176 protein-coding genes and 22 pseudogenes are annotated in these 181,430 nt (G+C 50.1%); 35 read left to right on the forward strand and 163 right to left on the reverse strand.

Going from position 1 to position 181,430, the window contains the following annotated elements; all coding sequences use genetic code 11:
- The 3 genes and pseudogenes from OGY09_RS07260 to OGY09_RS25400 form a co-directional block, all read right to left on the reverse strand.
- A pseudogene (locus OGY09_RS07260) lies at positions 1 to 244 on the reverse strand (N-acetyltransferase); the annotation flags it as partial.
- Positions 245 to 247: 3 nt separating this feature from the next.
- Positions 248 to 517, reverse strand: coding sequence for a type II toxin-antitoxin system TacA family antitoxin (locus OGY09_RS07265; RefSeq protein ID WP_286590154.1), 270 nt, complete (start codon positions 515 to 517; stop codon positions 248 to 250).
- A gap of 801 nt (positions 518 to 1,318) precedes the next feature.
- Positions 1,319 to 1,627, reverse strand: a complete 309-nt coding sequence (locus OGY09_RS25400; protein WP_502873202.1) for a hypothetical protein — start codon at positions 1,625 to 1,627, stop codon at positions 1,319 to 1,321.
- Here OGY09_RS25400 and OGY09_RS07270 point away from each other — a divergent pair.
- Positions 1,611 to 2,360 (forward strand): RepB family plasmid replication initiator protein, encoded by a 750-nt coding sequence (locus OGY09_RS07270; RefSeq protein ID WP_502873203.1) that lies wholly within the window; start codon positions 1,611 to 1,613, stop codon positions 2,358 to 2,360. The genes OGY09_RS25400 and OGY09_RS07270 overlap by 17 nt on opposite strands.
- Positions 2,361 to 2,681: 321 nt before the next feature.
- Here the strand turns inward: OGY09_RS07270 and OGY09_RS07275 are convergent, their stop codons facing one another.
- Positions 2,682 to 3,422: a tyrosine-type recombinase/integrase gene (locus OGY09_RS07275; RefSeq protein WP_286590157.1), complete on the reverse strand. Its 741-nt coding sequence runs from the start codon at positions 3,420 to 3,422 to the stop codon at positions 2,682 to 2,684.
- Between the two features lie 927 nt (positions 3,423 to 4,349).
- On the opposite strand from OGY09_RS07275, the gene OGY09_RS07280 reads away from it, so the two are divergent.
- Positions 4,350 to 5,201 carry a helix-turn-helix domain-containing protein gene (locus OGY09_RS07280; protein ID WP_286590159.1) on the forward strand — a complete coding sequence of 284 codons (852 nt, stop codon included), beginning with the start codon at positions 4,350 to 4,352 and terminating at the stop codon, positions 5,199 to 5,201.
- Between the two features lie 1,165 nt (positions 5,202 to 6,366).
- Positions 6,367 to 6,633 carry a hypothetical protein gene (locus OGY09_RS07285; RefSeq protein WP_286590161.1) on the forward strand — a complete coding sequence of 89 codons (267 nt, stop codon included), beginning with the start codon at positions 6,367 to 6,369 and terminating at the stop codon, positions 6,631 to 6,633.
- Between the two features lie 216 nt (positions 6,634 to 6,849).
- Here OGY09_RS07285 and OGY09_RS07290 read toward each other — a convergent pair whose 3' ends face one another.
- The 4 genes and pseudogenes from OGY09_RS07290 to OGY09_RS07305 form a co-directional block, all read right to left on the reverse strand.
- The gene (locus OGY09_RS07290) at positions 6,850 to 7,119 is read right to left on the reverse strand and encodes a PapB/FocB family fimbrial expression transcriptional regulator (RefSeq protein ID WP_502873204.1); all 270 of its coding nucleotides are present in this window, start codon (positions 7,117 to 7,119) and stop codon (positions 6,850 to 6,852) included.
- A 225-nt stretch (positions 7,120 to 7,344) separates the two neighbouring features.
- Positions 7,345 to 7,940: pseudogene (locus OGY09_RS07295) on the reverse strand (ISNCY family transposase); the annotation flags it as partial.
- A gap of 174 nt (positions 7,941 to 8,114) precedes the next feature.
- Positions 8,115 to 8,414 carry a hypothetical protein gene (locus OGY09_RS07300; RefSeq protein ID WP_286590163.1) on the reverse strand — a complete coding sequence of 100 codons (300 nt, stop codon included), beginning with the start codon at positions 8,412 to 8,414 and terminating at the stop codon, positions 8,115 to 8,117.
- A 95-nt stretch (positions 8,415 to 8,509) separates the two neighbouring features.
- Positions 8,510 to 8,742 (reverse strand): annotated as a pseudogene (locus OGY09_RS07305) (TolC family protein); the annotation flags it as partial.
- A gap of 896 nt (positions 8,743 to 9,638) precedes the next feature.
- Here OGY09_RS07305 and OGY09_RS25255 point away from each other — a divergent pair.
- Complete coding sequence (locus tag OGY09_RS25255; protein WP_353622466.1) at positions 9,639 to 9,848, forward strand: LuxR C-terminal-related transcriptional regulator; 210 nt, start codon at positions 9,639 to 9,641, stop codon at positions 9,846 to 9,848.
- A 331-nt stretch (positions 9,849 to 10,179) separates the two neighbouring features.
- Here the strand turns inward: OGY09_RS25255 and OGY09_RS07310 are convergent, their stop codons facing one another.
- From OGY09_RS07310 to OGY09_RS07395, 18 genes and pseudogenes are all read right to left on the reverse strand, one after another.
- Positions 10,180 to 11,067, reverse strand: coding sequence for a hypothetical protein (locus OGY09_RS07310; RefSeq protein WP_286590164.1), 888 nt, complete (start codon positions 11,065 to 11,067; stop codon positions 10,180 to 10,182).
- A gap of 210 nt (positions 11,068 to 11,277) precedes the next feature.
- The gene (locus OGY09_RS07315; RefSeq protein WP_286590165.1) at positions 11,278 to 11,673 is read right to left on the reverse strand and encodes a YuaE family lipoprotein; all 396 of its coding nucleotides are present in this window, start codon (positions 11,671 to 11,673) and stop codon (positions 11,278 to 11,280) included.
- Positions 11,674 to 11,717: 44 nt separating this feature from the next.
- On the reverse strand, positions 11,718 to 12,269 hold the full coding sequence (locus OGY09_RS07320; protein ID WP_286590166.1) for a fimbrial protein: 552 nt from the start codon (positions 12,267 to 12,269) through the stop codon (positions 11,718 to 11,720).
- Positions 12,270 to 12,303: 34 nt separating this feature from the next.
- Positions 12,304 to 13,533, reverse strand: a complete 1,230-nt coding sequence (locus OGY09_RS07325; protein WP_286590167.1) for an FKBP-type peptidyl-prolyl cis-trans isomerase — start codon at positions 13,531 to 13,533, stop codon at positions 12,304 to 12,306.
- Positions 13,526 to 14,080, reverse strand: a complete 555-nt coding sequence (locus OGY09_RS07330; RefSeq protein ID WP_286590168.1) for a fimbrial protein — start codon at positions 14,078 to 14,080, stop codon at positions 13,526 to 13,528. The genes OGY09_RS07325 and OGY09_RS07330 overlap by 8 nt, the downstream gene beginning before the upstream one ends.
- Positions 14,081 to 14,106: 26 nt before the next feature.
- Positions 14,107 to 14,661, reverse strand: a complete 555-nt coding sequence (locus OGY09_RS07335; RefSeq protein ID WP_187260295.1) for a pilus-assembly fibrillin subunit — start codon at positions 14,659 to 14,661, stop codon at positions 14,107 to 14,109.
- Positions 14,662 to 14,689: 28 nt separating this feature from the next.
- Positions 14,690 to 15,421: a fimbrial biogenesis chaperone gene (locus tag OGY09_RS07340; protein ID WP_286590169.1), complete on the reverse strand. Its 732-nt coding sequence runs from the start codon at positions 15,419 to 15,421 to the stop codon at positions 14,690 to 14,692.
- A 102-nt stretch (positions 15,422 to 15,523) separates the two neighbouring features.
- Positions 15,524 to 18,043: a fimbria/pilus outer membrane usher protein gene (locus OGY09_RS07345; protein ID WP_502873205.1), complete on the reverse strand. Its 2,520-nt coding sequence runs from the start codon at positions 18,041 to 18,043 to the stop codon at positions 15,524 to 15,526.
- Between the two features lie 173 nt (positions 18,044 to 18,216).
- Positions 18,217 to 18,807, reverse strand: coding sequence for a fimbrial protein (locus tag OGY09_RS07350; protein ID WP_286590170.1), 591 nt, complete (start codon positions 18,805 to 18,807; stop codon positions 18,217 to 18,219).
- A 104-nt stretch (positions 18,808 to 18,911) separates the two neighbouring features.
- A complete protein-coding gene (locus OGY09_RS07355; protein ID WP_286590171.1) occupies positions 18,912 to 19,430 on the reverse strand; it encodes a fimbrial protein in 519 nt (172 codons plus the stop codon).
- Positions 19,431 to 20,385: 955 nt separating this feature from the next.
- Entirely contained in the window at positions 20,386 to 21,402 is a 1,017-nt protein-coding gene (locus OGY09_RS07360; protein WP_286590172.1) for a fimbrial protein, read from the reverse strand.
- A 206-nt stretch (positions 21,403 to 21,608) separates the two neighbouring features.
- The gene (locus tag OGY09_RS07365) at positions 21,609 to 24,146 is read right to left on the reverse strand and encodes a fimbria/pilus outer membrane usher protein (RefSeq protein ID WP_286590173.1); all 2,538 of its coding nucleotides are present in this window, start codon (positions 24,144 to 24,146) and stop codon (positions 21,609 to 21,611) included.
- Positions 24,146 to 24,853, reverse strand: coding sequence for a fimbrial biogenesis chaperone (locus tag OGY09_RS07370; protein WP_286590174.1), 708 nt, complete (start codon positions 24,851 to 24,853; stop codon positions 24,146 to 24,148). Before OGY09_RS07370 ends, OGY09_RS07365 begins: the two co-directional genes overlap by 1 nt.
- Before the next feature lie 64 nt (positions 24,854 to 24,917).
- On the reverse strand, positions 24,918 to 25,439 hold the full coding sequence (locus tag OGY09_RS07375; RefSeq protein WP_286590175.1) for a fimbrial protein: 522 nt from the start codon (positions 25,437 to 25,439) through the stop codon (positions 24,918 to 24,920).
- Between the two features lie 174 nt (positions 25,440 to 25,613).
- A complete protein-coding gene (locus OGY09_RS07380) occupies positions 25,614 to 25,919 on the reverse strand; it encodes a PapB/FocB family fimbrial expression transcriptional regulator (protein ID WP_286590176.1) in 306 nt (101 codons plus the stop codon).
- Complete coding sequence (locus OGY09_RS07385; protein ID WP_286590177.1) at positions 25,879 to 26,637, reverse strand: helix-turn-helix domain-containing protein; 759 nt, start codon at positions 26,635 to 26,637, stop codon at positions 25,879 to 25,881. Before OGY09_RS07385 ends, OGY09_RS07380 begins: the two co-directional genes overlap by 41 nt.
- Before the next feature lie 775 nt (positions 26,638 to 27,412).
- Complete coding sequence (locus tag OGY09_RS07390; RefSeq protein ID WP_353622463.1) at positions 27,413 to 27,661, reverse strand: group II intron maturase-specific domain-containing protein; 249 nt, start codon at positions 27,659 to 27,661, stop codon at positions 27,413 to 27,415.
- A 41-nt stretch (positions 27,662 to 27,702) separates the two neighbouring features.
- A pseudogene (locus OGY09_RS07395) lies at positions 27,703 to 28,197 on the reverse strand (Tn3 family transposase); the annotation flags it as partial.
- Here OGY09_RS07395 and OGY09_RS07400 point away from each other — a divergent pair.
- Positions 28,167 to 30,252: pseudogene (locus OGY09_RS07400) on the forward strand (peptidase domain-containing ABC transporter). The pseudogenes OGY09_RS07395 and OGY09_RS07400 sit on opposite strands and share 31 nt — an antisense overlap.
- A 79-nt stretch (positions 30,253 to 30,331) precedes the next feature.
- On the opposite strand, the gene OGY09_RS07405 reads toward OGY09_RS07400, so the two are convergent.
- The 6 genes and pseudogenes from OGY09_RS07405 to OGY09_RS07425 form a co-directional block, all read right to left on the reverse strand.
- Entirely contained in the window at positions 30,332 to 30,628 is a 297-nt protein-coding gene (locus tag OGY09_RS07405) for a PapB/FocB family fimbrial expression transcriptional regulator (RefSeq protein ID WP_187260306.1), read from the reverse strand.
- A 1,256-nt stretch (positions 30,629 to 31,884) separates the two neighbouring features.
- Positions 31,885 to 32,106, reverse strand: a complete 222-nt coding sequence (locus OGY09_RS25405; RefSeq protein WP_502873206.1) for a replication-associated protein RepA4 — start codon at positions 32,104 to 32,106, stop codon at positions 31,885 to 31,887.
- 549 nt (positions 32,107 to 32,655) lie between these two features.
- Positions 32,656 to 33,678, reverse strand: a complete 1,023-nt coding sequence (gene repA, locus OGY09_RS07410; protein ID WP_286590178.1) for a plasmid replication initiator RepA — start codon at positions 33,676 to 33,678, stop codon at positions 32,656 to 32,658.
- A gap of 43 nt (positions 33,679 to 33,721) precedes the next feature.
- Positions 33,722 to 34,228 (reverse strand): annotated as a pseudogene (repA, locus tag OGY09_RS07415) (plasmid replication initiator RepA); the annotation flags it as partial.
- Entirely contained in the window at positions 34,221 to 34,298 is a 78-nt protein-coding gene (tap, locus tag OGY09_RS07420; protein WP_072001180.1) for a RepA leader peptide Tap, read from the reverse strand. The gene tap (OGY09_RS07420) and the pseudogene repA (OGY09_RS07415), both read right to left, overlap by 8 nt.
- Before the next feature lie 395 nt (positions 34,299 to 34,693).
- Positions 34,694 to 35,257: a phospholipase D family nuclease gene (locus tag OGY09_RS07425; RefSeq protein ID WP_286590179.1), complete on the reverse strand. Its 564-nt coding sequence runs from the start codon at positions 35,255 to 35,257 to the stop codon at positions 34,694 to 34,696.
- 183 nt (positions 35,258 to 35,440) lie between these two features.
- Here OGY09_RS07425 and vapB (OGY09_RS07430) point away from each other — a divergent pair, with 183 nt between their 5' ends.
- Both vapB (OGY09_RS07430) and vapC (OGY09_RS07435) read left to right on the forward strand, forming a co-directional pair.
- Entirely contained in the window at positions 35,441 to 35,668 is a 228-nt protein-coding gene (vapB, locus tag OGY09_RS07430) for a toxin-antitoxin system antitoxin VapB (RefSeq protein WP_079964753.1), read from the forward strand.
- Positions 35,668 to 36,066, forward strand: a complete 399-nt coding sequence (vapC, locus tag OGY09_RS07435) for a type II toxin-antitoxin system tRNA(fMet)-specific endonuclease VapC (RefSeq protein WP_094883119.1) — start codon at positions 35,668 to 35,670, stop codon at positions 36,064 to 36,066. The genes vapB (OGY09_RS07430) and vapC (OGY09_RS07435) overlap by 1 nt, the downstream gene beginning before the upstream one ends.
- Before the next feature lie 83 nt (positions 36,067 to 36,149).
- Here vapC (OGY09_RS07435) and traX (OGY09_RS07440) read toward each other — a convergent pair whose 3' ends face one another.
- From traX (OGY09_RS07440) to traD (OGY09_RS07455), 4 genes are read right to left on the reverse strand one after another with little or no spacing between them, the layout of a single operon-like run.
- Positions 36,150 to 36,881 carry a type-F conjugative transfer system pilin acetylase TraX gene (gene traX / locus OGY09_RS07440; RefSeq protein WP_286590186.1) on the reverse strand — a complete coding sequence of 244 codons (732 nt, stop codon included), beginning with the start codon at positions 36,879 to 36,881 and terminating at the stop codon, positions 36,150 to 36,152.
- Positions 36,878 to 37,444, reverse strand: coding sequence for a DUF2726 domain-containing protein (locus OGY09_RS07445; RefSeq protein ID WP_286590188.1), 567 nt, complete (start codon positions 37,442 to 37,444; stop codon positions 36,878 to 36,880). The genes traX (OGY09_RS07440) and OGY09_RS07445 overlap by 4 nt, the downstream gene beginning before the upstream one ends.
- Before the next feature lie 18 nt (positions 37,445 to 37,462).
- Positions 37,463 to 42,769 carry a conjugative transfer relaxase/helicase TraI gene (traI, locus tag OGY09_RS07450; RefSeq protein ID WP_286590190.1) on the reverse strand — a complete coding sequence of 1,769 codons (5,307 nt, stop codon included), beginning with the start codon at positions 42,767 to 42,769 and terminating at the stop codon, positions 37,463 to 37,465.
- Positions 42,769 to 44,949: a type IV conjugative transfer system coupling protein TraD gene (traD, locus tag OGY09_RS07455; protein ID WP_286590193.1), complete on the reverse strand. Its 2,181-nt coding sequence runs from the start codon at positions 44,947 to 44,949 to the stop codon at positions 42,769 to 42,771. Before traD (OGY09_RS07455) ends, traI (OGY09_RS07450) begins: the two co-directional genes overlap by 1 nt.
- 164 nt (positions 44,950 to 45,113) lie before the next feature.
- Here traD (OGY09_RS07455) and OGY09_RS07460 point away from each other — a divergent pair, with 164 nt between their 5' ends.
- Both OGY09_RS07460 and OGY09_RS07465 read left to right on the forward strand, forming a co-directional pair.
- Positions 45,114 to 45,392 carry a type II toxin-antitoxin system TacA family antitoxin gene (locus OGY09_RS07460; protein WP_286590195.1) on the forward strand — a complete coding sequence of 93 codons (279 nt, stop codon included), beginning with the start codon at positions 45,114 to 45,116 and terminating at the stop codon, positions 45,390 to 45,392.
- Entirely contained in the window at positions 45,383 to 45,865 is a 483-nt protein-coding gene (locus tag OGY09_RS07465; protein WP_286590198.1) for a GNAT family N-acetyltransferase, read from the forward strand. The genes OGY09_RS07460 and OGY09_RS07465 overlap by 10 nt, the downstream gene beginning before the upstream one ends.
- Before the next feature lie 64 nt (positions 45,866 to 45,929).
- Here the strand turns inward: OGY09_RS07465 and traT (OGY09_RS07470) are convergent, their stop codons facing one another.
- The 22 genes from traT (OGY09_RS07470) to traM (OGY09_RS07575) form a co-directional block, all read right to left on the reverse strand.
- Positions 45,930 to 46,667: a conjugal transfer complement resistance protein TraT gene (gene traT / locus OGY09_RS07470; RefSeq protein ID WP_286590201.1), complete on the reverse strand. Its 738-nt coding sequence runs from the start codon at positions 46,665 to 46,667 to the stop codon at positions 45,930 to 45,932.
- Between the two features lie 174 nt (positions 46,668 to 46,841).
- Positions 46,842 to 47,417 carry a protein traS gene (locus OGY09_RS07475; protein WP_286590202.1) on the reverse strand — a complete coding sequence of 192 codons (576 nt, stop codon included), beginning with the start codon at positions 47,415 to 47,417 and terminating at the stop codon, positions 46,842 to 46,844.
- A gap of 11 nt (positions 47,418 to 47,428) precedes the next feature.
- The gene (gene traG / locus OGY09_RS07480) at positions 47,429 to 50,323 is read right to left on the reverse strand and encodes a conjugal transfer mating-pair stabilization protein TraG (RefSeq protein ID WP_286590203.1); all 2,895 of its coding nucleotides are present in this window, start codon (positions 50,321 to 50,323) and stop codon (positions 47,429 to 47,431) included.
- Between the two features lies 1 nt (position 50,324).
- Positions 50,325 to 51,686, reverse strand: a complete 1,362-nt coding sequence (gene traH / locus OGY09_RS07485) for a conjugal transfer pilus assembly protein TraH (RefSeq protein ID WP_286590204.1) — start codon at positions 51,684 to 51,686, stop codon at positions 50,325 to 50,327.
- Entirely contained in the window at positions 51,686 to 52,297 is a 612-nt protein-coding gene (gene trbB, locus OGY09_RS07490; RefSeq protein ID WP_286590205.1) for a type-F conjugative transfer system pilin assembly thiol-disulfide isomerase TrbB, read from the reverse strand. Before trbB (OGY09_RS07490) ends, traH (OGY09_RS07485) begins: the two co-directional genes overlap by 1 nt.
- A gap of 25 nt (positions 52,298 to 52,322) precedes the next feature.
- A complete protein-coding gene (gene traF / locus OGY09_RS07495; RefSeq protein ID WP_286590206.1) occupies positions 52,323 to 53,102 on the reverse strand; it encodes a type-F conjugative transfer system pilin assembly protein TraF in 780 nt (259 codons plus the stop codon).
- Entirely contained in the window at positions 53,099 to 54,952 is a 1,854-nt protein-coding gene (gene traN, locus OGY09_RS07500; RefSeq protein WP_286590207.1) for a type-F conjugative transfer system mating-pair stabilization protein TraN, read from the reverse strand. The genes traF (OGY09_RS07495) and traN (OGY09_RS07500) overlap by 4 nt, the downstream gene beginning before the upstream one ends.
- A complete protein-coding gene (gene trbC, locus OGY09_RS07505; RefSeq protein WP_286590209.1) occupies positions 54,949 to 55,563 on the reverse strand; it encodes a type-F conjugative transfer system pilin assembly protein TrbC in 615 nt (204 codons plus the stop codon). The genes traN (OGY09_RS07500) and trbC (OGY09_RS07505) overlap by 4 nt, the downstream gene beginning before the upstream one ends.
- 18 nt (positions 55,564 to 55,581) lie before the next feature.
- The gene (gene traU, locus OGY09_RS07510) at positions 55,582 to 56,577 is read right to left on the reverse strand and encodes a conjugal transfer pilus assembly protein TraU (RefSeq protein ID WP_286590211.1); all 996 of its coding nucleotides are present in this window, start codon (positions 56,575 to 56,577) and stop codon (positions 55,582 to 55,584) included.
- Positions 56,574 to 57,209 carry a type-F conjugative transfer system protein TraW gene (gene traW / locus OGY09_RS07515; protein WP_286590213.1) on the reverse strand — a complete coding sequence of 212 codons (636 nt, stop codon included), beginning with the start codon at positions 57,207 to 57,209 and terminating at the stop codon, positions 56,574 to 56,576. Before traW (OGY09_RS07515) ends, traU (OGY09_RS07510) begins: the two co-directional genes overlap by 4 nt.
- Positions 57,209 to 57,673 carry a type-F conjugative transfer system protein TrbI gene (gene trbI / locus OGY09_RS07520; protein ID WP_286590215.1) on the reverse strand — a complete coding sequence of 155 codons (465 nt, stop codon included), beginning with the start codon at positions 57,671 to 57,673 and terminating at the stop codon, positions 57,209 to 57,211. Before trbI (OGY09_RS07520) ends, traW (OGY09_RS07515) begins: the two co-directional genes overlap by 1 nt.
- The gene (gene traC / locus OGY09_RS07525) at positions 57,670 to 60,261 is read right to left on the reverse strand and encodes a type IV secretion system protein TraC (protein ID WP_286590217.1); all 2,592 of its coding nucleotides are present in this window, start codon (positions 60,259 to 60,261) and stop codon (positions 57,670 to 57,672) included. Before traC (OGY09_RS07525) ends, trbI (OGY09_RS07520) begins: the two co-directional genes overlap by 4 nt.
- Before the next feature lie 10 nt (positions 60,262 to 60,271).
- A complete protein-coding gene (gene traV, locus OGY09_RS07530; protein WP_286590218.1) occupies positions 60,272 to 60,886 on the reverse strand; it encodes a type IV conjugative transfer system lipoprotein TraV in 615 nt (204 codons plus the stop codon).
- 110 nt (positions 60,887 to 60,996) lie between these two features.
- Positions 60,997 to 61,221, reverse strand: coding sequence for a TraR/DksA C4-type zinc finger protein (locus OGY09_RS07535; RefSeq protein WP_020842483.1), 225 nt, complete (start codon positions 61,219 to 61,221; stop codon positions 60,997 to 60,999).
- Between the two features lie 110 nt (positions 61,222 to 61,331).
- Positions 61,332 to 62,693: an F-type conjugal transfer pilus assembly protein TraB gene (gene traB, locus OGY09_RS07540; protein WP_286590219.1), complete on the reverse strand. Its 1,362-nt coding sequence runs from the start codon at positions 62,691 to 62,693 to the stop codon at positions 61,332 to 61,334.
- The gene (gene traK / locus OGY09_RS07545) at positions 62,680 to 63,420 is read right to left on the reverse strand and encodes a type-F conjugative transfer system secretin TraK (RefSeq protein ID WP_286590222.1); all 741 of its coding nucleotides are present in this window, start codon (positions 63,418 to 63,420) and stop codon (positions 62,680 to 62,682) included. The genes traB (OGY09_RS07540) and traK (OGY09_RS07545) overlap by 14 nt, the downstream gene beginning before the upstream one ends.
- Positions 63,410 to 63,973: a type IV conjugative transfer system protein TraE gene (traE, locus tag OGY09_RS07550; protein ID WP_001535119.1), complete on the reverse strand. Its 564-nt coding sequence runs from the start codon at positions 63,971 to 63,973 to the stop codon at positions 63,410 to 63,412. Before traE (OGY09_RS07550) ends, traK (OGY09_RS07545) begins: the two co-directional genes overlap by 11 nt.
- Positions 63,974 to 63,992: 19 nt before the next feature.
- Positions 63,993 to 64,298 carry a type IV conjugative transfer system protein TraL gene (traL, locus tag OGY09_RS07555; RefSeq protein ID WP_000398849.1) on the reverse strand — a complete coding sequence of 102 codons (306 nt, stop codon included), beginning with the start codon at positions 64,296 to 64,298 and terminating at the stop codon, positions 63,993 to 63,995.
- A 1-nt stretch (position 64,299) separates the two neighbouring features.
- A complete protein-coding gene (gene traA / locus OGY09_RS07560; RefSeq protein WP_286590228.1) occupies positions 64,300 to 64,659 on the reverse strand; it encodes a type IV conjugative transfer system pilin TraA in 360 nt (119 codons plus the stop codon).
- A gap of 116 nt (positions 64,660 to 64,775) precedes the next feature.
- A complete protein-coding gene (locus OGY09_RS07565) occupies positions 64,776 to 65,009 on the reverse strand; it encodes a TraY domain-containing protein (protein WP_001535116.1) in 234 nt (77 codons plus the stop codon).
- 206 nt (positions 65,010 to 65,215) lie between these two features.
- Positions 65,216 to 65,665: a helix-turn-helix transcriptional regulator gene (locus OGY09_RS07570; protein ID WP_286590229.1), complete on the reverse strand. Its 450-nt coding sequence runs from the start codon at positions 65,663 to 65,665 to the stop codon at positions 65,216 to 65,218.
- Between the two features lie 296 nt (positions 65,666 to 65,961).
- Positions 65,962 to 66,345: a conjugal transfer relaxosome DNA-binding protein TraM gene (gene traM / locus OGY09_RS07575; protein ID WP_015062650.1), complete on the reverse strand. Its 384-nt coding sequence runs from the start codon at positions 66,343 to 66,345 to the stop codon at positions 65,962 to 65,964.
- Between the two features lie 467 nt (positions 66,346 to 66,812).
- On the opposite strand from traM (OGY09_RS07575), the gene OGY09_RS07580 reads away from it, so the two are divergent.
- Positions 66,813 to 67,268: a transglycosylase SLT domain-containing protein gene (locus OGY09_RS07580; RefSeq protein ID WP_286590231.1), complete on the forward strand. Its 456-nt coding sequence runs from the start codon at positions 66,813 to 66,815 to the stop codon at positions 67,266 to 67,268.
- Positions 67,269 to 67,278: 10 nt separating this feature from the next.
- Here OGY09_RS07580 and OGY09_RS07585 read toward each other — a convergent pair.
- The 15 genes and pseudogenes from OGY09_RS07585 to ssb (OGY09_RS07655) form a co-directional block, all read right to left on the reverse strand.
- Positions 67,279 to 67,865: pseudogene (locus OGY09_RS07585) on the reverse strand (antirestriction protein).
- A gap of 586 nt (positions 67,866 to 68,451) precedes the next feature.
- Positions 68,452 to 69,285, reverse strand: a complete 834-nt coding sequence (locus OGY09_RS07590; protein WP_286590235.1) for an N-6 DNA methylase — start codon at positions 69,283 to 69,285, stop codon at positions 68,452 to 68,454.
- Positions 69,286 to 69,335: 50 nt separating this feature from the next.
- Complete coding sequence (locus OGY09_RS07595; protein ID WP_101701187.1) at positions 69,336 to 69,482, reverse strand: succinate dehydrogenase flavoprotein subunit; 147 nt, start codon at positions 69,480 to 69,482, stop codon at positions 69,336 to 69,338.
- A 94-nt stretch (positions 69,483 to 69,576) separates the two neighbouring features.
- Positions 69,577 to 69,924 carry a hypothetical protein gene (locus OGY09_RS07600; RefSeq protein WP_286590236.1) on the reverse strand — a complete coding sequence of 116 codons (348 nt, stop codon included), beginning with the start codon at positions 69,922 to 69,924 and terminating at the stop codon, positions 69,577 to 69,579.
- A 54-nt stretch (positions 69,925 to 69,978) separates the two neighbouring features.
- Complete coding sequence (locus OGY09_RS07605) at positions 69,979 to 70,302, reverse strand: hypothetical protein (protein WP_286590238.1); 324 nt, start codon at positions 70,300 to 70,302, stop codon at positions 69,979 to 69,981.
- Between the two features lie 20 nt (positions 70,303 to 70,322).
- Positions 70,323 to 70,481: a hypothetical protein gene (locus tag OGY09_RS07610; RefSeq protein ID WP_227021765.1), complete on the reverse strand. Its 159-nt coding sequence runs from the start codon at positions 70,479 to 70,481 to the stop codon at positions 70,323 to 70,325.
- Positions 70,482 to 70,758: 277 nt separating this feature from the next.
- On the reverse strand, positions 70,759 to 71,202 hold the full coding sequence (locus tag OGY09_RS07615; protein ID WP_286590240.1) for a hypothetical protein: 444 nt from the start codon (positions 71,200 to 71,202) through the stop codon (positions 70,759 to 70,761).
- Between the two features lie 129 nt (positions 71,203 to 71,331).
- A complete protein-coding gene (locus OGY09_RS07620; RefSeq protein WP_223156217.1) occupies positions 71,332 to 71,451 on the reverse strand; it encodes a type I toxin-antitoxin system Hok family toxin in 120 nt (39 codons plus the stop codon).
- Positions 71,399 to 71,548, reverse strand: a pseudogene (locus OGY09_RS07625) (DUF5431 family protein); the annotation flags it as partial. The pseudogene OGY09_RS07625 and the gene OGY09_RS07620, both read right to left, overlap by 53 nt.
- 158 nt (positions 71,549 to 71,706) lie before the next feature.
- Positions 71,707 to 72,034, reverse strand: a pseudogene (locus tag OGY09_RS07630) (theronine dehydrogenase).
- Positions 72,031 to 72,759, reverse strand: coding sequence for a plasmid SOS inhibition protein A (locus OGY09_RS07635; RefSeq protein ID WP_286590242.1), 729 nt, complete (start codon positions 72,757 to 72,759; stop codon positions 72,031 to 72,033). Before OGY09_RS07635 ends, OGY09_RS07630 begins: the two are co-directional and overlap by 4 nt.
- The gene (psiB, locus tag OGY09_RS07640) at positions 72,756 to 73,187 is read right to left on the reverse strand and encodes a conjugation system SOS inhibitor PsiB (RefSeq protein ID WP_286590244.1); all 432 of its coding nucleotides are present in this window, start codon (positions 73,185 to 73,187) and stop codon (positions 72,756 to 72,758) included. The genes OGY09_RS07635 and psiB (OGY09_RS07640) overlap by 4 nt, the downstream gene beginning before the upstream one ends.
- A gap of 42 nt (positions 73,188 to 73,229) precedes the next feature.
- Positions 73,230 to 75,263, reverse strand: coding sequence for a ParB/RepB/Spo0J family partition protein (locus OGY09_RS07645; protein WP_286590247.1), 2,034 nt, complete (start codon positions 75,261 to 75,263; stop codon positions 73,230 to 73,232).
- Between the two features lie 74 nt (positions 75,264 to 75,337).
- Positions 75,338 to 75,580: a DUF905 domain-containing protein gene (locus tag OGY09_RS07650; protein WP_286590250.1), complete on the reverse strand. Its 243-nt coding sequence runs from the start codon at positions 75,578 to 75,580 to the stop codon at positions 75,338 to 75,340.
- A 52-nt stretch (positions 75,581 to 75,632) separates the two neighbouring features.
- Positions 75,633 to 76,190, reverse strand: coding sequence for a single-stranded DNA-binding protein (ssb, locus tag OGY09_RS07655; protein ID WP_286590252.1), 558 nt, complete (start codon positions 76,188 to 76,190; stop codon positions 75,633 to 75,635).
- Between the two features lie 330 nt (positions 76,191 to 76,520).
- On the opposite strand from ssb (OGY09_RS07655), the gene OGY09_RS25410 reads away from it, so the two are divergent.
- Positions 76,521 to 76,742 (forward strand): hypothetical protein, encoded by a 222-nt coding sequence (locus tag OGY09_RS25410; RefSeq protein ID WP_286590254.1) that lies wholly within the window; start codon positions 76,521 to 76,523, stop codon positions 76,740 to 76,742.
- A 144-nt stretch (positions 76,743 to 76,886) separates the two neighbouring features.
- On the opposite strand, the pseudogene OGY09_RS07665 reads toward OGY09_RS25410, so the two are convergent.
- The 7 genes and pseudogenes from OGY09_RS07665 to OGY09_RS07695 form a co-directional block, all read right to left on the reverse strand.
- Positions 76,887 to 77,093, reverse strand: a pseudogene (locus tag OGY09_RS07665) (hypothetical protein); the annotation flags it as partial.
- Between the two features lie 31 nt (positions 77,094 to 77,124).
- Entirely contained in the window at positions 77,125 to 77,379 is a 255-nt protein-coding gene (locus tag OGY09_RS07670) for a DNA polymerase III subunit theta (RefSeq protein WP_286590257.1), read from the reverse strand.
- Positions 77,380 to 77,571: 192 nt separating this feature from the next.
- Positions 77,572 to 77,763: a hypothetical protein gene (locus OGY09_RS07675; protein WP_015059779.1), complete on the reverse strand. Its 192-nt coding sequence runs from the start codon at positions 77,761 to 77,763 to the stop codon at positions 77,572 to 77,574.
- A 42-nt stretch (positions 77,764 to 77,805) separates the two neighbouring features.
- Positions 77,806 to 78,312 (reverse strand): antirestriction protein ArdA, encoded by a 507-nt coding sequence (locus OGY09_RS07680; protein ID WP_274660134.1) that lies wholly within the window; start codon positions 78,310 to 78,312, stop codon positions 77,806 to 77,808.
- 1,233 nt (positions 78,313 to 79,545) lie between these two features.
- Positions 79,546 to 80,511, reverse strand: a complete 966-nt coding sequence (locus OGY09_RS07685; protein ID WP_286590262.1) for a ParB/RepB/Spo0J family plasmid partition protein — start codon at positions 80,509 to 80,511, stop codon at positions 79,546 to 79,548.
- Positions 80,511 to 81,677, reverse strand: coding sequence for a plasmid-partitioning protein SopA (gene sopA / locus OGY09_RS07690; RefSeq protein WP_286590264.1), 1,167 nt, complete (start codon positions 81,675 to 81,677; stop codon positions 80,511 to 80,513). Before sopA ends, OGY09_RS07685 begins: the two co-directional genes overlap by 1 nt.
- Before the next feature lie 130 nt (positions 81,678 to 81,807).
- Entirely contained in the window at positions 81,808 to 81,969 is a 162-nt protein-coding gene (locus OGY09_RS07695) for a zinc ribbon domain-containing protein (RefSeq protein ID WP_286590266.1), read from the reverse strand.
- Between the two features lie 774 nt (positions 81,970 to 82,743).
- Between OGY09_RS07695 and OGY09_RS07700 the strand changes: the two genes are divergently transcribed.
- Genes OGY09_RS07700 through OGY09_RS07720 form a run of 5 tightly spaced genes read left to right on the forward strand, consistent with a single transcriptional unit; the run spans position 82,744 to position 88,111 of the window.
- Positions 82,744 to 83,976 (forward strand): aminotransferase class I/II-fold pyridoxal phosphate-dependent enzyme, encoded by a 1,233-nt coding sequence (locus tag OGY09_RS07700; protein ID WP_286590268.1) that lies wholly within the window; start codon positions 82,744 to 82,746, stop codon positions 83,974 to 83,976.
- Complete coding sequence (locus OGY09_RS07705) at positions 83,970 to 84,932, forward strand: methyltransferase (protein ID WP_286590269.1); 963 nt, start codon at positions 83,970 to 83,972, stop codon at positions 84,930 to 84,932. The genes OGY09_RS07700 and OGY09_RS07705 overlap by 7 nt, the downstream gene beginning before the upstream one ends.
- Positions 84,929 to 85,894 carry an ATP-grasp domain-containing protein gene (locus OGY09_RS07710; RefSeq protein WP_286590270.1) on the forward strand — a complete coding sequence of 322 codons (966 nt, stop codon included), beginning with the start codon at positions 84,929 to 84,931 and terminating at the stop codon, positions 85,892 to 85,894. The genes OGY09_RS07705 and OGY09_RS07710 overlap by 4 nt, the downstream gene beginning before the upstream one ends.
- Positions 85,881 to 87,050, forward strand: a complete 1,170-nt coding sequence (locus OGY09_RS07715; RefSeq protein ID WP_286590271.1) for an MFS transporter — start codon at positions 85,881 to 85,883, stop codon at positions 87,048 to 87,050. The genes OGY09_RS07710 and OGY09_RS07715 overlap by 14 nt, the downstream gene beginning before the upstream one ends.
- A complete protein-coding gene (locus OGY09_RS07720; protein WP_286590272.1) occupies positions 87,038 to 88,111 on the forward strand; it encodes a phenylacetate--CoA ligase family protein in 1,074 nt (357 codons plus the stop codon). Before OGY09_RS07715 ends, OGY09_RS07720 begins: the two co-directional genes overlap by 13 nt.
- A gap of 57 nt (positions 88,112 to 88,168) precedes the next feature.
- Here OGY09_RS07720 and OGY09_RS07725 read toward each other — a convergent pair.
- Positions 88,169 to 89,284, reverse strand: a pseudogene (locus OGY09_RS07725) (RNA-guided endonuclease InsQ/TnpB family protein); the annotation flags it as partial.
- A gap of 393 nt (positions 89,285 to 89,677) precedes the next feature.
- On the opposite strand from OGY09_RS07725, the gene vapB (OGY09_RS07730) reads away from it, so the two are divergent.
- The 4 genes from vapB (OGY09_RS07730) to OGY09_RS07745 all read left to right on the forward strand — a co-directional run bounded on the left by vapB (OGY09_RS07730) (position 89,678) and on the right by OGY09_RS07745 (position 91,092).
- Positions 89,678 to 89,908, forward strand: a complete 231-nt coding sequence (vapB, locus tag OGY09_RS07730) for a type II toxin-antitoxin system VapB family antitoxin (RefSeq protein ID WP_286590303.1) — start codon at positions 89,678 to 89,680, stop codon at positions 89,906 to 89,908.
- Positions 89,905 to 90,321 (forward strand): type II toxin-antitoxin system VapC family toxin, encoded by a 417-nt coding sequence (locus OGY09_RS07735; protein ID WP_286590273.1) that lies wholly within the window; start codon positions 89,905 to 89,907, stop codon positions 90,319 to 90,321. The genes vapB (OGY09_RS07730) and OGY09_RS07735 overlap by 4 nt, the downstream gene beginning before the upstream one ends.
- A gap of 137 nt (positions 90,322 to 90,458) precedes the next feature.
- Complete coding sequence (locus tag OGY09_RS07740) at positions 90,459 to 90,668, forward strand: hypothetical protein (protein WP_286590274.1); 210 nt, start codon at positions 90,459 to 90,461, stop codon at positions 90,666 to 90,668.
- 124 nt (positions 90,669 to 90,792) lie between these two features.
- Positions 90,793 to 91,092, forward strand: a complete 300-nt coding sequence (locus tag OGY09_RS07745; RefSeq protein ID WP_286590275.1) for a DUF3892 domain-containing protein — start codon at positions 90,793 to 90,795, stop codon at positions 91,090 to 91,092.
- A gap of 425 nt (positions 91,093 to 91,517) precedes the next feature.
- On the opposite strand, the pseudogene OGY09_RS07750 reads toward OGY09_RS07745, so the two are convergent.
- From OGY09_RS07750 to OGY09_RS07760, 3 genes and pseudogenes are all read right to left on the reverse strand, one after another.
- Positions 91,518 to 91,910, reverse strand: a pseudogene (locus OGY09_RS07750) (GNAT family N-acetyltransferase); the annotation flags it as partial.
- A 658-nt stretch (positions 91,911 to 92,568) separates the two neighbouring features.
- Entirely contained in the window at positions 92,569 to 92,736 is a 168-nt protein-coding gene (locus OGY09_RS07755) for a hypothetical protein (protein WP_286590277.1), read from the reverse strand.
- Positions 92,737 to 92,811: 75 nt separating this feature from the next.
- Positions 92,812 to 93,087: a hypothetical protein gene (locus OGY09_RS07760; RefSeq protein ID WP_286590279.1), complete on the reverse strand. Its 276-nt coding sequence runs from the start codon at positions 93,085 to 93,087 to the stop codon at positions 92,812 to 92,814.
- Between the two features lie 547 nt (positions 93,088 to 93,634).
- Here OGY09_RS07760 and pifC point away from each other — a divergent pair.
- The gene (gene pifC, locus OGY09_RS07765) at positions 93,635 to 94,723 is read left to right on the forward strand and encodes a transcriptional repressor PifC (RefSeq protein WP_286590305.1); all 1,089 of its coding nucleotides are present in this window, start codon (positions 93,635 to 93,637) and stop codon (positions 94,721 to 94,723) included.
- A 1-nt stretch (position 94,724) separates the two neighbouring features.
- The gene (locus OGY09_RS07770) at positions 94,725 to 96,992 is read left to right on the forward strand and encodes a KAP family P-loop NTPase fold protein (protein ID WP_286590282.1); all 2,268 of its coding nucleotides are present in this window, start codon (positions 94,725 to 94,727) and stop codon (positions 96,990 to 96,992) included.
- A 128-nt stretch (positions 96,993 to 97,120) separates the two neighbouring features.
- On the opposite strand, the gene ppl is transcribed toward OGY09_RS07770, so the two are convergent.
- Complete coding sequence (gene ppl, locus OGY09_RS07775) at positions 97,121 to 99,802, reverse strand: anti-phage protein Ppl (protein WP_353622465.1); 2,682 nt, start codon at positions 99,800 to 99,802, stop codon at positions 97,121 to 97,123.
- Between the two features lie 255 nt (positions 99,803 to 100,057).
- Here ppl and vapB (OGY09_RS07780) point away from each other — a divergent pair, with 255 nt between their 5' ends.
- Entirely contained in the window at positions 100,058 to 100,288 is a 231-nt protein-coding gene (gene vapB, locus OGY09_RS07780) for a type II toxin-antitoxin system VapB family antitoxin (protein WP_286590286.1), read from the forward strand.
- A complete protein-coding gene (locus OGY09_RS07785; protein ID WP_286590287.1) occupies positions 100,285 to 100,701 on the forward strand; it encodes a type II toxin-antitoxin system VapC family toxin in 417 nt (138 codons plus the stop codon). The genes vapB (OGY09_RS07780) and OGY09_RS07785 overlap by 4 nt, the downstream gene beginning before the upstream one ends.
- A gap of 169 nt (positions 100,702 to 100,870) precedes the next feature.
- Here OGY09_RS07785 and OGY09_RS07790 read toward each other — a convergent pair.
- The 4 genes and pseudogenes from OGY09_RS07790 to OGY09_RS25415 form a co-directional block, all read right to left on the reverse strand.
- Positions 100,871 to 101,239, reverse strand: a pseudogene (locus OGY09_RS07790) (hypothetical protein); the annotation flags it as partial.
- A gap of 613 nt (positions 101,240 to 101,852) precedes the next feature.
- Complete coding sequence (locus OGY09_RS07795) at positions 101,853 to 102,383, reverse strand: GNAT family N-acetyltransferase (protein ID WP_286590291.1); 531 nt, start codon at positions 102,381 to 102,383, stop codon at positions 101,853 to 101,855.
- Positions 102,384 to 102,386: 3 nt separating this feature from the next.
- The gene (locus OGY09_RS07800; protein ID WP_286590154.1) at positions 102,387 to 102,656 is read right to left on the reverse strand and encodes a type II toxin-antitoxin system TacA family antitoxin; all 270 of its coding nucleotides are present in this window, start codon (positions 102,654 to 102,656) and stop codon (positions 102,387 to 102,389) included.
- A gap of 801 nt (positions 102,657 to 103,457) precedes the next feature.
- Positions 103,458 to 103,766, reverse strand: a complete 309-nt coding sequence (locus OGY09_RS25415) for a hypothetical protein (protein WP_502873202.1) — start codon at positions 103,764 to 103,766, stop codon at positions 103,458 to 103,460.
- Here OGY09_RS25415 and OGY09_RS07805 point away from each other — a divergent pair.
- Positions 103,750 to 104,499 (forward strand): RepB family plasmid replication initiator protein, encoded by a 750-nt coding sequence (locus OGY09_RS07805; RefSeq protein ID WP_502873203.1) that lies wholly within the window; start codon positions 103,750 to 103,752, stop codon positions 104,497 to 104,499. The two genes, OGY09_RS25415 and OGY09_RS07805, sit on opposite strands and share 17 nt — an antisense overlap.
- Before the next feature lie 321 nt (positions 104,500 to 104,820).
- Here OGY09_RS07805 and OGY09_RS07810 read toward each other — a convergent pair whose 3' ends face one another.
- Positions 104,821 to 105,561 (reverse strand): tyrosine-type recombinase/integrase, encoded by a 741-nt coding sequence (locus OGY09_RS07810; protein ID WP_286590157.1) that lies wholly within the window; start codon positions 105,559 to 105,561, stop codon positions 104,821 to 104,823.
- 927 nt (positions 105,562 to 106,488) lie between these two features.
- On the opposite strand from OGY09_RS07810, the gene OGY09_RS07815 reads away from it, so the two are divergent.
- Both OGY09_RS07815 and OGY09_RS07820 read left to right on the forward strand, forming a co-directional pair.
- Positions 106,489 to 107,340 (forward strand): helix-turn-helix domain-containing protein, encoded by an 852-nt coding sequence (locus OGY09_RS07815; RefSeq protein ID WP_286590159.1) that lies wholly within the window; start codon positions 106,489 to 106,491, stop codon positions 107,338 to 107,340.
- Positions 107,341 to 108,505: 1,165 nt separating this feature from the next.
- Complete coding sequence (locus OGY09_RS07820) at positions 108,506 to 108,772, forward strand: hypothetical protein (protein ID WP_286590161.1); 267 nt, start codon at positions 108,506 to 108,508, stop codon at positions 108,770 to 108,772.
- A 216-nt stretch (positions 108,773 to 108,988) separates the two neighbouring features.
- Here the strand turns inward: OGY09_RS07820 and OGY09_RS07825 are convergent, their stop codons facing one another.
- From OGY09_RS07825 to OGY09_RS07840, 4 genes and pseudogenes are all read right to left on the reverse strand, one after another.
- Positions 108,989 to 109,258, reverse strand: a complete 270-nt coding sequence (locus OGY09_RS07825) for a PapB/FocB family fimbrial expression transcriptional regulator (RefSeq protein ID WP_502873204.1) — start codon at positions 109,256 to 109,258, stop codon at positions 108,989 to 108,991.
- 225 nt (positions 109,259 to 109,483) lie between these two features.
- A pseudogene (locus OGY09_RS07830) lies at positions 109,484 to 110,079 on the reverse strand (ISNCY family transposase); the annotation flags it as partial.
- Positions 110,080 to 110,253: 174 nt separating this feature from the next.
- Complete coding sequence (locus tag OGY09_RS07835) at positions 110,254 to 110,553, reverse strand: hypothetical protein (RefSeq protein WP_286590163.1); 300 nt, start codon at positions 110,551 to 110,553, stop codon at positions 110,254 to 110,256.
- Positions 110,554 to 110,648: 95 nt separating this feature from the next.
- Positions 110,649 to 110,881: pseudogene (locus OGY09_RS07840) on the reverse strand (TolC family protein); the annotation flags it as partial.
- An 896-nt stretch (positions 110,882 to 111,777) separates the two neighbouring features.
- On the opposite strand from OGY09_RS07840, the gene OGY09_RS25270 reads away from it, so the two are divergent.
- Complete coding sequence (locus OGY09_RS25270) at positions 111,778 to 111,987, forward strand: LuxR C-terminal-related transcriptional regulator (protein ID WP_353622466.1); 210 nt, start codon at positions 111,778 to 111,780, stop codon at positions 111,985 to 111,987.
- A gap of 331 nt (positions 111,988 to 112,318) precedes the next feature.
- Here OGY09_RS25270 and OGY09_RS07845 read toward each other — a convergent pair whose 3' ends face one another.
- From OGY09_RS07845 to OGY09_RS07930, 18 genes and pseudogenes are all read right to left on the reverse strand, one after another.
- A complete protein-coding gene (locus OGY09_RS07845; protein WP_286590164.1) occupies positions 112,319 to 113,206 on the reverse strand; it encodes a hypothetical protein in 888 nt (295 codons plus the stop codon).
- A gap of 210 nt (positions 113,207 to 113,416) precedes the next feature.
- A complete protein-coding gene (locus OGY09_RS07850; RefSeq protein WP_286590165.1) occupies positions 113,417 to 113,812 on the reverse strand; it encodes a YuaE family lipoprotein in 396 nt (131 codons plus the stop codon).
- Positions 113,813 to 113,856: 44 nt separating this feature from the next.
- On the reverse strand, positions 113,857 to 114,408 hold the full coding sequence (locus tag OGY09_RS07855) for a fimbrial protein (RefSeq protein ID WP_286590166.1): 552 nt from the start codon (positions 114,406 to 114,408) through the stop codon (positions 113,857 to 113,859).
- Between the two features lie 34 nt (positions 114,409 to 114,442).
- Positions 114,443 to 115,672, reverse strand: coding sequence for an FKBP-type peptidyl-prolyl cis-trans isomerase (locus tag OGY09_RS07860; protein WP_286590167.1), 1,230 nt, complete (start codon positions 115,670 to 115,672; stop codon positions 114,443 to 114,445).
- Positions 115,665 to 116,219, reverse strand: coding sequence for a fimbrial protein (locus OGY09_RS07865; RefSeq protein WP_286590168.1), 555 nt, complete (start codon positions 116,217 to 116,219; stop codon positions 115,665 to 115,667). The genes OGY09_RS07860 and OGY09_RS07865 overlap by 8 nt, the downstream gene beginning before the upstream one ends.
- A 26-nt stretch (positions 116,220 to 116,245) precedes the next feature.
- On the reverse strand, positions 116,246 to 116,800 hold the full coding sequence (locus tag OGY09_RS07870) for a pilus-assembly fibrillin subunit (protein ID WP_187260295.1): 555 nt from the start codon (positions 116,798 to 116,800) through the stop codon (positions 116,246 to 116,248).
- A gap of 28 nt (positions 116,801 to 116,828) precedes the next feature.
- The gene (locus OGY09_RS07875) at positions 116,829 to 117,560 is read right to left on the reverse strand and encodes a fimbrial biogenesis chaperone (RefSeq protein WP_286590169.1); all 732 of its coding nucleotides are present in this window, start codon (positions 117,558 to 117,560) and stop codon (positions 116,829 to 116,831) included.
- 102 nt (positions 117,561 to 117,662) lie between these two features.
- Complete coding sequence (locus tag OGY09_RS07880; protein ID WP_502873205.1) at positions 117,663 to 120,182, reverse strand: fimbria/pilus outer membrane usher protein; 2,520 nt, start codon at positions 120,180 to 120,182, stop codon at positions 117,663 to 117,665.
- Between the two features lie 173 nt (positions 120,183 to 120,355).
- Positions 120,356 to 120,946: a fimbrial protein gene (locus OGY09_RS07885; RefSeq protein ID WP_286590170.1), complete on the reverse strand. Its 591-nt coding sequence runs from the start codon at positions 120,944 to 120,946 to the stop codon at positions 120,356 to 120,358.
- Between the two features lie 104 nt (positions 120,947 to 121,050).
- A complete protein-coding gene (locus OGY09_RS07890; protein WP_286590171.1) occupies positions 121,051 to 121,569 on the reverse strand; it encodes a fimbrial protein in 519 nt (172 codons plus the stop codon).
- A gap of 955 nt (positions 121,570 to 122,524) precedes the next feature.
- Positions 122,525 to 123,541 carry a fimbrial protein gene (locus tag OGY09_RS07895; RefSeq protein WP_286590172.1) on the reverse strand — a complete coding sequence of 339 codons (1,017 nt, stop codon included), beginning with the start codon at positions 123,539 to 123,541 and terminating at the stop codon, positions 122,525 to 122,527.
- A 206-nt stretch (positions 123,542 to 123,747) separates the two neighbouring features.
- Positions 123,748 to 126,285: a fimbria/pilus outer membrane usher protein gene (locus tag OGY09_RS07900; protein ID WP_286590173.1), complete on the reverse strand. Its 2,538-nt coding sequence runs from the start codon at positions 126,283 to 126,285 to the stop codon at positions 123,748 to 123,750.
- On the reverse strand, positions 126,285 to 126,992 hold the full coding sequence (locus tag OGY09_RS07905) for a fimbrial biogenesis chaperone (protein WP_286590174.1): 708 nt from the start codon (positions 126,990 to 126,992) through the stop codon (positions 126,285 to 126,287). Before OGY09_RS07905 ends, OGY09_RS07900 begins: the two co-directional genes overlap by 1 nt.
- Positions 126,993 to 127,056: 64 nt before the next feature.
- Entirely contained in the window at positions 127,057 to 127,578 is a 522-nt protein-coding gene (locus tag OGY09_RS07910) for a fimbrial protein (RefSeq protein ID WP_286590175.1), read from the reverse strand.
- Between the two features lie 174 nt (positions 127,579 to 127,752).
- Entirely contained in the window at positions 127,753 to 128,058 is a 306-nt protein-coding gene (locus OGY09_RS07915) for a PapB/FocB family fimbrial expression transcriptional regulator (protein WP_286590176.1), read from the reverse strand.
- Positions 128,018 to 128,776: a helix-turn-helix domain-containing protein gene (locus OGY09_RS07920; protein WP_286590177.1), complete on the reverse strand. Its 759-nt coding sequence runs from the start codon at positions 128,774 to 128,776 to the stop codon at positions 128,018 to 128,020. The genes OGY09_RS07915 and OGY09_RS07920 overlap by 41 nt, the downstream gene beginning before the upstream one ends.
- 775 nt (positions 128,777 to 129,551) lie before the next feature.
- The gene (locus OGY09_RS07925; protein ID WP_353622463.1) at positions 129,552 to 129,800 is read right to left on the reverse strand and encodes a group II intron maturase-specific domain-containing protein; all 249 of its coding nucleotides are present in this window, start codon (positions 129,798 to 129,800) and stop codon (positions 129,552 to 129,554) included.
- Positions 129,801 to 129,841: 41 nt separating this feature from the next.
- Positions 129,842 to 130,336 (reverse strand): annotated as a pseudogene (locus tag OGY09_RS07930) (Tn3 family transposase); the annotation flags it as partial.
- Here OGY09_RS07930 and OGY09_RS07935 point away from each other — a divergent pair.
- Positions 130,306 to 132,391 (forward strand): annotated as a pseudogene (locus tag OGY09_RS07935) (peptidase domain-containing ABC transporter). The pseudogenes OGY09_RS07930 and OGY09_RS07935 sit on opposite strands and share 31 nt — an antisense overlap.
- Positions 132,392 to 132,470: 79 nt before the next feature.
- Here OGY09_RS07935 and OGY09_RS07940 read toward each other — a convergent pair.
- From OGY09_RS07940 to OGY09_RS07960, 6 genes and pseudogenes are all read right to left on the reverse strand, one after another.
- Positions 132,471 to 132,767: a PapB/FocB family fimbrial expression transcriptional regulator gene (locus tag OGY09_RS07940; RefSeq protein WP_187260306.1), complete on the reverse strand. Its 297-nt coding sequence runs from the start codon at positions 132,765 to 132,767 to the stop codon at positions 132,471 to 132,473.
- 1,256 nt (positions 132,768 to 134,023) lie between these two features.
- Positions 134,024 to 134,245, reverse strand: coding sequence for a replication-associated protein RepA4 (locus tag OGY09_RS25420; protein WP_502873206.1), 222 nt, complete (start codon positions 134,243 to 134,245; stop codon positions 134,024 to 134,026).
- 549 nt (positions 134,246 to 134,794) lie between these two features.
- Positions 134,795 to 135,817 (reverse strand): plasmid replication initiator RepA, encoded by a 1,023-nt coding sequence (gene repA, locus OGY09_RS07945; RefSeq protein WP_286590178.1) that lies wholly within the window; start codon positions 135,815 to 135,817, stop codon positions 134,795 to 134,797.
- Positions 135,818 to 135,860: 43 nt separating this feature from the next.
- Positions 135,861 to 136,367, reverse strand: a pseudogene (gene repA / locus OGY09_RS07950) (plasmid replication initiator RepA); the annotation flags it as partial.
- Positions 136,360 to 136,437 (reverse strand): RepA leader peptide Tap, encoded by a 78-nt coding sequence (gene tap / locus OGY09_RS07955; RefSeq protein ID WP_072001180.1) that lies wholly within the window; start codon positions 136,435 to 136,437, stop codon positions 136,360 to 136,362. The gene tap (OGY09_RS07955) and the pseudogene repA (OGY09_RS07950), both read right to left, overlap by 8 nt.
- Positions 136,438 to 136,832: 395 nt before the next feature.
- Positions 136,833 to 137,396 (reverse strand): phospholipase D family nuclease, encoded by a 564-nt coding sequence (locus OGY09_RS07960; protein WP_286590179.1) that lies wholly within the window; start codon positions 137,394 to 137,396, stop codon positions 136,833 to 136,835.
- Positions 137,397 to 137,579: 183 nt separating this feature from the next.
- On the opposite strand from OGY09_RS07960, the gene vapB (OGY09_RS07965) reads away from it, so the two are divergent.
- Positions 137,580 to 137,807, forward strand: coding sequence for a toxin-antitoxin system antitoxin VapB (gene vapB / locus OGY09_RS07965; protein WP_079964753.1), 228 nt, complete (start codon positions 137,580 to 137,582; stop codon positions 137,805 to 137,807).
- Positions 137,807 to 138,205 (forward strand): type II toxin-antitoxin system tRNA(fMet)-specific endonuclease VapC, encoded by a 399-nt coding sequence (gene vapC / locus OGY09_RS07970; RefSeq protein WP_094883119.1) that lies wholly within the window; start codon positions 137,807 to 137,809, stop codon positions 138,203 to 138,205. Before vapB (OGY09_RS07965) ends, vapC (OGY09_RS07970) begins: the two co-directional genes overlap by 1 nt.
- Positions 138,206 to 138,288: 83 nt before the next feature.
- Here the strand turns inward: vapC (OGY09_RS07970) and traX (OGY09_RS07975) are convergent, their stop codons facing one another.
- The 4 genes from traX (OGY09_RS07975) to traD (OGY09_RS07990) are packed head-to-tail and all read right to left on the reverse strand — an operon-like array spanning position 138,289 to position 147,088.
- A complete protein-coding gene (gene traX, locus OGY09_RS07975) occupies positions 138,289 to 139,020 on the reverse strand; it encodes a type-F conjugative transfer system pilin acetylase TraX (protein WP_286590186.1) in 732 nt (243 codons plus the stop codon).
- Positions 139,017 to 139,583 carry a DUF2726 domain-containing protein gene (locus tag OGY09_RS07980; protein ID WP_286590188.1) on the reverse strand — a complete coding sequence of 189 codons (567 nt, stop codon included), beginning with the start codon at positions 139,581 to 139,583 and terminating at the stop codon, positions 139,017 to 139,019. Before OGY09_RS07980 ends, traX (OGY09_RS07975) begins: the two co-directional genes overlap by 4 nt.
- 18 nt (positions 139,584 to 139,601) lie before the next feature.
- On the reverse strand, positions 139,602 to 144,908 hold the full coding sequence (traI, locus tag OGY09_RS07985) for a conjugative transfer relaxase/helicase TraI (protein WP_286590190.1): 5,307 nt from the start codon (positions 144,906 to 144,908) through the stop codon (positions 139,602 to 139,604).
- Entirely contained in the window at positions 144,908 to 147,088 is a 2,181-nt protein-coding gene (gene traD / locus OGY09_RS07990) for a type IV conjugative transfer system coupling protein TraD (RefSeq protein WP_286590193.1), read from the reverse strand. Before traD (OGY09_RS07990) ends, traI (OGY09_RS07985) begins: the two co-directional genes overlap by 1 nt.
- A 164-nt stretch (positions 147,089 to 147,252) precedes the next feature.
- Here traD (OGY09_RS07990) and OGY09_RS07995 point away from each other — a divergent pair, with 164 nt between their 5' ends.
- Positions 147,253 to 147,531: a type II toxin-antitoxin system TacA family antitoxin gene (locus tag OGY09_RS07995; protein ID WP_286590195.1), complete on the forward strand. Its 279-nt coding sequence runs from the start codon at positions 147,253 to 147,255 to the stop codon at positions 147,529 to 147,531.
- Positions 147,522 to 148,004: a GNAT family N-acetyltransferase gene (locus tag OGY09_RS08000; RefSeq protein WP_286590198.1), complete on the forward strand. Its 483-nt coding sequence runs from the start codon at positions 147,522 to 147,524 to the stop codon at positions 148,002 to 148,004. Before OGY09_RS07995 ends, OGY09_RS08000 begins: the two co-directional genes overlap by 10 nt.
- 64 nt (positions 148,005 to 148,068) lie before the next feature.
- Here the strand turns inward: OGY09_RS08000 and traT (OGY09_RS08005) are convergent, their stop codons facing one another.
- The 22 genes from traT (OGY09_RS08005) to traM (OGY09_RS08110) form a co-directional block, all read right to left on the reverse strand.
- Entirely contained in the window at positions 148,069 to 148,806 is a 738-nt protein-coding gene (gene traT / locus OGY09_RS08005; protein WP_286590201.1) for a conjugal transfer complement resistance protein TraT, read from the reverse strand.
- Between the two features lie 174 nt (positions 148,807 to 148,980).
- Positions 148,981 to 149,556: a protein traS gene (locus tag OGY09_RS08010; protein WP_286590202.1), complete on the reverse strand. Its 576-nt coding sequence runs from the start codon at positions 149,554 to 149,556 to the stop codon at positions 148,981 to 148,983.
- A gap of 11 nt (positions 149,557 to 149,567) precedes the next feature.
- Positions 149,568 to 152,462, reverse strand: coding sequence for a conjugal transfer mating-pair stabilization protein TraG (gene traG, locus OGY09_RS08015; protein WP_286590203.1), 2,895 nt, complete (start codon positions 152,460 to 152,462; stop codon positions 149,568 to 149,570).
- Position 152,463: 1 nt separating this feature from the next.
- A complete protein-coding gene (gene traH, locus OGY09_RS08020) occupies positions 152,464 to 153,825 on the reverse strand; it encodes a conjugal transfer pilus assembly protein TraH (RefSeq protein ID WP_286590204.1) in 1,362 nt (453 codons plus the stop codon).
- Entirely contained in the window at positions 153,825 to 154,436 is a 612-nt protein-coding gene (gene trbB, locus OGY09_RS08025; protein ID WP_286590205.1) for a type-F conjugative transfer system pilin assembly thiol-disulfide isomerase TrbB, read from the reverse strand. Before trbB (OGY09_RS08025) ends, traH (OGY09_RS08020) begins: the two co-directional genes overlap by 1 nt.
- A gap of 25 nt (positions 154,437 to 154,461) precedes the next feature.
- On the reverse strand, positions 154,462 to 155,241 hold the full coding sequence (gene traF, locus OGY09_RS08030) for a type-F conjugative transfer system pilin assembly protein TraF (RefSeq protein WP_286590206.1): 780 nt from the start codon (positions 155,239 to 155,241) through the stop codon (positions 154,462 to 154,464).
- Positions 155,238 to 157,091, reverse strand: a complete 1,854-nt coding sequence (gene traN, locus OGY09_RS08035; RefSeq protein WP_286590207.1) for a type-F conjugative transfer system mating-pair stabilization protein TraN — start codon at positions 157,089 to 157,091, stop codon at positions 155,238 to 155,240. The genes traF (OGY09_RS08030) and traN (OGY09_RS08035) overlap by 4 nt, the downstream gene beginning before the upstream one ends.
- Positions 157,088 to 157,702: a type-F conjugative transfer system pilin assembly protein TrbC gene (trbC, locus tag OGY09_RS08040; RefSeq protein WP_286590209.1), complete on the reverse strand. Its 615-nt coding sequence runs from the start codon at positions 157,700 to 157,702 to the stop codon at positions 157,088 to 157,090. Before trbC (OGY09_RS08040) ends, traN (OGY09_RS08035) begins: the two co-directional genes overlap by 4 nt.
- An 18-nt stretch (positions 157,703 to 157,720) precedes the next feature.
- Positions 157,721 to 158,716 carry a conjugal transfer pilus assembly protein TraU gene (gene traU / locus OGY09_RS08045; RefSeq protein ID WP_286590211.1) on the reverse strand — a complete coding sequence of 332 codons (996 nt, stop codon included), beginning with the start codon at positions 158,714 to 158,716 and terminating at the stop codon, positions 157,721 to 157,723.
- Entirely contained in the window at positions 158,713 to 159,348 is a 636-nt protein-coding gene (gene traW / locus OGY09_RS08050) for a type-F conjugative transfer system protein TraW (RefSeq protein ID WP_286590213.1), read from the reverse strand. The genes traU (OGY09_RS08045) and traW (OGY09_RS08050) overlap by 4 nt, the downstream gene beginning before the upstream one ends.
- Positions 159,348 to 159,812, reverse strand: coding sequence for a type-F conjugative transfer system protein TrbI (gene trbI / locus OGY09_RS08055; protein ID WP_286590215.1), 465 nt, complete (start codon positions 159,810 to 159,812; stop codon positions 159,348 to 159,350). The genes traW (OGY09_RS08050) and trbI (OGY09_RS08055) overlap by 1 nt, the downstream gene beginning before the upstream one ends.
- A complete protein-coding gene (gene traC, locus OGY09_RS08060) occupies positions 159,809 to 162,400 on the reverse strand; it encodes a type IV secretion system protein TraC (protein WP_286590217.1) in 2,592 nt (863 codons plus the stop codon). The genes trbI (OGY09_RS08055) and traC (OGY09_RS08060) overlap by 4 nt, the downstream gene beginning before the upstream one ends.
- Positions 162,401 to 162,410: 10 nt before the next feature.
- Complete coding sequence (gene traV, locus OGY09_RS08065) at positions 162,411 to 163,025, reverse strand: type IV conjugative transfer system lipoprotein TraV (RefSeq protein ID WP_286590218.1); 615 nt, start codon at positions 163,023 to 163,025, stop codon at positions 162,411 to 162,413.
- A gap of 110 nt (positions 163,026 to 163,135) precedes the next feature.
- Positions 163,136 to 163,360, reverse strand: a complete 225-nt coding sequence (locus OGY09_RS08070) for a TraR/DksA C4-type zinc finger protein (RefSeq protein ID WP_020842483.1) — start codon at positions 163,358 to 163,360, stop codon at positions 163,136 to 163,138.
- A 110-nt stretch (positions 163,361 to 163,470) separates the two neighbouring features.
- A complete protein-coding gene (gene traB, locus OGY09_RS08075) occupies positions 163,471 to 164,832 on the reverse strand; it encodes an F-type conjugal transfer pilus assembly protein TraB (protein WP_286590219.1) in 1,362 nt (453 codons plus the stop codon).
- Positions 164,819 to 165,559, reverse strand: a complete 741-nt coding sequence (traK, locus tag OGY09_RS08080; protein ID WP_286590222.1) for a type-F conjugative transfer system secretin TraK — start codon at positions 165,557 to 165,559, stop codon at positions 164,819 to 164,821. The genes traB (OGY09_RS08075) and traK (OGY09_RS08080) overlap by 14 nt, the downstream gene beginning before the upstream one ends.
- Entirely contained in the window at positions 165,549 to 166,112 is a 564-nt protein-coding gene (traE, locus tag OGY09_RS08085; RefSeq protein ID WP_001535119.1) for a type IV conjugative transfer system protein TraE, read from the reverse strand. The genes traK (OGY09_RS08080) and traE (OGY09_RS08085) overlap by 11 nt, the downstream gene beginning before the upstream one ends.
- A gap of 19 nt (positions 166,113 to 166,131) precedes the next feature.
- The gene (gene traL, locus OGY09_RS08090; protein ID WP_000398849.1) at positions 166,132 to 166,437 is read right to left on the reverse strand and encodes a type IV conjugative transfer system protein TraL; all 306 of its coding nucleotides are present in this window, start codon (positions 166,435 to 166,437) and stop codon (positions 166,132 to 166,134) included.
- A gap of 1 nt (position 166,438) precedes the next feature.
- A complete protein-coding gene (traA, locus tag OGY09_RS08095; RefSeq protein ID WP_286590228.1) occupies positions 166,439 to 166,798 on the reverse strand; it encodes a type IV conjugative transfer system pilin TraA in 360 nt (119 codons plus the stop codon).
- A gap of 116 nt (positions 166,799 to 166,914) precedes the next feature.
- Positions 166,915 to 167,148, reverse strand: coding sequence for a TraY domain-containing protein (locus tag OGY09_RS08100; protein ID WP_001535116.1), 234 nt, complete (start codon positions 167,146 to 167,148; stop codon positions 166,915 to 166,917).
- Positions 167,149 to 167,354: 206 nt separating this feature from the next.
- Positions 167,355 to 167,804, reverse strand: a complete 450-nt coding sequence (locus tag OGY09_RS08105; protein WP_286590229.1) for a helix-turn-helix transcriptional regulator — start codon at positions 167,802 to 167,804, stop codon at positions 167,355 to 167,357.
- A gap of 296 nt (positions 167,805 to 168,100) precedes the next feature.
- Positions 168,101 to 168,484: a conjugal transfer relaxosome DNA-binding protein TraM gene (gene traM / locus OGY09_RS08110; protein ID WP_015062650.1), complete on the reverse strand. Its 384-nt coding sequence runs from the start codon at positions 168,482 to 168,484 to the stop codon at positions 168,101 to 168,103.
- A 467-nt stretch (positions 168,485 to 168,951) separates the two neighbouring features.
- Between traM (OGY09_RS08110) and OGY09_RS08115 the strand changes: the two genes are divergently transcribed.
- Complete coding sequence (locus OGY09_RS08115) at positions 168,952 to 169,407, forward strand: transglycosylase SLT domain-containing protein (RefSeq protein WP_286590231.1); 456 nt, start codon at positions 168,952 to 168,954, stop codon at positions 169,405 to 169,407.
- A 10-nt stretch (positions 169,408 to 169,417) separates the two neighbouring features.
- On the opposite strand, the pseudogene OGY09_RS08120 reads toward OGY09_RS08115, so the two are convergent.
- The 15 genes and pseudogenes from OGY09_RS08120 to ssb (OGY09_RS08190) form a co-directional block, all read right to left on the reverse strand.
- Positions 169,418 to 170,004 (reverse strand): annotated as a pseudogene (locus tag OGY09_RS08120) (antirestriction protein).
- 586 nt (positions 170,005 to 170,590) lie between these two features.
- A complete protein-coding gene (locus OGY09_RS08125) occupies positions 170,591 to 171,424 on the reverse strand; it encodes an N-6 DNA methylase (RefSeq protein ID WP_286590235.1) in 834 nt (277 codons plus the stop codon).
- Between the two features lie 50 nt (positions 171,425 to 171,474).
- Entirely contained in the window at positions 171,475 to 171,621 is a 147-nt protein-coding gene (locus OGY09_RS08130) for a succinate dehydrogenase flavoprotein subunit (protein ID WP_101701187.1), read from the reverse strand.
- Between the two features lie 94 nt (positions 171,622 to 171,715).
- The gene (locus OGY09_RS08135; protein WP_286590236.1) at positions 171,716 to 172,063 is read right to left on the reverse strand and encodes a hypothetical protein; all 348 of its coding nucleotides are present in this window, start codon (positions 172,061 to 172,063) and stop codon (positions 171,716 to 171,718) included.
- Between the two features lie 54 nt (positions 172,064 to 172,117).
- Positions 172,118 to 172,441: a hypothetical protein gene (locus OGY09_RS08140; protein WP_286590238.1), complete on the reverse strand. Its 324-nt coding sequence runs from the start codon at positions 172,439 to 172,441 to the stop codon at positions 172,118 to 172,120.
- A 20-nt stretch (positions 172,442 to 172,461) separates the two neighbouring features.
- A complete protein-coding gene (locus OGY09_RS08145) occupies positions 172,462 to 172,620 on the reverse strand; it encodes a hypothetical protein (RefSeq protein WP_227021765.1) in 159 nt (52 codons plus the stop codon).
- 277 nt (positions 172,621 to 172,897) lie between these two features.
- A complete protein-coding gene (locus OGY09_RS08150) occupies positions 172,898 to 173,341 on the reverse strand; it encodes a hypothetical protein (RefSeq protein ID WP_286590240.1) in 444 nt (147 codons plus the stop codon).
- 129 nt (positions 173,342 to 173,470) lie between these two features.
- Positions 173,471 to 173,590: a type I toxin-antitoxin system Hok family toxin gene (locus OGY09_RS08155; RefSeq protein ID WP_223156217.1), complete on the reverse strand. Its 120-nt coding sequence runs from the start codon at positions 173,588 to 173,590 to the stop codon at positions 173,471 to 173,473.
- Positions 173,538 to 173,687 (reverse strand): annotated as a pseudogene (locus OGY09_RS08160) (DUF5431 family protein); the annotation flags it as partial. The pseudogene OGY09_RS08160 and the gene OGY09_RS08155, both read right to left, overlap by 53 nt.
- Positions 173,688 to 173,845: 158 nt before the next feature.
- Positions 173,846 to 174,173, reverse strand: a pseudogene (locus tag OGY09_RS08165) (theronine dehydrogenase).
- Positions 174,170 to 174,898: a plasmid SOS inhibition protein A gene (locus OGY09_RS08170; protein ID WP_286590242.1), complete on the reverse strand. Its 729-nt coding sequence runs from the start codon at positions 174,896 to 174,898 to the stop codon at positions 174,170 to 174,172. Before OGY09_RS08170 ends, OGY09_RS08165 begins: the two are co-directional and overlap by 4 nt.
- Complete coding sequence (gene psiB, locus OGY09_RS08175) at positions 174,895 to 175,326, reverse strand: conjugation system SOS inhibitor PsiB (protein WP_286590244.1); 432 nt, start codon at positions 175,324 to 175,326, stop codon at positions 174,895 to 174,897. Before psiB (OGY09_RS08175) ends, OGY09_RS08170 begins: the two co-directional genes overlap by 4 nt.
- 42 nt (positions 175,327 to 175,368) lie before the next feature.
- Positions 175,369 to 177,402: a ParB/RepB/Spo0J family partition protein gene (locus OGY09_RS08180; protein WP_286590247.1), complete on the reverse strand. Its 2,034-nt coding sequence runs from the start codon at positions 177,400 to 177,402 to the stop codon at positions 175,369 to 175,371.
- A 74-nt stretch (positions 177,403 to 177,476) separates the two neighbouring features.
- The gene (locus OGY09_RS08185) at positions 177,477 to 177,719 is read right to left on the reverse strand and encodes a DUF905 domain-containing protein (protein WP_286590250.1); all 243 of its coding nucleotides are present in this window, start codon (positions 177,717 to 177,719) and stop codon (positions 177,477 to 177,479) included.
- 52 nt (positions 177,720 to 177,771) lie between these two features.
- Complete coding sequence (gene ssb, locus OGY09_RS08190) at positions 177,772 to 178,329, reverse strand: single-stranded DNA-binding protein (protein WP_286590252.1); 558 nt, start codon at positions 178,327 to 178,329, stop codon at positions 177,772 to 177,774.
- A 330-nt stretch (positions 178,330 to 178,659) separates the two neighbouring features.
- Here ssb (OGY09_RS08190) and OGY09_RS25425 point away from each other — a divergent pair, with 330 nt between their 5' ends.
- Positions 178,660 to 178,881 carry a hypothetical protein gene (locus OGY09_RS25425; protein WP_286590254.1) on the forward strand — a complete coding sequence of 74 codons (222 nt, stop codon included), beginning with the start codon at positions 178,660 to 178,662 and terminating at the stop codon, positions 178,879 to 178,881.
- A 144-nt stretch (positions 178,882 to 179,025) separates the two neighbouring features.
- Here the strand turns inward: OGY09_RS25425 and OGY09_RS08200 are convergent.
- The 4 genes and pseudogenes from OGY09_RS08200 to OGY09_RS08215 all read right to left on the reverse strand — a co-directional run.
- Positions 179,026 to 179,232 (reverse strand): annotated as a pseudogene (locus tag OGY09_RS08200) (hypothetical protein); the annotation flags it as partial.
- Positions 179,233 to 179,263: 31 nt separating this feature from the next.
- Positions 179,264 to 179,518, reverse strand: a complete 255-nt coding sequence (locus tag OGY09_RS08205) for a DNA polymerase III subunit theta (protein WP_286590257.1) — start codon at positions 179,516 to 179,518, stop codon at positions 179,264 to 179,266.
- A 192-nt stretch (positions 179,519 to 179,710) separates the two neighbouring features.
- Positions 179,711 to 179,902: a hypothetical protein gene (locus OGY09_RS08210; RefSeq protein ID WP_015059779.1), complete on the reverse strand. Its 192-nt coding sequence runs from the start codon at positions 179,900 to 179,902 to the stop codon at positions 179,711 to 179,713.
- Between the two features lie 42 nt (positions 179,903 to 179,944).
- Positions 179,945 to 180,451, reverse strand: coding sequence for an antirestriction protein ArdA (locus OGY09_RS08215; RefSeq protein WP_274660134.1), 507 nt, complete (start codon positions 180,449 to 180,451; stop codon positions 179,945 to 179,947).
- Between the last annotated feature and the right edge of the window lie 979 nt (positions 180,452 to 181,430).

Genomic DNA, 181,430 nt, shown 5'->3' on the forward strand with positions numbered 1-181,430 from the left:
GCTTTTGTTGTGTTTTGCTGGGTAGAAGTGTTTTCTCAAAGCAACTGCCAGACAGGGTGTAGTACCCCATGACACGTGGTTTATCCTCTCTCGTCACGAGCAGATAACCACGTAAAATCTTACTGTTGTGCTGACGTTTCAGATGATCGGTGAGAAAAGTATTCAGATACTCTTCTCCACAATCGAAGTTGCTTAAATCATATTCAACTTCCTCTGAAAAAATCTCAATCCTTAAACCGTCCATTTATTACTCCAGTTCCCGGAGACGGTTAGCGGCGCGTTTCAGTCGGTCATTCGGTGCTGGCAGATTAGTGATTGCATCCATAACCAGGTTCCAGGACTCCTCATTGAGGAGCAGACGACGGTGCTGGTCAATAACTTCTGCAGCGCGTGCTGAGGCGGTACTGACCATGAACTGCGAAATTGACTGGTTAGTCATTGCTGCAGCTTCTTCGATCATGTGTTTGTCGTCTTCATTTAATCTCAGGTCAATGCGCTGCTTTTTCAGTGCTGACATGGTTTTTCTCCCAGGCCACTCTTTAATCTGAAAGAGCGGATCGTTTTGTTGAGTTCAGGACTTAAGTATTAGTGTGTACGGAGGTATGCCGTACAAATATAATAGAGTTATGGTATGCAGGTTTCAACCACTAGTTGGCTGTGGATCCGGGTACAGCACATAAAGGTACAGATAAAAGATCCCCGATGTTGATCTGTCAGGCTCAGATTACCGTTGCGGTTTCTGATTAGAAGAAACCAGAATCAAACTGTACTATGTAACTTCCGTATCATGACTCTGAGAGAAATGCAGTTTTGACATACTCTGTATTGAGAAATGAATAGATCAGTGCTCGCCGCAGTCCGGTGACCGGGCTTATGCCCGCGAACCGGCGAGGAAGCGCAATAACACAGATGCTGGCAGGAGCAGGTACGCGCTGTTGCCGGTATGAAAAGGGATCATTAAAGAACTGTCTGAATGACCTTGTCGGTCAGCAGGTTATCCACATATACAGTCATTCGATCCAGTCATAAGATCCTTAAAGCGATCCCTGTAAGATCCAAAGAAGATCCCGACACCTCTGAAAGCCGCGTCAATACTGAGCCTGGAGCCTGATCACATAAGCTGTAGCATGTTAATCATAAGCTGTAACTGGTATGTAATAAGCTGTATTATGCAAAGGATATGCTGTAATGAGCCTTTGATATAAACTACAGTGAGTATATCCCCTGAAAGTTTATCAGGGCTGTGCATAAACTGAAGCCAGTTGTCTGGCGCTTTACAGGCCATAACATAAGAACAGTGGCCGCTTTTATTCTTAAACTATCCACCGATCGGAGGCGCTCTGGACAAGGACAATCTGGACATAAAAAAGCTGTTTGAAGAGGTGGATAAATCCTCCGGTGAAGTGGTTAACCTCACGCCCAATGCCAGCAATACCGTACAGCCTGTGGCCCTGATGCGGCTGGGGGTGTTTGTTCCCACGCTCAAATCACTGAAAAACAGTAAAAAGAACACGCTGTCGCGGACTGATGCGACGGAAGAACTGACGCGTCTGTCTCTCGCCAGAGCCGAAGGGTTTGATAAGGTTGAGATCACCGGCCCCAGGCTGGATATGGATAATGACTTCAAGACCTGGGTAGGGGTGATCCATTCCTTTGCCCGGCATAAAGTCATCGGCGATAAAGTTGAGCTGCCGTTTGTCGAGTTCGCCAAACTCTGCGGGATCCCCTCCAGTCAGTCATCACGCAAGCTTCGTGAACGTATAAGCCCCTCACTCAAACGTATCGCGGGTACCGTGATCTCATTTTCCCGCACAACTGAAAAGCACACCAAAGAGTACATCACACATCTGGTGCAGTCGGCTTACTATGATACGGAAAAGGATATCGTCCAGCTGCAGGCCGATCCACGTCTGTTTGAACTGTATCAGTTTGACCGGAAAGTGCTGCTGCAGCTCAAGGCCATCAATGCCCTGAAGCGCCGGGAGTCCGCTCAGGCCCTGTATACCTTTATAGAGAGTCTGCCGCGGGATCCGGCGCCGATATCACTGGCGCGTCTTCGGGCCCGTCTTAACCTGAAATCCCCGGTGTTCTCTCAGAACCAGACGGTGAGGCGTGCCATGGAGCAGCTCCGGGAGATTGGCTATCTGGATTACACTGAGATCCAGCGGGGACGCTCCAAACTCTTCTGCATTCACTACCGCCGGCCCAAGTTAAAGCCACCTCATGATGAGAGTGCGGAGAACCCACAGCTGCCTGCCGCACAGGGGGATGTCAGTCCGGAGATGGCCGAAAAACTGAAACTCCTCGAGAAACTGGGCATCACCCTTGATGACCTGGAAAAACTCTTCAAATCCCGCTGAACATAAGCTGTAGTGAGTAATCTATCCCGGTTTACTTACTACAGCTTATATTACTGTCTTTGATTAGTGTTCTGCTCACTACAGCTTATATAAGCAGTGATGAGCCCAGCCCATACCGGAAACCCATCCTTCCTGATCCACAACCCCTTAAGAATGGCATGCCTGTTACTGCCGGAGCCCAGCGAATCCGCCGTGCCCCTATAGATCGTAATCTGCTCACTATAGCTTATGTTGCCTGCTACAGTTTATTTCACTAACTACAGCATATCTCAGGGAGGATTTACTCACCACAGCTTATATAAACTGTGGTGAGTGACATTGTCACTTCAGAGGGGGGAGTGTCCGGAGGATCTGCGCGGCGTCATGCCCGTCACCGGTGAACGGCACGGCCAGTGTGGCCGCCATGTCCAGCGCAAACACTCGCGTATACACCTCCATCGAGCGCGGATCCTTGTGACCGGCCAGCGCCTGAATAACCTTCCTGGGCTGGCGGTGATAAAGCATGTGCATGATATAGCTGTGCCGGAAAGTATGGGGCGTCACCGGAATCGAAAAATGTACTCCATCAGCTTCGGCCCGCTTCACGGCCTGCTTCAGCCAGTTCCGCATGGTTTCGTCGGTGACGGCCCACAGTGGTTCACGCCGGCGGGGACGGGTGGTGACCATCCAGCTCTCCAGCTGCCTGACATAGCTTATATCTGTCAGCGGGACCAGACGGACCTCATCTTTTGGCGGGCGGCCACGTCGCGCGCGGACTTTTTCAGACAGCACCCGCACAAACGGCCTTAAGCCGTCGAGATCAAACGACTCCGGCGTCAGCGTTCTGGCTTCTCCGATACGGATGCCGGTGTTCCACATCGTGGCGAACAGCATGTGATGTCGCTGGTCGGGCATATACCAGAGGAGGGCGCTCACTTCCGGGGCCAGAAGATAGGCCGGGGTGGCACCGGTGGAGGTGGCCATGCGTCGTAATGCCACGGCGGTCGCAAAATCAACGCCCGGGGCGATCGGCAACAACGAAACGCGTTCTGGTGAATTCTGCAGGGGAATGACGTTGTTCATCAGTTATTTTTCACGTAGCGCACGCACTGTTTATGGATACAGGTATTTTGCACCTGGCCGGCCGATCCTGCCATGACAATAAATCGCAGCGCGCAGATCCTTTTATTGTCTTATCCCGCATTATTGCGGGTAAAACCAAATGCGTAAAGGATCCTTTTTCCGTTCAGATCCACGGTGAAGCCAGTCACGACGGGGCCTGCAGGCGCTTTTACGGTTTTTGGGAGAATTGGGGTAATGCCAGGACAAACAGGATCGAAGAAAAATTAGAGCAGGGAAGATGAGGATGCGCTATGTGAATTCTGACGTGGTACACCCCTGTAACCCCGTCAGTTTTCACGCTACTGTGTGACTGCCCGCATCGCGGTACTGACTTAATATATAATTTGCGGAGGAGTACCGGTTGATAATAACAGCCATAATATACAGGCTCGAACAATTCATCCGTAATGCAAGGGAATTGCGTTTGCTATGGTCTAAAACCCCCGTATTTTAATGACAAGAAAGGGTTACCGGACGAGTCAATATATTCATATGATAAGCAAAAACAGACACTATGAAAGTAATCTATGCCGGTAGCCGACACCAGTCATCTGATTTGCACCTCAGAAGAGTAAGATGGATGTAAAGTTAAGTAAAAAAGTTCCCCCACTGCTCTGGCGGGAAAGCAATATCCTATGCTGAACTAAAAAGCAGGTTTGTGAAGAATATTAAAATCAGCTATTTCTGTCCAGCCAAAGCAAAAAGCACCCATCATAGCCGTATGTAAAATATAAATTTTTCATCCTATTATATTAATAGTCATAACAAAATAAGATATTTTTAGCATTAAGTCCAGATGCATTCCCTATAATAGTCAACCAGGAATTTTACGATAAGTGAAACATTATCGTTGGCAATATCAATTAAACTAAGGAAAATCTGTAAGAGATGAAAAAGAAAATCGATGACTATATTCTTTCATGGATCGAGGACAATATAGAATCTGAGAGAAAGATCACTGACCTGGTCAGTGAAACCGGTTTTTGTCGAAAAACAATAGAGACCTGGTTTAAGCGTGAAAATGGAATATCTTTAGGTAACTACCTGTATAGTCGAAGAATGACTCGAATTTCAGTTTTATTGAGATATACATCTATCTCGGTAACTGAGATAGCAGAGTTATTTCATTACAGCAGTACTCAAAACTTTTCCCGGGCATTTACAAAATATACAGGAAAGACACCTACGCGCTATCGTTATGATAAAATCTGGGACTGTTCTACCTTACAATGCTCTCTGATAAAAAAAGGGAAATATGAGCCTCCGATAAAATATTGCTCCCTGCCCGACATGTACATAAAGGGTGAAACGAAAAAGATAAAAGAACATTTGCAAAACAGCATAGAGGTTCTTAACACTTGCTTTTCAACTGTGGAGGAAATTTTATCAGCAGGGATAAATGAGGTATACATGACATGTCGCACGGATAAGTGTGCAACATTATTTGACAGCAGAAACAAAAATATAGTTGCAATATTAACAGTTGGGATACTGTCAGATGCAGCACAAAAAGAATCAGTAATGGTACCTGGCGGTGATTATATTTATTATGAGTTTTCAGGTAGCTGGAATGATTATGTATATTATACACGGTTTTATCATATAAAATTAATGGCTGAGAATAATATCATTTTTGAAGATAGACAATACATAACAACTTTTAAGAGAAATATTAGCATTAATGGTTATGATTTTACTGTCTATATTCCTGTGGTAATGACTAAAATACAATTATTATAAAAATTATGTTTTATTAAGTATGTGATTGAAAGGCTTCATGGGATGGCGAAAAAACGATGGCTGCAAACAGGATTTATGGTTCAGTGCGCTAGAAAAATGGGTTTCAGGTTAAAAATGGCACTACACGGTCATTTTCACACGTAAACTCACGCAGATCTGCGTCCTCATTCGTATAATGCGTGCTATTGTTCATGGTCAAGCGCTCTCTAAAGAAGCGATTCAATCTCCTAACCATGAACTTTGAGGTAAGGCCTTTTGGCTTAGTTAACAGCATTTAAAATATATGTTTGTGGCCCCCTGCTCTGAAGAACAGGGGGCCAGCAACGTACAGGCATGAACTTGACAGACTACGTGTATATTTTTTCTTTAACCTGGCTGATGTAGTGGTCAAGTAATACTGGTCGCAGTTTTACAGTAAAAATAGTACCTGTTCTCGGCTCTTCCGGCGTCTGCCTTCTCCGTCTATGTTCTGTCAAATCTAACCTCGCAGGTCTGTACCATGGTGTCCGATGAAGGCGCACAGTTACCACCCAGACAAGGATAATCTCTATCTCATAAAGTGGAGATGAACTTACTGATTTCTACAGAAAGAGAAGAATGACCGTCCTCCAGTATCAGTCAGATGTTACTTATCCTGAGGATGTTACTCATTGCCTCAAGGTTGACAGAGGTTTTGAATCATTCCGAATTATTTTCCCAATCCAGAGAACATGGGCTGAAGTACTTTACTCCTTACAAGTTAAGATGGAGTTTACATTATTCTGATTTTTATGTGTTTTAAGTGCTTTCATCATATGCTTACAAATAGAATAAATAATTCTATAGCCACCAGTGAAGACTTAGTTAATACCCATTTGCAAAAAAAAACACCAAGTTTATCTTGGTTCAAATCATGGTTTTTTGTTAATTATTTGTATTATTAATGCAGTTAGTTTAACAATGACTTTTCTCTATTTGTTGAGGAAATCACCTTGGTGTGTTTATTCTGACAGTCTTAACAAACCATTACATAATATTTCGATAAAATTTCAGAGTGATTCATAGTGTCTTTTTTATTATGATGATTTACGGGAACATATTATATATGATTTTAATCGTTGTGTTAGATGTAAGGCTGAGATAAATAATAATGTGGAAAAAAAACGTCGTAAACATGATAATCTCTATGCTTGTTTCTGCAGTAGTGTCGGTCTGCATTATACTGGGAAGTTTATTTTTACCTGGATCTACAGGTAAAGGAGGGAATACCATCCTTCAGGAAAGTGACAAAGAAGAAAGGTATTCAGTAGGTTATCTTTCTGCAGGAAAAATTAATCCCCGTAGAGAGTATCCTCTGCAGGTGCCTGAAGGTCAGGCACGGGGACAAATTCCTCCACATCAAGGCGCATCACTGGAGGGTAATATCCATGCCAGGTTCAGCGTTGTTTTCTGAAGATCACTCTATGTTATTTATATAATGATATATCTAATACCAGATGATGACTTTTCGATTAGTACCCTGTGTAAGTTTTAACAGACAGCCTGAATGTACTGCATATCCTTGGCCTAATAGGTTATAAAAACTAACTTCTTGACGTTTGGCTCCCCCATTATAAGATGTTAGTAATATATGGAGGTAATCTTATTTTGAGTATTCCTCCATATGATATTAACTCAGATAATATGGAATTATATCCTTAATTTTTCGCCACAATAGTTGTAACTCCTTGATTTTGATGGAAAGATAACCCTGATTTACATTGTATTTTTCACAAACCGTGTTTCTTGAGCATCCATAAACAAAAAAATCAGTTAATGCATTAATTACCTTTTCACTTCTGATTGATGAAATGTCAATTAAAACAAAAAACATTTCTTTATTAACTTTGCCCTGGCAAAATAATCCACCGGTGTAATGAGTCGATTTTTCACTGTACACTAAAGTTCCTTCTTATGTATATATCGAATATGAATTAGCATTAAATAAAATTACATAAACATTACAATATCCCTTTCCTTTACAAGGTGCGTAAGGACAACATTTAAATATTGAAATTAAATTCCAAAATGAACGTGGAAATTTTTCATTAATGATATTCTATTACACTTTCTAAAAAAAATGTTTCATTTTGCGAAAAATAATCCATAATTCTATGTTATATAATTGTTCACGCAAGGTGAATGTTGCCGCCAGATTTTCATTATTATCAAGCGGACGGTGAACATCGAAATCGTGGCGTGGCGGCTTCGCAAACCGGCGGTTGTAGTCAGCCATGAACTCTTCGGCAAAGGCGTTTGCGACCTCAGGTGTACTGATACCACGGAGCCGCAGCTCCTTGACGAGGCGGTCCTGCAACGTCAGGTGAGCCGCTCAACACGGCCCTTGGCTGAACTGGTATTGCCACAGATACCGGTGATGTTAAGCTCGTTCATGGCACGGCCGAACTGAGTCTGGCCATTTCCGCCAGTGGCCTGCTTGTTGTTGATCCTGAAGACGCTGGCCTTGTCGCTGTAGAACGCCAGAGGCTTACCGTAACGCTCCAGATAGCCCCGGGTGGCTTCAAAATAGGTGAAAGTGGACTCAGAACTGACGAACAGAAACTGCATCAGCCGGCTCGTTGCATCATCAACGTAAACGAGCAGTGTGCACGCCGGACCACGATCCTGGAACCAGTGATGCTCACAGCCATCAATCTGGATGAGTTCTCCGGTGCTGGCCCGACGCGGACGCGGCTGATGTACACGCGGCGGCCGCAGCTTGCTTATGTTAAATTTCCTACGAAGGTCCTTTACTTCCCGTATAGCATCCATGCATTGATAGTTCAATACGTCATAATTTAAGCTCTTCGTGTACGTTTTACTTTTCTTCAAGTTTAGATTCACTATTTTGAGTTGGATTAATATTTTTCTTTTCCATTATATCATTGTATTTATCTACAACTCACCTTTCATCATATTCTTGGCTTCTTCTGTTCCCGCTTCGAACAACGTGTCACGTTTTTCTTTCCCTGAAAATAGTGATGTACCACCAACACATAAAACAATCACAAAAATTGAGGCGAAAATAGATGACACTGCATATGTTAAATTACCAAAAGCCCATTGTCTTTTTGATGTTTTTTTGACTGGATCGGTTTTAACCTTCTTGATAAACTCTTTCTCTACTTTTTGCGCTATCTTACGTGTATATATTGCATGCACACTTTGGGCCTCATTATGTAGAAAGCCCTGCATTATCGCATCGGTAGCAACATAAGTATGTTAGCGTTTATTTTTCCTCAGCTCTTTATCGCCACATATCGTGGTTTACTCCCAAAAAAATACATTATGTACGTCGTTTTTTGCGACTCTGTCAGAGTGATTTGGTCTTTAGAATAGGCAACATCGATATAGGTGCTAATCACCCGAACTGCGAGGTCAAGCAGCTTGCCGCGATAGCGTTCATCCGACATCATCTTCTGGGCGATACTCCCTTTATATTGCGCATAGCGAACAATGGCTGGATGAACGTTACCAAACTGGAGTAACTGCGGTACTGCTGACGGCGTGTCACTTCTGAGATAGTTGGATGCCTAACAGAATAAGGTGCCATTTTTTATGGCGAGGCCAAAGTATTCTCTCTGGCAAAAGTGAATTAAAAAGCACAGCCAGTTTTTTGTATTGAGGGCGTGGTTGTTCGATGTTGGATCAGAGCATAGACGCAGCTGGAGTCAATATCCTTAAGGGCGAAGTGGATATTAAGAAAAAGTCTTAAAATAAAACAGATTATTTAACCTCCGCTACTTAAATCATGTGGAAAGAAAGACTATAAAATTACTGAAATTTCATTAAAACGGATTTTTCTTTTAATTTTTTGTTTTTACAAAACATCATGTAAAACACATTGTTTCAGATAATTACAAGGCGTAGCCTATAGATTCGCACTTGAATGTTTTTATTTTTTTGTTGTTTCTTCAGTTTACCTTGTATTTCTTTTTTATCAATTACATCGCGTGTCGGTTTGATTTATTCATTTGCATATGAGGGGGTTATATATATATATTGAAATGATATGACAATCATAAATGGTAAGAGTGTTAAATGAAATACATAATTGTCTTTGACGATAACCTCTACAATCGCACAGGAATTTACTCCTTATTCAAAGGAAGGTTAAGCGGTGTAAGGTTTTTGGATTCAGTTAATCCTGAAAACTTTGCAAAAGCCTCTCTGATAATTTGTTCTTTCGTGCTACTCAATAAAGTAGCATCCTTTTTGTGTCAAAATAAACAGTATAATCCCAAAGTTATTTGCATGACAGATAAGTCTGAAAATTTAAATATAAGAGCATTGCCATCATGCTTGAATACTATCATGCTGATATCGAATGATATAGCCGTATTGCATTTTTATAACTTAGTAGTGAATTGTTTAACTTCACAAACTAGCTCTTACCAAAGAAATAATTGTGATTCTTGTATGAGAAACTATTTCTCCCCACAACAACTAAATATCTTATCCAGATTTTTTAATGGGCAATCAGTTAATGACATATCGAATGAGTTAATGATCAGTAAGTCAACCATTTATTCTCACAAACGTTATGTCATGACCCGATATAATTTAAGGACAAAGCATGAACTTTATTTTTTTTGGAAGTTGGTTAATAATCGGATACGTGATAGCTGATAATGAATGTTCGTCTAAAGTTTTAGGGTAAAAATATGTCACCAGAAGACAAGGTTCTATTTTTATTTAAGGAGAGCATGCTGCTTTTAAGGACTATTTACTCTATAAAACCATATGGGATAAATCATCCCAGACAACTTGGTGAAAACCTGAAACAAATATACAACACGCTTGAAGAGCATCTCAACCTTAAACTCAATGAAATTAATAAGGATAAATAAATTCCATAGGTAATATGTGCTCCCTCTCCCGGTTCAGGGGGTATAAAAAGGAGAGGGGGACATATACTATAGCCATAACAAAATTTCGCAAGTACTTATTTTAGTTCATCTTAATCAGCAGTAATTTCGAGAATAGCACTGCCCGCAAATCCCCCTCCGGTATCTTTAATATTGCGAGGTGCCGTATTGACTTTCGAGTTAATCCGGAGGTAACCAGTATCTGCTGAGTTTAATCGTCCAGAAAGCTTCAGCGGTGAATTATTTACCGTAGATACCCATAAGGTACCATTAATGACCCCCAACCCAACTCCAAGATATGTATCATTATTTATTACAGATGGGAGTGTGTTTATCTGAGGTGTCGCACCTCGTAATTTATACGAAAAGGAAGTAATCATGTTGCATGATATTTGAGCATCATAATGCTTCTGATGCTCTCCTGTTCCCGCTGATAGTTCCCCATATAACATTCTTGCGTTTCCTTTATTTGATATATTACAGACTGCTTTATTTTCTTTGTCTTTAACGTTTACTTTTAACCTGTAATTGATATACCCTTTTACTCCACCTACCCTTTGCCATGAAAATAACATTACATCAAACTCATATGACCCTTGGATGATTTTTTTAGCAGGATCACATGCTGTTAATGTGTAATTAGTACCAGTGTGCCTATAAGTTAATTCTCCTCTTTCTGTCTTAAAGACAGTATGCTCTTTACTTATATTGCTGTTCCAGTCCCTTGTTTCTACAGTTCCACTACCCTTTCTAACACTGGAACGACCGGTAAAGCATATATTACCATGGCTTTTCACTGATTCGATTCTTATATTTCTTCCATGTGTTTGTGGCTTCGGTTTTTCACATTTTATAGAACCTACAGAGCCAATATTACCATTAACACTTCCTTTATAAAACCCATCAATAGTTTCAATGTTTATGTTACCTATATCTTCCTTTTTTTTCCTGGTCTCTACTCCATCCAATAAACATTGCATGGCATCTCCTTTAAAAGAGATGAACAATATGAAAAAAAAACAAGGTTTAATCATGATACCCTCAAAGATTTTATTAAATATTTTAAGCAACCATTTATGGTGTGGGCTTTCCCTTCAAAAAATACGGATGCAAAATGACATCATATCAAAAAAACAGTTAAACCTGGCCGGGAGTTACTGCACACCTAATGTGTTATGCTGAGTTATTTTTTACCTCAGGTTCTTATTTCTGGATAGGTTACTCAATACATCTATTGAGATATTTGCGCATAGTTTATCCGCATGATAACGATAATATGCGTCAATAGCCTGTTGGGTGTAACTGGATACATCCTCTCTCACACCTGTATAAATACCAGCCCCGGACATCAAAGCATCAAATTCCTGCTGTCGCGTTGCATATACTGTACCGTTAATTTTCTTCAATGCTTCCAGTTCGCGTCGACAACGCTCCATTCGGACGGCATCATCCATAGTGTCAGACGCCACGCTGGTTTCAATCGACAGTTTATTATTGTCAGTTATTATTGTTTTTTTATCTCTGAAAGAACATCCTGAAACTATCATCACAATCATAACTACCAGCAATAACTTAGCTTTTACCATTATTTATTCCCCACCATCAGGCGTTAGTTATCATCTCTGACCTCTCAGAGATAACTTATACTCATCGTCATCGTGGCCGAGAATTTTTTGGCCTGCAAAACTGTATTATTTCCTTTCCATGGTACTGCGGTGAAGGTAAACTGACCACTGGCACCATTTCCCGTCAATCCCCTGGCGACAGGATAACCGAATACACCTTTATAGCCACCCACGCCAATTTTTAGTGGGAACGAAGTGTCCACTCCACTTCCCTGGTACAGCGCAATTCCGAGGCGTCCCGCATTTTCACCTGTGGTATCCAGCACGTTATTATCCGCTACGTTGCCCATTGCATTGCCCGAGACCACGATATAAGGTGTCCCCTGATAAGATGTGCAAGTCAAATTCAGGGTTCTAATCACTGCAGATTGCACACCATCCACTTTCTGAAGAGATATTTTGTCGAACGACACATTAACTACAGCATCGTCATTTATTTTACAGGGTGGAATATATATATTCCCTTCTATACTTACGGTTACTTCATCAGCATAAACGCTACCAGCGTCCCCGCAGACAAGCACAATCAGGCCGACAACTCTAAACAGGATGTTCATACCCCTCCTATATTTATTTCCATTTCTACCGCATTCATTTTTTTGCGCCCGCCGAATTGTTTTCTGACTTTTTTTCAGAAGCTACTTGTACGGAATCAGTCTTTTCTTGCAAAGTCACACTTTCAACGCGAAGGGTATAGACCATTGTTGCTCCCGGAGGAACTTTGGGAGGATAACCTTCATCGCCGTAAGCCAGTTCAGAAGGGGCAACCAGAGTCATTGTTGCATGGTTCTTCATCCTCTCAAGTGCACGACGGAACAGAGGAGGATAATCACCCAGTTTCATAACCAGGCTGCGGCCTGAGGCATCCATATCTTCCACCACACTACCGTCTGTCAGTTTTTCCGTGACCACGACTTCAACACGAGAGTTATCTCCTCTGATGACTTCTCCGTCACCGACATAATTCATCCGGTACCAGAAGCCACTTTCATCCTTGTGAATACCTTTCTCTTTTCGAAACTTCGCAAGATATTTTTCCCCGGCAGCCTTCTGAGTGAGTATAATTTTCTCCCGAGCCATACGAGTTCGGGATTCAGCTGCCGCCAGTGCTTCCTCGAGAATTGCTGGATTTATCTGTATCTGTTTATTCAGGGCATCGCGCAACCCTGCTAACAGCAGACGGTTATCAGTCTTCAGTCCCAGTAGTTCTTGCCCCTCCTGCATAATGAGTAGATCGCGACCTGTCATAATACCTGCCGCATAGTCCTGTCTGGCCTCCGGACTCTTCAGTTCATCTGGTTTAACAAGTGGCATTCCAGCCAGCAAAGTTTCCAGCCGGGCTTGCTCCTCCTGCCCGGACTTAATATTTTCCCGTAACTTTTTCAGTTCAGAACTGAGAGTAACAACCTGTTTTTTCAATAGATTTTTTTTCTGTTGCTCATGACTGGTATCGACGTCAGAACTTTCTTTAAACTTCAGGCGTAACTGATGATTTTCCTGACGGATTTGATCCAGTATCACTTCCTGTTGACGCAATTTACGTCTTAATTCGCTCTCTGCTGTAGGTATGACATTTCTTTTTTTTATTGTCTGTGGAGGATGTTTGAAATTTTTTCCTCCTTCGTGTTGCACATCAGCTTTCTGCTTTTCCTCTCCATATTTACGTGCGTACTCAAGCACTCCTGGTAACTGGGAAGCATTTTCAGCAGCTATGGCTGACCTGCAACTGAACAGCAGAAGAATGGCCATGATCAGCCCCAGGAGAAATAACAGAGAAGCACTGTGCAATATTTTTAAAAATACATGTTCCGGCTTATTCATAGGTCAGCTCAAAATTAGCGGCAGAGGTATACGTCCCTGGTTGCACACTTTTGTTCGTAATAGCATCCGGCGTTGCCTGAACAAATGCACCAAACGTCAACAGGATATCCCTGCCATCTATCTGTGTTCCCTGTCCGTTGTTCTGAGCCTCTCCCAGTTTCAGAGCTGTTTTTCCATCTGAGTCCTGCAGGCCTATCGCCAGTTTTCCAGCATTATCACCCTTAACACTGATATAATAGTTTGACTTGCCAGTCATATTATTTTCTGGTGTACCGTTAAATTTAATTTTGACCACTTTCCAGACTGAGGATGTGTTGCATTCCGTCAGACGGATAGTGAACTTTTCCACCGGACTGCGGGCTGGCGCTGTCCAGAAGTAACTGGCTGAGAACTTCTGAAATTCCACATCCTGCTGAAGGCTTTCCGGTGCCAACTGACAGGACTTGTCAATTAGTTCACCATCGAAATCTACCCTTACTGCCCGAGCCTGGCAGGAAATGATCATCAATGCTATTGCAATTAAAAATACTGCATAAATATATTTCATCAGTTGTGTATTATTCCTTGTTGCCCCTATTCATAATCCATCCGTAACCTAAGAAGCGAACCGGATTTCATATTGTTAAAAGGCGCTCTGACCTGCCCGCTGGTTGCCCGTTGCAGTGCCATCTGCTGACTCTCTGTCAGATACCAGGTTATCGCCGAAGAGCCCCCATGCAACGTAGCCCTTCCTGCTCCCAGCATCCTCTGGTTGGGGTGAAGTACTCCGCCTTCCACACCACTCAGCAACGCGCTGTATACAACCATTACAGAAGAGCGACCTGCGGGACTAAATACGGAAGTTACATCCTCACCATCACCACATCCGGTCAGCATTATCTGTAAGTGATAACGAGCTGTTCTCCCCTGGCTTTCATTCTTAAAAGGCATTTTCAGCTCATTTGTTGTCAGCGTGCAGGGAGATGACAGCAGTGCGCCACGCACACTCAGTTTCCCCGTATGCCCGAGATGCTCGTCTGCCAGATAAAACTTATCCTGTTCTGATACATCTCCGGCATGCAGTACGTTGTTCATCGCCACACTGAGTACCAAAGCCATCAGACTAAGTGCTATTGTCACTTTCTTCATTCTTCATTCCTCACGCGGCCCTGGTGTGTTATTTCTTAATCGCCGTACAGCGACTGCCTGAACACTGAAACTGCAGAGCTGGACGCCCACCATAATCATTGATATAGCTCAGCCAGGGGGTACCATAACTGCTGGCTTTTACCGTCTGTTCTGACTTTGGCTCAAGCATCACCGCATCAAACTTACCCTCCTTTGCTTCTTTCTCCGTTCCTCCCAGACCTATTACTGTCACGTAATATGGTGTCGGATTTTCAATCCGCCAGCCGCCGGATGTTTTATTCAGTACCAATTTCTCCTGCCATAATGAGTTTGGTTTTGCCTGAATACTGGCGGGACGATAAAACAATTTAATTTTTGTCTGCAAAGCAATTTGCAGTACGTTGACCTTGTCACTTTTGGGTGGAATTTCTCGCAGGTTGAAGTAAAAAAGTGACTCCCGGTCCTGTGGTAGCTTGTTGATATCGGGCGTTGATGCCACCCGCACCATACTTTGTGATCCTGGTTCCAGTCGTTGTACCGGTGGTGTTACAACCAGTGGACCCACAGTAATCTTTTCCTGTGCGGCATTTTCCAGCCATGCCTGTGCTAGGTAGGGTAGTTGTTTATTATCGTTGACTATATTCAGCATCATCGACTTATCGGCACCGTCAAAAATCGCCCGGGTCCGGTCAAGAGATATAGCAGCCTGTGCTACCGGAACTGCACTTAAGCTTGCAACTGCTATTAGTGTTTTTCTCATGACTGGTTTCAGTGTCACCATGTTTCTTGCTCCTGAAATTGTTTGTCTGCCTCCCTTTTCCAGGGAGTTCACTCGCTCTAATGTCAGCTTTTCCAACATTTCGTTCTGAGAGAGAATTTCTGCTTAACGCGTCATCTGACGGCAGGGAAGTAACAGTTGCTTAGTCGTATCCAGTTTTTGAGGAATACCCACCATACATTTTGCCCGACTATCCCAGTTCACATTGAGGGATTCACCTTCAGTCACTCCACTGAGCCACGTCAGTCCACTGTCACCCACCATCCCCAACTCCCGCCCTTTCCGGTTTGTCACAGAGGAACCGAATGGAGGATAGCTGCCATCAGCCAGACGCAGAACAGCAAACAGACGGGCACCTTTCAGTACTTCGAATTTCCGATATCCAATTGCCCCTTCAGTCAGAACTGACTCAACTACAGAACGGGTCGCTTCCATATCATCGGGTAAATTATTCAGGTCAACCTTTGTAGTATTACGGTAGTAACTGCTGACATCTGTCACCACGCCTATTCCCCAGTCATTTGTCAGAACCCGCCCACCATCGACAGGTACGCCACTTATACCGTCAGTATCAACCTGTAACCGGGTCCCCCCATTCAGTCCTCCTGCATGCAGTGCAGCGCCTTCGGCGGTCACAGTCGCCCCACCTGACGCAGTGATGCCATATGAGGTGTAACCATTCTGCAGCGACGAGAAGTTGGCTGACAGGTTTGCTACCGGGCTGCTATGACTGTAATACCCACTCATCTGCCCCTGACTACGCTCGCTGCCACCATGGTTTACACCTGCATTCACGTTGTAGCTGTCCAGTCCGTTATTGAATGTGTCACTGTATCCGGCCATCTGTGTATACCGATCATTACTCATGCTGCCACTGTAGCTAAGCGTTCCCGAATCCAGCGGTATGGAGAAGAGCAAAAATAACGAGTCATTATCCTTTTCCTGATATTTCGAACGAGACGCCGTCAGACCAGCAGAAATGTTATGCAGGCCAAAGGCATCGAAATAGCGGTTAATGGACAAAGTGTAATAATCTGACTCTCCACGATCCCAGTAAGTCAGGTGCTGGTACTGAAGGCCAACCGAAGTTTGCCAGTCTTCAAAATGTTTATTTATAGAAATCGTGTACAGTTCCTTCTCACGCCCGGTGAAATCATTCCTGTAACGTGCATCCAGATACTGTTGCATCGTCATGTAATTGCGTTCTGAAAAACGGTATCCAGCAAAAGTAATATCCGCATCAGCTTCATCGAAACGTTTGGAATAACTCAAACGCCAGGACTTTCCCTGTCGGTCGCCTTTGTTATTAAACTGGGCTGCCGACTGCGTGACGTCAGCAGACAGTGTCCCTAACTTCATCAAATCACGCCCCAACCCTACGGCAAATGCTTTATAATCCCCGGCAAAAATACCGCCGCCGTACAGAGACCAGCGGTTGCTGATACCCCAGGACATTTCACCACCGGCAAAAACCGGCCCCTCTGTTTTGTGTTCCCAGGTTCGCGACCGACCGCTGACCAGTTTGTAGCGAATCTGCCCTGGACGAGTCAGATACGGGACATAAGCGGTGTCGACCTGAAAGGTTTTCTTTTGTCCGTTTTGTTCAATAATTTCAACATCCAGACGTCCGCGAACGGAACTGTCCAAATCTTGAATAGTAAATGGTCCTGCCGGAACGGTTGAGTCGTAAATAATACGTCCCTGTTGTGAAATCACTACACGGGCGTTGGTATCCGCAATTCCTGATACTTGTGGTGCATAACCGCGCAGCTTCGGCGGCAGCATTCTGTCATCACTTTCCAGGCTTGCTCCGGTATAACGCCATGTGCTGAAGATTTCTGAATTGATGTAGTTTTCACCCAGTTTCAGATTTGACTGCCAGCGTGGAATAGCCCGGTACAAATAGAAACGACTCCAGTCGAACTGTCTGTCTGTTCCTGAACCTGTCCCTGTGGTGTGCTCAATGTTTCCCTGGTAATCAGCCCGAAAACGCCAGTCTCCAATATTTGCGCCGGTAGTCCCGTTATAGCTGATATACTGTGACTGTTTCCCTGCGTGAGGCTTATTCACGCTACCATTAATGTTGTAATCAAATAACAGCCCTGGGATACCGTTATCCCAGCGTGAGGGGGGAAGCCACGATGTATCAGAATATTCCAGCCATGCCTGAGGTACATTTATATATAAAACACCTTCTGCCGGGTTTGCCCGAATTTCCACTCCTGGCAAGGCACTTAAATTGGCGCAGTGATCACTTGTACTGAACGATACTTTTTCCCTGGAAGCAGTTGTCAGCCCCATCTTATCGACCATTTCTTTGGTCAGGCAGGCACGAGGCAACGGTTTATTTCCTTCCGGTATTGCGATGCCGGATGGTTCCAGTATGGATACAGAAAATGCAGAAGGTGAAATTGTCTGGTCATTCACCATCACCATCATCTGATACTGGCCAGGCATAATATAGCCAACTTGCGAAAAACGGGATATGTCTATATTGTTTTTGTCGGCAGCATCCAGTACGTCAGTATTAAAATCCACAGCCTGGGCCTGACTTCCGGATATAATTAAAAATACAGATATTGCCAATCGACTCTTATTAAAGAAATTTTTTTTATTTATCATCATTATTCACACACAGTGATATTTTTCACTGTGCCCTGAAGAATCTGTTTCAGATCTCCAGAATTGAAAGTCTGGTATCATCTAATCCGAACAGTAAATTAGAGTGCGCTATATAATAAATAGCATCAGTAGTGGGCATTCGAATTTATAGAATTTCTCCGGGATTAATAATTTATTTATTCATAATCGATGTTAAAACGCAGGGAAGCAAAGTAGTCTCCGGACTTCAAAGGTTCTCCATTGCGAACTACTCGCAGGATGTACTCCAGGCTCTGTTCATTACCTTCAAGCAACAGTGCCGGCATCACTTTACCTGCGCGGGCTGCGTATCCCTGAACATCCACTATTTGCAGCTCCATACCTTCGGCCTGACCTGATGTGGAAAATCTATCCTGTCTTGCTCCAGCTACGCCATCAAACATAACCCTAACCCGGTTGCTGGTGTACCCTTTTTTTCCTGTACCTGCCAGGTCGCAATCACGAAGTCGCAATTGGAAACGTTTTTCTGGTCCCGATGATGTCTTTTGTAAATCCCTGACACGGACTTCCCCCATATCTACTACCTGGTCTGTCTCCTCCATGGAAAAAATACAAGCAGGCGCAATTACCTGTCCGCGAAAACTTGCCCTTCCCTCCCGCCATACATTATCTTCATTCCAGTATTTCTGATGACTCATTCCGGTAAACGGAAATATCCCTGATGCTAATGCTGTCAGAGGAACATTGCCCAGTGCGATAATTAGTATAATAATTACTTGCCAGTGCATATTGTCACTCCTGTATCCGGGTAGTAAGCCGATCATTCAATGACCGGCGTACACCATTCTCTGTTCGACACTAGCCTGATGCTGTTTGCCGGGGATTGCGTTTATTACTCATAGGACATGCTGAAGTTTGTGACCGCATTGAATTCACCTTCTCCAACGGTTTTACCGGTTGCCTGCTTAACCCATGCACTGAAACGTAGTGTATTGTCTCCATTACCCAGTCTTACAAAGTCAGTTGGTGTACCATAAACCACATCGCTACCATAACCATTTAACACAATCGCAGTATTAGTATTGTCGCCACTAGTCAACAGTTCTGTTGGTTGTCCCCCCACGGTATTACCGTTAAAAGTTAAGGTAACACCTTTGTTCAGATTACTGGGGTCACATTTCTCCAGTTTGATATCCACATTTTTCTTAGTGGAAATACCACCACTTGCAAGCAGGAGTTTGGATACCTGGCCAAATTTAATGAGCTGGTCCTCTGATTCCTCCGAGATGCTACATGGCGCATCAATAACAAACCCCTTAAAGTTCACTTTACCCTGCCCTTGATTAGCTGCACTGGCACCAAAAGAAATCAGCAGAACAGTTAGCGCACTTGCAATCATTGGTTTAGACATATTTTATCCTTAGAACTTGAACAGCCATTAGACTGATATTTAACAAAGTTAAGTGATTTCTCCGCCGTTAATGGCGGAACTTCCCATTTTTCCAAACTGCTACCGTATCTGTATGACAGTTTTATACAGACACGACGAGCCCTGCCGCTGTGATTTCATCACCATCACGATCGCAAACTGCAAATAGATTGCCGTAATACATACAGTAACGAGATAAATAATTCTGGTGCTCTGGAATAGTACAGAGTCCACACTCAATTTATTAAATTTAAATTTATTTAGAACCCCCGCTCGAATACATCATTATAATCTTTAATTCTGAGTGAGCCGTTTCACTATTTTTTAAATCAATCCGGTGTGTACGTTATAAATCTTAGGGGTATTTTCTTATGCAAAAAACAAATAAAACGAATCATCTCGATTAATTAATTTAATCAACATGTGTAGAATTCAAGCATTAAACGTAATCCATCATAATGTACTGTTAATAAAGGTGTGACTTATTTTCGTAATTGTTAACTGATTCATAGCCAGTACTACTGGCACCATAAAAATAACAAAAAAAAAGACCAAAAAGACCAAAAAGACCAAAAAGACCAAAAAGACTAATTATAACAATATGGGCATGTGCCAGGTACTATGATTTAGGATTATTTAGCATTTATAATCCATCACTAACTTTTTAAAAAGGAGATATTATGTTAATTTTTTGATTAAAAATCATGCAATCAACAGCTAAGTCAATAGAAAATATCTCCAGTTTGTAGAAACATAAGTCACAGGATGTAACAGAAAAAAGATTACGCGATCGTTTCTTGAAAAAAGAATTGTGATATTGGGGGTAATACAGCTATTTATCGGACAGAGCATATACTCATGTGAAGTAGGGTCTTACTATAAATTCGAACCAGGACGCAACTACCATCCAGATAGCTGCGTCCTGCAGATATAAATATTATTCGTAGTTTAATGTATATGTGGCGCTACCGGAAATGCTTCCCGCTACGAACGTTCCTGAACGATAAAGTTGTACTTTTTGCCTAATTATCTCGGTACCTTGGCTACTTGTTGTTATTGTGTTATAGTTACCGAGGCGGCCAATGTCTAAAAAATTAATATAAATACCTTTTGCTGAACCCTGATTTTTAATTGATGAATGCAAAACATCATCCTTATAATCAGAATTATACATTATAGATATCTTTGAAGTTTCATTGCAATTCAACTGAATGTTAAATTCTTTTTCTGTCCCCGGAACCCCACCATTAATTAAACCTGCGTTTTTAATATATATATCTTTAAAGTCTACAATTATATCTTTCCCTGAGCTTACCGTACATGATGGTTTTTTTATTTGTGTACCATTAACCCGAAAGTTTACAATTGGAGCGAAAAGTGCTGAACCTCCTTGTAATGACAAGGTCATAACACCATAAACATCTGTATTAGGTAGAAATCCTTGACCAACATTTGATTGCGTTTTTATCAGGGAAGCTTTTACTTTCAAATTTGTTAAATAAGCATTATTTGGTGTTCTGAATATATCTCCGGTACCAAGCGGAAATGCTCCGGTTAATGTTCGCCATTCATTGTCTGGAACGTTTATACTTCCTCTTGTATATAGACTCTCAATCTTGATACCTATTCCAGGAATATTTGTTTTATTAATCTTACCTGACGAGATTGTACCTGTAGGGGAGTAATCGAACGTTAGCCCAACATACCCTGGCCCAGGGCACTTACCTACATAGGTTTCTGCTGATACAATATCTTCTTCTGCCTCGGCAAGAACATCTCCTACAGCAGCATCATTTCTGACAATAACTTCTGCAGGAAATTTAAAGTATACATTTTTTGGATTCCAGCTTGGATCAGGAACACATGGAGCAGCCAGACATACATTAGTTATCAACATACATGACATTGCAATACATATCAGTAATGTTTTTGGGGTAAAAATATTAGCATTCATATTAATACTCTCGTGATGGCACTGTTTATAGTTATCTTTTCATGCCCCCCTTCAGCAGAAGGGGGACTATAAAAACGGCGGTAAATATCCGGCAAAGTCAAAATCAAACAAAACATAAATACAAAACACAAACAGGTTCACATAGATAAATAACAGCAGACTGAAAAAAATCTTTGTCAGCAATGTTAACCTCCTGTCTTGAATGATTACCTGCACTGTAAGGACAGCATTTTAATGGCCTGCCCTTTATCCGAACCCAGATCATATCTGGCCCGACACTGGCGTTCTTTGCCCCATTGCGCCACGATTGCCCCTTGCTCTGCGAGCCCTGTTAGGTACACCTCCCCTCCTTCACCCACTATTGACGTGTTCATTTCCCCGCCCGTCACACTGACAGTTGCCCCGAATGGCACGGGCTTTCCTTCCGGTGTGTTCAGCTGTACTAGCGCCTGCCTGCCTCGTCTTGCTTTAAAATCTGCCAGAACAACAGCCCCGCCGGACGGTACCATCTGCTGTACCGTGTCCCGGATATCCACATCATCCGGCAGCGAGTAAGTATCCACCCCGATGCTGTTATTCCGGTAGGCCGAGAGATACGGTATGACCGCATAGCCCCGCCAGTCTGTCCTGGCCACTGCCCCGGTCATCCCTATTCCCGGTTCGCCCTCTATCCTGACCAGCGCCGCCGGCGTCATGTTTCCTCCCAGTGGCGGTGACAGTGTGAGACCCCCTCCGTGAAGCATTATCCCGCCGCGAACACCGTAATCCACCCGTTGCGTGTCCCGGCTGTAGTTATACCCCCCGTTCACCTCGCCCAGGCTGCCGGTGTAACCCAGTGACAGACTCCCGCTGTTTCCTGCCCCCCGGTTCTGGTAACTCTGGTTGATGCTGTACGCCAGATTGTTCCTGTCCAGCGCCGTGCCCGACAGCCCCGCCTGCTGCAGGGTCTCTCCCCGGCTGCCGGTATTGAGGCTATAGCTTGCCCAAGCCGACGGCAGGAAACGTGAAAGAGGCACACTGACGTTCATCGAGACCAGCTGCTCCGGACGGTAACCCGGCGTTCGGGTGTGCGTGTAGTTCAGGGTATAGCTGATCCCCTGCCAGCTGTTGCTGTACCCGCTGCTCAGGCTGATCTCACTGCCCGGTTTCTCCCAGTAATCCTGAATCAGCCCGGTCACATACAACGCCCCCCACTGGCTGTCCGGCAGTTGCTGGTTCAGGTTGAGCTGCAGGCGGTTTCTTCTGTGGCTGTTGAGCCGGCTGCGATCCTGCAAGGGCACCTGTGCCTGGGTCTGTTCACTCAGGGTGTAAAAATTCTCTGTTGAGTAACGGTAGGCGGCAAGCGTCACCGTCGACCCAGTCGACAGCATGTTCTTCGAATACTGAACCCGGTAAGACTGCCCCTGGATTTTCTCCTCAGTGAACAGCTGTGCCCGGGAAAACGTCACATCGGCAGAAAAGGCCCCGAGAACGCCTGCATCGACCCCCGCGCCTAGTGCTGCAGCCTGGTATTTATCTGCCACCTGGCCACCGCCATAACCAGTTATCCGCCATGGAAAACCATGGCTAAGGGTGAACTGCCCAAAACCAGGTTCCGGTCCGCTCCCGTACTGCCGGTATTTCCCCGCACTCAGGGCGTATTTTGAATCACCTTCCCGCAGCATTACGGCCAGGCTGGAGTAAGCGACCGTGAACTGATGTGTTTTCCCGCTGTCTTCGGTGACCGTGACCAGCAGATCGCCGTTGGTTCCTCCGGCAGGGAGGTCATCAATTTCAAAAGCCCCCGCCGGTACCCAGGTTTCATAAACGGTATTGTTGTTCTGCCTGACAGTAACCCGGGCACTGCCTGCTGCAATCCCACGGATAACCGGGGCAAAACTGCGCCGGTTATCGGCCCACATCGCCTCTTCTGAGGCCAGCTGAGCTCCGGTAAAGGTCACACTCTCAAAAATATCTCCGGGGGTGCTGGTCTGCCCGACCGAAAGGCGACTTCGTAACTCGCCGATATCCCTCAGTAGCACTGTTTCATTATTTTTCCATTGCCTGCTGTGCCGGGAGTCCCCCCGCTCAGCGTTCTGGTTGGACCAGCTGCCTGTCGCAGCATTTCTCAGGCGCCATGCACCGAGGTTTATTCCGTTATTAAGGGTCAGAAAATAGCTGTCTGTTTTACTGTCTGCTGCCGTTGTGCTGTCCTGCCAGGTGTTTGCGCCGCTGAAACGGTAGGTACTGAATAACGCAGCAATGCCATTTTCCCATCGTGCCGGATCCGTTATCCCTCGGTAGGTCTTATTCATGTAGAGCTGGGGAACCGATATATCGACCGTCAGGGTCGAAAAATCAAAGGCGACTTTCGCCCCTGGAATATACCGGTACAGCGGTTTATCCAGCAGGGTCTCACTGGTCATGGCCATAAATGCAGACACCTTTTCCGGAGAGACGCCCCATAACTCCAGCTGTGCCGGCGTCACAAGCGGATACAGCCGGTTATCCTGCTGAATAAATTGCAGCGGGTAGCTGCCCTTAAACTCTTTGTTAACCCGGACACTGACCTGGTAAACACCAGGAAGCTGTCCTCCGGCGTGTTCAAACAGGGTCAGGTCCACAGGCGTCGTCTGCCCTGGTCCGGAAATTTCCAGCGCAGCGGGGTCGAAAAACACACTGCCGTCACTGCTGGCAAAGACAGGATGGGCCACATTAAGGGCTACCATAACGGCAATCAGGGAAGGTGCATGGGTTTTTCTCATTATTCTGCCTCTCCCTTGTAAATCTCAGAGGCGCTACCGTAATCGGTGATAAAAGACCACTCCACCGCAGAGCCTCTCACACCGGGCGGCAGAAGATAGCGAGACTCACCTTTCGGAGGCACCATGACAAAATCGGTGTCGATCTTTTGTCCGCCAACCCGTAATGTGCCGAATGAAATAAAATATGGCGTGGGGTTACTGACAGTCAGGGTACTGCCACTGCGCGCAAACCGGACTCCGGAGAATGTTTCACTGCCGAGCTGTTTAGTCAGGCTACCGGGTCGGTAAAACAGCTTAATACGGTTTTTCAGCGACAGCTTCAGAGTGTTGGCACTCTGGTTGTCTTTATCAGTGCCCGGTATCGCTTTGACGTTAAGCCAGAAGACCGACTCCCTGTCATCCGGCAGGTCACCGCCTACCCTCACCACCCGCAGGACATTCTCTTTTCCGGGTTCCAGACGAAACAACGGCGGGGTCACGACGAAAGGCGGCCGGGATGCATCCGTCCTGTCACCTTTTTCACCCGAGGCATCAACAAAGGACTGAATTAAATACGGGTAACGATCTTTTTCATTGCTGAAAACAATAATTGATGTCTCTTTTTTATTTCCTTCATAAATAAGACGTGTACCCCCTAGGCTGACTCCGGCCTGGGACTGAAAAGCAAAAAATAATAAATAAAGAGTAATCGCCTGAAATTTTTTCATTGTTAACAGCCTTACTGAATTCAAAAATACAGCCCGGGCACCAGACCCGGGCTGTATGTCAGTTTTACTGGTAGTTCATGGTGTAATTAATAACAGAGTTAAATTCACCGGCAGTCACAGCAGCCTGGGTTGCGATGAACTGGGCTTTGTACTGCAGCTGAGCCGCACCGGAGGTGATGTCTTTCAACGCCGTAACAGTGTCAGGGGAAATAACATTGGCTCCGTCCAGCAGTTTCACGGCCATGCCTGTTGCGCCACCTGGAGTCTGGTTACCGAATGCATCGGTCATAACGGTATCAGCCGTGCCTTCCATCTTCACGCCGACTTTGGTGTAGGCTGTCGGGCAGTTGGTCAGATTGAACGTAACATCATGCTCGCTCAAAACATCACTGGCATTTACTACTTTAGATTTGACGAATGCACCGAGCTGCACCACCAGGTCTGTTGTACCGCCGGTGAGGGCTACATCACAGGTTGTATCGGTGATATTACCGGTAAAAGTGATTGTGCCGTCCGCTGCATTTGCTGCAGTGGCAGAAAAACCGCATACAGAGGCCAGAAGAATAGCGATAATATTTTTTTTCATGAGAAATTCCTTATATAAAATAATAGTAAATCCGTATCAGGCTTCAGGTTTGATACCTGTCTGAGATATCTCTTCCGGAAGCAGTCACTGATAACGCTTCTGAGTTAATGCAAAAGGTCATCACGGGTTTGTCATTCCGATGAATAACAAACCTGTGATAAACTTTGTTTTAGTTCAGACTATTTCTGTTTTTGATATATATGGATGCATTTGTACCACGGCGTAATTTATAAACTGAATCTTGTGATATTTGATGGATAAATTACTCTGCGTCACATTATTATCAATACAGGCATCCTTACGTTTTTTTCCATAAACCATAACATCCTCAAGTGCTTTGCAGACATTCGGGCTTCGGATTCCGCTGACAGAGACAAGCAATCTGAAATGACATATATTAACTCTTCCGGGGATAAGTTCGCCCGGCGAGTAATAGATATTATCCACCTGATGATACTGCTGGGGGGAAGATGTTTTCATAGCACATATCCTTAAAGAATCTGAATGACTTAATGAAATCGTGAGACGTCCGTCTTATTTCAAGCATTTTCATTATTTTTGAACGATGGTAATAAATGCTTTTGTCGCTTATCTGCATTCTGTTCGCCATTTTTTCCACAGACATATCATCAGTCAGGCAGAACATAATAATCGCCCGGCCTGTCACCGAAGGAATAATGCCGGACAGGCGGGACAGCAGCCAGATATTAAGTACCCGGACAAGGGTGTCTTCACTCATACCTGTACGGGCTGTAACTTTATAGACAGGGGCAGAGCCAGAATACTCCGGACCTGCGAAAGCCTCATCATGTGGTAAATCAACGGGAGTGCTCTGCGGAAAGGCACTCATTAATGCATCATAATCCCGGAGCAGCACTCCACTAAAAAACTCAGCGGCGATACGGTCAGAAAACAGGAATTTTTTGCGGGTAAAAATCACCGGCAGACAGCCAAACCGAAAACGCAGAGTATACAACAGTGAAAGACATTGCCCCGGTGCAGCGTCAATAATAATACAATCTGGATGATGCTGTTCAGCGGCCTGAATAATGTCACTCAGACGTGAAAGACAGATCACCCTGGACCTTTTTTTATCTGTGGGGACAGATAAATGCTTCAGTGCTGTGCGCATAATATGATTAACAGCACAAATGATGACGGTGGTCACTGCTTTATTTCTGTCAGGCGTAGTGTACATATTTAATCCTGCTAAAAACATCCAACATGAAAGAAACATTAGTTATTGATAATAATTAAAAGTGCCACTGCGTTTAATTTACGAATTTTTTTCTTATCCGTAAAATTAAACATGTCTAAATATTACTGACAGATTAAAAAACCTTACAACAATCAAAATCGATCGATAAGAACAGAAAAACTAATCATGAAAGTAACAAATCGAAAATACCTGAATAATTCAGAAATAAATGAGAATTAGTGAAGGAGTGGTAACAACACAAAAAATTAACAACAAACTCAAAATCAAAACAAAAGAAAATGAGGATATTTCCGACAGGTGGTTGCTAGCCTTGAGATTAGTGTGGTTATGTTTTTTTATTATATCTTTACCTTTTATCATTAAAATGAATAAATACATAAAAAACATAAAAAACATAAAAACAATCGGAACTCATAAATAGTGATGTAACCTTCAGGGTAATTCCCTCCGGGGAGAAAAATAATTAGGAGCGATTCAAAAATTATAATGGCCGGATGGCAAGACAGTTAGTCATGATGAGGCGTGTTAGTGTCATAATGTGGCGGAAACAGGGACAGGGCAGATATGACATACGTCGTCAGATGGAGTACAGGCTTCCTCTGAAGCTGAATTGATCGGCATAGGGGGCAGCAGTTAGCTGCTCCCCTGCCACACCTCCCGGCATGCGGGTCCGCACCGGGCGGTTCGAGAAGTTGAGGTCATGCGAGTTGAGGAAAGCCCAATGCCTCAAAGTAGTCGACCGTGAGTATAAGGTTCAACCCAGCTTCGCTGTGTCTCCACCAATGCCTCCCGCCATAAGTGCGGCCAGCTTATGGGTAGGCCCGAGACTGCGGAGGCGACTATAGACAGTATTTCCTGTGTGCCAGTGCTTAAGCTGGATAGCCCGGAGTCGGTGACGTATCCACGAGTCCAAATCTTTGAATATCTGCGGGGGTTGTGCCAGCCGGAAGTATGACTTCCAACCTCGGAGGTATGTCCGCATCTGTTCGACAATCTGGGTCATGCCCAGGCCTCCAACGCGTCTGGTGATGACCCGGATAGGGGTCAGTTTGGATATCGAAAATTATTGTACGTTAAGGTTTTTTTTGACCTTTCTACTTTAGCGGGCCTCAGCCGACGAAACTTACCGGCAGCCGGTATCCGGTTGCTTTTCCAGATATAATCGCCTGTCAGATTGATGTGCTCCCAGCCTAACGGCGACAAATGCGACAGCAGTTGTTCGTTGATCTTTAGTCCCTTACGCTTCAGGGCATCGATCGCCCTTTCCATATACACAGTATTCCACAGCGAGATCGCAGCCGTCAGAAGGGTCAGTCCACTGGCGCGATAGCTCTGATTTTCCGGCTTCCTGTCCCTGATTTCTCCCAGCCGGTGCATAAATACCGCCCGCGCCAGGGCGTTACGTGCCTCACCTTTATTCAGCCCCGCCTGTACCCGCCGACGCAGTGCAGGATCGCGGAACCAGTCGAGCATAAACAGCGTTCGCTCAATGCGGCCAATTTCTCTCAGTGCTTTGGCAAGTCCGTTTTGCTTGGGGTATCCGGCAGACAGAGTCTGTGGAATGTGGTCTGGCATGTCTGGTCATGATGGCCAGCTGGCATGGTCTGCTGACGGATTTATCCACCCTGCGCGAACGTTTCAGTATCAGCACTCAGGGGATGAGCCTGCAGCGACTGATGGAGTGTGCGGCCGGTATCCGGTTGTCCTATCGAGCCGTCCGGCTGGAGCCGGAAGACCTGAAGTCCCTTTCTCTCCCGTGCATTCTCCACTGGAATATGAATCATTTCGTCGTGCTTTATAAAGTTCGCGGGAGCAGGCTGGTTATCCACGACCCGGACAGAGGGAAGATAACGCTATCCCTGCAGAATGCAGGGAAACATTTCACCGGCGTCGCGCTGGAGCTGACGCCGGCCAGTGATTTTACCGCCCGGGATGAAAGAAAAAAAATCAATCTGCGCCAGCTGACAGGTAAGACCCCGGGCCTGTTGCCGTCAATGGCACGAATTATCGTTTTTGCTCTGGCGCTGGAAATCCTGACACTGGGAAGCCCGCTTCTCAACCAGTTAGTGATTGATGAAGTCCTAGTGGCCGCCTATCGGAATTTGTTGACCGTCATTATTATTGCGTTGCTGCTGCTGTCTCTGACACAGATGCTTATCTCACTGGCACTCCAGTGGGCCAGCATTACCCTGTCCGTCAATTTTAACATGCAGTGGACAGCCCGGGTTTTCCATCATCTGGTGCGTCTCCCACTGACCTGGTTTGATGCGCGCAGTAAGGGAAGTATCAATGCCCGTTTTGAGGCGGTGGATACCATTCAGCAGGCGCTGACCTCACTGGTACTATAAGGTATTCTGAATGTGTTGCTCGTGGTGACTGCGCTGTGCATGATGCTGCTGCACAGTCCAGAAATGACGCTGATAGCCGTCCTGGCAGCCATTCTCTACGGTGTGCTGAGAGCGTTGTGGTATCCGTCCCTGCGACAGTCAGCAGAAGATGCCTGGGATGCAGGGTATTTTCTTGAAACCCTCAACGGGATCCTGAGCCTGAGAATAAACGGTGTGACCGCATACCGTGAAGCCGCCTGGCTTAATCTCAACGTTACCCGCAGAAATACACAGTTAAGGCAGAGTCGCCTGCTGATGTGCTGAACGGCACATTTAGCGTTGGTATGCTGGTTGCTTATTTGTCCTACCAGATGCGTTTTTCTCCGAGTATCAGCAGCCTGACTGATAAGTTTTTTTCATGGCGGATGCTGGATGTTTATAATGAACGTCTGGCTGATATTGTACTTACCCCGACAGAAGATCATCAGAAACACACCGTTCAGGAGGACAGAAGTAAGTCTGTCAGCCCTTCAGCATTCCGCTGGTCTACGGCCGATGATATCCATCCCCCTTTATCCCTTGAACACATTATCTTCATCCACAAGTGTGGGAATAAACCGATACTCCGCGTAGTATCGTTGACTCTGCACCCTGGGAAGTTGTGGTCATTACCGGTCAATCAGGGTGCGGAAAATCGACGCTGGTGAAACTTATTCTTGGGATTCATTTCCCTGATGAAGGAACGATCAGAACATTTGGCATACCTCAAACGCACCCCGATTATTTTCATGTACGCAGGAAGATTGGTACCGTACTGCAGGATGATCACCTTTTCAGGGGATCCATTGCAGATAACATCATTTTCTTCAGTGAAGACCGCAATCAGGAAAGAATGATCCAGTGTGCCCGTCTTGCGCTCATTGGCATTGATGTCATGGCAATGCCGATGGGATATCAGACATTAATCGGTGAAACCGGAAGTGGGCTATCCGGAGGGCAAAAGCAACGTATTTTGCTGGCAAGAGCGCTGTACAAAAAGCCGGGGGTTTTGTTACTGGATGAAGCGACCAGCCACCTTGATGTTGAGAGTGAAATTCAGATAAGCCAGACGCTACGCCAGCTGGGTCTACCTGTTCTGCTGATTGCCCATCGCCCGGAAACTATTGCCTCTGCAGACCGGGTTCTGTATCTGGCTGACGGATATTTTACAGAGTTAAAGCACCAGCACATAGGTGATGATGACGATCTGGTTGTTAATGATTACTGATGAATGACAGGTCAAAAAATAGCCTTAACGTACAATAATTTTCGATATCCAAAATGACCCCATGTACAATGATAATCACTCATATAATCGGTGGGGTGATGTAAGGATACATTTTAGTCACAGTATGACTGATAAACTGTAGTCTGTGATACCTCACAGAAAAGTATCCGGAGGATATGTCGTTATTAACACAAGCCTCCTTACGTGTTTTCCCGTAAACAAATACATCTTCCAGTGCCCGGCAAACCCGGGGGTTATTAATTCCACTAATCAGTAACAGCAGGCGAAAATAGTTAATATTAACCCGCCCCGGAATCATTTCACCAGGAATCAAAAGTGAGTGGGGATGTTCTTTTTTTTCAGGGATATCATCCATCTCATCTTCCTATTATAGGATCTCAAAAAAAGCAGAATCACGAAAGAATTTTTTATCTCGTGTTGATATGCTGCTATAGTTTAATATTTATTACACAGATTGTATTCCAGCAGAGCATGGTTACAATAGCTGTTTTAATTCAGCAAATTGTATTTTTGCAAACCTTCCTAAATGCAATACTGAGCATGTCGCTATGACAGTAAGCATGTAATGAAAAATTTCTTAGTTAAATGACAGATATATCAATACAATTCAGAGAAAAACAGCCCATGAGAATACTGTCAGCAACATGGTATATGCCAGATTGATGTATTATTGAGATAAATAAAACCACTGTAAAATAAGAATAATATTAACCATCTGTCTTGTTCATCTTTCATGAACAAAACGAAATATCTAATAGTTTATCCATATTAAGCAGCATACTTACTCAATGATGCCCGTAATCTGACTTGGCGAAATATACCACTCTCTTTAATATCTCATTCCCTCTAAATCTACCAATAACACTTCATGTGTATCCACTGTCTCGTATTGACTTTTTCATGATAAGTCACGGTTTTGAAAATTAAAACAACATTTTTTTTCAATAAAACCTCATACTAAACAATAGTGAGTAAGATTTCTTCGCTATCTTATTAATCACCTCCCTACAACATGCATTACAATATATGAGTAATTGTTTGCATTTTGTTAATGCGCGGAGAAATTAACACCTTAAACAAATAAAAAAACCAAAAAAACCAAAAAAACCAAATCATTCAATTAAATTGAAAGAAACAAAAGTTTTATTCCCTGATAACTTGAAAATTAGGAGTAATTCTCACATGAAAAAAAGCGAAAGGCATAACTTTTAACATATACCTTCACGCTAATGCGATTCAGGAGGGAATTCTTGCTTCTCGGGGACGAACACATGGTCTGCACCGCATTCAGGGCAGTGCCATTTACGAACATCAGGAGGCATACTACAACGTTTGGAAAACGGGAAATACGGGTCATAGAGATAATGTTACTCCCTGCTCATTCCCCTTTGTACTGTTGCAACCAAACAAAGTTTGTTACTGGAAGTGGAGGCATCCGTAAGACGAGAAAGGCCAAAAGCCCTGCCCGCAGTGTTCAAGGAGGCGTCAAAAAAGAAATGACGGCACCCGTCGCTATGGAAGCCCTGCTCCTTTAGGGGCGGGTAGTTCACGATAATCAAGCATACTGTATGTATAAAAGGCGCCAGCTGATGCCTGACTTGGCTCTGTAACTCAATGGCGCCGAAGCCCGGCGTAGCCGGTTACTGGTTTAACAGATTCTGCCTGCCAACCCCCCCCCCCTGCATAGCAATAACCCGCAACCAGATTACTCAGGAATTGATTTGCGCTGTCGGAGTGGTCACGACAAGGCGTAGCCGCAGTCGGGATGTATCTCCGCGTTAGCGGGCCGTAAGGGCCGCTTACGGGCGTGTTATAAAAAATCACAGACAGCACTACTCACATCCACTCAAAAGTTTAGTTACATCATCCAGCATTAAAAGTGATGTAGTTCCCGGCCTTCGGCCGGGGCGGCGGCGCTTTTCAGTGGTGGGGAGGGGCTGGATGGTTGGCTTTTGCACTGTATTTGTTCAAAACATAATTTGTATGTTGTAACTATTTTATCTTCAGGGGGGGGGGCCGTCGCAATGCGTCGGGAGGTACTTTTGATGTTTCTGACCGGGGTGGACGTGAGATGTGCACAGGGTTTCAGAAGATAAAGAATTTCCCTGCCAGTTGACGAAGCGGGGGATTAGTTATTGGTTTCTGGATTATTTTCCGGGTTTGCTGATATCTGTTTGTGAAAAATTTAAGTTATCTGTTTGCGGAAATATGTTGATAACTCTGTCCCGTCATCAATATGGACGCTCATTCGATGTTAAAAACGGGAGAAAATCGTGGGATCATGGGGATACTGCGGTGACTGACCGAAAAATGGGCGAATGGAACCAGCACCACAAGCCCCGAAAGGGGCTTGTGACAGAAAATTAATGGAGGCTGATATCGCTAGTGTGGTGGCGGGGCCGCCAGCGACAACTCCAGCTGGTACAGGTGCTTAATGGCCAGTCTTTTCAAATGGTCGTCAGAGCACTGGTAAACCTCATCTGCAGGAAGAGTCCTTTTGAGAAAGAGGGTCATTTCGTAAATTTGCCGGTCCTGTGGCAGTTTGGCCAGACGGTTAGCTCGTTTACGAGCAGCACCTTTCTCCCTGCGGTATTTCAGCGCTTCCTGGCTGCGCTGCAGGTACCATCGTTTTCTCGCCGCGTGGACAGAAATATCTTCATCTTCACCCAGAACCCCTTCCTCAATGAGCCGACGACGTTCTTCACTCTCACGCAGTCGCCTCACCTGCTGTGCCTGCAGCTTCATCAGGTCCACGCCCAGTATCCGCCAGCCTGTGGGGGTTATCCAGACGTATTTTGGCAGTCGCTTGCGGGACTCACGGTCCCAGGAGGTTTCGTCTGACACACCTAAAGTACCAAAGCGCACCTGCTCAGAAATCAGGCAGGAAAGACGGGAGACGGTGACTTCAGTGTCCGGTATGACATTCCCTTTTGCGTCCTTTGGGCTGAGTTCTTTGGCCAGTCGGGACACACACATACCCACGGTATGTGTGCCGGCATCGCAGAAACTAATCAACACCGGCCACAGGGCATCAAGCAGACGTTGTTTCTCCGGACGAAAGGCATATTTACGCCCGGCACGCTGCCGTTCACGGACATAAAAAGGATGCAGAGACATATGCATGCGCAGACGGGAGCTCCCCGTTTCCGGGTCTTTCTTTACCAGACGATTATAGGCATGGCCCAGCTGGCCTCCCAGCGCCTTATAGTGCGCAGGACGAAACCAGGATGGATTTTCGCATTTGGGTTTGGTGGAGTGTTCGCCACGGCGACGACGTGTACGCTTCTTCTCTGGCGTAACCAAAAAAGAGAATGTACTGTTCTCATCGACACAGTCCCAGAAACGGATCTGGTCTTCGGGCGACAGCTGACTCCAGTGTTGTGAGGGATTTCGCGTATTACTCATTGCTATATTCCTCTGCAACAGTTTTGACTTTCAGGCATCCCAACCGGGCCTCAGACAGGGCAAGAGGAAATATATTCAGTGCTTTGAATAGAGCAGGCGTAAACGTTATACCCGGTGAACATACTCCTTCCGGATTGTCAGAAACGTAAACAATCAGTCCCAGGGTTTTATCCAGAAACCGTAACGTACGGGTGGCTTTGTTAATGCTTAAAATACCGTTAGCAGATCTTGTCGCCAGGCCACATTCAATAGCGAGTTCAGTGACCGAACATTGCACCCTATTTGTAACAGGATCATAGTGGAAACACATCCCTTGCAACAATGCCTCAATAGCCCGGCAACGCAGAACCGGAGGCATGCGATGCCGTTTGCCTTGTGAACGAGCAATTGCTACATGTATGGCAAAATCAAAACGAGACGTGAAGCCTTCGGCTTTCGCCATCAGCTTACGGCAGAACGGCAGCGTTTTCTTTCCTTCACGCGGGGTGAATTCAGGATTCGGGTTTCGGACCTGCCGGTAATGAGAGAACAGTGTCTGAACGTCAGTCACTTCTTCCAGCACTTACAATACACGGAAGGAGCAAATGGCACAGAAACAAGTATTGAACTTTTCTGAGCATAAAACTATACTCCCTGTATAGCCTGATTGATGGCTATGCAGTTTTAGTGGGCCCCGTTAATCTTCTTCCCGTCGCCAAACTAGATGAAGATTATCGGGGTTTTTGCTTTTCTGGCTCAGGAGAAACACCTCAGCAGAACCAGATCCCTGCCACCTTACGGCGTGGCCAGCCAAAATTATTCAAAACTATCTGGTACAGGAGAACATTTCCTGTAATGTCACTTTTCTTTCGATGAGGAAGTTACTGCATTTCCGGGCTGCGACATCTCTGTGTCCTCAAGGATCAAATAAGGATCTTTGTAGAGAATACTACAAATTCAGGAAATCAGCGACTTACTTTATAAACGTAACCCGCGTTGGCGCACGGTTTACGTCCGGGGATTGTGGATTACTGCGTCAGTACGTCTGTTTCCAGTCCGCTCCCTGCGCCCAACGTGATACCCAATGGTTCAGATATTTCTGGGCAACAACCGGGTCATCCCACACAACAAGCACGTTCTCCGAATTCGAACGGTCTGCTGCACGGGAATAATTGAACGATCCTACTTCGGTGTGGCGGCCGTCGCTGATGATCACTTTGTCGTGCAGAATTTTGTACACACTGACGGTGCGTACCGGAATGCCGGCACCGACCAGCAGGTTCATTGCCGCCCTGCTGGCGTTGTTGTTTTTCCAGGTATTGGCTTTCCAGTCCAGTACCACTTTCACATCAACACCACGGCGTTTTGCGTTGACAAGGGCGCTGACCACCTCCGGAGAGGAGAAGGAATAGACCAGCAGGCGGATTTCCTGCTGTGCTGTCTCAATTGTCTTAAGCACCAACTGCAGAGCCGTACCTTCCGGAGAAAAACCTGTCTCAATAGTGGCTGAGTAGGTATTCGGTACTGGCGCAAACAGCGCCAGACCGAGCAGGCCGGGTAAAAGCCACCGACACAAATGTATTTCGTGAATTATTTGCATGGTATTTCCTTCACTTGCTTCACTCAGAAACCCCGGGAACCGGGCGTGGAAAATGACGCAGAGCAGAAGCGTCAGTGACCTCCTTCGCTTTACATGTTTGGTTCATTATATATACCTTTGACATACACATCTCCGCCACCCATAATGGATATACACTCTGTATATCCAGACAAGGAGACAGCTATGCATACAACACTTTTTTTGAGTAACCGGACTCAGGCAGTCAGATTGCCTAAATCGATATCCTTTCCGGAGGATGTGAAACATGTCGAAATCATTGCTGTTGGCAGAAGCAGGGTCATTACTCCGGTCGGAGAATCCTGGGACAGTTGGTTTGATGGCGAAGGTGCCAGCGCTGATTTTATGAGTACCAGAAAACAACCTGCAGAACAGGAGCGGGAAGGATTCTGATGCTGAAATTCATGCTTGATACCAATATTTGTATTTTCACCATCAAAAATAAGCCCGAACATGTCAGAGAACGCTTCAACCTAAATGCATCCAGAATGTGTATCAGCTCCATCACCTTAATGGAGCTGATTTACGGTGCAGAAAAAAGTCAGGCGCCGGAGCGGAATCTTGCAGTCGTGGAGGGATTTGTCTCCCGCCTTGAGGTTCTGGATTACGACGCACAGGCAGCGATACATAGCGGCCAGATTCGTGCCGAACTGGCTCGCAAAGGAACACCTGTTGGGCCTTACGACCAGATGATTGCTGGTCATGCGCGTAGTCGCGGGCTGGTAGTTGTCACAAACAATATCCGCGAATTTGAGCGCATTCCAGGTATCCGAACCGAAGACTGGTGCTAACCTCTGCATCAGATGTTCTCTTCGGATTCCGGCTCCTTTTCCGGATCACGCTGGAGTGGGAATCACGTATCGGTACAAACAGCTCAGAGAATACTAACCAGAACACCAGTACACAGCAGATGGAGGGCATACGCTGGAGCTAACCACCGTCCTGCCTGCAGACGTCGTCCGGAAGTCGGTACCAGCCCGTGGATACAAAACAGCACCGCCAGCGTAAGAATCACGCCGGAAAGCATCATCACATCACCGTGCCGGGCATTAAGCAGTGCGACCAGCAACAGCCAGACAGCAAACAGGGCTGGCCGCAGTGAGTCCCGGACCTGCCAGATAAGCAACGCACCGGCGAGCATCAGCAGACCGGGTATGCTGTAACTGGCGGAGCTAAGTGGCAGGTATCCCACCAGGACCGCGAGCGCTGCAACGCCATTAAGCACGGTCGCCGTCTGCAGGAAGCGGGCCACCTGCATGACAACAGCGAAAGCGAACAGGATATTCAGTTGCCACCACATGAGTCCGGCGTCCCTGAAGGCCAGCCAGTAACCCGGCTGGGCCAGGAGAGCCATCAGCCACAGGCGGTTAAGGCTTTGCTGACGCAGGGTTTTGCCTGCCATGTTACAGCCGCTGACCAGCGCAAACAGGGGGAATGCACAACGCCCGGCCATGTTCAGTAAGGGCATATCCAACTGGAAGGCAGTGGCGATGTGGTCCCCCACCATTGCCATAAACGCGATCATCCGGATGACATCGCGCTGCAGCGCGGAGAAATTCAGGACCGGCCTGAAAGGATGCAGGGCAACAGATTTACCCGGACTCATGCCGCAGTCTCCGGTCGTTGTGCGCAAAGGTGTGCCCTGACGCGCTCAGCCAGTTGCGGCTCATCATCGCTACGCAGCAGCGGAATACCAGCTTGTTTCAGCACCTCTTCAAGCAGCAGGTCACGCCGCTGACGTTTCGGCGCCTGATGGGAACGGTCGTCCAGCTCCACTGCCACAATGATTCTTCCGTTGCGGTCCGTGATAACCACATCGCAGTGCCACTGCGATACCAGGCGGAACAGTTGCCACCATTCACGGCTCCCAGACTTACGGTCGGGCGCCACTCTGACGATATCGGCCACTCGAACCTGTGGGCACAGCCGCCAGTGGCGGGTATCGGTCACCCTGTCGAGTCGGCGCAGAAAACGCTGCTCCCGCTCCGTCATCAACTGACCGGCACTGACGAACGACGGTCGGCGACACAGCAACAGTTCAGTTCTGCCCGGCCGAATCCCTTTTTCACGCAGTCTCTGCAAAAGTGGATGCCGGGCTGAACCGGCCTGCCTGAGCATTACCACAAATCCGGCGAGCAGAATGGCCATAATGAATATTTCGTTAAACATACACACATCCTCCCTGAATCAGTCCCCACCGAGCGTTTTTTCCAGCTCAATGTCCTTTTCCAGTACATTCACCACCCACTCACGCTCGGTACGCAGCATCTGTTCGCGCACCTGCTGGCGGATACCCCGACCGTCCGCCACCGCTTCCTGAATGGCCTCATCCAGCTCACGCTCTCCCCGGGCTGTACCGTCACGGAGCCGACGTTCTTCATCAGCAGACAACTGTGGTTCGGGTCTGGTGCTCTCCTCACCCGGGACTGCCGGCAGCAGTTCCTGCCGGGCCTGCTCCGCCAGCTCCCGGGCCGCTTTTTCCTGTGCCTCTGCCAGTTTCTGCTGCTCATCCGGAGGCAGCGTAATGGGGTCTTCCGCTTTCGCCGCCGATTCAGCCTCCGCCACACTACGCACTGTCCGAGCCACCTCATCAGGCTCAGTGATTCGTCCCCCGGTCAGGCGGGCTGCATTGAGCAACCGTTCTTCACCGTGCAGACGTATCACCACCCCGCTATCCGGGTTCTCCTGTGCCAGGCGCAGCGCCGTCTGTGCATCATCAGCAATGAGTGTCTGTCCGTTACGGCTGGCCTGCAGACCGGCGAACTGGGCATCCTCCCCACCACGCAGGCGGGACTCATCACTGAGCACCACGCTCATCCCGTCATCCTCAATGCGGATTTCGGTCAGGAGTGCCCCGGCTTCTTTTCCGTGACTGGTCCACGCAGGAAGGGCTACATAAGGTGTCGGGTATTTCCTGCCGGCAGCAATGAAGCGCGCCATTGTTTCGCCCCCAAGGCCGTTTTCCGCCAGTACCCGGCAGCCCAGCGAGGTTTTATCCAGACGTAAGGCAGTGGCCAGCAGTCGGTTGCCAGTGTCGGATTCGTGGTCACTTTTCTGGTGCAGCAGGTCATGGGCGGTTTGTCCGGCATTTGAGTGCCGGGCATCGGCACTCCAGCCGGCCAGATTGTCGGTGTAGACCTGCACATGCTCTTTTGCTCGTGACAGCGTTACATAAGTGGACTCCAGAGATGCCATTCTTTTCCTGCCACCTTCTGTACCGGTCAGGGCAATGGCAAAACGTTCACTGGCCCCCTGCACGCCATAAACCGTCAGGGCGTATGCGAGGTCAATATGACGGTCCTCCGTCACGGCCTGCGGGTCAACAATTTTCTCCTGATCTCCCTGGCGAAAGCGGATGGCCCCTTCGTCAGTGAACCCGGCCACCTCCCACAGGCTGTTGGCCACGTAGCCGCGGTTGGTGTCCGAGCAGGTAAAGCGCACCCGGTCCCCCTGACTGATCGTCAGATCGCGGGGTGTGAAGAGGGAAATATCCTGTGCAGTGTTCTGCTGAGGAGAGATCAGCACCGACTCCCCGTCAGCATTACGCAGCGTGACCACGGCGTCCTGCGTATCCACCTCTGCCACAGTCCAGTAGCGCTCGTTCATCATGGCCACGGCGCCGGTGTACTCCGCAAAGGTTTCAGCTGCACGCAGGGCGTTGTCTGGCACCCGGAGCGGCTCCAGGACGGTGAACGTGCGTTCTTCAGCACCTGTATCGCCTTTCTCATGCCGGGCGGTATGAATGGCATCATTGATGGCATGACGATCGGCGTTGAGTTCCGCCACAATCAGTGTCTGCTGCTGTGCCTCCGGGGTGCGCCCCATCCAGTCATCCCGGATGGCTTCAATGATGTCGGTGCGTACCAGGGCCAGTTGCTCTGGCGTCAGTGTCTGTTCGCCGGCAGCAACGAGATAACCCTGCCCCTGGTCCTGCTCCTTTTTCGGCGCACGGATTTCCATGACCGAGTTATCGGGCACCCAGGCCCCAGGCTGACGCGGGACCTGCTGTGGGGTGACGTCATCCACCTGGCGCAGGGATATCTCCACCTGACCGGCGATGATGCTTTCAATCGCTGGGCGCAGCGCCGGGGTCTGGCGGACAATCTCCTGCATAACCACCGTATCGATGGCGCTCCGCTGCTGCACCAGGCGGAACGGCAGACCGGTTGAGATGGCCTGCAGCTGCGCGGTATCCCCACTGGAGACCATTCGTCCACCGCCTGCGGCAACCAGCTGATAGAGCTCTGCCATATCGCGGTTACCCACCATCGAGCTCTCATCAGTCAGGAACAGGACATTACGGAGGTCCGGTGTTTCCCCGGCCTGTATGGCCAGGCGGGTTTCACTCAGAAAACTGGCAAGCGTTCGTGCCTCCACCCCGGCTTCACGCATCTCATGCACGGCGCGGTGCGTCGGTCCCAGGCCGATGACCTGCGGGCGCACGGATTCAGACAGGGTGTTCAGAGCCCCCATCACCGCCCGGAACTGGGTGGTTTTCCCCACCCCGGCGTACCCCTGAATGGCCATAAAGCGGTCGGTGTTCTCCAGCACTGCCCGCGTGGCCTCCCGCTGACCTGCCGTCAGACCGGCCAGGACTGAGGCAGGCGTCAGCGCCATCAGGGGCGGTACAGCCTCCTTACCCTCTGCAATATGGCGGATGATGGTCTTTTCCATCTCATACGCCACACGCGGGACCAGGACGCGGTTTCCCGCCCCGGCAACCGAATCCAGCTTAATCAGCGCCCCGCTGTCCACCTGGCGGGCGATTTCTGCCCGGACATCAGCCAGCGGCTGGCCAGACTTCACCGCCTCGGCCAGCAGGGTAAGCTCACCGAGATGGACCAGTCCCTGCTGGGCGCGCGGGATGGCCAGATTCACCGCCTGCTCCGCATCCGACATCAGACGGTCCCGGCTAGCCTGTATGGCTGCGTCCAGATTTACCTCGCCGGTCGACTGGCGAACCTGGTCACTGGCCAGGCGCACCGCAGATACACTCTCCACTTTGCGCGCTGCCTGCCCGGCCTCCAGCGGTGTATAAATCCGGATGTCGCTGCCACTCTGCGCCAGCGCGTTCAGGGTCTGTTTATTCAGCCCGCGCGGGCCGACAGCAGCCAGCACCGTGCGCGACGTGCTGGTACCGGCTCCGGTCCCTTCCACATAGTCATGGGCCAGCTTCACAGCCCGGTCGGTGGGCAGACTCAGTTCCCGGTCGCCGCTGCGCAGCCGTACCGCGCCCTCTTCCAGCCCCGCCACTGTAAACTGCTCTTTCGCTTTGATGCCCCCCTTCAGCTCCCGCCCCAGCGCCCTGACGCGGTCCCCTTCAGAAACCGCCAGTGTCCGGCTGCGGTACAAACTCCAGCTGCCGTCCAGTTGCGTCACCTTCAGGGTCAGGCGACTGCCGTCTTCACCCTGCAGCACCAGACTGTTGGTCGCCTCTGCCACCCGGTCAATGGTATGGCGGGTCATCGTTTTCTTCTCAGCGTCCCACTGCTCCATCACCATCCCGGCCCGGTAGTTATCGCGCTGATGGCGGGTTTTGCTGTCCAGCCACACCGGCTCCAGCACCTGCAGCGTCACCTGCTCCCGGCCCAGCTCACCCGCATCACGCCGCGTATCCCGGATAACCTCCGTCAGCTGCTGGTGTTCCCGGGCGCCGGTCACCTGGGCCACCACATCCCGCCCTTCAGCTGACAGGCGCACATAGTCCTGTGCCAGCTGGCTGTAACGGCTCCGCTTGTCCGCCTCACTGACCAGCCGCACTTCCGGAAGCTGTGTGCCGTAAAACCGGTACTGGGGAATATCCGCCTCTTTGAGCACAGACAAAGCATTCCCCGTCCCCTGCCGGTTTTCGGTGTCCATGAATATCAGCTGCGCCCCGGCGCTGAGCGCTTTCTCCTGCAGCAGGACGGTCTCTTTCAGCGACAGTCGCTCCGCCCGGTCGACGATAACCGTCCCCTGCACCGGCAGTACGGTGTCAGCGTTCATCTGCGAGCGCAGCATCACCTGACCTGCCAGGTGCGGGCTTTCCGCCAGGAACTGGCCACTGCGACCGTCTGCCGCAATCACCATCACTTCACGACCCTGTGCGCGGGCCATCATCGCCACGTCTTCCGTGCGCTCACGCAGGGCCTGCGCACCCCCGCGCCCGCTGAGAATAGCCACCGGACTTTTATCCTGCGTCAGGACAGAGACCGCATCCCCGGCAGGCATATCTCGCTCTTTTGCCCGTTCCGGAAAGACCAGCACGGTCTGCTCCGCAACGGCCGTGCGCGCCAGCTGATGGACGCTGAGTTCGTTCAGCAGGTGGATATCAGAGGTGAAGATGCCCTTCTCCCGGTCCAGCGGGATAAGGCGCTGCCCTTCAATTGCGGTCTCAATCCCAGCACGGGCCTGCTCAAACAGACCCGGTGCGGAGGGCAGGCGGTTGACCGTGCCGGCCAGCATTTCCGACCAGGTGAACTGGACCTTTTTGTCCGACAGCGCGGAGATTGTGTCGCTGACCGCCTTCTGCACCAGTTCGTCAGCAGCCTCGCCGGAAGACGCGATTCCCGGCTGGCCCGGCGCACTTATCCCCCCCTGACCAGCAACAACAGGACCAGAAACTTCCACGCGTGCCTGCGCCTGACTGATGTAATGTCCGATATCAAATTTTTCGTCCGTTAAGCGTCGGCGCCAGTCGGCTTTCAGCAAATCCGGGTCGGCCCAGGCTTTTGCATGGCGGGTATCGAGTGCGGCAACATCACGAGATTTAGCTGAAGCGCCCGGCCCGGCCGCTTCCCGGATGGCCTGACTGCGCGAGGAAAAAACGTCCACCGGCACATCCTTCAGCTCCCACAGGCCATGTTTCCCCGCCGCCACCGTTTCGAATCCCATCGACTCAATGTCTTCACGTAAGGCAGAACGGTACAGGTTTCCCAGCGCTATCTTGGTGGCGTACAGATTCTCAGAAAAGCCGGTTTTCATCCGGGTATCGCTGGCCAGCGACCGCCATTTTTCACCAGCGAATGTCGCATTAAAGACCAGGGCATGGGTGTGCACCTGCGGGTCCAGGTCCCGGGAGGTGTCATGGTTATACAATGCAGCCACCATACTGCCGGTCAGCACTGTTTCCGTTTTCCCTTCCTGCGTGATGCGGGCGCTGACCAGTTGCTCCACTTCCTGCATCACAACCGCCACGGCCCGGTTATGCGCTTCAATAAAACGCCGGTCTTCCCCGACCAGCGCCATGACGGAGACACTTTTGGGAGCGGAGAACGTCAGGTCATAGCCGCTGCGGTGTTTGTTGACACCATCAACCATCCGGGACAGGTCACTGCCATCAGGCAGTCTGCCCTGGCGGACCGCATCCATATCGGCGTTAGCCACTTCACCCTTCAGCCCGAGTTGCGCCGCCCCCTCCCCCATCCAGCGGGACTCCAGCGAGCCGCTGGCATAGTAGTTGTCTTCATGGCTGTAATAGCCCCCATCACCCTTGATGGAAGAAATGGAGAGCATCAGTATTCCCTCCCGTCATCCATCTCATGCGTTTTGTCTGTCGCATGGTTGATATTGACCTCTTCCCGGCGGGTCATGTCGCGGGTCTGGTGCTGCCCCTGCCCCTGCTCCCAGGCTTCATACGCAGCAAAATCCACCACCTCCCCGTCGCTGTTCAGGCCAGGTGGCATATCCCGGGTCAAATCCTGCTCAATATCCCGCTCCGTTCCCCCTGCAGCAGTCGTGCTGCCTGCAACGACGGCGGATGAAGACGCCGTATTCACTGCTACCGCTGTAGGCACAGGTACAGAGGGAGCCGTCACCGGCTGGAGGGTGGGTGGCGAGACCGGGGCGGAAGCACTTTCCGGCACCGGCGTCACCGGGGTAAACAGCCCTTCCAGACTCAGACGTTCTTCTTCCGTGCGGCGGACCAGCTCATCTTCAATGGCCTGGTCAAGACTGGTCTGGATGTCTCGCGGGATCAGGGCATTAGCCACGCCGGGCATCGCCTCATACTTCATTGAGAGTTTCACCACCGGGTAATCACCAGGCAGGGTGACAAAACACTGCAGGTCGTTCAGCGACTGCACGTCGGAGTAGCTGACGATACTGACGCGTTCTTCTTCCTTGCCAAACGAAATCCCGTCACGCACCTGCTCATGACCAAAGCTGGTCTGTTCGCTGAATTTCAGACGGCGGGTTTCCCCGATATCCTCTTCCACAAACTTCGCAATCTGGGCACTCGGGGAACGGAAAAAGAACTTGGTGTTCAGCAGGTCAAACAGCCCCGCCGCCGCCTTCGGGCCATAGATTTCTTCCATCTGGGCGAAGTTCTGGAACCCCAGAGCGAAACAGCCGCCAAACTTACGCGCTTCAGCAATGATGCGAGGCAGCGTGGCCAGCTTGTGCAGTGAGGGCAGTTCATCATAGAAAAACCAGACACGACGCTGACGGTTTTCCCCCATCGCCAGCAGACTGGTGGCGGCAATACTGAGCCACATGGAAATCAGCGGTTTGAGCGACTCATGATTCTGTTCATCAGAGGTGATGAACAGCCAGCCATTCTTCGATTTATCAGCCTGGCCCTTCATCCATTCCCGGATGGTGAATTTCTCCCGGCCCGGACGGTCGATCCCCTGCAGATAACGCATCGCCTTGACGTAGTTGGTCAGTACACTTCGGATGGAGATGGCGGTCTTCTCTATCTTGCCGTCAACCAGTGTGGAGGCAGGCGTCCCGGCCAGGAAAGCGCGCAGTTGATCCAGCTGAATGGCCAGCAACGTGCGCAGAAATTTGTTGTAACTGCGATCGGGGTCTTTACGCATACGCTCTGCACCTTCCGCAAAGATGGTGCGTGCACTGCCCTGCCAGAATGGATCTTCCCCACTGCTGGCCGGGATCAGGGTGGTACTGGCATTCTCCAGTTCGGAGATAGTGCGGCACTCCTCCCACATGTCCCAGTTCGGACACCGGGCATCCTGCGCGTTAAGGACCTTATCCCGCGATTCGTCGTAAAAATCTTCCACGAATGTACAGCCCTTGTCGTAGATGATGACCAGGTCACCACGCTCACGCAGATGCTTCAGAATTTTACGCATCAGCTGAGATTTTCCGGAGCCGACAGTACCGTGCATAGCGAAGTTCTGAATTTCGGAATCCAGCTTAAGCGGCAGGTCATCGATACGAATATCGGAGGCTTCTCCGCGTTTTTTCATCAGGCGGGCAACGTCTTTCGGGGATTCACTGAGGACGCGCCCCCCGATGATTTCATCCTCACTCTGCTGGCGACCGGTACGACCGAGATACCAGTACACGGCCAGCGTGGCGAGAAACGCGACCAGCAGCGAAGCGCAACCGGCAATCACCAGTTCCTGTTTCAGCAACTGCCCGCAATAGACTGTGTAATTGTCGCTGAGGATCTGCCGGGCGCTGTACTGCAGGGTGTGTTCGTAATACCGGATATTATAAACCGGCTGGCTGACCATTCTTTCCGTAAACGGCGACATCACCCGGACGAACCAGTAAATAATACCGTTGGTCAGATTCTGAATACTCATCCGCATCAGCAGGACGGCCAGACCAAACAATACCGTCCCCATAATGACGTAATAAGAAATCAGATTATTTATCTGCAGGAACATTTTCAGGCGCATGAAAGCGACCTGACCGCCCTGCGTTAAGTCGCGAGGATTCAGGCTCATTATGTTATTCCAGAGGTTATAAAATAAATTTCTTGAAAACGATTTCACTTCAATGCAGGGAAATCACTTTTAAAACAATGAGTAATAAAACACACTACACTTTGTGTAGCATTCCGATATACGCATGATATGATTGTGTATACAAAAGCTACACAGAGGTGTTTATGAAATCAGAAGCCAGAGAAGCGCCAATCAACATCAGGGCTAAAACATCCCAGCGGGATCTGATCGATATGGCGGCAAGCCTTGTATCAAAATCACGTACTGACTTCGTTCTCGAAGCCGCGTGTCGTGAGGCTCAGGACATTTTGCTTGATCAGCGTCTGTTCGTACTGGATGATCAACAATATGATGCATTCCTGTCTGAGTTAGATGCGCCCATAACCCCGGAACGGCAGGCGCGTATCGATGCTCTCATGAGTCGTAAATCGCCATGGGAATGAGAGCACCGGAACCTTTAACGCCCGGACACAATATTGCTGAGTTTTCCTGTTCAGATCCGGGTCTTAATGAATGGCTGAAAAAGAAAGCATTAAAAAATCACAGCACTGGTATTTCCCGTGTATATGTTATTTGTGCCGAAAATACGAATCAGGTAATCGGTTACTATTGTCTTTCTTCAGGCAGCATTCAACGGAATACTGCACCAGGCTCTTACCGACGTAATGCCCCGGATTCACTTCCCGTGGTAGTGCTTGGCAGACTTGCAGTTGATCAGGCTTATGCCGGAAAAGGCCTTGGTATCGCACTGCTCAAGGATGCGATATACCGGACGCAGAATATTGCAATCCAGGTTGGTGTAAGAGCTTTGATAGTTCATGCCCTGAATGATGAAGTGAAAAGCTTCTATACAAAATTCGCTTTTGAACCATCTACAGCGAATCCATTAACTTTATTTTTCCCTGTCAAGATTTGAGTTATCATTTTATTCGAATAAAAAAATCTGAATTAAGGGTGACCACCCGATCACCCTGACAGTATTAAAGAATATTGGCGACAGATTTTGCCAGCTGATCTTCGAGGACAGGTTTTGCCTCTTCGAATTTCAGGTTAACTTTATTGGCAGAGGACACGATACGGGTCTGGTATTTATGCTGATTACCGGTCTGCGTGCTGGTCTGCACTTTATATCCGGAGGTGCCCTGTTTCAGGGCGGCGACATTATCGGTCTGCACGCTTGCGGTGGTTTTTTCAGAAATCTGAATATCCGTCACCATCGTATAGTTGATATCTTCCACCATCGCGTCAGCGGCCATTCCCACCAGACCGGCAGCCAGTCCAACACCTAATGTCGCGCCGGCAGAACTCGAGTTATAACCGGTAATCCCCGCACCTAATGCAGCACCCGCTATCGCGCCTTCGTAGCCCTGGTTCAGAAATCCCTGGGCAGAACGCAGGTCCATTTTATCGGCTTTCAGGACATTGGCCTGAATCCAGTAGTGTGCGCTGTCCGGCGATGACGTGATGGTATAGCCCTTATCCTGAAGTGCTTTGGTCACTTTCGCCTGCAGGCCGGACATGTCTTTGTCAGAGGTATTTTTTATCTGGAGGTACACGGTTTTCTGTGAGGACGGCTCCAGCCAGATGGTTTCACTCATCTGGGTTTTGACTTCAAGGTTACGTTTCTTAATCGCTGTGCTCATCGCGCCACACCCGGAGAGCACGAGGACAGAAGTTAAAACGGCAGTCATTGCCATCAGCTTAACGTTATGTTTCATATAATTTTTCTCATTTCCATATAAGTCGCATGTCACATGCCATGCCCGGAGGTACTGCTGTTGTCACCTGCACGTTCAGTACAGGAATGGTTAATGTACAGACAGAATCATAACCACATCAACAATATGGCTATACTGCACAGATTTTCGGAGTTTCAGACAATGATAAAACGGTTATTTTGGGGATGCAGAGAGCAACTCTTTCACTTTCGACAGGCTACTGACTACTGCAGGGGTCATATATCGGGATAATGATCCCTGTAAAAACAACATGCTAATAATAAAAGTAGCAAACCATGAAACACCTAGCCCTGCGACAAAAGGCTCACCAGTCCACAGCAAAATACAGCCAATTAGAGAGTTCACAATAAACAATAGTCGTGTATAAAACTCAATTTTATTTTTAAGGATTTTCAATAAGATTGACTCTCGTCTTACATCATCTCCTAACGTTAGAAAGATACACACATTACTATACGTCGCTCCAATAAAAGCAAGACTAAAAAATGCCATCGTTGCGCAAGAAAGTAAACTAAGATAGATTATTTTTTTAAATTGATAATCTAAATCACCCGGCTCCTTATAAATAACAAAAGCCAGAATAACAAAAACAACCTGAAGAAGGTAAGCGTATTTTAACCTATCAAAAATCATACCCATGATTTTTTTATTGGTTGGAATTTCATAATCCCTTTCACTCATCGATGCCAGAATAAAGCTCGCATCCTTCTCTAATTCTGAACGCTTCATATAATATCACCTTATGGCTTACTAATCCGTTTCTGTAAATCATCCTTTATATTATTTAAATCTTCCAGTCCTTTACCACTACCACCATCCCATTTTTGTCTGTCTTCCTCAGCAGCTTTAGCATCATTAAAGTTTTTATTACCCTGTTCATGCTCACTCTGCAAGTTTTTATACTCCTGACCGGCAGACTCACCGGTCGAGATCACAGTATTTTTATCATTACTGACGCCCGATTCGGCATGACTGCGTTGATTCTGTACATCCGTCGCCACCACACCCTCTGCTTTCACACCATTCTGCGTGGCCAGATGATCCATCCCGGACTTCTGGTCCCTGAATTCACTCTGTAAATCAAAACTGTCTGCGGGTGCAGAGACACCGCCTATGCCTTCCCCGGTACGGCCCCTGTTCTGCTCAAACTCCTGCAGCAGTTGCGGCTTAATGCGGTCTTCCACAAAGGCCTGCGCCAGTCTGTCTCGCTCGGCGCGTACTTCCGGGCTAGCCGCATCAGAAAGCAGCTGGTCAGCTTCACCCGGACGTTTACTGGTGACATACCCGACAAACTCCTGGGAGTAGTTCTGGTTAATACTGGCACTGTTATTTTCTGCATAGCTGGCCAGCTGCGAGTATTCATGACTGCGGGTGACCGCATCATTATACTGCGATGCCTTGCTTTTCAGGTCGGAGAAAGTCGATGCCAGCTGGTTTGCCAGAGAACCCGACGCATTGTCTGTATGGCTGCCACTGTCGGTAACGCGGGTGGACGTCACCACGTCCATCGCATCGCGGAAATCCTTCAGCTCCTGAGCGCTGAACCCTTTGCTGGTCCCGCCCTGGTGAGTCAGGTCAGAACTGGTGCCATGCGAGGAGCCACTTCTGCCCGTATAATCAGTCTTCAGGTGCCCTTCAACTGATCCTTTTAGCCCCGTCGCCAGCCCACCAATTTTCCCGAGAATATGCCTGTCTGTATCAAGAGATACCTGAGCGCTCCCCCCAACTCCCGCGCTCATATCCTGACTCTTGGTTGCTGCTGCCCGTACCCCTTCAGCCAGAGTGGTATTTTCATCCCGGGCATAGCGGGAACCAATCGACTGAATAGTGTTCAGCGCTTTGGTCAGATTGCTGCTGGCAGAGGCATCGCTGCCTGCCACAGTGGTGTCACTGTTGCCCCGCTGCTGGCTCCACTGGCTCATCTGTGATGAAGCCAGACTGGAGGTCTGCGACAGGCTGTTACTGAGGCTCTGCGCCTCACTCAGCGCATCACGCTGCTGTTGCTGCCAGCTGCTGGATGCGATTTTCCCCAGCGCAATATCGACCGGCAGTTTTGAAATCGCTTCCGTGGTGTTGTAGACCGACTGCCCTGACGACGTCAGGGTTTTCGTCGCCCCGCTCTCCAGCTGGCTGGTAATATGTCCCTCACGATGACTGTAGTTGGTGTCCCACTTGTTACCCTGTACGTTCCCGGTCGACATATTGTTATAGTGCCAGTTGCCGTCGACAGCCTGAGATGACGACTGGGTGGAGGCTGACTGCAACGTCTGCCCGAGGTAGTTCCCCGCCTGCGACACCACCTGACCCAGCCCTTTCACCATCCCCCAGGCAATAAACGGAATGGACAGTGCCAGCCAGCCTGCCGTGGTCCCGATATCGGAGTAAGTGTTCTGCACCTGGTCAAAGGTGGCCAGCGTCACCGCCGTCCCGTTGAGTTTGCTCTGCAGGTAAAAATTCATTGCATGATTCAGGATGGAGAACAGCAGCGGCCACATCTGCAGATAGGCGATGGTGTAGACGTATCCTTTAATAATCGTCCAGGACAAGGAGCTCACCATCGCCAGTACTACCAGAACCGGGAACAGGGCAATCGTCATGCCGAGCAGCACCGAATACATCACCGGCAGCGTATTGGCGGCTACCGAGGCGCTGGTTGCCTGCGAGAGGCGCATTTTGGCCATTGAGGTCTGCGTGGCCACATTCACCAGCCCCGCCGTATCCCCGTTCTGGGCGGAAAAACTCTCCAGACCGCTGCGCAGGCCATTCATTATCACGTTCTTGCGGATAATCTCAGTAGACGTCAGGGACGTGCCATGAAAATAGCTGTAGCTGTCGCCCAGCATTTCCGTGAACAGCGCATTTTTATTCCCGTTCGTTGGCCCGAACACCTGGTTGGTAAACCCGTGGGTCATGTTCAGGACCTGCTGCAGAAACGGCTGCGGGTTGGCTCCGCTGATGTCGCTGGAATCAGTGTTAATTCTGGTGGCGGCCTGCTCGCAGGTCAGGAAATTACGGTTTTTATCATACAGGCCGCGCAACGGGCTGGGGCGGCTGAAGATGAGCGCATACGGGTCGGAGGCATTCATCAGGTCCCCGATGGTGTACTTGTTGTTCAGCATGATATCGCCCACCACGCAGTTATGGACGTAATCCGTGAACATACGCTGGATTTCCGGCTCAGAGAACCGGAAGTCGGTGCTGCCTGCCGCCAGCTGCGCCCCGAACAGCATCCCGGTCTTACTGTAGGTCAGCGCATCCGGGCGGGCAAAGATAAAATCGTAAGTCTGCGCCATCCCGGCCCCGATACGGGTAATCAGGCTGGCCGGCGCGGCAAGGCCGGTTGGGACATTATCCACCTGATATATAGCAGCAGGCTCAGACAGGTCCACCACCTGGACATTCGTTTTATCGCCAATCATGACGGCCAGCACAAAAACATAGAAGGCCACCCACTTCGCCAGGTCCATCAGGTTACGGGTACGGATATAGGTTGCCGCCCCAACAATCACGGACACGGCAGTAGCCATCACAATCAGCGCATCCCCCGCCCGGCTGTTAAAAAAGGCCGCCACACCGTTGAGCGTGTCCTGGAACCACGCCCCGCCCGCCACGGTATAAATCGTTTCCACTGACATATTAATTCACCCTGCTGAACTGGTAGTTACCCAGCACACGGTCGCTCATCTTTGAGGAGACCTGCTGGCGGATAAAGCGGATTTGCTGCTGAGCGGAGATGAGGGCATCCTCCTTAATCTGCACCTCCATACGCAGCGAGTTGAGCGCCTGCCGGGCATCGGACAGGCCATTTTTCAGCTCTTTCATATTGGCCCCCGGGTAGTCTTTAGTGGCCAGAGACCCATTGACCACCTTCATGACGGCCTCCAGATACTGCAGGTAAATGTCGACGGCAATGTAATCTGTCAGCTGGGCAAACAGGGACTGCGACACGCTCAGCGATGACTGGTCCACTATCCAGGACAGGATGGGGATGGAGGTGCTGTTGATGAACTGCTTCTCTTTCTCCGTCAGGGGCGAGTCGGTGATGGCCTTGCTCTCGATGCTGGTCAGCATGTCCTGCACCATGCGAATGAGAGATTTGGATTCGGATATCGTCACGTTACTCAGGGACGGGGACAGGCACTTGTTCTGGTTGTCGCAGACGTACACCTTCGCGCTGCCCCCGCTCATCATCGCCGTCAGCAGACTGCGGTCGGAGGCCAGCGACGAGAGAATACGCATCTCGCCGTTGCTGCCAAATATCACCGACCCGCTGATACTCATGGCAAACTGGCGCAGTTCCGCATTGCTGCTGAGCGTGCTGTTACTGAGCGCATCCCACATCAGATTGATGTCCTTCAGCACCTGGTCCTTCTCCGCGCCTTCGGCCTTATCAGTCACCGCACCGTATTTGCCCCCGGAGGTGCAGCCCTGACGGGAAGATACCCAGTCCGAGAACACATTTTTCTGCCCGGCCACCGACTGGCAAACGTTCTGCTGGCTTTCTCCCCACAGGGACGCCACGCTGTCGACCATCCCTTTTGCTGCCTGGCAGCTGGACATATTGAAGCGGTTAAGGTCGGCGGCCATCTTCTGCAGGAAGTCTTTCGCCGCTTTCAGTTCCGGGACCGTGGTTTCCAGCGCAAGGTCAAAAAAGTACCCCGCCGCGTTGGCCATCGTCTGCTTCACAAAGGCCATAATCTGGTCGGAGTTAATAAAGGAAAACGCCCCGAGATAGACATCAATCCCGCCGCAGCCGGCGTTGATGGACGGCAGGCTGATGGAGATCAGCTGGATATTTTTGTTACCGGTCCGGGCATAGAACGAACCGCCGGAGACATACCGCGCCGCCTGCCCTTGCCAGGCTTTGGCCGAGGTGGCATTACTGGCGTAACTCATGTCATTGAAGAAAGAATTCATGTCATCCTGCAGGCCGGCATGCGCCGTGCCCGCGCTGTACAGACCCAGCACCATCGCCAGGCAGAGTGGTTTCAGTCGCATTATCGTGGTCCCTCAGAAGGTGGTGGTAGGGGTTTCCCGGCCTGACGGTCCAGCGCCATCCGGAATACCTCATCGAGGCGGTTGCGAAACTCACCGGCCGCTGCGGCCCCCTGCAGCAGCGGCCAGGTTTCCATCGTGTTAACGTTGGTCAGAAAGGTGGTTGGCGTGGCCACCGGCAGGCCACCCTGGAAATATTCCACCATCACATCAGGCGTTGCTGGCAGAACATCGGGGAATTCGGCATCCCCCTTCCCGTCAAGGCTGATGGGGAAAACGTCAAGACCAGTTTGCTGAGAAAAGGCTTTAAGGACCGGCGCAAACTGGCGGCAGTACTGGCAGGTCGACTGCATGAACAGCACCACTTTCCAGTCCTGCAGGTTAACTTTCCGCCCGTCACTCAGCGTATACCAGACAGGTGACGTATCCTGAGCGGCACGGTCTGTTGTCGGTGTAGCACTGTTCTCCGGCAGGCTAAGAGCGTCCATCGCAGGGGCGCTGCGGCCCGTTTTTCCGGCTTCAAGAGCACGAATATCATCCAGTGTTCCGGCCTGCAGACAGCCGGCCATCACCGCCGCCATCAGGATGGCGGTCCGCAATGCAGTAATAAGCATGGGTTACCTCAAAAGACAGGTGTTATCAGTAGTCAGGTGCAAAGTGGGTAAGGACGCTGACCATCTGGCGATCCAGGTCGTCGTGGCTCATAAACCCCCACGCAAGGGGTTGCCACTGGTGAGTTTTCGGGTCGACCAGAAACGTGGCCGGGAAATGGGTGACACGCATTTTTTCGGCCTGTCCGCTGTCAGGGCGACTTTGCGGAAGCTGGTCGCTGAGTTTACCGTCCACGCTGACGGCCATCAGACTGATCCCCCGCTCTTCACAGAAAGCCCGTATCACCCCGGCCATCAGGTTGTCGACGGCATTGTTGCCCCGGTAGAAAAAGAACAGGCCATAACGCTGCGCCACCTGGCTGATAACCGCATTCTGGACCTTCTTCTCTTCAGTCAGGCGGGCTTCCACCGTGCCGTTGTAATGGCTGCGCTTCACGTTGTAATCCAGCTCCGGATACTTCAGCCGGGCCAGTTTCGCCGTCTGGGTGAAGTCCGTTGCCCGGTCAGTCCAGAAGTTCTGCAGTGTCATAAAGCGGCGAAAGTTCTCCGCAGAGGGATACAGAATGGCGGTGTCCAGCGCTTCACGGGTAGCCTGCTGGAGCACCTTTTTCTGCTCTGATGGCGTCATGCTGGCCAGACGTTCCCGTAGTGTCGGCGGCGACGCCGGTTCGGGTTCAACCTCTTCAGTATTGGGGTTGTACCACTGCCATCCCTCTTCCCGGGCATAGTCAGGTACCAGTACATCATCGGGAGCAGCATGCAGTGATGCTGCCATCATCAGGGCAAGCGCGCCGGCAATACATCTCATGGCGCGTTCTCCTGCATTTTTTCGGCAATGATGTCCTGCGCCTTTTTCAGCAATGCCTGGTCTTCCGGGATTTCACTGCCGGCATTAAGATCATCATAGAAGTCGCTGAAGTTCATCACGCCAAAGTCGAGTCGCTGCAGTTCATCCACCGTGATGCCCCGGCAGTCCGGTGACTTGCCTTTACCGAACCCCACGCCCAGCTGGTCACGACGCCCCTGCTCCTGGACGATACGCGCCAGTCTGGAATCAAACACGCAGTAACCACGTTTTTTCTCGAGACACACACCCAGCACTTTCTTGCTGCAGTATTCCCCGACATACACCGTCAGCTTTTTATCCTTCGCTTTGCCGAGCGCCTTTTCCTCGCTGCTGCAGCTCGACAGGCCTACATCCTGGCCCCAGCCGGAGTCCTTGCAACAGTTATTGAAGCCCACCGCCATCTTCTTGCAGTGCTGTGCTTCGCCGGTAAAGGCGCGGACGTCCACACCATTGAGCGCAGCCACATCCTCGCCAGCGGCGGCCACTGCCGCGAGCGCCGAGACGGCCTGACCGAACATGTTGCTGGTTCCCGTCTGCGCCAGGGCGCAGCTGCCGTCCTTGCAGAAGAATTCCCCGCCGCAAATCTGGCCGTTACCCTCCTTTTTACGCTCACAGGAGTACGTCACCTGCTGGCTGACGCAGAAACCGTCGACCGTATCGGCACACTCGCTGCGGGTCACCGTGCAGGACGGATTCTTTATGAACTCCCCGCAGGTGCCTTCGGTCTCGGTCTGAGTCAGGTAGGTGTCCTGCCATTTCCAGCAGTCCTGATGAATGCTGTACGTTTTACTGCCCACAATGACGGTCCGTGTCTCCCCCGGCTCCACACACTGTGAGCCGGTCATGGCCCCTTCGGTCTTACTGAACGGGCAGCTTTCAGACCATTCAACCCGTGGCACCCATTCTTTTTCGCTGACTCTGACGTACATGGTGAGCGTAAACGTCGATTTCCCACTGGCCAGCGATTGATAAACCTGCCAGTCCCCGTTACCACCGTTGATACAGTTGCCGTTAGCAGTGCAACCGGAGCCCGTCAGCACCTGTCCTTCGGTGATGCTCATCCCGGGAGACCCGCTCAGAGTGAACATATTCGTCCCGCCCGGAGAGGTCGCGACATTGAACACGGAGTTCATGAACGTATAACGGGAGTTAAGGAAATATAAACTGGCATACACCTTCAGTTGTGCATTCATCACGACACCCGTAACCGGAGAAGTCACGCTGAATACCAGCTGCTTTCCGTTCTGGCTGTAACGAAACTGCCCCGGGGAAATTGTCACATACCGGTAAACCTCGGTGTTTTTCCAGTCCCCGTTAATGGTCGCGGTGCGTGTGCAGTACTGCTCAATTCTGGTGTCCCGCAGACACTGATGGGTGGTAATTTCTGTAAAGCTGGCAGGCTGGTCCACGCAACCGGCAAACCCGCCGCCGGTAATGGTCTCCGCCTTGTCTTTCATCGCCAGTCCCTCAGAGATAAACGGCGCATCCAGTGAGGGCTTGTTATCCGACGGCGTGTTCAGAATGGATTCGGTGATGGTTTTCCCGGCCTCCGAGGTATTCAGCGCCGTTGAACCGGGGGCAGTCATGTCGACCCCGGACGACGTCACTCCCCCGTAATAGCCGCTCTCCTGCGGTGAGTCGATATAGCCGGGGATCACTTCCGCCGGCTTAAACCCCTGTATGGCGCTGGTCCCCTGCCCTTTGCTGGCGTTACCCTGCTGCATGCCCTGATTAAACTGGTCATTGGCAACAAGCGGCGCGACCAGACAGAAAGATGCCATCGCCATCAGTAAAGGAAGACAGCGTTTCATTGCGCCCCCCCGCCCAGCAGGTTCCGGGCCGTGTCAGCACAATCCCCCTCTTCCGCCACCCGCTTCAGGGCCTGATGTAACGTCAGGTCTCCCTGCAACCGGTCAACCGTATCCCCCTGGTTGCCGCAGGTCACAATCAGCACAGGCACAGCGGTGATGTTGTATTTGCGAAAGGTGGTCGGATCTATCTGTACCCCGCCGGTATTGCTCTCTTTCACCAGTCCGGCAACCGCATTGGCAGTGGCCCGCATATCACCGTTGACCATCCCCCGGATGACCACCGGAATATTGAGTTCCGCCGCATCCTTTACGCGCTGCTTCAGCTCCTCCGGCGGCATCGAGAAGGACACAAACACCAGGGCCGCATCCACCGGGCGCTCCCCGGGCTGCATGGCCTGACGGAACTGTGAGGCCTGCGCGTCCAGAAAAGCCTGGTCCTGTGGTGCCACGGTGCGCGGCTGTTGCAGAAACTCCGGCGTCTGCAGGGCACGAAAACGTTGCCGGTCCAGCTGCAGCTGGTCGTGTATAAACTGGCGGTTCTCAGCATGGTCACTTGCCACCCCGGCCCCGCTGACCAGAAGCAGGGCCAGCGACATCAGTACTCGTTTCAATGTCTTTCTCCCTGTGACTTAAAGAAATACGCAGTTACGCTTGCGCCAGAAAAGATACCCGAAATTGCGCCGGTCATTGGGCATGTTCTTGCCGGTTTCCCAGCGGGTCACGCTGCGGCCCAGCGGATGACACTGCCCGGCATCGGGGTACTTGTTAACCAGGTGATACCGCCAGCGACTTTTAGGGATGATCGGGGACGGATATTCAAAGCACACAGCGGTGTTCTCCCCGATACTGTTCATCACCATGCCCTGGCGGTGCAGCTTAAACGCCATCCGTTCACTGAGCAGCAGCGAGGTCTGAAGCGGACTGAATTCGTTAGAGACATAGCCGTTAAACGGATACATGCTGCCCTGACTGCCGGCACACCAGAACAGGGCATCAATGGGTTTCCCCACCAGACTCGCCACGGCGTCTGCCGCACAGGCCCCCTGCGCAATAACGTTGCCAAAGAGAATGGCTTCGGGCTGGATGATCATGCTCAACGAACTGCTGTCCCACATCGGGTCCAGCTCGGACAGATAACCAATATCCAGGTCGCCGCCCTGAAGGCAGCCCATCGAGGTGATAATGTTGAGCCAGTAGGTGAGCGGGTATTTGTACCAGTGGACATGGTAGAACGCGCCTGGATTTGCGCGGTTTTCCTGTCCTCCGGTCCCGCTGCCGACGTTACCGATATTGATATTGAACCCGCCCAGATTCACCATGCAGTACGCTGAACGCGTCACGTCCGTCAGCGCCATCGGCTCCCAGTAGCCAATGGCCAGCCCCACCCGGTACAGAATGCCCATCGGGCAGATCTGGATGGGCATCGACGGGTTCGGAGTGTCCGGCTGGCGACCTTTGACTACCGGCACATTGCCGATGGTCACCGGAAAGATGCACTCCCAGCAGACATCGGTGATCGGGTTAACAAAATTCCCCTCACATTCTGCTGAAGCCGCCTGTGCCGTGCCGCTCATCCCGGTCAGACACAGAAGCATCAGCCCCAGACCGGCCAGATAACGTTTCATGGCATCACCTCCGGCGCATCCAGGGCGAACGTGTCCACCCGCAGGCGACGGCGATCTTCTGCCAGCGTCACCCGGGCCGGGATAGCTTTCAGCTTAAACTTCCGGCAGAGTGAACCGTCCTGGTCAAAATAGATACGGGTATTGAGGGCGTTCGTGGCCTCACGGACATCCCCGTTAACCAGAATGACGCGGTACGTCAGTGTCCCGGGCTTCTGTGCCTTCATCCATGCCAGCTGCTGCGGGTTATCTGCATCAATAAAATAGAGCGTGTCGGTGAACGGCACCGTATCCAGCGGGTTAATCACCTGCCCTTTATGGGCGAACACCCGCCCCTGATGGTCTTTCAGATCTTCACTGACCGTCAGCGATGGATCGATATAGTGGGTGGTGTTCTCCTGCGCCAGTGTCAGTCCTTCAACTGGCCTGGGACGCAGAGTATTTTCAATGACGCGCTGTTTGAATGCTTCCTGCTCCCGGGCCATCTCACCACTGGCCTCCATTGCCTTCAGGCGTGTCTGGATGGTAGTGAGCATGTCCTGCTCAGCAATGGGGTACATTTCCCCCCATGTACCCAGATTTTTTGCCTGTGCTACGCCGGAAATCAGCAACAGTGTCAGCAGCCCTTTTTTCATCAGTTGCCGCCTCCCGCCGCCATTCGGTGTGCCACCCCGGTCTGAATCTCATCAGTGATGTCGCCCGCCCCGCTGACCACTGCGGGCGTCACCAGGATGAGTGCATCATGGCGGCGCTGCCAGTCCTGCAGTTCCGCATTGAGGCTGGTCATAAATCGTTCGGTAAGAGCCTTAGTCTGAGCCTCATCCAGTGACTGAGCGCTGGCCTGTTCTGTGAACTGATCCAGCGTTTTTTTCATATCAAAGGACACTACCGTCGGCGTACGCCAGCTAATCAGCAGCGTCGTTACCGCCGCGTTGATACACACAATGGTGGCAGCGACCAGTAGCAGATTGAGCAGGCAACGACGGCGACGTTGCTCCCGCCGGTGTCCTCCCGCTGTGATGTTTATCCCCTTCCTGACGTCATCAGAAGTGAGAGGGGATTCAGACTGAGCAGGGGTAAGTTTTTGGTCAGTGGTCATGCAGCCTCCGCGAGTGCTTCCAGTTCGCGCATCTCATCAGGAAAGTTACGTTGTGCCAGCTGGTATACAGCGTCATGGATATCCATGTTTTGTTCCCGGCACTGGCGGATAAACTCGAAGTCATCCCCCTTTGAACTGAACATCGCGCGACTGAGCGGATCGACAAAGAGACGATGGAAACTGCAGGTATCGTTGATGCGCAGCATAAAGGAGGAGAACCACTGCTCTTTGGCATCCCCGAACTTGCCGATAACACTGCGCTCCACCTCGCTGAACTGGTTGGGACGGTTCTGGTTATACTGCTTAAACTCAGAGGCATCCTGTTTGAGGATCACCTTGAAGGCTGAGTTACCCCAGGCCGCTTTTGCAGCGCCGGATGCATCATCGGCGTCAAAGTCTTTGATGTTCTGGCTGATGGTGATGAACGCGCCACGGTGGCGGCGTACCGTACGGTAGCCGGTTTCAATGAACTGACCGACCTTCTCATTTTTAAAGTTGAGCAGCTTCCAGCCTTCGTCGATGGTGCAACATTTCTTCAGGCTGCGCGGCGTGCGGTACATTTTGTCTTCGATGTAGATGATGAGGGAAAACATCACCGCAACCAGCAGGTCAGGCTTGTCCTGCAGGCTCCCCAGCTCCAGGACGATAAAGCGGGCATCATCGGTCAGTGACGGTTCGTCACTGTTAAAGTATTCGCCGTAAATTCCCCAGGAGCAGTACTTACCGAGCAGTTCGATAATTTCATCCAGTCGGTTGGTGATACCCGGTGAGTTCTGGTATTTATCATCCTCACGGATGGCCGTCAGCTTCTGCACTACGTGGTCAATTCGGGCTTTTTCCCTGTGAGCTTCCCATGCCTCCTGAACCCCGCGCAGCAGCAGACTGTGATGGACTTCATCCAGCGTACCATTGGGACTTGCCAGTACAGCCAACTGGTCACGGATACGTTCCCCGGACTCATTGATACTGGAGATGTTGGCAAACGGATTGAATTTGAGTGATTTACCGTCCAGGTAGGTTCCGCCGACGTTTTCGCAGAACGATTTGTAGCCGTCCCCCATGTCAAAAACCCAGGCGATACCGCCGGAGTCCAGTACGCTGCGCAGGATAGGCTGGACCAGACCGGTTTTACCGGCCCCGGACGTTCCAGTGACTGCCATGTTGTAGTTGGTGTTGCCCATCCCGTCGCCGTAGATATCGAGGAATGCCAGCTGGTTACGGTAGGACGGCGTCAGCAATCCCCCCTGACACAACCGGTTGTCGGCCACCACCGGCAGCAGGTTCACGGCCTGGATACTTTCGGCCCGGCAGGTTGCCCCGCCCATTTTGATGTCTTCCCAGAGCCCTTCCGCATGAATGAAGGGGAGCATTGCTATCCAGTTACGGAACTGCATATAGGTCGGGGAAAACAGATCTATGCCATTCTTCTTGAAGGTATTAATGACCTGCTGTTCGCAGACCAGCGCATCCTCATCCGTATCCGGACAGAACGTGGTGACGTTATAGTAATAGCGGACAATACAGGTCTGGTTGCTGTTAAGATGCTCGCGGATTTCCTTCCATTCTTTGGCCTGTTTGGCCACGCCGGGAAACAGGGTGGCATAAGGAGAGTTTGCTTTTTTCTCCCGGTCGAGATACTTGCGCGTGGCTTCCCCCTGCGTCGCCACCTGGTCTTCAGCCTCCATCACCATCGTGATGACAAACGGGCTGGCAATGGTCAGGTCCGGGCTGAGCAGGTTGGACAGGTTATCGCCCCCCATCCACAGCATGAACATATCCGGGTTGTTCTCCAGCATGAAGTTCATGGCCCGCGTGGAGGTCACGCTGCCCTGACGGTCGGCAAGACTGATGAGCACATCATCCGGACGCACATCGATACCGATACGCTGGTCAACACAGCGCTGATGCAGCTCATCAAATTTACCGACACGAACCTCATCCGGGTACAGCTGATCATGACGGGCATTCAGCATCCCGTGAACCAGCGTGGCCAGCTCCTGGTCATCAGCCGCCTGCGTGTAAATTTTTGCCGCGTCCAGAGAGGAACGCAGCACTTTCAGGGTATGAACAACTTCCGTCATCACGGCCGCCGTCCGCTTCTTCGCCTTCACGCAGTAAGAAATATACAGACGGTAGTCACGCAGGGTCAGTGGCAGGCCGGTCGGGCTGTTGAACTGCTGCTGCGCTGCGCGCTGATAATATGCCCGGGTGATACGGTTAAATTTGTCTGCATGCTTCCCCTGCCAGCGGAACTCAGACAGGCCCCGGTCAAGCTGATCACCGATCAGCTTGCTGGAGACCAGGTGGAATGATATTGGCGTCTTACGCGGCAGCTTGCTTTTGATGAGATCTTCCAGCACATACACAATCTGTTCGTTAGCGCCGATAAGAGGCTCTGCACGTAGCAGAAAACCCACCGTACTGCGGTTCACAAACAGCCCACTGTCACGGTCATAGTCACGGTATGGCAGGACGCTGGTCAGCTGCGGAAAGTCCAGGCTGGCCAGATTGCGCGTCATCTCCGACGCGCCATCCGGCATCCGGAAGGCGTTCTGCAGATTTTCCAGTACGTTCAGAAATTTTTTCACCCGAAACTCCTTAATTTACCCGGGCCGGAAGAACCCAGTCGGCAGGACTGACCACAAAGGACACCCGACCGGGCTGATGGAAGGCGTTATCGCTGTCCACCCAGGGCGCAATCCAGACCGTGGCTATCTGATCCTGGCTGCGTTGTGGGTGCACAGAGCCGGGATTGTCACAACGCACGTTCTGGCATGACGGCGTCGGTGTGACCACAGAGACGGCCGGACGGTAAGCCACTGATGACGGAGTGGTTGTGACCGGCGTTCCGGCAACCGGACGGGGCGTCAGTGTTGACGTTGCCGTGTTTGTGTTTACACCTGCGGACGTGCCTGCAGATACGGTGGGCGTGGTGCTGACGGTCCGCGTGCCGGAAGGGGGACTGACGGCGGAACGGGATGCAGACAGAACCCCCACCGCAGAGGTGGCCGGTAAATTAACCAGGGAAGGCAGTCCGCCCGCAGCCGGCTTTCCCGCCTGTTTTGCCGCCTTGTCCCGGGCCAGTTGATTAGCCTTCGTCATAGTCATACAGGTATCAGACGTTGTGGCATCGCAGTCGAAACTGCTTTTGACACCGGCACAACCGGATAACAGCAGGGCGCTGCCTGCCATCAAAAGTGTGATTTTTTTCATTGATGTTTCCTGAACAATTATGCGCTGAAGGGTCTGGCTGGGAGTGTCGTGGTTTTACCGCTACCGGTTTTCCCCACGGCCATCGCATTGGCTTTTCTGCTTCCCATCCTTCACCTCTGATAATTTTTTCCCCGAATTTCCAGTACCCGCTGACACTCAGTGCAGGTACGCACGCCAGGTATCGCTTTCTGGCGCCGTTCCTGAATACGGTTTCCACAACATTCACACCGGGTAAGGCTTTCACCTTTAACACTTAACTGTTGTCTGACCGCCTGAATGTGCAGCCTGTGAATCAGGTCTTCCTGCTCCTGCAACTGGTCCAGTACGTCTGCCATCACTCTTTCCTGTGTATGCTGCCCGGACACGCTACCGCCCATCCCTTTCTCGTCTTCCAGGGCACTAACTATTCCGGATTGTGTTGTTGTGGTCGGTTTCCCGGCCGCGTTTACTGTGTGACGACCTGTCCGGTCGCCGGATCGACGGTGTCTCCTACCCTGAAGTCCTGCAGTTGCTTCAGCATGTCCGGCGTATTACCCGGCATGGCAGCAGGCGTGGATGAGGCAGAAGGCTGATTTTGCTTCTTGCGTGCAGCCGCTTTCGCGCGGGCTTCTTCCAGGGTTTCCAGCTGGAAGCCGTCCTGGAAAACCAGCGTGACTTCATTACCTGCGCCAATCGGAATGACCGGGTGGTATTGTTCAGCACGTTTGATGTAGTAATCAGAGAGGGTTTTTGCGGCTGAGCTGACACCACCGCCGAGTCCGGCCTGGCCGATGTCGGCGGCGCTCATGCTGGCAGTTGCGCCGACGCCCACAGTAGTGGAGGAGGCTTTCTCAATGCCCTTGCCGATACCATCCAGGAAGCCGGCCCCGCCTGCATACAGCAGGATCTGGCCGTTACGCATAACCACTTCGCCCTTGATGCCGTTCTTGCCCATAAAGGACACATGACCGGCAATCTTCTGGTCGATGTCGTCATCACCCAGCTTGCAACTGATTGAACGGCTACGAACGATGGCTCGTTCACTGGAAACATCCCCCCATGCCTCCAGGGTCACAAAGCAACCCGTCAGATCGAACTCTTCATCGTTAGGCATCTGAACTTTGCCAGTGAGACGCAGCTGCATCGGGGCGGTATTTTTATCACCGGTAACGGACGCATTGGCATCAGCCCCTTCCACCACGATCGCTTCAGCAAAACTGCCGGAAGAAATCCACGGGAAACGGGGCTTTTTAGGCCCGGTATCCGGCAGACTGAATTCCTGACTGTCCATCATTCCCGGACGCTGAATGGGGGTCATCACCGGCGCAGCCGGGGCCTGTCCGCCGCCTGCTGGCCAGAAACTGGTTGGGGGTGGAACATTACCAGCGGGTGCAGGTTTCCCCTGAGAGGCCAGCGCCCCCGGCAGAGGTTCGGCACTGAGAGAGTCAAAATTCTTCCCGGCCTCAAGTTGTGTCTGCAGCAACTGGTTCTGGTCTTCCAGTTCACGAATGCGATCCTGACTGCCTTTAAGGTCGCGACTGACAAGCCCCATTTCAGTACGCAGTTTTTTAATCTCTGTCTGCGTTTCCTTATTAAGCCGCTGGGCTTCCGCGATGGCAGAACGCTGGACTTTGTTATCAAATGACTGATTGACCACACCGGTCATATCCGGCGCAGGTTCTCCTTTTGGCGCTTTTGCGGGCGGCGCTTTCTTCAGGTTCATCTCTGAGACCATCCATGTCCCGGCACCGCCAGCACCAATCCCCAGAACAAGAGCGATAAGCAGGGCAACCTGACGACGGCGGACGACTTTATTAACGTTGGCCATCTTCACCCTCCCCGTTTCCACGGATAACGGTGACGGTCATTCTTCCTCCGCCCATCAGAGTCTGTGCGTTGTTATCAAACATCACGGCACGCACCCCGGGTTTCCAGAAGTCCTGCTCCCGCAGCGCCACCCCCCAGGTATTGGCATTACGCAGTTCATAACGATCGGCACGCAGCTGGTCGCCCGCCCAGGCTTTCAGGGGGGTAACAGAAAAACCACCGGGGAGACGAATACCGTCAGATAGAGGTTTTACTTCGCCGTAGCCATCAGGTATGTCGCCCGTCAGCACGGCACGGTTAAGGCTGATGAGCAGCTTTTCGTAAGCCTGAGCGGTTTCCCATTTACGGGTTTCAGGCCGTGAGGGCGGTTCTGCGCTCATCAGTCGATAGACACGACCTTCTCCTTTCACCGGAGTGGCCACGACAGAGAAGGTCTGGCCCAGCGCAGTTTCTACAAAAATCGTGAAAGTACGGGTGGCCACTGAGGTGAACAGCACACCTCCGGCCGTTGTCAGTCGCTTGTCTGCCAGCATTCCCCCAGGCGCTGTGATGGCGGTGACTTTGTCTCCTGGGATAAAAATCATGTTGGGATCGGTATTGCTGATACTCAGCCGGAACTGGCCGCCCTGTGGCAGGCTTATCGTGGAAGGTGACTGTGCCTGCGCAGCCGGTGGCATAACAACCATCATGGCTGTACCAAACAAAAACGCCGGAAGGTTATTTTTCATTCGTCACCTCATAGAACCGACCGATACGGGTAAAGCCTCCGGTGTACTTCAGACGAAGCCGGTAGGTTTTTATTTCCGTGGAAGGCCTGGAGTTACCAATCCACATTTTCAGCACGCCACGCACATCGATGCGGCCGTCAACGGGATAGACATTGATTTCTGTGGTGTAGAACGTGGAATTCACATCATTGGCTTTAATCTGTGCAGCCTCTTCCTGGAGGACTTTTTTAAATTCCTCCCGGGCCTCTGGTTCGACAAAAGACATCAGAAAAGCGTGGTTGGAATCGACCGTTTCAGGCGAGACATTGAGACGCAGGGCCAGGAAGGACAGCGTCATCATCCGGAAATACTCGGTATCGGCTTTCGTTTCGGATACCACAAAAGGCGCGTTGTAGGTCATCGGTGTGACGACTGTACGTTGCTCGTGGATGAGTGCTCTGTTGGTCACAGCCAGCCATGCCACGGCAAAGCCCAGAATAAAGACCAGTGTCGTGAGCGACAGAATAATAACGGCAATAATTTTGGTGGATGAATTACGAGCGCTAATTTCCATAATATGGCCCTGCGGTAATTTATTTTATCCATTTCCTGAAACTGGAATCGGGAATAACGCGGTAGACAACCCGGAATAATTCAGTGGGCAGATACCAGTAACACCAGTTGTATAACCAGCGGGAACTTTTGCCGCGTTTCGCCGCCCTTATCAGTTGCCAGATAACTGCCGCAATAATCAGACTGAATAAATATTTCTTGGTGAAAAACCCCCACAGCAAAACAACCGCTGCGGGGATAGCTTCATCAAGGGGCAGTCCAATAATGCGGTTCTGCTCTGACAGGGTTTTCGGGAAACGGTATTTGTCTAAATCGTTTCCCTCCATATCATTTGATGAAGGTAAGACCGACGGTAGTGAAGACGATCACCACAACCAGGCCCAGCAGGATCAGCAGGTTCTTGGTGCGGATATACATCGCCACACCGACAATCAGTTCGGCGATGATGATACACATCATGACGAATGAGTCGGCACCGAAGGTGGCTTTCACATCATCCTTGCCCCCGGCCAGCAGGTCGGTTGCACTGGCCATCTGTCCCACACCGAGTAACAGCAGCGGAGACAGCGCAGCCAGACGGGACAGCGCTTTTTTAGTGGTCACACCACGCCATGCCATCTGGCAGTACTGCCATGCACGGTTTTTTACAGATGCGGGGAGGCCGCCTTTTGATAAGGATAAATTCATAGAAACTCCATTTATATTATTTACAAAACAACCCAGAGCGGTATTGACGGGTTAAGTCAATCCGGCACAGAACCATCAGATAAGATCAATGATTCTGAAACAGAATACTTAACGTATTAATCCACTTTTTTTTCAATATACTGTTCTTCAGCAGGTACGAGAGAAAATCTGCGTAAATGATCCTCCAGTCTTAATTCAGCTTCTCTTTTTTTACTCCTCCCACTCTTGAGTGCACTCTCCATTAATAGTTCATCAATTGCTTCATCCAGACTACAGCTAACATTCACTTTCTTGCCAATTAACCCACCAATGTCAATTAGCTTTCTGATATTAGATTTTGGCTCCTTCATCTCTCGCTACCTGTTTTAATTTGCGATAGGGATATTAGAAAACGACCTTTTTTCGAATACAAGGACTTTGTCAAAAAAGTTTTTTACTTTTAAAAGCAACCAGTTATTTTTTAAAACTTGAGCTAATTCACAATCTCTTCGGAATATAGATTGATGTAAATCAAATAAAAACATCATCAAAAACAAAGCAGAAAACACCGGAAGCCTCATAAAAACAGGGTAATCCTCATAAAGAAGAGCATCCGGAGTGAGTTAAGGTCATTGATTCCAAGATCCCCCCTTATCTTCATAAGTTCATAGTATATGTCACGCTGGTAAATCCCATAGCGACGTGCAATAGATGATCTTCTGGGATAAAACGAAAATGCAGCCAGCAGGTCTACCTGCTGTAAGTTTAATTCAGGGAAAGCTTTTTCAAAGTTAACAAACTTCTTTATAACCATATAGTAAAGTTCGAAATCACTTTCCACTCCAATTTTTTTCTTGCAGCTATTTAAATGTTTCGTAACCACACTATCAGTTCTGTCCAGAAACTCTGCTACTTTTTGTATACTCATGAACTGGCAATATAAAACCATCACTTCGAATTCTTTATCTGTCAAAGATGGAAAATGATTACGTTCATACATAAAACGTGCTGGCTCAACAACAGACATCCAGGCCTCCTGAAAAAAGACAAAAGAATCCCACAAGCAATGAACAGGTCCATTGCAATTTTTAATACATGGTGGAGTTCTTTAATATTGCTGGCTTTTAAATTTTTCACACCCTCATTTGGCTTAGATAAATTAATAATAGCGATCAGACGGTTCAAATCCACCAGAACATTCAAAGTGCCAGATTTATGTGACGTGAGTCGCTAACGCGAATGTAAAGATTCCATATTTTTAAAGAGACCAAAAAAAAGCCGGAATCAGGGAAATGATTCCGGCTTTTAGAAATGAAACCTGGTTCACTCCTGATCATCCTCATCATCAGGGAAAAATATACTGACCTGCTCTCTGGCAAACTTATCAATAGCGGGTTTGATAACGGCGTAATCAAAATTACCGCTGGCAATCGACTCCTGGTTTAAGACGCTCATTTTAAGAATTTCTGTACACATAGCCCGTACCCGCGAAACGTTTTCCAGCATGAGTTTGTTGTACTCCATCTGATTAAAGCCCCCCTCTCTCTTTTCCTGCTGAATCATATAGACGCGCAGGCCCAGTTCCAGCAGCATTGAAGAAACATTGGAAAGCGATGCTTCTTCTATACCTTCCTGTTTCCTGATGGTAACGAGATCGGTGATCTGTTCATAAACATTATTGTTCACATAAGTCTGTATTTTTGGCATTTCAAAAACCTTATTAGAAATTTAAATTTATCTGATTATCAAGAGTCACATGTGAATCGGCCATTTATTTTATTAGAGTCAGTCTGGATTCACCAACTTCATACAGGCGAATCTGTTATACCGAAATTAAGGATTCGAATCCAGATTCGAATCCTTAATTTGTCTTAATTTAGTGGTCTGATTCATAGATGAATCTGGATTCGACTCCTTTACGATTTACTAAAGATTTGCATGTGAATCTAGTATCTATGTAGGACATAGAATAACCATAACAATATTGACGTAACACACTGAAAATATAGGATAATCATGCAAGATTAAATCTTGCGACGGGTGTGGGACTTTGATGTTAAGGAGCAGGCATACAGAAATATACCTACCAGGAAGAATTCAGTATTTCCGGGCATTGCCGTTTTTTATCAAAAATGTCACTCTGGCTAAAGAAAAGTTAATGAGGAATAGCTGACGTGAGGAAAACTCTGATTACAGGACTACTGGCGATAACATTTTCTGCTAATGCGCAGGACTGTTTTGAAATGGCGGGCAGGGATTATAGGATCGAGCCGGATCTGTTACGGGCGATTTCGTTCCGTGAGTCGTCATGGCGTGATAATGCGCTCAACATTGTATCACAGAGCGAATATGCTGTCGGCAAGATGCAAATACACTCACAAAATTTTTCGCATCTGGCTCAGTTCGGGATCACTCCCCGACAACTTTATACTGACAGTTGCCTTAATATTTACACTGGAGCTTACTACCTTGCCATTGCTTTTAAACGCTGGGGATACTCATGGCGGGCTGTAGGGGCTTATAATGCAGGATTTCGTGAAACGGAAGTGCAGGAGAAAAAGCGCCAGCAATATGCAAAAGAAATTCAGGCAATTTATGTTGCCATCAAAAAAAATGCGCCACCAGAGTGACGCACCTGTTTTAATCGATAGCCCGCCATATCAATCCACGTTCCGGATGTTGAATAAGACTGACATAATCCTTCAGGGCATCCTGACGGGCGACAAGATATTTACAGACTTTCGCATATTCAGCCCCCATGTCGGCTGCCTGCCAGGACAACCAGTTCATTATCATCAACGTTGCAATAATTCCGGCAGCATCGGCACTGACCTCTGATTCAAAATAATTACCAGGAATGCACATGTTATATCGTTGTTCTCCTGCAGGTGCGATATATCCGGTTTGTGTAGTAGTGAAGATAATTTTATTCGGTGCCACATTTCCACCAATGCCCTGCGGAATGGTCCAGTAGTTCCAGTAACCGCCATCATAATCTGAATGCTGGCGTAACCAGCTGGCGATCATATTGTCTGCGGTTGGTGTAAAAAAGAGGGCAGGGATGAAATCAAGTCGTTCATTATCATCGATTACACAATAGCACTGGAATTTATCTGTTTTAAATTGTTCGGCTGATTCACGAGTGGCGGTTTTGACGTTAATTGTGTGCATTCTGGTTTTCTCCTTATGGATTTATTAAATCGTTCGACTTCATCACTGAGCGGCAAAGGGCAATGAGCAGCTACCAGGAATAAATAAAAGGGCGCGCAGCGTTTATCTACCCTTTTATTTATTCCTGGTAGCTGCTAAAAGCAGCCCTCCGCGAATTGATGAAATCGGGCGATATATACTCAGGGAGAATGCACACAACCCGGAACGGAAAATCGGCGCGAGACGAATTACCGTTCCGGCCATTAAAGTGGCGGGAATTTATTACCGCCACGGTTCAGGCGGCGCATCCTTAAAGGATGCAGCAAACGGGATTTTGATGTTGCGACAGCCTGGGATGGAAACCCGCTGCCCCGGAGGGGCCGGGCAGAGACAGCGCAGCTGGCTCGGTGCGAAGCATGACAGCCCCGGTTCCCGTCAGGGAAGTCGCCCGGTTTGATATTTATTATTTTAAATACAATTAATAAATACCAAAAGAGACAAACAGAAGAATGCCGGATGAGAGGTGACAGGCGGGAATAAATAATAATATGACAATTACGCGCCTGAGTAATATGTGCGGCGCGTAGCGCAGCCGGTATTACTCAGCGCCGCAGGCGCTGCGACCTTTTAAGTCGGGCAGGTATCCCCTGCCCTCCTGATAATTTACGCTGCCTCCCGTATTCCACGCATAAAGTCCCGCATCACCCGGTATCGGTTCAGGTCTGCCAGCCGTTTTTCAAAGTCGTTGAAGTAATACACTGGCGTATACCGTACCCGGTTAAACTGCATTGTGAGCGTATTTCCGGTTACAACTTCAGCGGCAATCCCGAGCAGCGACAACTGGATGAAAGCCATATTTGCCGCCACTGGATCGATATCAATACAGCTACCGAACATATGCATGGAAGGGTTGATATCTGCTTCCAGTAAACACTCCGCATATGCAATCAGCATCCCTGCAGCCCCACAAGCCGGGTCGCTGACGGTGGCAATCCCTTCCCGCTGGATAGTATCCTGAACGCCAGGCATCAGCATCCGCGCCATCAGACACTGGACAGAATACGGGGTAAAATACTGCCCGCGAAAGTTGTCGACCAGCTCAAGCTCCATAAAAATTGCGCCGAGAAAATCATGGAATTTCGCCTCCAGCGCGCACACCATCAGGCAGAACATTTCCTGCATATTCGCGATATCTGAAGCCTGGTACCGCGCGCAAATTTTCCGGCAGTGCTCCATGCTCTCCGGCGTTCTGATTCGCGCTATATCCAGTTCACTGGCGGCGAGTGACAGAAAATCACTGAACACCTCCCAGCGCCCCAGATGGCGGCCTGTAGATTTAAACACGCTGATAAAGCGGCTGCGGCTGTACTGCGCACTCATCAGTCGCTGAACAGGGGAATATGATTCGCTCCCAGGCTGCGCGTCTTGGATATTATTTTTACTGCCAGCGTTCTTCCTGGCCACATTGAAGACATCGGCAAAGCTCAGTCGTGACATGAAAGTATCTCCGGTAATGCCGCCCCCACAAGGGGGCGGCAGGTTTCACATCACGCGAGGCCGAGACCAGCGTATACCACTGTCATGAACTGCTGCCAGTACTCCAGTTTTAAGGCCGGAACACGGGCGCGTTTACCACTGCGCAGGGCATTTACAAATGCGTTCGCCTGTGCGACGATTTGCGGGTCAAATGGCATGGTTTAATCTCCATGTTGATTTTGCGTATGCCGGATGCAAACTTTTGCGGGTGTGTCATCCGGCGTGGAATGAGCAGGCTTATGCCTGCTTTTTTCATTTCTGGCTCTTGTCTGATACCTCCTTAACGCGGGCCAGAATTTCCGAGTGGTCAAGGTTGCTGTAGTCACGCATCCGGTAATAACGGATACCGATCCGCGCATAAATTTCGGTCACGTTGCCGCAGATCATTTCTGCCAGCATGAAGGTTTCGCACTCACCGTTCTCACTGCTTCGCCAGTTCATCGGGTACATCAGCCCCAGCGCATCATGGAAAGCGTGTATGTCGATTTCAGCAGGGGCTTTCACCGCCGCCTGTTCACGGCTCAGCCAGTAGGCCCGCTCAGCCTCAGCAGTGGTCTGCATCCCCGGCACAGCGGAAGATTCAGTCAGGTGTAAATGCATGTTTTTCTCCTTCTGTTAAAAAGGGACAGCACACCGCTGCACCCGATTCATGGATCAGTAATCTGCCGCCAGTTCGTTCATCAGATCGTCACATTCACCCTGTGCGCGTTCTTCCTCCGCCAGTGTCAGCATGTAGCCTCTTTTCGCCGCTGTGCCGATAAATACAGGACGGTCTTTCAATGGCAGTTCTGCCAGGTAATTCATGGCCATACCTAACAGACGGGACTCATAAATCTCGTAGTGCAGGCCACAGCCACGATTGGCCTGTTTTTCCATGCGAGCCAACACCACATCTGCGCGAATAACGCCGAACGCGTTACGGGAATAGATATTGCGAACAAAACCATCAGTACGCAGATTCATATTTCTACGGTTCATAACAGTTCTCCTTCAGTGGGTTAATTCACACCTAAACGCTGGAACATATCTGCGATAATGTTCCGCCGTGCATATGGCGCACCAACTGCCTTCAAATCAGCCAGGACATTAAATGCATAGCTGGCGTCCTGTCCGTGGAATGCCAGTACCTTTGCAGCAATAGGTTCAGCGCCGGACATAACCCATCTTTCGGAAGATTCTTTGGTGGCGGTTTTGACGTTGACGTTCTGTGTGTTCATCCTGCTTTTCCTCTTGTCTGGTGGTTAATCTATCTCTCGGTGAGTTCCCTGGCGGCAAAGGGCAAAGGAGCAACGACGTACGGAGGAAGGAAAGGGGCGGAGACAAAAGTTTTTGCGGTCCCAGGCAAAAAGTTTTGGCGGAGTTTATATACCCCTTGGATGACGACACGGCGGTGCTACGACCAGCCCTCCGCCCGGGGACTTAACGTGAGATGGCTCACCAGATGTATGAGAAGAGGATGAACACACCCGACACGGCGGAACGGCGTGGCGTCACTTGAATGCCGGCGGCTTTATCGCCGGCATGGTGAAAAGCGGCGCATCCGTTTACGGATGCAGCAAGCGTGGTGTTGACGTTGCGACAGCCTGGGATGGAAACCCGCTGCCCCGAAGGGGACGGGCCGGGACAGCCTGCTGGCCCGGTGCGAAGCATGACAGCCCCGGTTCCCGAAGGGAAGTCGCCCGGACTGACATAACCGACACAAGATAGATGACTGAAAGAACAGAGATACTGAGCAGAGGACAGAGCGACCATCATCAACTCAATGGGCACACCGAACAGGGATGACAGGACAGCAGCAGGAGGGAAGAGAGCGGGCGCGCCGTAGGCGCTGCCGCCCTGCCCCGTTCCCGTAGGGAACCGTCCTTCCTGGTTGTTCATGCCTGCGGTCGCACCAGAGGAGGAAAAAGGGACTGCCAGCGAACCGGCAATCCCTTCATAAAGGCGCTTCAGGCATGTCAGACATCATCAGCCCCTGAATGGCGGGGGTTATCCCCCCGCCGGGGTTAGCTACTTAGCGGATTCGTAAGCCATAAAAGCCGCCACCTCCCTGTTCGTGTCCCTGTAACGTATTTCGCAGAGCGATTTCCGGGTCAGGTAAGTGAATATCAGCAGTGTGAGACACACTATTAATACGCACCAGATCAGGGTACTTCGTGGCAGTTTCATGGCCTTCTTCTCCTTGCCTTGCGGCATCTAAGAGGCTATCCTGATGTTGTCTAGGCATACAGGTGGCCTCGTGGGTTAATGAAAATTAACTACGGGGCTTTCTGCTTCCTGCCACACAACACGGCAACAAACCACCTTCACGTCATGAGGCAGAAAGCCTCAAGCGCCATCGCCATAATACCGCACTCCGTCACTGTCTGACCAGGTTTCCCGTACTTATCGTTCTGATTTTCCGCAAAAATACTCCAGTCGTTTATCCATTTCCCGTTCAATGAGTTCATCGGCAAACAACGGTGCAATCCGGTTCACGCGACGTTCCAGATTCCGCCGACGGGCAGCCGCTTTACGTTCATCACTCCAGCGTCTTATCTGTATTTCATCCAAAAAAATCGACACACACCGCATACCCTGCGCCCGCCACCCAGCGGGCCATCACCGATTCAGGAGCGGGCTGCCCTGCCTCCACCACTTCAGACACCAGTTCCTGCGGTCCGGGACACGGTGTCCGGGGCAGTCTCCAGCGCAAAGAGTAACGCCACTTCATGCATGGCTCCGATGTATCAGCTTGTTGGGGACCATCCATCGCTCCAGTTGTCTGACCGGTTCCGGGCTTTCTTTAGCGAGAGCATCAGACTCAACCATCACACTCCAGAAGGGCTGATTCGCCATCATCCAGCGTTCCATCGATGCCAGTGACGGAAAACGCTCGCTCCAGCGCCAGAACATTTCCTCCAGGTCGTACTGGCGCAGTTCAGTACCCGACCAGCGAGTGCTCCAGCTGCTAACAGTTTCCGGTGTATGGAATGCCAGCTCAATCTCCGCCTGCCCCGCCAGCGCCTGGTACGCCCGCTCACGCTGGCACAGTTCCTTGTGGCGCTGGCGGGTGTATTTTTCATCCCGCAGCTCGTCCTGACAGCGAACCCGCTCGGTCTGCTGAAAGGCCACCTCCGGAAAGAGGCGCTGACCCGCACCGACAGGAAGCGGGAGCCAGCAACACGTCCCGCGACTTTCAATCAGCGCATCGATGGCACTGAGCCAGCAGTCCCTGCTGCCTCGCAACTCCCGCGCCGTCAGCACCGGCGCAAAATGATGGATTTCCCTGATAGTGATGCGCGTGCTGCCCGTGAGCCGCCGGAAAAAGGCGCTGGCATACGGGTACATCGAGGACACCGCGCCGCACGACCGCCTGCGCTCAACCTCAGCGATGGCCTCCATCACGGCGCGTCGCTCAGGGCTGAAGGGAACGAGGGAGAGATGTGAGGGGATCATGCTGCGCCCTCCGCTGCCAGAATGCTGATGATGATGACCTGACTGTAGCCGTCCGCATCGAGACGCGCCGTCAGGCTGACGGTGTGGCTGACAAGCTCCGGCTGGTAGCCGCTCAGGGTACGAATGACGGAGAGCGGGCGACCGCTGGCGGGCACGAACACCACCATCCACGCCGGACTGATGACACCAGGACTGCATACCGCTACGTGGTAATTGCCTAGCGGGGGCGTAAAGCGTATCTGCACGGGAAAGAACCCGCCGAACTCGCTGCGGTACTCGCCGTTCATGGTCCAGTTTTCAGGGCATGATATGTCACGCATAACGGCGTGGGTCAGTTCACGGCGGAAATCTTCGCCGCTGTCCCGCCAGTTCTCCATCTCGTCAGGGGACATGGTCTTCAGCACATCGACGGTCAGAACAGTTTGCATTATATCTCCTTACTGCCACCCCCGAAGGGGCGGCCTCCCTTATCAGGCTGCATCAGGAATGTTGTTGTGATCCACAGGCGGGACGTCAGTGGCGGTAGCATCAGAAGCGTTATTTTCTGCTTCAGAACCCAGCGTTTTTGCATCAGGGGCACGCATCCAGACAGGCCCCCACTGAGGACAGTGACGGGCCATCATGGTTTCAGCCAGGTCCGCTGCGTCAGATTTCTTCATTTTCAGCGCATCGCTGGCGGCCCCGGTCAAACCGTTCTCACTGAGGATTTGAACAATCTGTGGCTTTTTCAGGTAGTCGAAGAAATTGTTCTTCGTCGGCCGCCACCATTCATGCAGATTGAATTCAACAGCACGTTCAACACCATCAAGATCACTGCGTGTGGTATGTCCCATCGTTCTGGTCTGCACACCATCGACAGAACAGGCCGTGCAGAAGACCATCAGGGACATCAGCGTCTTTCCGTCAAGGGTAAAAAAGGTGGTGAAATCCTTTTTCCAGCCTTCCGGCAACAGCGCCTCCAGACGGGCTTTTTCCTGCATAAGGGACTGCCATGCTTTTCCCTCTTCACCAGACGGGGCTTCACTGACCAGACGGTTGTGATGCACCTCGAGACGCATAACAAAGGGATCACGGGTCGTGTTGCAATAATCGAAAACGCAGGTACACAGACGCCAGACCATCAGAGCTACCGTTTTCTCTGGCTTCTGTACCAGCGCAGCCTGAAGGGCCAGCGTACGTTCAGAGGACATCTTCGTCAGCAGGGGCAAACTGATTTCGTCAACAGGTTCAGGCTGGCGCTCATATACCGGAACCTGAGCAGGTTCATCTTCCGTTTCAGACTGCTCACGCAGGATCACCCCGCGCTGGACACAGATGTCACCCTGACGCCATGACACCACCACGCCGGACTGTGCGCGCATTTCCGGCGTCCATGCCCGGAGCTGTGCTGCGCATTCGATGGCCTCCATCTCTGACGCCATCGCGTCGGTTTCATCGCTGGCGGTCTGATTCTCGTCATAATGGTCCTGCAATTCATCCATGCGCTGCTGTTCCTGATCCGAGTAAACCGCGTCAGGCTCATCCTGAATACGGTAGACCGCGCTGTCCTCGCTGTGAGAACTGACCGCGTCCAGGCGTCCGGTGGCCCATGTCCAGCCCTCGGCCTCTTTCAGGCATTCCGCAACCACCTGGAGTTTTTCCAGCAGGGCCGTATCCAGCGCCAGTTTATCCACATAACCGCCATGCTCGTCGCTGAAAAGGTCAGCGCGGACCTCATCGCCGGAGAATGCCTTTTCCCCGACAAACGCATATTTACTGTTGTTGAGGGTGGAAACCTGGCTGTCAGTGATCAGATTACGGATCACACGCACTTCCGGTTTATTGTTCCAGCCCTGACGACACGCGGCCTCGTACACCTGCTCCTGACGGTCAGGGTTATCTTCCAGCGCCAGCGCCTGACAGTGCTCGGTAGTGATGTGGTCCTCTGCCAGCGCCTGAAGAATAACCGGAGACAGCCCTGCCAGTTTCAGCATGCGCTGGACATGCTTCACACCGTAGCCCAACAAATCCCCGATTTGGGCGGGCGTTTTCCCTTCTTCAGCCAGTGCGCGGAATCCGGCGATCTGCTCGGCAGGGTGCATGGCGCGGTGTCTGCCGTTTTCGGTAAGGGAGACAGCCCGTGCCAGTTCACGCGGCACCGCTTTATAAGAAATCCATTCCTGATCCGGGTTTACCTTCCCTTCTTCAACCAGCAGACCGATCGCCTTTGCCCGTCCCCCGCCGCAAACCACTTCCAGCCGACCATCATCACATTCCACCACCACAATGTTATGGATCTGCCCGACCGCATGAATACTGTCGGCATACCCCCTGATTTCTTCCGGCGTATGTGGGACGATGCGGCAATTCAGTTCCCCGATAAACAGGCGGGACCAGGCGGTGTAACGGATGGGGGCATTGTCCAGTGCGGTAACAAGGACGTCTGACTGAGCATCTGCTTTACGCGTTGACGCTTTGGGGCTGGCTTTTTTAACCTTTTTTGCTTTAGACTCGGTTACTGACATAGTTGATACTCCTCACAGATATTGATTACTGTCCGGCCCTGCGGAGTTACAGCTCCGGCAGGGCACCTTCTTACTTACTGCTGTTTACGAATGCCGTAACGTTCGATGTAACGGTTGAGCCATATCCCGGCATCCGCTTCAAAATTCCATGCTTGCCACACCATTTCGCCGTTCTGACGCACTACCAGGCGAAAGTGCGTTCCCTGATCGTCTTCAATCGCGACATTCTGATACTGCGCTGCGACTGCTTTAGCCTGTTCGCGGGTGAATGTGCCATCTGGCAGTGACTGAAGGGGCGGTATAACGTTGCTGGTCATGTATCTCTCCTTTTCCGGCCCCGCAGGTTGGGGGGCGTTTTCATCATGCAGGTCAAAACGGGGCATCATCATCCATCGGCGGATAATCGTCCGGTAACGGCTGCGGGGCTTGCTGAGACGGCGCTGTAGTCTGACGGGGTTTTCTGCCGCCCTTCGCTTTCGGGGATTTTTCAGGAGTGCCAGCAGGTTGTGCCGGAGTGGCTGGTGTCTGCGGTTGTGCGGGTTGCTGCGGAGCCGTGTTCTGTGGCTGACCGCCGTCACGACGACCGCCCAGCATCTGCATAGTGCCGTTCTGTCCGACCACGATTTCAGTGACATAGCGCGTTACGCCGCTGTCGTCCTGCCAGTTGCGGGTACGTAACTGCCCTTCGACGTACACCTGAGCGCCCTTACGCAGATACTCGCTGGCCACTTCCGCGAGCTTGCCAAACAGCACCACGCGATGCCATTCTGTGTTTTCGCGCATCTCTCCGGTCTGTTTATCGCGCCAGGACTCCGTGGTGGCGAGGCTGAGATTAGCGACCGCGCCGCCATTGGGCATATAACGGACTTCCGGGTCCTGGCCCAGATTACCCACGATGATGACTTTGTTGATGCCGCGTACTGTCATGATGAATCTCCTTCCGTTTGTTTTGCTTTTAAAAACCATCACCCGTTGAGTTGCCGGGGCCGCGGTTTTGACGTTTTGCGGGGACCTGCTGAACGCGCCCGCTGGTTGTTACCTTCACCCGTTTGAGAGCCGTTCGCCGCAAGGGCGTAAACCAGCGCGGGCGATGGCGGATGTCCAGGGCGCGGTTTAACGCGTGCCATTTACCCTGGACAGCTGACAGCGACTGTGCTTGTCTCAGCCCCGGCGAAAGGACTCAAAAGGCTGAAAAAACCAGGCAAGGAATGAGCAGGAACCCGCCGCAACGACGGAAAGCGCGGGCGCGAAACGGCGTTGCGCCTTACAGCCCGGCGTCAGTTTGCCGGGGTGCGAAAAGCGCAGGAAGCGGCGCGTAAAAAGGGCGGCGTGACCGGAACGGTCGCAGCAAGCCTGCCGTTGACGTTGCGACAGCCCGGGATGGAAACCCGCTGCCCCGGAGGGGCCGGGCAGAGACAGCGCAGCTGGCCCGGTGCGAAGCATGACAGCCCCGGTTCCCGTCAGGGAAGTCGCCCATAGTGAAAACGGGAACGCGCAGAAAACAAAAAATTATCATCCTCCCCGCCCTGAAGGACGGGGTTTCAGGGCGCACAGGATAAGAATGGATTAGATGCGGCTTAAGAGATGGCTGACAATTATCCGGCGTGATCCCAGCCGGGAACATCAGGAGCGGAAATACTTTTCTTTTCTGTATTGCGCAACGCTGTACCAGGCCGAAGCCAGGAAAGCAAAAACGGTGATCAGCACTCTTAATTCGTCACCCGGCTCCTTCCCCTTCAGCATCAACGTTATAATGATGCCGACAACGATAATCCATGCAACGCCACTCCAGAGACGCAGTTTATCCGCCACGACATTCATCAGGATAAAATTTCCTCCCTGGACACACTGACGATAAGAATCACTTCTGCTGGTCATCTCCAGGATTATTATATTCGGGCACATTTGCGCGCGGCAGCTGCTGACTGTTCTGCCGATGAACTTCAGGCCGTTCACGGTAATAGTGGCGAAGATGTTCAGGCTGTTCCCGCTCAACGAGTTCCGGGACAACCGGCCTGTTCATCCTTTCCTGCCAGGCAACGGCAGCGGCGGCTTTATCGACTGAGACCTTATCCTGATCTTCTTTTGAGAAAGAGGCGATATTCCACTTCGACATATGCATCACCGATCTGCGTTACAGGAAGATATCCCTGATAATACGCGCATTCCAGGGCAACAGCGACTGACTAGGGAGAGGAGAGTACGCGGCGCCGCAGGCGCGGCGAAGTTTCTCTCCGGCAGGCGCAGCCTGCCAGGGTTTTCGCGCGGGCTGACAGGCGCCCTCCGGCCCGGACGCCTGCCATCCTGCTTACTGGCCTTTTCCACCCTGTAAGATGAAATGACCGCCGATGTACACGGCACACTGACAGGTCATGTATTCGCAGATTTCATCCATCACCTGCGCGGTGGTCAGTTCCCGCTGACCGGCATCACGGCGGCGGGCATTAATCAGGGCTTTGTACTGTCGCAGGATCTCACGGCTTTGTGGTGCAAGTTTCATACGTTTTCTCCCTGTCCGGCGGGTTTCCCCGCCGGACATTAATCAGTTGCTGAAGACATAACCGTCATGGAACACATAGCCGCTGCTGAACAGGTCACGCGCCCAGGCTTCAAAATCGAAATAGCTGCGCAACGGCTCCGGCACCTCATTTAACAGGCCGTTGTCCTCAACCATCTCCCGCGCATAGTCCTCCTCGCTTTCCGCCTCGCCGCAGTACGCATCATCAAACACGTCATAGTCACACTCGCCGGTATACTCCGCCCAGGCGATAAAAGCGGCTTCCCTGCCCTCTTCTTCGGCACGTTTGTAAGCGGCGATGAAATCCCAGTCAATGGAGCATTCAGAGACGAACTGCGACGGGATACCTTCCCAGTCCTGAAACATAAACTCGGCATCCCATTCATCGGCATGCAGTACCTGACAGGCCTCGTAAAAATCCTCCCTGCCATCAAACTCCGTCAGATCAAACCATTTGCCGAAAATGCTGCCGCAGTTGTATTTGTGATACGTACCCACATAAACAGCCGGTGTGGTGGTCGTAGTGCTCATAAAAAATCCTCCATAGTCGATGTCGTCTGAGTTCCGGCTTACGCCGTGCCGACACGACAGCCGGGCGAAAAGCGGAGGATGCAAGGGCATCACCGAAGCCGCAGCGCAGTAAAAAAGCAGGAGCAGGCTGGACGGTTTGACGGCGAAAACTGAGCCGGAGAACGACGGGAAGACGGCAGATAATGCCTTTGAAATAAACTGCGACCGGGTGAAGGTGACGGCGCTTACGCTTCCCTTGCATCCTCTGCGGCCCGGCTACAGTAGAGGCACGGCGTAAGCCGCAGGCCGCACAAAACGTCATTCCCCCGAAGCCAGAACATCGTGGAGGATGTAAATGAATAACGGAGCTGTCGCGCGACATCCGATTACTACAGGATGCTGTAAGAGCTCAACGAAAATGCAATCAATAAACAGGTGGAAGAAATCGTCCGTGAGGATAGTCTTTGGCTGGAGAAATCACATAGTACCCGTCGCAGGGTAGGTAATCTAAATAACCAGAGTCGGGACGTATTGAACCTCAGGCATATTAGATGATGATATACCAGATATCGATTCACAGGGTTATGCACCGTTTCTGTGGATAACTCTGAAATATTGCATTAACACAGGACAGATGTAGAAATACAGCCAGTTCCGAGTCCATCCTTGTGTAGCACACTGACATGGAATAGGAGAGGACTGATGGGACCACGGTCCCAGATGGCCATCAGACAGCGACAAAGCAGGGTGGGACCACGGTCCCAGATGACCATCTGACAGCGACAGAGCCGAGTGGGACCACGGTCCCAGTGACCATCTGACAACGACAGAGCAGGGTGGGACCACGGTCCCAGATGGTCATCAGACAGCGACAGAGCCGAGTGGGACCACGGTCCCAGATAACCATCAGACATCGACAAAGCTGAGTGGGACCACGGTCCCAGAGACCATCTGACAACGACAGAGCAGGGTGGGACCACGGTCCCAGATGGCTATCAGACAGCGACAGAGCTGAGTGGGACCACGGTCCCAGAGACCATCTGACAACGACAGAGCAGGGTGGGACCACGGTCCCAGATGGCTATCAGACAGCGACAGAGCCGAGTGGGACCACGGTCCCAGTGACCGCAGGAAACGTTATGCGCAGAGTAAGGGAGAAATGGTCTGGATGAATCAATCCAGACCAAACGCTTAACGGAAAAAAGAAAATATTTTAGTACAGGATGTATTACAAAAAGAAATTTGGCTGAACCGTTATTTTTCTAACTCTCTGAGAATGCTTTCAATCTTCTCAATACAATCTGCAGATATGCGTGATCTATCTAAGTTAACAACTACTTTATCACCTTTATACAAAACCGATGCCCCTGGAGCAAACTGATGCCGGGAGCTTTGCTCTCTTTTTCCTGCAGAAGACTCCTTTAGGACCTCAGTTAGCAACGATACAACCTCATCAGCTTCAAACATCGCTCCAGATTTTTTCTGGTCATGTAGGACTTCCGCCTGTTGTAACAATTGTTTTTCTTTGCCAGTAAACGATTTAAACAATAATTCGCCGGCTCGTGCGGATAGCTCCCCAGGATGATTGAAGAGGGCAACGACAGTTTTAGGTAATCGGGCTGTATTTATGCAACGAGTAATAATCTTACGAGATATATTCTCAGCATCAGATAACGATGAGATATTGCCACCGAATTCATGTTCTAGCCGATATGAATAACGCTTACCACGCTCATATGCGCTTGTTGGACGATAATCATTGCCAAGACGGGACAAGGCCGCCATCTGCTCATCATCAAGGTCACCCACCAAAACCCTGTAATCACAGGAAGTCAGTATTGCTGCCTTACGGCGGCGGCTTCCATCAGCGACTTCAATGAGGCCATCAACCCGACGTCCAAAAGCGGGATTTTGTTGACCAGTTAAAAGGAATGAGGGTATCAGATCATCAAGGGAATCCTCTGTCAGCAGCTCCTGATCTCGTTCATTCCCTGACCAAATATAGGAAGCACTTTCAACAGTGTCTCCTGATATAACCTCAAGAATAAATCTGACATCTCGCCCACAAACAGGGAGTGTAATTGAATTCCCTCTGGCCATAGCCCCGACTCGGGCAATTAAAGAATCAACTACAGGTGCGGCCGAAGTGGTTGAAGAATTCGTTTCATTCGACGTAGTTGGACTTACAATATTTTTAGGAATGACAGGTGCACGTCTCATTATTTAATCTCCCAACGAGGTTTAATTAGGCGATCAAAGATTTCATTACAGACAGGTTCCCAAATTGAAAGTGCATTTCTCCATGCTCCAGTAGAAGAACGTTGGTCAATAGCTTGTTCAAAAACAGTCCTCATCCGAATTTGTCCCTTACCTACTTCATCTGTTTCTCTGACAACATTTTTCAACACCATACTGCCCCAGGCATCTCTTATCTGTTCTTCCATCCAGGGAGATTGTGAGCCATTATTATTGCTGTATTTAGTCAGAAGAATTCTGAAATCTGGCTCAAAACCTTTTAGATCTACATTTTTAAGCAAGTCACGTAACATATCGAAGAACTGAAGGGCAGAGGTATAGTCAAATAATTCAGCCGGTGTAGGTACGATTAAAACGTCTGCTGCGCAGACGACATTAATCGTACCAATACCTAAGTTAGGCGCACTATCTATAACAATAACATCATAATCATGAGCTACTGTTTCTATAGCGAGACGAAGCATCAGGTGTGGGTCTGTAGGAAGCTTACCATCATCAAATTTCCCCATTAACTCCGTCTCAATTCGATGCAAAGCCAGGCAGGAAGGAATGATATCAAGGCCTGGCCAGCATGTCGGTTTTATGGCATAGCTGGCATCATCTTTTTCGCCAAGATAGAAGGGGAGTAAGGTATCTTCAGCATGGATATGAAGATCAGGTACCCATCCATGATACATAGAAGCTGTACCCTGGGGATCATTACCTTCTACCAACAATATACGTAAACCTTTCAGCGCAAGATCTTGTGCGAGATGGACAGAAACTGAGGTTTTATAAACCCCACCTTTATGAGCTGCAACACCAACAACTGGGGGAAAAGAATCGTCAGGGCGACGTAAACGTGTACCAAAGACATCTCGCATATGATTAATTTGCTCAATGGTATAACCAACTCGCTGCTCGACTCTGCCTCGGGTCTCCATATCAGGATGGGGGAGGCGGCTTGCTTTTTCAGCATCTCTGATAGCCTGAGATGATACACCAACTAAATCAGCAGCCTCACCGATTCTCCAGCGACGTGTGATTTTTCTGGCTTCCGGGCTGTCATCGTTAAATTGCGCGATAGCTATTGCTTTTGTCATCTCATGACCAGCGGCTATGCACTGATTAAGCGTATCCATAAGTCCCATTCAAATATCCCTCATCATAACTTTGCATTATTTTATTAAATCTTGAATTTTAATGCAAAGCAACATAAAAATCGCAAAGTTGTTCACAATTAAACCGCATAACTAAGCTTGAAATTGACATCCCCCCGACCTAAATGACGGGGATTCCTGCTGCCAGGCAGCAACGTACTGCCGCGAGAATATTCTTTGCGGCGTTAACGTCGCGGTCATGAGTGATTCCGCACTCACAACAAGTCCATTCTCTTATTCGCAGGCCTGCCCTGATAAGGCACCTGACAGCTATCAAAGCCATACCGGAATAGTCATGGCCAGATAATGTTTCCTCCTTACCACTCCAGCAAGCGATCCGCCACCAACAAACCGTCTTTGCCAACTTCTTTGCAGGCCGGACAAAACATCCAACACTCAAAAGCAAGCGGCATAAACTGGCGGCTACTTTCGCAGGGTACGTATATTGTCGATATTGTGACTCAGATTGATAGCTCTGAACGGGCCGTCAGGCAGTATTTCAGATAATCTGAGTCACCCGCCAGAAGAACTCGCGAGAAAAGGGTTAGGCTAAATATTTGGATTAAATACTCCTTTAACATTACGGGGTTTGAAATCTGAACGCTAGAATAATTACGGACAAGGGCGATATTGGAGACTATTTTTAAATGAATAAAGTGAATACAGAGATGAAAAATTCGATGACCTGCCATGATGCCAGTATTGACGATATTATTATACTAATTCCGGTATATTCTGGATAGATAGTTCCACTGACGACGGTTTAACTTACCGTTCACTGCTCCACAAGATTATTCCTCAAAAAATTTCAGTGCCCTTGTCATACAATACCAAACAGACTTCTCCTGAGAATATATATTTAAATTTAGCCATCCCTGAACTTTAAGTCACAAAGATCTGGCTGGATGAAACGTTGAATTGTTCATGACAGAAGGCTCAGATTTTTCGCCATTAAGATCACATAATCGACATGTTTCATTGACACCTTTATAACACAGTGACTACTTTATGTATCGAAAACACAAAATATGTCACGCAATGGATTGAAGGAACTGAAATGGCTTCAACAAACTGGCTGTCTGATCGCATCAAATCAAGCCGCCCCCATCAAGAACAAATATGGGCACAGGGAATAAATGATTTAACAATCGTATCCCGGACTGATGGCAGAGGAATAATCTGTAGCGCTGGTCTGGAATATATCGATTTTATGTCCTGCTCTTATCTCGGACTTGAACAGCATCCCTCTCTGGGTCAGGCTATTAAAATTTCGGTGGATAAATTTGGTGTGCAGTACGCAGCCGCAAGAACCCGGGCAAAATGCGATATTTTTGACGAGCTCGAAGCAAAACTGAATACGATATTTCTGGACTCTCATACGGTGGTTTTCAATTCCGTGGGAGCCGCTCATCTGGCAGTTCTTCCTATTCTTGGCTCCGGAGAATTACCGGGTTATGGCATCAGCCCAAAAGGCGTGCAGTGGATCGTGGATAAAACGACACACGCTTCGGTACAAATATTAAGGGGGATACTGGAACAGTTCGGACACTACAACAGGATAAACTTCTCTGACCTGGATAAATTGTATACCGAATTAGAGCTGTGTCGACAGAATGGCAAAACTCCCATACTTATATCGGACTCTCTGGGCTCAATGGGAGGCAGTAACGATGTCTATTTTCTCACGCAATTAGCGGCAGAGTATCAGGGGTATTACTATGTTGATGACGCGCATGGTACCTCAATTATCGGTAAAAATGGATGCGGATATACACTGCATCAGACGGGTGAATTCAGTGACAATCTTATCCTGCTTTCCTCACTCTCAAAAGGGTTTGGCTCTCATGGTGGGTCGGCTTCCTTCAGTCATCCCGAGTCAGCCTCTTTCATCAAAAAATATGCACTAAATTATATTTTTAGCGGCCCCCCCTCCTTACCGGGTATTGCTGCATGTGTGGCCTCAGCTGATATTCATCTTTCTGGTGAAATCACTACTCTGCAAACGAAGCTCAGGGACAATATTCACTTCTTTGACAACGCAGTGCGTAATGTCGAAGTCAGGGATAAAGTGAGCCCTATACGTACGATCCATATCGGCTGTGAGACAGAAGCCGTCAACACATCTGGACGACTCCGCCAGCAGGGTTTTCTGACCACTGCGGCCATGTATCCGACAGTCCCTAAGTCAGCCAGCATTATCCGGGTAGCCCTTTCTGCTGCGCATTCTATTGACGATCTTGAGCGATTTGCTGCATCTGTAAATACTTTAACAGGGGAAGCAACATGCTGACGGAGCTGATCACCGCCTACCGCTATTCAGCAGCCCTGCATGCGTTCGTAAAGCTCGGTATACCCGTCTGGCTGGGGCGCATGGGACCCATAAGCCTGGATGATCTTTCAGCAGCCAGTCAAGTAGAGGCTCATCGTCTGTCACGCCTGCTGGATGTGATGGCAGAGCGCAACGTCGTGCGTATTGAGAATAAACACTATGCACTGGCAGAGGAGGCCGGTGCCCTTGCGGATGCCAATAGCCTTGAAACGCTATGGGTCCTCTGCGAGCTTGGTGAGGAATACTGGAACATGTGGCCGGATTACCCCTTATCTCTGCGTTCTGCTATCCCGGTATCCGCATTTGAAACCAGACATGGCGAGCCATTTTTTTCATATCTCCTTACCCGACCAGAGCTGAAAGGTACTTTTGACAGGCTGATGGCAAAAATCACCGAGGAACTTGCCACCGAGATTGTCAGCCACATTGTCTGTGATGATCAGACAGAAGTCGTAGATGTGGGTGGGGGTAAAGGTGTACTGATGAAAAAGTTGCATCAACGTTACAACCTGAAATCCGCCACTGTGCTGGATGTATATCCTGGGAACAGCTGGAGCGAAGGCGGTATCGAGTTTGTTGACAGGGATTTCTTTACCGGCATCGTTGAAGGCAAGGACATCTATATCCTGAAAAACATTCTCCATGACTGGGATGATGCCAGCGCCTTAAACATTCTGCAAAACTGCCATCGGGCCATGACGCCTGAATCAACGCTGTTTGTTATCGAAATCATCAAGCAACCGGACAGCAATAAAGGTAGGACGCTGGACCTGCTCATGGATGCTCTCTTTCTGGGAAAAGAAAGGTTTTATACAGAATATCAGGCCCTGGCACAGGCAGGTGGCTTTGTCATCGACAGAACACTCCCCACTTCTCTGTCGCAGTCAGTCATGGTGTGGAGAAAAGAAAAATCATGAATTTATACTGGATTGTACCTAAGGAAGAATACTGTAATGTCGCGGAGATTGAGCATGCGTACGCGGAGTACACCCATGAACTCAGGAAACGTGATATAGCATTCAGTTTTATTGCACTCGAAGACTGCATTGTTTCCGCTCATCCGGACAAGGGACTGACACTGCTGTACAAGAACCAGCCGTTAGATCATTCCGCTGCGGCATTTATCATCTCCCCTGCGAACCTGAATGCCCAGGCCCGGGCCATTTCCTCAACCCTGCGCCATTTCCTCCGAATCCGAGGTGCATGCCTGCTGAACGACGGGATTGCCGGGATTGAATCACTTGAATGGGACAAAATAGGGCAGATGACCCTTGCTGAGAAAGTCGGCGCCCCCGTACTTCCCTTTAGTATGCTCGGATATCACCGGCAGGTTATTCCCGCCATTGAGCACTTTATGACTCGCTATCCAGGCGAGTATATTTTTAAACCGGCTGGTACCGGCATGGGTTTTGGCGTGATCAAGTCAGGGAGCAAGCAGCATGCGATCAGTACCGGAAACTTGATTTCAACTTCTCCGGTTGAATATTTTGTGATGCCTTTTCTGCCTGATGCTTGTGATGTTCGGTTTTTCTTTATCGCACAGAAACTGGCATTCATTAAATTTCGCAAACCCCGCGGACAAGGCTATATAGGCAATGTTGCTCTGGGAGGGGAACAGGTAATTCTGACGGAGCAGACATTCCTGGCAGACTATGGCTGTGCGCCATTATTCCCGGAAATGCTACGGTTGTCCCAGGAGATCATGGAGGTGGCGGGATGTGCGGTATTATCAGTTGACTGGCTGATGAATAACAATGGTTTTTATTTTAATGAGATGGCCACAGCTGAAACCGGCCTGACGAAACTGCCCGAAGGGATCAGGGCATTTGTATTCGATCAACTGGTAAGGATAATCCACGATAATCATGAATGTGAATAAAACGACCTGTTTCATTTATCTGACGGTATTTCTTGCAGAATTTTCATTCTTCTTTGCTCTGCCGCTATTGGGGAAGACACCAAATCTAAGTGCCTCCAGTGTTGCTGCCTGTCTCGCCGGGGCGGTACTGCTGGAGAGTCTTCTTATGCTGACTACCACCGGCTATCTTGAGCGCTTTTCCAGAAAAAAACTGATTTTCGTATCCCTGGTACTTCGGGGCATTGCGTTTCTGACGATTTATCTGACACTGTCATTACCCGGGTGGCTGCTGTTCTTCTTGATTATTGCGGTATCAAAGTCGGTTTCTAAACCTTTTTTACGGGAGGTGCTGGCTGAAACCCTGAGCGGGCCGAAGTTGAAAAAAGCGCTCAATACGTTCTCACTGTGCCAGAACTCAGCAGTCTTCGTGGCGCCAATGCTGGCCGTGGCGGCGATAAATTTTGCGTTTATAGGGGCTGTACTGCTGATATTGACCCTGTCCAGTATAGTGATGGCTCTGATGGCACTGCGACTCATTTATGCCCTCCCGGCCAGTCATAAACCGTCCACTGGCTCAGCACTGGCAGGTATGCAGGCAGGGTTTCAGGTCGTCATAGCCAGTCCCAATATACAGTACATTCTTCTCTCGTCATTCTTCTGTTTTCTCATTATGGGAGTGTTCATCACCGCCACGACACTGCTGGATAAAATCAATCCTGATCTTGGTACGTACGCCGGCGTATTTTTCTCTGTCGTAGGCGTGACTATCTGTCTGTGGCAGGGGGGGGTGGCAAAACTGATTTCCTTCAGTGACCGGTGTAGCTCACTAATTATTCTGGCTGGAGGGGTACTGTCATCAACCTATTTGCTTGGTCCCGTGTATATTGCGATTACTGCTTTGGTTGCCTACAGCATTTATGAGTCTGTGATCATTCCAGAGCTGTACTTTCAGGCAACACATATTGCATCCGGTGTCTCTGCCAGCGTGTTGTTCAGTTACATACTGATAGTGTCGAATGCCGGTGAAGCATTCGGCTCATGGCTTACCGGATTTGCGATCACACATCTTGCAGACCATGTCCCGCTGTTTACCTTTATCACAGTGCTGAGTTCCGCGATGATTTCGTTCATCTGCCTGAAAAAAAACGGCAGGAAGGAGATACCATGTCAGCCATAGTTTTCGCCACCGGTGGAACTACCGCGAATGCCAGAACCGTCGAGCATCCATGGGAAAATTATCAGTTTGTAACGTCAGCAGCAGCACAGGCATTACGCCCTCTGTTCAGGGATTTACAAGTTCATTCAGTAGCAAATTGCCTGACTGCAGGCAATCTATGGGGCGGTTTCCTTTTCGCCCATGAAATTTGCCGTCATCTGGGGGTGAAATATTATCCTTTCGCCTCGGTTGTTGAGTATGACGTCCTTTGTGAAGCCATATGTACCGGAAGCATTGACTCGATAATATGTCTGCCAAGCTTTGCAGAGCGTTTGCTGATCCCGGAACATAAATCACAACTGACCTCTGTCAGGAACATTTTTTATCTTGGGGAAATGTTCCCCGACTCACTGGTTGAAAAGATAAAAAAAATGCTTCCGGATGTGTGTATCAAACCTCTGGCGTATACGTCGCAGGAAACTGGTCCGGTGGGTTTTCAGTGCTCATACTTGAGTGGTGACCGCTACCATATTTATGATCATGTCGACATCGTATGTGCCCCGGGCAGTGGTGAGTTTACTGTAACGGTCAGATACCCCGGAGAAAACCACCTGCTGGATCATCCAATGGGAGATGTGGGTGCTCTCGAACGCAATGCCCTGTGTCCGTGTGGACATACAGGCAATATCCTGCATATTCATGGACGCATCCCAACATCGAGAAACATTCTTGGTACTTCGGTTTCAATCCACGAGTTCGCCGGGGTATTATCAGAAAGCCCCGACAATTCCATATCTGATACTGATCTGCAACTGATTGAGGTTGATTACGAAGAACAAGGCCTGGGGCTTGTTCTTATGGTATGTCAGAGAAGTCAGATCTCAGCAGATACAATTGGTGAGCGGCTTAAGTCGTCACCGTTGATCAGAGAATTAATCAACGATGCTCTGTATTTTCATGTATTCATTGCAGAGAAACGAAATTTTCTGAAATCAGAGTCCACCCATAAAATCAAACCTTTCATGAGGGTAAAGAGCCGACCTGCTGAAGAAAGCGCATCCTGCCTGATAATTAACAATTGACCCTTGGCACTCCCCTCCCTGAAGGAAGGGGATTCTTGTTTCGCGGAGCCTAACCCAGGCCGCATTAAGCAGTTCAGGATTTACAGGCTCTCCACAAGCTAACACGGCGAGTCCCGCCGATTTTATATTCCGTGTCGCGTTAACATCACGATCATAGCCTGCACCGGATTCCGGGCAGTGCCATTTCCGAATATCCGGCGGCATTTTTTTCATCGTGAAACCGCAACAGCTACAGCGTTTTGAGGACGGGTAAAACGGATCAATGGCTACCACTGAACGTCCCGCCCATTCGCCTTTGTACCGGAGCTGGCGAACCAGTTCGCTCCAGCCAGCGTCAGCTATTGCTTTAGACAGCTTCGGGTTGCGGATCATGTTTTTCACTTTCAGGGATTCGACGCAAACAACCTGGTTTTCGTTAATCAGTTTGCGGGTAGCCTTGTGCAGGGCATCCATCCGGGAACCGGCGATTTTCGCGTGGAGCCGGGCGACCTTCAGGCGGGCTTTAATACGGTTTCGTGAGCCTTTTTGTTTCCTGCTTAAACGGCGCTGCAGCAGTGCTAATCGCTTCGCCTGGTTAGGGGTGTGGCGGGGATTGCCGGTTTTGAATCCGGTACCGGTGACGAAGAAATCTTTTAAACCTGCATCAATGCCGACCGTGGAAGCGGTGATCGGCAGAGATACAGGTTCAAACTCGCAAAGGCAGGACACGAAATATCGTCCGGCGGCATCTTTGGAAACGGTGACAGCAGGCGGCACGGGCGGCAGCGTGCGTCTAATGGCACGTTGCTCTTTGCCATATACAGCGCTGCCGTCGCGGTAATTAAACACAGCATCAGTGAGCGTGGCGGCCTGTCTGTGGCACTTGCATTTGAATGCCGGGTATTTGGCACGTCCGGCGAAAAAGTTTGAGAGCCCGGCCTGCTGATGGCGCAGGGCTTGCTGTAGCGGGACGATGGAAACAGTATTGAGCCAGGCAAATTCTGGTTCTTTTTTCCGTGCTGTTAAGCGGGTGCTGGCCTGCGTATAGCCGATTTTTTCCTGCCGTTCGTAGTACACGTCAGTGCGCCAGCGAAGGGTTGAATAACAGACAAAACGCACGCCCCCGAACGTCCGGGCCAGAAGCTAAGCCTGATCGGGTGTCGGATAGAATCGATATTTACAGGCGCGTCTCACAGAGGCTTACAAACTATGCTAAAAAATGTAAGCCGTACTGACGAGGGTCAACAGCACACCTTATATCCCCGACCTGAAAGGACAGGGTTTTACGGCGCTTTCAGATAACAACCTTCGGATTAACTGAGATGTACAGCCTCTACAGATAGCACGTTGAAGATGTGAAGTAATGGATATCACTCAAATTCTAAGCAATTTCATTAGGATCTGGTTTTACCATTTTCGGATCTTCGGTAAAAAAAATCCAGATAGGTGTGACACTTCCATATGCTAAACATATGCCTTAACTATACATATGGTTCGCATCTGCATATACTCAGCATATGAGGACGATTTCAGTATTCATGGACGTCTTTTCATTCGACCCGGCGACTCCGGGCATGAGAGGTAATGATGAGAACAGTTTCTATTTTTAAAAACGGCAATAACCGCGCTATCCGTCTGCCCCGTGATCTGGATTTTGAGGGGGTGAGCGAGCTGGAGATCATCCGGGAAGGGGACAGCATCATTCTGCGTCCCGTCCGGCCGACCTGGGGCTCTTTTGCGGAACTTGAAAAGGCTGATGCAGACTTTATGACGGAGCGTGAGGACGTTGTCAGCGACGAGGGACGATTTGACCTGTGAACAAAATGTATATGCTTGATACCTGTATCTGCTCGTTCATCATGCGCGAGCAGCCGGAAGCCGTACTGAAGCGCCTGGAGCAGGCGGTGCTGCGCAACCATCGTATAGTGATCTCGGCCATCACCTACTCGGAGATGCGCTTCGGGGCTACCGGTCCGAAGGCCTCTCCCCGTCACATTGAACTGGTTGACGCGTTCTGCAGCCGCCTCGATACTATCCTGCCATGGGATCGCGCCGCGGTGGATGCAACCACAGACATTAAGGTGGCGCTGCGACTAGCCGGCACGCCGATTGGCCCGAATGACACAGCGATCGCCGGGCACGCCATTGCGGCTGGCGCCGTACTGGTGACGAATAATACAAGAGAGTTTGCGCGGGTACCGGGACTGATGCTGGAAGACTGGATGAAATAGGCTAGTAAAAGTAGCTTAATGAACCCGCTAATTTTCCTTCAGGAAATGTGATCACCATCAACTTGAAATTCCATTTTAAAACCCTATTTAAATAATGGGTAACTTCACCCACTATCCGGTATGGAAAGGAAAGAAAAATGGCTTTAAGCGATCACGAATATGTGAATTTCTCAGAAGATTACGAGCTTAATTACCACCTTCAAAAAGTGAGTAAACAGCAGTCGATTGCCAATCGTTCAACCTTGTGCACCATGGGTACAGAGCTAAAAAGCATACTGAGGGTGACTTATGTTACTCACGCTCAGTTCCATGCTTATATTCTGAAGAACCTGCATCGTCTGAGTTAGACACACGCAGCTTTTTGGCTGTTTTTTCTTCTGTTCCCGACCGCCCAGTGAATCAGACATAACAGCCGTATAAACAGATATGACAGGGAGCAGTGGTGTAACTGTCCCTGGGAGACAATAAAAAATGGTTGATTTCTACATCTCAGCTGTCCGTATGGATAGTACAGGGCAACATATTGAATGGGTAAAGACCCATAAGATAACCAGTAACAGCACCTTCAACTCAGAGGGTTCAATAAACTCAAGAAAATTTGTTGGTGAGTTGATTAGCACTGGTAAAGTCAGTTTTAAAACGCTTGTAAAGAATCGATCCACGGGAGCATGGTCGACCGGTGCCACAGTGGAAGTTATGGCGGATGGCTACATTACAACGGACCCGAACAAAACCAAACGCGATAACCTGGGCAACTTACCAACATTCTGATATCTTATGCACAGCAACAAAATGTAGAAGCCGCCAACTTATGCGGCTTTTTTTGTACCCACTGGTCACGCGGATTGAACATAACATCCGTTGTCGGTACAGCTAAAACGGTTGACGGCGTTTCCGGGGTCTCACGGGCGAAAGTCGTCGCAGTGAAACCGAAAAACCACCGGAAACGCGTCTGATAAATTTTACCTGACTGCATAGCCATGCTGCCAGGTGAATACGGGGGGCTGGGGAGTAACGGAACAGTAAACACCGTTAAGTGGCCATTTTAATGGGTATCGGTGCCCGGCTTCGCAGCAAACTGGAGTTTCTCTGGCGCGCCGGTATCGGATCTTTCAGTGAAATGAAAAGGTATTGCTCCCAAAAAACCAATTTTGACACCAACGAGTGGATAGGCCAGAAATCATATGGCCTGATTTTTATTCATCTTTTACTTCGAATAATTCTTCAACAGATTTTGTCGGGTAAAAGAGCGAATTACTGTTTTCTTCTTTTAACTGTATAAAACCCAGTCGGAGGTAGAATTTTTTGGCGTTGTCGTTCAGCGCTTCCACGAACATTCCGTGTATACCCACAGCCTGCGAGGCCTGATACACGACTTTCATCGCATGGGTAACAAGGGTTTCTCCATATCCCTGGTGATGAATGCTTTTATCAATTGCCAGACGGCCCAGAGTCACACCAGGAACATTTTTACAGGGCACACGCTTTTGTTGTGTTTTGCTGGGTAGAAGTGTTTTCTCAAAGCAACTGCCAGACAGGGTGTAGTACCCCATGACACGTGGTCTATCCTCTCTCGTCACGAGCAGATATACACTGATTAAGTGTATCCATAAGTCCCATTTTAAATATCCCTTATCATAACTTTGCATCTTTTTATTAAATCTTGAAATTTAGTGCAAAGCAACAACAAAATTACAAAGTTAAATTAAAACTGCAAAGCTGTTCACAAAACAACCACACAATTAAGTAATAGTGCTATGCCAGATAACGTCATGAATGGTGACATCTTAAAGGGAGAAGGTGGGCAATATGAATGGCTGCGACAGAGTATATCGTTGTTCAGCTGATTCAGTTTTACTGAGACAGCCTGCTACAGGCAGATGCGACTGGACGGAATGACATGGCTGCCCAGAATGAAGGTGATTCGCGCCAAACATGATGGTTTGAATGTCCGCTGAGTGCCAGGAGCGGACACTGTTTGTCCTTATCTTGTGTGCATGAAACTAAGAAATCACGAATGAACTATTTCTTAGAATCACTAATAACAAAGGGAAGCATGATTTATATATATAACCTAGAATTTAGAATGCATTAGTTATGCTCTGGATGATAGCAATATTAATTAACCAAGACTACTTTAGTCTTGGTTAAGGACTTTTTATTACTAATTTAAAATTTATTAAATCATCAGCCAATAACATTGGCGATCGATAAAACCTATCTATTTAAGAGTTTAAGCCTCGTCATTTATCTATTAATTCCCGGTAGCACTTTTTGCAAGACAGCCCAGCTGTAGTTCTGTGCGGCCATTTCCCATTCAGGCGTACCTTCCTCAGCATCCGGATAATGTTCCGCAATCCATTCATCCGCACGCTCTTCCTGAATTTCACACAGCAGTTCTTTCATTTTTCCCATTTGTGCCCCACTGAATAATCTGAAATCCCGCCCACTATTATCCGCTTCCTCCTGGAATAAGAGAGATAGGGAAAATCATAATATGTAGCTAATCTGCTCAATCCATTCCTCAGTAAGCTCGTTTGCGTTAGTTGGCTCGGCCGAAGGTAAATCTGGGTTAATAAGAGTCGTATGGCTATTACAGACCCATTGCTTCTTAGAAGCGTTCCAGAACGCAACGACTCGTTCATCAAGAGTGATGATCTGATGGACCTTCAGTTCCTCTTCACGTACTTCACGATAAAATAATCGGTGGTGCCCAAACAGCTTTAACCCGGCAACAATGTTTGTAAGTTTGATAGGCTGCAGCATAACCATCCCAATCCTCATCAATAAAATAGTCCCCCTTCGAAATCCCCCCCACCGATAACACACCTGACGGTCACGATGATTTATTTTTCCTGCTGTGATGTTTTCAAAGAATAATAATTAGCGGACTGATAACTACGCCATTAAATTACCAGACACCGGTTTTCAGATGATCCGATTTTTCTTTTATATCTCAGTTTCCGGAAGTGTACCACGATGAGTAAATAAGCAAAGCGGCAATATCTGCTGCCGCGCGCCTAGTCACGATCAGGGCGCGAAACACAATATGTAGAGATACTTTCTTATGAATAAGACACTACATATTGTGTTTACCCGCCGCCGCACGGAGGAGGGTAAGAAGAAGATCCGGGACTTACTTTTTCGGATCTGCGCGGAAATGAGAGGGACAGGCATTGCCTTAGCACCACAGCCATCACTTTTAACAATTCTGGATTCATCACACATTACAGGTTCAAAATACATCAATAAATAGCAATGATAAAAATGCTAGGTTAGCATAGAAAACAAAACAAACATGAAAGGAACGATGATGCTTAGCCAGCTTAACCTGCGTTTTCACAAAAAGCTGATCGAGGCGCTGAAAGTGCGCGCTGGTCTCGAAAATACCTCGGTCAATGCCCTGGCCGAACGTTTCCTCGATGACGGCCTGAAAACGGTCGCGCCCGGTGACGGCTATTTTCAGCTGATTGCCGATCCTGAGGCCACGGTCCGGCAGCTGTACCGGCATATCATTCTCGGCCAGACCTTCGGGACTTCCCCCGTCTCCCGGGACGAGCTGCGCTTCATTCTGGTCTATGCCCGGGAGGCCTTTATTTGCGGTCGGAACAGAGTGGCCACGCTCCCGGCTCTGGACACACTGCTCGATATCACCCGCGACCTGCTGGCCTGGCAGCTGGAGCATGACCGTCCGGTGGATGGACACTACCTGAAGGGGATCTTCCGCCTGGACGGGGAAAACTGGATGGAAGAGTTTGACGCCTTCCGGGCAAAGCTGCGCCCGGTAATGGATCAGATGTATGCCGAACACCTCCTGCGTCCGCTGGAGAGCGACTGCTTTAACCTCGCCGATATTCCCGACAGTGCGCTCGCGGGGATTTTTACACTGTCGCGTCTGAAAGCCGTTTTCCCGCTGATGCTGCGCGGGCTGGACTGGAGCGGGGAGAAGGCCAGAGACCTGGCGCAGGAGCTGCGCCCGGTGCTCCCAGCCGTCACGCAAACCATTGAGGCCGGTACGCTGCGCCTTGAGATCCGCATCGACGGCCAGCACACTGGCGCGCGCCCGGGCGCCTGGTACACCACGCCCCGTCTGCACCTGCTCATTACCGGCCAGGACTTCGTGGTACCTTACGGCTGGGAAGCGTTCTCTGAACTGCTGGGCCTGTTCACGCTGTACGCCCGCCATCCTGAAGCCCTGGTGCACGGCCACCAGGGGGAGCGCGTGATGTTCTCCCCGCCGGGAAACGTCACGCCGGAGGGATTTTTCGGGATCGACGGGCTGCGGATTTTTATGCCGGCAGAAGCCTTTGATACGCTGGTCCGGGAGCTCAGTATGCGAAGCGCGGAAGGCATGCTGGCGGAGGCCGTGACCGGGCTGCGTTGCCTTTACGGAGATCTCTGATATGACCATGCTGAAACAGCTGTGGAACCAGAAAGGACTTGATGCGGCAGTCGAAACCGCGACTGATGACCGTTACGAATTCAAAACCATTGCTGATAATATTGCCCGAAGTGTCCTTTCCCTCCCGCAGGACACTTCAAACGTCATTGGAATCGAAGGGGCATGGGGATCGGGTAAAACCAGCCTGCTGAACCTGATATTAAAAAGCCTTCACCAGACAAAGGACGGCCGCACGCATGTACTGCATATTTCTCCCTGGCTGAGCGGGAGCAGCCCGGTTGAAGCGCTCTTTCTTCCTGTTGCCACGATTATCCAGCAGGAAATGGAAAGACGCCATCCTCTGAAGGGTTTCAAAAAACTCTGGCGTAAATATCTACTGTCGCCGGAAGCGCAAAAAGTCATTGAATATGCTCAGGATACGTCGTCGCGTGTCCTTCCGCTGGTAGAGTATATCGGGCAGTTTTCCCGTATTGTTAACGGAATAGCTGGCGGAATAAAAGTCTTTACCGGGACGCGTCTCGCAGTGGATCAAAAAACAACCACTAAACTGCGGGCGGAAATTGCACAACAACTGGTCAGTCTGGATCTGAAATTCATTGTAGTTATGGATGACCTAGATCGTCTTGAACCTTCCCAGATTGCTGAAGTTTTCAGACTGGTACGCGCTGTGGCCGATCTTCCGCGATTTACGCATATTCTTTGCTATGACAGGAACATCATCACGCATGCTGTTGAGCATGCACTGAACGTCGGGGACGGGAACCGTTATCTGCAGAAGATTATCCAGCTCAGTTTCAAGATCCCACGCCCCGAAACTTTCGATCTCCGCTATGAATTTGGTAAGCGGGCTGCCGATTTATATGAGCAAATAAATCATCAACGGCCGGATGCCGCAATGTTAGATGATCTTGCCAAGGTGTCCGATACATATGGTGCAGCATTATCCACTCCCCGTGAGATACATCAGGCTATGAATTCCCTCACTTTCCTTTATCCAGGAATGCGGGATTTTGTGTATTTTCCTGATTTGTGCCTGCTTCAGCTTATCAGGGTGACTAATCCAGCCCTGTATGACTGGACCGAGCATTATCTTACGGAGCGGGCAGTGGTAGAGACAGGTCAGGGGGCACTTGCTGACGGAGAAAAAGAACTGTTTCAGCAGGAGCTTGTCACCCTGCTGAAGAGATTTCGGGCGTCCGGAGCAAGCTCATTCTTGACGCTCGCAAACTGGATACCGGGGATCAACGGGCATGATGATGAACATCTGAATCTCTTTGAGCCGGTCAGTGAGGATTTTCGCCATAACCAGACGACAGGTAAGCGACTCAGCAGCATGACACACTGGCGATATTATTTTGCTTTTTCTGCGCCTCAGAATGTATTGCCGTCTGAATTTTTCGATCGGCTTTTTGTGCTGGCCGCTTTACCAGAAAAGGAGTCGCAACTGTCTGAACAGTTACTGTCGAAAATAAGCAGTGAAGGCAGCATGACCGGCACCTGGTTCGAACATATTCTGAGCAGGCTGACTCCGGGTCTGATAAAAGGACATAATTTCGAAGAGTGTGCAGGGCTTGTTCAGTTTTTCTTCGATCACACGGATGAGGTCAGCACTCGCTTCAGAACCCGTAACCCATGGTTTTCGCTGCGTGAAACGGGAATTAATCAGGTTGTAAGGCACTTGCTGGAGCATATGCTGGAACTCGACGAAACCAGAACGGCTGCGCTACTGGAGATGTTCGTCAGCAGTGGAACTTCGCCATTCTGGACAGCAGATTTTATGCGGGATCTTATCTGGGAACACGGTCTGGCTCAGAACAGGGTTACCAGTCCTTCTGAGGCTCTGCTGAGTCGTGAGATTACCGAACAGCTCCGCGATAGATTTGCTGTCCGTATGAACCAGGAAGAAATGCGGAGTCAGTTGCTTTCACGTCAGTCACTCCTAGGATATCTGTATGCCTGGAAAGAGATGAGTTCGCTGGAAACGGTCAAAGACTGGGTACAAGAGGTTTCTTCGACTGATCATGGACTTATCGATTTATTAATGAGCTTACGAACTAACGTATTCAGTTCAGATAAAGGCGCATACAGGCGAATTGATCATGAGCAGGTTAAGGACTTTTTTGATGACTGGGATGGAGTCAGACAGCGGGTCAAACAGGTGTTAGAGGATAAAATGTTAGCTCCGGAACTGCTGGAACTTAAAAGTGACATGGAAGTAAATTTGATTGACCCCATCCAAACGGACATACCTGCCTTAAAGTCGGACTGACAGAAGGAAAAGGCCGCAATGCGGCCTTTTTTTATAATATTTAGGTGATTATGCGCATTAAGTTTTTTCTATATGAAAAGGAACACCTGCTTACTACAGCTCGTTCAGCAGCTTGCGTTTCCAGTTCTTCAGCTCAGAATACGCTCATATCGCGAACGAAACGCTTTTTCGCCTCCCTCCATTTGTCTGCATATCAGAGCCTTCATCGGGGCTTCCTGAAGCGCGCCGCAAAGTCCCGGATACAGGCCGGTACGATCGTGCTGCATACTGATAACGTATTCTGCATCTCCGTTAACCACGATAGGGGCAGAATGCGAAACAATAATAAGCTGCCGGCGCTTCTTGTTAGACATAATCGCGGGTATTACGCTCATGCTCAGCATCAAACAGTCCAAGTCATCCTCAGGTTGGTCCAGCAGGAGTGGATCAGTGCCATAAGATAAAAGGAACTGCAGCATGCTCGCCCCTTTCTGTCCCGGAGAAGCAGACGAAATATCCTCCATTTGTCCTCCGGGTGCCCGATACCGGATGTGAATGCCATCATCGGGATACCAGCATTGCAGTGCATCCACCTGCTGGTCATTCAGACCTCTTAGGCGATTCCGGAAAGTACCATGAAGCGAGGCTCCAGCCCCGGAGTTATTCTGACGGATTTCCTGGTGCAGCGCTTTCAATTCGTCCAGCGCCCTGTATTTTTGCTCTGTTGCCGCAGGCTGGGGGCTGAACGGACGCTGGCTGACAAAGGCATGCAGTAAGCCACTCTCATCACTGTGATCGTAGATACGTTCGGCAAAATTATTGATGCCAGTCACCATCTGATAACCAGACACGATCTCTTCATGTGGGGCGCAAAGGGGAAGGATCTTGATGTCCAGATCGGTAAGCGACAGGGAAGACAGAAATGCTTTCCGGTTATTTGTCAGAGTCATACGGTGAGCACGCATATCAGACAGCAACAGCTCAGACCGCGCCTGCGAGGCGGTAATCATTCCGTCAAGGCCGTCGTAATTTCTCAGCTCATGTTGCAGAGCTTCACAACGCGCCATCAGTTCGTTGAGGACATCGGGATTTAGTCCCTGAGCACGGAGGGCAACAGCTTCAGCTTCCACTGCTGTCTCCTGTCTACTGACTGCAATTCCCAGAGTTGTGAACGCCTGTTCCTGCCTGATGTCTATGAGCTCTGCAGCACATTCTGCCAGTAGTGCATTAAGCCGCTGGTCGTAATGCTGTTGTACAGACGACAGGCGTGCCATGAATTCCGTCAGTGGCCCGGACGGATCCGGTGGAATGGCAGGTATCTGCTGCGGTTCTGCTGCCAGAGACTGAATGGCTGCAATATGCTGCTCGTAGAGCTCCAGTGGGTAGGTTGCAGCAGAAAGCTCACTTTTGGCCAGAGCCAGCAGGCTGCAGACGGGATAGTAGGCGCTTGACTGCAGCTGGCTGATGGCACGCAGTGCATCAGATAATTCTCCCTGCAGCGAGTCGGCTGTCACCTGTCTGGCCCGGAGGCCACGCAGGGTGATTTGTTCGTTCAGATATTCCCGTTCCAGCTCATTCCATCGTTCTTTCCAGGCCCGTTTATCGACCACCGGACTCTCGTCACAGACGCGCAGGAATGCACCAGTGTCTGAAGCCAGCTCGTAAAGCATTTTCTGACTGTAGATCGAGAGCGGGAAACGGTCGGCCGACCAGTAGCTATCAGGTATCCACTCGCCGTCACTGAAGATATGTAATTCATGGTTACCACCTGGTCGCCAGCTGAGCCTGAAATCGGTGCCCTCTTTATGAAACACACATTCGATGAAGGAATCTTCTGTCATCCCCGACTCACTGAACTGGCTCAGACTCCGGTTCTGGGACGCAGTGAGTCCCCAGGTCTTGCGCATCGCAAGACGAATACTTTCGATGAGCGTGGACTTACCGCTGCCCCTGGAGCCAATTACGGCGTTATAAAAAGGACTGAATTCTACCGACGCTGCGTCCTGATCTGCAGGCTGGCAGTAACGGGTCCTGAGCTTCAGACTACGTAAATGCGAAGCGGGTTCCTCGGGGGGAAGCTGATCGAAAAGAACACAGTTATCCGGATCAAGTAGGGCATGACGGAGCCCGTCAAAATCAGGGGACGACATTTTTAACCAGCACGTGCGTGCACCGGCCTGTTCAGGATGGTGCGCGTCTGAGCCCCGTAGCCACGGCAAACCATCAATAAGCCGCCGATGGGTCCCATCGGTAATATTTTCCACCTGATTCCTGATCTCAACCGCATGGGGTTTTTCCTGAAAAGCGGCAGTCAATTCACCCTGATTGGTCAGGCTTTGAAGAATGCCTTTAACCGCATCTATATGGGCAAGAATACAGACCGCCTCAGGGTTACGGCGAATATTGTTAATGATACCGGCTGGTCCCAGCTGGAGGACCAGCTGGTGATTTTGGGCATTACGTGGAATGGGGCAGTTGTTATTGCACTGGGCCAGAAGCCTTTCCACATCGGCAGTGGTGCTGTGCGTGTGAAGAACTGCCAAAATGTGGACATTGCCGGTTGCAGTCAGCTCCACCCCAGGAAAAAGTGTCAGCGGTCGGAATTCAGGCAGCTCGCCGGTACTTGCGTCCTGAAACATTTTAGCCAGCTCATCTTTCAGGATGTCGATCCAGGCACCACTGTTATGGTCGCTAATGACAACACAATCAATCTGCTGTCGCATGTAAGCAAGAAGCCATTCTCTTGGAGTGATATCAAACATTCTGTAATCGTGTGAAGCCGGAGTATGATTATGAAAATCAAATTTATACCAGCGAGATCCTACCATCATTGTTCCTTTTCCATGGCGCTTTAGAAGTCTCCCAACTATAAGAGATTTTTTACCCAGAGAATGAAACTTTTACTCATATATTCCAGGGTTATTATGTCCCACCAACTTAAGTCCCGGTATAAATCACCCTCATTTAATTCATAGCTATGAACCAGTATTGGCCGAGGATCCGACTTTACCTTTTTCCGGATCTGCGCGGGAAAAGAGAGAAATCACATAGGTGGAACATATCCATCTGCTCGGGAGAGAAAGAACATGAGAACCGTATCGATATTTAAAAATGGCAATAACCGCGCTATCCGTCTGCCCCGCGATCTGGATTTTGAGGGAGTGAGCGAGCTGGAGATCGTCCGGGAAGGGGACAGCATTATTCTGCGCCCCGTCCGGCCAACCTGGGGCTCGTTCGCACAGCTCGAAAAAGCTGACCCGGACTTTATGGCGGAGCGCGAGGACATTGTCAGAGACGAAGGACGATTTAACCTGTGAATAAGATCTATATGCTCGACACCAACATCTGCTCGTTCATCATGCGCGAGCAGCCGGAAGCCGTGCTGAAGCGCCTGGAGCAGGCGGTGCTGCGCGGTCATCGCATTGTGGTTTCGGCCATTACCTACTCCGAGATGCGCTTCGGTGCCACCGGTCCGAAGGCCTCGCCCCGACACGTGCAGCTGGTTGACGCGTTCTGCACCCGCCTCGATGCCATCCTGGACTGGGATCGCGCCGCGGTGGATGCGACCACGGAGATAAAGGTGGCGCTGCGCATGGCCGGCACGCCGATCGGCCCGAACGACACGGCGATCGCCGGGCACGCCATCGCCGCCGGTGCCGTGCTGGTGACGAACAATGTGAGAGAGTTTGAGCGGGTGCCTGACCTAGTGCTGGAAGACTGGGTGAAGTAAGACACGCTTTTCGAAGTCAGGAGGTAAGGACACTAGGAAACAGCCCGTATACTGGCTGTTTTAACAGATATCTACAGTAAGCTGTCCGGGACTGTAGTTTATCTTCAAAGATCAGACTATCAGGGAGCTAAAGCCTATCTTCCGAAATTATGGCGGTAAAAACAGTGGATCAAGCGGTACGGGCAACCGAGCTCTGGTTTGCTGCCGGTGGCAGGGCGATGATCTTGTCACATTCCATAATCACGTACTCCGGGATGAGATCGAATCTAGACGGATCCAGCTGACAGATGAACTCATTTTCAATGTGGTACGTTTCGTTAACGAATTTTCGTATTACCGGATGGTCCTGATCCAGTTCCAGTAAACGGAATACCTGCAGTTTTTCATAGCCGTTACGACAGCGACGGTACAGGTTTTTTATTTCATCTGGGCTGCTGACGAGAACCTGAAGTCGCGGGTAATCAAAGCTGTCCACATACTCCCGGATATCCCGCCGGGCCTGCTGAATTTTCTCAGGCGCCATTTTGGGGTACCCCTGGCGCCCTTCGCTCGGAACGCTATGAAGAGGATGACGGCCCGCTGCTGACCGCGATGCTGGACAGATTTGGGTTTACGTCGGACCAGGCTTGCCGGTTCATCCGTATTATCCGTTGGCCATTGATGAGTCAGGAAGAAACTGACCGGCGCGAACTGGACTGAATGTCTACAGTGGCTCCTTATGACGGATGGATTCGGATTCTACAGTCCGCTCTCTTGTGAAGAAGCCACCCCAGCGCTGAATTATCTGGCTGGCTAATCGGGGCTAGATACCGCAGAAGAGTGGCTACTAACGTAGTGTGGGCGGGAAATAAATCGCCGGAAAAGTCCTGAGCCAGTCCTGCGGGGTCGGCACTATGCATATTATCTCCAGCTACGGCAAAAGAGACTAGGATAAACCGGGTTAGCATAGCTGCAGAAGTGTTGCCCATCATGGCATGAAGCTGTCGATTTATGAGCAGTATCCGCAGGATCAGTTTCTCTTTGCCGTTTCAACAAGTTATCTATGCGACATCGGGGACGATATCCAGTCCTGATTTCGGCAAAAATACTGTAATAGGACCAGGCTGCTTTATGTAAGCGGTACGGTTTTACTGGATCAGTCTAAACCAGTTTTATTCATCTTTTACTTCGAACAATTCTTCAATAGATTTTGTCGGGTAGAAGAGCAAGTTACAGTTTTCTTCCTTTAACTGTATGAAACCCAGTCGAAGGTAGAATTTTTTGGCGTTGTCGTTCAGTGCTTCCACGAACATTCCGTGTATACCCACAGCCTGCGAGGCCTGATACACAACTCTCATAGCATGGGTAACAAGTGTTTCTCCATATCCCTGGCGATGAAGATTTTTATCAATTGCCAGACGACCCAAAGTCACGCTCGGCACGTTTTTATAGGGCACACGCTTTTGTTGTGTTTTGCTGGGTAGAAGTGTTTTCTCAAAGCAACTGCCAGACAGGGTGTAGTACCCCATGACACGTGGTTTATCCTCTCTCGTCACGAGCAGATAACCACGTAAAATCTTACTGTTGTGCTGACGTTTCAGATGATCGGTGAGAAAAGTATTCAGATACTCTTCTCCACAATCGAAGTTGCTTAAATCATATTCAACTTCCTCTGAAAAAATCTCAATCCTTAAACCGTCCATTTATTACTCCAGTTCCCGGAGACGGTTAGCGGCGCGTTTCAGTCGGTCATTCGGTGCTGGCAGATTAGTGATTGCATCCATAACCAGGTTCCAGGACTCCTCATTGAGGAGCAGACGACGGTGCTGGTCAATAACTTCTGCAGCGCGTGCTGAGGCGGTACTGACCATGAACTGCGAAATTGACTGGTTAGTCATTGCTGCAGCTTCTTCGATCATGTGTTTGTCGTCTTCATTTAATCTCAGGTCAATGCGCTGCTTTTTCAGTGCTGACATGGTTTTTCTCCCAGGCCACTCTTTAATCTGAAAGAGCGGATCGTTTTGTTGAGTTCAGGACTTAAGTATTAGTGTGTACGGAGGTATGCCGTACAAATATAATAGAGTTATGGTATGCAGGTTTCAACCACTAGTTGGCTGTGGATCCGGGTACAGCACATAAAGGTACAGATAAAAGATCCCCGATGTTGATCTGTCAGGCTCAGATTACCGTTGCGGTTTCTGATTAGAAGAAACCAGAATCAAACTGTACTATGTAACTTCCGTATCATGACTCTGAGAGAAATGCAGTTTTGACATACTCTGTATTGAGAAATGAATAGATCAGTGCTCGCCGCAGTCCGGTGACCGGGCTTATGCCCGCGAACCGGCGAGGAAGCGCAATAACACAGATGCTGGCAGGAGCAGGTACGCGCTGTTGCCGGTATGAAAAGGGATCATTAAAGAACTGTCTGAATGACCTTGTCGGTCAGCAGGTTATCCACATATACAGTCATTCGATCCAGTCATAAGATCCTTAAAGCGATCCCTGTAAGATCCAAAGAAGATCCCGACACCTCTGAAAGCCGCGTCAATACTGAGCCTGGAGCCTGATCACATAAGCTGTAGCATGTTAATCATAAGCTGTAACTGGTATGTAATAAGCTGTATTATGCAAAGGATATGCTGTAATGAGCCTTTGATATAAACTACAGTGAGTATATCCCCTGAAAGTTTATCAGGGCTGTGCATAAACTGAAGCCAGTTGTCTGGCGCTTTACAGGCCATAACATAAGAACAGTGGCCGCTTTTATTCTTAAACTATCCACCGATCGGAGGCGCTCTGGACAAGGACAATCTGGACATAAAAAAGCTGTTTGAAGAGGTGGATAAATCCTCCGGTGAAGTGGTTAACCTCACGCCCAATGCCAGCAATACCGTACAGCCTGTGGCCCTGATGCGGCTGGGGGTGTTTGTTCCCACGCTCAAATCACTGAAAAACAGTAAAAAGAACACGCTGTCGCGGACTGATGCGACGGAAGAACTGACGCGTCTGTCTCTCGCCAGAGCCGAAGGGTTTGATAAGGTTGAGATCACCGGCCCCAGGCTGGATATGGATAATGACTTCAAGACCTGGGTAGGGGTGATCCATTCCTTTGCCCGGCATAAAGTCATCGGCGATAAAGTTGAGCTGCCGTTTGTCGAGTTCGCCAAACTCTGCGGGATCCCCTCCAGTCAGTCATCACGCAAGCTTCGTGAACGTATAAGCCCCTCACTCAAACGTATCGCGGGTACCGTGATCTCATTTTCCCGCACAACTGAAAAGCACACCAAAGAGTACATCACACATCTGGTGCAGTCGGCTTACTATGATACGGAAAAGGATATCGTCCAGCTGCAGGCCGATCCACGTCTGTTTGAACTGTATCAGTTTGACCGGAAAGTGCTGCTGCAGCTCAAGGCCATCAATGCCCTGAAGCGCCGGGAGTCCGCTCAGGCCCTGTATACCTTTATAGAGAGTCTGCCGCGGGATCCGGCGCCGATATCACTGGCGCGTCTTCGGGCCCGTCTTAACCTGAAATCCCCGGTGTTCTCTCAGAACCAGACGGTGAGGCGTGCCATGGAGCAGCTCCGGGAGATTGGCTATCTGGATTACACTGAGATCCAGCGGGGACGCTCCAAACTCTTCTGCATTCACTACCGCCGGCCCAAGTTAAAGCCACCTCATGATGAGAGTGCGGAGAACCCACAGCTGCCTGCCGCACAGGGGGATGTCAGTCCGGAGATGGCCGAAAAACTGAAACTCCTCGAGAAACTGGGCATCACCCTTGATGACCTGGAAAAACTCTTCAAATCCCGCTGAACATAAGCTGTAGTGAGTAATCTATCCCGGTTTACTTACTACAGCTTATATTACTGTCTTTGATTAGTGTTCTGCTCACTACAGCTTATATAAGCAGTGATGAGCCCAGCCCATACCGGAAACCCATCCTTCCTGATCCACAACCCCTTAAGAATGGCATGCCTGTTACTGCCGGAGCCCAGCGAATCCGCCGTGCCCCTATAGATCGTAATCTGCTCACTATAGCTTATGTTGCCTGCTACAGTTTATTTCACTAACTACAGCATATCTCAGGGAGGATTTACTCACCACAGCTTATATAAACTGTGGTGAGTGACATTGTCACTTCAGAGGGGGGAGTGTCCGGAGGATCTGCGCGGCGTCATGCCCGTCACCGGTGAACGGCACGGCCAGTGTGGCCGCCATGTCCAGCGCAAACACTCGCGTATACACCTCCATCGAGCGCGGATCCTTGTGACCGGCCAGCGCCTGAATAACCTTCCTGGGCTGGCGGTGATAAAGCATGTGCATGATATAGCTGTGCCGGAAAGTATGGGGCGTCACCGGAATCGAAAAATGTACTCCATCAGCTTCGGCCCGCTTCACGGCCTGCTTCAGCCAGTTCCGCATGGTTTCGTCGGTGACGGCCCACAGTGGTTCACGCCGGCGGGGACGGGTGGTGACCATCCAGCTCTCCAGCTGCCTGACATAGCTTATATCTGTCAGCGGGACCAGACGGACCTCATCTTTTGGCGGGCGGCCACGTCGCGCGCGGACTTTTTCAGACAGCACCCGCACAAACGGCCTTAAGCCGTCGAGATCAAACGACTCCGGCGTCAGCGTTCTGGCTTCTCCGATACGGATGCCGGTGTTCCACATCGTGGCGAACAGCATGTGATGTCGCTGGTCGGGCATATACCAGAGGAGGGCGCTCACTTCCGGGGCCAGAAGATAGGCCGGGGTGGCACCGGTGGAGGTGGCCATGCGTCGTAATGCCACGGCGGTCGCAAAATCAACGCCCGGGGCGATCGGCAACAACGAAACGCGTTCTGGTGAATTCTGCAGGGGAATGACGTTGTTCATCAGTTATTTTTCACGTAGCGCACGCACTGTTTATGGATACAGGTATTTTGCACCTGGCCGGCCGATCCTGCCATGACAATAAATCGCAGCGCGCAGATCCTTTTATTGTCTTATCCCGCATTATTGCGGGTAAAACCAAATGCGTAAAGGATCCTTTTTCCGTTCAGATCCACGGTGAAGCCAGTCACGACGGGGCCTGCAGGCGCTTTTACGGTTTTTGGGAGAATTGGGGTAATGCCAGGACAAACAGGATCGAAGAAAAATTAGAGCAGGGAAGATGAGGATGCGCTATGTGAATTCTGACGTGGTACACCCCTGTAACCCCGTCAGTTTTCACGCTACTGTGTGACTGCCCGCATCGCGGTACTGACTTAATATATAATTTGCGGAGGAGTACCGGTTGATAATAACAGCCATAATATACAGGCTCGAACAATTCATCCGTAATGCAAGGGAATTGCGTTTGCTATGGTCTAAAACCCCCGTATTTTAATGACAAGAAAGGGTTACCGGACGAGTCAATATATTCATATGATAAGCAAAAACAGACACTATGAAAGTAATCTATGCCGGTAGCCGACACCAGTCATCTGATTTGCACCTCAGAAGAGTAAGATGGATGTAAAGTTAAGTAAAAAAGTTCCCCCACTGCTCTGGCGGGAAAGCAATATCCTATGCTGAACTAAAAAGCAGGTTTGTGAAGAATATTAAAATCAGCTATTTCTGTCCAGCCAAAGCAAAAAGCACCCATCATAGCCGTATGTAAAATATAAATTTTTCATCCTATTATATTAATAGTCATAACAAAATAAGATATTTTTAGCATTAAGTCCAGATGCATTCCCTATAATAGTCAACCAGGAATTTTACGATAAGTGAAACATTATCGTTGGCAATATCAATTAAACTAAGGAAAATCTGTAAGAGATGAAAAAGAAAATCGATGACTATATTCTTTCATGGATCGAGGACAATATAGAATCTGAGAGAAAGATCACTGACCTGGTCAGTGAAACCGGTTTTTGTCGAAAAACAATAGAGACCTGGTTTAAGCGTGAAAATGGAATATCTTTAGGTAACTACCTGTATAGTCGAAGAATGACTCGAATTTCAGTTTTATTGAGATATACATCTATCTCGGTAACTGAGATAGCAGAGTTATTTCATTACAGCAGTACTCAAAACTTTTCCCGGGCATTTACAAAATATACAGGAAAGACACCTACGCGCTATCGTTATGATAAAATCTGGGACTGTTCTACCTTACAATGCTCTCTGATAAAAAAAGGGAAATATGAGCCTCCGATAAAATATTGCTCCCTGCCCGACATGTACATAAAGGGTGAAACGAAAAAGATAAAAGAACATTTGCAAAACAGCATAGAGGTTCTTAACACTTGCTTTTCAACTGTGGAGGAAATTTTATCAGCAGGGATAAATGAGGTATACATGACATGTCGCACGGATAAGTGTGCAACATTATTTGACAGCAGAAACAAAAATATAGTTGCAATATTAACAGTTGGGATACTGTCAGATGCAGCACAAAAAGAATCAGTAATGGTACCTGGCGGTGATTATATTTATTATGAGTTTTCAGGTAGCTGGAATGATTATGTATATTATACACGGTTTTATCATATAAAATTAATGGCTGAGAATAATATCATTTTTGAAGATAGACAATACATAACAACTTTTAAGAGAAATATTAGCATTAATGGTTATGATTTTACTGTCTATATTCCTGTGGTAATGACTAAAATACAATTATTATAAAAATTATGTTTTATTAAGTATGTGATTGAAAGGCTTCATGGGATGGCGAAAAAACGATGGCTGCAAACAGGATTTATGGTTCAGTGCGCTAGAAAAATGGGTTTCAGGTTAAAAATGGCACTACACGGTCATTTTCACACGTAAACTCACGCAGATCTGCGTCCTCATTCGTATAATGCGTGCTATTGTTCATGGTCAAGCGCTCTCTAAAGAAGCGATTCAATCTCCTAACCATGAACTTTGAGGTAAGGCCTTTTGGCTTAGTTAACAGCATTTAAAATATATGTTTGTGGCCCCCTGCTCTGAAGAACAGGGGGCCAGCAACGTACAGGCATGAACTTGACAGACTACGTGTATATTTTTTCTTTAACCTGGCTGATGTAGTGGTCAAGTAATACTGGTCGCAGTTTTACAGTAAAAATAGTACCTGTTCTCGGCTCTTCCGGCGTCTGCCTTCTCCGTCTATGTTCTGTCAAATCTAACCTCGCAGGTCTGTACCATGGTGTCCGATGAAGGCGCACAGTTACCACCCAGACAAGGATAATCTCTATCTCATAAAGTGGAGATGAACTTACTGATTTCTACAGAAAGAGAAGAATGACCGTCCTCCAGTATCAGTCAGATGTTACTTATCCTGAGGATGTTACTCATTGCCTCAAGGTTGACAGAGGTTTTGAATCATTCCGAATTATTTTCCCAATCCAGAGAACATGGGCTGAAGTACTTTACTCCTTACAAGTTAAGATGGAGTTTACATTATTCTGATTTTTATGTGTTTTAAGTGCTTTCATCATATGCTTACAAATAGAATAAATAATTCTATAGCCACCAGTGAAGACTTAGTTAATACCCATTTGCAAAAAAAAACACCAAGTTTATCTTGGTTCAAATCATGGTTTTTTGTTAATTATTTGTATTATTAATGCAGTTAGTTTAACAATGACTTTTCTCTATTTGTTGAGGAAATCACCTTGGTGTGTTTATTCTGACAGTCTTAACAAACCATTACATAATATTTCGATAAAATTTCAGAGTGATTCATAGTGTCTTTTTTATTATGATGATTTACGGGAACATATTATATATGATTTTAATCGTTGTGTTAGATGTAAGGCTGAGATAAATAATAATGTGGAAAAAAAACGTCGTAAACATGATAATCTCTATGCTTGTTTCTGCAGTAGTGTCGGTCTGCATTATACTGGGAAGTTTATTTTTACCTGGATCTACAGGTAAAGGAGGGAATACCATCCTTCAGGAAAGTGACAAAGAAGAAAGGTATTCAGTAGGTTATCTTTCTGCAGGAAAAATTAATCCCCGTAGAGAGTATCCTCTGCAGGTGCCTGAAGGTCAGGCACGGGGACAAATTCCTCCACATCAAGGCGCATCACTGGAGGGTAATATCCATGCCAGGTTCAGCGTTGTTTTCTGAAGATCACTCTATGTTATTTATATAATGATATATCTAATACCAGATGATGACTTTTCGATTAGTACCCTGTGTAAGTTTTAACAGACAGCCTGAATGTACTGCATATCCTTGGCCTAATAGGTTATAAAAACTAACTTCTTGACGTTTGGCTCCCCCATTATAAGATGTTAGTAATATATGGAGGTAATCTTATTTTGAGTATTCCTCCATATGATATTAACTCAGATAATATGGAATTATATCCTTAATTTTTCGCCACAATAGTTGTAACTCCTTGATTTTGATGGAAAGATAACCCTGATTTACATTGTATTTTTCACAAACCGTGTTTCTTGAGCATCCATAAACAAAAAAATCAGTTAATGCATTAATTACCTTTTCACTTCTGATTGATGAAATGTCAATTAAAACAAAAAACATTTCTTTATTAACTTTGCCCTGGCAAAATAATCCACCGGTGTAATGAGTCGATTTTTCACTGTACACTAAAGTTCCTTCTTATGTATATATCGAATATGAATTAGCATTAAATAAAATTACATAAACATTACAATATCCCTTTCCTTTACAAGGTGCGTAAGGACAACATTTAAATATTGAAATTAAATTCCAAAATGAACGTGGAAATTTTTCATTAATGATATTCTATTACACTTTCTAAAAAAAATGTTTCATTTTGCGAAAAATAATCCATAATTCTATGTTATATAATTGTTCACGCAAGGTGAATGTTGCCGCCAGATTTTCATTATTATCAAGCGGACGGTGAACATCGAAATCGTGGCGTGGCGGCTTCGCAAACCGGCGGTTGTAGTCAGCCATGAACTCTTCGGCAAAGGCGTTTGCGACCTCAGGTGTACTGATACCACGGAGCCGCAGCTCCTTGACGAGGCGGTCCTGCAACGTCAGGTGAGCCGCTCAACACGGCCCTTGGCTGAACTGGTATTGCCACAGATACCGGTGATGTTAAGCTCGTTCATGGCACGGCCGAACTGAGTCTGGCCATTTCCGCCAGTGGCCTGCTTGTTGTTGATCCTGAAGACGCTGGCCTTGTCGCTGTAGAACGCCAGAGGCTTACCGTAACGCTCCAGATAGCCCCGGGTGGCTTCAAAATAGGTGAAAGTGGACTCAGAACTGACGAACAGAAACTGCATCAGCCGGCTCGTTGCATCATCAACGTAAACGAGCAGTGTGCACGCCGGACCACGATCCTGGAACCAGTGATGCTCACAGCCATCAATCTGGATGAGTTCTCCGGTGCTGGCCCGACGCGGACGCGGCTGATGTACACGCGGCGGCCGCAGCTTGCTTATGTTAAATTTCCTACGAAGGTCCTTTACTTCCCGTATAGCATCCATGCATTGATAGTTCAATACGTCATAATTTAAGCTCTTCGTGTACGTTTTACTTTTCTTCAAGTTTAGATTCACTATTTTGAGTTGGATTAATATTTTTCTTTTCCATTATATCATTGTATTTATCTACAACTCACCTTTCATCATATTCTTGGCTTCTTCTGTTCCCGCTTCGAACAACGTGTCACGTTTTTCTTTCCCTGAAAATAGTGATGTACCACCAACACATAAAACAATCACAAAAATTGAGGCGAAAATAGATGACACTGCATATGTTAAATTACCAAAAGCCCATTGTCTTTTTGATGTTTTTTTGACTGGATCGGTTTTAACCTTCTTGATAAACTCTTTCTCTACTTTTTGCGCTATCTTACGTGTATATATTGCATGCACACTTTGGGCCTCATTATGTAGAAAGCCCTGCATTATCGCATCGGTAGCAACATAAGTATGTTAGCGTTTATTTTTCCTCAGCTCTTTATCGCCACATATCGTGGTTTACTCCCAAAAAAATACATTATGTACGTCGTTTTTTGCGACTCTGTCAGAGTGATTTGGTCTTTAGAATAGGCAACATCGATATAGGTGCTAATCACCCGAACTGCGAGGTCAAGCAGCTTGCCGCGATAGCGTTCATCCGACATCATCTTCTGGGCGATACTCCCTTTATATTGCGCATAGCGAACAATGGCTGGATGAACGTTACCAAACTGGAGTAACTGCGGTACTGCTGACGGCGTGTCACTTCTGAGATAGTTGGATGCCTAACAGAATAAGGTGCCATTTTTTATGGCGAGGCCAAAGTATTCTCTCTGGCAAAAGTGAATTAAAAAGCACAGCCAGTTTTTTGTATTGAGGGCGTGGTTGTTCGATGTTGGATCAGAGCATAGACGCAGCTGGAGTCAATATCCTTAAGGGCGAAGTGGATATTAAGAAAAAGTCTTAAAATAAAACAGATTATTTAACCTCCGCTACTTAAATCATGTGGAAAGAAAGACTATAAAATTACTGAAATTTCATTAAAACGGATTTTTCTTTTAATTTTTTGTTTTTACAAAACATCATGTAAAACACATTGTTTCAGATAATTACAAGGCGTAGCCTATAGATTCGCACTTGAATGTTTTTATTTTTTTGTTGTTTCTTCAGTTTACCTTGTATTTCTTTTTTATCAATTACATCGCGTGTCGGTTTGATTTATTCATTTGCATATGAGGGGGTTATATATATATATTGAAATGATATGACAATCATAAATGGTAAGAGTGTTAAATGAAATACATAATTGTCTTTGACGATAACCTCTACAATCGCACAGGAATTTACTCCTTATTCAAAGGAAGGTTAAGCGGTGTAAGGTTTTTGGATTCAGTTAATCCTGAAAACTTTGCAAAAGCCTCTCTGATAATTTGTTCTTTCGTGCTACTCAATAAAGTAGCATCCTTTTTGTGTCAAAATAAACAGTATAATCCCAAAGTTATTTGCATGACAGATAAGTCTGAAAATTTAAATATAAGAGCATTGCCATCATGCTTGAATACTATCATGCTGATATCGAATGATATAGCCGTATTGCATTTTTATAACTTAGTAGTGAATTGTTTAACTTCACAAACTAGCTCTTACCAAAGAAATAATTGTGATTCTTGTATGAGAAACTATTTCTCCCCACAACAACTAAATATCTTATCCAGATTTTTTAATGGGCAATCAGTTAATGACATATCGAATGAGTTAATGATCAGTAAGTCAACCATTTATTCTCACAAACGTTATGTCATGACCCGATATAATTTAAGGACAAAGCATGAACTTTATTTTTTTTGGAAGTTGGTTAATAATCGGATACGTGATAGCTGATAATGAATGTTCGTCTAAAGTTTTAGGGTAAAAATATGTCACCAGAAGACAAGGTTCTATTTTTATTTAAGGAGAGCATGCTGCTTTTAAGGACTATTTACTCTATAAAACCATATGGGATAAATCATCCCAGACAACTTGGTGAAAACCTGAAACAAATATACAACACGCTTGAAGAGCATCTCAACCTTAAACTCAATGAAATTAATAAGGATAAATAAATTCCATAGGTAATATGTGCTCCCTCTCCCGGTTCAGGGGGTATAAAAAGGAGAGGGGGACATATACTATAGCCATAACAAAATTTCGCAAGTACTTATTTTAGTTCATCTTAATCAGCAGTAATTTCGAGAATAGCACTGCCCGCAAATCCCCCTCCGGTATCTTTAATATTGCGAGGTGCCGTATTGACTTTCGAGTTAATCCGGAGGTAACCAGTATCTGCTGAGTTTAATCGTCCAGAAAGCTTCAGCGGTGAATTATTTACCGTAGATACCCATAAGGTACCATTAATGACCCCCAACCCAACTCCAAGATATGTATCATTATTTATTACAGATGGGAGTGTGTTTATCTGAGGTGTCGCACCTCGTAATTTATACGAAAAGGAAGTAATCATGTTGCATGATATTTGAGCATCATAATGCTTCTGATGCTCTCCTGTTCCCGCTGATAGTTCCCCATATAACATTCTTGCGTTTCCTTTATTTGATATATTACAGACTGCTTTATTTTCTTTGTCTTTAACGTTTACTTTTAACCTGTAATTGATATACCCTTTTACTCCACCTACCCTTTGCCATGAAAATAACATTACATCAAACTCATATGACCCTTGGATGATTTTTTTAGCAGGATCACATGCTGTTAATGTGTAATTAGTACCAGTGTGCCTATAAGTTAATTCTCCTCTTTCTGTCTTAAAGACAGTATGCTCTTTACTTATATTGCTGTTCCAGTCCCTTGTTTCTACAGTTCCACTACCCTTTCTAACACTGGAACGACCGGTAAAGCATATATTACCATGGCTTTTCACTGATTCGATTCTTATATTTCTTCCATGTGTTTGTGGCTTCGGTTTTTCACATTTTATAGAACCTACAGAGCCAATATTACCATTAACACTTCCTTTATAAAACCCATCAATAGTTTCAATGTTTATGTTACCTATATCTTCCTTTTTTTTCCTGGTCTCTACTCCATCCAATAAACATTGCATGGCATCTCCTTTAAAAGAGATGAACAATATGAAAAAAAAACAAGGTTTAATCATGATACCCTCAAAGATTTTATTAAATATTTTAAGCAACCATTTATGGTGTGGGCTTTCCCTTCAAAAAATACGGATGCAAAATGACATCATATCAAAAAAACAGTTAAACCTGGCCGGGAGTTACTGCACACCTAATGTGTTATGCTGAGTTATTTTTTACCTCAGGTTCTTATTTCTGGATAGGTTACTCAATACATCTATTGAGATATTTGCGCATAGTTTATCCGCATGATAACGATAATATGCGTCAATAGCCTGTTGGGTGTAACTGGATACATCCTCTCTCACACCTGTATAAATACCAGCCCCGGACATCAAAGCATCAAATTCCTGCTGTCGCGTTGCATATACTGTACCGTTAATTTTCTTCAATGCTTCCAGTTCGCGTCGACAACGCTCCATTCGGACGGCATCATCCATAGTGTCAGACGCCACGCTGGTTTCAATCGACAGTTTATTATTGTCAGTTATTATTGTTTTTTTATCTCTGAAAGAACATCCTGAAACTATCATCACAATCATAACTACCAGCAATAACTTAGCTTTTACCATTATTTATTCCCCACCATCAGGCGTTAGTTATCATCTCTGACCTCTCAGAGATAACTTATACTCATCGTCATCGTGGCCGAGAATTTTTTGGCCTGCAAAACTGTATTATTTCCTTTCCATGGTACTGCGGTGAAGGTAAACTGACCACTGGCACCATTTCCCGTCAATCCCCTGGCGACAGGATAACCGAATACACCTTTATAGCCACCCACGCCAATTTTTAGTGGGAACGAAGTGTCCACTCCACTTCCCTGGTACAGCGCAATTCCGAGGCGTCCCGCATTTTCACCTGTGGTATCCAGCACGTTATTATCCGCTACGTTGCCCATTGCATTGCCCGAGACCACGATATAAGGTGTCCCCTGATAAGATGTGCAAGTCAAATTCAGGGTTCTAATCACTGCAGATTGCACACCATCCACTTTCTGAAGAGATATTTTGTCGAACGACACATTAACTACAGCATCGTCATTTATTTTACAGGGTGGAATATATATATTCCCTTCTATACTTACGGTTACTTCATCAGCATAAACGCTACCAGCGTCCCCGCAGACAAGCACAATCAGGCCGACAACTCTAAACAGGATGTTCATACCCCTCCTATATTTATTTCCATTTCTACCGCATTCATTTTTTTGCGCCCGCCGAATTGTTTTCTGACTTTTTTTCAGAAGCTACTTGTACGGAATCAGTCTTTTCTTGCAAAGTCACACTTTCAACGCGAAGGGTATAGACCATTGTTGCTCCCGGAGGAACTTTGGGAGGATAACCTTCATCGCCGTAAGCCAGTTCAGAAGGGGCAACCAGAGTCATTGTTGCATGGTTCTTCATCCTCTCAAGTGCACGACGGAACAGAGGAGGATAATCACCCAGTTTCATAACCAGGCTGCGGCCTGAGGCATCCATATCTTCCACCACACTACCGTCTGTCAGTTTTTCCGTGACCACGACTTCAACACGAGAGTTATCTCCTCTGATGACTTCTCCGTCACCGACATAATTCATCCGGTACCAGAAGCCACTTTCATCCTTGTGAATACCTTTCTCTTTTCGAAACTTCGCAAGATATTTTTCCCCGGCAGCCTTCTGAGTGAGTATAATTTTCTCCCGAGCCATACGAGTTCGGGATTCAGCTGCCGCCAGTGCTTCCTCGAGAATTGCTGGATTTATCTGTATCTGTTTATTCAGGGCATCGCGCAACCCTGCTAACAGCAGACGGTTATCAGTCTTCAGTCCCAGTAGTTCTTGCCCCTCCTGCATAATGAGTAGATCGCGACCTGTCATAATACCTGCCGCATAGTCCTGTCTGGCCTCCGGACTCTTCAGTTCATCTGGTTTAACAAGTGGCATTCCAGCCAGCAAAGTTTCCAGCCGGGCTTGCTCCTCCTGCCCGGACTTAATATTTTCCCGTAACTTTTTCAGTTCAGAACTGAGAGTAACAACCTGTTTTTTCAATAGATTTTTTTTCTGTTGCTCATGACTGGTATCGACGTCAGAACTTTCTTTAAACTTCAGGCGTAACTGATGATTTTCCTGACGGATTTGATCCAGTATCACTTCCTGTTGACGCAATTTACGTCTTAATTCGCTCTCTGCTGTAGGTATGACATTTCTTTTTTTTATTGTCTGTGGAGGATGTTTGAAATTTTTTCCTCCTTCGTGTTGCACATCAGCTTTCTGCTTTTCCTCTCCATATTTACGTGCGTACTCAAGCACTCCTGGTAACTGGGAAGCATTTTCAGCAGCTATGGCTGACCTGCAACTGAACAGCAGAAGAATGGCCATGATCAGCCCCAGGAGAAATAACAGAGAAGCACTGTGCAATATTTTTAAAAATACATGTTCCGGCTTATTCATAGGTCAGCTCAAAATTAGCGGCAGAGGTATACGTCCCTGGTTGCACACTTTTGTTCGTAATAGCATCCGGCGTTGCCTGAACAAATGCACCAAACGTCAACAGGATATCCCTGCCATCTATCTGTGTTCCCTGTCCGTTGTTCTGAGCCTCTCCCAGTTTCAGAGCTGTTTTTCCATCTGAGTCCTGCAGGCCTATCGCCAGTTTTCCAGCATTATCACCCTTAACACTGATATAATAGTTTGACTTGCCAGTCATATTATTTTCTGGTGTACCGTTAAATTTAATTTTGACCACTTTCCAGACTGAGGATGTGTTGCATTCCGTCAGACGGATAGTGAACTTTTCCACCGGACTGCGGGCTGGCGCTGTCCAGAAGTAACTGGCTGAGAACTTCTGAAATTCCACATCCTGCTGAAGGCTTTCCGGTGCCAACTGACAGGACTTGTCAATTAGTTCACCATCGAAATCTACCCTTACTGCCCGAGCCTGGCAGGAAATGATCATCAATGCTATTGCAATTAAAAATACTGCATAAATATATTTCATCAGTTGTGTATTATTCCTTGTTGCCCCTATTCATAATCCATCCGTAACCTAAGAAGCGAACCGGATTTCATATTGTTAAAAGGCGCTCTGACCTGCCCGCTGGTTGCCCGTTGCAGTGCCATCTGCTGACTCTCTGTCAGATACCAGGTTATCGCCGAAGAGCCCCCATGCAACGTAGCCCTTCCTGCTCCCAGCATCCTCTGGTTGGGGTGAAGTACTCCGCCTTCCACACCACTCAGCAACGCGCTGTATACAACCATTACAGAAGAGCGACCTGCGGGACTAAATACGGAAGTTACATCCTCACCATCACCACATCCGGTCAGCATTATCTGTAAGTGATAACGAGCTGTTCTCCCCTGGCTTTCATTCTTAAAAGGCATTTTCAGCTCATTTGTTGTCAGCGTGCAGGGAGATGACAGCAGTGCGCCACGCACACTCAGTTTCCCCGTATGCCCGAGATGCTCGTCTGCCAGATAAAACTTATCCTGTTCTGATACATCTCCGGCATGCAGTACGTTGTTCATCGCCACACTGAGTACCAAAGCCATCAGACTAAGTGCTATTGTCACTTTCTTCATTCTTCATTCCTCACGCGGCCCTGGTGTGTTATTTCTTAATCGCCGTACAGCGACTGCCTGAACACTGAAACTGCAGAGCTGGACGCCCACCATAATCATTGATATAGCTCAGCCAGGGGGTACCATAACTGCTGGCTTTTACCGTCTGTTCTGACTTTGGCTCAAGCATCACCGCATCAAACTTACCCTCCTTTGCTTCTTTCTCCGTTCCTCCCAGACCTATTACTGTCACGTAATATGGTGTCGGATTTTCAATCCGCCAGCCGCCGGATGTTTTATTCAGTACCAATTTCTCCTGCCATAATGAGTTTGGTTTTGCCTGAATACTGGCGGGACGATAAAACAATTTAATTTTTGTCTGCAAAGCAATTTGCAGTACGTTGACCTTGTCACTTTTGGGTGGAATTTCTCGCAGGTTGAAGTAAAAAAGTGACTCCCGGTCCTGTGGTAGCTTGTTGATATCGGGCGTTGATGCCACCCGCACCATACTTTGTGATCCTGGTTCCAGTCGTTGTACCGGTGGTGTTACAACCAGTGGACCCACAGTAATCTTTTCCTGTGCGGCATTTTCCAGCCATGCCTGTGCTAGGTAGGGTAGTTGTTTATTATCGTTGACTATATTCAGCATCATCGACTTATCGGCACCGTCAAAAATCGCCCGGGTCCGGTCAAGAGATATAGCAGCCTGTGCTACCGGAACTGCACTTAAGCTTGCAACTGCTATTAGTGTTTTTCTCATGACTGGTTTCAGTGTCACCATGTTTCTTGCTCCTGAAATTGTTTGTCTGCCTCCCTTTTCCAGGGAGTTCACTCGCTCTAATGTCAGCTTTTCCAACATTTCGTTCTGAGAGAGAATTTCTGCTTAACGCGTCATCTGACGGCAGGGAAGTAACAGTTGCTTAGTCGTATCCAGTTTTTGAGGAATACCCACCATACATTTTGCCCGACTATCCCAGTTCACATTGAGGGATTCACCTTCAGTCACTCCACTGAGCCACGTCAGTCCACTGTCACCCACCATCCCCAACTCCCGCCCTTTCCGGTTTGTCACAGAGGAACCGAATGGAGGATAGCTGCCATCAGCCAGACGCAGAACAGCAAACAGACGGGCACCTTTCAGTACTTCGAATTTCCGATATCCAATTGCCCCTTCAGTCAGAACTGACTCAACTACAGAACGGGTCGCTTCCATATCATCGGGTAAATTATTCAGGTCAACCTTTGTAGTATTACGGTAGTAACTGCTGACATCTGTCACCACGCCTATTCCCCAGTCATTTGTCAGAACCCGCCCACCATCGACAGGTACGCCACTTATACCGTCAGTATCAACCTGTAACCGGGTCCCCCCATTCAGTCCTCCTGCATGCAGTGCAGCGCCTTCGGCGGTCACAGTCGCCCCACCTGACGCAGTGATGCCATATGAGGTGTAACCATTCTGCAGCGACGAGAAGTTGGCTGACAGGTTTGCTACCGGGCTGCTATGACTGTAATACCCACTCATCTGCCCCTGACTACGCTCGCTGCCACCATGGTTTACACCTGCATTCACGTTGTAGCTGTCCAGTCCGTTATTGAATGTGTCACTGTATCCGGCCATCTGTGTATACCGATCATTACTCATGCTGCCACTGTAGCTAAGCGTTCCCGAATCCAGCGGTATGGAGAAGAGCAAAAATAACGAGTCATTATCCTTTTCCTGATATTTCGAACGAGACGCCGTCAGACCAGCAGAAATGTTATGCAGGCCAAAGGCATCGAAATAGCGGTTAATGGACAAAGTGTAATAATCTGACTCTCCACGATCCCAGTAAGTCAGGTGCTGGTACTGAAGGCCAACCGAAGTTTGCCAGTCTTCAAAATGTTTATTTATAGAAATCGTGTACAGTTCCTTCTCACGCCCGGTGAAATCATTCCTGTAACGTGCATCCAGATACTGTTGCATCGTCATGTAATTGCGTTCTGAAAAACGGTATCCAGCAAAAGTAATATCCGCATCAGCTTCATCGAAACGTTTGGAATAACTCAAACGCCAGGACTTTCCCTGTCGGTCGCCTTTGTTATTAAACTGGGCTGCCGACTGCGTGACGTCAGCAGACAGTGTCCCTAACTTCATCAAATCACGCCCCAACCCTACGGCAAATGCTTTATAATCCCCGGCAAAAATACCGCCGCCGTACAGAGACCAGCGGTTGCTGATACCCCAGGACATTTCACCACCGGCAAAAACCGGCCCCTCTGTTTTGTGTTCCCAGGTTCGCGACCGACCGCTGACCAGTTTGTAGCGAATCTGCCCTGGACGAGTCAGATACGGGACATAAGCGGTGTCGACCTGAAAGGTTTTCTTTTGTCCGTTTTGTTCAATAATTTCAACATCCAGACGTCCGCGAACGGAACTGTCCAAATCTTGAATAGTAAATGGTCCTGCCGGAACGGTTGAGTCGTAAATAATACGTCCCTGTTGTGAAATCACTACACGGGCGTTGGTATCCGCAATTCCTGATACTTGTGGTGCATAACCGCGCAGCTTCGGCGGCAGCATTCTGTCATCACTTTCCAGGCTTGCTCCGGTATAACGCCATGTGCTGAAGATTTCTGAATTGATGTAGTTTTCACCCAGTTTCAGATTTGACTGCCAGCGTGGAATAGCCCGGTACAAATAGAAACGACTCCAGTCGAACTGTCTGTCTGTTCCTGAACCTGTCCCTGTGGTGTGCTCAATGTTTCCCTGGTAATCAGCCCGAAAACGCCAGTCTCCAATATTTGCGCCGGTAGTCCCGTTATAGCTGATATACTGTGACTGTTTCCCTGCGTGAGGCTTATTCACGCTACCATTAATGTTGTAATCAAATAACAGCCCTGGGATACCGTTATCCCAGCGTGAGGGGGGAAGCCACGATGTATCAGAATATTCCAGCCATGCCTGAGGTACATTTATATATAAAACACCTTCTGCCGGGTTTGCCCGAATTTCCACTCCTGGCAAGGCACTTAAATTGGCGCAGTGATCACTTGTACTGAACGATACTTTTTCCCTGGAAGCAGTTGTCAGCCCCATCTTATCGACCATTTCTTTGGTCAGGCAGGCACGAGGCAACGGTTTATTTCCTTCCGGTATTGCGATGCCGGATGGTTCCAGTATGGATACAGAAAATGCAGAAGGTGAAATTGTCTGGTCATTCACCATCACCATCATCTGATACTGGCCAGGCATAATATAGCCAACTTGCGAAAAACGGGATATGTCTATATTGTTTTTGTCGGCAGCATCCAGTACGTCAGTATTAAAATCCACAGCCTGGGCCTGACTTCCGGATATAATTAAAAATACAGATATTGCCAATCGACTCTTATTAAAGAAATTTTTTTTATTTATCATCATTATTCACACACAGTGATATTTTTCACTGTGCCCTGAAGAATCTGTTTCAGATCTCCAGAATTGAAAGTCTGGTATCATCTAATCCGAACAGTAAATTAGAGTGCGCTATATAATAAATAGCATCAGTAGTGGGCATTCGAATTTATAGAATTTCTCCGGGATTAATAATTTATTTATTCATAATCGATGTTAAAACGCAGGGAAGCAAAGTAGTCTCCGGACTTCAAAGGTTCTCCATTGCGAACTACTCGCAGGATGTACTCCAGGCTCTGTTCATTACCTTCAAGCAACAGTGCCGGCATCACTTTACCTGCGCGGGCTGCGTATCCCTGAACATCCACTATTTGCAGCTCCATACCTTCGGCCTGACCTGATGTGGAAAATCTATCCTGTCTTGCTCCAGCTACGCCATCAAACATAACCCTAACCCGGTTGCTGGTGTACCCTTTTTTTCCTGTACCTGCCAGGTCGCAATCACGAAGTCGCAATTGGAAACGTTTTTCTGGTCCCGATGATGTCTTTTGTAAATCCCTGACACGGACTTCCCCCATATCTACTACCTGGTCTGTCTCCTCCATGGAAAAAATACAAGCAGGCGCAATTACCTGTCCGCGAAAACTTGCCCTTCCCTCCCGCCATACATTATCTTCATTCCAGTATTTCTGATGACTCATTCCGGTAAACGGAAATATCCCTGATGCTAATGCTGTCAGAGGAACATTGCCCAGTGCGATAATTAGTATAATAATTACTTGCCAGTGCATATTGTCACTCCTGTATCCGGGTAGTAAGCCGATCATTCAATGACCGGCGTACACCATTCTCTGTTCGACACTAGCCTGATGCTGTTTGCCGGGGATTGCGTTTATTACTCATAGGACATGCTGAAGTTTGTGACCGCATTGAATTCACCTTCTCCAACGGTTTTACCGGTTGCCTGCTTAACCCATGCACTGAAACGTAGTGTATTGTCTCCATTACCCAGTCTTACAAAGTCAGTTGGTGTACCATAAACCACATCGCTACCATAACCATTTAACACAATCGCAGTATTAGTATTGTCGCCACTAGTCAACAGTTCTGTTGGTTGTCCCCCCACGGTATTACCGTTAAAAGTTAAGGTAACACCTTTGTTCAGATTACTGGGGTCACATTTCTCCAGTTTGATATCCACATTTTTCTTAGTGGAAATACCACCACTTGCAAGCAGGAGTTTGGATACCTGGCCAAATTTAATGAGCTGGTCCTCTGATTCCTCCGAGATGCTACATGGCGCATCAATAACAAACCCCTTAAAGTTCACTTTACCCTGCCCTTGATTAGCTGCACTGGCACCAAAAGAAATCAGCAGAACAGTTAGCGCACTTGCAATCATTGGTTTAGACATATTTTATCCTTAGAACTTGAACAGCCATTAGACTGATATTTAACAAAGTTAAGTGATTTCTCCGCCGTTAATGGCGGAACTTCCCATTTTTCCAAACTGCTACCGTATCTGTATGACAGTTTTATACAGACACGACGAGCCCTGCCGCTGTGATTTCATCACCATCACGATCGCAAACTGCAAATAGATTGCCGTAATACATACAGTAACGAGATAAATAATTCTGGTGCTCTGGAATAGTACAGAGTCCACACTCAATTTATTAAATTTAAATTTATTTAGAACCCCCGCTCGAATACATCATTATAATCTTTAATTCTGAGTGAGCCGTTTCACTATTTTTTAAATCAATCCGGTGTGTACGTTATAAATCTTAGGGGTATTTTCTTATGCAAAAAACAAATAAAACGAATCATCTCGATTAATTAATTTAATCAACATGTGTAGAATTCAAGCATTAAACGTAATCCATCATAATGTACTGTTAATAAAGGTGTGACTTATTTTCGTAATTGTTAACTGATTCATAGCCAGTACTACTGGCACCATAAAAATAACAAAAAAAAAGACCAAAAAGACCAAAAAGACCAAAAAGACCAAAAAGACTAATTATAACAATATGGGCATGTGCCAGGTACTATGATTTAGGATTATTTAGCATTTATAATCCATCACTAACTTTTTAAAAAGGAGATATTATGTTAATTTTTTGATTAAAAATCATGCAATCAACAGCTAAGTCAATAGAAAATATCTCCAGTTTGTAGAAACATAAGTCACAGGATGTAACAGAAAAAAGATTACGCGATCGTTTCTTGAAAAAAGAATTGTGATATTGGGGGTAATACAGCTATTTATCGGACAGAGCATATACTCATGTGAAGTAGGGTCTTACTATAAATTCGAACCAGGACGCAACTACCATCCAGATAGCTGCGTCCTGCAGATATAAATATTATTCGTAGTTTAATGTATATGTGGCGCTACCGGAAATGCTTCCCGCTACGAACGTTCCTGAACGATAAAGTTGTACTTTTTGCCTAATTATCTCGGTACCTTGGCTACTTGTTGTTATTGTGTTATAGTTACCGAGGCGGCCAATGTCTAAAAAATTAATATAAATACCTTTTGCTGAACCCTGATTTTTAATTGATGAATGCAAAACATCATCCTTATAATCAGAATTATACATTATAGATATCTTTGAAGTTTCATTGCAATTCAACTGAATGTTAAATTCTTTTTCTGTCCCCGGAACCCCACCATTAATTAAACCTGCGTTTTTAATATATATATCTTTAAAGTCTACAATTATATCTTTCCCTGAGCTTACCGTACATGATGGTTTTTTTATTTGTGTACCATTAACCCGAAAGTTTACAATTGGAGCGAAAAGTGCTGAACCTCCTTGTAATGACAAGGTCATAACACCATAAACATCTGTATTAGGTAGAAATCCTTGACCAACATTTGATTGCGTTTTTATCAGGGAAGCTTTTACTTTCAAATTTGTTAAATAAGCATTATTTGGTGTTCTGAATATATCTCCGGTACCAAGCGGAAATGCTCCGGTTAATGTTCGCCATTCATTGTCTGGAACGTTTATACTTCCTCTTGTATATAGACTCTCAATCTTGATACCTATTCCAGGAATATTTGTTTTATTAATCTTACCTGACGAGATTGTACCTGTAGGGGAGTAATCGAACGTTAGCCCAACATACCCTGGCCCAGGGCACTTACCTACATAGGTTTCTGCTGATACAATATCTTCTTCTGCCTCGGCAAGAACATCTCCTACAGCAGCATCATTTCTGACAATAACTTCTGCAGGAAATTTAAAGTATACATTTTTTGGATTCCAGCTTGGATCAGGAACACATGGAGCAGCCAGACATACATTAGTTATCAACATACATGACATTGCAATACATATCAGTAATGTTTTTGGGGTAAAAATATTAGCATTCATATTAATACTCTCGTGATGGCACTGTTTATAGTTATCTTTTCATGCCCCCCTTCAGCAGAAGGGGGACTATAAAAACGGCGGTAAATATCCGGCAAAGTCAAAATCAAACAAAACATAAATACAAAACACAAACAGGTTCACATAGATAAATAACAGCAGACTGAAAAAAATCTTTGTCAGCAATGTTAACCTCCTGTCTTGAATGATTACCTGCACTGTAAGGACAGCATTTTAATGGCCTGCCCTTTATCCGAACCCAGATCATATCTGGCCCGACACTGGCGTTCTTTGCCCCATTGCGCCACGATTGCCCCTTGCTCTGCGAGCCCTGTTAGGTACACCTCCCCTCCTTCACCCACTATTGACGTGTTCATTTCCCCGCCCGTCACACTGACAGTTGCCCCGAATGGCACGGGCTTTCCTTCCGGTGTGTTCAGCTGTACTAGCGCCTGCCTGCCTCGTCTTGCTTTAAAATCTGCCAGAACAACAGCCCCGCCGGACGGTACCATCTGCTGTACCGTGTCCCGGATATCCACATCATCCGGCAGCGAGTAAGTATCCACCCCGATGCTGTTATTCCGGTAGGCCGAGAGATACGGTATGACCGCATAGCCCCGCCAGTCTGTCCTGGCCACTGCCCCGGTCATCCCTATTCCCGGTTCGCCCTCTATCCTGACCAGCGCCGCCGGCGTCATGTTTCCTCCCAGTGGCGGTGACAGTGTGAGACCCCCTCCGTGAAGCATTATCCCGCCGCGAACACCGTAATCCACCCGTTGCGTGTCCCGGCTGTAGTTATACCCCCCGTTCACCTCGCCCAGGCTGCCGGTGTAACCCAGTGACAGACTCCCGCTGTTTCCTGCCCCCCGGTTCTGGTAACTCTGGTTGATGCTGTACGCCAGATTGTTCCTGTCCAGCGCCGTGCCCGACAGCCCCGCCTGCTGCAGGGTCTCTCCCCGGCTGCCGGTATTGAGGCTATAGCTTGCCCAAGCCGACGGCAGGAAACGTGAAAGAGGCACACTGACGTTCATCGAGACCAGCTGCTCCGGACGGTAACCCGGCGTTCGGGTGTGCGTGTAGTTCAGGGTATAGCTGATCCCCTGCCAGCTGTTGCTGTACCCGCTGCTCAGGCTGATCTCACTGCCCGGTTTCTCCCAGTAATCCTGAATCAGCCCGGTCACATACAACGCCCCCCACTGGCTGTCCGGCAGTTGCTGGTTCAGGTTGAGCTGCAGGCGGTTTCTTCTGTGGCTGTTGAGCCGGCTGCGATCCTGCAAGGGCACCTGTGCCTGGGTCTGTTCACTCAGGGTGTAAAAATTCTCTGTTGAGTAACGGTAGGCGGCAAGCGTCACCGTCGACCCAGTCGACAGCATGTTCTTCGAATACTGAACCCGGTAAGACTGCCCCTGGATTTTCTCCTCAGTGAACAGCTGTGCCCGGGAAAACGTCACATCGGCAGAAAAGGCCCCGAGAACGCCTGCATCGACCCCCGCGCCTAGTGCTGCAGCCTGGTATTTATCTGCCACCTGGCCACCGCCATAACCAGTTATCCGCCATGGAAAACCATGGCTAAGGGTGAACTGCCCAAAACCAGGTTCCGGTCCGCTCCCGTACTGCCGGTATTTCCCCGCACTCAGGGCGTATTTTGAATCACCTTCCCGCAGCATTACGGCCAGGCTGGAGTAAGCGACCGTGAACTGATGTGTTTTCCCGCTGTCTTCGGTGACCGTGACCAGCAGATCGCCGTTGGTTCCTCCGGCAGGGAGGTCATCAATTTCAAAAGCCCCCGCCGGTACCCAGGTTTCATAAACGGTATTGTTGTTCTGCCTGACAGTAACCCGGGCACTGCCTGCTGCAATCCCACGGATAACCGGGGCAAAACTGCGCCGGTTATCGGCCCACATCGCCTCTTCTGAGGCCAGCTGAGCTCCGGTAAAGGTCACACTCTCAAAAATATCTCCGGGGGTGCTGGTCTGCCCGACCGAAAGGCGACTTCGTAACTCGCCGATATCCCTCAGTAGCACTGTTTCATTATTTTTCCATTGCCTGCTGTGCCGGGAGTCCCCCCGCTCAGCGTTCTGGTTGGACCAGCTGCCTGTCGCAGCATTTCTCAGGCGCCATGCACCGAGGTTTATTCCGTTATTAAGGGTCAGAAAATAGCTGTCTGTTTTACTGTCTGCTGCCGTTGTGCTGTCCTGCCAGGTGTTTGCGCCGCTGAAACGGTAGGTACTGAATAACGCAGCAATGCCATTTTCCCATCGTGCCGGATCCGTTATCCCTCGGTAGGTCTTATTCATGTAGAGCTGGGGAACCGATATATCGACCGTCAGGGTCGAAAAATCAAAGGCGACTTTCGCCCCTGGAATATACCGGTACAGCGGTTTATCCAGCAGGGTCTCACTGGTCATGGCCATAAATGCAGACACCTTTTCCGGAGAGACGCCCCATAACTCCAGCTGTGCCGGCGTCACAAGCGGATACAGCCGGTTATCCTGCTGAATAAATTGCAGCGGGTAGCTGCCCTTAAACTCTTTGTTAACCCGGACACTGACCTGGTAAACACCAGGAAGCTGTCCTCCGGCGTGTTCAAACAGGGTCAGGTCCACAGGCGTCGTCTGCCCTGGTCCGGAAATTTCCAGCGCAGCGGGGTCGAAAAACACACTGCCGTCACTGCTGGCAAAGACAGGATGGGCCACATTAAGGGCTACCATAACGGCAATCAGGGAAGGTGCATGGGTTTTTCTCATTATTCTGCCTCTCCCTTGTAAATCTCAGAGGCGCTACCGTAATCGGTGATAAAAGACCACTCCACCGCAGAGCCTCTCACACCGGGCGGCAGAAGATAGCGAGACTCACCTTTCGGAGGCACCATGACAAAATCGGTGTCGATCTTTTGTCCGCCAACCCGTAATGTGCCGAATGAAATAAAATATGGCGTGGGGTTACTGACAGTCAGGGTACTGCCACTGCGCGCAAACCGGACTCCGGAGAATGTTTCACTGCCGAGCTGTTTAGTCAGGCTACCGGGTCGGTAAAACAGCTTAATACGGTTTTTCAGCGACAGCTTCAGAGTGTTGGCACTCTGGTTGTCTTTATCAGTGCCCGGTATCGCTTTGACGTTAAGCCAGAAGACCGACTCCCTGTCATCCGGCAGGTCACCGCCTACCCTCACCACCCGCAGGACATTCTCTTTTCCGGGTTCCAGACGAAACAACGGCGGGGTCACGACGAAAGGCGGCCGGGATGCATCCGTCCTGTCACCTTTTTCACCCGAGGCATCAACAAAGGACTGAATTAAATACGGGTAACGATCTTTTTCATTGCTGAAAACAATAATTGATGTCTCTTTTTTATTTCCTTCATAAATAAGACGTGTACCCCCTAGGCTGACTCCGGCCTGGGACTGAAAAGCAAAAAATAATAAATAAAGAGTAATCGCCTGAAATTTTTTCATTGTTAACAGCCTTACTGAATTCAAAAATACAGCCCGGGCACCAGACCCGGGCTGTATGTCAGTTTTACTGGTAGTTCATGGTGTAATTAATAACAGAGTTAAATTCACCGGCAGTCACAGCAGCCTGGGTTGCGATGAACTGGGCTTTGTACTGCAGCTGAGCCGCACCGGAGGTGATGTCTTTCAACGCCGTAACAGTGTCAGGGGAAATAACATTGGCTCCGTCCAGCAGTTTCACGGCCATGCCTGTTGCGCCACCTGGAGTCTGGTTACCGAATGCATCGGTCATAACGGTATCAGCCGTGCCTTCCATCTTCACGCCGACTTTGGTGTAGGCTGTCGGGCAGTTGGTCAGATTGAACGTAACATCATGCTCGCTCAAAACATCACTGGCATTTACTACTTTAGATTTGACGAATGCACCGAGCTGCACCACCAGGTCTGTTGTACCGCCGGTGAGGGCTACATCACAGGTTGTATCGGTGATATTACCGGTAAAAGTGATTGTGCCGTCCGCTGCATTTGCTGCAGTGGCAGAAAAACCGCATACAGAGGCCAGAAGAATAGCGATAATATTTTTTTTCATGAGAAATTCCTTATATAAAATAATAGTAAATCCGTATCAGGCTTCAGGTTTGATACCTGTCTGAGATATCTCTTCCGGAAGCAGTCACTGATAACGCTTCTGAGTTAATGCAAAAGGTCATCACGGGTTTGTCATTCCGATGAATAACAAACCTGTGATAAACTTTGTTTTAGTTCAGACTATTTCTGTTTTTGATATATATGGATGCATTTGTACCACGGCGTAATTTATAAACTGAATCTTGTGATATTTGATGGATAAATTACTCTGCGTCACATTATTATCAATACAGGCATCCTTACGTTTTTTTCCATAAACCATAACATCCTCAAGTGCTTTGCAGACATTCGGGCTTCGGATTCCGCTGACAGAGACAAGCAATCTGAAATGACATATATTAACTCTTCCGGGGATAAGTTCGCCCGGCGAGTAATAGATATTATCCACCTGATGATACTGCTGGGGGGAAGATGTTTTCATAGCACATATCCTTAAAGAATCTGAATGACTTAATGAAATCGTGAGACGTCCGTCTTATTTCAAGCATTTTCATTATTTTTGAACGATGGTAATAAATGCTTTTGTCGCTTATCTGCATTCTGTTCGCCATTTTTTCCACAGACATATCATCAGTCAGGCAGAACATAATAATCGCCCGGCCTGTCACCGAAGGAATAATGCCGGACAGGCGGGACAGCAGCCAGATATTAAGTACCCGGACAAGGGTGTCTTCACTCATACCTGTACGGGCTGTAACTTTATAGACAGGGGCAGAGCCAGAATACTCCGGACCTGCGAAAGCCTCATCATGTGGTAAATCAACGGGAGTGCTCTGCGGAAAGGCACTCATTAATGCATCATAATCCCGGAGCAGCACTCCACTAAAAAACTCAGCGGCGATACGGTCAGAAAACAGGAATTTTTTGCGGGTAAAAATCACCGGCAGACAGCCAAACCGAAAACGCAGAGTATACAACAGTGAAAGACATTGCCCCGGTGCAGCGTCAATAATAATACAATCTGGATGATGCTGTTCAGCGGCCTGAATAATGTCACTCAGACGTGAAAGACAGATCACCCTGGACCTTTTTTTATCTGTGGGGACAGATAAATGCTTCAGTGCTGTGCGCATAATATGATTAACAGCACAAATGATGACGGTGGTCACTGCTTTATTTCTGTCAGGCGTAGTGTACATATTTAATCCTGCTAAAAACATCCAACATGAAAGAAACATTAGTTATTGATAATAATTAAAAGTGCCACTGCGTTTAATTTACGAATTTTTTTCTTATCCGTAAAATTAAACATGTCTAAATATTACTGACAGATTAAAAAACCTTACAACAATCAAAATCGATCGATAAGAACAGAAAAACTAATCATGAAAGTAACAAATCGAAAATACCTGAATAATTCAGAAATAAATGAGAATTAGTGAAGGAGTGGTAACAACACAAAAAATTAACAACAAACTCAAAATCAAAACAAAAGAAAATGAGGATATTTCCGACAGGTGGTTGCTAGCCTTGAGATTAGTGTGGTTATGTTTTTTTATTATATCTTTACCTTTTATCATTAAAATGAATAAATACATAAAAAACATAAAAAACATAAAAACAATCGGAACTCATAAATAGTGATGTAACCTTCAGGGTAATTCCCTCCGGGGAGAAAAATAATTAGGAGCGATTCAAAAATTATAATGGCCGGATGGCAAGACAGTTAGTCATGATGAGGCGTGTTAGTGTCATAATGTGGCGGAAACAGGGACAGGGCAGATATGACATACGTCGTCAGATGGAGTACAGGCTTCCTCTGAAGCTGAATTGATCGGCATAGGGGGCAGCAGTTAGCTGCTCCCCTGCCACACCTCCCGGCATGCGGGTCCGCACCGGGCGGTTCGAGAAGTTGAGGTCATGCGAGTTGAGGAAAGCCCAATGCCTCAAAGTAGTCGACCGTGAGTATAAGGTTCAACCCAGCTTCGCTGTGTCTCCACCAATGCCTCCCGCCATAAGTGCGGCCAGCTTATGGGTAGGCCCGAGACTGCGGAGGCGACTATAGACAGTATTTCCTGTGTGCCAGTGCTTAAGCTGGATAGCCCGGAGTCGGTGACGTATCCACGAGTCCAAATCTTTGAATATCTGCGGGGGTTGTGCCAGCCGGAAGTATGACTTCCAACCTCGGAGGTATGTCCGCATCTGTTCGACAATCTGGGTCATGCCCAGGCCTCCAACGCGTCTGGTGATGACCCGGATAGGGGTCAGTTTGGATATCGAAAATTATTGTACGTTAAGGTTTTTTTTGACCTTTCTACTTTAGCGGGCCTCAGCCGACGAAACTTACCGGCAGCCGGTATCCGGTTGCTTTTCCAGATATAATCGCCTGTCAGATTGATGTGCTCCCAGCCTAACGGCGACAAATGCGACAGCAGTTGTTCGTTGATCTTTAGTCCCTTACGCTTCAGGGCATCGATCGCCCTTTCCATATACACAGTATTCCACAGCGAGATCGCAGCCGTCAGAAGGGTCAGTCCACTGGCGCGATAGCTCTGATTTTCCGGCTTCCTGTCCCTGATTTCTCCCAGCCGGTGCATAAATACCGCCCGCGCCAGGGCGTTACGTGCCTCACCTTTATTCAGCCCCGCCTGTACCCGCCGACGCAGTGCAGGATCGCGGAACCAGTCGAGCATAAACAGCGTTCGCTCAATGCGGCCAATTTCTCTCAGTGCTTTGGCAAGTCCGTTTTGCTTGGGGTATCCGGCAGACAGAGTCTGTGGAATGTGGTCTGGCATGTCTGGTCATGATGGCCAGCTGGCATGGTCTGCTGACGGATTTATCCACCCTGCGCGAACGTTTCAGTATCAGCACTCAGGGGATGAGCCTGCAGCGACTGATGGAGTGTGCGGCCGGTATCCGGTTGTCCTATCGAGCCGTCCGGCTGGAGCCGGAAGACCTGAAGTCCCTTTCTCTCCCGTGCATTCTCCACTGGAATATGAATCATTTCGTCGTGCTTTATAAAGTTCGCGGGAGCAGGCTGGTTATCCACGACCCGGACAGAGGGAAGATAACGCTATCCCTGCAGAATGCAGGGAAACATTTCACCGGCGTCGCGCTGGAGCTGACGCCGGCCAGTGATTTTACCGCCCGGGATGAAAGAAAAAAAATCAATCTGCGCCAGCTGACAGGTAAGACCCCGGGCCTGTTGCCGTCAATGGCACGAATTATCGTTTTTGCTCTGGCGCTGGAAATCCTGACACTGGGAAGCCCGCTTCTCAACCAGTTAGTGATTGATGAAGTCCTAGTGGCCGCCTATCGGAATTTGTTGACCGTCATTATTATTGCGTTGCTGCTGCTGTCTCTGACACAGATGCTTATCTCACTGGCACTCCAGTGGGCCAGCATTACCCTGTCCGTCAATTTTAACATGCAGTGGACAGCCCGGGTTTTCCATCATCTGGTGCGTCTCCCACTGACCTGGTTTGATGCGCGCAGTAAGGGAAGTATCAATGCCCGTTTTGAGGCGGTGGATACCATTCAGCAGGCGCTGACCTCACTGGTACTATAAGGTATTCTGAATGTGTTGCTCGTGGTGACTGCGCTGTGCATGATGCTGCTGCACAGTCCAGAAATGACGCTGATAGCCGTCCTGGCAGCCATTCTCTACGGTGTGCTGAGAGCGTTGTGGTATCCGTCCCTGCGACAGTCAGCAGAAGATGCCTGGGATGCAGGGTATTTTCTTGAAACCCTCAACGGGATCCTGAGCCTGAGAATAAACGGTGTGACCGCATACCGTGAAGCCGCCTGGCTTAATCTCAACGTTACCCGCAGAAATACACAGTTAAGGCAGAGTCGCCTGCTGATGTGCTGAACGGCACATTTAGCGTTGGTATGCTGGTTGCTTATTTGTCCTACCAGATGCGTTTTTCTCCGAGTATCAGCAGCCTGACTGATAAGTTTTTTTCATGGCGGATGCTGGATGTTTATAATGAACGTCTGGCTGATATTGTACTTACCCCGACAGAAGATCATCAGAAACACACCGTTCAGGAGGACAGAAGTAAGTCTGTCAGCCCTTCAGCATTCCGCTGGTCTACGGCCGATGATATCCATCCCCCTTTATCCCTTGAACACATTATCTTCATCCACAAGTGTGGGAATAAACCGATACTCCGCGTAGTATCGTTGACTCTGCACCCTGGGAAGTTGTGGTCATTACCGGTCAATCAGGGTGCGGAAAATCGACGCTGGTGAAACTTATTCTTGGGATTCATTTCCCTGATGAAGGAACGATCAGAACATTTGGCATACCTCAAACGCACCCCGATTATTTTCATGTACGCAGGAAGATTGGTACCGTACTGCAGGATGATCACCTTTTCAGGGGATCCATTGCAGATAACATCATTTTCTTCAGTGAAGACCGCAATCAGGAAAGAATGATCCAGTGTGCCCGTCTTGCGCTCATTGGCATTGATGTCATGGCAATGCCGATGGGATATCAGACATTAATCGGTGAAACCGGAAGTGGGCTATCCGGAGGGCAAAAGCAACGTATTTTGCTGGCAAGAGCGCTGTACAAAAAGCCGGGGGTTTTGTTACTGGATGAAGCGACCAGCCACCTTGATGTTGAGAGTGAAATTCAGATAAGCCAGACGCTACGCCAGCTGGGTCTACCTGTTCTGCTGATTGCCCATCGCCCGGAAACTATTGCCTCTGCAGACCGGGTTCTGTATCTGGCTGACGGATATTTTACAGAGTTAAAGCACCAGCACATAGGTGATGATGACGATCTGGTTGTTAATGATTACTGATGAATGACAGGTCAAAAAATAGCCTTAACGTACAATAATTTTCGATATCCAAAATGACCCCATGTACAATGATAATCACTCATATAATCGGTGGGGTGATGTAAGGATACATTTTAGTCACAGTATGACTGATAAACTGTAGTCTGTGATACCTCACAGAAAAGTATCCGGAGGATATGTCGTTATTAACACAAGCCTCCTTACGTGTTTTCCCGTAAACAAATACATCTTCCAGTGCCCGGCAAACCCGGGGGTTATTAATTCCACTAATCAGTAACAGCAGGCGAAAATAGTTAATATTAACCCGCCCCGGAATCATTTCACCAGGAATCAAAAGTGAGTGGGGATGTTCTTTTTTTTCAGGGATATCATCCATCTCATCTTCCTATTATAGGATCTCAAAAAAAGCAGAATCACGAAAGAATTTTTTATCTCGTGTTGATATGCTGCTATAGTTTAATATTTATTACACAGATTGTATTCCAGCAGAGCATGGTTACAATAGCTGTTTTAATTCAGCAAATTGTATTTTTGCAAACCTTCCTAAATGCAATACTGAGCATGTCGCTATGACAGTAAGCATGTAATGAAAAATTTCTTAGTTAAATGACAGATATATCAATACAATTCAGAGAAAAACAGCCCATGAGAATACTGTCAGCAACATGGTATATGCCAGATTGATGTATTATTGAGATAAATAAAACCACTGTAAAATAAGAATAATATTAACCATCTGTCTTGTTCATCTTTCATGAACAAAACGAAATATCTAATAGTTTATCCATATTAAGCAGCATACTTACTCAATGATGCCCGTAATCTGACTTGGCGAAATATACCACTCTCTTTAATATCTCATTCCCTCTAAATCTACCAATAACACTTCATGTGTATCCACTGTCTCGTATTGACTTTTTCATGATAAGTCACGGTTTTGAAAATTAAAACAACATTTTTTTTCAATAAAACCTCATACTAAACAATAGTGAGTAAGATTTCTTCGCTATCTTATTAATCACCTCCCTACAACATGCATTACAATATATGAGTAATTGTTTGCATTTTGTTAATGCGCGGAGAAATTAACACCTTAAACAAATAAAAAAACCAAAAAAACCAAAAAAACCAAATCATTCAATTAAATTGAAAGAAACAAAAGTTTTATTCCCTGATAACTTGAAAATTAGGAGTAATTCTCACATGAAAAAAAGCGAAAGGCATAACTTTTAACATATACCTTCACGCTAATGCGATTCAGGAGGGAATTCTTGCTTCTCGGGGACGAACACATGGTCTGCACCGCATTCAGGGCAGTGCCATTTACGAACATCAGGAGGCATACTACAACGTTTGGAAAACGGGAAATACGGGTCATAGAGATAATGTTACTCCCTGCTCATTCCCCTTTGTACTGTTGCAACCAAACAAAGTTTGTTACTGGAAGTGGAGGCATCCGTAAGACGAGAAAGGCCAAAAGCCCTGCCCGCAGTGTTCAAGGAGGCGTCAAAAAAGAAATGACGGCACCCGTCGCTATGGAAGCCCTGCTCCTTTAGGGGCGGGTAGTTCACGATAATCAAGCATACTGTATGTATAAAAGGCGCCAGCTGATGCCTGACTTGGCTCTGTAACTCAATGGCGCCGAAGCCCGGCGTAGCCGGTTACTGGTTTAACAGATTCTGCCTGCCAACCCCCCCCCCCTGCATAGCAATAACCCGCAACCAGATTACTCAGGAATTGATTTGCGCTGTCGGAGTGGTCACGACAAGGCGTAGCCGCAGTCGGGATGTATCTCCGCGTTAGCGGGCCGTAAGGGCCGCTTACGGGCGTGTTATAAAAAATCACAGACAGCACTACTCACATCCACTCAAAAGTTTAGTTACATCATCCAGCATTAAAAGTGATGTAGTTCCCGGCCTTCGGCCGGGGCGGCGGCGCTTTTCAGTGGTGGGGAGGGGCTGGATGGTTGGCTTTTGCACTGTATTTGTTCAAAACATAATTTGTATGTTGTAACTATTTTATCTTCAGGGGGGGGGGCCGTCGCAATGCGTCGGGAGGTACTTTTGATGTTTCTGACCGGGGTGGACGTGAGATGTGCACAGGGTTTCAGAAGATAAAGAATTTCCCTGCCAGTTGACGAAGCGGGGGATTAGTTATTGGTTTCTGGATTATTTTCCGGGTTTGCTGATATCTGTTTGTGAAAAATTTAAGTTATCTGTTTGCGGAAATATGTTGATAACTCTGTCCCGTCATCAATATGGACGCTCATTCGATGTTAAAAACGGGAGAAAATCGTGGGATCATGGGGATACTGCGGTGACTGACCGAAAAATGGGCGAATGGAACCAGCACCACAAGCCCCGAAAGGGGCTTGTGACAGAAAATTAATGGAGGCTGATATCGCTAGTGTGGTGGCGGGGCCGCCAGCGACAACTCCAGCTGGTACAGGTGCTTAATGGCCAGTCTTTTCAAATGGTCGTCAGAGCACTGGTAAACCTCATCTGCAGGAAGAGTCCTTTTGAGAAAGAGGGTCATTTCGTAAATTTGCCGGTCCTGTGGCAGTTTGGCCAGACGGTTAGCTCGTTTACGAGCAGCACCTTTCTCCCTGCGGTATTTCAGCGCTTCCTGGCTGCGCTGCAGGTACCATCGTTTTCTCGCCGCGTGGACAGAAATATCTTCATCTTCACCCAGAACCCCTTCCTCAATGAGCCGACGACGTTCTTCACTCTCACGCAGTCGCCTCACCTGCTGTGCCTGCAGCTTCATCAGGTCCACGCCCAGTATCCGCCAGCCTGTGGGGGTTATCCAGACGTATTTTGGCAGTCGCTTGCGGGACTCACGGTCCCAGGAGGTTTCGTCTGACACACCTAAAGTACCAAAGCGCACCTGCTCAGAAATCAGGCAGGAAAGACGGGAGACGGTGACTTCAGTGTCCGGTATGACATTCCCTTTTGCGTCCTTTGGGCTGAGTTCTTTGGCCAGTCGGGACACACACATACCCACGGTATGTGTGCCGGCATCGCAGAAACTAATCAACACCGGCCACAGGGCATCAAGCAGACGTTGTTTCTCCGGACGAAAGGCATATTTACGCCCGGCACGCTGCCGTTCACGGACATAAAAAGGATGCAGAGACATATGCATGCGCAGACGGGAGCTCCCCGTTTCCGGGTCTTTCTTTACCAGACGATTATAGGCATGGCCCAGCTGGCCTCCCAGCGCCTTATAGTGCGCAGGACGAAACCAGGATGGATTTTCGCATTTGGGTTTGGTGGAGTGTTCGCCACGGCGACGACGTGTACGCTTCTTCTCTGGCGTAACCAAAAAAGAGAATGTACTGTTCTCATCGACACAGTCCCAGAAACGGATCTGGTCTTCGGGCGACAGCTGACTCCAGTGTTGTGAGGGATTTCGCGTATTACTCATTGCTATATTCCTCTGCAACAGTTTTGACTTTCAGGCATCCCAACCGGGCCTCAGACAGGGCAAGAGGAAATATATTCAGTGCTTTGAATAGAGCAGGCGTAAACGTTATACCCGGTGAACATACTCCTTCCGGATTGTCAGAAACGTAAACAATCAGTCCCAGGGTTTTATCCAGAAACCGTAACGTACGGGTGGCTTTGTTAATGCTTAAAATACCGTTAGCAGATCTTGTCGCCAGGCCACATTCAATAGCGAGTTCAGTGACCGAACATTGCACCCTATTTGTAACAGGATCATAGTGGAAACACATCCCTTGCAACAATGCCTCAATAGCCCGGCAACGCAGAACCGGAGGCATGCGATGCCGTTTGCCTTGTGAACGAGCAATTGCTACATGTATGGCAAAATCAAAACGAGACGTGAAGCCTTCGGCTTTCGCCATCAGCTTACGGCAGAACGGCAGCGTTTTCTTTCCTTCACGCGGGGTGAATTCAGGATTCGGGTTTCGGACCTGCCGGTAATGAGAGAACAGTGTCTGAACGTCAGTCACTTCTTCCAGCACTTACAATACACGGAAGGAGCAAATGGCACAGAAACAAGTATTGAACTTTTCTGAGCATAAAACTATACTCCCTGTATAGCCTGATTGATGGCTATGCAGTTTTAGTGGGCCCCGTTAATCTTCTTCCCGTCGCCAAACTAGATGAAGATTATCGGGGTTTTTGCTTTTCTGGCTCAGGAGAAACACCTCAGCAGAACCAGATCCCTGCCACCTTACGGCGTGGCCAGCCAAAATTATTCAAAACTATCTGGTACAGGAGAACATTTCCTGTAATGTCACTTTTCTTTCGATGAGGAAGTTACTGCATTTCCGGGCTGCGACATCTCTGTGTCCTCAAGGATCAAATAAGGATCTTTGTAGAGAATACTACAAATTCAGGAAATCAGCGACTTACTTTATAAACGTAACCCGCGTTGGCGCACGGTTTACGTCCGGGGATTGTGGATTACTGCGTCAGTACGTCTGTTTCCAGTCCGCTCCCTGCGCCCAACGTGATACCCAATGGTTCAGATATTTCTGGGCAACAACCGGGTCATCCCACACAACAAGCACGTTCTCCGAATTCGAACGGTCTGCTGCACGGGAATAATTGAACGATCCTACTTCGGTGTGGCGGCCGTCGCTGATGATCACTTTGTCGTGCAGAATTTTGTACACACTGACGGTGCGTACCGGAATGCCGGCACCGACCAGCAGGTTCATTGCCGCCCTGCTGGCGTTGTTGTTTTTCCAGGTATTGGCTTTCCAGTCCAGTACCACTTTCACATCAACACCACGGCGTTTTGCGTTGACAAGGGCGCTGACCACCTCCGGAGAGGAGAAGGAATAGACCAGCAGGCGGATTTCCTGCTGTGCTGTCTCAATTGTCTTAAGCACCAACTGCAGAGCCGTACCTTCCGGAGAAAAACCTGTCTCAATAGTGGCTGAGTAGGTATTCGGTACTGGCGCAAACAGCGCCAGACCGAGCAGGCCGGGTAAAAGCCACCGACACAAATGTATTTCGTGAATTATTTGCATGGTATTTCCTTCACTTGCTTCACTCAGAAACCCCGGGAACCGGGCGTGGAAAATGACGCAGAGCAGAAGCGTCAGTGACCTCCTTCGCTTTACATGTTTGGTTCATTATATATACCTTTGACATACACATCTCCGCCACCCATAATGGATATACACTCTGTATATCCAGACAAGGAGACAGCTATGCATACAACACTTTTTTTGAGTAACCGGACTCAGGCAGTCAGATTGCCTAAATCGATATCCTTTCCGGAGGATGTGAAACATGTCGAAATCATTGCTGTTGGCAGAAGCAGGGTCATTACTCCGGTCGGAGAATCCTGGGACAGTTGGTTTGATGGCGAAGGTGCCAGCGCTGATTTTATGAGTACCAGAAAACAACCTGCAGAACAGGAGCGGGAAGGATTCTGATGCTGAAATTCATGCTTGATACCAATATTTGTATTTTCACCATCAAAAATAAGCCCGAACATGTCAGAGAACGCTTCAACCTAAATGCATCCAGAATGTGTATCAGCTCCATCACCTTAATGGAGCTGATTTACGGTGCAGAAAAAAGTCAGGCGCCGGAGCGGAATCTTGCAGTCGTGGAGGGATTTGTCTCCCGCCTTGAGGTTCTGGATTACGACGCACAGGCAGCGATACATAGCGGCCAGATTCGTGCCGAACTGGCTCGCAAAGGAACACCTGTTGGGCCTTACGACCAGATGATTGCTGGTCATGCGCGTAGTCGCGGGCTGGTAGTTGTCACAAACAATATCCGCGAATTTGAGCGCATTCCAGGTATCCGAACCGAAGACTGGTGCTAACCTCTGCATCAGATGTTCTCTTCGGATTCCGGCTCCTTTTCCGGATCACGCTGGAGTGGGAATCACGTATCGGTACAAACAGCTCAGAGAATACTAACCAGAACACCAGTACACAGCAGATGGAGGGCATACGCTGGAGCTAACCACCGTCCTGCCTGCAGACGTCGTCCGGAAGTCGGTACCAGCCCGTGGATACAAAACAGCACCGCCAGCGTAAGAATCACGCCGGAAAGCATCATCACATCACCGTGCCGGGCATTAAGCAGTGCGACCAGCAACAGCCAGACAGCAAACAGGGCTGGCCGCAGTGAGTCCCGGACCTGCCAGATAAGCAACGCACCGGCGAGCATCAGCAGACCGGGTATGCTGTAACTGGCGGAGCTAAGTGGCAGGTATCCCACCAGGACCGCGAGCGCTGCAACGCCATTAAGCACGGTCGCCGTCTGCAGGAAGCGGGCCACCTGCATGACAACAGCGAAAGCGAACAGGATATTCAGTTGCCACCACATGAGTCCGGCGTCCCTGAAGGCCAGCCAGTAACCCGGCTGGGCCAGGAGAGCCATCAGCCACAGGCGGTTAAGGCTTTGCTGACGCAGGGTTTTGCCTGCCATGTTACAGCCGCTGACCAGCGCAAACAGGGGGAATGCACAACGCCCGGCCATGTTCAGTAAGGGCATATCCAACTGGAAGGCAGTGGCGATGTGGTCCCCCACCATTGCCATAAACGCGATCATCCGGATGACATCGCGCTGCAGCGCGGAGAAATTCAGGACCGGCCTGAAAGGATGCAGGGCAACAGATTTACCCGGACTCATGCCGCAGTCTCCGGTCGTTGTGCGCAAAGGTGTGCCCTGACGCGCTCAGCCAGTTGCGGCTCATCATCGCTACGCAGCAGCGGAATACCAGCTTGTTTCAGCACCTCTTCAAGCAGCAGGTCACGCCGCTGACGTTTCGGCGCCTGATGGGAACGGTCGTCCAGCTCCACTGCCACAATGATTCTTCCGTTGCGGTCCGTGATAACCACATCGCAGTGCCACTGCGATACCAGGCGGAACAGTTGCCACCATTCACGGCTCCCAGACTTACGGTCGGGCGCCACTCTGACGATATCGGCCACTCGAACCTGTGGGCACAGCCGCCAGTGGCGGGTATCGGTCACCCTGTCGAGTCGGCGCAGAAAACGCTGCTCCCGCTCCGTCATCAACTGACCGGCACTGACGAACGACGGTCGGCGACACAGCAACAGTTCAGTTCTGCCCGGCCGAATCCCTTTTTCACGCAGTCTCTGCAAAAGTGGATGCCGGGCTGAACCGGCCTGCCTGAGCATTACCACAAATCCGGCGAGCAGAATGGCCATAATGAATATTTCGTTAAACATACACACATCCTCCCTGAATCAGTCCCCACCGAGCGTTTTTTCCAGCTCAATGTCCTTTTCCAGTACATTCACCACCCACTCACGCTCGGTACGCAGCATCTGTTCGCGCACCTGCTGGCGGATACCCCGACCGTCCGCCACCGCTTCCTGAATGGCCTCATCCAGCTCACGCTCTCCCCGGGCTGTACCGTCACGGAGCCGACGTTCTTCATCAGCAGACAACTGTGGTTCGGGTCTGGTGCTCTCCTCACCCGGGACTGCCGGCAGCAGTTCCTGCCGGGCCTGCTCCGCCAGCTCCCGGGCCGCTTTTTCCTGTGCCTCTGCCAGTTTCTGCTGCTCATCCGGAGGCAGCGTAATGGGGTCTTCCGCTTTCGCCGCCGATTCAGCCTCCGCCACACTACGCACTGTCCGAGCCACCTCATCAGGCTCAGTGATTCGTCCCCCGGTCAGGCGGGCTGCATTGAGCAACCGTTCTTCACCGTGCAGACGTATCACCACCCCGCTATCCGGGTTCTCCTGTGCCAGGCGCAGCGCCGTCTGTGCATCATCAGCAATGAGTGTCTGTCCGTTACGGCTGGCCTGCAGACCGGCGAACTGGGCATCCTCCCCACCACGCAGGCGGGACTCATCACTGAGCACCACGCTCATCCCGTCATCCTCAATGCGGATTTCGGTCAGGAGTGCCCCGGCTTCTTTTCCGTGACTGGTCCACGCAGGAAGGGCTACATAAGGTGTCGGGTATTTCCTGCCGGCAGCAATGAAGCGCGCCATTGTTTCGCCCCCAAGGCCGTTTTCCGCCAGTACCCGGCAGCCCAGCGAGGTTTTATCCAGACGTAAGGCAGTGGCCAGCAGTCGGTTGCCAGTGTCGGATTCGTGGTCACTTTTCTGGTGCAGCAGGTCATGGGCGGTTTGTCCGGCATTTGAGTGCCGGGCATCGGCACTCCAGCCGGCCAGATTGTCGGTGTAGACCTGCACATGCTCTTTTGCTCGTGACAGCGTTACATAAGTGGACTCCAGAGATGCCATTCTTTTCCTGCCACCTTCTGTACCGGTCAGGGCAATGGCAAAACGTTCACTGGCCCCCTGCACGCCATAAACCGTCAGGGCGTATGCGAGGTCAATATGACGGTCCTCCGTCACGGCCTGCGGGTCAACAATTTTCTCCTGATCTCCCTGGCGAAAGCGGATGGCCCCTTCGTCAGTGAACCCGGCCACCTCCCACAGGCTGTTGGCCACGTAGCCGCGGTTGGTGTCCGAGCAGGTAAAGCGCACCCGGTCCCCCTGACTGATCGTCAGATCGCGGGGTGTGAAGAGGGAAATATCCTGTGCAGTGTTCTGCTGAGGAGAGATCAGCACCGACTCCCCGTCAGCATTACGCAGCGTGACCACGGCGTCCTGCGTATCCACCTCTGCCACAGTCCAGTAGCGCTCGTTCATCATGGCCACGGCGCCGGTGTACTCCGCAAAGGTTTCAGCTGCACGCAGGGCGTTGTCTGGCACCCGGAGCGGCTCCAGGACGGTGAACGTGCGTTCTTCAGCACCTGTATCGCCTTTCTCATGCCGGGCGGTATGAATGGCATCATTGATGGCATGACGATCGGCGTTGAGTTCCGCCACAATCAGTGTCTGCTGCTGTGCCTCCGGGGTGCGCCCCATCCAGTCATCCCGGATGGCTTCAATGATGTCGGTGCGTACCAGGGCCAGTTGCTCTGGCGTCAGTGTCTGTTCGCCGGCAGCAACGAGATAACCCTGCCCCTGGTCCTGCTCCTTTTTCGGCGCACGGATTTCCATGACCGAGTTATCGGGCACCCAGGCCCCAGGCTGACGCGGGACCTGCTGTGGGGTGACGTCATCCACCTGGCGCAGGGATATCTCCACCTGACCGGCGATGATGCTTTCAATCGCTGGGCGCAGCGCCGGGGTCTGGCGGACAATCTCCTGCATAACCACCGTATCGATGGCGCTCCGCTGCTGCACCAGGCGGAACGGCAGACCGGTTGAGATGGCCTGCAGCTGCGCGGTATCCCCACTGGAGACCATTCGTCCACCGCCTGCGGCAACCAGCTGATAGAGCTCTGCCATATCGCGGTTACCCACCATCGAGCTCTCATCAGTCAGGAACAGGACATTACGGAGGTCCGGTGTTTCCCCGGCCTGTATGGCCAGGCGGGTTTCACTCAGAAAACTGGCAAGCGTTCGTGCCTCCACCCCGGCTTCACGCATCTCATGCACGGCGCGGTGCGTCGGTCCCAGGCCGATGACCTGCGGGCGCACGGATTCAGACAGGGTGTTCAGAGCCCCCATCACCGCCCGGAACTGGGTGGTTTTCCCCACCCCGGCGTACCCCTGAATGGCCATAAAGCGGTCGGTGTTCTCCAGCACTGCCCGCGTGGCCTCCCGCTGACCTGCCGTCAGACCGGCCAGGACTGAGGCAGGCGTCAGCGCCATCAGGGGCGGTACAGCCTCCTTACCCTCTGCAATATGGCGGATGATGGTCTTTTCCATCTCATACGCCACACGCGGGACCAGGACGCGGTTTCCCGCCCCGGCAACCGAATCCAGCTTAATCAGCGCCCCGCTGTCCACCTGGCGGGCGATTTCTGCCCGGACATCAGCCAGCGGCTGGCCAGACTTCACCGCCTCGGCCAGCAGGGTAAGCTCACCGAGATGGACCAGTCCCTGCTGGGCGCGCGGGATGGCCAGATTCACCGCCTGCTCCGCATCCGACATCAGACGGTCCCGGCTAGCCTGTATGGCTGCGTCCAGATTTACCTCGCCGGTCGACTGGCGAACCTGGTCACTGGCCAGGCGCACCGCAGATACACTCTCCACTTTGCGCGCTGCCTGCCCGGCCTCCAGCGGTGTATAAATCCGGATGTCGCTGCCACTCTGCGCCAGCGCGTTCAGGGTCTGTTTATTCAGCCCGCGCGGGCCGACAGCAGCCAGCACCGTGCGCGACGTGCTGGTACCGGCTCCGGTCCCTTCCACATAGTCATGGGCCAGCTTCACAGCCCGGTCGGTGGGCAGACTCAGTTCCCGGTCGCCGCTGCGCAGCCGTACCGCGCCCTCTTCCAGCCCCGCCACTGTAAACTGCTCTTTCGCTTTGATGCCCCCCTTCAGCTCCCGCCCCAGCGCCCTGACGCGGTCCCCTTCAGAAACCGCCAGTGTCCGGCTGCGGTACAAACTCCAGCTGCCGTCCAGTTGCGTCACCTTCAGGGTCAGGCGACTGCCGTCTTCACCCTGCAGCACCAGACTGTTGGTCGCCTCTGCCACCCGGTCAATGGTATGGCGGGTCATCGTTTTCTTCTCAGCGTCCCACTGCTCCATCACCATCCCGGCCCGGTAGTTATCGCGCTGATGGCGGGTTTTGCTGTCCAGCCACACCGGCTCCAGCACCTGCAGCGTCACCTGCTCCCGGCCCAGCTCACCCGCATCACGCCGCGTATCCCGGATAACCTCCGTCAGCTGCTGGTGTTCCCGGGCGCCGGTCACCTGGGCCACCACATCCCGCCCTTCAGCTGACAGGCGCACATAGTCCTGTGCCAGCTGGCTGTAACGGCTCCGCTTGTCCGCCTCACTGACCAGCCGCACTTCCGGAAGCTGTGTGCCGTAAAACCGGTACTGGGGAATATCCGCCTCTTTGAGCACAGACAAAGCATTCCCCGTCCCCTGCCGGTTTTCGGTGTCCATGAATATCAGCTGCGCCCCGGCGCTGAGCGCTTTCTCCTGCAGCAGGACGGTCTCTTTCAGCGACAGTCGCTCCGCCCGGTCGACGATAACCGTCCCCTGCACCGGCAGTACGGTGTCAGCGTTCATCTGCGAGCGCAGCATCACCTGACCTGCCAGGTGCGGGCTTTCCGCCAGGAACTGGCCACTGCGACCGTCTGCCGCAATCACCATCACTTCACGACCCTGTGCGCGGGCCATCATCGCCACGTCTTCCGTGCGCTCACGCAGGGCCTGCGCACCCCCGCGCCCGCTGAGAATAGCCACCGGACTTTTATCCTGCGTCAGGACAGAGACCGCATCCCCGGCAGGCATATCTCGCTCTTTTGCCCGTTCCGGAAAGACCAGCACGGTCTGCTCCGCAACGGCCGTGCGCGCCAGCTGATGGACGCTGAGTTCGTTCAGCAGGTGGATATCAGAGGTGAAGATGCCCTTCTCCCGGTCCAGCGGGATAAGGCGCTGCCCTTCAATTGCGGTCTCAATCCCAGCACGGGCCTGCTCAAACAGACCCGGTGCGGAGGGCAGGCGGTTGACCGTGCCGGCCAGCATTTCCGACCAGGTGAACTGGACCTTTTTGTCCGACAGCGCGGAGATTGTGTCGCTGACCGCCTTCTGCACCAGTTCGTCAGCAGCCTCGCCGGAAGACGCGATTCCCGGCTGGCCCGGCGCACTTATCCCCCCCTGACCAGCAACAACAGGACCAGAAACTTCCACGCGTGCCTGCGCCTGACTGATGTAATGTCCGATATCAAATTTTTCGTCCGTTAAGCGTCGGCGCCAGTCGGCTTTCAGCAAATCCGGGTCGGCCCAGGCTTTTGCATGGCGGGTATCGAGTGCGGCAACATCACGAGATTTAGCTGAAGCGCCCGGCCCGGCCGCTTCCCGGATGGCCTGACTGCGCGAGGAAAAAACGTCCACCGGCACATCCTTCAGCTCCCACAGGCCATGTTTCCCCGCCGCCACCGTTTCGAATCCCATCGACTCAATGTCTTCACGTAAGGCAGAACGGTACAGGTTTCCCAGCGCTATCTTGGTGGCGTACAGATTCTCAGAAAAGCCGGTTTTCATCCGGGTATCGCTGGCCAGCGACCGCCATTTTTCACCAGCGAATGTCGCATTAAAGACCAGGGCATGGGTGTGCACCTGCGGGTCCAGGTCCCGGGAGGTGTCATGGTTATACAATGCAGCCACCATACTGCCGGTCAGCACTGTTTCCGTTTTCCCTTCCTGCGTGATGCGGGCGCTGACCAGTTGCTCCACTTCCTGCATCACAACCGCCACGGCCCGGTTATGCGCTTCAATAAAACGCCGGTCTTCCCCGACCAGCGCCATGACGGAGACACTTTTGGGAGCGGAGAACGTCAGGTCATAGCCGCTGCGGTGTTTGTTGACACCATCAACCATCCGGGACAGGTCACTGCCATCAGGCAGTCTGCCCTGGCGGACCGCATCCATATCGGCGTTAGCCACTTCACCCTTCAGCCCGAGTTGCGCCGCCCCCTCCCCCATCCAGCGGGACTCCAGCGAGCCGCTGGCATAGTAGTTGTCTTCATGGCTGTAATAGCCCCCATCACCCTTGATGGAAGAAATGGAGAGCATCAGTATTCCCTCCCGTCATCCATCTCATGCGTTTTGTCTGTCGCATGGTTGATATTGACCTCTTCCCGGCGGGTCATGTCGCGGGTCTGGTGCTGCCCCTGCCCCTGCTCCCAGGCTTCATACGCAGCAAAATCCACCACCTCCCCGTCGCTGTTCAGGCCAGGTGGCATATCCCGGGTCAAATCCTGCTCAATATCCCGCTCCGTTCCCCCTGCAGCAGTCGTGCTGCCTGCAACGACGGCGGATGAAGACGCCGTATTCACTGCTACCGCTGTAGGCACAGGTACAGAGGGAGCCGTCACCGGCTGGAGGGTGGGTGGCGAGACCGGGGCGGAAGCACTTTCCGGCACCGGCGTCACCGGGGTAAACAGCCCTTCCAGACTCAGACGTTCTTCTTCCGTGCGGCGGACCAGCTCATCTTCAATGGCCTGGTCAAGACTGGTCTGGATGTCTCGCGGGATCAGGGCATTAGCCACGCCGGGCATCGCCTCATACTTCATTGAGAGTTTCACCACCGGGTAATCACCAGGCAGGGTGACAAAACACTGCAGGTCGTTCAGCGACTGCACGTCGGAGTAGCTGACGATACTGACGCGTTCTTCTTCCTTGCCAAACGAAATCCCGTCACGCACCTGCTCATGACCAAAGCTGGTCTGTTCGCTGAATTTCAGACGGCGGGTTTCCCCGATATCCTCTTCCACAAACTTCGCAATCTGGGCACTCGGGGAACGGAAAAAGAACTTGGTGTTCAGCAGGTCAAACAGCCCCGCCGCCGCCTTCGGGCCATAGATTTCTTCCATCTGGGCGAAGTTCTGGAACCCCAGAGCGAAACAGCCGCCAAACTTACGCGCTTCAGCAATGATGCGAGGCAGCGTGGCCAGCTTGTGCAGTGAGGGCAGTTCATCATAGAAAAACCAGACACGACGCTGACGGTTTTCCCCCATCGCCAGCAGACTGGTGGCGGCAATACTGAGCCACATGGAAATCAGCGGTTTGAGCGACTCATGATTCTGTTCATCAGAGGTGATGAACAGCCAGCCATTCTTCGATTTATCAGCCTGGCCCTTCATCCATTCCCGGATGGTGAATTTCTCCCGGCCCGGACGGTCGATCCCCTGCAGATAACGCATCGCCTTGACGTAGTTGGTCAGTACACTTCGGATGGAGATGGCGGTCTTCTCTATCTTGCCGTCAACCAGTGTGGAGGCAGGCGTCCCGGCCAGGAAAGCGCGCAGTTGATCCAGCTGAATGGCCAGCAACGTGCGCAGAAATTTGTTGTAACTGCGATCGGGGTCTTTACGCATACGCTCTGCACCTTCCGCAAAGATGGTGCGTGCACTGCCCTGCCAGAATGGATCTTCCCCACTGCTGGCCGGGATCAGGGTGGTACTGGCATTCTCCAGTTCGGAGATAGTGCGGCACTCCTCCCACATGTCCCAGTTCGGACACCGGGCATCCTGCGCGTTAAGGACCTTATCCCGCGATTCGTCGTAAAAATCTTCCACGAATGTACAGCCCTTGTCGTAGATGATGACCAGGTCACCACGCTCACGCAGATGCTTCAGAATTTTACGCATCAGCTGAGATTTTCCGGAGCCGACAGTACCGTGCATAGCGAAGTTCTGAATTTCGGAATCCAGCTTAAGCGGCAGGTCATCGATACGAATATCGGAGGCTTCTCCGCGTTTTTTCATCAGGCGGGCAACGTCTTTCGGGGATTCACTGAGGACGCGCCCCCCGATGATTTCATCCTCACTCTGCTGGCGACCGGTACGACCGAGATACCAGTACACGGCCAGCGTGGCGAGAAACGCGACCAGCAGCGAAGCGCAACCGGCAATCACCAGTTCCTGTTTCAGCAACTGCCCGCAATAGACTGTGTAATTGTCGCTGAGGATCTGCCGGGCGCTGTACTGCAGGGTGTGTTCGTAATACCGGATATTATAAACCGGCTGGCTGACCATTCTTTCCGTAAACGGCGACATCACCCGGACGAACCAGTAAATAATACCGTTGGTCAGATTCTGAATACTCATCCGCATCAGCAGGACGGCCAGACCAAACAATACCGTCCCCATAATGACGTAATAAGAAATCAGATTATTTATCTGCAGGAACATTTTCAGGCGCATGAAAGCGACCTGACCGCCCTGCGTTAAGTCGCGAGGATTCAGGCTCATTATGTTATTCCAGAGGTTATAAAATAAATTTCTTGAAAACGATTTCACTTCAATGCAGGGAAATCACTTTTAAAACAATGAGTAATAAAACACACTACACTTTGTGTAGCATTCCGATATACGCATGATATGATTGTGTATACAAAAGCTACACAGAGGTGTTTATGAAATCAGAAGCCAGAGAAGCGCCAATCAACATCAGGGCTAAAACATCCCAGCGGGATCTGATCGATATGGCGGCAAGCCTTGTATCAAAATCACGTACTGACTTCGTTCTCGAAGCCGCGTGTCGTGAGGCTCAGGACATTTTGCTTGATCAGCGTCTGTTCGTACTGGATGATCAACAATATGATGCATTCCTGTCTGAGTTAGATGCGCCCATAACCCCGGAACGGCAGGCGCGTATCGATGCTCTCATGAGTCGTAAATCGCCATGGGAATGAGAGCACCGGAACCTTTAACGCCCGGACACAATATTGCTGAGTTTTCCTGTTCAGATCCGGGTCTTAATGAATGGCTGAAAAAGAAAGCATTAAAAAATCACAGCACTGGTATTTCCCGTGTATATGTTATTTGTGCCGAAAATACGAATCAGGTAATCGGTTACTATTGTCTTTCTTCAGGCAGCATTCAACGGAATACTGCACCAGGCTCTTACCGACGTAATGCCCCGGATTCACTTCCCGTGGTAGTGCTTGGCAGACTTGCAGTTGATCAGGCTTATGCCGGAAAAGGCCTTGGTATCGCACTGCTCAAGGATGCGATATACCGGACGCAGAATATTGCAATCCAGGTTGGTGTAAGAGCTTTGATAGTTCATGCCCTGAATGATGAAGTGAAAAGCTTCTATACAAAATTCGCTTTTGAACCATCTACAGCGAATCCATTAACTTTATTTTTCCCTGTCAAGATTTGAGTTATCATTTTATTCGAATAAAAAAATCTGAATTAAGGGTGACCACCCGATCACCCTGACAGTATTAAAGAATATTGGCGACAGATTTTGCCAGCTGATCTTCGAGGACAGGTTTTGCCTCTTCGAATTTCAGGTTAACTTTATTGGCAGAGGACACGATACGGGTCTGGTATTTATGCTGATTACCGGTCTGCGTGCTGGTCTGCACTTTATATCCGGAGGTGCCCTGTTTCAGGGCGGCGACATTATCGGTCTGCACGCTTGCGGTGGTTTTTTCAGAAATCTGAATATCCGTCACCATCGTATAGTTGATATCTTCCACCATCGCGTCAGCGGCCATTCCCACCAGACCGGCAGCCAGTCCAACACCTAATGTCGCGCCGGCAGAACTCGAGTTATAACCGGTAATCCCCGCACCTAATGCAGCACCCGCTATCGCGCCTTCGTAGCCCTGGTTCAGAAATCCCTGGGCAGAACGCAGGTCCATTTTATCGGCTTTCAGGACATTGGCCTGAATCCAGTAGTGTGCGCTGTCCGGCGATGACGTGATGGTATAGCCCTTATCCTGAAGTGCTTTGGTCACTTTCGCCTGCAGGCCGGACATGTCTTTGTCAGAGGTATTTTTTATCTGGAGGTACACGGTTTTCTGTGAGGACGGCTCCAGCCAGATGGTTTCACTCATCTGGGTTTTGACTTCAAGGTTACGTTTCTTAATCGCTGTGCTCATCGCGCCACACCCGGAGAGCACGAGGACAGAAGTTAAAACGGCAGTCATTGCCATCAGCTTAACGTTATGTTTCATATAATTTTTCTCATTTCCATATAAGTCGCATGTCACATGCCATGCCCGGAGGTACTGCTGTTGTCACCTGCACGTTCAGTACAGGAATGGTTAATGTACAGACAGAATCATAACCACATCAACAATATGGCTATACTGCACAGATTTTCGGAGTTTCAGACAATGATAAAACGGTTATTTTGGGGATGCAGAGAGCAACTCTTTCACTTTCGACAGGCTACTGACTACTGCAGGGGTCATATATCGGGATAATGATCCCTGTAAAAACAACATGCTAATAATAAAAGTAGCAAACCATGAAACACCTAGCCCTGCGACAAAAGGCTCACCAGTCCACAGCAAAATACAGCCAATTAGAGAGTTCACAATAAACAATAGTCGTGTATAAAACTCAATTTTATTTTTAAGGATTTTCAATAAGATTGACTCTCGTCTTACATCATCTCCTAACGTTAGAAAGATACACACATTACTATACGTCGCTCCAATAAAAGCAAGACTAAAAAATGCCATCGTTGCGCAAGAAAGTAAACTAAGATAGATTATTTTTTTAAATTGATAATCTAAATCACCCGGCTCCTTATAAATAACAAAAGCCAGAATAACAAAAACAACCTGAAGAAGGTAAGCGTATTTTAACCTATCAAAAATCATACCCATGATTTTTTTATTGGTTGGAATTTCATAATCCCTTTCACTCATCGATGCCAGAATAAAGCTCGCATCCTTCTCTAATTCTGAACGCTTCATATAATATCACCTTATGGCTTACTAATCCGTTTCTGTAAATCATCCTTTATATTATTTAAATCTTCCAGTCCTTTACCACTACCACCATCCCATTTTTGTCTGTCTTCCTCAGCAGCTTTAGCATCATTAAAGTTTTTATTACCCTGTTCATGCTCACTCTGCAAGTTTTTATACTCCTGACCGGCAGACTCACCGGTCGAGATCACAGTATTTTTATCATTACTGACGCCCGATTCGGCATGACTGCGTTGATTCTGTACATCCGTCGCCACCACACCCTCTGCTTTCACACCATTCTGCGTGGCCAGATGATCCATCCCGGACTTCTGGTCCCTGAATTCACTCTGTAAATCAAAACTGTCTGCGGGTGCAGAGACACCGCCTATGCCTTCCCCGGTACGGCCCCTGTTCTGCTCAAACTCCTGCAGCAGTTGCGGCTTAATGCGGTCTTCCACAAAGGCCTGCGCCAGTCTGTCTCGCTCGGCGCGTACTTCCGGGCTAGCCGCATCAGAAAGCAGCTGGTCAGCTTCACCCGGACGTTTACTGGTGACATACCCGACAAACTCCTGGGAGTAGTTCTGGTTAATACTGGCACTGTTATTTTCTGCATAGCTGGCCAGCTGCGAGTATTCATGACTGCGGGTGACCGCATCATTATACTGCGATGCCTTGCTTTTCAGGTCGGAGAAAGTCGATGCCAGCTGGTTTGCCAGAGAACCCGACGCATTGTCTGTATGGCTGCCACTGTCGGTAACGCGGGTGGACGTCACCACGTCCATCGCATCGCGGAAATCCTTCAGCTCCTGAGCGCTGAACCCTTTGCTGGTCCCGCCCTGGTGAGTCAGGTCAGAACTGGTGCCATGCGAGGAGCCACTTCTGCCCGTATAATCAGTCTTCAGGTGCCCTTCAACTGATCCTTTTAGCCCCGTCGCCAGCCCACCAATTTTCCCGAGAATATGCCTGTCTGTATCAAGAGATACCTGAGCGCTCCCCCCAACTCCCGCGCTCATATCCTGACTCTTGGTTGCTGCTGCCCGTACCCCTTCAGCCAGAGTGGTATTTTCATCCCGGGCATAGCGGGAACCAATCGACTGAATAGTGTTCAGCGCTTTGGTCAGATTGCTGCTGGCAGAGGCATCGCTGCCTGCCACAGTGGTGTCACTGTTGCCCCGCTGCTGGCTCCACTGGCTCATCTGTGATGAAGCCAGACTGGAGGTCTGCGACAGGCTGTTACTGAGGCTCTGCGCCTCACTCAGCGCATCACGCTGCTGTTGCTGCCAGCTGCTGGATGCGATTTTCCCCAGCGCAATATCGACCGGCAGTTTTGAAATCGCTTCCGTGGTGTTGTAGACCGACTGCCCTGACGACGTCAGGGTTTTCGTCGCCCCGCTCTCCAGCTGGCTGGTAATATGTCCCTCACGATGACTGTAGTTGGTGTCCCACTTGTTACCCTGTACGTTCCCGGTCGACATATTGTTATAGTGCCAGTTGCCGTCGACAGCCTGAGATGACGACTGGGTGGAGGCTGACTGCAACGTCTGCCCGAGGTAGTTCCCCGCCTGCGACACCACCTGACCCAGCCCTTTCACCATCCCCCAGGCAATAAACGGAATGGACAGTGCCAGCCAGCCTGCCGTGGTCCCGATATCGGAGTAAGTGTTCTGCACCTGGTCAAAGGTGGCCAGCGTCACCGCCGTCCCGTTGAGTTTGCTCTGCAGGTAAAAATTCATTGCATGATTCAGGATGGAGAACAGCAGCGGCCACATCTGCAGATAGGCGATGGTGTAGACGTATCCTTTAATAATCGTCCAGGACAAGGAGCTCACCATCGCCAGTACTACCAGAACCGGGAACAGGGCAATCGTCATGCCGAGCAGCACCGAATACATCACCGGCAGCGTATTGGCGGCTACCGAGGCGCTGGTTGCCTGCGAGAGGCGCATTTTGGCCATTGAGGTCTGCGTGGCCACATTCACCAGCCCCGCCGTATCCCCGTTCTGGGCGGAAAAACTCTCCAGACCGCTGCGCAGGCCATTCATTATCACGTTCTTGCGGATAATCTCAGTAGACGTCAGGGACGTGCCATGAAAATAGCTGTAGCTGTCGCCCAGCATTTCCGTGAACAGCGCATTTTTATTCCCGTTCGTTGGCCCGAACACCTGGTTGGTAAACCCGTGGGTCATGTTCAGGACCTGCTGCAGAAACGGCTGCGGGTTGGCTCCGCTGATGTCGCTGGAATCAGTGTTAATTCTGGTGGCGGCCTGCTCGCAGGTCAGGAAATTACGGTTTTTATCATACAGGCCGCGCAACGGGCTGGGGCGGCTGAAGATGAGCGCATACGGGTCGGAGGCATTCATCAGGTCCCCGATGGTGTACTTGTTGTTCAGCATGATATCGCCCACCACGCAGTTATGGACGTAATCCGTGAACATACGCTGGATTTCCGGCTCAGAGAACCGGAAGTCGGTGCTGCCTGCCGCCAGCTGCGCCCCGAACAGCATCCCGGTCTTACTGTAGGTCAGCGCATCCGGGCGGGCAAAGATAAAATCGTAAGTCTGCGCCATCCCGGCCCCGATACGGGTAATCAGGCTGGCCGGCGCGGCAAGGCCGGTTGGGACATTATCCACCTGATATATAGCAGCAGGCTCAGACAGGTCCACCACCTGGACATTCGTTTTATCGCCAATCATGACGGCCAGCACAAAAACATAGAAGGCCACCCACTTCGCCAGGTCCATCAGGTTACGGGTACGGATATAGGTTGCCGCCCCAACAATCACGGACACGGCAGTAGCCATCACAATCAGCGCATCCCCCGCCCGGCTGTTAAAAAAGGCCGCCACACCGTTGAGCGTGTCCTGGAACCACGCCCCGCCCGCCACGGTATAAATCGTTTCCACTGACATATTAATTCACCCTGCTGAACTGGTAGTTACCCAGCACACGGTCGCTCATCTTTGAGGAGACCTGCTGGCGGATAAAGCGGATTTGCTGCTGAGCGGAGATGAGGGCATCCTCCTTAATCTGCACCTCCATACGCAGCGAGTTGAGCGCCTGCCGGGCATCGGACAGGCCATTTTTCAGCTCTTTCATATTGGCCCCCGGGTAGTCTTTAGTGGCCAGAGACCCATTGACCACCTTCATGACGGCCTCCAGATACTGCAGGTAAATGTCGACGGCAATGTAATCTGTCAGCTGGGCAAACAGGGACTGCGACACGCTCAGCGATGACTGGTCCACTATCCAGGACAGGATGGGGATGGAGGTGCTGTTGATGAACTGCTTCTCTTTCTCCGTCAGGGGCGAGTCGGTGATGGCCTTGCTCTCGATGCTGGTCAGCATGTCCTGCACCATGCGAATGAGAGATTTGGATTCGGATATCGTCACGTTACTCAGGGACGGGGACAGGCACTTGTTCTGGTTGTCGCAGACGTACACCTTCGCGCTGCCCCCGCTCATCATCGCCGTCAGCAGACTGCGGTCGGAGGCCAGCGACGAGAGAATACGCATCTCGCCGTTGCTGCCAAATATCACCGACCCGCTGATACTCATGGCAAACTGGCGCAGTTCCGCATTGCTGCTGAGCGTGCTGTTACTGAGCGCATCCCACATCAGATTGATGTCCTTCAGCACCTGGTCCTTCTCCGCGCCTTCGGCCTTATCAGTCACCGCACCGTATTTGCCCCCGGAGGTGCAGCCCTGACGGGAAGATACCCAGTCCGAGAACACATTTTTCTGCCCGGCCACCGACTGGCAAACGTTCTGCTGGCTTTCTCCCCACAGGGACGCCACGCTGTCGACCATCCCTTTTGCTGCCTGGCAGCTGGACATATTGAAGCGGTTAAGGTCGGCGGCCATCTTCTGCAGGAAGTCTTTCGCCGCTTTCAGTTCCGGGACCGTGGTTTCCAGCGCAAGGTCAAAAAAGTACCCCGCCGCGTTGGCCATCGTCTGCTTCACAAAGGCCATAATCTGGTCGGAGTTAATAAAGGAAAACGCCCCGAGATAGACATCAATCCCGCCGCAGCCGGCGTTGATGGACGGCAGGCTGATGGAGATCAGCTGGATATTTTTGTTACCGGTCCGGGCATAGAACGAACCGCCGGAGACATACCGCGCCGCCTGCCCTTGCCAGGCTTTGGCCGAGGTGGCATTACTGGCGTAACTCATGTCATTGAAGAAAGAATTCATGTCATCCTGCAGGCCGGCATGCGCCGTGCCCGCGCTGTACAGACCCAGCACCATCGCCAGGCAGAGTGGTTTCAGTCGCATTATCGTGGTCCCTCAGAAGGTGGTGGTAGGGGTTTCCCGGCCTGACGGTCCAGCGCCATCCGGAATACCTCATCGAGGCGGTTGCGAAACTCACCGGCCGCTGCGGCCCCCTGCAGCAGCGGCCAGGTTTCCATCGTGTTAACGTTGGTCAGAAAGGTGGTTGGCGTGGCCACCGGCAGGCCACCCTGGAAATATTCCACCATCACATCAGGCGTTGCTGGCAGAACATCGGGGAATTCGGCATCCCCCTTCCCGTCAAGGCTGATGGGGAAAACGTCAAGACCAGTTTGCTGAGAAAAGGCTTTAAGGACCGGCGCAAACTGGCGGCAGTACTGGCAGGTCGACTGCATGAACAGCACCACTTTCCAGTCCTGCAGGTTAACTTTCCGCCCGTCACTCAGCGTATACCAGACAGGTGACGTATCCTGAGCGGCACGGTCTGTTGTCGGTGTAGCACTGTTCTCCGGCAGGCTAAGAGCGTCCATCGCAGGGGCGCTGCGGCCCGTTTTTCCGGCTTCAAGAGCACGAATATCATCCAGTGTTCCGGCCTGCAGACAGCCGGCCATCACCGCCGCCATCAGGATGGCGGTCCGCAATGCAGTAATAAGCATGGGTTACCTCAAAAGACAGGTGTTATCAGTAGTCAGGTGCAAAGTGGGTAAGGACGCTGACCATCTGGCGATCCAGGTCGTCGTGGCTCATAAACCCCCACGCAAGGGGTTGCCACTGGTGAGTTTTCGGGTCGACCAGAAACGTGGCCGGGAAATGGGTGACACGCATTTTTTCGGCCTGTCCGCTGTCAGGGCGACTTTGCGGAAGCTGGTCGCTGAGTTTACCGTCCACGCTGACGGCCATCAGACTGATCCCCCGCTCTTCACAGAAAGCCCGTATCACCCCGGCCATCAGGTTGTCGACGGCATTGTTGCCCCGGTAGAAAAAGAACAGGCCATAACGCTGCGCCACCTGGCTGATAACCGCATTCTGGACCTTCTTCTCTTCAGTCAGGCGGGCTTCCACCGTGCCGTTGTAATGGCTGCGCTTCACGTTGTAATCCAGCTCCGGATACTTCAGCCGGGCCAGTTTCGCCGTCTGGGTGAAGTCCGTTGCCCGGTCAGTCCAGAAGTTCTGCAGTGTCATAAAGCGGCGAAAGTTCTCCGCAGAGGGATACAGAATGGCGGTGTCCAGCGCTTCACGGGTAGCCTGCTGGAGCACCTTTTTCTGCTCTGATGGCGTCATGCTGGCCAGACGTTCCCGTAGTGTCGGCGGCGACGCCGGTTCGGGTTCAACCTCTTCAGTATTGGGGTTGTACCACTGCCATCCCTCTTCCCGGGCATAGTCAGGTACCAGTACATCATCGGGAGCAGCATGCAGTGATGCTGCCATCATCAGGGCAAGCGCGCCGGCAATACATCTCATGGCGCGTTCTCCTGCATTTTTTCGGCAATGATGTCCTGCGCCTTTTTCAGCAATGCCTGGTCTTCCGGGATTTCACTGCCGGCATTAAGATCATCATAGAAGTCGCTGAAGTTCATCACGCCAAAGTCGAGTCGCTGCAGTTCATCCACCGTGATGCCCCGGCAGTCCGGTGACTTGCCTTTACCGAACCCCACGCCCAGCTGGTCACGACGCCCCTGCTCCTGGACGATACGCGCCAGTCTGGAATCAAACACGCAGTAACCACGTTTTTTCTCGAGACACACACCCAGCACTTTCTTGCTGCAGTATTCCCCGACATACACCGTCAGCTTTTTATCCTTCGCTTTGCCGAGCGCCTTTTCCTCGCTGCTGCAGCTCGACAGGCCTACATCCTGGCCCCAGCCGGAGTCCTTGCAACAGTTATTGAAGCCCACCGCCATCTTCTTGCAGTGCTGTGCTTCGCCGGTAAAGGCGCGGACGTCCACACCATTGAGCGCAGCCACATCCTCGCCAGCGGCGGCCACTGCCGCGAGCGCCGAGACGGCCTGACCGAACATGTTGCTGGTTCCCGTCTGCGCCAGGGCGCAGCTGCCGTCCTTGCAGAAGAATTCCCCGCCGCAAATCTGGCCGTTACCCTCCTTTTTACGCTCACAGGAGTACGTCACCTGCTGGCTGACGCAGAAACCGTCGACCGTATCGGCACACTCGCTGCGGGTCACCGTGCAGGACGGATTCTTTATGAACTCCCCGCAGGTGCCTTCGGTCTCGGTCTGAGTCAGGTAGGTGTCCTGCCATTTCCAGCAGTCCTGATGAATGCTGTACGTTTTACTGCCCACAATGACGGTCCGTGTCTCCCCCGGCTCCACACACTGTGAGCCGGTCATGGCCCCTTCGGTCTTACTGAACGGGCAGCTTTCAGACCATTCAACCCGTGGCACCCATTCTTTTTCGCTGACTCTGACGTACATGGTGAGCGTAAACGTCGATTTCCCACTGGCCAGCGATTGATAAACCTGCCAGTCCCCGTTACCACCGTTGATACAGTTGCCGTTAGCAGTGCAACCGGAGCCCGTCAGCACCTGTCCTTCGGTGATGCTCATCCCGGGAGACCCGCTCAGAGTGAACATATTCGTCCCGCCCGGAGAGGTCGCGACATTGAACACGGAGTTCATGAACGTATAACGGGAGTTAAGGAAATATAAACTGGCATACACCTTCAGTTGTGCATTCATCACGACACCCGTAACCGGAGAAGTCACGCTGAATACCAGCTGCTTTCCGTTCTGGCTGTAACGAAACTGCCCCGGGGAAATTGTCACATACCGGTAAACCTCGGTGTTTTTCCAGTCCCCGTTAATGGTCGCGGTGCGTGTGCAGTACTGCTCAATTCTGGTGTCCCGCAGACACTGATGGGTGGTAATTTCTGTAAAGCTGGCAGGCTGGTCCACGCAACCGGCAAACCCGCCGCCGGTAATGGTCTCCGCCTTGTCTTTCATCGCCAGTCCCTCAGAGATAAACGGCGCATCCAGTGAGGGCTTGTTATCCGACGGCGTGTTCAGAATGGATTCGGTGATGGTTTTCCCGGCCTCCGAGGTATTCAGCGCCGTTGAACCGGGGGCAGTCATGTCGACCCCGGACGACGTCACTCCCCCGTAATAGCCGCTCTCCTGCGGTGAGTCGATATAGCCGGGGATCACTTCCGCCGGCTTAAACCCCTGTATGGCGCTGGTCCCCTGCCCTTTGCTGGCGTTACCCTGCTGCATGCCCTGATTAAACTGGTCATTGGCAACAAGCGGCGCGACCAGACAGAAAGATGCCATCGCCATCAGTAAAGGAAGACAGCGTTTCATTGCGCCCCCCCGCCCAGCAGGTTCCGGGCCGTGTCAGCACAATCCCCCTCTTCCGCCACCCGCTTCAGGGCCTGATGTAACGTCAGGTCTCCCTGCAACCGGTCAACCGTATCCCCCTGGTTGCCGCAGGTCACAATCAGCACAGGCACAGCGGTGATGTTGTATTTGCGAAAGGTGGTCGGATCTATCTGTACCCCGCCGGTATTGCTCTCTTTCACCAGTCCGGCAACCGCATTGGCAGTGGCCCGCATATCACCGTTGACCATCCCCCGGATGACCACCGGAATATTGAGTTCCGCCGCATCCTTTACGCGCTGCTTCAGCTCCTCCGGCGGCATCGAGAAGGACACAAACACCAGGGCCGCATCCACCGGGCGCTCCCCGGGCTGCATGGCCTGACGGAACTGTGAGGCCTGCGCGTCCAGAAAAGCCTGGTCCTGTGGTGCCACGGTGCGCGGCTGTTGCAGAAACTCCGGCGTCTGCAGGGCACGAAAACGTTGCCGGTCCAGCTGCAGCTGGTCGTGTATAAACTGGCGGTTCTCAGCATGGTCACTTGCCACCCCGGCCCCGCTGACCAGAAGCAGGGCCAGCGACATCAGTACTCGTTTCAATGTCTTTCTCCCTGTGACTTAAAGAAATACGCAGTTACGCTTGCGCCAGAAAAGATACCCGAAATTGCGCCGGTCATTGGGCATGTTCTTGCCGGTTTCCCAGCGGGTCACGCTGCGGCCCAGCGGATGACACTGCCCGGCATCGGGGTACTTGTTAACCAGGTGATACCGCCAGCGACTTTTAGGGATGATCGGGGACGGATATTCAAAGCACACAGCGGTGTTCTCCCCGATACTGTTCATCACCATGCCCTGGCGGTGCAGCTTAAACGCCATCCGTTCACTGAGCAGCAGCGAGGTCTGAAGCGGACTGAATTCGTTAGAGACATAGCCGTTAAACGGATACATGCTGCCCTGACTGCCGGCACACCAGAACAGGGCATCAATGGGTTTCCCCACCAGACTCGCCACGGCGTCTGCCGCACAGGCCCCCTGCGCAATAACGTTGCCAAAGAGAATGGCTTCGGGCTGGATGATCATGCTCAACGAACTGCTGTCCCACATCGGGTCCAGCTCGGACAGATAACCAATATCCAGGTCGCCGCCCTGAAGGCAGCCCATCGAGGTGATAATGTTGAGCCAGTAGGTGAGCGGGTATTTGTACCAGTGGACATGGTAGAACGCGCCTGGATTTGCGCGGTTTTCCTGTCCTCCGGTCCCGCTGCCGACGTTACCGATATTGATATTGAACCCGCCCAGATTCACCATGCAGTACGCTGAACGCGTCACGTCCGTCAGCGCCATCGGCTCCCAGTAGCCAATGGCCAGCCCCACCCGGTACAGAATGCCCATCGGGCAGATCTGGATGGGCATCGACGGGTTCGGAGTGTCCGGCTGGCGACCTTTGACTACCGGCACATTGCCGATGGTCACCGGAAAGATGCACTCCCAGCAGACATCGGTGATCGGGTTAACAAAATTCCCCTCACATTCTGCTGAAGCCGCCTGTGCCGTGCCGCTCATCCCGGTCAGACACAGAAGCATCAGCCCCAGACCGGCCAGATAACGTTTCATGGCATCACCTCCGGCGCATCCAGGGCGAACGTGTCCACCCGCAGGCGACGGCGATCTTCTGCCAGCGTCACCCGGGCCGGGATAGCTTTCAGCTTAAACTTCCGGCAGAGTGAACCGTCCTGGTCAAAATAGATACGGGTATTGAGGGCGTTCGTGGCCTCACGGACATCCCCGTTAACCAGAATGACGCGGTACGTCAGTGTCCCGGGCTTCTGTGCCTTCATCCATGCCAGCTGCTGCGGGTTATCTGCATCAATAAAATAGAGCGTGTCGGTGAACGGCACCGTATCCAGCGGGTTAATCACCTGCCCTTTATGGGCGAACACCCGCCCCTGATGGTCTTTCAGATCTTCACTGACCGTCAGCGATGGATCGATATAGTGGGTGGTGTTCTCCTGCGCCAGTGTCAGTCCTTCAACTGGCCTGGGACGCAGAGTATTTTCAATGACGCGCTGTTTGAATGCTTCCTGCTCCCGGGCCATCTCACCACTGGCCTCCATTGCCTTCAGGCGTGTCTGGATGGTAGTGAGCATGTCCTGCTCAGCAATGGGGTACATTTCCCCCCATGTACCCAGATTTTTTGCCTGTGCTACGCCGGAAATCAGCAACAGTGTCAGCAGCCCTTTTTTCATCAGTTGCCGCCTCCCGCCGCCATTCGGTGTGCCACCCCGGTCTGAATCTCATCAGTGATGTCGCCCGCCCCGCTGACCACTGCGGGCGTCACCAGGATGAGTGCATCATGGCGGCGCTGCCAGTCCTGCAGTTCCGCATTGAGGCTGGTCATAAATCGTTCGGTAAGAGCCTTAGTCTGAGCCTCATCCAGTGACTGAGCGCTGGCCTGTTCTGTGAACTGATCCAGCGTTTTTTTCATATCAAAGGACACTACCGTCGGCGTACGCCAGCTAATCAGCAGCGTCGTTACCGCCGCGTTGATACACACAATGGTGGCAGCGACCAGTAGCAGATTGAGCAGGCAACGACGGCGACGTTGCTCCCGCCGGTGTCCTCCCGCTGTGATGTTTATCCCCTTCCTGACGTCATCAGAAGTGAGAGGGGATTCAGACTGAGCAGGGGTAAGTTTTTGGTCAGTGGTCATGCAGCCTCCGCGAGTGCTTCCAGTTCGCGCATCTCATCAGGAAAGTTACGTTGTGCCAGCTGGTATACAGCGTCATGGATATCCATGTTTTGTTCCCGGCACTGGCGGATAAACTCGAAGTCATCCCCCTTTGAACTGAACATCGCGCGACTGAGCGGATCGACAAAGAGACGATGGAAACTGCAGGTATCGTTGATGCGCAGCATAAAGGAGGAGAACCACTGCTCTTTGGCATCCCCGAACTTGCCGATAACACTGCGCTCCACCTCGCTGAACTGGTTGGGACGGTTCTGGTTATACTGCTTAAACTCAGAGGCATCCTGTTTGAGGATCACCTTGAAGGCTGAGTTACCCCAGGCCGCTTTTGCAGCGCCGGATGCATCATCGGCGTCAAAGTCTTTGATGTTCTGGCTGATGGTGATGAACGCGCCACGGTGGCGGCGTACCGTACGGTAGCCGGTTTCAATGAACTGACCGACCTTCTCATTTTTAAAGTTGAGCAGCTTCCAGCCTTCGTCGATGGTGCAACATTTCTTCAGGCTGCGCGGCGTGCGGTACATTTTGTCTTCGATGTAGATGATGAGGGAAAACATCACCGCAACCAGCAGGTCAGGCTTGTCCTGCAGGCTCCCCAGCTCCAGGACGATAAAGCGGGCATCATCGGTCAGTGACGGTTCGTCACTGTTAAAGTATTCGCCGTAAATTCCCCAGGAGCAGTACTTACCGAGCAGTTCGATAATTTCATCCAGTCGGTTGGTGATACCCGGTGAGTTCTGGTATTTATCATCCTCACGGATGGCCGTCAGCTTCTGCACTACGTGGTCAATTCGGGCTTTTTCCCTGTGAGCTTCCCATGCCTCCTGAACCCCGCGCAGCAGCAGACTGTGATGGACTTCATCCAGCGTACCATTGGGACTTGCCAGTACAGCCAACTGGTCACGGATACGTTCCCCGGACTCATTGATACTGGAGATGTTGGCAAACGGATTGAATTTGAGTGATTTACCGTCCAGGTAGGTTCCGCCGACGTTTTCGCAGAACGATTTGTAGCCGTCCCCCATGTCAAAAACCCAGGCGATACCGCCGGAGTCCAGTACGCTGCGCAGGATAGGCTGGACCAGACCGGTTTTACCGGCCCCGGACGTTCCAGTGACTGCCATGTTGTAGTTGGTGTTGCCCATCCCGTCGCCGTAGATATCGAGGAATGCCAGCTGGTTACGGTAGGACGGCGTCAGCAATCCCCCCTGACACAACCGGTTGTCGGCCACCACCGGCAGCAGGTTCACGGCCTGGATACTTTCGGCCCGGCAGGTTGCCCCGCCCATTTTGATGTCTTCCCAGAGCCCTTCCGCATGAATGAAGGGGAGCATTGCTATCCAGTTACGGAACTGCATATAGGTCGGGGAAAACAGATCTATGCCATTCTTCTTGAAGGTATTAATGACCTGCTGTTCGCAGACCAGCGCATCCTCATCCGTATCCGGACAGAACGTGGTGACGTTATAGTAATAGCGGACAATACAGGTCTGGTTGCTGTTAAGATGCTCGCGGATTTCCTTCCATTCTTTGGCCTGTTTGGCCACGCCGGGAAACAGGGTGGCATAAGGAGAGTTTGCTTTTTTCTCCCGGTCGAGATACTTGCGCGTGGCTTCCCCCTGCGTCGCCACCTGGTCTTCAGCCTCCATCACCATCGTGATGACAAACGGGCTGGCAATGGTCAGGTCCGGGCTGAGCAGGTTGGACAGGTTATCGCCCCCCATCCACAGCATGAACATATCCGGGTTGTTCTCCAGCATGAAGTTCATGGCCCGCGTGGAGGTCACGCTGCCCTGACGGTCGGCAAGACTGATGAGCACATCATCCGGACGCACATCGATACCGATACGCTGGTCAACACAGCGCTGATGCAGCTCATCAAATTTACCGACACGAACCTCATCCGGGTACAGCTGATCATGACGGGCATTCAGCATCCCGTGAACCAGCGTGGCCAGCTCCTGGTCATCAGCCGCCTGCGTGTAAATTTTTGCCGCGTCCAGAGAGGAACGCAGCACTTTCAGGGTATGAACAACTTCCGTCATCACGGCCGCCGTCCGCTTCTTCGCCTTCACGCAGTAAGAAATATACAGACGGTAGTCACGCAGGGTCAGTGGCAGGCCGGTCGGGCTGTTGAACTGCTGCTGCGCTGCGCGCTGATAATATGCCCGGGTGATACGGTTAAATTTGTCTGCATGCTTCCCCTGCCAGCGGAACTCAGACAGGCCCCGGTCAAGCTGATCACCGATCAGCTTGCTGGAGACCAGGTGGAATGATATTGGCGTCTTACGCGGCAGCTTGCTTTTGATGAGATCTTCCAGCACATACACAATCTGTTCGTTAGCGCCGATAAGAGGCTCTGCACGTAGCAGAAAACCCACCGTACTGCGGTTCACAAACAGCCCACTGTCACGGTCATAGTCACGGTATGGCAGGACGCTGGTCAGCTGCGGAAAGTCCAGGCTGGCCAGATTGCGCGTCATCTCCGACGCGCCATCCGGCATCCGGAAGGCGTTCTGCAGATTTTCCAGTACGTTCAGAAATTTTTTCACCCGAAACTCCTTAATTTACCCGGGCCGGAAGAACCCAGTCGGCAGGACTGACCACAAAGGACACCCGACCGGGCTGATGGAAGGCGTTATCGCTGTCCACCCAGGGCGCAATCCAGACCGTGGCTATCTGATCCTGGCTGCGTTGTGGGTGCACAGAGCCGGGATTGTCACAACGCACGTTCTGGCATGACGGCGTCGGTGTGACCACAGAGACGGCCGGACGGTAAGCCACTGATGACGGAGTGGTTGTGACCGGCGTTCCGGCAACCGGACGGGGCGTCAGTGTTGACGTTGCCGTGTTTGTGTTTACACCTGCGGACGTGCCTGCAGATACGGTGGGCGTGGTGCTGACGGTCCGCGTGCCGGAAGGGGGACTGACGGCGGAACGGGATGCAGACAGAACCCCCACCGCAGAGGTGGCCGGTAAATTAACCAGGGAAGGCAGTCCGCCCGCAGCCGGCTTTCCCGCCTGTTTTGCCGCCTTGTCCCGGGCCAGTTGATTAGCCTTCGTCATAGTCATACAGGTATCAGACGTTGTGGCATCGCAGTCGAAACTGCTTTTGACACCGGCACAACCGGATAACAGCAGGGCGCTGCCTGCCATCAAAAGTGTGATTTTTTTCATTGATGTTTCCTGAACAATTATGCGCTGAAGGGTCTGGCTGGGAGTGTCGTGGTTTTACCGCTACCGGTTTTCCCCACGGCCATCGCATTGGCTTTTCTGCTTCCCATCCTTCACCTCTGATAATTTTTTCCCCGAATTTCCAGTACCCGCTGACACTCAGTGCAGGTACGCACGCCAGGTATCGCTTTCTGGCGCCGTTCCTGAATACGGTTTCCACAACATTCACACCGGGTAAGGCTTTCACCTTTAACACTTAACTGTTGTCTGACCGCCTGAATGTGCAGCCTGTGAATCAGGTCTTCCTGCTCCTGCAACTGGTCCAGTACGTCTGCCATCACTCTTTCCTGTGTATGCTGCCCGGACACGCTACCGCCCATCCCTTTCTCGTCTTCCAGGGCACTAACTATTCCGGATTGTGTTGTTGTGGTCGGTTTCCCGGCCGCGTTTACTGTGTGACGACCTGTCCGGTCGCCGGATCGACGGTGTCTCCTACCCTGAAGTCCTGCAGTTGCTTCAGCATGTCCGGCGTATTACCCGGCATGGCAGCAGGCGTGGATGAGGCAGAAGGCTGATTTTGCTTCTTGCGTGCAGCCGCTTTCGCGCGGGCTTCTTCCAGGGTTTCCAGCTGGAAGCCGTCCTGGAAAACCAGCGTGACTTCATTACCTGCGCCAATCGGAATGACCGGGTGGTATTGTTCAGCACGTTTGATGTAGTAATCAGAGAGGGTTTTTGCGGCTGAGCTGACACCACCGCCGAGTCCGGCCTGGCCGATGTCGGCGGCGCTCATGCTGGCAGTTGCGCCGACGCCCACAGTAGTGGAGGAGGCTTTCTCAATGCCCTTGCCGATACCATCCAGGAAGCCGGCCCCGCCTGCATACAGCAGGATCTGGCCGTTACGCATAACCACTTCGCCCTTGATGCCGTTCTTGCCCATAAAGGACACATGACCGGCAATCTTCTGGTCGATGTCGTCATCACCCAGCTTGCAACTGATTGAACGGCTACGAACGATGGCTCGTTCACTGGAAACATCCCCCCATGCCTCCAGGGTCACAAAGCAACCCGTCAGATCGAACTCTTCATCGTTAGGCATCTGAACTTTGCCAGTGAGACGCAGCTGCATCGGGGCGGTATTTTTATCACCGGTAACGGACGCATTGGCATCAGCCCCTTCCACCACGATCGCTTCAGCAAAACTGCCGGAAGAAATCCACGGGAAACGGGGCTTTTTAGGCCCGGTATCCGGCAGACTGAATTCCTGACTGTCCATCATTCCCGGACGCTGAATGGGGGTCATCACCGGCGCAGCCGGGGCCTGTCCGCCGCCTGCTGGCCAGAAACTGGTTGGGGGTGGAACATTACCAGCGGGTGCAGGTTTCCCCTGAGAGGCCAGCGCCCCCGGCAGAGGTTCGGCACTGAGAGAGTCAAAATTCTTCCCGGCCTCAAGTTGTGTCTGCAGCAACTGGTTCTGGTCTTCCAGTTCACGAATGCGATCCTGACTGCCTTTAAGGTCGCGACTGACAAGCCCCATTTCAGTACGCAGTTTTTTAATCTCTGTCTGCGTTTCCTTATTAAGCCGCTGGGCTTCCGCGATGGCAGAACGCTGGACTTTGTTATCAAATGACTGATTGACCACACCGGTCATATCCGGCGCAGGTTCTCCTTTTGGCGCTTTTGCGGGCGGCGCTTTCTTCAGGTTCATCTCTGAGACCATCCATGTCCCGGCACCGCCAGCACCAATCCCCAGAACAAGAGCGATAAGCAGGGCAACCTGACGACGGCGGACGACTTTATTAACGTTGGCCATCTTCACCCTCCCCGTTTCCACGGATAACGGTGACGGTCATTCTTCCTCCGCCCATCAGAGTCTGTGCGTTGTTATCAAACATCACGGCACGCACCCCGGGTTTCCAGAAGTCCTGCTCCCGCAGCGCCACCCCCCAGGTATTGGCATTACGCAGTTCATAACGATCGGCACGCAGCTGGTCGCCCGCCCAGGCTTTCAGGGGGGTAACAGAAAAACCACCGGGGAGACGAATACCGTCAGATAGAGGTTTTACTTCGCCGTAGCCATCAGGTATGTCGCCCGTCAGCACGGCACGGTTAAGGCTGATGAGCAGCTTTTCGTAAGCCTGAGCGGTTTCCCATTTACGGGTTTCAGGCCGTGAGGGCGGTTCTGCGCTCATCAGTCGATAGACACGACCTTCTCCTTTCACCGGAGTGGCCACGACAGAGAAGGTCTGGCCCAGCGCAGTTTCTACAAAAATCGTGAAAGTACGGGTGGCCACTGAGGTGAACAGCACACCTCCGGCCGTTGTCAGTCGCTTGTCTGCCAGCATTCCCCCAGGCGCTGTGATGGCGGTGACTTTGTCTCCTGGGATAAAAATCATGTTGGGATCGGTATTGCTGATACTCAGCCGGAACTGGCCGCCCTGTGGCAGGCTTATCGTGGAAGGTGACTGTGCCTGCGCAGCCGGTGGCATAACAACCATCATGGCTGTACCAAACAAAAACGCCGGAAGGTTATTTTTCATTCGTCACCTCATAGAACCGACCGATACGGGTAAAGCCTCCGGTGTACTTCAGACGAAGCCGGTAGGTTTTTATTTCCGTGGAAGGCCTGGAGTTACCAATCCACATTTTCAGCACGCCACGCACATCGATGCGGCCGTCAACGGGATAGACATTGATTTCTGTGGTGTAGAACGTGGAATTCACATCATTGGCTTTAATCTGTGCAGCCTCTTCCTGGAGGACTTTTTTAAATTCCTCCCGGGCCTCTGGTTCGACAAAAGACATCAGAAAAGCGTGGTTGGAATCGACCGTTTCAGGCGAGACATTGAGACGCAGGGCCAGGAAGGACAGCGTCATCATCCGGAAATACTCGGTATCGGCTTTCGTTTCGGATACCACAAAAGGCGCGTTGTAGGTCATCGGTGTGACGACTGTACGTTGCTCGTGGATGAGTGCTCTGTTGGTCACAGCCAGCCATGCCACGGCAAAGCCCAGAATAAAGACCAGTGTCGTGAGCGACAGAATAATAACGGCAATAATTTTGGTGGATGAATTACGAGCGCTAATTTCCATAATATGGCCCTGCGGTAATTTATTTTATCCATTTCCTGAAACTGGAATCGGGAATAACGCGGTAGACAACCCGGAATAATTCAGTGGGCAGATACCAGTAACACCAGTTGTATAACCAGCGGGAACTTTTGCCGCGTTTCGCCGCCCTTATCAGTTGCCAGATAACTGCCGCAATAATCAGACTGAATAAATATTTCTTGGTGAAAAACCCCCACAGCAAAACAACCGCTGCGGGGATAGCTTCATCAAGGGGCAGTCCAATAATGCGGTTCTGCTCTGACAGGGTTTTCGGGAAACGGTATTTGTCTAAATCGTTTCCCTCCATATCATTTGATGAAGGTAAGACCGACGGTAGTGAAGACGATCACCACAACCAGGCCCAGCAGGATCAGCAGGTTCTTGGTGCGGATATACATCGCCACACCGACAATCAGTTCGGCGATGATGATACACATCATGACGAATGAGTCGGCACCGAAGGTGGCTTTCACATCATCCTTGCCCCCGGCCAGCAGGTCGGTTGCACTGGCCATCTGTCCCACACCGAGTAACAGCAGCGGAGACAGCGCAGCCAGACGGGACAGCGCTTTTTTAGTGGTCACACCACGCCATGCCATCTGGCAGTACTGCCATGCACGGTTTTTTACAGATGCGGGGAGGCCGCCTTTTGATAAGGATAAATTCATAGAAACTCCATTTATATTATTTACAAAACAACCCAGAGCGGTATTGACGGGTTAAGTCAATCCGGCACAGAACCATCAGATAAGATCAATGATTCTGAAACAGAATACTTAACGTATTAATCCACTTTTTTTTCAATATACTGTTCTTCAGCAGGTACGAGAGAAAATCTGCGTAAATGATCCTCCAGTCTTAATTCAGCTTCTCTTTTTTTACTCCTCCCACTCTTGAGTGCACTCTCCATTAATAGTTCATCAATTGCTTCATCCAGACTACAGCTAACATTCACTTTCTTGCCAATTAACCCACCAATGTCAATTAGCTTTCTGATATTAGATTTTGGCTCCTTCATCTCTCGCTACCTGTTTTAATTTGCGATAGGGATATTAGAAAACGACCTTTTTTCGAATACAAGGACTTTGTCAAAAAAGTTTTTTACTTTTAAAAGCAACCAGTTATTTTTTAAAACTTGAGCTAATTCACAATCTCTTCGGAATATAGATTGATGTAAATCAAATAAAAACATCATCAAAAACAAAGCAGAAAACACCGGAAGCCTCATAAAAACAGGGTAATCCTCATAAAGAAGAGCATCCGGAGTGAGTTAAGGTCATTGATTCCAAGATCCCCCCTTATCTTCATAAGTTCATAGTATATGTCACGCTGGTAAATCCCATAGCGACGTGCAATAGATGATCTTCTGGGATAAAACGAAAATGCAGCCAGCAGGTCTACCTGCTGTAAGTTTAATTCAGGGAAAGCTTTTTCAAAGTTAACAAACTTCTTTATAACCATATAGTAAAGTTCGAAATCACTTTCCACTCCAATTTTTTTCTTGCAGCTATTTAAATGTTTCGTAACCACACTATCAGTTCTGTCCAGAAACTCTGCTACTTTTTGTATACTCATGAACTGGCAATATAAAACCATCACTTCGAATTCTTTATCTGTCAAAGATGGAAAATGATTACGTTCATACATAAAACGTGCTGGCTCAACAACAGACATCCAGGCCTCCTGAAAAAAGACAAAAGAATCCCACAAGCAATGAACAGGTCCATTGCAATTTTTAATACATGGTGGAGTTCTTTAATATTGCTGGCTTTTAAATTTTTCACACCCTCATTTGGCTTAGATAAATTAATAATAGCGATCAGACGGTTCAAATCCACCAGAACATTCAAAGTGCCAGATTTATGTGACGTGAGTCGCTAACGCGAATGTAAAGATTCCATATTTTTAAAGAGACCAAAAAAAAGCCGGAATCAGGGAAATGATTCCGGCTTTTAGAAATGAAACCTGGTTCACTCCTGATCATCCTCATCATCAGGGAAAAATATACTGACCTGCTCTCTGGCAAACTTATCAATAGCGGGTTTGATAACGGCGTAATCAAAATTACCGCTGGCAATCGACTCCTGGTTTAAGACGCTCATTTTAAGAATTTCTGTACACATAGCCCGTACCCGCGAAACGTTTTCCAGCATGAGTTTGTTGTACTCCATCTGATTAAAGCCCCCCTCTCTCTTTTCCTGCTGAATCATATAGACGCGCAGGCCCAGTTCCAGCAGCATTGAAGAAACATTGGAAAGCGATGCTTCTTCTATACCTTCCTGTTTCCTGATGGTAACGAGATCGGTGATCTGTTCATAAACATTATTGTTCACATAAGTCTGTATTTTTGGCATTTCAAAAACCTTATTAGAAATTTAAATTTATCTGATTATCAAGAGTCACATGTGAATCGGCCATTTATTTTATTAGAGTCAGTCTGGATTCACCAACTTCATACAGGCGAATCTGTTATACCGAAATTAAGGATTCGAATCCAGATTCGAATCCTTAATTTGTCTTAATTTAGTGGTCTGATTCATAGATGAATCTGGATTCGACTCCTTTACGATTTACTAAAGATTTGCATGTGAATCTAGTATCTATGTAGGACATAGAATAACCATAACAATATTGACGTAACACACTGAAAATATAGGATAATCATGCAAGATTAAATCTTGCGACGGGTGTGGGACTTTGATGTTAAGGAGCAGGCATACAGAAATATACCTACCAGGAAGAATTCAGTATTTCCGGGCATTGCCGTTTTTTATCAAAAATGTCACTCTGGCTAAAGAAAAGTTAATGAGGAATAGCTGACGTGAGGAAAACTCTGATTACAGGACTACTGGCGATAACATTTTCTGCTAATGCGCAGGACTGTTTTGAAATGGCGGGCAGGGATTATAGGATCGAGCCGGATCTGTTACGGGCGATTTCGTTCCGTGAGTCGTCATGGCGTGATAATGCGCTCAACATTGTATCACAGAGCGAATATGCTGTCGGCAAGATGCAAATACACTCACAAAATTTTTCGCATCTGGCTCAGTTCGGGATCACTCCCCGACAACTTTATACTGACAGTTGCCTTAATATTTACACTGGAGCTTACTACCTTGCCATTGCTTTTAAACGCTGGGGATACTCATGGCGGGCTGTAGGGGCTTATAATGCAGGATTTCGTGAAACGGAAGTGCAGGAGAAAAAGCGCCAGCAATATGCAAAAGAAATTCAGGCAATTTATGTTGCCATCAAAAAAAATGCGCCACCAGAGTGACGCACCTGTTTTAATCGATAGCCCGCCATATCAATCCACGTTCCGGATGTTGAATAAGACTGACATAATCCTTCAGGGCATCCTGACGGGCGACAAGATATTTACAGACTTTCGCATATTCAGCCCCCATGTCGGCTGCCTGCCAGGACAACCAGTTCATTATCATCAACGTTGCAATAATTCCGGCAGCATCGGCACTGACCTCTGATTCAAAATAATTACCAGGAATGCACATGTTATATCGTTGTTCTCCTGCAGGTGCGATATATCCGGTTTGTGTAGTAGTGAAGATAATTTTATTCGGTGCCACATTTCCACCAATGCCCTGCGGAATGGTCCAGTAGTTCCAGTAACCGCCATCATAATCTGAATGCTGGCGTAACCAGCTGGCGATCATATTGTCTGCGGTTGGTGTAAAAAAGAGGGCAGGGATGAAATCAAGTCGTTCATTATCATCGATTACACAATAGCACTGGAATTTATCTGTTTTAAATTGTTCGGCTGATTCACGAGTGGCGGTTTTGACGTTAATTGTGTGCATTCTGGTTTTCTCCTTATGGATTTATTAAATCGTTCGACTTCATCACTGAGCGGCAAAGGGCAATGAGCAGCTACCAGGAATAAATAAAAGGGCGCGCAGCGTTTATCTACCCTTTTATTTATTCCTGGTAGCTGCTAAAAGCAGCCCTCCGCGAATTGATGAAATCGGGCGATATATACTCAGGGAGAATGCACACAACCCGGAACGGAAAATCGGCGCGAGACGAATTACCGTTCCGGCCATTAAAGTGGCGGGAATTTATTACCGCCACGGTTCAGGCGGCGCATCCTTAAAGGATGCAGCAAACGGGATTTTGATGTTGCGACAGCCTGGGATGGAAACCCGCTGCCCCGGAGGGGCCGGGCAGAGACAGCGCAGCTGGCTCGGTGCGAAGCATGACAGCCCCGGTTCCCGTCAGGGAAGTCGCCCGGTTTGATATTTATTATTTTAAATACAATTAATAAATACCAAAAGAGACAAACAGAAGAATGCCGGATGAGAGGTGACAGGCGGGAATAAATAATAATATGACAATTACGCGCCTGAGTAATATGTGCGGCGCGTAGCGCAGCCGGTATTACTCAGCGCCGCAGGCGCTGCGACCTTTTAAGTCGGGCAGGTATCCCCTGCCCTCCTGATAATTTACGCTGCCTCCCGTATTCCACGCATAAAGTCCCGCATCACCCGGTATCGGTTCAGGTCTGCCAGCCGTTTTTCAAAGTCGTTGAAGTAATACACTGGCGTATACCGTACCCGGTTAAACTGCATTGTGAGCGTATTTCCGGTTACAACTTCAGCGGCAATCCCGAGCAGCGACAACTGGATGAAAGCCATATTTGCCGCCACTGGATCGATATCAATACAGCTACCGAACATATGCATGGAAGGGTTGATATCTGCTTCCAGTAAACACTCCGCATATGCAATCAGCATCCCTGCAGCCCCACAAGCCGGGTCGCTGACGGTGGCAATCCCTTCCCGCTGGATAGTATCCTGAACGCCAGGCATCAGCATCCGCGCCATCAGACACTGGACAGAATACGGGGTAAAATACTGCCCGCGAAAGTTGTCGACCAGCTCAAGCTCCATAAAAATTGCGCCGAGAAAATCATGGAATTTCGCCTCCAGCGCGCACACCATCAGGCAGAACATTTCCTGCATATTCGCGATATCTGAAGCCTGGTACCGCGCGCAAATTTTCCGGCAGTGCTCCATGCTCTCCGGCGTTCTGATTCGCGCTATATCCAGTTCACTGGCGGCGAGTGACAGAAAATCACTGAACACCTCCCAGCGCCCCAGATGGCGGCCTGTAGATTTAAACACGCTGATAAAGCGGCTGCGGCTGTACTGCGCACTCATCAGTCGCTGAACAGGGGAATATGATTCGCTCCCAGGCTGCGCGTCTTGGATATTATTTTTACTGCCAGCGTTCTTCCTGGCCACATTGAAGACATCGGCAAAGCTCAGTCGTGACATGAAAGTATCTCCGGTAATGCCGCCCCCACAAGGGGGCGGCAGGTTTCACATCACGCGAGGCCGAGACCAGCGTATACCACTGTCATGAACTGCTGCCAGTACTCCAGTTTTAAGGCCGGAACACGGGCGCGTTTACCACTGCGCAGGGCATTTACAAATGCGTTCGCCTGTGCGACGATTTGCGGGTCAAATGGCATGGTTTAATCTCCATGTTGATTTTGCGTATGCCGGATGCAAACTTTTGCGGGTGTGTCATCCGGCGTGGAATGAGCAGGCTTATGCCTGCTTTTTTCATTTCTGGCTCTTGTCTGATACCTCCTTAACGCGGGCCAGAATTTCCGAGTGGTCAAGGTTGCTGTAGTCACGCATCCGGTAATAACGGATACCGATCCGCGCATAAATTTCGGTCACGTTGCCGCAGATCATTTCTGCCAGCATGAAGGTTTCGCACTCACCGTTCTCACTGCTTCGCCAGTTCATCGGGTACATCAGCCCCAGCGCATCATGGAAAGCGTGTATGTCGATTTCAGCAGGGGCTTTCACCGCCGCCTGTTCACGGCTCAGCCAGTAGGCCCGCTCAGCCTCAGCAGTGGTCTGCATCCCCGGCACAGCGGAAGATTCAGTCAGGTGTAAATGCATGTTTTTCTCCTTCTGTTAAAAAGGGACAGCACACCGCTGCACCCGATTCATGGATCAGTAATCTGCCGCCAGTTCGTTCATCAGATCGTCACATTCACCCTGTGCGCGTTCTTCCTCCGCCAGTGTCAGCATGTAGCCTCTTTTCGCCGCTGTGCCGATAAATACAGGACGGTCTTTCAATGGCAGTTCTGCCAGGTAATTCATGGCCATACCTAACAGACGGGACTCATAAATCTCGTAGTGCAGGCCACAGCCACGATTGGCCTGTTTTTCCATGCGAGCCAACACCACATCTGCGCGAATAACGCCGAACGCGTTACGGGAATAGATATTGCGAACAAAACCATCAGTACGCAGATTCATATTTCTACGGTTCATAACAGTTCTCCTTCAGTGGGTTAATTCACACCTAAACGCTGGAACATATCTGCGATAATGTTCCGCCGTGCATATGGCGCACCAACTGCCTTCAAATCAGCCAGGACATTAAATGCATAGCTGGCGTCCTGTCCGTGGAATGCCAGTACCTTTGCAGCAATAGGTTCAGCGCCGGACATAACCCATCTTTCGGAAGATTCTTTGGTGGCGGTTTTGACGTTGACGTTCTGTGTGTTCATCCTGCTTTTCCTCTTGTCTGGTGGTTAATCTATCTCTCGGTGAGTTCCCTGGCGGCAAAGGGCAAAGGAGCAACGACGTACGGAGGAAGGAAAGGGGCGGAGACAAAAGTTTTTGCGGTCCCAGGCAAAAAGTTTTGGCGGAGTTTATATACCCCTTGGATGACGACACGGCGGTGCTACGACCAGCCCTCCGCCCGGGGACTTAACGTGAGATGGCTCACCAGATGTATGAGAAGAGGATGAACACACCCGACACGGCGGAACGGCGTGGCGTCACTTGAATGCCGGCGGCTTTATCGCCGGCATGGTGAAAAGCGGCGCATCCGTTTACGGATGCAGCAAGCGTGGTGTTGACGTTGCGACAGCCTGGGATGGAAACCCGCTGCCCCGAAGGGGACGGGCCGGGACAGCCTGCTGGCCCGGTGCGAAGCATGACAGCCCCGGTTCCCGAAGGGAAGTCGCCCGGACTGACATAACCGACACAAGATAGATGACTGAAAGAACAGAGATACTGAGCAGAGGACAGAGCGACCATCATCAACTCAATGGGCACACCGAACAGGGATGACAGGACAGCAGCAGGAGGGAAGAGAGCGGGCGCGCCGTAGGCGCTGCCGCCCTGCCCCGTTCCCGTAGGGAACCGTCCTTCCTGGTTGTTCATGCCTGCGGTCGCACCAGAGGAGGAAAAAGGGACTGCCAGCGAACCGGCAATCCCTTCATAAAGGCGCTTCAGGCATGTCAGACATCATCAGCCCCTGAATGGCGGGGGTTATCCCCCCGCCGGGGTTAGCTACTTAGCGGATTCGTAAGCCATAAAAGCCGCCACCTCCCTGTTCGTGTCCCTGTAACGTATTTCGCAGAGCGATTTCCGGGTCAGGTAAGTGAATATCAGCAGTGTGAGACACACTATTAATACGCACCAGATCAGGGTACTTCGTGGCAGTTTCATGGCCTTCTTCTCCTTGCCTTGCGGCATCTAAGAGGCTATCCTGATGTTGTCTAGGCATACAGGTGGCCTCGTGGGTTAATGAAAATTAACTACGGGGCTTTCTGCTTCCTGCCACACAACACGGCAACAAACCACCTTCACGTCATGAGGCAGAAAGCCTCAAGCGCCATCGCCATAATACCGCACTCCGTCACTGTCTGACCAGGTTTCCCGTACTTATCGTTCTGATTTTCCGCAAAAATACTCCAGTCGTTTATCCATTTCCCGTTCAATGAGTTCATCGGCAAACAACGGTGCAATCCGGTTCACGCGACGTTCCAGATTCCGCCGACGGGCAGCCGCTTTACGTTCATCACTCCAGCGTCTTATCTGTATTTCATCCAAAAAAATCGACACACACCGCATACCCTGCGCCCGCCACCCAGCGGGCCATCACCGATTCAGGAGCGGGCTGCCCTGCCTCCACCACTTCAGACACCAGTTCCTGCGGTCCGGGACACGGTGTCCGGGGCAGTCTCCAGCGCAAAGAGTAACGCCACTTCATGCATGGCTCCGATGTATCAGCTTGTTGGGGACCATCCATCGCTCCAGTTGTCTGACCGGTTCCGGGCTTTCTTTAGCGAGAGCATCAGACTCAACCATCACACTCCAGAAGGGCTGATTCGCCATCATCCAGCGTTCCATCGATGCCAGTGACGGAAAACGCTCGCTCCAGCGCCAGAACATTTCCTCCAGGTCGTACTGGCGCAGTTCAGTACCCGACCAGCGAGTGCTCCAGCTGCTAACAGTTTCCGGTGTATGGAATGCCAGCTCAATCTCCGCCTGCCCCGCCAGCGCCTGGTACGCCCGCTCACGCTGGCACAGTTCCTTGTGGCGCTGGCGGGTGTATTTTTCATCCCGCAGCTCGTCCTGACAGCGAACCCGCTCGGTCTGCTGAAAGGCCACCTCCGGAAAGAGGCGCTGACCCGCACCGACAGGAAGCGGGAGCCAGCAACACGTCCCGCGACTTTCAATCAGCGCATCGATGGCACTGAGCCAGCAGTCCCTGCTGCCTCGCAACTCCCGCGCCGTCAGCACCGGCGCAAAATGATGGATTTCCCTGATAGTGATGCGCGTGCTGCCCGTGAGCCGCCGGAAAAAGGCGCTGGCATACGGGTACATCGAGGACACCGCGCCGCACGACCGCCTGCGCTCAACCTCAGCGATGGCCTCCATCACGGCGCGTCGCTCAGGGCTGAAGGGAACGAGGGAGAGATGTGAGGGGATCATGCTGCGCCCTCCGCTGCCAGAATGCTGATGATGATGACCTGACTGTAGCCGTCCGCATCGAGACGCGCCGTCAGGCTGACGGTGTGGCTGACAAGCTCCGGCTGGTAGCCGCTCAGGGTACGAATGACGGAGAGCGGGCGACCGCTGGCGGGCACGAACACCACCATCCACGCCGGACTGATGACACCAGGACTGCATACCGCTACGTGGTAATTGCCTAGCGGGGGCGTAAAGCGTATCTGCACGGGAAAGAACCCGCCGAACTCGCTGCGGTACTCGCCGTTCATGGTCCAGTTTTCAGGGCATGATATGTCACGCATAACGGCGTGGGTCAGTTCACGGCGGAAATCTTCGCCGCTGTCCCGCCAGTTCTCCATCTCGTCAGGGGACATGGTCTTCAGCACATCGACGGTCAGAACAGTTTGCATTATATCTCCTTACTGCCACCCCCGAAGGGGCGGCCTCCCTTATCAGGCTGCATCAGGAATGTTGTTGTGATCCACAGGCGGGACGTCAGTGGCGGTAGCATCAGAAGCGTTATTTTCTGCTTCAGAACCCAGCGTTTTTGCATCAGGGGCACGCATCCAGACAGGCCCCCACTGAGGACAGTGACGGGCCATCATGGTTTCAGCCAGGTCCGCTGCGTCAGATTTCTTCATTTTCAGCGCATCGCTGGCGGCCCCGGTCAAACCGTTCTCACTGAGGATTTGAACAATCTGTGGCTTTTTCAGGTAGTCGAAGAAATTGTTCTTCGTCGGCCGCCACCATTCATGCAGATTGAATTCAACAGCACGTTCAACACCATCAAGATCACTGCGTGTGGTATGTCCCATCGTTCTGGTCTGCACACCATCGACAGAACAGGCCGTGCAGAAGACCATCAGGGACATCAGCGTCTTTCCGTCAAGGGTAAAAAAGGTGGTGAAATCCTTTTTCCAGCCTTCCGGCAACAGCGCCTCCAGACGGGCTTTTTCCTGCATAAGGGACTGCCATGCTTTTCCCTCTTCACCAGACGGGGCTTCACTGACCAGACGGTTGTGATGCACCTCGAGACGCATAACAAAGGGATCACGGGTCGTGTTGCAATAATCGAAAACGCAGGTACACAGACGCCAGACCATCAGAGCTACCGTTTTCTCTGGCTTCTGTACCAGCGCAGCCTGAAGGGCCAGCGTACGTTCAGAGGACATCTTCGTCAGCAGGGGCAAACTGATTTCGTCAACAGGTTCAGGCTGGCGCTCATATACCGGAACCTGAGCAGGTTCATCTTCCGTTTCAGACTGCTCACGCAGGATCACCCCGCGCTGGACACAGATGTCACCCTGACGCCATGACACCACCACGCCGGACTGTGCGCGCATTTCCGGCGTCCATGCCCGGAGCTGTGCTGCGCATTCGATGGCCTCCATCTCTGACGCCATCGCGTCGGTTTCATCGCTGGCGGTCTGATTCTCGTCATAATGGTCCTGCAATTCATCCATGCGCTGCTGTTCCTGATCCGAGTAAACCGCGTCAGGCTCATCCTGAATACGGTAGACCGCGCTGTCCTCGCTGTGAGAACTGACCGCGTCCAGGCGTCCGGTGGCCCATGTCCAGCCCTCGGCCTCTTTCAGGCATTCCGCAACCACCTGGAGTTTTTCCAGCAGGGCCGTATCCAGCGCCAGTTTATCCACATAACCGCCATGCTCGTCGCTGAAAAGGTCAGCGCGGACCTCATCGCCGGAGAATGCCTTTTCCCCGACAAACGCATATTTACTGTTGTTGAGGGTGGAAACCTGGCTGTCAGTGATCAGATTACGGATCACACGCACTTCCGGTTTATTGTTCCAGCCCTGACGACACGCGGCCTCGTACACCTGCTCCTGACGGTCAGGGTTATCTTCCAGCGCCAGCGCCTGACAGTGCTCGGTAGTGATGTGGTCCTCTGCCAGCGCCTGAAGAATAACCGGAGACAGCCCTGCCAGTTTCAGCATGCGCTGGACATGCTTCACACCGTAGCCCAACAAATCCCCGATTTGGGCGGGCGTTTTCCCTTCTTCAGCCAGTGCGCGGAATCCGGCGATCTGCTCGGCAGGGTGCATGGCGCGGTGTCTGCCGTTTTCGGTAAGGGAGACAGCCCGTGCCAGTTCACGCGGCACCGCTTTATAAGAAATCCATTCCTGATCCGGGTTTACCTTCCCTTCTTCAACCAGCAGACCGATCGCCTTTGCCCGTCCCCCGCCGCAAACCACTTCCAGCCGACCATCATCACATTCCACCACCACAATGTTATGGATCTGCCCGACCGCATGAATACTGTCGGCATACCCCCTGATTTCTTCCGGCGTATGTGGGACGATGCGGCAATTCAGTTCCCCGATAAACAGGCGGGACCAGGCGGTGTAACGGATGGGGGCATTGTCCAGTGCGGTAACAAGGACGTCTGACTGAGCATCTGCTTTACGCGTTGACGCTTTGGGGCTGGCTTTTTTAACCTTTTTTGCTTTAGACTCGGTTACTGACATAGTTGATACTCCTCACAGATATTGATTACTGTCCGGCCCTGCGGAGTTACAGCTCCGGCAGGGCACCTTCTTACTTACTGCTGTTTACGAATGCCGTAACGTTCGATGTAACGGTTGAGCCATATCCCGGCATCCGCTTCAAAATTCCATGCTTGCCACACCATTTCGCCGTTCTGACGCACTACCAGGCGAAAGTGCGTTCCCTGATCGTCTTCAATCGCGACATTCTGATACTGCGCTGCGACTGCTTTAGCCTGTTCGCGGGTGAATGTGCCATCTGGCAGTGACTGAAGGGGCGGTATAACGTTGCTGGTCATGTATCTCTCCTTTTCCGGCCCCGCAGGTTGGGGGGCGTTTTCATCATGCAGGTCAAAACGGGGCATCATCATCCATCGGCGGATAATCGTCCGGTAACGGCTGCGGGGCTTGCTGAGACGGCGCTGTAGTCTGACGGGGTTTTCTGCCGCCCTTCGCTTTCGGGGATTTTTCAGGAGTGCCAGCAGGTTGTGCCGGAGTGGCTGGTGTCTGCGGTTGTGCGGGTTGCTGCGGAGCCGTGTTCTGTGGCTGACCGCCGTCACGACGACCGCCCAGCATCTGCATAGTGCCGTTCTGTCCGACCACGATTTCAGTGACATAGCGCGTTACGCCGCTGTCGTCCTGCCAGTTGCGGGTACGTAACTGCCCTTCGACGTACACCTGAGCGCCCTTACGCAGATACTCGCTGGCCACTTCCGCGAGCTTGCCAAACAGCACCACGCGATGCCATTCTGTGTTTTCGCGCATCTCTCCGGTCTGTTTATCGCGCCAGGACTCCGTGGTGGCGAGGCTGAGATTAGCGACCGCGCCGCCATTGGGCATATAACGGACTTCCGGGTCCTGGCCCAGATTACCCACGATGATGACTTTGTTGATGCCGCGTACTGTCATGATGAATCTCCTTCCGTTTGTTTTGCTTTTAAAAACCATCACCCGTTGAGTTGCCGGGGCCGCGGTTTTGACGTTTTGCGGGGACCTGCTGAACGCGCCCGCTGGTTGTTACCTTCACCCGTTTGAGAGCCGTTCGCCGCAAGGGCGTAAACCAGCGCGGGCGATGGCGGATGTCCAGGGCGCGGTTTAACGCGTGCCATTTACCCTGGACAGCTGACAGCGACTGTGCTTGTCTCAGCCCCGGCGAAAGGACTCAAAAGGCTGAAAAAACCAGGCAAGGAATGAGCAGGAACCCGCCGCAACGACGGAAAGCGCGGGCGCGAAACGGCGTTGCGCCTTACAGCCCGGCGTCAGTTTGCCGGGGTGCGAAAAGCGCAGGAAGCGGCGCGTAAAAAGGGCGGCGTGACCGGAACGGTCGCAGCAAGCCTGCCGTTGACGTTGCGACAGCCCGGGATGGAAACCCGCTGCCCCGGAGGGGCCGGGCAGAGACAGCGCAGCTGGCCCGGTGCGAAGCATGACAGCCCCGGTTCCCGTCAGGGAAGTCGCCCATAGTGAAAACGGGAACGCGCAGAAAACAAAAAATTATCATCCTCCCCGCCCTGAAGGACGGGGTTTCAGGGCGCACAGGATAAGAATGGATTAGATGCGGCTTAAGAGATGGCTGACAATTATCCGGCGTGATCCCAGCCGGGAACATCAGGAGCGGAAATACTTTTCTTTTCTGTATTGCGCAACGCTGTACCAGGCCGAAGCCAGGAAAGCAAAAACGGTGATCAGCACTCTTAATTCGTCACCCGGCTCCTTCCCCTTCAGCATCAACGTTATAATGATGCCGACAACGATAATCCATGCAACGCCACTCCAGAGACGCAGTTTATCCGCCACGACATTCATCAGGATAAAATTTCCTCCCTGGACACACTGACGATAAGAATCACTTCTGCTGGTCATCTCCAGGATTATTATATTCGGGCACATTTGCGCGCGGCAGCTGCTGACTGTTCTGCCGATGAACTTCAGGCCGTTCACGGTAATAGTGGCGAAGATGTTCAGGCTGTTCCCGCTCAACGAGTTCCGGGACAACCGGCCTGTTCATCCTTTCCTGCCAGGCAACGGCAGCGGCGGCTTTATCGACTGAGACCTTATCCTGATCTTCTTTTGAGAAAGAGGCGATATTCCACTTCGACATATGCATCACCGATCTGCGTTACAGGAAGATATCCCTGATAATACGCGCATTCCAGGGCAACAGCGACTGACTAGGGAGAGGAGAGTACGCGGCGCCGCAGGCGCGGCGAAGTTTCTCTCCGGCAGGCGCAGCCTGCCAGGGTTTTCGCGCGGGCTGACAGGCGCCCTCCGGCCCGGACGCCTGCCATCCTGCTTACTGGCCTTTTCCACCCTGTAAGATGAAATGACCGCCGATGTACACGGCACACTGACAGGTCATGTATTCGCAGATTTCATCCATCACCTGCGCGGTGGTCAGTTCCCGCTGACCGGCATCACGGCGGCGGGCATTAATCAGGGCTTTGTACTGTCGCAGGATCTCACGGCTTTGTGGTGCAAGTTTCATACGTTTTCTCCCTGTCCGGCGGGTTTCCCCGCCGGACATTAATCAGTTGCTGAAGACATAACCGTCATGGAACACATAGCCGCTGCTGAACAGGTCACGCGCCCAGGCTTCAAAATCGAAATAGCTGCGCAACGGCTCCGGCACCTCATTTAACAGGCCGTTGTCCTCAACCATCTCCCGCGCATAGTCCTCCTCGCTTTCCGCCTCGCCGCAGTACGCATCATCAAACACGTCATAGTCACACTCGCCGGTATACTCCGCCCAGGCGATAAAAGCGGCTTCCCTGCCCTCTTCTTCGGCACGTTTGTAAGCGGCGATGAAATCCCAGTCAATGGAGCATTCAGAGACGAACTGCGACGGGATACCTTCCCAGTCCTGAAACATAAACTCGGCATCCCATTCATCGGCATGCAGTACCTGACAGGCCTCGTAAAAATCCTCCCTGCCATCAAACTCCGTCAGATCAAACCATTTGCCGAAAATGCTGCCGCAGTTGTATTTGTGATACGTACCCACATAAACAGCCGGTGTGGTGGTCGTAGTGCTCATAAAAAATCCTCCATAGTCGATGTCGTCTGAGTTCCGGCTTACGCCGTGCCGACACGACAGCCGGGCGAAAAGCGGAGGATGCAAGGGCATCACCGAAGCCGCAGCGCAGTAAAAAAGCAGGAGCAGGCTGGACGGTTTGACGGCGAAAACTGAGCCGGAGAACGACGGGAAGACGGCAGATAATGCCTTTGAAATAAACTGCGACCGGGTGAAGGTGACGGCGCTTACGCTTCCCTTGCATCCTCTGCGGCCCGGCTACAGTAGAGGCACGGCGTAAGCCGCAGGCCGCACAAAACGTCATTCCCCCGAAGCCAGAACATCGTGGAGGATGTAAATGAATAACGGAGCTGTCGCGCGACATCCGATTACTACAGGATGCTGTAAGAGCTCAACGAAAATGCAATCAATAAACAGGTGGAAGAAATCGTCCGTGAGGATAGTCTTTGGCTGGAGAAATCACATAGTACCCGTCGCAGGGTAGGTAATCTAAATAACCAGAGTCGGGACGTATTGAACCTCAGGCATATTAGATGATGATATACCAGATATCGATTCACAGGGTTATGCACCGTTTCTGTGGATAACTCTGAAATATTGCATTAACACAGGACAGATGTAGAAATACAGCCAGTTCCGAGTCCATCCTTGTGTAGCACACTGACATGGAATAGGAGAGGACTGATGGGACCACGGTCCCAGATGGCCATCAGACAGCGACAAAGCAGGGTGGGACCACGGTCCCAGATGACCATCTGACAGCGACAGAGCCGAGTGGGACCACGGTCCCAGTGACCATCTGACAACGACAGAGCAGGGTGGGACCACGGTCCCAGATGGTCATCAGACAGCGACAGAGCCGAGTGGGACCACGGTCCCAGATAACCATCAGACATCGACAAAGCTGAGTGGGACCACGGTCCCAGAGACCATCTGACAACGACAGAGCAGGGTGGGACCACGGTCCCAGATGGCTATCAGA

The sequence above is a fragment of the Citrobacter sp. Cpo071 genome (assembly GCF_030332765.1).
Taxonomy (GTDB): domain Bacteria; phylum Pseudomonadota; class Gammaproteobacteria; order Enterobacterales; family Enterobacteriaceae; genus Citrobacter; species Citrobacter portucalensis.

Coding starts and splice junctions, on each gene's coding strand:
- OGY09_RS07995 (WP_286590195.1), top strand. CDS start 147,253: ATGAAATCAGAAGCCAGAGAAGCGCCAATCAACATCAGGGCTAAAACA.
- OGY09_RS07605 (WP_286590238.1), bottom strand. CDS start 70,302: ATGAACCGTAGAAATATGAATCTGCGTACTGATGGTTTTGTTCGCAAT.
- OGY09_RS08185 (WP_286590250.1), bottom strand. CDS start 177,719: ATGACCAGCAACGTTATACCGCCCCTTCAGTCACTGCCAGATGGCACA.
- OGY09_RS07635 (WP_286590242.1), bottom strand. CDS start 72,759: ATGATCCCCTCACATCTCTCCCTCGTTCCCTTCAGCCCTGAGCGACGC.
- OGY09_RS07890 (WP_286590171.1), bottom strand. CDS start 121,569: ATGTCTAAACCAATGATTGCAAGTGCGCTAACTGTTCTGCTGATTTCT.
- OGY09_RS07355 (WP_286590171.1), bottom strand. CDS start 19,430: ATGTCTAAACCAATGATTGCAAGTGCGCTAACTGTTCTGCTGATTTCT.
- trbB (WP_286590205.1), bottom strand. CDS start 154,436: ATGCTTATTACTGCATTGCGGACCGCCATCCTGATGGCGGCGGTGATG.
- sopA (WP_286590264.1), bottom strand. CDS start 81,677: ATGGGACTTATGGATACGCTTAATCAGTGCATAGCCGCTGGTCATGAG.
- OGY09_RS08070 (WP_020842483.1), bottom strand. CDS start 163,360: ATGGCAGACGTACTGGACCAGTTGCAGGAGCAGGAAGACCTGATTCAC.
- OGY09_RS07320 (WP_286590166.1), bottom strand. CDS start 12,269: ATGAACATCCTGTTTAGAGTTGTCGGCCTGATTGTGCTTGTCTGCGGG.
- traU (WP_286590211.1), bottom strand. CDS start 158,716: ATGAAACGTTATCTGGCCGGTCTGGGGCTGATGCTTCTGTGTCTGACC.
- OGY09_RS08140 (WP_286590238.1), bottom strand. CDS start 172,441: ATGAACCGTAGAAATATGAATCTGCGTACTGATGGTTTTGTTCGCAAT.
- OGY09_RS07745 (WP_286590275.1), top strand. CDS start 90,793: ATGGTTGATTTCTACATCTCAGCTGTCCGTATGGATAGTACAGGGCAA.
- traT (WP_286590201.1), bottom strand. CDS start 148,806: ATGAAACATAACGTTAAGCTGATGGCAATGACTGCCGTTTTAACTTCT.
- OGY09_RS07280 (WP_286590159.1), top strand. CDS start 4,350: ATGAAAAAGAAAATCGATGACTATATTCTTTCATGGATCGAGGACAAT.
- traE (WP_001535119.1), bottom strand. CDS start 166,112: ATGGAAATTAGCGCTCGTAATTCATCCACCAAAATTATTGCCGTTATT.
- OGY09_RS07375 (WP_286590175.1), bottom strand. CDS start 25,439: ATGAAAAAAAATATTATCGCTATTCTTCTGGCCTCTGTATGCGGTTTT.
- OGY09_RS07715 (WP_286590271.1), top strand. CDS start 85,881: ATGAATGTGAATAAAACGACCTGTTTCATTTATCTGACGGTATTTCTT.
- OGY09_RS07330 (WP_286590168.1), bottom strand. CDS start 14,080: ATGAAATATATTTATGCAGTATTTTTAATTGCAATAGCATTGATGATC.
- traM (WP_015062650.1), bottom strand. CDS start 168,484: ATGCCAAAAATACAGACTTATGTGAACAATAATGTTTATGAACAGATC.
- OGY09_RS07425 (WP_286590179.1), bottom strand. CDS start 35,257: ATGCAAATAATTCACGAAATACATTTGTGTCGGTGGCTTTTACCCGGC.
- OGY09_RS07475 (WP_286590202.1), bottom strand. CDS start 47,417: ATGAAGCGTTCAGAATTAGAGAAGGATGCGAGCTTTATTCTGGCATCG.
- OGY09_RS07670 (WP_286590257.1), bottom strand. CDS start 77,379: ATGTCGAAGTGGAATATCGCCTCTTTCTCAAAAGAAGATCAGGATAAG.
- OGY09_RS07350 (WP_286590170.1), bottom strand. CDS start 18,807: ATGCACTGGCAAGTAATTATTATACTAATTATCGCACTGGGCAATGTT.
- OGY09_RS07695 (WP_286590266.1), bottom strand. CDS start 81,969: ATGGCTTTGATAGCTGTCAGGTGCCTTATCAGGGCAGGCCTGCGAATA.
- OGY09_RS08130 (WP_101701187.1), bottom strand. CDS start 171,621: ATGCCATTTGACCCGCAAATCGTCGCACAGGCGAACGCATTTGTAAAT.
- traL (WP_000398849.1), bottom strand. CDS start 166,437: ATGGAGGGAAACGATTTAGACAAATACCGTTTCCCGAAAACCCTGTCA.
- OGY09_RS07910 (WP_286590175.1), bottom strand. CDS start 127,578: ATGAAAAAAAATATTATCGCTATTCTTCTGGCCTCTGTATGCGGTTTT.
- OGY09_RS07595 (WP_101701187.1), bottom strand. CDS start 69,482: ATGCCATTTGACCCGCAAATCGTCGCACAGGCGAACGCATTTGTAAAT.
- OGY09_RS07390 (WP_353622463.1), bottom strand. CDS start 27,661: ATGACCCAGATTGTCGAACAGATGCGGACATACCTCCGAGGTTGGAAG.
- OGY09_RS07870 (WP_187260295.1), bottom strand. CDS start 116,800: ATGAAGAAAGTGACAATAGCACTTAGTCTGATGGCTTTGGTACTCAGT.
- OGY09_RS07345 (WP_502873205.1), bottom strand. CDS start 18,043: ATGATGATAAATAAAAAAAATTTCTTTAATAAGAGTCGATTGGCAATA.
- OGY09_RS07315 (WP_286590165.1), bottom strand. CDS start 11,673: ATGGTAAAAGCTAAGTTATTGCTGGTAGTTATGATTGTGATGATAGTT.
- traF (WP_286590206.1), bottom strand. CDS start 155,241: ATGAGATGTATTGCCGGCGCGCTTGCCCTGATGATGGCAGCATCACTG.
- traK (WP_286590222.1), bottom strand. CDS start 165,559: ATGAAAAATAACCTTCCGGCGTTTTTGTTTGGTACAGCCATGATGGTT.
- OGY09_RS25270 (WP_353622466.1), top strand. CDS start 111,778: ATGAGAAACTATTTCTCCCCACAACAACTAAATATCTTATCCAGATTT.
- OGY09_RS07980 (WP_286590188.1), bottom strand. CDS start 139,583: ATGTTTAACGAAATATTCATTATGGCCATTCTGCTCGCCGGATTTGTG.
- OGY09_RS07815 (WP_286590159.1), top strand. CDS start 106,489: ATGAAAAAGAAAATCGATGACTATATTCTTTCATGGATCGAGGACAAT.
- OGY09_RS07740 (WP_286590274.1), top strand. CDS start 90,459: ATGGCTTTAAGCGATCACGAATATGTGAATTTCTCAGAAGATTACGAG.
- OGY09_RS07675 (WP_015059779.1), bottom strand. CDS start 77,763: ATGAAACTTGCACCACAAAGCCGTGAGATCCTGCGACAGTACAAAGCC.
- OGY09_RS07705 (WP_286590269.1), top strand. CDS start 83,970: ATGCTGACGGAGCTGATCACCGCCTACCGCTATTCAGCAGCCCTGCAT.
- traD (WP_286590193.1), bottom strand. CDS start 147,088: ATGAGCCTGAATCCTCGCGACTTAACGCAGGGCGGTCAGGTCGCTTTC.
- OGY09_RS07340 (WP_286590169.1), bottom strand. CDS start 15,421: ATGGTGACACTGAAACCAGTCATGAGAAAAACACTAATAGCAGTTGCA.
- OGY09_RS07325 (WP_286590167.1), bottom strand. CDS start 13,533: ATGAATAAGCCGGAACATGTATTTTTAAAAATATTGCACAGTGCTTCT.
- OGY09_RS07265 (WP_286590154.1), bottom strand. CDS start 517: ATGTCAGCACTGAAAAAGCAGCGCATTGACCTGAGATTAAATGAAGAC.
- vapC (WP_094883119.1), top strand. CDS start 35,668: ATGCTGAAATTCATGCTTGATACCAATATTTGTATTTTCACCATCAAA.
- OGY09_RS07875 (WP_286590169.1), bottom strand. CDS start 117,560: ATGGTGACACTGAAACCAGTCATGAGAAAAACACTAATAGCAGTTGCA.
- traB (WP_286590219.1), bottom strand. CDS start 164,832: ATGGCCAACGTTAATAAAGTCGTCCGCCGTCGTCAGGTTGCCCTGCTT.
- traB (WP_286590219.1), bottom strand. CDS start 62,693: ATGGCCAACGTTAATAAAGTCGTCCGCCGTCGTCAGGTTGCCCTGCTT.
- OGY09_RS07335 (WP_187260295.1), bottom strand. CDS start 14,661: ATGAAGAAAGTGACAATAGCACTTAGTCTGATGGCTTTGGTACTCAGT.
- OGY09_RS25255 (WP_353622466.1), top strand. CDS start 9,639: ATGAGAAACTATTTCTCCCCACAACAACTAAATATCTTATCCAGATTT.
- OGY09_RS07360 (WP_286590172.1), bottom strand. CDS start 21,402: ATGAATGCTAATATTTTTACCCCAAAAACATTACTGATATGTATTGCA.
- vapB (WP_286590286.1), top strand. CDS start 100,058: ATGAGAACCGTATCGATATTTAAAAATGGCAATAACCGCGCTATCCGT.
- psiB (WP_286590244.1), bottom strand. CDS start 73,187: ATGCAAACTGTTCTGACCGTCGATGTGCTGAAGACCATGTCCCCTGAC.
- trbI (WP_286590215.1), bottom strand. CDS start 159,812: ATGACCACTGACCAAAAACTTACCCCTGCTCAGTCTGAATCCCCTCTC.
- OGY09_RS07720 (WP_286590272.1), top strand. CDS start 87,038: ATGTCAGCCATAGTTTTCGCCACCGGTGGAACTACCGCGAATGCCAGA.
- OGY09_RS07380 (WP_286590176.1), bottom strand. CDS start 25,919: ATGAAAACATCTTCCCCCCAGCAGTATCATCAGGTGGATAATATCTAT.
- OGY09_RS07900 (WP_286590173.1), bottom strand. CDS start 126,285: ATGAGAAAAACCCATGCACCTTCCCTGATTGCCGTTATGGTAGCCCTT.
- OGY09_RS07845 (WP_286590164.1), bottom strand. CDS start 113,206: ATGCAATGTTTATTGGATGGAGTAGAGACCAGGAAAAAAAAGGAAGAT.
- OGY09_RS07850 (WP_286590165.1), bottom strand. CDS start 113,812: ATGGTAAAAGCTAAGTTATTGCTGGTAGTTATGATTGTGATGATAGTT.
- OGY09_RS08010 (WP_286590202.1), bottom strand. CDS start 149,556: ATGAAGCGTTCAGAATTAGAGAAGGATGCGAGCTTTATTCTGGCATCG.
- traV (WP_286590218.1), bottom strand. CDS start 163,025: ATGAAAAAAATCACACTTTTGATGGCAGGCAGCGCCCTGCTGTTATCC.
- psiB (WP_286590244.1), bottom strand. CDS start 175,326: ATGCAAACTGTTCTGACCGTCGATGTGCTGAAGACCATGTCCCCTGAC.
- OGY09_RS07960 (WP_286590179.1), bottom strand. CDS start 137,396: ATGCAAATAATTCACGAAATACATTTGTGTCGGTGGCTTTTACCCGGC.
- traH (WP_286590204.1), bottom strand. CDS start 51,686: ATGCGACTGAAACCACTCTGCCTGGCGATGGTGCTGGGTCTGTACAGC.
- OGY09_RS07570 (WP_286590229.1), bottom strand. CDS start 65,665: ATGTCTGTTGTTGAGCCAGCACGTTTTATGTATGAACGTAATCATTTT.
- traN (WP_286590207.1), bottom strand. CDS start 157,091: ATGAAACGCTGTCTTCCTTTACTGATGGCGATGGCATCTTTCTGTCTG.
- OGY09_RS07565 (WP_001535116.1), bottom strand. CDS start 65,009: ATGAAGGAGCCAAAATCTAATATCAGAAAGCTAATTGACATTGGTGGG.
- OGY09_RS07460 (WP_286590195.1), top strand. CDS start 45,114: ATGAAATCAGAAGCCAGAGAAGCGCCAATCAACATCAGGGCTAAAACA.
- traG (WP_286590203.1), bottom strand. CDS start 152,462: ATGTCAGTGGAAACGATTTATACCGTGGCGGGCGGGGCGTGGTTCCAG.
- OGY09_RS07770 (WP_286590282.1), top strand. CDS start 94,725: ATGACCATGCTGAAACAGCTGTGGAACCAGAAAGGACTTGATGCGGCA.
- OGY09_RS07275 (WP_286590157.1), bottom strand. CDS start 3,422: ATGAACAACGTCATTCCCCTGCAGAATTCACCAGAACGCGTTTCGTTG.
- OGY09_RS08100 (WP_001535116.1), bottom strand. CDS start 167,148: ATGAAGGAGCCAAAATCTAATATCAGAAAGCTAATTGACATTGGTGGG.
- traA (WP_286590228.1), bottom strand. CDS start 166,798: ATGAATTTATCCTTATCAAAAGGCGGCCTCCCCGCATCTGTAAAAAAC.
- OGY09_RS07755 (WP_286590277.1), bottom strand. CDS start 92,736: ATGGGAAAAATGAAAGAACTGCTGTGTGAAATTCAGGAAGAGCGTGCG.
- traW (WP_286590213.1), bottom strand. CDS start 159,348: ATGAAAAAAGGGCTGCTGACACTGTTGCTGATTTCCGGCGTAGCACAG.
- OGY09_RS07865 (WP_286590168.1), bottom strand. CDS start 116,219: ATGAAATATATTTATGCAGTATTTTTAATTGCAATAGCATTGATGATC.
- traV (WP_286590218.1), bottom strand. CDS start 60,886: ATGAAAAAAATCACACTTTTGATGGCAGGCAGCGCCCTGCTGTTATCC.
- traG (WP_286590203.1), bottom strand. CDS start 50,323: ATGTCAGTGGAAACGATTTATACCGTGGCGGGCGGGGCGTGGTTCCAG.
- traX (WP_286590186.1), bottom strand. CDS start 139,020: ATGAGTCCGGGTAAATCTGTTGCCCTGCATCCTTTCAGGCCGGTCCTG.
- traN (WP_286590207.1), bottom strand. CDS start 54,952: ATGAAACGCTGTCTTCCTTTACTGATGGCGATGGCATCTTTCTGTCTG.
- OGY09_RS07590 (WP_286590235.1), bottom strand. CDS start 69,285: ATGTCACGACTGAGCTTTGCCGATGTCTTCAATGTGGCCAGGAAGAAC.
- OGY09_RS07535 (WP_020842483.1), bottom strand. CDS start 61,221: ATGGCAGACGTACTGGACCAGTTGCAGGAGCAGGAAGACCTGATTCAC.
- OGY09_RS07615 (WP_286590240.1), bottom strand. CDS start 71,202: ATGAACAACCAGGAAGGACGGTTCCCTACGGGAACGGGGCAGGGCGGC.
- OGY09_RS08170 (WP_286590242.1), bottom strand. CDS start 174,898: ATGATCCCCTCACATCTCTCCCTCGTTCCCTTCAGCCCTGAGCGACGC.
- traA (WP_286590228.1), bottom strand. CDS start 64,659: ATGAATTTATCCTTATCAAAAGGCGGCCTCCCCGCATCTGTAAAAAAC.
- OGY09_RS08180 (WP_286590247.1), bottom strand. CDS start 177,402: ATGTCAGTAACCGAGTCTAAAGCAAAAAAGGTTAAAAAAGCCAGCCCC.
- OGY09_RS07820 (WP_286590161.1), top strand. CDS start 108,506: ATGCTTGTTTCTGCAGTAGTGTCGGTCTGCATTATACTGGGAAGTTTA.
- OGY09_RS08135 (WP_286590236.1), bottom strand. CDS start 172,063: ATGCATTTACACCTGACTGAATCTTCCGCTGTGCCGGGGATGCAGACC.
- OGY09_RS08125 (WP_286590235.1), bottom strand. CDS start 171,424: ATGTCACGACTGAGCTTTGCCGATGTCTTCAATGTGGCCAGGAAGAAC.
- OGY09_RS07710 (WP_286590270.1), top strand. CDS start 84,929: ATGAATTTATACTGGATTGTACCTAAGGAAGAATACTGTAATGTCGCG.
- OGY09_RS07940 (WP_187260306.1), bottom strand. CDS start 132,767: ATGGATGATATCCCTGAAAAAAAAGAACATCCCCACTCACTTTTGATT.
- OGY09_RS07645 (WP_286590247.1), bottom strand. CDS start 75,263: ATGTCAGTAACCGAGTCTAAAGCAAAAAAGGTTAAAAAAGCCAGCCCC.
- OGY09_RS07610 (WP_227021765.1), bottom strand. CDS start 70,481: ATGTCCGGCGCTGAACCTATTGCTGCAAAGGTACTGGCATTCCACGGA.
- tap (WP_072001180.1), bottom strand. CDS start 34,298: ATGCTCAGAAAAGTTCAATACTTGTTTCTGTGCCATTTGCTCCTTCCG.
- OGY09_RS08105 (WP_286590229.1), bottom strand. CDS start 167,804: ATGTCTGTTGTTGAGCCAGCACGTTTTATGTATGAACGTAATCATTTT.
- OGY09_RS07905 (WP_286590174.1), bottom strand. CDS start 126,992: ATGAAAAAATTTCAGGCGATTACTCTTTATTTATTATTTTTTGCTTTT.
- OGY09_RS07925 (WP_353622463.1), bottom strand. CDS start 129,800: ATGACCCAGATTGTCGAACAGATGCGGACATACCTCCGAGGTTGGAAG.
- OGY09_RS07445 (WP_286590188.1), bottom strand. CDS start 37,444: ATGTTTAACGAAATATTCATTATGGCCATTCTGCTCGCCGGATTTGTG.
- pifC (WP_286590305.1), top strand. CDS start 93,635: ATGCTTAGCCAGCTTAACCTGCGTTTTCACAAAAAGCTGATCGAGGCG.
- OGY09_RS07810 (WP_286590157.1), bottom strand. CDS start 105,561: ATGAACAACGTCATTCCCCTGCAGAATTCACCAGAACGCGTTTCGTTG.
- OGY09_RS07835 (WP_286590163.1), bottom strand. CDS start 110,553: ATGCAGGGCTTTCTACATAATGAGGCCCAAAGTGTGCATGCAATATAT.
- OGY09_RS08215 (WP_274660134.1), bottom strand. CDS start 180,451: ATGAGCACTACGACCACCACACCGGCTGTTTATGTGGGTACGTATCAC.
- OGY09_RS07800 (WP_286590154.1), bottom strand. CDS start 102,656: ATGTCAGCACTGAAAAAGCAGCGCATTGACCTGAGATTAAATGAAGAC.
- OGY09_RS08145 (WP_227021765.1), bottom strand. CDS start 172,620: ATGTCCGGCGCTGAACCTATTGCTGCAAAGGTACTGGCATTCCACGGA.
- OGY09_RS07270 (WP_502873203.1), top strand. CDS start 1,611: ATGGATAATGACTTCAAGACCTGGGTAGGGGTGATCCATTCCTTTGCC.
- OGY09_RS07915 (WP_286590176.1), bottom strand. CDS start 128,058: ATGAAAACATCTTCCCCCCAGCAGTATCATCAGGTGGATAATATCTAT.
- tap (WP_072001180.1), bottom strand. CDS start 136,437: ATGCTCAGAAAAGTTCAATACTTGTTTCTGTGCCATTTGCTCCTTCCG.
- OGY09_RS07795 (WP_286590291.1), bottom strand. CDS start 102,383: ATGGACGGTTTAAGGATTGAGATTTTTTCAGAGGAAGTTGAATATGAT.
- OGY09_RS07885 (WP_286590170.1), bottom strand. CDS start 120,946: ATGCACTGGCAAGTAATTATTATACTAATTATCGCACTGGGCAATGTT.
- OGY09_RS07370 (WP_286590174.1), bottom strand. CDS start 24,853: ATGAAAAAATTTCAGGCGATTACTCTTTATTTATTATTTTTTGCTTTT.
- trbI (WP_286590215.1), bottom strand. CDS start 57,673: ATGACCACTGACCAAAAACTTACCCCTGCTCAGTCTGAATCCCCTCTC.
- OGY09_RS08210 (WP_015059779.1), bottom strand. CDS start 179,902: ATGAAACTTGCACCACAAAGCCGTGAGATCCTGCGACAGTACAAAGCC.
- traT (WP_286590201.1), bottom strand. CDS start 46,667: ATGAAACATAACGTTAAGCTGATGGCAATGACTGCCGTTTTAACTTCT.
- OGY09_RS07310 (WP_286590164.1), bottom strand. CDS start 11,067: ATGCAATGTTTATTGGATGGAGTAGAGACCAGGAAAAAAAAGGAAGAT.
- OGY09_RS08150 (WP_286590240.1), bottom strand. CDS start 173,341: ATGAACAACCAGGAAGGACGGTTCCCTACGGGAACGGGGCAGGGCGGC.
- OGY09_RS07405 (WP_187260306.1), bottom strand. CDS start 30,628: ATGGATGATATCCCTGAAAAAAAAGAACATCCCCACTCACTTTTGATT.
- ssb (WP_286590252.1), bottom strand. CDS start 76,190: ATGACAGTACGCGGCATCAACAAAGTCATCATCGTGGGTAATCTGGGC.
- OGY09_RS07685 (WP_286590262.1), bottom strand. CDS start 80,511: ATGAGACGTGCACCTGTCATTCCTAAAAATATTGTAAGTCCAACTACG.
- OGY09_RS07650 (WP_286590250.1), bottom strand. CDS start 75,580: ATGACCAGCAACGTTATACCGCCCCTTCAGTCACTGCCAGATGGCACA.
- OGY09_RS07300 (WP_286590163.1), bottom strand. CDS start 8,414: ATGCAGGGCTTTCTACATAATGAGGCCCAAAGTGTGCATGCAATATAT.
- traF (WP_286590206.1), bottom strand. CDS start 53,102: ATGAGATGTATTGCCGGCGCGCTTGCCCTGATGATGGCAGCATCACTG.
- traE (WP_001535119.1), bottom strand. CDS start 63,973: ATGGAAATTAGCGCTCGTAATTCATCCACCAAAATTATTGCCGTTATT.
- repA (WP_286590178.1), bottom strand. CDS start 135,817: ATGAGTAATACGCGAAATCCCTCACAACACTGGAGTCAGCTGTCGCCC.
- traK (WP_286590222.1), bottom strand. CDS start 63,420: ATGAAAAATAACCTTCCGGCGTTTTTGTTTGGTACAGCCATGATGGTT.
- traL (WP_000398849.1), bottom strand. CDS start 64,298: ATGGAGGGAAACGATTTAGACAAATACCGTTTCCCGAAAACCCTGTCA.
- OGY09_RS07365 (WP_286590173.1), bottom strand. CDS start 24,146: ATGAGAAAAACCCATGCACCTTCCCTGATTGCCGTTATGGTAGCCCTT.
- OGY09_RS07920 (WP_286590177.1), bottom strand. CDS start 128,776: ATGTACACTACGCCTGACAGAAATAAAGCAGTGACCACCGTCATCATT.
- traW (WP_286590213.1), bottom strand. CDS start 57,209: ATGAAAAAAGGGCTGCTGACACTGTTGCTGATTTCCGGCGTAGCACAG.
- OGY09_RS08000 (WP_286590198.1), top strand. CDS start 147,522: ATGGGAATGAGAGCACCGGAACCTTTAACGCCCGGACACAATATTGCT.
- OGY09_RS07855 (WP_286590166.1), bottom strand. CDS start 114,408: ATGAACATCCTGTTTAGAGTTGTCGGCCTGATTGTGCTTGTCTGCGGG.
- traX (WP_286590186.1), bottom strand. CDS start 36,881: ATGAGTCCGGGTAAATCTGTTGCCCTGCATCCTTTCAGGCCGGTCCTG.
- OGY09_RS07860 (WP_286590167.1), bottom strand. CDS start 115,672: ATGAATAAGCCGGAACATGTATTTTTAAAAATATTGCACAGTGCTTCT.
- OGY09_RS07465 (WP_286590198.1), top strand. CDS start 45,383: ATGGGAATGAGAGCACCGGAACCTTTAACGCCCGGACACAATATTGCT.
- vapB (WP_079964753.1), top strand. CDS start 35,441: ATGCATACAACACTTTTTTTGAGTAACCGGACTCAGGCAGTCAGATTG.
- OGY09_RS07600 (WP_286590236.1), bottom strand. CDS start 69,924: ATGCATTTACACCTGACTGAATCTTCCGCTGTGCCGGGGATGCAGACC.
- ppl (WP_353622465.1), bottom strand. CDS start 99,802: ATGATGGTAGGATCTCGCTGGTATAAATTTGATTTTCATAATCATACT.
- ssb (WP_286590252.1), bottom strand. CDS start 178,329: ATGACAGTACGCGGCATCAACAAAGTCATCATCGTGGGTAATCTGGGC.
- OGY09_RS07680 (WP_274660134.1), bottom strand. CDS start 78,312: ATGAGCACTACGACCACCACACCGGCTGTTTATGTGGGTACGTATCAC.
- OGY09_RS07700 (WP_286590268.1), top strand. CDS start 82,744: ATGGCTTCAACAAACTGGCTGTCTGATCGCATCAAATCAAGCCGCCCC.
- OGY09_RS08205 (WP_286590257.1), bottom strand. CDS start 179,518: ATGTCGAAGTGGAATATCGCCTCTTTCTCAAAAGAAGATCAGGATAAG.
- trbB (WP_286590205.1), bottom strand. CDS start 52,297: ATGCTTATTACTGCATTGCGGACCGCCATCCTGATGGCGGCGGTGATG.
- OGY09_RS07285 (WP_286590161.1), top strand. CDS start 6,367: ATGCTTGTTTCTGCAGTAGTGTCGGTCTGCATTATACTGGGAAGTTTA.
- traH (WP_286590204.1), bottom strand. CDS start 153,825: ATGCGACTGAAACCACTCTGCCTGGCGATGGTGCTGGGTCTGTACAGC.
- vapC (WP_094883119.1), top strand. CDS start 137,807: ATGCTGAAATTCATGCTTGATACCAATATTTGTATTTTCACCATCAAA.
- OGY09_RS07880 (WP_502873205.1), bottom strand. CDS start 120,182: ATGATGATAAATAAAAAAAATTTCTTTAATAAGAGTCGATTGGCAATA.
- OGY09_RS07895 (WP_286590172.1), bottom strand. CDS start 123,541: ATGAATGCTAATATTTTTACCCCAAAAACATTACTGATATGTATTGCA.
- traI (WP_286590190.1), bottom strand. CDS start 42,769: ATGCTCTCCATTTCTTCCATCAAGGGTGATGGGGGCTATTACAGCCAT.
- OGY09_RS07385 (WP_286590177.1), bottom strand. CDS start 26,637: ATGTACACTACGCCTGACAGAAATAAAGCAGTGACCACCGTCATCATT.
- traU (WP_286590211.1), bottom strand. CDS start 56,577: ATGAAACGTTATCTGGCCGGTCTGGGGCTGATGCTTCTGTGTCTGACC.
- OGY09_RS07760 (WP_286590279.1), bottom strand. CDS start 93,087: ATGCTGCAGCCTATCAAACTTACAAACATTGTTGCCGGGTTAAAGCTG.
- repA (WP_286590178.1), bottom strand. CDS start 33,678: ATGAGTAATACGCGAAATCCCTCACAACACTGGAGTCAGCTGTCGCCC.
- traI (WP_286590190.1), bottom strand. CDS start 144,908: ATGCTCTCCATTTCTTCCATCAAGGGTGATGGGGGCTATTACAGCCAT.
- traM (WP_015062650.1), bottom strand. CDS start 66,345: ATGCCAAAAATACAGACTTATGTGAACAATAATGTTTATGAACAGATC.
- vapB (WP_286590303.1), top strand. CDS start 89,678: ATGAGAACAGTTTCTATTTTTAAAAACGGCAATAACCGCGCTATCCGT.
- OGY09_RS07805 (WP_502873203.1), top strand. CDS start 103,750: ATGGATAATGACTTCAAGACCTGGGTAGGGGTGATCCATTCCTTTGCC.
- vapB (WP_079964753.1), top strand. CDS start 137,580: ATGCATACAACACTTTTTTTGAGTAACCGGACTCAGGCAGTCAGATTG.
- traD (WP_286590193.1), bottom strand. CDS start 44,949: ATGAGCCTGAATCCTCGCGACTTAACGCAGGGCGGTCAGGTCGCTTTC.